180 protein-coding genes, 1 tRNA gene, 3 rRNA genes, 5 pseudogenes and 1 riboswitch (2 of these 190 only partly in view) are annotated in these 230,686 nt (G+C 71.3%); of the genes and pseudogenes, 128 read left to right on the plus strand and 61 right to left on the minus strand.

What is annotated here, in order from left to right; genetic code table 11:
- Both ACICHK_RS28800 and ACICHK_RS28805 read right to left on the minus strand, forming a co-directional pair.
- Positions 1–900, minus strand: the start of a protein-coding gene (locus tag ACICHK_RS28800) for a TIM-barrel domain-containing protein (protein WP_406839130.1). It extends 1,143 nt beyond the left edge of the window; only the first 900 of its 2,043 coding nucleotides appear in the window; it begins with the start codon at positions 898–900; its stop codon lies beyond the left edge, outside the window.
- Positions 901–1,108: 208 nt separating this feature from the next.
- Positions 1,109–2,122, minus strand: a complete 1,014-nt coding sequence (locus ACICHK_RS28805; protein ID WP_151472220.1) for a LacI family DNA-binding transcriptional regulator — start codon at positions 2,120–2,122, stop codon at positions 1,109–1,111.
- A 301-nt stretch (positions 2,123–2,423) separates the two neighbouring features.
- Here ACICHK_RS28805 and ACICHK_RS28810 point away from each other — a divergent pair, with 301 nt between their 5' ends.
- The 7 genes from ACICHK_RS28810 to ACICHK_RS28840 all read left to right on the plus strand — a co-directional run bounded on the left by ACICHK_RS28810 (position 2,424) and on the right by ACICHK_RS28840 (position 12,340).
- Complete coding sequence (locus ACICHK_RS28810) at positions 2,424–4,355, plus strand: acyl-CoA dehydrogenase family protein (RefSeq protein WP_406839131.1); 1,932 nt, start codon at positions 2,424–2,426, stop codon at positions 4,353–4,355.
- Between the two features lie 471 nt (positions 4,356–4,826).
- A complete protein-coding gene (gene dxr, locus ACICHK_RS28815) occupies positions 4,827–6,083 on the plus strand; it encodes a 1-deoxy-D-xylulose-5-phosphate reductoisomerase (RefSeq protein ID WP_406839132.1) in 1,257 nt (418 codons plus the stop codon).
- Entirely contained in the window at positions 6,080–7,384 is a 1,305-nt protein-coding gene (locus ACICHK_RS28820; RefSeq protein ID WP_406839133.1) for a M50 family metallopeptidase, read from the plus strand. Before dxr ends, ACICHK_RS28820 begins: the two co-directional genes overlap by 4 nt.
- 170 nt (positions 7,385–7,554) lie before the next feature.
- A complete protein-coding gene (gene ispG / locus ACICHK_RS28825) occupies positions 7,555–8,712 on the plus strand; it encodes a flavodoxin-dependent (E)-4-hydroxy-3-methylbut-2-enyl-diphosphate synthase (RefSeq protein ID WP_406839134.1) in 1,158 nt (385 codons plus the stop codon).
- Between the two features lie 385 nt (positions 8,713–9,097).
- Positions 9,098–9,946, plus strand: coding sequence for a GNAT family N-acetyltransferase (locus ACICHK_RS28830; protein ID WP_406839135.1), 849 nt, complete (start codon positions 9,098–9,100; stop codon positions 9,944–9,946).
- Positions 9,947–10,007: 61 nt separating this feature from the next.
- On the plus strand, positions 10,008–10,577 hold the full coding sequence (locus ACICHK_RS28835; RefSeq protein WP_406839136.1) for a GNAT family N-acetyltransferase: 570 nt from the start codon (positions 10,008–10,010) through the stop codon (positions 10,575–10,577).
- Between the two features lie 71 nt (positions 10,578–10,648).
- Positions 10,649–12,340, plus strand: a complete 1,692-nt coding sequence (locus tag ACICHK_RS28840) for a proline--tRNA ligase (RefSeq protein WP_406839137.1) — start codon at positions 10,649–10,651, stop codon at positions 12,338–12,340.
- Positions 12,341–12,662: 322 nt separating this feature from the next.
- Here the strand turns inward: ACICHK_RS28840 and ACICHK_RS28845 are convergent, their stop codons facing one another.
- The 3 genes from ACICHK_RS28845 to ACICHK_RS28855 are packed head-to-tail and all read right to left on the minus strand — an operon-like array spanning position 12,663 to position 14,761.
- Positions 12,663–13,613, minus strand: a complete 951-nt coding sequence (locus ACICHK_RS28845) for an aminoglycoside phosphotransferase family protein (protein ID WP_406841342.1) — start codon at positions 13,611–13,613, stop codon at positions 12,663–12,665.
- Between the two features lie 39 nt (positions 13,614–13,652).
- Positions 13,653–14,126 carry a ferritin-like domain-containing protein gene (locus ACICHK_RS28850; RefSeq protein ID WP_406839138.1) on the minus strand — a complete coding sequence of 158 codons (474 nt, stop codon included), beginning with the start codon at positions 14,124–14,126 and terminating at the stop codon, positions 13,653–13,655.
- Positions 14,123–14,761 (minus strand): hypothetical protein, encoded by a 639-nt coding sequence (locus ACICHK_RS28855; protein WP_406839139.1) that lies wholly within the window; start codon positions 14,759–14,761, stop codon positions 14,123–14,125. The genes ACICHK_RS28850 and ACICHK_RS28855 overlap by 4 nt, the downstream gene beginning before the upstream one ends.
- Positions 14,762–15,023: 262 nt before the next feature.
- On the opposite strand from ACICHK_RS28855, the gene rimP reads away from it, so the two are divergent.
- The 9 genes from rimP to ACICHK_RS28900 all read left to right on the plus strand — a co-directional run bounded on the left by rimP (position 15,024) and on the right by ACICHK_RS28900 (position 27,599).
- Complete coding sequence (gene rimP / locus ACICHK_RS28860; RefSeq protein WP_406839140.1) at positions 15,024–15,521, plus strand: ribosome maturation factor RimP; 498 nt, start codon at positions 15,024–15,026, stop codon at positions 15,519–15,521.
- Positions 15,522–15,523: 2 nt separating this feature from the next.
- Positions 15,524–16,522: a transcription termination factor NusA gene (nusA, locus tag ACICHK_RS28865; protein WP_406839141.1), complete on the plus strand. Its 999-nt coding sequence runs from the start codon at positions 15,524–15,526 to the stop codon at positions 16,520–16,522.
- 101 nt (positions 16,523–16,623) lie between these two features.
- Complete coding sequence (locus ACICHK_RS28870) at positions 16,624–16,902, plus strand: YlxR family protein (RefSeq protein WP_406839142.1); 279 nt, start codon at positions 16,624–16,626, stop codon at positions 16,900–16,902.
- A gap of 148 nt (positions 16,903–17,050) precedes the next feature.
- Complete coding sequence (infB, locus tag ACICHK_RS28875) at positions 17,051–20,185, plus strand: translation initiation factor IF-2 (protein ID WP_406839143.1); 3,135 nt, start codon at positions 17,051–17,053, stop codon at positions 20,183–20,185.
- A gap of 280 nt (positions 20,186–20,465) precedes the next feature.
- Entirely contained in the window at positions 20,466–20,759 is a 294-nt protein-coding gene (locus ACICHK_RS28880) for a DUF503 domain-containing protein (protein WP_151474854.1), read from the plus strand.
- 43 nt (positions 20,760–20,802) lie between these two features.
- Entirely contained in the window at positions 20,803–21,252 is a 450-nt protein-coding gene (gene rbfA / locus ACICHK_RS28885) for a 30S ribosome-binding factor RbfA (protein WP_103552218.1), read from the plus strand.
- Positions 21,249–22,154, plus strand: a complete 906-nt coding sequence (truB, locus tag ACICHK_RS28890; RefSeq protein ID WP_406839144.1) for a tRNA pseudouridine(55) synthase TruB — start codon at positions 21,249–21,251, stop codon at positions 22,152–22,154. Before rbfA ends, truB begins: the two co-directional genes overlap by 4 nt.
- A 265-nt stretch (positions 22,155–22,419) precedes the next feature.
- Positions 22,420–26,415: a serine protease gene (locus tag ACICHK_RS28895; RefSeq protein WP_406839145.1), complete on the plus strand. Its 3,996-nt coding sequence runs from the start codon at positions 22,420–22,422 to the stop codon at positions 26,413–26,415.
- Positions 26,416–26,645: 230 nt separating this feature from the next.
- Entirely contained in the window at positions 26,646–27,599 is a 954-nt protein-coding gene (locus ACICHK_RS28900; RefSeq protein ID WP_103552221.1) for a bifunctional riboflavin kinase/FAD synthetase, read from the plus strand.
- 114 nt (positions 27,600–27,713) lie between these two features.
- On the opposite strand, the gene ACICHK_RS28905 is transcribed toward ACICHK_RS28900, so the two are convergent.
- Positions 27,714–31,355, minus strand: coding sequence for an SCO5717 family growth-regulating ATPase (locus ACICHK_RS28905; protein WP_406839146.1), 3,642 nt, complete (start codon positions 31,353–31,355; stop codon positions 27,714–27,716).
- 489 nt (positions 31,356–31,844) lie between these two features.
- Positions 31,845–32,138: a DUF397 domain-containing protein gene (locus ACICHK_RS28910; protein WP_151474856.1), complete on the minus strand. Its 294-nt coding sequence runs from the start codon at positions 32,136–32,138 to the stop codon at positions 31,845–31,847.
- Between the two features lie 265 nt (positions 32,139–32,403).
- Here ACICHK_RS28910 and rpsO point away from each other — a divergent pair, with 265 nt between their 5' ends.
- The 5 genes from rpsO to ACICHK_RS28935 all read left to right on the plus strand — a co-directional run bounded on the left by rpsO (position 32,404) and on the right by ACICHK_RS28935 (position 37,909).
- Positions 32,404–32,691 carry a 30S ribosomal protein S15 gene (gene rpsO / locus ACICHK_RS28915; RefSeq protein WP_103552223.1) on the plus strand — a complete coding sequence of 96 codons (288 nt, stop codon included), beginning with the start codon at positions 32,404–32,406 and terminating at the stop codon, positions 32,689–32,691.
- Between the two features lie 361 nt (positions 32,692–33,052).
- On the plus strand, positions 33,053–35,269 hold the full coding sequence (locus ACICHK_RS28920) for a polyribonucleotide nucleotidyltransferase (RefSeq protein ID WP_103552224.1): 2,217 nt from the start codon (positions 33,053–33,055) through the stop codon (positions 35,267–35,269).
- Entirely contained in the window at positions 35,266–36,645 is a 1,380-nt protein-coding gene (locus ACICHK_RS28925) for a pitrilysin family protein (RefSeq protein ID WP_151474857.1), read from the plus strand. Before ACICHK_RS28920 ends, ACICHK_RS28925 begins: the two co-directional genes overlap by 4 nt.
- Positions 36,646–36,671: 26 nt before the next feature.
- Entirely contained in the window at positions 36,672–37,424 is a 753-nt protein-coding gene (dapB, locus tag ACICHK_RS28930) for a 4-hydroxy-tetrahydrodipicolinate reductase (RefSeq protein WP_406839147.1), read from the plus strand.
- A gap of 32 nt (positions 37,425–37,456) precedes the next feature.
- On the plus strand, positions 37,457–37,909 hold the full coding sequence (locus ACICHK_RS28935) for a hypothetical protein (protein ID WP_151474859.1): 453 nt from the start codon (positions 37,457–37,459) through the stop codon (positions 37,907–37,909).
- Between the two features lie 65 nt (positions 37,910–37,974).
- Here the strand turns inward: ACICHK_RS28935 and ACICHK_RS28940 are convergent, their stop codons facing one another.
- The gene (locus tag ACICHK_RS28940) at positions 37,975–38,532 is read right to left on the minus strand and encodes a hypothetical protein (protein ID WP_406839148.1); all 558 of its coding nucleotides are present in this window, start codon (positions 38,530–38,532) and stop codon (positions 37,975–37,977) included.
- 90 nt (positions 38,533–38,622) lie between these two features.
- Positions 38,623–38,886 carry a hypothetical protein gene (locus ACICHK_RS28945; RefSeq protein WP_406839149.1) on the minus strand — a complete coding sequence of 88 codons (264 nt, stop codon included), beginning with the start codon at positions 38,884–38,886 and terminating at the stop codon, positions 38,623–38,625.
- Positions 38,887–39,154: 268 nt separating this feature from the next.
- On the opposite strand from ACICHK_RS28945, the gene thyX reads away from it, so the two are divergent.
- The 8 genes from thyX to ACICHK_RS28985 all read left to right on the plus strand — a co-directional run bounded on the left by thyX (position 39,155) and on the right by ACICHK_RS28985 (position 49,444).
- A complete protein-coding gene (thyX, locus tag ACICHK_RS28950; protein ID WP_406839150.1) occupies positions 39,155–39,895 on the plus strand; it encodes an FAD-dependent thymidylate synthase in 741 nt (246 codons plus the stop codon).
- 211 nt (positions 39,896–40,106) lie between these two features.
- Complete coding sequence (gene dapA, locus ACICHK_RS28955; RefSeq protein WP_406839151.1) at positions 40,107–41,006, plus strand: 4-hydroxy-tetrahydrodipicolinate synthase; 900 nt, start codon at positions 40,107–40,109, stop codon at positions 41,004–41,006.
- Positions 41,007–41,138: 132 nt separating this feature from the next.
- Positions 41,139–42,824, plus strand: coding sequence for a ribonuclease J (locus ACICHK_RS28960; RefSeq protein WP_103552231.1), 1,686 nt, complete (start codon positions 41,139–41,141; stop codon positions 42,822–42,824).
- 516 nt (positions 42,825–43,340) lie between these two features.
- Positions 43,341–44,866, plus strand: a 16S ribosomal RNA gene (locus tag ACICHK_RS28965).
- A 318-nt stretch (positions 44,867–45,184) separates the two neighbouring features.
- Positions 45,185–48,307 (plus strand): 23S ribosomal RNA (locus ACICHK_RS28970).
- A gap of 89 nt (positions 48,308–48,396) precedes the next feature.
- Positions 48,397–48,513 (plus strand): 5S ribosomal RNA (rrf, locus tag ACICHK_RS28975).
- The 16S, 23S and 5S rRNA genes sit together here, the layout of an rRNA operon.
- A 113-nt stretch (positions 48,514–48,626) precedes the next feature.
- The gene (locus tag ACICHK_RS28980) at positions 48,627–49,289 is read left to right on the plus strand and encodes a DegT/DnrJ/EryC1/StrS family aminotransferase (RefSeq protein WP_406841343.1); all 663 of its coding nucleotides are present in this window, start codon (positions 48,627–48,629) and stop codon (positions 49,287–49,289) included.
- A gap of 82 nt (positions 49,290–49,371) precedes the next feature.
- Positions 49,372–49,444 (plus strand) — tRNA-Thr (locus ACICHK_RS28985).
- A gap of 108 nt (positions 49,445–49,552) precedes the next feature.
- On the opposite strand, the gene ACICHK_RS28990 is transcribed toward ACICHK_RS28985, so the two are convergent.
- Entirely contained in the window at positions 49,553–52,300 is a 2,748-nt protein-coding gene (locus tag ACICHK_RS28990; protein WP_406839152.1) for a SpoIIE family protein phosphatase, read from the minus strand.
- A gap of 462 nt (positions 52,301–52,762) precedes the next feature.
- Between ACICHK_RS28990 and ACICHK_RS28995 the strand changes: the two genes are divergently transcribed.
- The 10 genes from ACICHK_RS28995 (at position 52,763) to ACICHK_RS29040 (ending at position 67,903) form a co-directional block, all read left to right on the plus strand.
- Positions 52,763–58,261, plus strand: a complete 5,499-nt coding sequence (locus tag ACICHK_RS28995) for a HAMP domain-containing protein (protein ID WP_406839153.1) — start codon at positions 52,763–52,765, stop codon at positions 58,259–58,261.
- Between the two features lie 334 nt (positions 58,262–58,595).
- A complete protein-coding gene (locus tag ACICHK_RS29000) occupies positions 58,596–59,279 on the plus strand; it encodes a two-component system response regulator (RefSeq protein ID WP_406839154.1) in 684 nt (227 codons plus the stop codon).
- 170 nt (positions 59,280–59,449) lie between these two features.
- Positions 59,450–62,203 (plus strand): DNA translocase FtsK, encoded by a 2,754-nt coding sequence (locus tag ACICHK_RS29005; RefSeq protein WP_406839155.1) that lies wholly within the window; start codon positions 59,450–59,452, stop codon positions 62,201–62,203.
- Between the two features lie 333 nt (positions 62,204–62,536).
- Positions 62,537–63,394, plus strand: a complete 858-nt coding sequence (locus ACICHK_RS29010; RefSeq protein ID WP_151468803.1) for a RodZ domain-containing protein — start codon at positions 62,537–62,539, stop codon at positions 63,392–63,394.
- 92 nt (positions 63,395–63,486) lie between these two features.
- Positions 63,487–64,962, plus strand: a complete 1,476-nt coding sequence (gene rimO / locus ACICHK_RS29015) for a 30S ribosomal protein S12 methylthiotransferase RimO (RefSeq protein ID WP_406839156.1) — start codon at positions 63,487–63,489, stop codon at positions 64,960–64,962.
- On the plus strand, positions 64,959–65,735 hold the full coding sequence (gene pgsA / locus ACICHK_RS29020; protein ID WP_406839157.1) for a CDP-diacylglycerol--glycerol-3-phosphate 3-phosphatidyltransferase: 777 nt from the start codon (positions 64,959–64,961) through the stop codon (positions 65,733–65,735). Before rimO ends, pgsA begins: the two co-directional genes overlap by 4 nt.
- Positions 65,732–66,277, plus strand: a complete 546-nt coding sequence (locus tag ACICHK_RS29025; protein ID WP_406839158.1) for a CinA family protein — start codon at positions 65,732–65,734, stop codon at positions 66,275–66,277. Before pgsA ends, ACICHK_RS29025 begins: the two co-directional genes overlap by 4 nt.
- 109 nt (positions 66,278–66,386) lie before the next feature.
- Positions 66,387–66,764: a helix-turn-helix domain-containing protein gene (locus tag ACICHK_RS29030; RefSeq protein ID WP_151468799.1), complete on the plus strand. Its 378-nt coding sequence runs from the start codon at positions 66,387–66,389 to the stop codon at positions 66,762–66,764.
- 261 nt (positions 66,765–67,025) lie between these two features.
- Positions 67,026–67,496 carry a Dps family protein gene (locus tag ACICHK_RS29035; protein WP_103554041.1) on the plus strand — a complete coding sequence of 157 codons (471 nt, stop codon included), beginning with the start codon at positions 67,026–67,028 and terminating at the stop codon, positions 67,494–67,496.
- A 101-nt stretch (positions 67,497–67,597) separates the two neighbouring features.
- A complete protein-coding gene (locus tag ACICHK_RS29040) occupies positions 67,598–67,903 on the plus strand; it encodes a hypothetical protein (protein ID WP_406839159.1) in 306 nt (101 codons plus the stop codon).
- Here ACICHK_RS29040 and ACICHK_RS29045 read toward each other — a convergent pair.
- From ACICHK_RS29045 to ACICHK_RS29055, 3 genes are all read right to left on the minus strand, one after another.
- Positions 67,851–68,612, minus strand: coding sequence for an SDR family NAD(P)-dependent oxidoreductase (locus tag ACICHK_RS29045; RefSeq protein WP_406839160.1), 762 nt, complete (start codon positions 68,610–68,612; stop codon positions 67,851–67,853). The two genes, ACICHK_RS29040 and ACICHK_RS29045, sit on opposite strands and share 53 nt — an antisense overlap.
- A gap of 134 nt (positions 68,613–68,746) precedes the next feature.
- Complete coding sequence (locus tag ACICHK_RS29050) at positions 68,747–69,619, minus strand: Fpg/Nei family DNA glycosylase (protein WP_406839161.1); 873 nt, start codon at positions 69,617–69,619, stop codon at positions 68,747–68,749.
- 32 nt (positions 69,620–69,651) lie between these two features.
- Positions 69,652–74,706, minus strand: coding sequence for an ATP-dependent helicase (locus tag ACICHK_RS29055; protein ID WP_406839162.1), 5,055 nt, complete (start codon positions 74,704–74,706; stop codon positions 69,652–69,654).
- Positions 74,707–74,950: 244 nt separating this feature from the next.
- On the opposite strand from ACICHK_RS29055, the gene ACICHK_RS29060 reads away from it, so the two are divergent.
- The 3 genes from ACICHK_RS29060 to ACICHK_RS29070 are packed head-to-tail and all read left to right on the plus strand — an operon-like array spanning position 74,951 to position 76,949.
- A complete protein-coding gene (locus tag ACICHK_RS29060) occupies positions 74,951–75,943 on the plus strand; it encodes an AraC family transcriptional regulator (protein ID WP_406839163.1) in 993 nt (330 codons plus the stop codon).
- On the plus strand, positions 75,844–76,644 hold the full coding sequence (locus ACICHK_RS29065) for an AzlC family ABC transporter permease (protein ID WP_406841344.1): 801 nt from the start codon (positions 75,844–75,846) through the stop codon (positions 76,642–76,644). The genes ACICHK_RS29060 and ACICHK_RS29065 overlap by 100 nt, the downstream gene beginning before the upstream one ends.
- A complete protein-coding gene (locus ACICHK_RS29070) occupies positions 76,641–76,949 on the plus strand; it encodes an AzlD domain-containing protein (RefSeq protein ID WP_151468794.1) in 309 nt (102 codons plus the stop codon). Before ACICHK_RS29065 ends, ACICHK_RS29070 begins: the two co-directional genes overlap by 4 nt.
- Positions 76,950–77,137: 188 nt before the next feature.
- Here the strand turns inward: ACICHK_RS29070 and ACICHK_RS29075 are convergent, their stop codons facing one another.
- Positions 77,138–78,082 carry a hypothetical protein gene (locus tag ACICHK_RS29075; RefSeq protein WP_406839164.1) on the minus strand — a complete coding sequence of 315 codons (945 nt, stop codon included), beginning with the start codon at positions 78,080–78,082 and terminating at the stop codon, positions 77,138–77,140.
- A gap of 80 nt (positions 78,083–78,162) precedes the next feature.
- Between ACICHK_RS29075 and ACICHK_RS29080 the strand changes: the two genes are divergently transcribed.
- Together ACICHK_RS29080 and ACICHK_RS29085 are read left to right on the plus strand one after the other, a co-directional pair.
- A complete protein-coding gene (locus ACICHK_RS29080) occupies positions 78,163–78,357 on the plus strand; it encodes a DUF3046 domain-containing protein (RefSeq protein ID WP_151468792.1) in 195 nt (64 codons plus the stop codon).
- A 94-nt stretch (positions 78,358–78,451) separates the two neighbouring features.
- A complete protein-coding gene (locus tag ACICHK_RS29085) occupies positions 78,452–79,663 on the plus strand; it encodes an AI-2E family transporter (protein ID WP_406839165.1) in 1,212 nt (403 codons plus the stop codon).
- A 27-nt stretch (positions 79,664–79,690) separates the two neighbouring features.
- On the opposite strand, the gene ACICHK_RS29090 is transcribed toward ACICHK_RS29085, so the two are convergent.
- Complete coding sequence (locus ACICHK_RS29090) at positions 79,691–80,470, minus strand: hypothetical protein (RefSeq protein WP_406839166.1); 780 nt, start codon at positions 80,468–80,470, stop codon at positions 79,691–79,693.
- A gap of 358 nt (positions 80,471–80,828) precedes the next feature.
- On the opposite strand from ACICHK_RS29090, the gene recA reads away from it, so the two are divergent.
- A complete protein-coding gene (recA, locus tag ACICHK_RS29095) occupies positions 80,829–81,953 on the plus strand; it encodes a recombinase RecA (RefSeq protein ID WP_103552931.1) in 1,125 nt (374 codons plus the stop codon).
- 3 nt (positions 81,954–81,956) lie between these two features.
- Positions 81,957–82,883 carry a recombination regulator RecX gene (gene recX, locus ACICHK_RS29100; RefSeq protein ID WP_406839167.1) on the plus strand — a complete coding sequence of 309 codons (927 nt, stop codon included), beginning with the start codon at positions 81,957–81,959 and terminating at the stop codon, positions 82,881–82,883.
- Between the two features lie 251 nt (positions 82,884–83,134).
- On the opposite strand, the gene ACICHK_RS29105 is transcribed toward recX, so the two are convergent.
- The 8 genes from ACICHK_RS29105 to ACICHK_RS29140 form a co-directional block, all read right to left on the minus strand.
- Positions 83,135–83,548, minus strand: coding sequence for a rhodanese-like domain-containing protein (locus tag ACICHK_RS29105; RefSeq protein ID WP_151468788.1), 414 nt, complete (start codon positions 83,546–83,548; stop codon positions 83,135–83,137).
- Complete coding sequence (locus ACICHK_RS29110) at positions 83,545–84,084, minus strand: cysteine dioxygenase (protein WP_406841345.1); 540 nt, start codon at positions 84,082–84,084, stop codon at positions 83,545–83,547. Before ACICHK_RS29110 ends, ACICHK_RS29105 begins: the two co-directional genes overlap by 4 nt.
- A gap of 126 nt (positions 84,085–84,210) precedes the next feature.
- Positions 84,211–84,297: a putative leader peptide gene (locus ACICHK_RS29115; protein WP_318722129.1), complete on the minus strand. Its 87-nt coding sequence runs from the start codon at positions 84,295–84,297 to the stop codon at positions 84,211–84,213.
- A 107-nt stretch (positions 84,298–84,404) separates the two neighbouring features.
- Positions 84,405–86,060, minus strand: coding sequence for an FAD-dependent monooxygenase (locus ACICHK_RS29120; protein WP_406839168.1), 1,656 nt, complete (start codon positions 86,058–86,060; stop codon positions 84,405–84,407).
- A gap of 185 nt (positions 86,061–86,245) precedes the next feature.
- Positions 86,246–87,151, minus strand: a complete 906-nt coding sequence (locus tag ACICHK_RS29125; protein ID WP_406839169.1) for an amino acid ABC transporter permease — start codon at positions 87,149–87,151, stop codon at positions 86,246–86,248.
- Positions 87,148–87,816, minus strand: a complete 669-nt coding sequence (locus ACICHK_RS29130; RefSeq protein ID WP_406839170.1) for an amino acid ABC transporter permease — start codon at positions 87,814–87,816, stop codon at positions 87,148–87,150. Before ACICHK_RS29130 ends, ACICHK_RS29125 begins: the two co-directional genes overlap by 4 nt.
- 179 nt (positions 87,817–87,995) lie before the next feature.
- Positions 87,996–88,838, minus strand: coding sequence for a glutamate ABC transporter substrate-binding protein (locus tag ACICHK_RS29135; RefSeq protein ID WP_406839171.1), 843 nt, complete (start codon positions 88,836–88,838; stop codon positions 87,996–87,998).
- A 125-nt stretch (positions 88,839–88,963) separates the two neighbouring features.
- Positions 88,964–89,740, minus strand: coding sequence for an amino acid ABC transporter ATP-binding protein (locus tag ACICHK_RS29140; protein ID WP_406839172.1), 777 nt, complete (start codon positions 89,738–89,740; stop codon positions 88,964–88,966).
- Positions 89,741–90,065: 325 nt separating this feature from the next.
- On the opposite strand from ACICHK_RS29140, the gene ACICHK_RS29145 reads away from it, so the two are divergent.
- A complete protein-coding gene (locus ACICHK_RS29145; RefSeq protein WP_151468781.1) occupies positions 90,066–90,752 on the plus strand; it encodes a response regulator transcription factor in 687 nt (228 codons plus the stop codon).
- Positions 90,753–90,761: 9 nt separating this feature from the next.
- On the plus strand, positions 90,762–92,168 hold the full coding sequence (locus tag ACICHK_RS29150; protein ID WP_151468780.1) for a HAMP domain-containing sensor histidine kinase: 1,407 nt from the start codon (positions 90,762–90,764) through the stop codon (positions 92,166–92,168).
- Between the two features lie 36 nt (positions 92,169–92,204).
- Here ACICHK_RS29150 and ACICHK_RS29155 read toward each other — a convergent pair whose 3' ends face one another.
- The gene (locus tag ACICHK_RS29155; protein ID WP_406839173.1) at positions 92,205–93,203 is read right to left on the minus strand and encodes a TAXI family TRAP transporter solute-binding subunit; all 999 of its coding nucleotides are present in this window, start codon (positions 93,201–93,203) and stop codon (positions 92,205–92,207) included.
- A gap of 83 nt (positions 93,204–93,286) precedes the next feature.
- Here ACICHK_RS29155 and ACICHK_RS29160 point away from each other — a divergent pair, with 83 nt between their 5' ends.
- The 4 genes from ACICHK_RS29160 (at position 93,287) to ACICHK_RS29175 (ending at position 97,825) form a co-directional block, all read left to right on the plus strand.
- The gene (locus tag ACICHK_RS29160) at positions 93,287–93,748 is read left to right on the plus strand and encodes a MazG nucleotide pyrophosphohydrolase domain-containing protein (protein ID WP_406839174.1); all 462 of its coding nucleotides are present in this window, start codon (positions 93,287–93,289) and stop codon (positions 93,746–93,748) included.
- Between the two features lie 107 nt (positions 93,749–93,855).
- Positions 93,856–94,734 (plus strand): alpha/beta fold hydrolase, encoded by an 879-nt coding sequence (locus ACICHK_RS29165; protein WP_406839175.1) that lies wholly within the window; start codon positions 93,856–93,858, stop codon positions 94,732–94,734.
- A gap of 157 nt (positions 94,735–94,891) precedes the next feature.
- Positions 94,892–96,418: a tRNA (N6-isopentenyl adenosine(37)-C2)-methylthiotransferase MiaB gene (gene miaB, locus ACICHK_RS29170; RefSeq protein WP_406839176.1), complete on the plus strand. Its 1,527-nt coding sequence runs from the start codon at positions 94,892–94,894 to the stop codon at positions 96,416–96,418.
- Positions 96,419–97,078: 660 nt separating this feature from the next.
- Positions 97,079–97,825, plus strand: a complete 747-nt coding sequence (locus ACICHK_RS29175) for a class III extradiol dioxygenase subunit B-like domain-containing protein (RefSeq protein WP_406839177.1) — start codon at positions 97,079–97,081, stop codon at positions 97,823–97,825.
- A 213-nt stretch (positions 97,826–98,038) separates the two neighbouring features.
- On the opposite strand, the gene ACICHK_RS29180 is transcribed toward ACICHK_RS29175, so the two are convergent.
- Positions 98,039–98,302 carry an antitoxin gene (locus ACICHK_RS29180; RefSeq protein WP_151468775.1) on the minus strand — a complete coding sequence of 88 codons (264 nt, stop codon included), beginning with the start codon at positions 98,300–98,302 and terminating at the stop codon, positions 98,039–98,041.
- A gap of 164 nt (positions 98,303–98,466) precedes the next feature.
- Between ACICHK_RS29180 and miaA the strand changes: the two genes are divergently transcribed.
- The 6 genes from miaA (at position 98,467) to hflX (ending at position 107,020) form a co-directional block, all read left to right on the plus strand.
- Positions 98,467–99,405: a tRNA (adenosine(37)-N6)-dimethylallyltransferase MiaA gene (miaA, locus tag ACICHK_RS29185; RefSeq protein ID WP_406839178.1), complete on the plus strand. Its 939-nt coding sequence runs from the start codon at positions 98,467–98,469 to the stop codon at positions 99,403–99,405.
- Between the two features lie 107 nt (positions 99,406–99,512).
- The gene (locus tag ACICHK_RS29190) at positions 99,513–100,052 is read left to right on the plus strand and encodes a hypothetical protein (RefSeq protein WP_151468830.1); all 540 of its coding nucleotides are present in this window, start codon (positions 99,513–99,515) and stop codon (positions 100,050–100,052) included.
- Between the two features lie 52 nt (positions 100,053–100,104).
- The gene (gene dapF / locus ACICHK_RS29195; protein ID WP_406839179.1) at positions 100,105–100,974 is read left to right on the plus strand and encodes a diaminopimelate epimerase; all 870 of its coding nucleotides are present in this window, start codon (positions 100,105–100,107) and stop codon (positions 100,972–100,974) included.
- Positions 100,975–101,286: 312 nt separating this feature from the next.
- Positions 101,287–103,482 (plus strand): RelA/SpoT family protein, encoded by a 2,196-nt coding sequence (locus tag ACICHK_RS29200; RefSeq protein WP_406839180.1) that lies wholly within the window; start codon positions 101,287–101,289, stop codon positions 103,480–103,482.
- Positions 103,483–103,816: 334 nt separating this feature from the next.
- Positions 103,817–105,313, plus strand: coding sequence for a M1 family metallopeptidase (locus tag ACICHK_RS29205; protein WP_406839181.1), 1,497 nt, complete (start codon positions 103,817–103,819; stop codon positions 105,311–105,313).
- A gap of 210 nt (positions 105,314–105,523) precedes the next feature.
- Complete coding sequence (gene hflX, locus ACICHK_RS29210) at positions 105,524–107,020, plus strand: GTPase HflX (protein WP_406839182.1); 1,497 nt, start codon at positions 105,524–105,526, stop codon at positions 107,018–107,020.
- A gap of 98 nt (positions 107,021–107,118) precedes the next feature.
- Here the strand turns inward: hflX and ACICHK_RS29215 are convergent, their stop codons facing one another.
- Positions 107,119–108,303 carry a trypsin-like serine peptidase gene (locus tag ACICHK_RS29215; RefSeq protein WP_406839183.1) on the minus strand — a complete coding sequence of 395 codons (1,185 nt, stop codon included), beginning with the start codon at positions 108,301–108,303 and terminating at the stop codon, positions 107,119–107,121.
- Positions 108,304–108,424: 121 nt separating this feature from the next.
- Positions 108,425–109,654: a trypsin-like serine peptidase gene (locus ACICHK_RS29220; RefSeq protein WP_406839184.1), complete on the minus strand. Its 1,230-nt coding sequence runs from the start codon at positions 109,652–109,654 to the stop codon at positions 108,425–108,427.
- 336 nt (positions 109,655–109,990) lie between these two features.
- Here ACICHK_RS29220 and ACICHK_RS29225 point away from each other — a divergent pair, with 336 nt between their 5' ends.
- The 4 genes from ACICHK_RS29225 (at position 109,991) to ACICHK_RS29240 (ending at position 116,996) form a co-directional block, all read left to right on the plus strand.
- Complete coding sequence (locus ACICHK_RS29225) at positions 109,991–111,457, plus strand: diaminobutyrate--2-oxoglutarate transaminase family protein (protein WP_406839185.1); 1,467 nt, start codon at positions 109,991–109,993, stop codon at positions 111,455–111,457.
- Between the two features lie 249 nt (positions 111,458–111,706).
- Positions 111,707–113,707 carry an IucA/IucC family protein gene (locus tag ACICHK_RS29230; protein WP_406839186.1) on the plus strand — a complete coding sequence of 667 codons (2,001 nt, stop codon included), beginning with the start codon at positions 111,707–111,709 and terminating at the stop codon, positions 113,705–113,707.
- A 93-nt stretch (positions 113,708–113,800) separates the two neighbouring features.
- The gene (locus ACICHK_RS29235) at positions 113,801–114,640 is read left to right on the plus strand and encodes a GNAT family N-acetyltransferase (protein WP_406839187.1); all 840 of its coding nucleotides are present in this window, start codon (positions 113,801–113,803) and stop codon (positions 114,638–114,640) included.
- Positions 114,641–114,980: 340 nt separating this feature from the next.
- Positions 114,981–116,996, plus strand: a complete 2,016-nt coding sequence (locus ACICHK_RS29240) for an ATP-dependent DNA helicase (RefSeq protein WP_406839188.1) — start codon at positions 114,981–114,983, stop codon at positions 116,994–116,996.
- Between the two features lie 331 nt (positions 116,997–117,327).
- Here the strand turns inward: ACICHK_RS29240 and lexA are convergent, their stop codons facing one another.
- Positions 117,328–118,104, minus strand: coding sequence for a transcriptional repressor LexA (gene lexA / locus ACICHK_RS29245; RefSeq protein WP_103549644.1), 777 nt, complete (start codon positions 118,102–118,104; stop codon positions 117,328–117,330).
- 509 nt (positions 118,105–118,613) lie between these two features.
- On the opposite strand from lexA, the gene nrdR reads away from it, so the two are divergent.
- From nrdR to ACICHK_RS29260, 3 genes are all read left to right on the plus strand, one after another.
- Positions 118,614–119,165: a transcriptional regulator NrdR gene (gene nrdR, locus ACICHK_RS29250; RefSeq protein ID WP_406839189.1), complete on the plus strand. Its 552-nt coding sequence runs from the start codon at positions 118,614–118,616 to the stop codon at positions 119,163–119,165.
- A 162-nt stretch (positions 119,166–119,327) separates the two neighbouring features.
- Positions 119,328–122,225 carry a vitamin B12-dependent ribonucleotide reductase gene (locus ACICHK_RS29255; RefSeq protein ID WP_406839190.1) on the plus strand — a complete coding sequence of 966 codons (2,898 nt, stop codon included), beginning with the start codon at positions 119,328–119,330 and terminating at the stop codon, positions 122,223–122,225.
- 238 nt (positions 122,226–122,463) lie between these two features.
- The gene (locus tag ACICHK_RS29260) at positions 122,464–123,141 is read left to right on the plus strand and encodes a DUF6215 domain-containing protein (RefSeq protein WP_406839191.1); all 678 of its coding nucleotides are present in this window, start codon (positions 122,464–122,466) and stop codon (positions 123,139–123,141) included.
- A gap of 70 nt (positions 123,142–123,211) precedes the next feature.
- Here the strand turns inward: ACICHK_RS29260 and ACICHK_RS29265 are convergent, their stop codons facing one another.
- Positions 123,212–123,745, minus strand: a complete 534-nt coding sequence (locus ACICHK_RS29265) for a TerD family protein (RefSeq protein WP_406839192.1) — start codon at positions 123,743–123,745, stop codon at positions 123,212–123,214.
- Between the two features lie 154 nt (positions 123,746–123,899).
- Between ACICHK_RS29265 and ACICHK_RS29270 the strand changes: the two genes are divergently transcribed.
- The 4 genes from ACICHK_RS29270 (at position 123,900) to ACICHK_RS29285 (ending at position 128,613) form a co-directional block, all read left to right on the plus strand.
- Positions 123,900–124,505 (plus strand): YdbC family protein, encoded by a 606-nt coding sequence (locus ACICHK_RS29270; protein WP_103549639.1) that lies wholly within the window; start codon positions 123,900–123,902, stop codon positions 124,503–124,505.
- A gap of 107 nt (positions 124,506–124,612) precedes the next feature.
- Positions 124,613–125,296 (plus strand): histidine phosphatase family protein, encoded by a 684-nt coding sequence (locus ACICHK_RS29275; RefSeq protein WP_103549638.1) that lies wholly within the window; start codon positions 124,613–124,615, stop codon positions 125,294–125,296.
- Positions 125,286–126,215: an ADP-ribosylglycohydrolase family protein gene (locus ACICHK_RS29280; RefSeq protein ID WP_406839193.1), complete on the plus strand. Its 930-nt coding sequence runs from the start codon at positions 125,286–125,288 to the stop codon at positions 126,213–126,215. Before ACICHK_RS29275 ends, ACICHK_RS29280 begins: the two co-directional genes overlap by 11 nt.
- A 919-nt stretch (positions 126,216–127,134) precedes the next feature.
- Positions 127,135–128,613 (plus strand): DUF4173 domain-containing protein, encoded by a 1,479-nt coding sequence (locus tag ACICHK_RS29285; protein WP_406841346.1) that lies wholly within the window; start codon positions 127,135–127,137, stop codon positions 128,611–128,613.
- Positions 128,614–128,747: 134 nt separating this feature from the next.
- Here the strand turns inward: ACICHK_RS29285 and ACICHK_RS29290 are convergent, their stop codons facing one another.
- Positions 128,748–130,295 carry an MFS transporter gene (locus tag ACICHK_RS29290; protein ID WP_151468757.1) on the minus strand — a complete coding sequence of 516 codons (1,548 nt, stop codon included), beginning with the start codon at positions 130,293–130,295 and terminating at the stop codon, positions 128,748–128,750.
- Between the two features lie 187 nt (positions 130,296–130,482).
- On the opposite strand from ACICHK_RS29290, the gene ACICHK_RS29295 reads away from it, so the two are divergent.
- The 3 genes from ACICHK_RS29295 to ACICHK_RS29305 all read left to right on the plus strand — a co-directional run bounded on the left by ACICHK_RS29295 (position 130,483) and on the right by ACICHK_RS29305 (position 132,650).
- Positions 130,483–131,106: a TetR/AcrR family transcriptional regulator gene (locus ACICHK_RS29295; protein WP_406839194.1), complete on the plus strand. Its 624-nt coding sequence runs from the start codon at positions 130,483–130,485 to the stop codon at positions 131,104–131,106.
- A gap of 147 nt (positions 131,107–131,253) precedes the next feature.
- Entirely contained in the window at positions 131,254–131,955 is a 702-nt protein-coding gene (locus ACICHK_RS29300) for a ribonuclease HII (RefSeq protein WP_406839195.1), read from the plus strand.
- 68 nt (positions 131,956–132,023) lie between these two features.
- Complete coding sequence (locus ACICHK_RS29305; RefSeq protein WP_151468754.1) at positions 132,024–132,650, plus strand: hypothetical protein; 627 nt, start codon at positions 132,024–132,026, stop codon at positions 132,648–132,650.
- Between the two features lie 460 nt (positions 132,651–133,110).
- On the opposite strand, the gene ACICHK_RS29310 is transcribed toward ACICHK_RS29305, so the two are convergent.
- Positions 133,111–133,743 (minus strand): hypothetical protein, encoded by a 633-nt coding sequence (locus ACICHK_RS29310; protein ID WP_151468753.1) that lies wholly within the window; start codon positions 133,741–133,743, stop codon positions 133,111–133,113.
- A 224-nt stretch (positions 133,744–133,967) separates the two neighbouring features.
- Complete coding sequence (locus tag ACICHK_RS29315; protein ID WP_406839196.1) at positions 133,968–136,172, minus strand: RecQ family ATP-dependent DNA helicase; 2,205 nt, start codon at positions 136,170–136,172, stop codon at positions 133,968–133,970.
- Positions 136,173–136,304: 132 nt separating this feature from the next.
- Between ACICHK_RS29315 and ACICHK_RS29320 the strand changes: the two genes are divergently transcribed.
- The 7 genes from ACICHK_RS29320 (at position 136,305) to ACICHK_RS29350 (ending at position 147,297) form a co-directional block, all read left to right on the plus strand.
- Entirely contained in the window at positions 136,305–138,041 is a 1,737-nt protein-coding gene (locus tag ACICHK_RS29320; protein WP_406839197.1) for a DUF4192 family protein, read from the plus strand.
- Between the two features lie 386 nt (positions 138,042–138,427).
- Positions 138,428–140,557: a glycogen debranching N-terminal domain-containing protein gene (locus tag ACICHK_RS29325; protein ID WP_406841347.1), complete on the plus strand. Its 2,130-nt coding sequence runs from the start codon at positions 138,428–138,430 to the stop codon at positions 140,555–140,557.
- Positions 140,558–140,685: 128 nt separating this feature from the next.
- The gene (locus tag ACICHK_RS29330) at positions 140,686–141,444 is read left to right on the plus strand and encodes an NUDIX domain-containing protein (protein ID WP_151468752.1); all 759 of its coding nucleotides are present in this window, start codon (positions 140,686–140,688) and stop codon (positions 141,442–141,444) included.
- Between the two features lie 120 nt (positions 141,445–141,564).
- Positions 141,565–143,337, plus strand: a complete 1,773-nt coding sequence (locus tag ACICHK_RS29335; protein WP_406839198.1) for an ATP-binding cassette domain-containing protein — start codon at positions 141,565–141,567, stop codon at positions 143,335–143,337.
- A 162-nt stretch (positions 143,338–143,499) separates the two neighbouring features.
- The gene (locus tag ACICHK_RS29340; protein ID WP_192582338.1) at positions 143,500–144,387 is read left to right on the plus strand and encodes a FadR/GntR family transcriptional regulator; all 888 of its coding nucleotides are present in this window, start codon (positions 143,500–143,502) and stop codon (positions 144,385–144,387) included.
- 423 nt (positions 144,388–144,810) lie between these two features.
- Positions 144,811–146,346: an RNA polymerase sigma factor gene (locus ACICHK_RS29345; RefSeq protein WP_151468750.1), complete on the plus strand. Its 1,536-nt coding sequence runs from the start codon at positions 144,811–144,813 to the stop codon at positions 146,344–146,346.
- A 132-nt stretch (positions 146,347–146,478) separates the two neighbouring features.
- Positions 146,479–147,297 (plus strand): serine protease, encoded by an 819-nt coding sequence (locus tag ACICHK_RS29350; protein ID WP_406839199.1) that lies wholly within the window; start codon positions 146,479–146,481, stop codon positions 147,295–147,297.
- A 109-nt stretch (positions 147,298–147,406) separates the two neighbouring features.
- On the opposite strand, the gene ACICHK_RS29355 is transcribed toward ACICHK_RS29350, so the two are convergent.
- Positions 147,407–147,637 (minus strand): hypothetical protein, encoded by a 231-nt coding sequence (locus tag ACICHK_RS29355; RefSeq protein ID WP_103549626.1) that lies wholly within the window; start codon positions 147,635–147,637, stop codon positions 147,407–147,409.
- A gap of 441 nt (positions 147,638–148,078) precedes the next feature.
- Here ACICHK_RS29355 and ACICHK_RS29360 point away from each other — a divergent pair, with 441 nt between their 5' ends.
- The 6 genes from ACICHK_RS29360 to ACICHK_RS29385 all read left to right on the plus strand — a co-directional run bounded on the left by ACICHK_RS29360 (position 148,079) and on the right by ACICHK_RS29385 (position 155,289).
- Complete coding sequence (locus ACICHK_RS29360) at positions 148,079–150,202, plus strand: type IIA DNA topoisomerase subunit B (RefSeq protein ID WP_151468748.1); 2,124 nt, start codon at positions 148,079–148,081, stop codon at positions 150,200–150,202.
- Positions 150,203–150,747: 545 nt separating this feature from the next.
- Positions 150,748–151,275 (plus strand): DUF1453 domain-containing protein, encoded by a 528-nt coding sequence (locus ACICHK_RS29365; RefSeq protein WP_406839200.1) that lies wholly within the window; start codon positions 150,748–150,750, stop codon positions 151,273–151,275.
- Positions 151,272–152,423 (plus strand): sensor histidine kinase, encoded by a 1,152-nt coding sequence (locus ACICHK_RS29370; protein WP_406839201.1) that lies wholly within the window; start codon positions 151,272–151,274, stop codon positions 152,421–152,423. The genes ACICHK_RS29365 and ACICHK_RS29370 overlap by 4 nt, the downstream gene beginning before the upstream one ends.
- Positions 152,420–153,106 (plus strand): response regulator, encoded by a 687-nt coding sequence (locus ACICHK_RS29375; RefSeq protein ID WP_406839202.1) that lies wholly within the window; start codon positions 152,420–152,422, stop codon positions 153,104–153,106. The genes ACICHK_RS29370 and ACICHK_RS29375 overlap by 4 nt, the downstream gene beginning before the upstream one ends.
- A 105-nt stretch (positions 153,107–153,211) precedes the next feature.
- Entirely contained in the window at positions 153,212–153,700 is a 489-nt protein-coding gene (locus tag ACICHK_RS29380) for a DUF485 domain-containing protein (protein ID WP_151468744.1), read from the plus strand.
- Entirely contained in the window at positions 153,697–155,289 is a 1,593-nt protein-coding gene (locus tag ACICHK_RS29385) for a cation acetate symporter (protein ID WP_406839203.1), read from the plus strand. The genes ACICHK_RS29380 and ACICHK_RS29385 overlap by 4 nt, the downstream gene beginning before the upstream one ends.
- A gap of 75 nt (positions 155,290–155,364) precedes the next feature.
- Here ACICHK_RS29385 and ACICHK_RS29390 read toward each other — a convergent pair whose 3' ends face one another.
- Positions 155,365–156,057: a response regulator gene (locus tag ACICHK_RS29390; RefSeq protein WP_406839204.1), complete on the minus strand. Its 693-nt coding sequence runs from the start codon at positions 156,055–156,057 to the stop codon at positions 155,365–155,367.
- Between the two features lie 163 nt (positions 156,058–156,220).
- Between ACICHK_RS29390 and ACICHK_RS29395 the strand changes: the two genes are divergently transcribed.
- From ACICHK_RS29395 to ACICHK_RS29405, 3 genes are all read left to right on the plus strand, one after another.
- A complete protein-coding gene (locus tag ACICHK_RS29395; RefSeq protein ID WP_406839205.1) occupies positions 156,221–157,036 on the plus strand; it encodes an ABC transporter ATP-binding protein in 816 nt (271 codons plus the stop codon).
- Positions 157,026–157,889, plus strand: coding sequence for an ABC transporter permease (locus tag ACICHK_RS29400; RefSeq protein ID WP_406839206.1), 864 nt, complete (start codon positions 157,026–157,028; stop codon positions 157,887–157,889). Before ACICHK_RS29395 ends, ACICHK_RS29400 begins: the two co-directional genes overlap by 11 nt.
- Before the next feature lie 119 nt (positions 157,890–158,008).
- Positions 158,009–159,064: an ABC transporter substrate-binding protein gene (locus ACICHK_RS29405; protein ID WP_406839207.1), complete on the plus strand. Its 1,056-nt coding sequence runs from the start codon at positions 158,009–158,011 to the stop codon at positions 159,062–159,064.
- Between the two features lie 105 nt (positions 159,065–159,169).
- Here the strand turns inward: ACICHK_RS29405 and ACICHK_RS29410 are convergent, their stop codons facing one another.
- From ACICHK_RS29410 to ACICHK_RS29425, 4 genes are all read right to left on the minus strand, one after another.
- Positions 159,170–159,853, minus strand: coding sequence for a response regulator (locus tag ACICHK_RS29410; protein ID WP_406839208.1), 684 nt, complete (start codon positions 159,851–159,853; stop codon positions 159,170–159,172).
- Positions 159,853–161,538: an ATP-binding protein gene (locus ACICHK_RS29415; protein WP_406839209.1), complete on the minus strand. Its 1,686-nt coding sequence runs from the start codon at positions 161,536–161,538 to the stop codon at positions 159,853–159,855. The genes ACICHK_RS29410 and ACICHK_RS29415 overlap by 1 nt, the downstream gene beginning before the upstream one ends.
- A gap of 108 nt (positions 161,539–161,646) precedes the next feature.
- The gene (locus ACICHK_RS29420) at positions 161,647–162,591 is read right to left on the minus strand and encodes a sucrase ferredoxin (protein WP_406839210.1); all 945 of its coding nucleotides are present in this window, start codon (positions 162,589–162,591) and stop codon (positions 161,647–161,649) included.
- A gap of 163 nt (positions 162,592–162,754) precedes the next feature.
- A complete protein-coding gene (locus ACICHK_RS29425) occupies positions 162,755–164,014 on the minus strand; it encodes a citrate synthase (protein ID WP_406839211.1) in 1,260 nt (419 codons plus the stop codon).
- Positions 164,015–164,111: 97 nt separating this feature from the next.
- Here ACICHK_RS29425 and ACICHK_RS29430 point away from each other — a divergent pair, with 97 nt between their 5' ends.
- Both ACICHK_RS29430 and ACICHK_RS29435 read left to right on the plus strand, forming a co-directional pair.
- Positions 164,112–165,305, plus strand: coding sequence for a citrate synthase/methylcitrate synthase (locus ACICHK_RS29430; RefSeq protein ID WP_406839212.1), 1,194 nt, complete (start codon positions 164,112–164,114; stop codon positions 165,303–165,305).
- A 135-nt stretch (positions 165,306–165,440) separates the two neighbouring features.
- Positions 165,441–166,544 (plus strand): CobW family GTP-binding protein, encoded by a 1,104-nt coding sequence (locus tag ACICHK_RS29435; RefSeq protein ID WP_406839213.1) that lies wholly within the window; start codon positions 165,441–165,443, stop codon positions 166,542–166,544.
- Between the two features lie 7 nt (positions 166,545–166,551).
- Here ACICHK_RS29435 and ACICHK_RS29440 read toward each other — a convergent pair whose 3' ends face one another.
- Positions 166,552–169,011 carry a DNA topoisomerase (ATP-hydrolyzing) subunit A gene (locus tag ACICHK_RS29440; protein ID WP_406839214.1) on the minus strand — a complete coding sequence of 820 codons (2,460 nt, stop codon included), beginning with the start codon at positions 169,009–169,011 and terminating at the stop codon, positions 166,552–166,554.
- A gap of 388 nt (positions 169,012–169,399) precedes the next feature.
- Here ACICHK_RS29440 and ACICHK_RS29445 point away from each other — a divergent pair, with 388 nt between their 5' ends.
- The 4 genes from ACICHK_RS29445 (at position 169,400) to ACICHK_RS29460 (ending at position 174,187) form a co-directional block, all read left to right on the plus strand.
- Entirely contained in the window at positions 169,400–170,755 is a 1,356-nt protein-coding gene (locus tag ACICHK_RS29445) for a M16 family metallopeptidase (protein ID WP_406839215.1), read from the plus strand.
- The gene (locus ACICHK_RS29450) at positions 170,752–172,140 is read left to right on the plus strand and encodes a M16 family metallopeptidase (protein ID WP_406839216.1); all 1,389 of its coding nucleotides are present in this window, start codon (positions 170,752–170,754) and stop codon (positions 172,138–172,140) included. The genes ACICHK_RS29445 and ACICHK_RS29450 overlap by 4 nt, the downstream gene beginning before the upstream one ends.
- A 215-nt stretch (positions 172,141–172,355) precedes the next feature.
- A riboswitch (cyclic di-AMP (ydaO/yuaA leader) is annotated at positions 172,356–172,515 on the plus strand.
- A gap of 12 nt (positions 172,516–172,527) precedes the next feature.
- Complete coding sequence (locus tag ACICHK_RS29455; RefSeq protein WP_151468730.1) at positions 172,528–173,298, plus strand: M23 family metallopeptidase; 771 nt, start codon at positions 172,528–172,530, stop codon at positions 173,296–173,298.
- Between the two features lie 196 nt (positions 173,299–173,494).
- Complete coding sequence (locus ACICHK_RS29460) at positions 173,495–174,187, plus strand: GntR family transcriptional regulator (RefSeq protein ID WP_406839217.1); 693 nt, start codon at positions 173,495–173,497, stop codon at positions 174,185–174,187.
- 223 nt (positions 174,188–174,410) lie between these two features.
- Here ACICHK_RS29460 and ACICHK_RS29465 read toward each other — a convergent pair whose 3' ends face one another.
- Positions 174,411–174,692: an HPr family phosphocarrier protein gene (locus tag ACICHK_RS29465; protein WP_406839218.1), complete on the minus strand. Its 282-nt coding sequence runs from the start codon at positions 174,690–174,692 to the stop codon at positions 174,411–174,413.
- A gap of 175 nt (positions 174,693–174,867) precedes the next feature.
- Here ACICHK_RS29465 and ACICHK_RS29470 point away from each other — a divergent pair, with 175 nt between their 5' ends.
- The 4 genes from ACICHK_RS29470 (at position 174,868) to ACICHK_RS29485 (ending at position 180,498) form a co-directional block, all read left to right on the plus strand.
- Positions 174,868–177,696: a GNAT family N-acetyltransferase gene (locus ACICHK_RS29470; protein ID WP_406839219.1), complete on the plus strand. Its 2,829-nt coding sequence runs from the start codon at positions 174,868–174,870 to the stop codon at positions 177,694–177,696.
- A gap of 334 nt (positions 177,697–178,030) precedes the next feature.
- Entirely contained in the window at positions 178,031–178,618 is a 588-nt protein-coding gene (locus ACICHK_RS29475) for a DUF5998 family protein (protein ID WP_406839220.1), read from the plus strand.
- A complete protein-coding gene (locus tag ACICHK_RS29480) occupies positions 178,618–179,805 on the plus strand; it encodes an alkaline phosphatase family protein (RefSeq protein ID WP_406839221.1) in 1,188 nt (395 codons plus the stop codon). Before ACICHK_RS29475 ends, ACICHK_RS29480 begins: the two co-directional genes overlap by 1 nt.
- 45 nt (positions 179,806–179,850) lie before the next feature.
- Positions 179,851–180,498 (plus strand): thymidine kinase, encoded by a 648-nt coding sequence (locus ACICHK_RS29485; protein ID WP_406839222.1) that lies wholly within the window; start codon positions 179,851–179,853, stop codon positions 180,496–180,498.
- 121 nt (positions 180,499–180,619) lie between these two features.
- Here ACICHK_RS29485 and ACICHK_RS29490 read toward each other — a convergent pair whose 3' ends face one another.
- Positions 180,620–181,420 carry a VOC family protein gene (locus ACICHK_RS29490; protein WP_406839223.1) on the minus strand — a complete coding sequence of 267 codons (801 nt, stop codon included), beginning with the start codon at positions 181,418–181,420 and terminating at the stop codon, positions 180,620–180,622.
- 322 nt (positions 181,421–181,742) lie between these two features.
- Here ACICHK_RS29490 and ACICHK_RS29495 point away from each other — a divergent pair, with 322 nt between their 5' ends.
- Positions 181,743–182,570, plus strand: a complete 828-nt coding sequence (locus ACICHK_RS29495) for a sulfurtransferase (protein WP_406839224.1) — start codon at positions 181,743–181,745, stop codon at positions 182,568–182,570.
- Positions 182,571–182,651: 81 nt separating this feature from the next.
- Here the strand turns inward: ACICHK_RS29495 and sepH are convergent, their stop codons facing one another.
- Positions 182,652–183,704: a septation protein SepH gene (gene sepH / locus ACICHK_RS29500; protein WP_151468722.1), complete on the minus strand. Its 1,053-nt coding sequence runs from the start codon at positions 183,702–183,704 to the stop codon at positions 182,652–182,654.
- A gap of 471 nt (positions 183,705–184,175) precedes the next feature.
- On the opposite strand from sepH, the gene ACICHK_RS29505 reads away from it, so the two are divergent.
- Entirely contained in the window at positions 184,176–184,982 is an 807-nt protein-coding gene (locus tag ACICHK_RS29505; protein WP_406839225.1) for a hypothetical protein, read from the plus strand.
- On the opposite strand, the gene ACICHK_RS29510 is transcribed toward ACICHK_RS29505, so the two are convergent.
- A complete protein-coding gene (locus tag ACICHK_RS29510; protein WP_406839226.1) occupies positions 184,906–186,225 on the minus strand; it encodes a D-arabinono-1,4-lactone oxidase in 1,320 nt (439 codons plus the stop codon). The two genes, ACICHK_RS29505 and ACICHK_RS29510, sit on opposite strands and share 77 nt — an antisense overlap.
- Entirely contained in the window at positions 186,185–187,423 is a 1,239-nt protein-coding gene (locus ACICHK_RS29515) for an MFS transporter (protein WP_406839227.1), read from the minus strand. Before ACICHK_RS29515 ends, ACICHK_RS29510 begins: the two co-directional genes overlap by 41 nt.
- A 252-nt stretch (positions 187,424–187,675) precedes the next feature.
- On the opposite strand from ACICHK_RS29515, the gene ACICHK_RS29520 reads away from it, so the two are divergent.
- Together ACICHK_RS29520 and ACICHK_RS29525 are read left to right on the plus strand one after the other, a co-directional pair.
- Positions 187,676–188,803, plus strand: coding sequence for a ferrochelatase (locus ACICHK_RS29520; protein WP_406839228.1), 1,128 nt, complete (start codon positions 187,676–187,678; stop codon positions 188,801–188,803).
- An 8-nt stretch (positions 188,804–188,811) separates the two neighbouring features.
- Positions 188,812–189,627: an inositol monophosphatase family protein gene (locus ACICHK_RS29525; RefSeq protein WP_151468717.1), complete on the plus strand. Its 816-nt coding sequence runs from the start codon at positions 188,812–188,814 to the stop codon at positions 189,625–189,627.
- A gap of 134 nt (positions 189,628–189,761) precedes the next feature.
- Here ACICHK_RS29525 and ACICHK_RS29530 read toward each other — a convergent pair whose 3' ends face one another.
- The gene (locus tag ACICHK_RS29530; protein ID WP_167455614.1) at positions 189,762–189,935 is read right to left on the minus strand and encodes a hypothetical protein; all 174 of its coding nucleotides are present in this window, start codon (positions 189,933–189,935) and stop codon (positions 189,762–189,764) included.
- Between the two features lie 415 nt (positions 189,936–190,350).
- On the opposite strand from ACICHK_RS29530, the gene ACICHK_RS29535 reads away from it, so the two are divergent.
- The 4 genes from ACICHK_RS29535 to ACICHK_RS29550 all read left to right on the plus strand — a co-directional run bounded on the left by ACICHK_RS29535 (position 190,351) and on the right by ACICHK_RS29550 (position 193,862).
- A complete protein-coding gene (locus ACICHK_RS29535; protein ID WP_037620045.1) occupies positions 190,351–191,004 on the plus strand; it encodes a response regulator transcription factor in 654 nt (217 codons plus the stop codon).
- Between the two features lie 6 nt (positions 191,005–191,010).
- Positions 191,011–192,243, plus strand: coding sequence for a sensor histidine kinase (locus ACICHK_RS29540; RefSeq protein WP_406839229.1), 1,233 nt, complete (start codon positions 191,011–191,013; stop codon positions 192,241–192,243).
- Between the two features lie 394 nt (positions 192,244–192,637).
- Positions 192,638–192,934 (plus strand): DUF4193 domain-containing protein, encoded by a 297-nt coding sequence (locus ACICHK_RS29545; RefSeq protein ID WP_003997302.1) that lies wholly within the window; start codon positions 192,638–192,640, stop codon positions 192,932–192,934.
- 13 nt (positions 192,935–192,947) lie between these two features.
- A complete protein-coding gene (locus ACICHK_RS29550; RefSeq protein WP_192582335.1) occupies positions 192,948–193,862 on the plus strand; it encodes a hypothetical protein in 915 nt (304 codons plus the stop codon).
- Between the two features lie 122 nt (positions 193,863–193,984).
- On the opposite strand, the gene ACICHK_RS29555 is transcribed toward ACICHK_RS29550, so the two are convergent.
- Positions 193,985–194,464 carry a DUF3093 domain-containing protein gene (locus ACICHK_RS29555; RefSeq protein WP_406839230.1) on the minus strand — a complete coding sequence of 160 codons (480 nt, stop codon included), beginning with the start codon at positions 194,462–194,464 and terminating at the stop codon, positions 193,985–193,987.
- Positions 194,465–194,522: 58 nt separating this feature from the next.
- On the opposite strand from ACICHK_RS29555, the gene ACICHK_RS29560 reads away from it, so the two are divergent.
- From ACICHK_RS29560 to ACICHK_RS29595, 8 genes are all read left to right on the plus strand, one after another.
- Positions 194,523–195,107 carry a PaaI family thioesterase gene (locus ACICHK_RS29560; protein WP_151468713.1) on the plus strand — a complete coding sequence of 195 codons (585 nt, stop codon included), beginning with the start codon at positions 194,523–194,525 and terminating at the stop codon, positions 195,105–195,107.
- Positions 195,108–195,151: 44 nt separating this feature from the next.
- Positions 195,152–195,643, plus strand: coding sequence for a dUTP diphosphatase (gene dut / locus ACICHK_RS29565; protein ID WP_151468823.1), 492 nt, complete (start codon positions 195,152–195,154; stop codon positions 195,641–195,643).
- A 1-nt stretch (position 195,644) separates the two neighbouring features.
- Positions 195,645–196,409, plus strand: coding sequence for a DUF3710 domain-containing protein (locus tag ACICHK_RS29570; protein WP_103549588.1), 765 nt, complete (start codon positions 195,645–195,647; stop codon positions 196,407–196,409).
- 270 nt (positions 196,410–196,679) lie between these two features.
- Positions 196,680–197,900, plus strand: coding sequence for an alginate lyase family protein (locus tag ACICHK_RS29575; RefSeq protein ID WP_406839231.1), 1,221 nt, complete (start codon positions 196,680–196,682; stop codon positions 197,898–197,900).
- A gap of 335 nt (positions 197,901–198,235) precedes the next feature.
- Positions 198,236–200,779 carry an ATP-binding protein gene (locus tag ACICHK_RS29580; protein WP_406839232.1) on the plus strand — a complete coding sequence of 848 codons (2,544 nt, stop codon included), beginning with the start codon at positions 198,236–198,238 and terminating at the stop codon, positions 200,777–200,779.
- Positions 200,776–201,459, plus strand: a complete 684-nt coding sequence (locus ACICHK_RS29585; protein WP_103549585.1) for a response regulator — start codon at positions 200,776–200,778, stop codon at positions 201,457–201,459. Before ACICHK_RS29580 ends, ACICHK_RS29585 begins: the two co-directional genes overlap by 4 nt.
- A gap of 97 nt (positions 201,460–201,556) precedes the next feature.
- Entirely contained in the window at positions 201,557–201,955 is a 399-nt protein-coding gene (locus ACICHK_RS29590; RefSeq protein WP_151468709.1) for an OB-fold nucleic acid binding domain-containing protein, read from the plus strand.
- Between the two features lie 3 nt (positions 201,956–201,958).
- Positions 201,959–202,726, plus strand: a complete 768-nt coding sequence (locus tag ACICHK_RS29595; RefSeq protein ID WP_406839233.1) for a DUF3159 domain-containing protein — start codon at positions 201,959–201,961, stop codon at positions 202,724–202,726.
- A gap of 169 nt (positions 202,727–202,895) precedes the next feature.
- Here the strand turns inward: ACICHK_RS29595 and ACICHK_RS29600 are convergent, their stop codons facing one another.
- Both ACICHK_RS29600 and ACICHK_RS29605 read right to left on the minus strand, forming a co-directional pair.
- Positions 202,896–203,576: a potassium channel family protein gene (locus ACICHK_RS29600; RefSeq protein ID WP_406839234.1), complete on the minus strand. Its 681-nt coding sequence runs from the start codon at positions 203,574–203,576 to the stop codon at positions 202,896–202,898.
- Entirely contained in the window at positions 203,576–204,247 is a 672-nt protein-coding gene (locus ACICHK_RS29605; protein WP_151468707.1) for a TrkA family potassium uptake protein, read from the minus strand. Before ACICHK_RS29605 ends, ACICHK_RS29600 begins: the two co-directional genes overlap by 1 nt.
- A 433-nt stretch (positions 204,248–204,680) precedes the next feature.
- On the opposite strand from ACICHK_RS29605, the gene ACICHK_RS29610 reads away from it, so the two are divergent.
- Positions 204,681–206,729, plus strand: a complete 2,049-nt coding sequence (locus ACICHK_RS29610; protein WP_406839235.1) for an APC family permease — start codon at positions 204,681–204,683, stop codon at positions 206,727–206,729.
- Positions 206,730–206,844: 115 nt separating this feature from the next.
- Complete coding sequence (locus ACICHK_RS29615) at positions 206,845–208,173, plus strand: class I SAM-dependent RNA methyltransferase (protein WP_406839236.1); 1,329 nt, start codon at positions 206,845–206,847, stop codon at positions 208,171–208,173.
- A gap of 23 nt (positions 208,174–208,196) precedes the next feature.
- On the opposite strand, the gene ACICHK_RS29620 is transcribed toward ACICHK_RS29615, so the two are convergent.
- The 5 genes and pseudogenes from ACICHK_RS29620 to ACICHK_RS29640 all read right to left on the minus strand — a co-directional run bounded on the left by ACICHK_RS29620 (position 208,197) and on the right by ACICHK_RS29640 (position 212,048).
- Positions 208,197–209,078: a hypothetical protein gene (locus ACICHK_RS29620; RefSeq protein WP_406839237.1), complete on the minus strand. Its 882-nt coding sequence runs from the start codon at positions 209,076–209,078 to the stop codon at positions 208,197–208,199.
- 118 nt (positions 209,079–209,196) lie between these two features.
- A complete protein-coding gene (locus ACICHK_RS29625; protein WP_406839238.1) occupies positions 209,197–210,012 on the minus strand; it encodes a hypothetical protein in 816 nt (271 codons plus the stop codon).
- A gap of 88 nt (positions 210,013–210,100) precedes the next feature.
- Entirely contained in the window at positions 210,101–210,760 is a 660-nt protein-coding gene (locus tag ACICHK_RS29630; protein WP_406839239.1) for a DUF488 family protein, read from the minus strand.
- Between the two features lie 62 nt (positions 210,761–210,822).
- Entirely contained in the window at positions 210,823–210,984 is a 162-nt protein-coding gene (locus tag ACICHK_RS29635) for a hypothetical protein (RefSeq protein WP_406839240.1), read from the minus strand.
- A 171-nt stretch (positions 210,985–211,155) separates the two neighbouring features.
- A pseudogene (locus tag ACICHK_RS29640) lies at positions 211,156–212,048 on the minus strand (helix-turn-helix transcriptional regulator).
- A 244-nt stretch (positions 212,049–212,292) separates the two neighbouring features.
- Between ACICHK_RS29640 and ACICHK_RS29645 the strand changes: the two are divergent.
- The 6 genes and pseudogenes from ACICHK_RS29645 (at position 212,293) to ACICHK_RS29670 (ending at position 216,278) form a co-directional block, all read left to right on the plus strand.
- On the plus strand, positions 212,293–213,309 hold the full coding sequence (locus ACICHK_RS29645) for a zinc-dependent alcohol dehydrogenase family protein (RefSeq protein WP_406839241.1): 1,017 nt from the start codon (positions 212,293–212,295) through the stop codon (positions 213,307–213,309).
- Between the two features lie 62 nt (positions 213,310–213,371).
- A complete protein-coding gene (locus ACICHK_RS29650; protein ID WP_406839242.1) occupies positions 213,372–214,079 on the plus strand; it encodes an SDR family NAD(P)-dependent oxidoreductase in 708 nt (235 codons plus the stop codon).
- A 79-nt stretch (positions 214,080–214,158) separates the two neighbouring features.
- Positions 214,159–214,644, plus strand: a complete 486-nt coding sequence (locus ACICHK_RS29655; RefSeq protein ID WP_406839243.1) for a cyclophilin-like fold protein — start codon at positions 214,159–214,161, stop codon at positions 214,642–214,644.
- 47 nt (positions 214,645–214,691) lie between these two features.
- Positions 214,692–215,458, plus strand: a pseudogene (locus tag ACICHK_RS29660) (glucose 1-dehydrogenase).
- 65 nt (positions 215,459–215,523) lie between these two features.
- A complete protein-coding gene (locus tag ACICHK_RS29665; RefSeq protein WP_406839244.1) occupies positions 215,524–215,853 on the plus strand; it encodes a carboxymuconolactone decarboxylase family protein in 330 nt (109 codons plus the stop codon).
- Positions 215,854–215,864: 11 nt separating this feature from the next.
- On the plus strand, positions 215,865–216,278 hold the full coding sequence (locus ACICHK_RS29670; protein ID WP_406839245.1) for a cupin domain-containing protein: 414 nt from the start codon (positions 215,865–215,867) through the stop codon (positions 216,276–216,278).
- A gap of 161 nt (positions 216,279–216,439) precedes the next feature.
- Here ACICHK_RS29670 and ACICHK_RS29675 read toward each other — a convergent pair.
- The 4 genes and pseudogenes from ACICHK_RS29675 to ACICHK_RS29690 all read right to left on the minus strand — a co-directional run.
- Positions 216,440–216,550 (minus strand): annotated as a pseudogene (locus tag ACICHK_RS29675) (IMP dehydrogenase); the annotation flags it as partial.
- A pseudogene (locus ACICHK_RS29680) lies at positions 216,525–216,887 on the minus strand (aldo/keto reductase); the annotation flags it as partial. The pseudogenes ACICHK_RS29675 and ACICHK_RS29680, both read right to left, overlap by 26 nt.
- A complete protein-coding gene (locus tag ACICHK_RS29685) occupies positions 216,887–217,945 on the minus strand; it encodes an MFS transporter (protein ID WP_406839246.1) in 1,059 nt (352 codons plus the stop codon). The pseudogene ACICHK_RS29680 and the gene ACICHK_RS29685, both read right to left, overlap by 1 nt.
- Positions 217,946–217,980: 35 nt before the next feature.
- A complete protein-coding gene (locus ACICHK_RS29690; RefSeq protein WP_406839247.1) occupies positions 217,981–218,382 on the minus strand; it encodes an MFS transporter in 402 nt (133 codons plus the stop codon).
- Positions 218,383–218,621: 239 nt separating this feature from the next.
- Between ACICHK_RS29690 and ACICHK_RS29695 the strand changes: the two are divergent.
- A pseudogene (locus tag ACICHK_RS29695) lies at positions 218,622–219,029 on the plus strand (helix-turn-helix domain-containing protein); the annotation flags it as partial.
- Between the two features lie 38 nt (positions 219,030–219,067).
- Here ACICHK_RS29695 and ACICHK_RS29700 read toward each other — a convergent pair.
- From ACICHK_RS29700 to ACICHK_RS29710, 3 genes are all read right to left on the minus strand, one after another.
- A complete protein-coding gene (locus tag ACICHK_RS29700; protein WP_406839248.1) occupies positions 219,068–219,361 on the minus strand; it encodes a DUF1330 domain-containing protein in 294 nt (97 codons plus the stop codon).
- Positions 219,358–220,047 carry a type 1 glutamine amidotransferase domain-containing protein gene (locus tag ACICHK_RS29705; protein ID WP_406839249.1) on the minus strand — a complete coding sequence of 230 codons (690 nt, stop codon included), beginning with the start codon at positions 220,045–220,047 and terminating at the stop codon, positions 219,358–219,360. Before ACICHK_RS29705 ends, ACICHK_RS29700 begins: the two co-directional genes overlap by 4 nt.
- Before the next feature lie 86 nt (positions 220,048–220,133).
- The gene (locus ACICHK_RS29710; RefSeq protein WP_406839250.1) at positions 220,134–220,727 is read right to left on the minus strand and encodes a TetR/AcrR family transcriptional regulator; all 594 of its coding nucleotides are present in this window, start codon (positions 220,725–220,727) and stop codon (positions 220,134–220,136) included.
- A gap of 579 nt (positions 220,728–221,306) precedes the next feature.
- Here ACICHK_RS29710 and ACICHK_RS29715 point away from each other — a divergent pair.
- The 5 genes from ACICHK_RS29715 (at position 221,307) to ACICHK_RS29735 (ending at position 230,666) form a co-directional block, all read left to right on the plus strand.
- Positions 221,307–222,848, plus strand: a complete 1,542-nt coding sequence (locus ACICHK_RS29715; RefSeq protein ID WP_406839251.1) for a TIGR02677 family protein — start codon at positions 221,307–221,309, stop codon at positions 222,846–222,848.
- Positions 222,845–224,059, plus strand: coding sequence for a TIGR02678 family protein (locus tag ACICHK_RS29720; RefSeq protein ID WP_406839252.1), 1,215 nt, complete (start codon positions 222,845–222,847; stop codon positions 224,057–224,059). The genes ACICHK_RS29715 and ACICHK_RS29720 overlap by 4 nt, the downstream gene beginning before the upstream one ends.
- An 8-nt stretch (positions 224,060–224,067) precedes the next feature.
- Entirely contained in the window at positions 224,068–228,312 is a 4,245-nt protein-coding gene (locus tag ACICHK_RS29725) for a TIGR02680 family protein (RefSeq protein WP_406839253.1), read from the plus strand.
- Positions 228,303–229,607 (plus strand): TIGR02679 family protein, encoded by a 1,305-nt coding sequence (locus ACICHK_RS29730; protein ID WP_406839254.1) that lies wholly within the window; start codon positions 228,303–228,305, stop codon positions 229,605–229,607. The genes ACICHK_RS29725 and ACICHK_RS29730 overlap by 10 nt, the downstream gene beginning before the upstream one ends.
- A 387-nt stretch (positions 229,608–229,994) precedes the next feature.
- Positions 229,995–230,666, plus strand: a complete 672-nt coding sequence (locus tag ACICHK_RS29735) for a phosphatase PAP2 family protein (RefSeq protein WP_406841348.1) — start codon at positions 229,995–229,997, stop codon at positions 230,664–230,666.
- Positions 230,667–230,673: 7 nt separating this feature from the next.
- On the opposite strand, the gene ACICHK_RS29740 is transcribed toward ACICHK_RS29735, so the two are convergent.
- Positions 230,674–230,686, minus strand: partial view of a glutamate-1-semialdehyde 2,1-aminomutase gene (locus ACICHK_RS29740; protein WP_406839255.1) — the final stretch only. The gene runs 1,313 nt beyond the window's last position; the window shows 13 of its 1,326 coding nt (coding positions 1,314–1,326); its start codon lies beyond the right edge, outside the window; it ends in the stop codon at positions 230,674–230,676.

Here is a 230,686-nt window from a genome sequence, read left to right on the forward strand (position 1 = left end):
CTCGGCCGGGTCGAACTTCCAGTCGCCGAGGTGGGTCCAGTGGAAGAAGTCGCAGACGATGACCGACAGCGGCAGGCCCCGGCGCCTGTACTCCCTCGCCACCTCCAGGAGTTCCTCCTGGGTGCGGTAGCGCAGCTTGCACTGCCAGAACCCGGCCGCCCACTCGGGCAGCATCGGCGTCCGGCCGGTCGCCGCGCTGTAGCGGCGCTGGGCGTCGGCCGGGGTGCCCGCGGTGATCCAGTAGTCGATCTGGCGGGCCGAGTCGGCGACCCAGCGGGTGCCGTTGCCCGCGAGCTCCACCCGGCCGACGGCCGGGTTGTTCCACAGGAGGGTGTAGCCGCGGCTGGAGGTGAGCACCGGGACGGTGACCTCGGCGTTGCGCTGGACCAGGTCCAGGACCGCGCCCTTCTGGTCGAACAGGCCGTGCTGGTGCTGGCCGAGGCCGTACAGCCGCTCGCCGTCGTACGCGGCGAAGCGCTGCTCCAGCCGGTGGTGGCCGTTGCCGGTGGGGGTGTACAGCCGTGGACCGGGCCACCAGAAGTGGGCGCGCTCCTCGGCGAGGAGTTCGGCGCCGTCCGCGGTGCGGGTGAAGCGGACCAGCCCCTCGGCGCTCATCTCGACGGTCAGCGCCCCCACCGTCAGCCGGCCCTCGCCGTCCCGGAGTTCCAGCGTGCTCGCGGCGGCCTCCGGCTCGTCGAGCAGTGCTCCGGGGAGGCCTTCGAGCAGGGGACCGCCGAGCCGGGCGCGGACCCGGACGGCGTCGGGGCCCCACGGCTCGATCCGGACGGTCTCCGTGCGGCCGCTCCACTCCAGCGCACCGTCCCGCTCACGGAACGTGCCGACGGTCGGGGAGGACTGCGCGAGGCTGACCTGGGACTGGATCTCGGCGGACTGATTCACCTGGAGTGCTCCTGGAGGAGTGCCGACATGGAGGAACGCGGACATGGAGGAACGCAGGCATGGAGGAACGCGGACAGGGCGTGGGCGCTACGGTTCGGGCGGGGCGGCGGCGCGGAGAGCACGTGGGCGGCGGGAGCACCCGGCGGGGGACGCGGGGTCCGTGATGGGGGCGCCGCCGGGCGCGCCCCTGGGGAGAGGGACCGGTGGTTCAGGGCGCGGCCGGCGCCGGCCCCGTGCTCGCCCGCACCGTCAGCTCCGGGGCGATCAGTACGACCTCGTCCTTGCCGCGGCCCTCGAGCTTGGCGATCAGATGCTCGACGGCGTGGCGGCCCATGTCCTGCGCGGGGATGGCGACCGACGTCAGCCGCACCGAGGCCTGGGTGGCGACCTGGTCCGGGCAGATCGCGATCACCGAGACGTCCTCGGGCACGGCACGGCCCTTCTGGCGCAGCAGGGCGAGCAGCGGTTCGACCGCCGACTCGTTCTGCACGACGAAGCCCGTGGTGCCCGGGCGCTCGTCGAGGATGCGGGCGAGGGTGAGGGCCATCGCGTCGTAGCCGCCCTCGCAGGGCCGGTGCAGCACCCGCAGCCCCAGTTCCCGCGAGCGGGAACGGAGTCCGTCGAGCGTCCGCTCGGCGAAGCCGGTGTGCCGCTCGTAGACGGCGGGCGCCTCGCCGATGACAGCGATGTCACGGTGGCCGAGCAGCGCCAGGTGCTCGGCGCACAGCGCGCCCGTCGCCCCGAAGTCGAGGTCGACGCAGGTCAGACCGGTGGTGTCGGCGGGGAGGCCGATGAGCACGGACGGCTGGTCCGTCTCGCGCAGCAACGGCAGTCGCTCGTCGTCGAGTTCGACGTCCATCAGGATCATCGCGTCGGCGAGCCCGCTGCCGGTGACCCGGCGCACCGCGTCGGGCCCCTCCTCGCCGGTGAGCAGCAGGACGTCGTAACCGTGGGCCCGGGCGTTGGTGGCCACCGCGATGGCGATCTCCATCATCACGGGTACGTACATGTCGGTGCGCAGCGGGACCATCAGCGCGATGATGTTGGACCTGCTGCTCGCCAGGGCGCGGGCGCCCGCGTTCGGGTGGTAGCCGAGCTCCTGGATGCTCCGCTCGACCCGCTGCCGGGTGCTCGCGGAGATGGACCGCTTGCCGCTGAGGACGTAGCTCACCGTGCTCGCCGACACTCCGGCGTGCTGGGCGACCTCGGCGAGGGTGACCATCCGGCTCTCCCAGTTTTGTGAAGCGCTTCGACAGTGCGCGCGGTACCGATAGGGGCGAATGAGAGTGGCTCGACACTAGCCCGGTGGAGGAATCGTGTCCATAGCTGTCGAAGCGCTTCGACAGTGAATTCCCGTGGAACGGATCCCGAGTGCGGCGACGGTGACCGGTTCACGGGAGGCCCATTGGGCCGAACGCTGCGACAGGACTGGTGGGGTCAACCGGAATCAGGTAAATACGATCGAGTAGAACCGGTCGGTAACGGACTGTCCCAAGATCCCTATTCGCGGCGAGGTGAGCCTCATGTCCGCAACACCCCACCAGCCCACAGTCACCGAACGTGAGGCCCGACAGGTCGCCGAGGCCGCGCGCGAACAGGGCTGGCAGAAACCCAGCTTCGCCAAGGAACTCTTCCTCGGCCGCTTCCGGCTCGACCTCATCCACCCGCACCCGCTGCCCGCCGCCGAGGACACCCTGCGCGGCGAGGAGTTCCTGGCCAAACTGCGGGACTTCTGCGAGACGAAGATCGACTCCGCCCGGATCGAGCGCGAGGCGCGGATCCCGGACGAGACCATCACCGGGCTCAAGGAGCTCGGCGCCCTCGGCATGAAGATCGACACCAAGTACGGCGGCCTCGGCCTCACCCAGGTGTACTACAACAAGGCCCTCGCCCTGGTCGGCTCGGTGAACCCGGCGCTCGGCGCGCTGCTCTCCGCCCACCAGTCGATCGGCGTGCCGCAGCCGCTGAAGCTCTTCGGCACCCAGGAGCAGCGGGACACCTTCCTGCCGCGCTGCGCCCGCACCGACATCTCCGCCTTCCTGCTCACCGAACCGGACGTCGGCTCCGATCCGGCGCGGCTCGCCACGACCGCCGTCCGGGACGGCGACGACTACGTCCTCGACGGGGTGAAGCTCTGGACGACCAACGGCGTCGTCGCGGACCTCCTCGTCGTCATGGCGCGCGTCCCGAAGTCCGAGGAGGGCAAGGGCGGCATCACGGCCTTCGTGGTGGAGGCCGCCTCGGAGGGCGTCACCGTCGAGAACCGCAACGCGTTCATGGGCCTGCGCGGCCTGGAGAACGGCGTCACCCGCTTCCACCGGGTGCGGGTGCCGGCCGCCAACCGCATCGGACCCGAGGGCGCGGGCCTGAAGATCGCCCTCACCACCCTCAACACCGGCCGCCTCTCGCTGCCCGCCATGTGCGCGGGCGCGGGCAAGTGGTGCCTGAAGATCGCCCGCGAGTGGACGTCGGTGCGTGAGCAGTGGGGCAAGCCGGTCGCCCTCCACGAGGCCGTCGGCTCCAAGATCTCCTTCATCGCCGCCACCACCTTCGCGCTGGAGGCCGTGCTCGACCTGTCCTCGCAGATGGCCGACGAGAACCGCAACGACATCCGCATCGAGGCCGCCCTCGCCAAGCTGTACGGCTCCGAGATGGCCTGTCTGATGGCCGACGAGCTGGTCCAGATCCGCGGCGGCCGCGGCTTCGAGACGGCCGCCTCGCTGGCGGCCCGCGGAGAGCGTGCCGTCCCCGCCGAGCAGGTCCTGCGCGACCTGCGCATCAACCGCATCTTCGAGGGCTCCACCGAGATCATGCACCTGCTGATCGCCCGGGAGGCCGTCGACGCCCACCTCTCGGTGGCCGGTGACCTCATCGACCCCGACAAGTCGCTCTCCGAGAAGGCGAAGGCGGGCGCGAACGCCGGTGTCTTCTACGCCAAGTGGCTGCCGAAACTGGTCGCGGGAGCGGGCCAGCTCCCGCGCTCGTACAACGAGTTCCACCACGACGTGGACCTCTCCACCCATCTGCGCTACGTCGAGCGCAACGCCCGCAAGCTCGCCCGGTCCACCTTCTACGCGATGTCGCGCTGGCAGGGCCGCATGGAGACCAAGCAGGGATTCCTGGGCCGGATCGTCGACATCGGCGCCGAGCTCTTCGCGATGAGCGCGGCCTGTGTGCGGGCCGAACTCCTGCGCACCCAGGGCGACCACGGGCGCGAGGCCTACCAGCTCGCCGACGCCTTCTGCCGCCAGTCCCGCATCCGCGTCGAGGAACTCTTCGGACGCCTGTGGACCAACACCGACGACGTCGACCGCAAGGTCGTCAAGGGCGTCCTGTCCGGCACCTACACCTGGCTGGAGGAAGGCGTCCTCGACCCCTCGGGCGACGGCCCCTGGATCGCCGACGCCACCCCCGGCGCGAGCACCCGGGAGAACGTGCACCGGCCCATCCGCTGACGTCCTCCCCGGTGGCGCGCACCCGCCGCGTCCGCCGCCGCGCCGTCCGCCGACGCCCTGTCCGCGCGCCGGCGGCGGACGCGACGGCGGACGGGGCCTCCGCCACGCGTCCTGGCGGTTCCCCTCCACCGCGCCGGCGCCCGACACGGCCGACGACGCGGTCGAAGACGTGTTCGCCCCCGTGCCGCCGCCGGCCGTTCCCGGCCTCGCCGGCAAACGGCCCGCGCGCCACCGCCCCCGGTCGCCGAAGCCGGTCCCCGGGCGCCGCGGCGAGCGCTGACCTGCGGACCGGCGGGGCGTGAGGTCCCGCCAGGGCCCCGCGGGCGGGCACCGCCCACCGCGGCCCGTACGGACCGCCCGCTCTCCACCGAGGTCCCTCGGCGCGGCCGGGCACCACCGGTCACGGGGGCGGGCGGCGGCAATGAGGGACGCCCTGTCCTTCGGCCCACACGTTGCGGCCACAATGGGGGAATGAGCGACAGTCCAGCCCCCCTCGCTGATCCGCATCTCGTCTTCGACCCCGTGAACGGAGTCCGGGATGTCGTGATCCTCGGATCCACCGGTTCGATCGGCACCCAGGCCATCGACCTCGTGCTGCGCAACCCCGACCGGTTCCGGGTCACCGCGCTGTCCGCCGCCGGCGGCAGGACCGACCTGCTCGCCGAGCAGGCCCACCGGCTGCGGGTACGGACGGTCGCCGTGGCGCGCGAGGACGCCGTCCCCGCGCTCAGGGAGGCGCTCGCGGCCCGCTACGCACCCGGCGAGACCCTTCCCGAGATCCTCGCCGGCCCCGACGCGGCCACCCAGGTCGCCGCGTCGGACTGCCACACCGTCCTCAACGGCATCACCGGTTCCATCGGCCTCGCGCCCACCCTCGCCGCGCTGGAGGCGGGCCGCACCCTCGCGCTCGCCAACAAGGAGTCGCTCATCGTCGGCGGCCCGCTGGTCAAGGCGCTGGCGAAGCCGGGCCAGATCATCCCGGTCGACTCCGAGCACGCGGCCCTCTTCCAGGCACTGGCCTCCGGCACCCGCGCGGACGTGCGCAAGCTCGTCGTGACCGCCTCCGGCGGCCCGTTCCGCGGCCGGACGAAGGCGGAGCTGGCGGACGTGAAGCCGGCCGACGCCCTCGCGCACCCCACCTGGGCCATGGGCCCGGTCATCACCGTCAACTCCGCGACCCTGGTCAACAAGGGACTGGAAGTCATCGAGGCGCACCTCCTCTACGACATTCCCTTCGACCGCATTGAGGTGGTCGTGCACCCGCAGTCGTATGTCCACTCGATGGTGGAATTCACGGACGGCTCGACGATGGCCCAGGCGACGCCCCCCGACATGCGGGGGCCCATCGCCATCGGCATCGGCTGGCCCGAGCGCGTCCCGGACGCGGCGCCCGCCTTCGACTGGACGAAGGCGTCGAGCTGGGAGTTCTTCCCGCTCGACGACGACGCCTTCCCGTCGGTGGGACTCGCCCGGCACGTGGGGCAGCTCGCGGGTACGGCCCCGGCGGTGTTCAATGCCGCCAACGAGGAGTGCGTGGACGCGTTCCTGAACGGCGCGCTGCCGTTCAACGGGATCATGGAGACCGTCACCCGGGTCGTCGAGGAACACGGCACACCGCGTACGGGAACTTCCCTGACCGTCGCGGACGTCCTCGAAGCGGAGACCTGGGCGCGCGCCCGGGCCCGTGAACTGACGGCACAGACGACAATCGCGGAGGCTCGTGCATGACGACCCTGATGATGATCCTCGGCATAGTCGTCTTCGTGCTCGGGCTGCTGATCTCGATCGCGTGGCACGAGCTGGGACATCTGTCGACGGCCAAACTCTTCGGCATCCGGGTGCCGCAGTACATGGTGGGCTTCGGGCCGACCATCTGGTCGCGCAAGAAGGGCGAGACCGAGTACGGCATCAAGGCCGTTCCGCTCGGCGGCTACATCCGCATGATCGGCATGTTCCCGCCCGGCCCGGACGGCCGGATCGAGGCCCGCTCGACGTCCCCGTTCCGGGGCATGATCGAGGACGCCCGCTCCGCCGCCTTCGAGGAACTGAAGCCCGGGGACGAGACCCGCCTCTTCTACACGCGCAAGCCGTGGAAGCGCGTGATCGTGATGTTCGCCGGCCCCTTCATGAACCTGATCCTGGCCGTGGCGATCTTCCTCGGCGTGATGATGACGTTCGGCGTCCAGACCCAGACCACCACGGTCGGCAAGGTCTCCGACTGCGTCATCCAGCAGAGCGAGAACCGCACGAAGTGCGCTGCGGACGACCAGGCGGCGCCCGCCAAGGCCGCCGGACTCCGGGGCGGTGACAAGATCGTCGCGTTCGACGGCAAGGCGGTCGACGACTGGTCGGCCCTCCAGTCCGACATCCGGGCCAACCCCGGCAAGGACGTCACGATCACCGTCGAGCGCGACGGACGGCAGGTCGACCTGAAGGCCCACCTGATCAAGAACCAGGTGAGCAAGACCGACGGCAACGGCGGCTACGTCGAGGGCAAGTACGTGTACGCCGGCTTCCTCGGCTTCACGCCCGCCTCCGGCATCGTCCAGCAGTCCTTCGGCCAGTCCGTCGACCGCATGGGCGACATGATGCAGAACGGCGTCGAGTCCCTGGTGTCGCTGCCCGGCAAGGTCCCCGACCTGTGGAACGCGACCTTCGGCGACGCCCCGCGCAAGGCCGACTCCCCGATGGGCGTGGTCGGCGCGGCCCGCATCGGCGGCGACGTCTTCACCCTGGACATCCCGGCCTCGCAGCAGGTCGCGATGATGCTCCTGCTGGTCGCCGGGTTCAACCTCTCGCTGTTCCTGTTCAACATGCTCCCGCTGCTCCCGCTCGACGGCGGGCACATCGCGGGAGCCCTGTGGGAGTCGCTGCGGCGCCACACGGCGAGGGTGCTCCGGCGCCCCGACCCGGGCCCGTTCGACGTGGCGAAGCTGATGCCGGTGGCCTACGTGGTGGCCGGGATCTTCGTCTGCTTCACGGTCCTCGTCCTGATCGCGGACGTCGTCAATCCCGTGAAAATCTCTTAGTCACACCGCGTTGACGGTGGCCGGGCACCCTGGGTGTCCGGCCATCTTCCGTTCGGCGGGTTTGAACGCCGGGGGCGTGATGTGCCCGGTGGCGCGCCCGTACCATAATCTCGAACCCCGGAGCCCAGGATTTCCGGGACCTTGATCCACAACTTGGGGTTGCACAGCAGATGACTGCGATTTCTCTCGGCATGCCGTCCGTTCCGACCAAGCTGGCCGAGCGCCGCAAGACCCGGCAGATCCAGGTCGGGACCGTGGCCGTGGGCGGAGACGCACCCGTCTCGGTGCAGTCGATGACGACCACGCGCACGTCGGACATCGGCGCCACGCTCCAGCAGATCGCCGAGCTGACCGCGTCGGGCTGTCAGATCGTGCGGGTCGCCTGTCCCACGCAGGACGACGCGGACGCGCTCGCCACGATCGCCAAGAAGTCGCAGATCCCGGTGATCGCGGACATCCATTTCCAGCCGAAGTACGTGTTCGCCGCGATCGAGGCCGGCTGTGCGGCGGTCCGTGTCAACCCCGGCAACATCAAGCAGTTCGACGACCAGGTCAAGGAGATCGCGCGGGCCGCGAAGGACACCGGCACCCCGATCCGCATCGGCGTCAACGCGGGTTCGCTCGACAAGCGGCTGCTGCAGAAGTACGGCAAGGCGACGCCCGAGGCGCTGGTGGAGTCCGCGCTGTGGGAGGCCTCCCTCTTCGAGGAGCACGACTTCCACGACATCAAGATCTCGGTCAAGCACAACGACCCGGTCGTCATGGTCAACGCCTACCGGCAGCTCGCCGCCGCCTGCGACTACCCGCTGCACCTCGGTGTCACCGAGGCCGGACCCGCCTTCCAGGGCACCATCAAGTCGGCCGTGGCCTTCGGTGCCCTGCTCTCCGAGGGCATCGGCGACACCATCCGCGTCTCCCTCTCGGCCCCGCCGGTCGAGGAGGTCAAGGTCGGCCTGCAGATCCTCCAGTCGCTGAACCTCCGCCAGCGCGGCCTGGAGATCGTCTCCTGCCCGTCCTGCGGCCGCGCCCAGGTCGACGTCTACAAGCTGGCCGAGGAGGTCACCGCCGGCCTCACCGGCATGGAGGTCCCGCTCCGCGTCGCCGTCATGGGCTGTGTCGTCAACGGTCCCGGCGAGGCCCGCGAGGCCGACCTCGGCGTCGCCTCCGGCAACGGCAAGGGGCAGATCTTCGTCAAGGGCGAGGTCATCAAGACCGTCCCCGAGTCGAAGATCGTCGAGACCCTCATCGAAGAGGCGATGAAGCTCGCCGAGCAGATGGAGGCCGACGGAATCGCCTCCGGCGAACCGACGATCTCCGTGGCGGGCTGACTCCTCCCCGCAGACACGAGCCCCGGCCCCTGGAACACCCCAGGGGCGCGGGGACCTGCGCGTTCCGGCCGAGGGGAGCGCGCCCCAGGGGCGCGGGGAACCGCGCGCTCAGCCCCCACGCACCCGCACCCGGGCGACGGCCCCCGGGTCCACCCCGGTAGCCGCAGGCGACGAGGCTCCCTTTCGAGTTCCGGCCGGGCGGAGTCACCCAGGGGCGCGGGGAACTGCGCGCTCAGCCCCCGCGCGCCCGCACCCGGGCGACGGACACCGGGCCCCACCCCCGTGGTCCTGCCCCCCCCCGTCCGGCCGGAGGACCCGGCAGCAAGGCACAATCTCGCCGGGTACAGTGCGGAGACAAGCAGATCCCAGGGTGAGGCCCCCGTACGTGTTGACCCAGACCACCACCAGGGTCCTCGAACCGAGTGACCTGGACGCCGCGCTCGCCGTCCTCGGCCGCGAGCCGGTGGCGAACGCCTTCGTCACCTCCCGAGTGCAGGTCGCCGGGCTCGACCCATGGCGGCTCGGCGGCGAGATGTGGGGCTGGTACGAGGACGGCATGCTGCAGTCCCTCTGCTACGCGGGCGCCAACCTCGTCCCGATCTGCGCCACCCCCCGCGCCGTGCGCGGCTTCGCCGACCGGGCCCGCCGGGGCGGCCGCCGCTGCTCCTCGATCGTCGGCCCCGCCGAACCCACCGCCCAACTGTGGCGGCTGCTCGAACCGAGCTGGGGCCCGGCCCGAGAGATCCGCGCCCACCAGCCGCTGATGGTGACCGACCGGCTGCCCGCCGACGTCACCCCGGATCCGTACGTCCGCCGCATCCGCAAGGACGAGATGGAGACGATCATGCCGGCCTGCGTCGCCATGTTCACCGAGGAGGTCGGCGTCTCGCCGCTGGCCGGCGACGGCGGCCTGCTCTACCAGGCCCGGGTCGCCGAACTCGTCGGCTCCGGCCGGTCCTTCGCCCGCCTCGACCGGGACGGCAACGTCGTCTTCAAGGCGGAGATCGGCGCCGCGACCGCCGAGGCCTGCCAGATCCAGGGGGTGTGGGTGGCCCCCGAACACCGGGGCCGGGGACTCGCGGCCCCCGGCATGGCGGCCGTGCTGCGCTACGCCCTCGCCGATGTCGCCCCGGTCGTCAGCCTCTACGTCAACGACTTCAACACGGCGGCGCGGGCGACGTACCGCCGCGTCGGGTTCCAGGAGACCGGCGCGTTCATGAGCGTCCTGTTCTGACGCCCGGTACGGGCCCGCAGGGACCTCACGCGTCCCACGGTCCGCCAGGTAGTCTCCCGGCATGCTGCGCTTTCCCGGTCACGGCCACCGCGACACCGACGACGTGGTCATCGGCCCGCTGGATCTCGCCGCGCGCGTCGACGAGGCGCTCGCCGTGCAGGCGCTCGCCTTCGGGCTGGGCGCCGACGAGATCGCCGTACGGCGCCAGATCGTGCTGCGCCACCTGACCTATCCGGGAGCCCGCGCGCTCGGCGCCACCACCTCCGACGGACGGCTCGTGGGCTTCGTCTACGGCATGCCCAACGACCGCGCGCACTGGTGGTCCACCGTCGTCGAACCGTACCTGCGCGCCCAGGGCAACGACGGCTGGCTCGACGACTCCTTCGTGATCACCGAACTGCACGTCCACCCCCGCTTCCAGAACCGGGGCGTCGGCCGCACCCTGATCACCGCGATCACGGACACGGCGGCCGAACCGCGCTCGATCCTCTCCGCGATCGACATCGACAGCCCGGCCCGCGGCCTGTACCGCTCCCTCGGCTACGAGGACCTCGCGCGGCAGGTCCTGTTCCCCAGCGCCCCCAAGCCGTACGCCGTGATGGGCGCCCCCCTTCCGCTGCGACACCCCTAATGGATTTCCGGGGACGGCCGCTGCCCGGCTAACCTCCAGACATCACCCTTACGCAGCAGGAGTCGAGAATCATGGCCCAGGTCCAGCGCATGTCCCGTTTGATGGTCAAGACATTGCGTGACGACCCGGCGGACGCCGAGACGCTCAACCACAAGCTGCTCGTCCGCGCCGGCTACGTCCGCCGCAACGCCGCGGGCATCTGGACCTGGCTGCCCCTCGGCAAGAAGGTCCTCGACAACATCTCCCGCGTGGTCCGCGAGGAGATGGACGCGATCGGCGCCCAGGAGGTCCTCCTCCCGGCCCTGCTGCCCAAGGAGCCCTACGAGGCCTCGGCCCGCTGGGAGGAGTACGGCGATCTGCTCTTCCGCCTCAAGGACCGCAAGGGCGCGGAGTACCTGCTCGGTCCGACGCACGAGGAGATCTTCACCCTGATCGTGAAGGACCAGGTGGCCTCGTACAAGGACCTGCCGGTCATGCTCTACCAGATCCAGACGAAGTACCGGGACGAGGCCCGTCCGCGCGCCGGTGTGCTGCGCGGCCGCGAGTTCCAGATGAAGGACTCGTACTCCTTCGACATCACGGACGAGGGCCTCGCCGAGTCGTACCGCCTGCACCGCGAGGCCTACCAGAAGATCTTCGCGCGTCTGGGTCTCGACTACCGCATCGTGTCCGCCGTCTCCGGCGCCATGGGCGGTTCGGCCTCCGAGGAGTTCCTCGCGCCCGCCCCCGCCGGTGAGGACACCTTCGTGGACTGCCCCGCCTGCGACTACGCCGCCAACACGGAGGCCGTGACCTTCAAGCTCACGCCCGTCTCCGAGGAGCACGGCGCCGTCGAGGAGCTGGCCACCCCCGACACCCCGACCATCGAGACGCTCGCCGAGCACCTCGGCGTGCCCGCCTCCGCGACCCTGAAGAACCTGCTGGTCAAGGTCGACGGCGAGATCGTGGCCGTGGGCGTTCCCGGCGACCGCGAGGTCGACCTCGGCAAGCTGGGCGAGCACCTCGCCCCCGCCGTCGTCGAGCTCGTCACGGCGGAGGACTTCGAGGGCCGCGAGGACCTCGTACGCGGCTACGTGGGCCCCCAGGGTCTGGAGAAGGTCCGCTACATCGCCGACCCGCGCGTCGCCCCCGGCACGGCCTGGATCACCGGCGCCAACAAGATCGACACGCACGCGAAGAACGTCGTGGCCGGCCGTGACTTCGAGGTCGACGACTACCTCGACGTCGTCGTGGTGGAAGAGGGCGACCCCTGCCCGAAGTGCGGCACCGGCCTCAAGCTGGACCGCGCCATCGAGATCGGTCACATCTTCCAGCTCGGCCGCAAGTACGCCGACACCTTCAACCTCGACGTCCTCGGCCAGCAGGGCAAGCCGGTCCGCGTGACCATGGGCTCGTACGGCATCGGCGTCTCCCGCGCCGTCGCCGCGCTGGCCGAGCAGTCGGCCGACGACCAGGGCCTGTGCTGGCCCAAGGAGATCGCTCCCGCCGACGTGCACGTGGTCGCCGCGGGCAAGGCCCTCCAGACCGAGCTGGCGCTCGACGTGTCCGAGAAGCTCGGTGCCGCGGGCGTCCGCGTCCTGGTCGACGACCGCGCCGGCGTCTCCCCGGGCGTGAAGTTCACGGACGCGGAGCTCATCGGCGTACCGAAGATCCTGGTCGCGGGCCGCCGTTCGGCCGAGGGCGTCCTGGAGCTGAAGGACCGCCGCACCGGCGAGCGCGAGGAACTGACCGTCGAAGAGGCGATCGCCCGCCTGACGGCGTAGCCGACGACCCGAGCGGCGCTCCGCGTCCCCTCTCCGGAGGGGTGCGGGGCGCCGCTCAGCCGTTTCCGGGAGTGCGGGGCCCCCGCGGACGCCTGTGCCACGGTCCTCGCGGGCGTCCGCGACAGGGCTCGGCGTCCTCCGCGCGGTGCGGCTCCGCTGCGGTTGCCCGGCGGCGAGGTGTCACCTGGCCCGTCCGAGGCGCGCGGTGCGACCCCGCCTCGTGCCGCGGGTGTCCCGAAGCGGCGCCGGTCCTGCCGCGGCACGCGCGGAGGGTGGCGGCGCGGTGCCGCGAAGGCGTCACACCTGCGGGCCCGGCCGGTGCTCAGAGCCAGCCGGCGAACTCCAGGAGCAGTTCGGCGTCCTGGAGGCGGCCGACCCGGCCGGCCCGGACACCCGACTCGACGGCGCGGAACAGGGTCCAGCCGCGCAGCCGCGCCTGGTCCACCTCCAGGGACTCGGCGAGCCGCTTGATCCGCCGCCGGGTGATCGACGGTCCCGAAGGCGACGCGATCAGGTCCTCGACCCGGTCGCGGACCAGCCGGGCCAGATCGAAGGCGCACTCGCCGACCACCGGGTCCGGTCCCACGGCCAGCCAGGGCACGCGCTCCCCGGCGAGCACCTTGCTCTGCCGGAACGTGCCGTGCAGCAGCCGCGCCTCGGGAGGCCCCTCCAGCAGTTCCTCGCGCGCCGCGAGGGCCGCCTCGACCAGAGCCCCGACCCCGGCCCCGGCACCGAGGCCGCTCTCGCCCGCCGCCGTCGCCCGCATGGCCTCGGCCTGCCGCCCCGTCCTCTCCGCCACGGTCTCGAAGACCTGGCCGGCGGGCGGTTCGACCCACAGCCGCCGCAGCGTCCCCGCCGCCTCCAGCAGGGCCTTCGCCTCGGGCAGCGACCGCACGGACACGTCCGGGTGCAGCCGTTCGAGGAGCAGGGCACCGTCGTCGCCGGAACCGTCGTCGCCGTCGTCGAGGAGCCGGACCGCGCCGCGGCCGTCCCAGTGGGCGAGCGCGGCCCGCTCGCTCTCCGGACGTGCCCGTTCGGGTGCCAGCTTCAGCACGGCGGGAGTGCCGTCGGCCCGGCGCACCAGGACGACCAGACTGCTGCGTCCGCCCGGTGCCTGCACCCGCTCCACGGTCAGCTCGCGCAACTCGACGGCCCGTCCGGCCAGTTCGGGCAGGTTCTCCAGCCACCCGCCGGTCTCGTCGGCGCCCTCCGGCCCGCTCGGGCGGGTCTCGCCGAGCGCCCGGAGGAGGCGCTGCGGCGGCTCGAAGGCCATGCGCGAGTCCATGCGCGAGGTGTTCCCTTCCAGGTCGCGTTACGTCGGCGAGGGTGCCGTGGGGGACGGGGTGGCCGCCCGCTCGGCGAGCCCAGGGAAGGCTACGCTCTCGCCGCTCCAGCGCACCGCGCGGACCGCGGCCTCGCGCAGCGCCCCGGCCGCCATGCGCCGCCGGTCGCCCGTGGCGGCGCGCACGAGGTCGGAGTACACGTCGGCCACCCGTTCCTCCAACTCGGCCGCGAACCGTATGGCCGCGGCGGTGTCCGTCACCGGGAACGGCAGCATGTACGCGGCCGACGCGGCCCGGGGGGCGTCGCCCATGTCCTTCACCGCTCGCGCCAGCGTGTCCCGCCGGGCCCGGTGGGCGTCGTACGCCGACCGGGCGTCGCCCTGCCGGGCCGCGCCGATCCGGGCTCCCACGACGCCGTAGCCGTAGACGGCCGCGTGCTCGGCGCCCAGCGCGGCCTGCAGGGCCTTGAGCTCGGCTTCCTCGGTCTTGTTCCGCTTGCTCACTTCGCCGCCTTCGTCAGCAGGAACGCGTGGGCCGCTCCGGCCGCCGCCACGGAGGCGAGCAGCCGGGCGAGTTCACCGGGGAGGTCCACCAGGGCCTGTGTCCGTTCGTCCGCGAGCGTCAGTTCGGCGGAGGCGAGGTCGGCGAGCGCGTCCTTGGGCCGGGCCGCCACGCCGGGGGAGGCACCGGCCGAAGCCGAAGCCGAAGCCGAAGCGGATGCCGACTCCGAGGCCGAGGAGGACGGGGACGGGGACAGGGACGCGGACGGAGACCCGGTCGGGGACGCCGACGCCGAGACCGACGGCGACGCGGACCCCGCCGAGGGCGCCGCCGCCCCGGCCCCGCCGCCCCCGAACGCCTTCGCGTGCCGGAGGACCTCCGCCCGCAGCGGGGCGAGCCGCCCGGCCAGCTGCGGATGGGCGGCGATCACCGCGGTGTACCGGTCGGAGAGGGCCATGCTGTCGCGGGCCGCACGCGCGCGGGCCCGGTCCGCCGCCGAGGGGCGGCTGCCGCCCGTCGTATCGCCGGACGGCTCGGCAGCGGAGCAGCCCGCGAGCGCGAAGGCGCCCGCGGCGGCCGCGAACAGGGTCCTTCGGCGCGGACCCGACGGGGTGCGCGACGGCAGGGGGAACGACACGGCAGACGTCCTCGGAGGGCTCGTACGAATGTATGGGCGAACTGCCCGTGATCACGGTACCCGCGCAGGGGCCGATCGCGTCCCAGCGGCTCTCCTCCAACTGTCCCCGGGGCGGTCCGGGGGCGATTCCGGGGGGTCCCGGCGGCACCCGTCCGCGTGGGCACACCCGCACGGTGGACGGCAACACCCTCCGCGACCGGATACCCTTTGAGCTGACACGCGACCAACCCACAACAGCACACGCGGCCGAGGAGTCACCCGGATGAGCACGACCCAGAGCGAGAGGCTTCGAGAACTCCTGGATCCGCTCGTGAGCTCCCAGGGCCTCGATCTGGAAGAGATCGAAGTGGAGACCGTGGGCCGCAAGCGTGTACTGCGCGTCGTCGTCGACTCGGACGAAGGTGCCGACCTGGACGCGATCGCCGATGTGAGCCGCGCGCTCTCGGCGAAGCTCGACGAGAGCGACGTGATGGGTTCGGGTGAGTACACCCTCGAGGTCGGAACCCCCGGTGCCGAGCGCGAGCTCAAGGAGCACCGTCACTACGTACGCGCCACCGACCGCCTGGTGAGGTTCCAGCTGGCGGAGGACGGCGAACTGCTCGCCAGGATCCTGCGGGTCGAGGACGACGGTCTCGATGTCGAGGTGCCGGGCGTGAAGGGGCGCAAGCCCACCGCCCGCCGGCTCGCCTTCGGAGACGTCGTCAAGGCCCGGGTCCAGGTCGAGTTCAACCGCAAGGACAAGAAGGAAGAGGAGGCGTAGCCGTGGACATCGACATGAGTGCCCTGCGGGGTCTGGTGCGGGAGAAGGAGATCTCCTTCGACCTGCTGGTCGAGGCGATCGAGTCGGCCCTCCTCATCGCCTACCACCGCACCGAGGGAAGCCGCCGTCGCGCGCGCGTGAAACTCGACCGGGAGACCGGCCATGTGACCGTGTGGGCGAAGGAGGACCCCGAGGACCTGGAGGAGGGGCAGGAGGCCCGCGAGTTCGACGACACCCCCTCGGGGTTCGGCCGGATCGCCGCCACCACCGCCAAGCAGGTCATCCTGCAGCGCCTGCGGGACGCCGAGGACGACGCGACCCTCGGCGAGTACGCGGGCCGCGAGGGCGACATCGTCACCGGTGTGGTCCAGCAGGGCCGCGACCCGAAGAACGTGCTCGTCGACATCGGCAAGCTGGAGGCCATCCTGCCGGTGCAGGAGCAGGTCCCCGGCGAGACGTACGAGCACGGCCTGCGCCTGCGCTCGTACGTCGTACGGGTGGCCAAGGGCGTCCGCGGTCCGTCCGTGACCCTGTCCCGTACGCACCCCAACCTCGTGAAGAAGCTCTTCGCGCTGGAGGTGCCGGAGATCGCCGACGGCTCCGTCGAGATCGCCGCCATCGCCCGTGAGGCCGGTCACCGCACGAAGATCGCCGTCCGCTCCAACCGCAGCGGCCTGAACGCCAAGGGCGCCTGCATCGGCCCCATGGGCGGCCGGGTGCGCAACGTGATGGCCGAGCTGAACGGCGAGAAGATCGACATCGTCGACTGGTCGGACGACCCGGCCGACATGGTGGCCAACGCGCTCTCCCCGGCCCGTGTCTCCAAGGTGGAGGTCGTCGACCTCGCGGCCCGCTCCGCGCGCGTGACCGTCCCCGACTACCAGCTGTCGCTGGCGATCGGCAAGGAGGGCCAGAACGCCCGCCTCGCCGCCCGCCTCACGGGCTGGCGGATCGACATCCGTCCGGACACCGAGCAGCCCACCGAGCAGCGCGGGGAATAGACCGGGAATAGATCCGGCCCGCGCATCGCTTACATCACGACAACAACCGTTCGATTCATGCCCCAAAGGGGTGAGGTCGGTACGGGGAGGTAGACTTAAGAGTGTCTGGCCGGACGCGAGCCCGCGCATGCCCTGAACGCACCTGTGTGGGGTGCCGGGAGCGAGCGGCCAAGAGAGACTTGCTGCGCATCGTGGCGGTCGAGGACGCGTGCGTCCCCGATCATCGCGGTACGCTGCCTGGTCGGGGTGCGTACGTGCATCCCGTTCCGGCCTGTCTCGATCTGGCGGTCCGCCGCCGGGCGATCCCACGGGCGCTGCGCGCTCCGGGACCGCTCGACACAGCGGCGTTGCGCCTCACCGTCGAGCAGGCGACACCGTAAGGCGAGTCGTACGGGACCCCCGTGCGGCCCTGGTATTCCGCGAGTTGGAAGTAGGTCGAGATTGCGATGAGCACTCGATGAGCACGCGATGAGTACGCCCATGAAGTAGCGACGGTCCGGACGCAGACCCGGACCTAAAAGGAGCGAAGTGGCTAAGGTCCGGGTATACGAACTCGCCAAGGAGTTCGGCGTGGAGAGCAAGGTCGTCATGGCCAAGCTCCAGGAACTCGGTGAATTCGTCCGTTCGGCGTCCTCGACGATCGAGGCGCCCGTCGTACGCAAACTGACAGATGCCCTCCAGCAGGGCAACGGTGGCGGCAAGCCCGCCCCCCGCAAGGCTGCCCCGGCCAAGCCGGGCGCCCCCTCCCCGGCGCAGGCTGCCCGTCCGGCCGCCCCGCGCCCGGCGGCCCCGAAGCCGGCCGTGGCCGAGAGGCCCGCGGGCGGTCCGGTGACCCCGGCGACCCCGGGCCCGCGCCCGACTCCGGGTCCCAAGCCGGCCCCGAGGCCCGCTCCGGCGGCTCCGGCCCCGGCGGCGCCCGAGTTCACCGCGCCCCCGTCGGCGCCGGCCGCGCCGCAGACCCCCTCGGCCCCCGCCGCGGGTCCCCGTCCGGGCGCTCCGCGTCCCGGCGGCCAGGCCCCGCGTCCCGGTGCCCGTCCGGCCGCTCCCGGCCAGGGCGGCCAGGGCCGTGGTGACCGTCCCGAGCGCGGCGACCGTCAGGGCGCCCCGCGTCCGGGCGGCCAGGCCCCGCGTCCGGGTGCCCGTCCGGCCGGTCCCCGTCCGGGCAACAACCCGTTCACCTCCGGCGGCTCCACCGGCATGGCGCGCCCGCAGGCGCCCCGTCCGGGCGGTGCCCGTCCCGGCCCCGGTGGCGGCGCCGGTGCTCCCGGTGGTCCGCGTCCCCAGGGACCGGGCGGCCAGGACCGTGCTCCCCGTCCCCAGGGCGGTCCCGGCGGCGCTCCGCGTCCGCAGGGCGGTCCGGGCGGTCCCCGTCCCACGCCGGGCGGCATGCCCCGTCCGCAGGCCCCGCGTCCCGGCGGCGGCCCCGGCGGCAACCGTCCGAACCCGGGCATGATGCCCCAGCGTCCGGCCGCGGGCAGCCCGCGGCCCGGCGGCGGCCCCGGTGGCCGTGGTCCCGGTGCGGGTGGTCGTCCCGGTGGTCCCGGTGGCGGCGGCGGTCGTCCCGGCTTCGCCGGTCGTCCGGCCGGTCCCGGTGGCGGTGGCGGCGGCTTCGCCGGTCGTCCCGGTGGTCCCGGTGGCGGTGGCGGCGGCTTCGCCGGTCGTCCCGGTGGTCCCGGTGGCGGCGGCGGCCGTCCCGGCTTCGGCGGTCGTCCGGGTGGTCCCGGTGGCCGTGGTGGCACGCAGGGCGCGTTCGGCCGTCCCGGCGGTCCGGCGCGTCGTGGCCGCAAGTCGAAGCGGCAGAGGCGCCAGGAGTACGAGGCCATGCAGGCCCCGTCGGTCGGCGGCGTGATGCTGCCTCGCGGCAACGGACAGTCCGTCCGCCTGTCGCGCGGTGCCTCGCTCACCGACTTCGCGGAGAAGATCAACGCCAACCCGGCGTCGCTCGTCGCCGTGATGATGAACCTCGGCGAGATGGTCACTGCCACGCAGTCCGTCTCCGACGAGACCCTCCAGCTGCTCGCCGGCGAGATGAACTACGTCGTCGAGATCGTCAGCCCGGAGGAGGAGGACCGCGAGCTGCTCGAGTCCTTCGACATCGAGTTCGGCGAGGACGAGGGTGGCGAGGAGTTCCTCGTCGCGCGTCCGCCGGTCGTGACCGTCATGGGTCACGTCGACCACGGTAAGACCCGCCTTCTCGACACCATCCGCAAGACGAACGTCGTCGCGGGCGAGGCCGGTGGCATCACCCAGCACATCGGTGCCTACCAGGTCACGACCTCGGTCAACGACGAAGAGCGCAAGATCACCTTCATCGACACCCCGGGTCACGAGGCGTTCACCGCCATGCGTGCCCGTGGTGCGAAGTCGACCGACATCGCGATCCTCGTGGTGGCGGCCAACGACGGTGTGATGCCCCAGACGATCGAGGCGCTGAACCACGCCAAGGCGGCCGACGTGCCGATCGTGGTCGCGGTCAACAAGATCGACGTCGAGGGTGCCGACCCGACCAAGGTGCGCGGTCAGCTCACCGAGTTCGGTCTGGTGGCCGAGGAGTACGGCGGCGACACGATGTTCGTCGACATCTCCGCCAAGCAGGGTCTGAACATCGACCAGCTGCTCGAGGCCGTGGTCCTGACCGCGGACGCCTCGCTCGACCTGCGGGCCAACCCGGAGCAGGACGCGCAGGGCATCGCGATCGAGTCCCACCTCGACCGCGGCCGCGGTGCCGTCGCGACCGTCCTGGTCCAGCGAGGCACCCTGCGGGTCGGCGACACCATGGTGGTCGGCGACGCGTACGGCCGTGTCCGCGCGATGCTCGACGACAAGGGCGAGAACGTGGAGGAGGCGGGTCCCTCGACCCCGGTCCTCGTCCTCGGTCTCACCAACGTCCCGGGCGCCGGCGACAACTTCCTCGTCGTCGACGAGGACCGCACGGCCCGTCAGATCGCCGAGAAGCGCGCGGCGCGCGAGCGCAACGCCAACTTCGCCCGCCGGGGTGTCCGGTTCTCCCTGGAGAACCTGGACGAGGCCCTCAAGGCCGGTCTGGTGCAGGAACTCAACCTCATCATCAAGGGCGACGCGTCCGGTTCGGTGGAGGCCCTCGAGTCCTCGCTGCTCCAGCTCGACGTCGGCGACGAGGTCGACATCCGCGTCCTGCACCGCGGTGTGGGTGCGGTCACCGAGTCCGACATCAACCTGGCGACCGGCTCCGACGCCATCGTCATCGGCTTCAACGTCCGGGCAGCCGGCCGTGCGCAGCAGATGGCGGAGCGCGAGGGCGTCGACGTCCGGTACTACTCGGTGATCTACCAGGCCATCGAGGAGATCGAGGCGGCCCTCAAGGGCATGCTCAAGCCGGAGTACGAGGAGGTCGAGCTCGGCACGGCGGAGATCCGCGAGGTCTTCAAGTCGTCCAAGCTGGGCAACATCGCCGGTGTCCTGGTCCGCTCGGGCGAGGTCAAGCGCAACACCAAGGCGCGCCTCATCCGCGACGGCAAGGTCATCGCGGAGAACCTCAACATCTCCGGTCTGCGTCGCTTCAAGGACGACGTCACCGAGATCCGCGAAGGCTTCGAGGGCGGTATCAACCTCGGAAACTTCAACGACATCAAGGTCGACGACGTCATCGCGACGTACGAGATGCGCGAGAAGCCGCGCTCGTAAAGCGGTTCCCAGGCTGGCCGGCGGTGAGCAGTCACCGCCGGCCAGCCTGGCTTTTGCGAGACCACGCGATTCCCCGCGTCCCTCCCCGGGGCGCGGGGAATCGCGTGACCGGCCCCGGCAGGCCCCACGGCCGGCCAGGGCGCCGGTCAACCCGCCCGGCGTACGGCCGGGGCCCGGAAACCCCGTCGAGCGGGCCGACGGTTCGTTGTACGGTTCTGATGTCCCTGCCAAGCGCATTGGCAGGCCGTCTACCCCGTACCGGCGGGACATCCGGTTACACATGTATGTGGGGACGCTGTCCTTCGATCTGCTCCTCGGCGACGTTCACTCGCTCAAGGAGAAACGCTCTCTCGTCCGGCCGATCGTCGCCGAACTCCAGCGGAAGTACGCGGTGAGTGCCGCCGAGACGGGCAACCAGGACCTTCACCGCAGGGCCGAGATCGGCCTGGCGGTGGTCTCCGGGGACACCACGCACCTGGCCGAGGTACTGGACCGGTGCGAACGGCTGGTCGCGGCGCGACCGGAGGTGGAACTGCTGTCGGTACGACGCAGACTCCACAGCGACGAAGACTGACGAAGACCGACGCAACACGCAAGGCGAAGAAGGAGACGGACCAGTGGCCGACAACGCGCGGGCGAAGAGGCTGGCGGACCTCATCCGAGAGGTGGTGGCCCAGAAGCTGCAGCGCGGGATCAAGGACCCGCGGCTCGGCACTCACGTCACCATCACGGACACCCGGGTCACCGGGGACCTCCGGGAGGCCACCGTCTTCTACACGGTGTACGGGGACGACGAGACGCGTGCCGAGGCGGCCGCGGGCCTGGAGAGCGCCAAGGGCGTGCTCCGCTCGGCCGTCGGCGCGGCGGCGGGCGTGAAATTCACGCCGACGCTGACGTTCGTCGCGGACGCCCTCCCGGACACCGCGAGGACCATCGAGGACCTGCTCGACAAGGCACGGGCCTCGGACGCGAAGGTGCGCGAGGTATCGGCCGGCGCGGCCTTCGCGGGCGACGCGGACCCGTACAAGAAGCCGGGCGAGGACGACGAGGACGACTCGGCTCGATGACGCAGAAGACCAAAACGCCCGACGGGCTTGTCATCGTCGACAAGCCGTCGGGCTTCACCTCGCACGACGTGGTCGCCAAGATGCGCGGGATCGCCAGGACCCGCCGGGTCGGCCACGCGGGCACCCTCGACCCCATGGCCACGGGCGTCCTCGTCCTCGGGGTCGAGAAGGCCACCAAGCTCCTCGGGCACCTCGCGCTCACCGAGAAGGGGTACCTCGGCACGATCCGGCTCGGCCAGAACACGCTGACCGACGACGCCGAGGGCGAGATCACCTCCTCGGCGGACGCCTCCGGCGTCAAGCGCGACGCGATCGACGCCGGGGTGGCCAAGCTGACCGGCGCCATCATGCAGGTGCCGTCCAAGGTCAGCGCCATCAAGATCGACGGCGTGCGCTCGTACAAGAGGGCGCGCGAGGGCGAGGAGTTCGAGATCCCGGCCCGTCCGGTGACCATCTCCTCGTTCACGGTCTACGACATCCGTGACACGGTCGCCGAGGACGGCACCCCGGTGCTCGACCTGGTCGTCTCCGTCGTCTGCTCGTCCGGGACCTACATCCGGGCGATCGCCCGCGACCTCGGCGCGGACCTGGGCGTCGGCGGCCACCTCACGGCCCTGCGCCGCACCCGCGTCGGCCCGTACAAGCTGGACTCCGCGCGCACCCTCGACCAGCTCCAGGAGGAGCTGACGGTCATGCCGCTCGCGGAGGCGGCCGCGGCCGCGTTCCCGCGCTGGGACGTGGACTCCAAGCGGGCCCGGCTGCTGCTCAACGGCGTCCGGCTCGAGATGCCCGACGAGTACGCGGGCGAGGGCACCGTGGCGGTCTTCGGCCCCGAGGGCCAGTTCCTCGCGCTGGTGGAGGAACAGAAGGGCAAGGCCAAGAGCCTGGCCGTCTTCGCCTGAGCACCGCGCGCCCCCGCCGGGCGCGCGGCCGGGCGGACACCCGCCCGTGGAGCGGCGGTCACGGGGCCTCGTGCCCGCCGCTCAACGGTCCCCCCTCGGTTCCCCCACCCAAGGGTGTATCCATCCGACCTGCCGTATTCACCCCATCGGGCGGGCGCTCGGAGTGAACCAGGGGAGTAGAAGGGGGCGCTTTTCCCTCCCGATCTGTCCCGCTGATCAACTCGCCCCTACCGTCGGATCAGGAGCACGGCGGGGAGGTTCGAGTATGGCGGGGCGAGGCCCGCGGACCGGGAACGAAGAGGCGGCGGACGGCGCCGGACGGACGGGGGACGACGCCCTCGTACGCGTCCGCGATCTGGTGGGCCGCCCGCGCGGCACGGGTTTCGCGGCCGATCACCACGGCACCGTGATCACCGCTCACGAGGCGGTCGACGGCCTGGACCGGTTCGTCCTGCACGCCCCCGGCGACCGCACCTGCGTGCTGGGCGCCGACGCCGTCACACCCCTGCCCGGCCTCGGTCTGGCCCTCGTACGCACCGAAGGCCTCGGCCTCGTCCCGCTCCCCGTCACCGTGCGGGACCGCGTCGCGACCGGCACGTACGTCACGCTCGCCGCGGGCGGCTGGCGCGAGGCACGCGTGCTGGGCTCCTCCGCCGTGACCTATACGGCCGTCGGCCACACCCATCTCCTCTGCGACGCACTGGAGTTGGCGATCGGCACGGCGGGCGCGGACGCGCTCAGGCCCGGCGGTGGAGCGGCCGGGGGACCGGTCCTCGACGCCGGCACCGGCGCCGTGGTGGCCGTCATCGGCACCGCCCTGTCCGCCCCCGCCCCGGACGGCACCGGGCCGGGGGAGGCCCCGGCGGACCGCCGGGTGCCCGGCTTCGCCGTCCCCCTGCGGGGCGTCGCGGGGCCGCTCGCCGAGCTGCTGGCCCGCAACGCGGCCACCGTGCCCGCGTACGGCGCCGATCTGAACCTCGCGGGCGCGCTGGAACTCACCGCGACCTCGGTGGGCTCGGACGGGCCCCGTCCGCCGGTCCCGCCCGCGGCCGCGGGCACGTACCCCGGGATCGTCGAACGGGCCGGTGTGGTCAGGGAGTTCGCGGCCTTCGAGCGCGGCCCGGCCGCCGTCCTCGGACTCGTCGGCCCGCCCGGCAGCGGCCGTACGACGGAACTGGCCGCCCTCGCCGCCCGCCGCCTCTACTGCCCCGAACCGGCTCCCACCCTGTGGCTGCGCGGCGCCGACCTCCGCGCCGACGACACCTCGGTGGCGGACGCGGCGACGCGCGCCCTGGAGCGCGCCGGGCGGATCGTGGCCGCGTCCCGGCGCGGCTCCGGGGAGGCCGGGACGGCGGCCGCGCGGCGGTCCCGGGCCGAGACGAGCGTCCTGCCGCCCGAGGGATACGGCGGCGAACTCGGCGACATCACGCCGGACCGCCTGGCCGGCCCCGCCCGCGCCGCGGGCCGTCCGCTGCTGCTCCTCCTCGACGGCCCCGAGGAGATGCCCCCCGAACTCGCCCACCGCCTCCCGGACTGGACCGGGGCGACGGCCGCCTGGCTGACGGAGACCGGGACCCGGCTCGTGGTCGGCTGCCGGGCGGAATACTGGGAACGGGCCGGGGCGGAATTCCCGGCGCCCCTGCTGCACCGCCCGACGGCCCACCGGGAGGAGTGGTGGACACCGGACGAGGCCGGACAGCTGTCACCGGACGCCTGGCGGCGCCCGACGGAGGACCTCGACGGCCCGATGGAGGACCTCGACGGCCCGGTGGCCGTCCCTCGGATCGTGCGGGTGCCGGCGGAAGCGGGCCGGGAACCGGCGCCGGACGCCGGGGGACGGCCGGTCCCGGCCGCGGACGGGGCCCTGCCCGACTGCCTGGTGCTCGGCGACCTGACCGAGAAGGAGGGGCGGCGGGCCCGGGCCCGGGCCGGGATCCCGGACGGGGCCCTGGTGCCGGCCGACGCCCGCCACCCCCTGGTGCTGTGGCTGCTCTCCGAGGTGAGGGCGGCGCCCGTGGACCTGCCGGCCGAACAGCTCGGCCGCGACGACGTGTTCGCCGCCCACCTCGACCTCATGTGCCTGCGCGTCGCGGTCCGGCTCGCCGCCGCGAACGGACTGGGCGGCACCGCCGTGCGCCGGCTCGCCGCCCGTGTCTCCGGTCAGGTGCACGAAGCGGCCCGGCGCTGTCTGGGCCCCGGACAGGGGCAACTGGACCGGGTCGCCTTCGAGGAGGTCTTCCCCTGGGGCCCCGCCCGGGGACGCCTCGCGGGCATCACCGGCTGGGCGTCCGCCGTCCTCACCGAAGGACTCCTCGTCCCCGCGGGCGACGGCTACCGCTTCGCCCACGAGGAGCTCGCCGACTGGATCCAGGGCGCCCACCTCGACCTGGACCCGGCGCTGGACAGCCTGGTCCACCGCGGGCGCGGCACACCCGGCACCGGCCCCGGACGCGCGGGGAGCACGGACCCCGGCCGTCGGCACGCCGACCGCGGCCGGTCCACCCCGCCCGACGCCGGGACCCACGGCTCCGGAATTCACGACTCCAGAACCCACGATCCCAGGACCCTCGCCTCCGGGGCGGACACCCTCCCCGTCCCCCGGCACAGGATCGGCCCCGTCGTCGAGACCCTGCTCCTGCTGGCCCGCCAACAGGCCACCGCCGAACTGACCTCCCGTCTGGAGGACCTCGTCGAGGCGGCCGACGACCTCCTGCCCGGGGCACCCGACCGGCTCGCCGCCGCCCACGGCACCGGGCCGGCCGCCCCGCCGGGCGACCCCCTCTGGTGGGCCACCCGACTCTGCGCCGGCGTCCTGCTCCGCGTGCCCGACGCGACCCCGTACATCGGCGCGCTGCGGCTGCTCACCGAGCGGATCGTGGAGTGGCGGCAGCAGGGCAGGGCCGTACCGGCGGAGTTCGGTCCGGCCTTCTGGGCGGCGCTGCCCGTCCCGGACACGGAACGCTTCGACCTGCTCAGGCGTCTGGTGGTCGCCGACCCCCGCCGGGCCCCGGCGACCGAGCCCCCGCACCACGGTGAGGCCCCCGCCGTCCCACGCCATCTCGACACCGTCTCCCGCCTCCTCGCCGCCGACCCCATCGCCGTGCACCGCCAGCTCACCCGCTGGTTCGACGACGAACGGCCCCTCGCCGCGACACCGGACGCGACCGTGGCGACGGCCGCGCAGGCACTGCTGTACGCGCACCGGCGGCGCGCCCCGGACGACCTGACCGAGGCGCTGCTGGCCGGAGCACATCACCGGGGCGACGAACTGCTGGCCGTGCTGGCCGAGGAGGAGCCGTCGGCCATGTGCCGGGCGGTCGACCGGTGGGCGCGGGACGAACGGCCGGCACGGCGGGCGGCGGCGGTCGCCCACGGGCTGCGGGCGGCACCGTTCGCGGCCACCCCGGCCGACCGCGAGCTGCTGCGTCACGCCGCCCTCGCCCTGCTCGCCCGCCCCACCGACCAGGCACTGCACGGCGGAGCGCTCGGCATCCTCGTACGGGATCCGCTCACGCGTGCCCGCTGCCTGCCGCGGGCCCTGGAACACTTCGCGGCCGACGACTCCCGGCTGCCCCCGAGCGCGCTGGCCGCCGCGCTCACCACCGACCCGGAGCCCGTGCTGGCCGCCTTCCGCGACCGACTGCGGCGGCTCGGCCCCGACACGGCCGAACTGCTGCGCGCCCTCGCCGACGCCACCACGCCCGCCCTGGCCCGCCACGTCGCCGCGCTGGTGCGGGAGACCGTGGAGCTGTGGCCCGGGGTCGCCGCGTACATGGCCGCGGACGTGGACCGCCGCATCGACCACGGAAAAGCCTCCCGGGGAATGTTGTTCCCCCTGGTCAGCGGTCTGCTGGAGAGCGGTGGTACGCCGGTGCGGACGGCACTCGCCCAGATCCTCGCCACACCGGGGGACAAGGCGTCGGCCCCGCTGCGGCGCGAGCTGCTCGATCTGCTGCTGGCGCACGAGCGGGACCCGGCCGTTCTCGGCACCGTGCTGAGGGCCGCCGCCGACGGCCTCGACCACAGGGGCGAGGCACTCACCCGCGAGCTGGTGCGGCGCGTCGGACTCCTCCTCGCCCGCACACCGGCCGGGGCCCTCGCCTTCGACCGGGGCCTGGCCGACCTGGCCCGGCGCGTTCCGGGCTTCGCCACCCTGGTGGCCCGCTGGGTGACCGGCACCCCCGGGGAGTGGTCCCTCCTGGTCGGCCCCGGCACCCGTCACATGATCGAGGACCTGGCCGGGGCGAGGGCTCCCGTCTGAACCACGCCCGCGCACCGGGCTCCGCACCGCACCGGACCCCCCTCGCGCGCCACGCCGGACTCCCCGTCGGGTCCGGCACCGCGCGCCCCGCCGAACTCGGCACCGCGGTCCACGGTGCTGAGCGATCGGTCACAGCCCGATGCCGATGCAAGCAGGGAGCGCACGGCATGGCACCCTTAGAGCTGCGAATAAGGCAATCACGGACACGGGTTCGACAAGGAGCGGTCACAGTGCAACGCTGGCGTGGCTTGGAGGACATCCCCGAGGACTGGGGGCGCAGCGTCGTCACCATCGGTTCCTACGACGGGGTGCACCGCGGACACCAGCTGATCATCCGGCATGCCGTGGACCGCGCCCGTGAGCTGGGCGTCCCCTCCGTCGTGGTCACCTTCGACCCGCACCCCAGCGAGGTGGTCCGCCCCGGCAGCCACCCCCCGCTGCTCGCCCCGCACCACCGGCGCGCCGAGCTGATGGCGGAACTGGGCGTGGACGCCCTGCTCATCCTGCCGTTCACCACCGAGTTCTCGAAGCTGTCGCCCGCCGACTTCGTGGTGAAGGTGCTGGTCGACAAGCTGCACGCCAAGGCGGTCGTCGAAGGCCCCAACTTCCGCTTCGGCCACAGGGCCGCGGGCAACGTCGACTTCCTGCGCGAACAGGGGGAGACGTACGACTTCGAGGTCGAGGTCGTCGACCTCTTCGTGTCCGGCGAGGCGGGCGGCGGCGAGCCGTTCTCCTCGACCCTCACCCGGCGCCTGGTCGCCGAGGGCGACGTCGAGGGCGCGCGCGAGATCCTCGGACGGCCGCACCGGGTCGAGGGCGTCGTCGTCCGCGGTGCCCAGCGCGGCCGCGAGCTCGGTTTCCCCACGGCGAACGTCGAGACCCTCCCGCACACCGCGATCCCCGCGGACGGCGTCTACGCCGGCTGGCTGCACGCCCAGGGCGAGGCCATGCCCGCCGCGATCTCCGTGGGCACGAACCCGCAGTTCGACGGCACCGAGCGCACGGTGGAGGCGTACGCCATCGACCGTGTCGGCCTCGACCTCTACGGTCTGCACGTCGCCGTCGACTTCCTCGCCTTCGTCCGCGGCCAGGCCAGGTTCGACTCCATCGAGGCCCTGCTGGTGGCGATCGGCGACGACGTGAAGCGCTCACGGGAACTGATCGAGGCGTACGACGGGGAGTAGTCCTTCCCGGCCCTTCTCCGGCCCCGCTCCCCACGTGAAGACCCGCACCGTCCGTGAACGGTGCGGGTCTTCACGGCTTTCCGGCGACCGGCCCCTCGACGGAGCCGGTCGCCGCTACTGCTGCGGGGGCGCCGGAGGCGGCGGGTTCTGCCCCTGGTGCGGCGGGTAGGGCTGACCGGGCTGGAACTGCTGCCCCGGCTGCGGCTGCGGCTGCGGCTGCGGCGGCTGCGGGTATCCCTGCGCCGGCGCCTGTGGATAGGGCTGACCGGGCCCCGGCGGGTAGGGCTGTCCCGGCTGGGCGTACGGCTGTCCGGGCTGCGGCTGCTGCGGAGCCTGACCCGGCGCGGGCGCCGCCGGCACCTGCTGCCCGGGAGCGTGGTGCCCGGGAACCCGCTGTCCCGGAACGTACTGACCCGGGACGTACTGACCCGGCATCGGCGGCGCGGCCACCGGCGGCGGGTTGCCGTCGTTGGTCCACAGTCCGTGCGACCGCTGGTGCCGCGCGAAGTCCTCGGCGACCAGCGCGGACAGGTTGAAGTACGCCTCGCGCACCTTGGGCCGCATCATGTCGAGATCGACCTCGGCACCCGCGGACAGGTGCTCGTCGAACGGCACGGCCACGACACCGCGGCAGCGCGTCTCGAAGTGGCTGACGATGTCGTCCACCTTGATCATCTTGCCGGTCTCGCGGACCCCGGAGATGACGGTGATCGACCGCGCCACGAGGTCCCCGTAGCCGTGCGCGGACAGCCAGTCCAGCGTCGTGCTGGCGCTGCTCGCCCCGTCCACCGACGGCGTCGAGACGATGATGAGCTGGTCGGCGAGGTCGAGCACCCCGCGCATGGCGCTGTACAGCAGACCCGTGCCGGAGTCGGTCAGGATGATCGGGTACTGCTTGCCCAGGACGTCGATCGCGCGCCGGTAGTCCTCGTCGTTGAAGGCCGTGGACACGGCGGGGTCGACGTCGTTGGCGATGATCTCCAGCCCGGAGGGCGCCTGGGAGGTGAACCGCCGGATGTCCATGTACGAGTTGATGTACGGGATCGCCTGGACGAGGTCACGGATGGTGGCGCCGGTCTCGCGGCGCACCCGGCGGCCGAGCGTGCCGGCGTCCGGGTTGGCGTCGATGGCGAGGATCTTGTCCTGGCGCTCGGTGGCGAGCGTGGAGCCGAGCGCGGTGGTCGTGGTCGTCTTGCCCACACCGCCCTTGAGGCTGATGACGGCGATCCGGTAGCAGGAGAGCACCGGGGTCCGGATCAGCTCCAGCTTCCGCTGCCGTTCGGCCTCTTCCTTCTTCCCGCCCAGCTTGAAGCGCGACGACGCGGCGGCCGGGCGACCGCTCTTGGCCTTCTGCCGCTTGTTGTTGAGCAGCCGGTCGGACGACAGCTCCACCGCCGCGGTGTAACCGAGCGGGGCCGCACCGGGATTGGTCGGCTGCCGCTGGTCGTGCCGCACGGGCTGCGGCCAGGCGGTACCGGCCCGCGGGTCGACGGGGGCGGCGGGCTGCTGCTGCGCGGGCGGCGGGCCCGGCTGGTACGGAGGCCCCGGCTGCTCGTTCTCCGACTGCGCCGGCGCCGGGTACGGCGGGGCGGCCTGTGCGGGGGGCTGGGGCTGCGCGAGGTCGTAACCGGGCTGCGGAGCCGCTGACTCGGCCGTCGGCTGCGGGAATCCGTAACCCTGCTGAGGAGTTGGGGCCGGGGCCGGGACGTGCGGCGGCACGGCGTCCGACACGGGCGGGACGGCCGGGGCAGGTCCCGGGAATCCGTAGCCGGGGGCCTGGGGGGCGGCCGGCTGGGGCGTCTGCTGGCCCTGGGGCGCGGGGTTCTGCTGCGGGAAGCCGTAGCCCGGGGCGGGCTGGGCGGGTGCCTGCTGCTGCGGGGCGGCCGGGGCGGGCCCCGGGAATCCGTAGCCGGGGGCCTGCGGGGCGGTCGGCTGCGGAGCCTGCTGGTCCTGGGGCGAGGCGGTGTGGGCCGCCTGCTGGTCCCCGGGTGAGGTGTTCTGCTGCGGGAACCCGTAGCCCGGGGCCGCGGTGGGCGGGGCCGCCGGAGCCGGTGCGCCGGGTCCCGGGAAGCCGTAGCCGCCCTGCGGGGCGGGCGCCGGGTCCGGGGTGCCGGGCCCCGGGAACCCGTAACTCCCCCGCTGCGGCGGGGCGGGTACGGGAGCCGTGGGCGCGGGGGCCGGCGCCACCGGGGGTTGGGTCTGCGGCGGAGCCGGTACGGCGTTCTCGGTCCCGGCCGGCTGCACCGGAGCGGGCTGCGGCGCCGGGGGCTGGAACGGCTGGCCGGGCGCGGGCGCGGGGACCGGCGCGGAGGGATGGAAGGGCCGGCCGGGCGCGGGTGCCTGCGCGGCCGGGGGCTGGAAAGGCGCCCCCGGTGCCGGCGCCACGGGCGGCTGCTGCGGCACCGGCGCCTGGTGCGGCACCCCGCTCTGCGCGGTCGGGGCGGGCTCCGTGGCGGCGGGCCACTGGGGGGCCGACGCGGGGGCCGCGGGCTGGTAGGCGGGCGGCAGCGGCGGCAGCCCACCCCCCGGCAGTGGCGGCGGAGCCCAGGCGGGAGGTGTGTCCTGCACCCCCACGGGCTCCTCCGGCCGGACCACGGGCACCGCGTCCTGCGGTTCGTGATCCTGCGGAGCGCTGTGCTGCGGCTCGCTGTGCCGGGGGGACGCGTCCTGGGGAGCGGCGTCCTGGAGCCGGAAAGCGTCGGCGTCGTGGGCCTCGTCCTCAGGACCGGCCTCGTCGTCAGGACCGGCCTCGGCGTCCGTGGAGCGCGGCTCCATGGGGTCCGCGGCCCGATCCGGGACTTCGCCGTCGATCCCGGCCGCGTCGGTGCTCGGCTCCTCGGCGGACCCGGCGGCCGGGGCGGCCCGGTCCGCCACCGGTACGTCGGCCACGCCCGCGCGCCGGGACTGGGAGGCGGCCTCCAACGACCGGTAGGCGAGCACGGGGTCGATGACGGGCGCGGGCTCGGGCGCGCTCGGGACCTCGGCCCGCTCCTCGCCTCGTACCGCGCCGCTGTCGCTGTCGCCCCGGTCGTCACCTTCGGCGGTGCCGGCCTCGGCCTCCGCCGTGTCCTCGGGCTCCGCCGTGTCCTCGGGCTTCGCCGTGTCCGCTGCCTCCGCGCCCTCGGTCTCCGGAGCCTCGCCCCCGGACCCGGCCGCGGGCGCGTCCCCGGTGTCCTCGGCGGCCGCCCGCTGGGCGATCTCACGCTTCAGCGCGACGGCGGAGAACCGCATGGTCGCGCCGCTCTCGAGGTCCCCGTTCCCGGAATCCGGCGCGTCGGGAGCGGAGGGCGTCCACGCCCCCTGGGGTCCGCCCGCGGGAAGGTCCGGCAGAACGGTCGGGCCGCCGACGACGGGAGCCGGGGCAGCCGCGTGGGTCTGTCCGGCGTGGGGCCGCACGACGGCCACCGGAGCGTCCGCCGGGCCGTCCACGGCCGACGCGCTCTCCGAGCCACCTGCGGACGCCGGATCCTCCGAACCCCGCGCCCCTTCGGGCTCCTTCGAGCGCTCGGACCCCTCGGGGCCCGCGGACCCCTCGGGACCGTCGGCCTCCTCCGAGTCCCCCGAACCGCCCTGTGTCCGCGCGTCGCCCGTGCTCCCCGAACCCCCGGCGCTGTCCGAGGCGTTCTGCGTGTACCAGGCGGGCGGCGCGTAGTCGATGGTGAACTCGCCCGTCGTCTCGGCGGCGGACTCGGCGTCGGACTGGTCATCGCCGGGCGTGGCCCAGCCCCCGCGGATCCCGTCCCGATCGCTGTTCACAATTCCTCCTGGTGTGGTCGAGCACCCTCACGTCGTGCAGGGCCGACCGTCTGCTTGTCGTCCGCTGACGTCCACGGACGACCGAGGCCGCCCGAAGTCCGTACGAGACCGCCCGAATTGACCGGCCCCCCGGATAACGCGAGCCCCCCGTCCACGGGTTCAGGCGTCGCGCCCGGTCCCAGCCTAATCACCATGGCTGTTCGCGGGGCAGGCCTGTCCACCCGACCGCGACCGCCCTTTACGGCACACCCTGCCCAGAAGTGGCCCGCACCCGCTCACCATTGACCTCGAAAGCGGACAAACAACGGTGCAAGGTGTCCACTTGTCGCACGGTCGCCCGCCCGGCGCTGCCGTGCCCTCCTCGTCCGTCCGGTGCCCACGTGCCTCCCACGGGGGAACCGCCGCAGGGCGGACGCGCGAGGCGGACAGACGAAAGGGCCGACACGGAGAGATGTCTCCGCACCGGCCCCGGGTCCCGGGCGGAGCCCGTTACTCCGCCTGACCGCCCGCGGGGGGAGCGGGCTCCAGGTCGAACTCGCCGTCCCGGGCACCCAGCACGAAGGCCCGCCACTCGGCCTCCGTGTACCGCAGGACCGTCCCCGGGTCGAGCGAGGACCGCATGGCCACCGCGCCCCCGGGCAGATGGGCGATCTCGACCCGCTCCTCGTGCTCCTCGGTACCCGGCGCGCTCTGCCATTCGACGCCCGAGATGTCGAGGGCGTAGAGCTCGTCCTTCTCCCGCTCCTTGCGCGCCCTGACGTCGTTCTCCGCTTCCTCGGCCATGTTCCGCCGGCCCCTTCCCCACGTACGAATGACCTCTGCCGTCACCCTAGTGGCCCGGTCCGCGCCGTCCGGGAAGGTTCGGATACCCGGACAGACGTATCCGCCCAGGCTGGTACCCTGTGTAACGGCCGTTTGTGTACGCACCCCCGGAGCACCGCTCTGGAGGCCGCGCCCAGCGGATCCCCGCCTCCCGAGTCACGGAAGCTCCCCTGAGAAGTGGACCAGGGGCACTCGGTGGCAGACATTGAGACTACGAGGAGTACGCGTGTCGCTCGACGCCGCTACGAAGAAGCAGATCATCAGCGAGTTCGGCCAGAAGGAGGGCGACACCGGCTCCCCCGAGGTCCAGGTCGCCATGCTCTCGCGCCGCATCTCGGACCTGACCGAGCACCTCAAGACGCACAAGCACGACCACCACTCCCGCCGTGGTCTTCTGATCCTGGTCGGCCAGCGTCGCCGCCTTCTCCAGTACCTGGCCAAGAAGGACATCCAGCGCTTCCGTACGCTGGTCGAGCGCCTGGGCATCCGCCGCGGTGCGGCCGGCGCCAAGTAAGACGCCGTGAAGGGAGCGGTTCCCACTTCTTGGGGGCCGCTCCTTTTGCTGTATGTGCTGCCGTACGCACTCTCTACGTGCGGAGTGTCACCGACGCTTTGTAGTGTGGTAGCACAACGCAATACGCAGGAAACAGCACGTACGAACACAGCGTGACGACGCCGTACCCGCCGGGTAGGGCATCTCACGACAACGAACGAGGAGAAGCGCGCCTCATCGCCGCCGGTCCTCGGTAGTGGCCCCCGGGCGCGAGAGCCCGGGTGCTTCGATCGAAGACCGGCCCGCACGAGAAGGAGCGCTTCTCCGCCACCGTCCCCCTGCCACACGGGCAGGACGGGACGAAGACGAGGAGAAAACGCTAGTGGAGAACGAGACCCACTACGCCGAGGCCGTTATCGACAACGGTTCCTTCGGCACCCGCACCATCCGCTTCGAGACGGGCCGCCTGGCCAAGCAGGCCGCCGGCTCCGCCGTCGCGTACCTGGACGACGACACCATGGTGCTGTCGGCCACCAGCGCTTCCAAGAAGCCCAAGGACCAGCTCGACTTCTTCCCCCTGACGGTCGACGTCGAGGAGCGGATGTACGCCGCGGGCAAGATCCCCGGCAGCTTCTTCCGCCGTGAGGGCCGCCCCTCCGAGGACGCCGTCCTCACCTGCCGCCTCATCGACCGCCCGCTGCGTCCGTCCTTCAAGAAGGGCCTTCGCAACGAGATCCAGGTCGTCGCCACGATCATGGCGCTCAACCCCGACCACCTGTACGACGTCGTGGCGATCAACGCCGCCTCCGCGTCCACCCAGCTGGCCGGTCTTCCCTTCTCCGGCCCGGTCGGCGGCGTCCGCGTCGCGCTGATCAACGGCCAGTGGGTCGCGTTCCCGACGCACACCGAGCTCGAGGACGCCGTCTTCGACATGGTCGTCGCCGGTCGCGTCCTGGAGGACGGCGACGTCGCGATCATGATGGTCGAGGCCGAGGCCACCGAGAAGACGATCCAGCTGGTCAAGGGTGGCGCCGAGGCGCCGACCGAGGAGGTCGTGGCCGCCGGTCTCGACGCCGCGAAGCCCTTCATCAAGGTCCTGTGCAAGGCGCAGTCGGACCTCGCCGCGAAGGCCGCCAAGCCGACCGCCGAGTTCCCGATCTTCCTCGACTACCAGGACGACGTCCTGGAGGCCCTCACCGCCGCGGTCAAGAGCGAGCTCGCCCAGGCGCTCACCATCGCCGGCAAGCAGGACCGCGAGGCCGAGCTGGACCGCGTCAAGGAGATCGCCGCCGAGAAGCTGCTCCCGCAGTTCGAGGGCCGCGAGAAGGAGATCTCCGCCGCGTACCGCGCGCTGACGAAGAAGCTCGTCCGCGAGCGCGTCATCAAGGACAAGGTCCGCATCGACGGCCGCGGCGTCACGGACATCCGTACGCTGGCCGCCGAGGTCGAGGCCATCCCGCGCGTGCACGGCTCGGCGCTGTTCGAGCGTGGCGAGACCCAGATCCTGGGCGTCACCACCCTCAACATGCTCCGCATGGAGCAGCAGCTGGACACCCTCTCCCCGGTGACCCGCAAGCGCTACATGCACAACTACAACTTCCCGCCGTACTCCGTCGGTGAGACGGGCCGCGTCGGCTCCCCGAAGCGCCGCGAGATCGGCCACGGCGCGCTCGCCGAGCGCGCGATCGTGCCGGTCCTGCCGACCCGCGAGGAGTTCCCCTACGCGATCCGCCAGGTGTCCGAGGCCCTCGGCTCCAACGGCTCGACGTCCATGGGCTCGGTCTGCGCCTCCACGATGTCGCTGCTCAACGCCGGTGTGCCGCTGAAGGCCGCCGTCGCGGGCATCGCCATGGGCCTCATCTCCCAGGAGATCGACGGCCAGACGCACTACGTCGCCCTCACCGACATCCTCGGTGCGGAGGACGCCTTCGGCGACATGGACTTCAAGGTCGCCGGCACCAAGGAGTTCGTGACCGCCCTCCAGCTCGACACCAAGCTGGACGGCATCCCCGCCTCCGTCCTGGCCGCGGCCCTCAAGCAGGCCCGCGACGCCCGCCTCCACATCCTCGACGTGATGATGGAAGCGATCGACACGCCGGACGAGATGTCCCCGAACGCCCCGCGGATCATCACCGTCAAGATCCCCGTGGACAAGATCGGCGAGGTCATCGGCCCCAAGGGCAAGATGATCAACCAGATCCAGGAGGACACCGGCGCCGAGATCACGATCGAGGACGACGGCACCATCTACATCGGTGCCGCCGACGGCCCGGCCGCCGAGGCCGCCCGCGCCACGATCAACGGCATCGCCAACCCGACCATGCCGGAGGTCGGCGAGCGCTACCTGGGCACCGTCGTGAAGACGACGACCTTCGGCGCGTTCGTGTCGCTGCTCCCGGGCAAGGACGGTCTGCTGCACATCTCGCAGATCCGCAAGCTCGCCGGCGGCAAGCGCGTGGAGAACGTCGAGGACGTCCTCGGTGTGGGCCAGAAGGTCCAGGTCGAGATCGCCGAGATCGACTCCCGCGGCAAGCTCTCCCTGATCCCCGTGGTCGAGGGCGAAGGCGACGACGACAAGAAGGACGACACCGACCAGTGACGTCGAGTAGCTCCACGACGACGGCCCGCACCTCTTCGGAGGCGCGGGCCGTCGCCCGTACCCAAACCCTCATCAAGGGCGCGAACGGCATCGGCACGGTCCGCAAGACCACCCTGCCCGGCGGCCTGCGCATCGTCACCGAGACGCTCCCCTCGGTGCGCTCCGCCACGTTCGGCATCTGGGCGCACGTGGGCTCCCGCGACGAGACGCCGTCCCTGAACGGCGCCACGCACTACCTGGAGCACCTGCTCTTCAAGGGCACCTCGCGCCGCAGCGCGCTGGACATCTCCTCGGCGATCGACGCGGTCGGCGGCGAGATGAACGCGTTCACGGCCAAGGAGTACACGTGCTACTACGCGCGCGTGCTCGACACCGACCTGCCGCTGGCCATCGACGTCGTCTGCGACATGCTGACCGGCTCGCTCATCCTCGAGGACGACGTCAACGTCGAACGCGGAGCCATCCTCGAAGAGATCGCGATGACCGAGGACGACCCGGGCGACTGCGTGCACGACCTGTTCGCGCACACGATGCTCGGCGACACCCCCCTCGGCCGCCCGGTCCTCGGCACCGTCAACACGGTCAACGCCCTCACCGCGGACCGCATCCGCCGCTTCTACAAGAAGCACTACGACCCGACGCACCTCGTCGTGGCCTGCGCGGGCAACGTCGACCACAACAAGGTCGTACGCCAGGTGCGCGCCGCCTTCGAGAAGGCCGGCGCCTTCAAGAACGAGACGGCCGCCCCCATCGCCCCGCGCGGCGGCCGGCGCGGCATCCGCACCGCGGGCCGCGTCGAACTCCTCGGCCGCAAGACCGAGCAGGCCCACGTCGTCCTCGGCATGCCGGGCCTGGCCCGTACCGACGACCGCCGCTGGGCCCTCGGCGTGCTGAACACCGCCCTCGGCGGCGGCATGTCCTCGCGCCTGTTCCAGGAGGTCCGGGAGAAGCGCGGCCTGGCCTACAGCGTGTACTCGTACACCTCGGGCTTCGCCGACTGCGGTCTCTTCGGCGTCTACGCGGGCTGCCGCCCGAACCAGGTCCACGACGTCCTCAAGCTCTGCCGCGACGAGCTCGACCAGGTCGCCGAGCACGGTCTCTCGGACGACGAGATCGGCCGCGCCATCGGTCAGCTGCAGGGATCCACGGTCCTCGGCCTGGAGGACACCGGCGCGTTGATGAACCGCATCGGCAAGAGCGAGCTGTGCTGGGGCGAGCAGATGTCGGTCGATGACATGCTCGCCCGGATAGCGTCGGTCACCCCCGACGAGGTCCGCTCCGTCGCCCGGGACGTCCTGGGACAGCGGCCCTCGTTGGCGGTCATCGGCCCGGTCAAGGACAAGCAGGCCTCCCGACTGCACGACGCGGTCGCGTGAATCCCGTCTCGGTAAGGAACGAAGCAATGAGCAAGCTGCGCGTGGCGGTCCTCGGTGCCAAGGGCCGGATCGGGGCCGAGGCGGTACGAGCCGTCGAGGCCGCCGAGGACATGGAGCTGGTGGCCGCGCTGAGCCGCGGCGACAAGCTGGAGACGCTGGTCGAGGCCGACGCCCAGGTCGTGGTCGAGCTGACCACCCCGGCCTCGGTGATGGGCAACCTCGACTTCTGCGTCCGGCACGGCATCCACGCCGTGGTCGGCACCACCGGCTGGACCGAGGAGCGCCTCGCGCAGCTCGGCACCTCGCTCGCCGCGTCCCCGAAGACGGGTGTGCTCATCGCGCCCAACTTCTCCATCGGGGCCGTGCTGACGATGAAGTTCGCCGAGGCCGCCGCGCCGTACTTCGAGTCCGTCGAGGTCGTCGAGCTGCACCACCCGAACAAGGTGGACGCCCCCAGCGGCACCGCCACGCGCACCGCCCAGCTCATCGCCGCGGCCAGGGAGCGCGCGGGCAGCGCCCCGCAGCCCGACGCCACGGTGACCGCCCTGGACGGCGCCCGTGGCGCCGACGTCGACGGCGTCCCGGTGCACGCGGTCCGGCTGCGCGGCCTCCTGGCCCACCAGGAGGTCCTGCTCGGCGGCGAGGGCGAGACCCTGACCATCCGCCACGACTCCCTCCACCACAGCAGCTTCATGCCGGGCATCCTGCTCGGCGCCCGCCGCGTGGTGACCACCCCGGGCCTCACCTTCGGCCTGGAACACTTCCTCGACCTCGGCTGAGCCGGGGAACGTACGACAGTTAGCCGGCAGACATGCGCGCGAAGATCACCTATGCCATCACGGCCGCCGTCCTGGTCGTCTATTTCGTCCTGGTCGGCAGCCGGGGGGTGCTGCTCATCCAGAACGGCACCCTGATCACCGTCACCTTCGGGGTCGCGGTGCTCATCCTGCCGGTCATCGGCATCTGGTTCCTGTGGCAGAACACCCAGTTCGTCCGGAAGGCCAACCGGCTCGCCGCCGTGCTCGACGCCGAGGGCGGGCTGCCCGTGGACGAGCTGCGGCGCACCGAGGGCGGCCGCATCGACCGCGACTCGGCCGACGAGGTCTTCGCCCGCCGCAAGGCCGAGACCGAGGACGCCCCGGACGACTGGCGGAGCTGGTTCCGCCTCGCCGTCGCCTACCACGACGCCCGCGACACCCCGCGCGCCCGCAAGGCCATGCAAAGGGCCATCGCCCTGCACGAGGGCAGGACGCTGGAGGCCTGATCGAGGCCGTACGACGAAGGGGCCGGTCCGCACGCTGTGCGGACCGGCCCCTTCGTCTTGGTGTCTCAGGCCCGGCGGTACTCGTCGGCCCACACCTCGATGACGTCCGCCGCCCGGTCGAAGGCCTCGGCGCGCGCCAGGAAGTCGGCGTTGTGCGTGGTCATCAGCGGCGGCACGTCCCCGGGCGCGCGGTCCGCGCTCACCAGCGTCAGGGCCTGGCCCTGAACCGTGCGCGGCAGCCCCAGCCAGCGCACCGGCTGCTGAACCGTGCGCACCGCCACGACCCGCTCCCACGGAGTCGTCCGCGTGACGAAGAAGCCCACCCGGCGCAGCCCCCGGGCACTGACCCACACCCCCATGCGCAGCAGTCGCAGCGCGCACAGGATGACGACCCCCGCGACGGCCATGCAGGCAGCGGCGCCGGACAGCGTCCCGGCGACGGCGATGATCACGGCCGCGACGAGCACGTACGAGGCGAGCAGCAGGACGAGTGCGGCCGCGCCCACCCGCCAGGGACCGGGCCGGTAGGGGCGCCGCCAGCGGTCGCGGTCGTCGAAGGGCAGCGCGACATCCTCCGCCGCCTCGTCAAAGGCGCGGTCCGCCGTCAGAAAGGGCAGGGGCACGACTGATCCTCACTCGATCCACGCATGGGCAGTGCCCGGTGAGGTTATCGAGCCGGTTGCGGGCTCACCACCCTCGGGGGTCCGGAAGGGTCAGCGGCCGTCCGACGCCACGGAGTGCTGCGTCTGCGCGGGCGGCGCATCCTGTGACAGGGCGGGCATTCCGAGGATCAGGGACCCGGCGAGCCCGGCGATCAGCGTGAGGCCGAAGAGCGCGCGGCCGGCCACCTGCCCGGCGGAGGGCCGCTCGCGGGGCGGGGGAGCGACGTTGCTGCGGAACGGGTCGGCTTCGGCGGTGAAGGCGAACGGGACGGGCGCGCTGGGGGCACCTCCCGGCGGTAGCTGGGGGAGGGACATGGGCGGTGCTTCTCCTCTGGGGACCTGCTGGGCACGACGTCAGGGTGATCCGGACGACCGGGGTGATCCGGTGGCGAGCGACGCGAACCGCTCGAACGCGTCCTTCTCGCTCATACAGACGGCCGAACGTTACAAGAGGTGCCCGGAATCACCGAATTCGCAGAAGTTCGCCGATGAATGTCGCGGCCCGGCACCGAAAGCCCGTTGTCGGTGCCGGGCCGTAGAGTGGTCGCCGCCCGAGACAGTGATGGGAAGGACCCTCCGCACCGTGACCGACACCCCGGCCGACGACCTCAAGCCCCTCTTCCGCAGTGATGTCACCGTCGAGCTGATCAAGCACACGGCCTCCGACGCCGACGTGCTGTTCGCCGCCCGTGTCTCCACCGCGGGCGAGCAGTCGCTGGAGGAACTGCAGAAGGACCCGGAGCGCTCCAAGGGCCTGATCAACTACCTGATGCGGGACCGCCACGGCAGCCCCTTCGAGCACAACTCGATGACCTTCTTCGTCAGCGCCCCGATCTTCGTCTTCCGCGAGTTCATGCGGCACCGCGTGGGGTGGTCCTACAACGAGGAGTCGGGCCGCTACAGGGAGCTGGAGCCCGTCTTCTACGTTCCCGGTGAGGACCGCAAGCTGGTCCAGCAGGGGCGCCCCGGCAAGTACGAGTTCGTCCAGGGCACCCCCGAACAGCACAAGACCGTCACTGCGGCCATGGAGGAGTCCTACCGGCAGTCCTACGCCGCGTACCAGGAGATGCTGGCGGCCGGCGTCGCCCGCGAGGTCGCCCGCGCCACGCTCCCGGTGGGTCTCTTCTCCTCGATGTACGCCACGTGCAACGCCCGTTCCCTGATGCACTTCCTCGGCCTGCGCACCCAGCACGAGCTCGCCAAGGTGCCGTCGTTCCCCCAGCGGGAGATCGAGATGGTCGCCGAGAAGATGGAGGCGGAGTGGGCGAAGCTCATGCCCCTCACGCACGCGGCGTACAACGCCAACGGGCGCGTGGCGCCGTAACACGCCTCTACGCACCGGTCCGGCACAGATGTACGGATCAACCGAGCGAAGTGTCCGTATTGCGGCATTTCGCGAAGTTCATCTAGCCTGATCAAACGGACCCGGCACTGCTTGAACCCCCGAGCAGGCAGTGCCGGGTTCCACCCTTGTCGTGCTTTGTCATGGTCCCCGAGGGCAGACCTCGCGGTGAGCAGCGAGTAGCGTATTACCCATGGCTCCGATCTCCACTCCGCAGACCCCCTTCGGGCGGGTCCTCACCGCCATGGTCACGCCCTTCACGGCGGACGGCGGACTCGACCTCGACGGCGCTCAGCGGCTCGCGACCCACCTGGTGGACGCAGGCAACGACGGCCTGATCATCAACGGCACCACCGGTGAGTCCCCGACCACCAGCGACGCGGAGAAATCGGAACTCGTACGCGCCGTGCTGGAGGCGGTGGGCGACCGCGCCCACATCGTCGCCGGCGTCGGCACGAACGACACCCACCACAGCATCGAGCTGGCCCGCGAGGCCGAGCGGGCCGGCGCGCACGGCCTGCTCACCGTGACGCCGTACTACAACAAGCCCCCGCAGGAGGGCCTGTACCGGCACTTCTCGGCCATCGCCGACGCGACCGAACTGCCGGTCATGCTCTACGACATCCCCGGCCGCAGCGGCGTGCCGATCAACACCGAAACCCTGGTGCGGCTCGCCGAGCACCCGCGTATCGTCGCGAACAAGGACGCCAAGGGAGACCTCGGCCGTGCCAGCTGGGCCATCGCCCGCTCCGGCCTCGCCTGGTACTCCGGGGACGACATGCTGAACCTGCCGCTGCTCTCCGTCGGCGCGGTGGGCTTCGTCTCCGTGGTCGGCCACGTCGTCACCCCGGAGCTGCGCGCGATGCTCGACGCGTACCTCTCGGGGGACGTCCAGAAGGCCACCGAGATCCACCAGAAGCTGCTCCCCGTCTTCACCGGCATGTTCCGCACCCAGGGCGTCATGACGACCAAGGCCGCGCTCGCCCTCCAGGGCCTGCCCGCCGGTCCGCTCCGCGCCCCGATGGTCGAACTGTCGCCCGAGGAGACCACCCAGCTCAAGATCGATCTTGGCGCCGGCGGGGTAGAGCTCTGACCACAGACTTCACAACTGAATACGCCTGACCCGCGGGCCACGGGCCTGCACCCCACACAACAGCTACTGCACGAACGTCACGCGCGCCACGTGCCTTGCCAGGCACGTGGCGCGCGTGGTGAGGAGAGTCTTTTGAGTCATCCGCATCCTGAACTCGGCGCACCGCCGGTCCTCCCGAAGGGCGGCCTGCGGGTCACCCCGCTCGGCGGTCTCGGCGAGATCGGCCGGAACATGACGGTCTTCGAGTACGGAGGCCGCCTGCTGATCGTCGACTGCGGAGTGCTCTTCCCCGAGGAGGAGCAGCCCGGAATCGACCTGATCCTGCCGGACTTCACGTCCATCAGGGACCGCCTCGACGACATCGAGGGCATCGTGCTCACGCACGGCCACGAGGACCACATCGGCGGTGTCCCGTTCCTGCTGCGCGAGAAGCCGGACATCCCGCTGATCGGCTCCAAGCTGACCCTCGCGCTCATCGAGGCGAAGCTCCAGGAGCACCGCATCCGGCCCTACACGCTCGAAGTGGCCGAGGGCCACCGGGAGCGCATCGGCCCCTTCGACTGCGAGTTCGTCGCGGTCAACCACTCCATCCCGGACGCCCTCGCGGTCGCCATCCGCACCCCCGCGGGCATGGCCGTCCACACCGGCGACTTCAAGATGGACCAGCTCCCGCTGGACGGCCGTCTCACGGACCTGCACGCGTTCGCCCGACTGAGCGAGGAAGGCATCGACCTCCTCCTCTCGGACTCCACGAACGCCGAGGTCCCGGGCTTCGTCCCGCCCGAGCGCGACATCCAGAACGTGCTGCGCCAGGTCTTCGCGAACGCCAGCAAGCGGATCATCGTGGCGAGCTTCGCCAGCCACGTGCACCGCATCCAGCAGATCCTCGACACCGCCCACGAGTACGGCCGCAGGGTCGCCTTCGTCGGCCGCTCGATGGTCCGCAACATGGGCATCGCCCGTGACCTCGGTTATTTGAAGGTCCCGCCGGGCCTGGTGGTCGACGTCAAGACGCTCGACGACCTTCCGGACCACGAGGTCGTCCTCGTCTGCACGGGATCCCAGGGCGAGCCGATGGCCGCCCTCTCCCGGATGGCGAACCGCGACCACCAGATCCGGATCGTCCAGGGCGACACGGTGATCCTGGCGTCGTCGCTCATCCCGGGCAACGAGAACGCGGTCTACCGCGTCATCAACGGCCTGACCCGCTGGGGCGCCAACGTCGTCCACAAGGGCAACGCCAAGGTGCACGTCTCCGGCCACGCCTCCGCGGGCGAGCTGCTGTACTTCTACAACATCTGCAAGCCGCGCAACCTGATGCCGGTCCACGGCGAATGGCGCCACCTGCGCGCCAACGCCGAGCTGGGCGCCCTGACCGGTGTCCCGCACGACCGGATCGTGATCGCCGAGGACGGCGTCGTCGTCGACCTGGTCGAGGGCAAGGCGAAGATCTCCGGCAAGGTCCAGGCGGGTTATGTCTACGTCGACGGCCTCTCGGTCGGCGACGTCGGTGAGCCCGCGCTCAAGGACCGCAAGATCCTCGGCGACGAGGGCATCATCTCGGTCTTCGTGGTGATGGACGCCAGCACCGGCAAGCTCACCGGCGGCCCGCACGTCCAGGCGCGCGGCTCCGGCATCGACGACTCGGCCTTCGCCGACGTCATCCCGAAGATCACGGAAGTCCTGGAGCGCTCGGCCCAGGACGGCGTGGTGGAGCCCCATCAGCTGCAGCAACTCATCCGCCGCACGCTGGGCAAGTGGGTGTCCGACACCTACCGCCGGCGCCCGATGATCCTCCCGGTCGTCGTCGAGGTCTGACCCTCGGTCAGCTCTCAACCAGGAGCGGAGCACCTCGATTTGCATCGGGGCGCTCCGCTCCAGTACGTTTACATCTCCGCCTGAACGGGAACCCCAAAGCCTTGCGCTCCGGAGCCGGTCCCCGAACGGGGCGGGAATTCCGACTCAGAAAATCTGATAAAGTCGGAGCCGCCGGAAAGGGAAACGCGAAAGCCGGGACCTGGAAAGCACCGAGGAAATCGGATCCGGAAACGGTCTGATAGAGTCGGAAACGCAAGACCGAAGGGAAGCGCCCGGAGGAAAGCCCGAGAGGGTGAGTACGAAGGAAGCGTCCGTTCCTTGAGAACTCAACAGCGTGCCAAAAATCAACGCCAGATATGTTGATACCCCGTCTCCGGCCGATCGGCCGGGACGAGGTTCCTTTGAAAAAGTCCTGCCCCGTTGGGGCAGGCGCACAGCGAGGACGCTGTGAACGACCGGTCCTATTCCGACCGGTTGTTCCGCTCTCGTGTGTGTCAACCGGATTACCGGTAAACATTCACGGAGAGTTTGATCCTGGCTCAGGACGAACGCTGGCGGCGTGCTTAACACATGCAAGTCGAACGATGAAGCCCCTCGGGGTGGATTAGTGGCGAACGGGTGAGTAACACGTGGGCAATCTGCCCTTCACTCTGGGACAAGCCCTGGAAACGGGGTCTAATACCGGATAACACTCCTCAGGGCATCCTGGGGGGTTGAAAGCTCCGGCGGTGAAGGATGAGCCCGCGGCCTATCAGCTTGTTGGTGAGGTAGTGGCTCACCAAGGCGACGACGGGTAGCCGGCCTGAGAGGGCGACCGGCCACACTGGGACTGAGACACGGCCCAGACTCCTACGGGAGGCAGCAGTGGGGAATATTGCACAATGGGCGCAAGCCTGATGCAGCGACGCCGCGTGAGGGATGACGGCCTTCGGGTTGTAAACCTCTTTCAGCAGGGAAGAAGCGCAAGTGACGGTACCTGCAGAAGAAGCGCCGGCTAACTACGTGCCAGCAGCCGCGGTAATACGTAGGGCGCAAGCGTTGTCCGGAATTATTGGGCGTAAAGAGCTCGTAGGCGGCTTGTCACGTCGGGTGTGAAAGCCCGGGGCTTAACCCCGGGTCTGCATTCGATACGGGCTAGCTAGAGTGTGGTAGGGGAGATCGGAATTCCTGGTGTAGCGGTGAAATGCGCAGATATCAGGAGGAACACCGGTGGCGAAGGCGGATCTCTGGGCCATTACTGACGCTGAGGAGCGAAAGCGTGGGGAGCGAACAGGATTAGATACCCTGGTAGTCCACGCCGTAAACGGTGGGAACTAGGTGTTGGCGACATTCCACGTCGTCGGTGCCGCAGCTAACGCATTAAGTTCCCCGCCTGGGGAGTACGGCCGCAAGGCTAAAACTCAAAGGAATTGACGGGGGCCCGCACAAGCAGCGGAGCATGTGGCTTAATTCGACGCAACGCGAAGAACCTTACCAAGGCTTGACATACACCGGAAAACCCTGGAGACAGGGTCCCCCTTGTGGTCGGTGTACAGGTGGTGCATGGCTGTCGTCAGCTCGTGTCGTGAGATGTTGGGTTAAGTCCCGCAACGAGCGCAACCCTTGTTCTGTGTTGCCAGCATGCCCCTCGGGGTGATGGGGACTCACAGGAGACTGCCGGGGTCAACTCGGAGGAAGGTGGGGACGACGTCAAGTCATCATGCCCCTTATGTCTTGGGCTGCACACGTGCTACAATGGCAGGTACAAAGAGCTGCGATACCGTGAGGTTGAGCGAATCTCAAAAAGCCTGTCTCAGTTCGGATTGGGGTCTGCAACTCGACCCCATGAAGTCGGAGTTGCTAGTAATCGCAGATCAGCATTGCTGCGGTGAATACGTTCCCGGGCCTTGTACACACCGCCCGTCACGTCACGAAAGTCGGTAACACCCGAAGCCGGTGGCCCAACCCCTTGTGGGAGGGAGCTGTCGAAGGTGGGACTGGCGATTGGGACGAAGTCGTAACAAGGTAGCCGTACCGGAAGGTGCGGCTGGATCACCTCCTTTCTAAGGAGCATCTAGGCCGCCAGGTTCTGCCTGGTGGTCCAGGGCCATTACGTCGGCAGACGTCCGACGGTGGTTGCTCATGGGTGGAACGTTGATTATTCGGCCGGATTCTCGGGCCGGAGACTTGCAAGTACTGCTCGCAAGAGCGTGGAAAGCATGATCTCCGGACAGGTTCCGGCCGGGCACGTTGTTGGGTGTCTGAGGGCACGGCCGTAAGGCTTGCTTTCAGTGCCGGCCCCAGTGCACTCGAACCACTGGTTCGGGGTGATGGGTGGTTGGTCGTTGTTTGAGAACTGCACAGTGGACGCGAGCATCTGTGGCCAAGTTTTTAAGGGCGCACGGTGGATGCCTTGGCACCAGGAACCGATGAAGGACGTGGGAGGCCACGATAGTCCCCGGGGAGCCGTCAACCAGGCTTTGATCCGGGGGTTTCCGAATGGGGAAACCCGGCAGTCGTCATGGGCTGTCACCCTTGCCTGAACACATAGGGCAAGTGGAGGGAACGCGGGGAAGTGAAACATCTCAGTACCCGCAGGAAGAGAAAACAACCGTGATTCCGGGAGTAGTGGCGAGCGAAACCGGATGAGGCCAAACCTCAAGCGTGTGAGACCCGGCAGGGGTTGCGCTTGGGGGGTTGTGGGATCTCTCTTCTGTCGTCTGCCGGCGACAGGACGAGTCAGAAACCGTTGACGTAGGCGAAGGACATGCGAAAGGTCCGGCGTAGAGGGTAAGACCCCCGTAGTCGAAACGTCAGCGGCTCGTTGGAGAGACACCCAAGTAGCACGGGGCCCGAGAAATCCCGTGTGAATCTGGCGGGACCACCCGCTAAGCCTAAATATTCCCTGGTGACCGATAGCGGATAGTACCGTGAGGGAATGGTGAAAAGTACCGCGGGAGCGGAGTGAAATAGTACCTGAAACCGTGTGCCTACAAGCCGTGGGAGCGTCGGGCAAGCACTTGTGCTTGCCTCGTGACTGCGTGCCTTTTGAAGAATGAGCCTGCGAGTTTGCGGTGTGTTGCGAGGTTAACCCGTGTGGGGAAGCCGTAGCGAAAGCGAGTCCGAACAGGGCGCCTTTAGTAGCACGCTCAAGACCCGAAGCGGAGTGATCTAGCCATGGGCAGGTTGAAGCGGCTGTAAGAGGTCGTGGAGGACCGAACCCACCAGGGTTGAAAACCTGGGGGATGACCTGTGGTTAGGGGTGAAAGGCCAATCAAACTCCGTGATAGCTGGTTCTCCCCGAAATGCATTTAGGTGCAGCGTCGTGTGTTTCTTGCCGGAGGTAGAGCACTGGATAGGCGATGGGCCCTACCGGGTTACTGACCTTAGCCAAACTCCGAATGCCGGTAAGTGAGAGCGCGGCAGTGAGACTGTGGGGGATAAGCTCCATGGTCGAGAGGGAAACAGCCCAGAGCATCGACTAAGGCCCCTAAGCGTACGCTAAGTGGGAAAGGATGTGGAGTCGCAGAGACAACCAGGAGGTTGGCTTAGAAGCAGCCACCCTTGAAAGAGTGCGTAATAGCTCACTGGTCTAGTGATTCCGCGCCGACAATGTAGCGGGGCTCAAGCGTACCGCCGAAGTCGTGTCATTGCAGCAATAAGCCCCAACGGGTGCTGTGATGGGTAGGGGAGCGTCGTGTGCCGGGTGAAGCCGCGCCGGAAGGCAGTGGTGGACGGTTCACGAGTGAGAATGCAGGCATGAGTAGCGATACACACGTGAGAAACGTGTGCGCCGATTGACTAAGGGTTCCTGGGTCAAGCTGATCTGCCCAGGGTAAGTCGGGACCTAAGGCGAGGCCGACAGGCGTAGTCGATGGATAACCGGTTGATATTCCGGTACCCGCTGTGAAGCGTCAAACATCGAACCAGGCGATGCTAAGTCCGTGAAGCCGCCCCGGAGCCTTCGGGCAAAGGGGAGTGGTGGAGCCGACGGACCAGACCTGCAGTAGGTGAGTGATGGGGTGACGCAGGAAGGTAGTCCAGCCCGGGCGGTGGTTGTCCCGGGGTAAGGGTGTAGGCCGTGTGATAGGCAAATCCGTCACACATCAAGGCTGAGACCCGATGCCGAGCCGATTGTGGTGAAGTGGATGATCCTATGCTGTCGAGAAAAGCCTCTAGCGAGTTTCATGGCGGCCCGTACCCTAAACCGACTCAGGTGGTCAGGTAGAGAATACCGAGGCGTTCGGGTGAACTATGGTTAAGGAACTCGGCAAAATGCCCCCGTAACTTCGGGAGAAGGGGGGCCACGTCCGGTGATGAGTCTTGCACTCTGAGCTGGGGGTGGCCGCAGAGACCAGCGAGAAGCGACTGTTTACTAAAAACACAGGTCCGTGCGAAGCCGTAAGGCGATGTATACGGACTGACGCCTGCCCGGTGCTGGAACGTTAAGGGGACCGGTTAGTCAAGATTCGTCTTGGCGAAGCTGAGAACTTAAGCGCCAGTAAACGGCGGTGGTAACTATAACCATCCTAAGGTAGCGAAATTCCTTGTCGGGTAAGTTCCGACCTGCACGAATGGCGTAACGACTTCTCGACTGTCTCAACCATAGGCCCGGTGAAATTGCACTACGAGTAAAGATGCTCGTTTCGCGCAGCAGGACGGAAAGACCCCGGGACCTTTACTACAGTTTGATATTGGTGTTCGGTTCGGCTTGTGTAGGATAGCTGGGAGACTGTGAAAGCCGCACGCCAGTGTGGTGGGAGTCGTCGTTGAAATACCAGTCTGGTCGTGCTGGATGTCTAACCTGGGTCCGTGATCCGGATCAGGGACAGTGTCTGATGGGTAGTTTAACTGGGGCGGTTGCCTCCTAAAGAGTAACGGAGGCGCCCAAAGGTTCCCTCAGCCTGGTTGGCAATCAGGTGTTGAGTGTAAGTGCACAAGGGAGCTTGACTGTGAGACCGACGGGTCGAGCAGGGACGAAAGTCGGGACTAGTGATCCGGCGGTGGCTTGTGGAAGCGCCGTCGCTCAACGGATAAAAGGTACCCCGGGGATAACAGGCTGATCTTCCCCAAGAGTCCATATCGACGGGATGGTTTGGCACCTCGATGTCGGCTCGTCGCATCCTGGGGCTGGAGTCGGTCCCAAGGGTTGGGCTGTTCGCCCATTAAAGCGGTACGCGAGCTGGGTTTAGAACGTCGTGAGACAGTTCGGTCCCTATCCGCTGTGCGCGTAGGAATATTGAGAAGGGCTGTCCCTAGTACGAGAGGACCGGGACGGACGAACCTCTGGTGTGCCAGTTGTCCTGCCAAGGGCATGGCTGGTTGGCTACGTTCGGGAGGGATAACCGCTGAAAGCATCTAAGCGGGAAGCCTGCTTCAAGATGAGTATTCCCACCCCCTCGAGGGGTTAAGGCTCCCAGTAGACGACTGGGTTGATAGGCCAGATCTGGAAGCCCGGTAACGGGTGGAGGTGACTGGTACTAATAGGCCGAGGGCTTGTCCTCAGTTGCTCGCGTCCACTGTGTTGGTTCTGAAACCACGAACAACCGTCGTAGCCGTATGGCCTCGGCTCCGGTTGACAGTTTCATAGAGTTTCGGTGGTCATAGCGTGAGGGAAACGCCCGGTTACATTCCGAACCCGGAAGCTAAGCCTCACAGCGCCGATGGTACTGCAGGGGGGACCCTGTGGGAGAGTAGGACGCCGCCGAACAAAATTTAGAGAGCTGGTCCCCGAACTTCGGTTCGGGGACCAGCTCTTTTTTGTTTTGCTTTACTTGTCGTTCACGTTGCGCGACCAGTATCCGCGCCATGGGTACTGCTGCAATGCTCAGGGCCGCGGGCGTCGGAGCCGGTGACGAGGTCGTCGTTCCGGCCTTCGGGAACGTGGAGGTCGCCGATGCCGTGACCCAGGCCGGCGCCACGGTCGTCTTCGCCGACATAGACCCGGTGACGTACTGCCTGGACCCGCAGGCGGTGGAGGCGGTCATAACTCCCCAGACGGCGGCGCTCGTTGTCGTGCACCGCTTCGGGCGGACGGCCGACATGGTGCGGCTGCGCGGTCTGGGACAGCGGCACGAGCTGCTGGTGCTGGAGCAGGGCGAGTCCGAGGCGCCGTACGACGAGATCGCGCAGCGCAGGGAGCGGGCCGCCTATCTGGATGGCCGCCTCAGCGGTGTGCGCACACCGGCCGGCGGCGACGGCCACACCTATCAGCAGTACGTCGTCCGGGTGCCCGGCAACGGACGTCCGGACCGGGACGCCTTCGCACGGGCCGTACGGGCCAGGGGAGTCGAGTGCAGGGTGCCCGTGAAGACACCGGTGCACCGCCTGCCCGGGTTCCGTCGCGACGTACAGCTTCCCGAGACCGAGCGGGCCGCCGACGAGACCCTCTCGCTGCCCGTGGACGGGACGTTGACCAAACGCGAGATGCAGCGGATCGTCTCCGTCTGCAACGCGCTCGGCGGACTGCTGCAACCGGCCTTCTGATCAGGACCGGACTGGTTGGGAGTACGGTCCGGTTCAGGGTATGATCTCTCTTGTCGCCGCGAGGGAAACCTCAAAATGACAGGCCCCCCTAGCTCAGTCGGCAGAGCGTCTCCATGGTAAGGAGAAGGTCAACGGTTCGATTCCGTTGGGGGGCTCAGGAAGAAAAGGCCTCCGCCCTTGTGGGCGGGGGCCTTTCGCATGTTCCGGACCGGCGGAACCCGGCTCCGGGGACCGAGGTCCCGGGAGCGTCGGTCCGTCGGGTCTCAGTCCGTGGGGAGGCCGGGAACGCGCATCGCCAGGATCGCCATGTCGTCCGACGGGGCGTCGGAGGCGAAGCGTTCGACCGCGCGCATGATGCGCGCGGCGACGGCGCCGGCCGTCAGTCCCGTGCACGTGGTGAGGACGTCCGCGAGGCCGTCGTCACCGAGCATGCGGGTGCCCTCGCGGCGCTCCGTGACACCGTCCGTGACGCACAGCAGGACATCGCCCGGATCGAGCGTGACTCTCTGCTCGTACAGCTCCAGGTCCTCCATGACACCGAGGAGCGGCTGCGGTTCGGCGGCCGGCTCGACCGTGCCGTCCTGGCGCAGGCGCAACGGGAGCGGGTGGCCGGCACAGACGACCTTCAGGACGGCGCTGCCGTCCTCCTGGGGCCACAACTCGCCGTAGAGGAGGGTCAGGAAGCGGCTGCGGGCGCCCTCGTCGAGGATCGCGGAGTTCAGCCGCTCCAGAACCGCGGGGCCGCCGTAGCCCTCCCGGGCCAGCAGGCGCAGCGCGTGCCGGGCCAGACCCGTGACCGCCGCCGCCTCCGGGCCCGTACCGCAGACGTCGCCGATGGCGAAGCCGTACGCGCCGTCACGGATGGGGAAGAGGTCGTAGAAGTCGCCGCCGACCTCGTTGCCCTCGCCGGCCGCGCGGTAGATGACCTCGACCTCGACGCCCTCGATCTGGGGGAGTTCCGGGGGCAGGAGGCTGCGCTGGAGGGACTGGCTGATGGCCGTGCGCTCCGAGTAGAGGCGGGCGTTGTCCAGTGCGAGGGCCGCTCGCCGGGAGAGGTCCTCGGCCAACTCCAGGATCTCCTGGCGGAAATGCTCGTCCGACGGCTTGCCGAGGGTCAGCATGCCGATGACACGGTTGCGGGCGACCAGGGGCAGGACGACGGTCTCGCCGCCGACCGCCGCGGCCGTCGCCAGCGTCGGGCCGATGCCGGACCCCGTCGACGTGTGCTCGCCGAGGCCCAGACTGCGCATCGAGGTCCGCAGGGCGGCGTCGTGGGCGGCCGCGGCCGGTGCCGACCAGACCCGGGCGCCCGGGGTGGGCACCGGGTCGGGCGGGGCGATCTTCGAGAGCAACGCCTTGAGGCCGTCGATGAGTTCCTCGTCCTCGTGCAGGACGTACGAGAGGTAGGGCTCGGAGGCCTGGTCGGCGATCGTGTACACGGCGCACCAGGTGGCCAGGGTCGGGACCGTCATCTGCGCCATGAGCGCGAGCGTCTGGTCGCGGTCCAGGGTGCCGGCGAGCAGGTCGGAGGCCTCGACGAGGAAGGACAGCGAGCCGCGGCGCAGACGTTCCAGCTCGCCGAGGCGGGCCGATTCCACCGCCAGGGCGATGCGGTCGGCGGCGAACTGGAGGCGCAGGGCCTCTTCGTTGGAGTAGCGTCCCGGCGATTCGGCCGCGACGCCGAGGGAGCCGGTGAGGCGGCCCTCGACCTTCAGCGGGACGGTGACGACCGAGCGCATGCCGGTGCCGCCGAGGAGCGGTACGGCGCCGGGGACGAGGGTGAGGTCCTCGTGGACGGCGGGCATCCGGGCCGAGCCGTAGCGGCCGGGTCCCGCCTCGACGGGGACGCGGGCGAAGCGCTGGCGCGCGGACGGCAGGCCCGTGGAGGCGCGTACCTCCAACTCCGTCTCGTCGTCGGTGGCGAGGAGCAGGAAGGCCGAGTCGCCGTCGAGCATGTCGCGGGCGCGTTCCACCGTGCGCTGGAGGAGGCCGTCGAGGTCGTCCGGGGCGGGCGATCCGATGAAGACCTCGAACGGATCGGTGGCCTGTCCCTCCGCGTGGGCGCCCGGGTCGGAGGAGGGTCCGCGCAACGGGGTCTGCAGGACGGCGCGTTCGTGGTCGCGCACGAGGAGGCAGACGGTGGAGGGCTCGCCGCTCGTGTCGCGGACCCGCAGGTGCGAGGCGTACACCGGGGTGACGCGGCCGTCGGCGCAGCGGACGCCGTAACTGCCCTCCCAGCGGGAGAGTTGGAGGGCTTCGACGATGCCGGTGCCGGTGCCGGGGGTGTGCGGCCAGGCCGCGAGGTCGGTGAGCGGTTTGCCGGTGACCTGCTCGGCCGCGTACCCGAAGAGTTCCTCGGCGTCCTCGTTCCAGGCGTTGATGGAACCGGCGCGGTCGATCTGGACGACCGCGACGCGGACGCGGCCGTCGGCCAGGGGGAGGAGGTCGGCGGGGAGGGAGGGGCCGGCGGCGCGGGTGCCGACCGCGCGCTCGGGGAGGTCGAGCCGGAACCAGACCCGCTTGTGGGTGGGCGTGTAGTCGACGCCCCAGCGGCGGGCCAGGGCCGCGCAGAGCTGGAGGCCGCGGCCGCCCTCGCGGTCGGGGCTGCCCATGTTGACGGCCGTGGCCTGGAGCGGGATCTCGCGTTCCGGGTAGCGGTCCGCCACCTCGATGCGCACGCCGTCGTCACTGCGCAGGCACAGGACGTCGGCGGAGGTGCCCGCGTGCACGACGGCGTTGGTGACCAGTTCGCTCGTCAGGACGACGGCGTCGTCGACGATGTCGGCGAAGCCCCAGCCCTGGAGCGTGTCCCGGACGAACGAGCGGGCGGTCGCGACGGACCGGCCCACGGGTTCGAAACTGGCGGCCGCGCGCGCGGTGATCACAGAATTCCTCGTCCGGTCGTCGGCATGCGGGGGTCCGTGGCCGACCCGCTCCTGCGTGGGCAGAGCGTGGTGTCCTGTCGGCCGGGGATCCTGGGGTGTCTCCCCGGGATGCAGTCCGGTGGTCATGGTGCGGTGCCCCTCCGATGCCTGCCCGCTCGTGCTCGTGCCACCGCCCAGGCCGGACGGGACCGGCACGGCTGGACAGCCGCTTGCAAGGTTACTTACCTTCGCGGCCCCCGCGGATGCCGGTCACGGGTGTTTCCGTCCTGAGGGGTTCGGTGTTTCCGTTCGGACAGGTGCGTGTGGTCGCCTCCGGCCAGGACCGGAGTTCTGTCCCGAGGGTGTGCGGACGATGTGCGAAGCTGCCGAACTGTTATGGCCTGGTTCGGCCGGGGTGAAACACTGGGCAGGTTCCAGGAGAAGGTCCGGGCAGGTCGCATGCCTCCCGCGCACCACGAACAGAAGTACCCCGGCACGAGCAGAAGTACCGAGCAGAAGCAGCAGAAGTACCGAACAGAAGCAGAAGTACCGAGTAGAAGTACCCGAGTACGCCGAGCAGTATCGGTCGACCCTTGCGGGAGGGACACAGTGGAGTCTGGCGCAGCGACGCGGGGCGGTAGGACGCGCGCGAAAGGCGGACAGTCCCTGAAGGGCGGGCGCGCACCGGGCGCCGGCACCACCACCGAGGTGGACACGGCGGCGCTGAACCGGTTGCTGGCGGCCCTGGTGTCGATGCGGGACGGCAACTTCCGCAAGCGGCTCACTGTTTCCGGTGACGGCGTGATGTCCGAGATCTCGGCCGTCTTCAACGAGGTCGCCGACCGCAATCTGCATCTGACGGGTGAGCTGTCGCGGGTACGGCGTGTGGTGGGCCGTGAGGGCAAGCTCACGGAGCGGTTGGAGGCGGGCTCCGGCGAGGGTGCCTGGGCGGCCGCGATCGACGCGTCGAACGCCCTGGTGGACGATCTCGTACGGCCCGTCTCCGAGGTCGGCCGGGTCCTGTCCGCGGTCGCGGAGGGCGATCTGTCGGCGCGCATGGACCTGCGGGCGCAGGCGGCGGACGGGAACGGGCATCCGCTGCGCGGTGAGTTCCTGAAGGTCGGCCGGACCGTCAACAACCTGGTCGACCAGTTGTCGACGTTCACCGACGAGGTCACGCGGGTGGCCAGCGAGGTGGGCACCGAGGGCAAGCTGGGCGGGCAGGCCCGGGTGCGGGGCATGTCCGGTTCGTGGAAGGACCTCACGGACTCGGTCAACACGATGGCGTACCGGCTCACAGCTCAGGTGCGTGACATCGCTCTCGTGACCACGGCGGTCGCCAAGGGTGACCTGTCGCGCAAGGTCACCGTCCATGTGGCCGGCGAGATGCTGGAGCTGAAGAACACCGTCAACACGATGGTGGACCAGCTGTCCTCCTTCTCCTCCGAGGTGACGCGCGTCGCCCGCGAGGTGGGTACGGAGGGTGAGCTGGGCGGTCAGGCGCAGGTGCCCGGTGTGGCCGGTGTGTGGAAGGACCTCACCGATTCGGTGAACCTGATGGCCGGCAACCTGACGGCCCAGGTGCGCGGCATCGCGCAAGTGACCACGGCGGTCGCGAGCGGTGACCTGTCGCAGAAGGTGACCGTCTCGGCACGTGGTGAGGTCGCCCAGCTCGCCGAGACGATCAACCAGATGACCGAGACGCTGCGGACGTTCGCCGACGAGGTCACCCGTGTCGCCAACGAGGTCGGTGGCGAGGGCCGGCTCGGCGGTCAGGCGAACGTGCCGGGGGCGGCGGGGACGTGGAAGGACCTCACGGACTCGGTCAACACGGTCTTCCGGAACCTCACGACCCAGGTGCGGGACATCGCCGCGGTGACGACCGCGGTGGCCAACGGCGATCTGTCGCAGAAGGTCAGTGTCCAGGTCGCCGGCGAGATGCTGGAGCTGAAGAACACCGTCAACACGATGGTCGACCAGCTGTCGTCGTTCGGTGTCGAGGTCACGCGCGTGGCGCGCGAGGTCGGCGTCGAGGGTGAGCTGGGCGGCCAGGCCCAGGTTCCGGGGGTGGCCGGCACCTGGAAGGACCTCACGGACTCCGTCAACACGGCGTTCCAGAACCTGACCGGCCAGGTGCGCAACATCGCCCAGGTGACCACGGCGGTCGCCAACGGAGATCTGTCGCAGAAGGTCACCGTCGAGGTCGCCGGCGAGATGCTGGAGCTGAAGGTCACCGTGAACACCATGGTGGACCAGCTGTCGAGCTTCGCCGACCAGGTGACGCGGATGGCCCGTGACGTGGGTACGGAGGGCCGGCTGGGCGGCCAGGCCCGGGTGGACGGCGTGTCCGGCACCTGGAAGGAACTCACGGACTCCGTCAACTTCATGGCGGGGAACCTGACGTCGCAGGTGCGTCAGATCGCCCAGGTGACCACGGCGGTGGCCCGGGGCGACCTGTCGCAGAAGATCGACGTGGACGCGCGCGGCGAGATCCTGGAGCTGAAGAACACCATCAACACGATGGTCGACCAGCTCTCCGCGTTCGCCGACCAGGTGACGCGGGTGGCCCGTGACGTGGGTACGGAGGGGCGGCTGGGCGGTCAGGCGCAGGTGCCCGGCGTGGCCGGTGTGTGGCGCGACCTGACCGACTCGGTGAACGGCATGGCCGGCAACCTCACCGCTCAGGTGCGCAACATCGCGCAGGTCGCGACGGCGGTGGCCCGCGGTGACCTGTCGCAGAAGATCGACGTGGACGCGCGCGGCGAGATCCTGGAGCTGAAGAACACCCTCAACACGATGGTGGACCAGCTCTCGAACTTCGCCGAGCAGGTGACGCGGGTGGCCCGTGAGGTGGGCACGGAGGGCATCCTCGGCGGTCAGGCCGAGGTGCAGGGTGTCTCGGGCACTTGGAAGGACCTCACCCAGTCCGTGAACTTCATGGCCAACAACCTGACCAGTCAGGTGCGCAACATCGCCGAGGTCACGACCGCGGTCGCCATGGGAGACCTGTCCAAGAAGATCACCGTCGACGCGCGCGGCGAGATCCTCGAACTGGTCACCACCGTCAACACGATGGTGGACCAGCTGTCGTCGTTCGCCGAGCAGGTGACCCGGGTGGCCCGCGAGGTGGGCACCGAGGGCCAGTTGGGCGGTCAGGCGCGGGTGCCCGGGGTCACGGGCATCTGGAAGGACCTGAGCGACAACGTCAACCTGATGGCCTACAACCTGACGATGCAGGTGCGGAACATCTCGCAGGTGGCGGCGGCCGTCGCCAACGGGGACCTGACCCGGACGGTGACGATCAAGGCGAGCGGTGAGGTCGCGCAGCTCGCCGACACCTTCAACACGATGGTGAAGACGCTGAGTTCGTTCGCCGAGCAGGTCACCAAGGTGGCCCGCGAGGTGGGCACGGACGGCATCCTCGGCGGTCAGGCGCACGTCCCGGGAGTCGCGGGGACGTGGAAGGACCTCACCGAGTCGGTGAACGGGATGGCGTCCAACCTGACCGGCCAGGTGCGCAACATCGCGATGGTCACCACGGCCATCGCCAAGGGCGATCTGACCAAGAAGATCGACATCGACGCGCGCGGCGAGATCCTGGAGCTCAAGACCACCATCAACACGATGGTCGACCAGCTGTCGTCCTTCGCGGAGGAGGTCACCCGGGTGGCCCGGGAGGTGGGCACGGAGGGGCAGTTGGGCGGTCAGGCGCGCGTCCGTGACGTCGACGGGACCTGGCGCGACCTCACCGAGTCGGTGAACGAGATGGCCGGGAACCTGACCCGGCAGGTGCGCGCCATCGCGCGCGTGGCGACCGCGGTGACCCGCGGCGACCTGAACCTGAAGATCGACGTGGACGCCTCCGGCGAGATCCAGGAACTCCAGGACTACATCAACAAGATGATCGCCAACCTGCGCGACACGACCATCGCCAACAAGGAGCAGGACTGGCTGAAGGGCAACCTCGCCCGGATCTCCGCCCTGATGCAGGGCCGCCGCGATCTCGACGACGTGGCCTCGCTGATCATGAGCGAGCTGACGCCGGTGGTCTCGGCCCAGCACGGCGCGTTCTTCCTCTCGATGCCGCTGGTCGACGGGAAGGACGCGGGGGCGGAGGACGAGGAGGCGTACGAGCTGCGGATGCTCGGGTCGTACGGCTACTCCATGGGCTCCATGCCCACCTCGTTCCGGCCCGGCGAGGCGCTGATCGGGACGGCCGCGCAGGAGAAGCGCACGATCCTCGTGGAGAACGCGCCGAGCGGCTACCTGAAGATCTCCTCCGGACTCGGTGAGGCGCCGCCGGCCCAGGTCATCGTGCTTCCGGTGCTCTTCGAGGGGACCGTGCTCGGGGTCATCGAGCTGGCGTCGTTCACGCCCTTCACACAGATCCAGAAGGACTTCCTGAACCAGATCGCGGAGATGATCGCGACGAGCGTCAACACCATCTCGGTCAACACCAAGACGGAGGTGCTGCTGCGGCAGTCGCAGGAGCTCACCGAGCAGCTGCGGGAGCGCTCGGCGGAGTTGGAGAACCGGCAGAAGGCGCTCCAGGACTCGAACGCGGAACTGGAGGACAAGGCCGAGCTGCTGGCCCAGCAGAACCGCGACATCGAGGTCAAGAACACCGAGATCGAGGAGGCCCGGCAGGTCCTGGAGGAGCGCGCCGAGCAGCTCGCGGTCTCCATGCGCTACAAGAGCGAGTTCCTGGCGAACATGTCGCACGAGCTGCGGACGCCGCTCAACTCGCTGCTGATCCTGGCCAAGCTGCTCGCCGACAACGCGGACACGAACCTCACGCCGAAGCAGGTCGAGTTCGCCGAGACGATCCACGGCGCGGGTTCCGACCTGCTCCAGCTGATCAACGACATCCTCGACCTGTCGAAGGTCGAGGCGGGCAAGATGGACGTGTCGCCGACCCGGATCGCGCTCGTCCAGCTCGTCGACTACGTGGAGGCGACGTTCCGTCCGCTGACCGCGGAGAAGGGGCTCGACTTCTCCGTACGGGTCTCCCCGGAGCTGCCCGCCACGCTGCACACCGACGAGCAGCGCCTCCTCCAGGTGCTGCGCAACCTGCTCTCCAACGCGGTGAAGTTCACCGATTCCGGAGCGGTCGAGCTGGTGATCCGGCCCGCCGGGGCGGACGTGCCGGTGGCCATCAGGGAACAGCTGCTGGAGTCGGGGTCGCTGCGGGACGCGGACGCCGATCTGATCGCGTTCTCCGTGACCGACACCGGTATCGGGATCGCGGCGAGCAAGATGCGGGTGATCTTCGAGGCCTTCAAGCAGGCGGACGGTACGACGAGCCGCAAGTACGGCGGTACGGGGCTCGGGCTCTCCATCTCGCGGGAGATCGCGCGGCTGCTCGGCGGCGAGATCTACGCCCAGAGCGAGCCGGGGCGCGGCTCCACCTTCACCCTGTACCTGCCGCTGCACCCGAGCGAACTGCCGCCGCAGGGCTACGGGCAGCTCGCGCCGGCGCTGGAGGCGGGGGAGCTGCTGGCTTCCGAGGCCGAGCTGCACGCCATCGGGATGCCGGCCGAGGTGAAGTCGTACCAGGACGCCCAGAACGGGCCCGCGGCGCTGTTCAGGAGGCGCCGCAGGACGCTGCCGACGGCCGAACGGCGCCCGGACGCCTCCGGGCAGCAGGACGCCGGCGCGGGTGCCGCTCAGGAGTCGTGGGCGGCGGCGGGGCAGCAGGACGCGGGACCGCAGCAGGGTCGGGGGATCCGCTTCGAGGGCGAGAAGGTGCTGATCGTCGACGACGACATCCGCAACGTGTTCGCGCTGACCAGCGTCCTGGAGCAGCACGGACTGTCGGTGCTGTACGCGGAGAACGGCCGCGAGGGCATCGAGGTCCTGGAGCAGCACGACGATGTGACGGTCGTTCTGATGGACATCATGATGCCCGAGATGGACGGTTACGCCACGACCACGGCGATCCGGCGGATGCCGCAGTTCGCGGGGCTGCCGATCATCGCGCTGACGGCGAAGGCCATGAAGGGCGACCGGGAGAAGGCGATCGAGTCGGGTGCCTCCGACTACGTGACCAAGCCGGTCGACCCCGACCACCTGCTGTCCGTGATGGCGCAGTGGATGCGCGAGGGGTGACACACTTCCAGGGAGTGACGTGGGCCGTCACGGTGTGCCGTGCACCGGTGCACCGTGCGGCACGGCCGTCTCCGGCGGCCCGGCGCCGGATGACCGTCTGTGCCCGAAGCCGTGTAGAAGCGCGGGATACGGGGAACCTTCTGGTCCCCTGCCGCGTTTCTGCTACGTGCACAGTGACATCACGGTGACAGGGTGTGGCGACAGGCGGGGTGCGGCTAGCATGACCGGCACAAGGACGGACGGCGCAAGGGAGTCGTCCCCTGGGGCGGCGCCCGGCGCTTCCCCAAGTCCTGCGGACAGGGGAGGCCCCATGCCGGGGCGAGGAGGGCGGGCCATGGTGCAGAAGGCCAAGATCCTCCTGGTCGATGACCGGCCGGAGAATCTGTTGGCGCTGGAGGCGATCCTCTCCGCGCTCGATCAGACACTGGTACGGGCATCGTCCGGGGAGGAAGCGCTCAAAGCGCTGCTCACGGACGACTTCGCGGTCATTCTGCTGGATGTCCAGATGCCGGGCATGGACGGATTCGAGACCGCCGCGCACATCAAGCGGCGTGAGCGGACCCGGGACATCCCGATCATCTTCCTGACCGCCATCAACCACGGTCCGCACCACACCTTCCGGGGGTACGCGGCCGGCGCGGTGGACTACATCTCCAAGCCCTTCGACCCGTGGGTGCTGCGCGCGAAGGTCTCGGTGTTCGTCGAGCTCTACATGAAGAACTGCCAACTCCGTGAGCAGGCCGCTCTGTTGCGGCTCCAGCTGGAGGGCGGGGGCAAGGCGGCGCTCGGCGAGGTCAAGGAGCCCGCGGGACTCCTCGCCGAACTCTCGGCGCGGCTCGCGGCCGTCGAGGAGCAGGCCGAGGCGCTGTCCAAGCAGCTCGACGACGACTCCGCCGACGCGGCGGCCGTGGCGACGGCGGCCCACCTCGAACGCAAACTCACCGGACTGCGCAGGGCGCTGGACGCGCTGGAGCCGGGTACGGGCAGTGGGGCTCCCTCGGTGCCGTCGCAGGGCTGAAAGCCCGTGGGGGCACCTCCGGGAGGCCGTGCGAGGCCTTGAGGAGGTGTCAATTCCGCTCCCGGCAACGGTGACACGACCGGGTGAAGCAGGCCCCCCTGTTCGAGCGAAGTCGAGAACTTGGGGGAGGCACACGTGTCGCTGTCGTCTCCACCGGTAACCTCACACACATGGCCCCACGTCAGTCCGCAGCCAAGAAGCCGCCCGCGAAGAAGGCGTCCGCTCCGACGAAGGCTCCGGCGAAGAAGGCCCCCGCGAAAAAGCCCCCCGTGAAGAAGGCGGCCGCCGGCAAGGCGCCCGCCAAGAGGGCTCCGGCGAAGAAGCCCGCACCCGCGCCGGCGCCCAGCCCCACCGCGGGTGTGTACAGGCTCGTACGCGCTCTGTGGCTGGGCGTCGCCCATGCCGTCGGAGCGGCCTTCCGCGGGATAGGACGTGGCGCGAAGGGGCTCGACCCGGCGCACCGCAAGGACGGACTCGCTCTCCTGCTGATCGCCCTCGCGCTGATCGTCGCGGCGGGTACCTGGTCCAATCTGCGCGGTCCCGTCGGTGACCTCGTGGAGATGCTGGTCACCGGCACCTTCGGCCGTCTCGACCTCCTCGTCCCGATACTTCTCGCCGTCATCGCGGCGCGGCTCATCCGGCACCCCGAGCAGCCCGAGGCGAACGGCCGGATCGTGATCGGTCTGTCGGCGCTCGTGATCGGTGTGCTCGGACAGGTACACATCGCGTGCGGGGCGCCCGCGCGCAGCGACGGGATGCAGGCGATAAGGGACGCCGGCGGCCTCATCGGCTGGGGGGCCTCCACCCCGCTGACGTACACGATGGGTGACGTCCTCGCCGTACCGCTCCTCGTGCTGCTCACGGTCTTCGGGCTGCTGGTCGTCACGGCGACCCCGGTCAACGCGATCCCGCAGCGGCTGCGGCTGCTCGGCCAGAAGCTCGGCATCGTCCAGGCCGACCTCGACGAGGACCTGCTCGGCGAGGACGACGAGCGCTACGACGAGCAGTGGCGCGACGGACTTCAGCCGAGCCCCCGCAGACGCCCGCGCGCTCCCGAGGCGTACGACCCGGACAGCGCCGAGCAGGAGGCGCTCTCCGGGCGCAGGGGCCGCCCCCGGCGGCCCGGCGCGCAGCAGCCCGACATCAACCGGCCCATGGACGCCGTGGACGTCGCCGCGGCCGCCGCCGCGGCGCTGGACGGCGCCGTGCTGCACGGGATGCCGCCCTCGCCCCTGGTCGCCGATCTGACGCAGGGCGTCAGCGTCGAGCGCGACGGCTACGAGGAGACGACGCCGGTACCGGCCGCCCGCGCCAAGGCCGTCCCGGGCGCCAAGCGGTCCAAGCAGGAGAGCCTGCCGGCCGAGCCGGTCGTGCCCGACCTCACCAAGGCCGCGCCCGACGCGCCGCGCGAGCTGCCCCCGCGCGCGGAGCAGCTCCAGCTCTCCGGGGACATCACCTACTCGCTGCCCTCCCTCGACCTCCTGGAGCGCGGCGGCCCCGGCAAGACCCGCAGCGCCGCCAACGACAAGGTCGTCGACTCCCTGCGCCAGGTCTTCGCCGAGTTCAAGGTTGACGCCGATGTCACGGGCTTCACCCGCGGGCCGACGGTCACGCGGTACGAGGTCACCCTCGGTCCCGCCGTGAAGGTCGAGCGGATCACCGCGCTCACCAAGAACATCGCGTACGCGGTCGCCAGCCCCGACGTGCGGATCATCAGCCCGATCCCCGGCAAGTCCGCGGTCGGCATCGAGATCCCCAACACCGACCGCGAGATGGTCAACCTCGGTGACGTGCTGCGCCTCGCGGACGCGGCGGAGGACGACCATCCGATGCTGGTCGCGCTCGGCAAGGACGTCGAGGGCGGCTACGTGATGGCCAACCTGGCGAAGATGCCGCACGTCCTCGTCGCCGGAGCCACCGGTTCCGGCAAGTCGTCCTGCATCAACTGCCTGATCACCTCGATCATGGTCCGCGCGACCCCCGAGGACGTGCGGATGGTCCTCGTGGACCCCAAACGCGTCGAGCTGACCGCCTACGAGGGCATCCCGCACCTGATCACACCGATCATCACCAACCCGAAGCGGGCCGCCGAGGCGCTGCAGTGGGTCGTGCGGGAGATGGACCTGCGCTACGACGACCTCGCGGCGTTCGGGTTCCGGCACATCGACGACTTCAACGAGGCCATCAGGAACGGCAAGGTCAAGCTGCCCGAGGGCAGCGAGCGCGAGCTGACCCCGTACCCGTACCTCCTGGTGATCGTCGACGAGCTCGCCGACCTGATGATGGTCGCGCCGCGCGACGTCGAGGACTCGATCGTGCGCATCACCCAGCTCGCGCGCGCGGCCGGCATCCATCTGGTGCTCGCCACGCAGCGGCCGTCCGTGGACGTCGTCACCGGTCTGATCAAGGCGAACGTGCCCTCCCGGCTCGCCTTCGCCACCTCCTCCCTCGCGGACTCGCGGGTCATCCTCGACCAGCCCGGTGCCGAGAAGCTCATCGGCAAGGGCGACGGGCTCTTCCTGCCGATGGGGGCCAACAAGCCCACGCGTATGCAGGGTGCCTTCGTGACCGAGGACGAGGTCGCGGCGATCGTGCGGCACTGCAAGGACCAGATGGCGCCCGTCTTCCGGGACGACGTCACCGTGGAGACCAAGCAGAAGAAGGAGATCGACGAGGACATCGGCGACGACCTCGACCTGCTGTGCGCCGCGGCCGAACTGGTCGTCTCCACGCAGTTCGGGTCCACCTCGATGCTCCAGCGCAAGCTGCGCGTCGGCTTCGCCAAGGCCGGCCGGCTCATGGACCTCATGGAGTCGCGCGGGATCGTCGGGCCCAGTGAGGGTTCCAAGGCGCGTGACGTCCTGGTGAAGGCCGACGAGCTGGACGGGGTGTTGGCCGTGATGCGCGGGGAAGCAGAGGCGTAGAACCCCGGCGAGGGGGAACAGGACGACCGGTGACGGCGTGGTGAGCGCACGGCGGTCGCTCGAGGAGCGGCCGGACTGTCGGACGAATGGCGGAACGTCAGGTTACGCACTCGGCTGATATGTGAATGTGACTCACCCGTAAGGAGTCGGTGAGCAACCGTTTCGCCTTGTCGCACGTCAAGTTGAGCGAAGGGGCGTCACCATGTCCCTATATCAGGATGACCGGCCATTCTGATGGCGTACAAAGTCCCACCGCCCGGTTGCCCCACCCTTTCGTACCCCCCCTAGACTGAACTTCCAGCACAGGTGGCTACACGCTCGAAAGGCGCCCCCGTGTCCATCGTCAACTCACCTGACGGCAACTCCCCCGAAGACGAGCGTCCGTTCGAAGACGACCCTACGGCTGAGCGGCCCTCGATCGGCCGTGCCCTCCAGAAGGCACGCATCGAGGCCCATCTGACCGTCGACGACGTCAGCAACGCCACCCGCGTCCGCATCACGATCATCCACGCCATCGAACAGAACGACTTCGCCCCCTGTGGGGGTGACGTCTACGCGCGCGGGCACATCCGGACCCTGGCCCGCGCCGTCCGGCTCGATCCGGCTCCGCTGCTCGCGCAGTACGACGCCGAACACGGCGGACGTCCCGCGCCGACGCCCGCCGCCCCGCTCTTCGAGGCGGAACGCATCCGCCCCGAGCGCCGCGGACCGAACTGGACGGCTGCCATGGTCGCCGCGATCGTCGCGGTGATCGGCTTCGTCGGGTTCACCATGGTCAAGGGCGGTGGCAACGGCGACGACTCGAAGACCCAGGTCGCCGAGGGGTCCACGCCGACCACCAAGAAGTCCGCCGCTCCGTCGGCGACCGCCACCAAGCCCGTCGAACCGAAGTCCGAGCCCTCCGACAGCGCCATCGCGGCCGCTCCGCAGGACAAGGTGACCGTCCAGGTCAGCGCCGCGGACGGACGCAGCTGGATCTCCGCCAAGGACCACAACGGGCGGATGCTCTTCGACGGGCTGCTCAAGCAGGGCGAGTCGAAGACCTTCCAGGACAGCTCCAAGATCAACCTCATCCTCGGCGACGCCGGAGCCATCCAGCTGTTCGTCAACGGCAAGAAGATCGAGGACCAGTTCCGGCCGGGCGCGGTGGAGCGTCTGACGTACACCAAGGGCGACCCCCAGGTCGGATAGGGGTCCCTGGCAGCACACCGTCGACGGGGGCGGCCAAGATCGGCCAACCCCGTCGACATGGGCTCTCGGTGAGACAAAGTAGTCTTGAGTCCATGCCTGAACGCCGTACCGTCGCACTCGTCACCCTTGGCTGCGCCCGTAACGAGGTGGACTCGGAGGAGCTCGCAGGCCGCTTGGAGGCGGACGGCTGGCAACTCGTGGAGGACGCCGAACAAGCGGACGTCGCCGTCGTCAACACCTGCGGATTCGTCGAAGCCGCCAAGAAGGACTCCGTCGACGCCCTCCTCGAGGCCAATGACCTCAAGGGGCACGGCAGAACCCAGGCCGTGGTCGCGGTGGGCTGCATGGCCGAGCGGTACGGCAAGGAACTCGCCGAAGCGCTCCCCGAGGCCGACGGAGTACTCGGCTTCGACGACTACGCCGACATCTCCGACCGCCTCCAGACCATCCTGAACGGCGGCATCCACGCCTCCCACACCCCGCGCGACCGGCGCAAGCTGCTGCCGATCAGCCCCGCCGAGCGGCAGAGCGCCGGCGAGGAAGTGGCCCTTCCCGGCCACGGCGCGCCCACCGACCTCCCCGAGGGCGTCGCCCCGGTCTCCGGCCCCCGTGCGCCCCTGCGCCGCCGTCTGGACGGGTCCCCGGTCGCCTCGGTGAAGCTGGCCTCCGGCTGCGACCGCCGCTGCACGTTCTGCGCCATCCCCTCCTTCCGCGGTTCGTTCATCTCGCGCCGGCCCAGCGACGTCCTGAACGAGGCCCGCTGGCTCGCCGAGCAGGGGGTCAAGGAGGTGATGCTCGTCTCCGAGAACAACACCTCGTACGGCAAGGACCTGGGGGACATTCGCCTCCTGGAGACGATGCTCCCCGAGCTGGCCGAGATCGACGGCATCGAGCGCGTGCGGGTCAGCTACCTCCAGCCCGCCGAGATGCGCCCCGGGCTCATCGACGTCCTGACCTCGACCCCGAACGTCGCGCCGTACTTCGACCTGTCCTTCCAGCACTCCGCGCCCGACGTGCTGCGCTCGATGCGCCGCTTCGGCGACACCGACCGGTTCCTGGAGCTGCTCGACACCATCCGCGCCAAGGCCCCGGGGGCCGGTGTGCGCTCCAACTTCATCGTGGGCTTCCCCGGTGAGAGCGAGGCCGACCTCGCCGAGCTGGAGCGCTTCCTCACCGGAGCCCGCCTCGACGCGATCGGCGTCTTCGGGTACTCCGACGAGGAGGGCACCGAAGCGGCGACGTACGAGAACAAGCTGGACGAGGACGTCGTCGCCGAGCGCCTCGCGCGCGTGTCCCGCCTCGCCGAGGAACTGGTCGCCCAGCGCGCCGAGGAGCGCGTGGGCGAGACCGTGCACGTGCTGGTCGAGGGCATCGACGACGAGGACGGCGCGTACGGCCGCGCTGCGCACCAGGCGCCGGAGACGGACGGCCAGGTGCTGTTCACGAACGGCGAGGGTCTGACGGTCGGCCGTATCGTCGAGGCCAAGGTGGTCGGTACGGAAGGTGTCGACCTGGTGGCCGAGCTGCTTCCGGGCTCGCTCGAGTGTGCTGAGGAGGCGGCCAGATGACCGGAGCCCCGGCATCCGCGGCAGGCGGCCCCCCGGGCGCCAGAGGTGCGACGGGGGCTCCCGGCGCATCCGGTGCTCCGGGAGCATCTGGTGGTCCGGGAGCATCCGGTGGTCCGGGCGCGGCGGGCGCTCCGGACGGCCCGAAGACGCCTCGTGGCGGGAAACTGGGCGCCGCGGCCGTCAACCAGGCCAGCCTCTGGAACATCGCCAACATCTTGACCATGATCCGGCTCGTCCTCGTGCCGGGCTTCGTGGTGCTGATGCTGGCCGACGGGGGATACGACCCCGCCATGCGGGCCTGGGCCTGGGCGGCCTTCGCCGTCGCCATGATCACCGACATCTTCGACGGTCATCTGGCGCGCACGTACAACCTCGTCACCGACTTCGGGAAGATCGCCGACCCCATCGCCGACAAGGCGATCATGGGAGCGGCGCTCATCTGCCTATCCGGCCTCGGGGACCTGCCCTGGTGGGTCACCATCGTGATCCTCGGGCGTGAACTCGGCGTCACCCTGCTGCGCTTCGTCGTGATCCGCTACGGGGTCATCCCGGCGAGCCGCGGCGGCAAGCTGAAGACGCTGGCCCAGGGCACGGCGGTCGGCATGTACATCCTGCCGCTGACCGGGCTGCTGGCCTCCCTGCGGTTCTGGGTGATGGGCGTCGCGATCGTCCTGACCGTGGTCACCGGGCTCGACTACGTGAGGCAGGCCGTCGTGCTGCGCCGCCGCGGGATCGCCGAGCGGCGGGCGGCCGCCGCGGAGGCCGAGCGGTGAGTTCCACGGCCGCCGAAGTGGTGCGACTACTCACGGTGAGGGGCGAGACGCTCGCCGTCGCCGAGTCGCTCACCGGTGGTCTGGTGGCGGCCGAGATCACCGCGGTGCCGGGTGCCTCGAAGGCGTTCCGGGGCTCCGTGACCGCGTACGCCACCGAACTGAAGCACGGACTGCTCGGTGTCGACCTCACTCTTCTGGCCGAACGTGGAGCGGTGGACCCGCAGGTCGCGGCGGAGATGGCGGCCGGGGTGCGCGAGGCGCTCGGTGCGGACTGGGGGATCGCGACCACCGGCGTCGCCGGTCCCGAACCCCAGGACGGGCAGCCGGTCGGTACGGTCTACGTGGCCGTCGACGGCCCCTCCGAGGCGCTGCCCGGCACCCCCCGCGACGGGAAAGTGGTGCCGTTGCGGTTGAACGGCGACCGGGCGGAAATCCGTATGGAGAGTGTACGCAGCGTACTCGCGCTGCTTCTCCGGGAGCTCGCGGGCGAACAGACCGGGAATGAGCGGGCACAGGATACGGAACAGAACGGGGGGTTTTGATGTTTGCAGCCCTGAGTGAACACGACATCGCTCCCCGCACGGCCGCGGCGCAAGGCGGTACGGTGGGGCGTGAAGGATGCGGCTACGCGGTCCGAGGAGGGAGCCACCGATGATTCTGCTCCGTCGCCTGCTGGGTGACGTGCTGCGTCGGCAGCGCCAGCGCCAGGGCCGTACTCTGCGCGAAGTCTCCTCGTCCGCCCGAGTTTCACTCGGCTATCTCTCCGAGGTGGAGCGGGGGCAGAAGGAGGCGTCCTCCGAACTGCTCTCCGCGATCTGCGACGCGCTGGACGTACGGATGTCCGAGCTCATGCGGGAAGTGAGCGACGAGCTCGCCCTCGCCGAGCTGGCACAGTCGGCTGCGGCCGCCGAACCGGTGTCCGCGCCGGTGCGTCGCCCGATGCTCAATTCCGTATCGGTGACCGGAGTGCCACCGGAACGGGTCACGATCAAGGCGCCTGCGGAAGCGGTCGACGTCGTCGCCGCCTGACGCTCACCAGTTCGCGTTTTCCGAGCTGAGAGACGTACGAGCGAAGCCCCGGCCGGGGCTTCCCCGGGGAGACCCGGAGGGCCCGGCCGGGGCTTTCGCGTTCCGTGAGGTCCCTCGTGGGCCCGTTTGCCGGTATCCCGCACGGCCTCCATGGTGGAGGGACCCGGCGGAGCCGATGTCGCGCCCGCCGGCCGGTGCCGCCGTCGGGGCCGGGGGACCACGAGGCGGGTCGCCGGGACCGTCGTGAATCGGAGGATGCGGATGTACGTCGTGAAGAGCTCCCTGTCCGACGCGGACCTGAAGACCGTCGCCGAGGCGCTCCAGGGCGCCCTGGTCGATCTGGTGGACCTCTCCCTCGTGGCGAAGCAGGTCCACTGGAACGTGGTGGGGCCCCGCTTCCGTTCCGTCCACCTCCAGCTCGACGAGGTCGTGGACGTCGCGCGGCTGCACTCCGACACCGTGGCGGAGCGCGCCTCGACCCTGGGCGTCCCGCCGGACGGGCGGGCCGCGACGGTGGCGTCGAGCAGCGGCGTCGGGCACGCGCCCGAGGGCTGGATCAAGGACGCCGACGCCGTGCGCACGCTCGTCGAGGCGCTCGGCGCGGTGATCGCGCGGATGCGGGAGCGGGTGGCCGCCACCGCGGACCCGGATCCGGTGAGCCAGGACATCCTCATCGGGATCACGGCGGACCTGGAGAAACACCACTGGATGTTCCAGGCGGAGAACGGATGAGCGTCCGGGAGCCGTTCCGCCCCGGCCGGTGCCGTGTGCCGCCGGTGTGCCCTGCTCGCGCGTGAGATCGGTGGCCCGGTGCCGTGCCGGAGGAGGGTGCCATGACAGGGCGAACAGCGCGCAGGGGGGCTTGCGTGCTGCTCGGCGCGCTGTGGTGGTTCAGCGTGCTCCGGCTCGTTCTGGTGCCCGGTGCCGGGATCCTCGAAGGAGCGGTCGCCGCGGGCGGGTGGGGGCTCAGCCTGCTGCCGGTGCACTGCGTGCCGAAGTCCCGGGCGGCCGGCGCCGTGGGGCCGGACCGGTGGCGGGACCACTGGCGGGGGGTCCGGCGTCGGCGTGGGAGCGGTGGCGGGCGGACTACCAGGGCATGGCGACGCCGCCGTTGGGGCGGAGGATCTGGCCCGTGGTGAACGCCGAGGCGTCCGAGGCCAGGTACAGCACGGCGTGGGCGATGTCCTCGGGTTCCCCGACCCGGCCCAGGGGTGACAGGCGCGCCATGAACGCCTCGGTGCGGTCCTGCCGCTCGCCGTGGCGGTCGGTCATGGGGGTGCGGATCCAGCCGGGCGCCACGGCGTTGACGCGGATGCCGTGCGGGCCGGCCTCGGTCGCCAGGGTCTTCGTCAGCTGGACGACGGCCGCCTTGGCCGCGCTGTAGCAGAGCAGGCCCGGACCGCCGGAGTCGATGGCGCCCGACGCCATGGTGACGACGCTGCCGCGGACGCCGTTGGCGATCATGGATCGTGCGGCCTCCTGGCAGGCGTACAGGACCCCCTTGAAGTTGACGTCCATCACCCGGTCCAGATCCTCGTCCAGGGTCTCCAGGACCGGGCTGCTGTGCATGATCCCGGCGACCGCCGCCATGACGTCGAGCCGGCCGCACGACGCGACGGCCTGCTGGAGCCGGGCCCGGTCGGTGACGTCGAGCGGGTGACCGAGAGCGGTACCGCCCTGGTCCTTGATCAGCGTCGCCGTCTCGTGCAGGCCCTGCTCGTCGACGTCCGCGCAGTGCACGGTGGCGCCCGCCTCCGCGAGCAGGACCGCCGTCGCGCGGCCGATGCCGCTGCCCGCGCCGGTGACGAAGGCGGTGCGTCCGGTGAGGTCGTACGCGGGGAGGCCCATGGAGGGACGGTACGAAGGGATCTGACGGGTCGTCAATTGTTTGCGCGCGACTTGGTGCACGGGCGGACCGGCGGTCCGGGGTCCGGCACGGTGCCTGGATCGGGGCGCGGTGCGGGGAGCCGCACGGTCAGGGCTCAGTGGTGCCGTCGGCCGGGGGCGGGGGGTCCGTACCCGGTGGGGTGGTGCGCCGTGGCGGAGTGCCGGCCGGCCGTCGGCGGGGTGGGGCCCGTCTGGCAGTGGGGGCACCAGTACGTGGGGCGTGCCCGGGATCCGTCGCCCTGGTTCCCCGAGCGGACCTGCGTCGCGCAGCGCAGACACGGGCGAAGGGCGCGCCCGTACACGAACAGGTCCTGTTCGCGGCGCCCGGTGGTGACACGGACCGGACGCTCGCGGTTGAACTCCAGCAGCTTCTTGGCGAGGACCGGCAGCCGGGCGGCACGGTCGGCGGGCAGCGTACCGACGGGGAGCCAGGGGGTGACACCGAGCAGGAAGCACAGCTCGCTCTTGTACACGTTGCCGATGCCCGCGAGATTGCGCTGGTCCAGGAGGGCCTCGCCCAGGGCGCGGCCGGGGTCGCGGAGGAGGTTCTCCAGGGCTCTGTCCGGGTCCCAGTCCGGCCCCAGGAGGTCCGGGCCGAGGTGGCCGACCGCACGGGCCTCGTCGGTGGTGCGGAGCAGTTCCAGCACGGGCAGGCGGTAGCCGACCGCCGTGCGGTCCGCCGTACCGAGGACGGCCCGGATCTGGTGCGCGGGACCTCCGCTCCAGCGCCGGCCGGTCTCGTACACCTTCCAGGAGCCGTCCATCCGCAGATGCGAGTGCAGGGTCAGACCGCCCTCGATCCGGGTGAGGAGGTGCTTGCCGCGCGGGGTGACGTCCAGGACGGCACGACCGGTGAGGTCGGCCGTGGCGTACCGGGGCACCCGCAGGTCGGAGCGGAGCAGGACCTTGCCCGCGAGGGCGACGTGCAGGCGCCTCGCGGTCTGCCAGACGGTGTCTCCTTCGGGCATGGCTCCAGGGTGGCACGGGCGGGGGCGGCCGGTCAGGCGCGAAGGCGGAGTCCGCGCGGGGTGGCGATGAAGCCCGCTCCTTCCAGGAGGGTGCCCAGCGGCGAGGTGAGGGCCGAAACACCGTTGACGCGCTCGACGGTGACCGTGCCGAGCGAGCCCGCGCGGGCGGCTGCGGCGAGGGCCTCCGCCGCGGGAGCCAGACGGGCGTCCTGCGCGAGGGGACCGTCCGGGTCGGCGGGCCAGGCCAGCAGCGTCTTGCCGCCGCGCTCCATGTAGAGGGCCAGATCACCGTCGACCAGGACGACCAGGGAACCCGCTTTGCGGCCCGGCTTGTGGCCCGCCTCCGTCGGTGACTCGGGCCACGGGAGGGCCGCGCCGTAGGCGTTGGCGGGGTCGGCGGCGGCCAGCACGACCGCCGGGGAGGCGGTACGGGGACGGGGGCGGGTGCCCGGGAAGCCCGCACCGCCGGGGTAGCCGGAACCGTAGGCCGGGTACGGCGGGCCGCCGCGGCCGGACGGGGTGTTCCGGCGGTGGGGCGCGCCCGAGTGGGGCGCGTCGGGGTGGGGGGAGCCTGCCGGGAAGGCGGAGTCGGCGGAGAAGGTGTGGTCGTCGCCGAGATCGAGGCCGAAGGCGGAGCCGGGCCCGTCCAGAGGGGCATCGGGGCCGGGTGCGAGGTCGTTCCAGGAATCCGGACCGCCGGGGAGACCGCCCCCGTCCACGAAGGAGTCGCGGCCGTGGCCCGTGCCGTCGAAGCCGGAGCCGGAACGCGGGAGAGCCGCGCTGTCCGGGAAGCCGTGGGCAGCGGGAGAGTCGTCCGGGACGGCCGGTTCGAGCAGGGCGGCACCCCGGTCGCGCGCGTTCGCCGCCGCCCGGAGCCGGTCCACCGCGCCGTCCATGGCGAACTGGGCCGCGCCGAGCCCCTCGACCACATAGCCCCGCCGGGCCTGGCCGCTGTCCTCGAAGGCCGACAGGACGCGGTACACCGCCGAGAAGCCTCCCTCGACGCCCTCCGCCGCGACGGCTCCACGGGTCACCACCCCGTGCCGGTCGAGCAGCGTCCGGGCCAGGGCGTGGGCGCGGACGGTGGTGTCGGGTTCCCGCTCGGGCAGCAGTGACCAGCGGCCCGCCACCGTGGGGGGACCGGTGCGCGACTGGGGGCGCGCCCCTCCGGTCAGGGAGCCGTAACGTCCGCGGGGGACCGAGCGCTTGGCGCGGTGGGCCGTGGAGCCCGCGGTGCGGCCCGAACCCAGGAGGGAGCGCATCGGCGCGAGCGTGTCGTTCGTCAGACGCCCGGACCAGGCCAGCTCCCAGATCGCGTCGGCGAGCTGGGGGTCGGTCGCGTCGGGGTGCGTGGTGGCGCGGACCTGGTCGGCGATCTGGCGGAAGAACAGGCCGTAGCCCCCCGAGAGGGTGTCGAGGACCGACTGGTGCAGGGCCGTCGGCTCCAGGGGGTGCGCGGCGGGAAGGAGCAGGGGCGCGGCGTCCGCCAGGTACAGCGACACCCAGCCGTCCTTGCCCGGCAGGGAACCCGCTCCGGCCCAGAGCACCTCACCGGCGGCCGTGAGCTCGTCGAGCAGCGCGGGTGTGTAACCGGCGACCCGGGACGGCAGCACGAGCTTCTCCAGCGCGGACGCAGGCACGGACGCGCCCTGCAACTGCTCGACGGCGCGGACCAGTCCGTCGACGCCGCGCAGCCCGTGGCCGCTGCCCACGTGCTGCCACTGCGGCAGGAACTGGGCGAGCGCGGCGGGCGGCACCGGTTCGAGTTCATGGCGCAGCGCCGCGAGCGAACGGCGGCGCAGTCTGCGCAGCACCGTCGCGTCGCACCACTCCTGGCCGATGCCCGCCGGATGGAACTCTCCCTGGACCACCCGGCCGTTCGCGGCGAGGCGGTGCAGCGCGCCGTCGGTGACGGCCGTACCGAGACCGAAGCGGGCGGCGGCCGTGGCGGAGGTGAACGGCCCGTGGGTGCGCGCGTACCGGGCGAGGAGGTCGCCGAGCGGGTCCTTGACCGGCTCGGTGAAGGCTTCCGGGACCCCGACGGGCAACGCCGTGCCGAGCGCGTCGCGCAGCCGGCCCGCGTCCTCGACGGCCGCCCAGTGGTCGGCTCCCGCGATCCGGACCCGGATGGCGCGGCGGGCGGCGGCCAGCTCGCCCGCCCACCGCGGCTGCGCGCCCCGCTCGGCCAGCTCGGCCTCCGTGAGCGGCCCGAGCAGCCGCAGCAGGTCGGCGACCCCCTCCACGTCCTTGACGCGGCGGTCCTCGGTGAGCCACTGGAGCTCGCGCTCCAGCTCGGTCAGGACGTCGGCGTCCAGCAGCTCGCGCAGTTCGGCCTGGCCCAGCAGCTCGGCCAGCAGCCGCGAGTCCAGCGACAGCGCGGCGGCCCGCCGCTCGGCGAGCGGCGAGTCGCCCTCGTACAGGAACTGGGCGACGTACCCGAAGAGCAGGGAGCGGGCGAAGGGGGAGGGTTCGGTGGTGGTCACCTCGACGAGCCGCACCTTGCGGGACTCGATGTCGCCCATCAGCTCCACGAGGCCGGGGACGTCGAAGACGTCCTGGAGGCATTCGCGCACCGCCTCCAGGACGATCGGGAACGAACCGAACTCGCTCGCCACCTGGAGCAGCTGGGCGGCGCGCTGCCGCTGCTGCCACAGAGGGGTACGCCTGCCGGGGTTGCGGCGCGGCAGGAGCAGGGCGCGGGCGGCGCATTCGCGGAAGCGGGCGGCGAAGAGGGCCGAACCGCCGACCTGGTCCGTGACGATCCGGTCGACCTCGCCCTTGTCGAAGGCGACGTCCGCCGCGCCGACCGGCGCCTGCTCCGCGTCCCACTCCGCGCCCGCCTTCGAAGGCTCCTGGTCGAGCAGGTCCAGGCCCATCAGATCGGCGTCGGGCAGCCGCAGCACGATGCCGTCGTCCGCGTGCATGACCTGGGCGTCCATGCCGTACCGCTCGGAGAGCTTGGCGCCCAGGGCGAGGGCCCAGGGGGCGTGGACCTGGGCGCCGAAGGGGGAGTGCACGACCACGCGCCAGTCGCCCAGTTCGTCGCGGAAGCGCTCGACGACGATCGTCCGGTCGTCCGGGACGTGCCCGCACGCCTCGCGCTGTTCGGTGAGGTACGCGATGACGTTGTCGGCGGCCCAGGCGTCCAGGCCCGCGGCGAGCAGGCGCGGGCGGGCGTCGCCCTCGGGGAGCGAGCCGACCTCCCGGAGGAACGCGCCCACCGCGCGGCCCAGTTCGAGCGGACGCCCGAGCTGGTCGCCCTTCCAGAAGGGCAGCCGGCCGGGGACGCCGGGGGCGGGGGAGACCAGGACCCGGTCCCTGGTGATGTCCTCGATGCGCCAGGAGCTGGTGCCGAGGGTGAAGACGTCGCCCACCCGGGACTCGTAGACCATCTCCTCGTCGAGCTCGCCGACCCGGCCGCCGCCCTTCTTGGGGTCGGTCCCCGCGAGGAACACCCCGAAGAGTCCGCGGTCGGGGATGGTGCCCCCGGAGGTGACGGCGAGACGCTGGGCGCCGGGGCGGCCGGTCACCGTGCCCGCGACGCGGTCCCACACCACACGGGGCCTCAGCTCGGCGAAGGCGTCCGACGGATAGCGGCCCGCGAGCATGTCGAGCACGGCGGTGAACGCCGACTCCGGGAGCGAGGCGAAGGGGGCCGCCCGGCGGACCGTGGCGAGCAGGTCGTCGACCTGCCAGGTGTCGAGCGCCGTCATGGCCACGAGCTGCTGGGCCAGCACGTCCAGTGGATTGGAGGGGACCCGCAGGGACTCGATGGAGCCGGTGCGCATCCGCTCGGTGACCACGGCCGCCTGCACCAGGTCGCCCCGGTACTTGGGGAAGACGACACCGGTGGAGACCGCGCCGACCTGGTGACCCGCGCGGCCCACGCGCTGGAGCCCCGAGGCCACGGACGGCGGCGACTCGACCTGGACGACGAGGTCGACCGCGCCCATGTCGATGCCCAGTTCGAGGCTGGAGGTGGCGACCACGGCGGGGAGACGGCCGGCCTTCAGGTCCTCCTCGACCTGTGCCCGCTGCTCCTTGGAGACCGAACCGTGGTGGGCGCGGGCGATGACGGGCGGCGCCCCCTGCGCCGCGCCCGAGCCGCCCATCAGCTCGGCCGGCGCGTGGGCCTCCTCCAGGGGCTCGCCGGTCGCCCTCTCGTACGCGATCTCGTTGAGCCGGTTGCACAGGCGCTCGGCCAGCCGGCGCGAGTTGGCGAACACGATCGTCGAGCGGTGGGACTGGACGAGGTCGGCGATCCGCTCCTCGACGTGCGGCCAGATGGAGGGCTTCTCCGCGCCCTCCTTGCCGTCGGCGGCGGGGGACCCGCCCAGCTCGCCCAGGTCCTCCACCGGGACGACCACGGAGAGGTCGAACTCCTTGCCGGACGGCGGCTGGACGATCTCCACCTTGCGGCGGGGCGAGAGGTAGCGTGCCACCTCGTCCACGGGACGGACCGTCGCGGAGAGGCCGATGCGCCGGGCGGGCTTCGGCAGCAGCTCGTCGAGACGCTCCAGGGTGAGCGCGAGATGGGCGCCGCGCTTGGTGCCCGCGACCGCGTGCACCTCGTCCAGGATCACCGTCTCGATGCCGGTCAGCGCGTCGCGCGTGGCCGAGGTCAGCATCAGGAACAGCGACTCGGGGGTCGTGATCAGGATGTCCGGCGGGCGGGTGGCCAGCGCCCGGCGCTCGGCGGGCGGGGTGTCGCCGGAGCGGATGCCCACCTTCACCTCCGGCTCCGGCAGCCCGAGCCGCACGGACTCCTGCCGGATGCCGGTCAGCGGACTGCGCAGATTGCGCTCCACGTCGACCGCGAGCGCCTTGAGCGGCGACACGTACAGCACCCGGCAGCGCTTGCGCGGGTCCGCGGGCGGTGGCGTCGAGGCCAGTTGGTCCAGCGCGGCGAGGAACGCGGCCAGCGTCTTGCCGGAACCGGTGGGGGCGACGACCAGCACGTCCGAGCCCGCGCCGATGGCCGCCCACGCCCCGGCCTGGGCCGCGGTGGGCGCGGAGAAGGCCCCCGTGAACCAGCCGCGGGTCGCGGGGGAGAAGCCGTCGAGCGCTCGGTGTGCGGAGCTGACCATGCGTCCATCCTGCACCCGCCCACTGACAACCGCGCCGACCTGCGAGAACGTCAGGACCGAGCGGGTCGGCGGAGAACCGTGCCGTACAGGACCGTGCCGCACAGGACCGTGCTGTACAGGTCCGGGCGGACGGGGCGAAGCGTGACGGGCAGACGGGGGCAGGCGTGACGGGCAGGCGGGGCAGGCAGAGCAGGCGGGACGGGCGTCGGCGGCCGGTCCCGGCACGGTGGCGGACAATGAGGACGTGGCAGGTTCGGGGCAGGAGCGGGCACGGCACTGGCAGTATCCGGAGCTGCCCGGTGTCGATCTGCTGCGGGCCCGCTACGTCGAGAAGATCTTCGTGCGGCACACCCACGAGAACTTCGTCATCGCCGCCGTCGCCGAGGGCGTCGAGGTCTTCCACCACGGCGGCGCCGACCAGTACGTGGGCCCGGGTTCGCTGGCCCTGGTCAACCCCGACACCCCGCACACCGGGCGCGCGGGCGTTCCCGAGGGCTGGAGGTACGGCGCGGTGTACCCCTCGCCGGACATGGTGGCCGGGATCGCCGCCGAGACCACCACCCTTCGCGGCACCCCCGGATTCAGCCGCCCGGTGCTCGACGACCCCTACGCGGCGAGCCTGGTCCACCAAGTGCTCAGGGCCGCCGAGGAGGGCAACGCCCTGGCCGCCGACACCCTGCTGAGGGTCGCCGTGACCCGGCTGCTGCGCCTGAACGGAGGGCCGCTGCCGCAGCGGGCCGTGCGCACCGCCGGCGGCCGGCTCGCGGCACGCGCGCGTGGCGTGCTGGACGAGCGGATGGCCGAGCCGCCGACCCTGGAGCGGCTCGCGGCCGACCTCGGCACCAGCCCGTTCGCGCTGCTGCGCGCCTTCCGGGACACCTACGGCATGCCGCCCCACACCTGGCTGACCGACGCCCGGGTGCGCCGGGCGCGCCGGCTCCTGGACGCCGGGTCCACCCCCGCCGAGGCGGCCGTCGCCGTCGGCTTCACCGACCAGCCGCACCTCAACCGTCACTTCAGCCGGATCGTGGGCGTACCTCCGGGCGCCTACCAGCGGGAGCGCAAGAACGTACAAGACGCGGGCGGACGTCTCCTCGTACCGTCCGACGCGTGGCACAACAGACAGCTCCCCCAGACATACGCGGCGCACAAGACGGAAAACCCGACGCGGCCGTCGTCCGCGACGCCCTCGGAGTCGGGGTCGCCGTCGGACTGTCCGGTTTCGCCTTCGGGGTGACCTCGGCCGGCAGCGGCCTCAGCCTGCTCCAGACCTGCGCCCTCAGCCTCCTGGTGTTCACCGGGGCCTCGCAGTTCGCGCTCGTGGGCGCGCTCGCGGCCGGGGGCAACCCGCTCACCGCGGCCGCCGGAGCGTTCTTCCTCGGGGTCCGGAACGCCTTCTACGGACTGCGTCTGTCCCAGCTCTTGGCCCTCCCGCGCGCGGTGCGCCCGTTCGCCGCGCAGTGGGTGATCGACGAGACCACGGCCGTGGCGCTCGCCCAGCCCACCCGTCGCAGCGTCCGGATCGGCTTCACCGTCACCGGGCTGTCCCTCTATCTGCTGTGGAACCTCACCACGCTGCTCGGCGCGGCCGGGGCCGAGGCCATCGGCGACACCGACGCGTGGGGCCTGGACGCGGCCGGGCCCGCGGTGTTCCTGGCCCTGCTCGCGCCGATGCTGAGGACCACCACGGAACGCGCCGTCGCGGGGATCGCCGTCCTTCTGGGGCTCGGTCTGCTGCCCGTGCTGCCCGCCGGGGTCCCGGTGCTGGTGGCCGCCCTGGCCGCCCCCGCCGTGCTCTACGTGACGGGGCGCCGCCGCGCGGACACCGTCCGCCACGCCTCCGCCGGCGTGCCGGACGGGGCTCCGGCCGGTGCCGTGGACGAGCCACCGGCCGCCGAGCGGAACGGCGGACCGGACGTGTCGGGAGAAGAACGTTGAACATCTGGATCGCCATCGGCGTCACCGCCGTGGGCTGCTACGCCGTCAAACTCATCGGTCTGCTGATCCCCGCGGGCGTGCTGGAGCGGCCGCTCGTGCAACGCCTCGCCGCCCTGCTGCCCGTCGCGCTCCTGGCCGCCCTCACGGCCCAGCAGACCTTCGCCGACGGACGGGTGCTCGTTGTCGACGCGAAGGCCGCCGGGCTCGCCGCGGCGGCCGTCGCGCTGATCCTGCGTGCCCCGTTCCTGGTGGTGGTCGCCGCGGCGGTGGTGGTGACGGCCGGGGTCCGCGCGCTGACGGGCTGACCCCCGGACACGCGGCGCCACCCTCAGGCACGCGGCGCCGTCCCCGGACACGCGACGCCGCCCCTCCCCGGACACCTCGGGCTTCCGGACGCCTCGGAACCCCTGGACGTCCCGGAGTCCCCGGACATCCCGTACGCCCTGGATCCCCCGGGCGCACCGGAGCACCCGGGGCCGGGCCGCCGGTGGTCTCAGCCGACGGCCCGGCCGTACGCCCGGAGCGTGCGCAGCGCCTCGACGGTCACGATGGGACGGCTCTCCAGCGCGGTGCCCGGTGCCCACTGGCGCCAGTGGACCGGCCACCCGCCGTCCTCCTGCTGCTCGTCCGCGAGGTGGTCCAGCGAGCGGGCCATCTCCTCGTCGGTGAACCACGCGCGCGCGAGCGAGTCCGGCGTCCGCGCGTAGTCGTGCGGGAAGTGGTGCTCCCCCGGCGCGTAGCCGGGCGAAACGGGGTAGGCCTCCAGGCGCCCGGGGTCCAGCGCGGCGAGCCGCTGCTCCCGGACGAGCCGTCCCAGCCGGTCGGCGCACGCCTCCGCGCGCGGGCGGTCGGCCGCGGAGTCCAGGAAGACGACGGCCGCCTCGACCTCGTAGGGATGGGACTTCTCCAGGGACTCCACCGCCTGCCAGCAGAAGTCGGTGGCCCGGAACAGCCAGGCGTTCCACACCTCGTTGCGGTGCAGCAGGCCCACGACCGGGCCGGTGGCGAGGAGTTCGCTCGGCGGATCGTCGACGACCGGCACGAAGGGGGCCGCCGGATAGCCGCGCTGGCTCGGATGGACGGCCGGCAGCGCGCCGTCCCCGGTCGACACGGAGGTCAGATAGCGGCACACCCGTTCCACGCGCTGCCCGCCGCAGCGCCCGATCGAGTCGAGCACGCGCAGGGCGTGCCCGGTGTGCAGCGGCTGGCTGACCGGACCGCGCAGATCGGGTTCGAGCGCGTGCCCGTACCCCTCGTCGTCGTTGCGGTAGGCGGCCAGCGCCGTCTCCACCGCGTCGGCGCCGCCACCGAGGAAGTGGTAGGCGAAGCGGCGCTGTTCCAGCACGCGCGCGGTGAGCCAGACGAAGTGCTCGGCACGTGCGAGAGGGGAGTGCGCGGGGGACGTCTGGGGGAGTGGAGATGCTCCGGTTTCGGCCATGCGTCAGACCGTAGGGCGGAAAGCGGTCTCGGAAAGCGGTCCCGGCTCGGGCCCACTCTCAGGGGCGGGATACTGGAGTCATGCGGTTGACGGTCTTCTGGCAGCGAATGGCTGATCACTTCGGCGCGGGGTACGCCGAGACGTTCGCGCGCGATCATGTGATGACGGAACTCGGCGGGCACACCGTCCACGAGGCGCTGGACGCGGGCTGGGAGGCCAAGGACGTGTGGCGCGTGGTGTGCGCGACCATGAACGTTCCGTACGAAAAGCACTGAAGGGGACCGAGGGCGGGCACCGAAGGGGACCGAGGACCGGGAAAGACCGGGGGGACCCGGCTCCGGCGCCGGTGGCGTGGGCCAGACTTGGCGGGTGGCCCCGACAGACGAGAACACGCAGGTCGATCAGCAGTCATCACCGTTCGGCACGACGCCGCCCGGTCCACCCGGCACCGGCACCGCCGGGCCGGGTGCGCGCATGCCGCGCTGGCTGCCGCGCGCCATGGTGCTCGCCCTCGCGCTCGTCGCCGTGTTCCAGCTGGGCAGCTGGGCCTTCCACCAGCTCACCGGCCTGCTGATCAACATCCTGATCTCGTTCTTCCTCGCGCTCGCGATAGAGCCCGCGGTCAGCTGGATGGCCTCGCGGGGCATGCGCAGGGGGCTGGCCACCTTCCTCGTCTTCCTGGGCTCGTTGATCATGATCGCCGGGTTCTTCACCCTGCTCGGCTCGATGCTCGCGGGCCAGATCATCAAGATGATCGAGGGCTTCCCCGACTACCTCGACTCGGTCATCAACTGGATCAACACGCACTTCCACACCGACCTCAGGCGGGTCGACATCCAGGAGGGCCTGCTCCACTCCGACTGGCTGCGGAAGTACGTGCAGAACAGCGCCACCGGCGTCCTGGACGTGTCCGGGCAGGTGCTCGGCGGCCTCTTCCAGCTGCTGACGGTCGCGCTGTTCTCGTTCTACTTCGCCGCCGACGGGCCCCGGCTGCGGCGCGCGCTGTGCTCGGTGCTGCCGCCAGCCCGCCAGGCCGAGGTGCTGCGCGCCTGGGAGATCGCCGTCGACAAGACCGGCGGCTACCTGTACTCGCGCGGCCTGATGGCACTCATCTCGGGCGTGGCCCACTACATCCTGCTGGAGGCGCTGGGCGTGCCCTACGCTCCCGTGCTCGGTGTGTGGGTCGGTCTGGTCTCGCAGTTCATCCCGACCATCGGCACCTATCTCGCGGGCGCCCTGCCGATGCTGATCGCGTTCACGATCGACCCCTGGTACGCGCTGTGGGTCCTGGTCTTCGTCGTGGTCTACCAGCAGTTCGAGAACTACGTCCTCCAGCCCAAGCTGACCTCCAGGACGGTGGACATCCACCCCGCGGTCGCCTTCGGATCCGTGATCGCGGGCACCGCGCTCCTCGGGGCCGTCGGCGCGCTGATCGCCATTCCCGCCGTCGCCACCCTGCAGGCGTTCCTCGGGGCGTACGTGAAGCGCTACGACGTCACGGACGACCCGCGGGTGCACGGGCACCGCACGCGCGGTTCGACGGGCCTCCTCGCACGCGTGCGGCGGCAGCTCGGCCGGTGACGTGACCGGGTGCCGGAGCGGTGGCGTTCACCAGGTGAGGGCGGCCTGGACACCGGTCACGACGACGGCCGTCGCGTAACAGCCGACCGCCCACAGCACGATCCGCTCCCTGACCGGCTCGCTCCGGTCGGTGCGCGACAGCAGCCAGGCCAGCGCGGGCAGCACCAGCACGGCGTGCAGGCTCACGCCGTGCAGCGGCTTGAGCGGAGCCGTCGAGTGGTACGCGGCCTCCTGGTGGCCGGTCCTGGTGAGGATCACCCCGCGCGCGATCATCACGGCGCCCGACGCCAGCGCGACGAGCAGGATCGCGAACCCCGAGCGCACGGCGAGCGGCATGCCGGCGGGCCCCGAGGGCCGGCTCCGGAAGGAGGCGACCGCGAACGCGGTCAGCACCACGACCAGAACCCCGCCGCCCACCGCGAGCGTCATGGACACCGCCGTGTCGAAGCCGGTTTCCATGTCGAGGTGGGAGGGGACCCGGCGCCACGCCTGAAGGGTGATCCCGCCGACCTCCACCACGCAGTCGGCGGCGAACACGAGGAGCAGCGCGGCACGCGGCCCCGCCGCCATCCGTACGTACGAGGTGACCCAGGTGACCGCGATCAGGGTCAGCCCGAAGGAGAGCCCGAACGTGACGGGCTTGCGCCAGGAGACGGGACCGTCCCACGGGCCGCCGTCGACGACGAGGACCAGCAGGTGCAGGAGGCCCGAGAGGACGAGCAGGGCACCCGTCGCGCAGCAGAGCCGCTCGGCCGGCCGGAGCGGGGGCTTCGGCGGTGCCGGGGGACGGGTCTTCGTCGTTCGCATGGCCGACAGCCTGCCGGGCGGGCCCGGTCCCGTCGTCGTACGGCCGAAGACACCGGCCGTACGACGTGGAGAGTAGACCGGCCCGGGGTGGGAACCGGGGTCGGTATCACTGGATCTTCGGGCGTCGCCGGAGCGCGAACGAGGTCTCGGAGGGGCCGTGTGGCGCGCTTGACACTAAAATCGAACATCCATTCTCATGGAGGTTCCGGCGAGGCTTTCGACGGGCGATTCGGCATGGTTTCGACAGGAATGTGCCCGAGTTGTCCACAGGCCGGACGGCCGTCGGGGCGCATTGTCAGTGGCAGGCGTTAGCGTCTTTGACGTGAAGCGATCGACTCAAGCAAACCGGGTGGAACCCATGGCAGGAACCGACCGCGAGAAGGCGCTCGACGCCGCGCTCGCGCAGATTGAACGACAGTTCGGCAAGGGTGCCGTGATGCGCCTGGGCGAGCGGCCGAACGAGCCCGTCGAGGTCATCCCCACCGGGTCGACCGCGCTCGACGTCGCCCTCGGTGTCGGCGGCCTGCCGCGCGGCCGAGTGGTGGAGGTGTACGGCCCGGAGTCCTCCGGCAAGACGACCCTCACCCTGCACGCGGTGGCGAACGCGCAGAAGGCCGGCGGCCAGGTGGCGTTCATCGACGCCGAGCACGCCCTCGACCCCGAGTACGCGAAGAAGCTCGGCGTCGACATCGACAACCTGATCCTGTCGCAGCCGGACAACGGCGAGCAGGCGCTGGAGATCGTGGACATGCTGGTCCGCTCCGGCGCGCTCGACCTCATCGTCATCGACTCCGTCGCCGCGCTGGTGCCGCGGGCGGAGATCGAGGGCGAGATGGGCGACTCGCACGTGGGTCTGCAGGCCCGTCTGATGAGCCAGGCCCTGCGGAAGATCACCAGCGCGCTCAACCAGTCGAAGACCACGGCGATCTTCATCAACCAGCTCCGCGAGAAGATCGGCGTGATGTTCGGCTCCCCGGAGACCACGACCGGTGGCCGGGCGCTGAAGTTCTACGCCTCGGTGCGACTCGACATCCGCCGCATCGAGACGCTGAAGGACGGCACGGAGGCGGTCGGCAACCGCACGCGCGTCAAGGTCGTCAAGAACAAGGTCTCGCCGCCCTTCAAGCAGGCCGAGTTCGACATCCTCTACGGGCAGGGCATCAGCCGTGAGGGCGGCCTGATCGACATGGGCGTGGAGCACGGCTTCGTGCGCAAGGCCGGCGCCTGGTACACGTACGAGGGCGACCAGCTCGGCCAGGGCAAGGAGAACGCCCGCAACTTCCTGAAGGACAACCCCGACCTCGCCAACGAGATCGAGAAGAAGATCAAGGAGAAGCTGGGCGTCGGTGTGAGGCCCGAGCAGCCCGCCGGCGAGCCGGGCGCGGACGCCGCGGTCTCGGCCACCCCGGACGACGCCGCGAAGACGGTGCCCGCTCCGGCCGCCAAGACCACCAAGTCCAAGGCCGCCGCGGCCAAGAGCTAGTCCATGACACGACGAACCGACTGGGCCGAGTACACCTATCCCCTTCCCGAGGGGCCGGGGCAGGGGTACGGCGGGGGCGACGGCGGCCCGGCCGGAGACGGCGACCGGTCCTACGACGGTGCCGGGGGGTACGGCGGACGGCCGTACGGCACCGACGGCGGGCCCTATGGAACCGGTGGTTTCCACGGCGTCGGTCCGGACGAGGGTGACCCGGACGGCGGAGGTCCGACGGGCGGTGACGCACGGCACGGTGACGGCCTGCCGCGCGGGCACGGTGCGCCGGACACGGCCTCCCGGCGCGGTGGCCGCGCCGAGGGCGGACCGCGCGGTGGACGGGGTCGAAGGCGCGGCGGTTTCGGCGAGCCGTCCGGCGACCCGCGAGACGGAGGCACCCCCTCCTCGTCGAGGGCCGAGAAGGGGGAGTCCCCGGCGGACCCGGCTGAGCGGGCGCGGGCGATCTGCCTGCGCCTGCTCACCGGGACCCCGCGCACGCGCAAGCAACTGGCGGACGCGTTGCGCAAGCGCGAGATCCCGGACGAGGTGGCGGACGAAGTGCTGTCACGGTTCGAGGAGGTCGGGCTGATCAACGACGGCGCCTTCGCGGACGCCTGGGTCGAGTCCCGGCACCATGGCCGGGGGCTGGCCCGGCGGGCGCTCGTCCAGGAACTGCGGACCAAGGGCGTGGAATCGACGCTGATCGACGAGGCCGTCGGACAGCTCGACTCCGAGCGGGAGGAGGCGACCGCGCGTGAGCTGGTCGAGCGCAAGCTGCGCTCCACCCGCGGGCTCGACCGCGACAAGCGGCTGAGACGCCTCGCCGGCATGCTCGCCCGCAAGGGCTACTCCCAGGGCATGGCCCTGCGCGTGGTCCGCCAGGCGCTGGAGGAAGAGGGCGAGGACACGGAAGGGCTCGAGGACGAGGGGTTCTGATCCCGCGGGCGCCCGTACGCGTACCCTCGCGGACTTCCATACGAGGTCGGCCGTACGAGGCCGGTTCGTCCGGGCCGCGGTCGAGGCGTCTCGACCGGTCCGTCCCGTGTACCGGCTGGACCGGACACTTCTGTGCGTGCCCCTCGGTCGGCTGCTCGTGCGGGCGCGGACCCGACCAGGCCGTGCGCACGCCGGCCCGACCGGTCTGCCATGGGCGTGCCGGTGACCGCCCTTCGGGAGTGCGAGCGGGGTCAGCCCTCCGTGCCGGTGGCCGTCACGGGAAGACCGGCGCTCTTCCACGCCTGGAAGCCGCCGACGAGATCGGTGGCCCTGTGCAGTCCCAGCCGTTGCAGGGACTCGGCGGCGAGGCTGGAGGCGTAGCCCTCGTCGCAGAACAGCACGATCCGCAGGTCGTGACTCGTGGCCTCCGGGACGCGGTGGCTGCCCGTGGGGTCGAGCCGCCACTCCAGTTCGTTGCGCTCGATGACGAGGGCGCCGGGGACCAGACCGTCCCGTTCGCGCAGGGCGGCGTACCGGGTGTCGACCAGAAGCGCTTCGCCGCGTCGTACGGCTTCGAAGGCCTCCGCGGCCTCCACGCGGTCCAGGCCCGCGCGGACCCGCTCCAGCAACGCGTCGATGCCCACGGGCTGTCGGGGGTCGCTCACTGCCAGTCCTCCGGACGCTCGACGTGCTCCAGGCGCAGGATCTGGCCCGTGCGGCTGTAACGGCGGATCTGCGGGAGCGGCGGGTAGTAGGCGTGGACCGAGACCGCGTGCTCCTCGGCGGACTCGTTGAGCACCTCGTGCACGTGATGGCGGCCGAAGGCGCGACCGGTGCCCGCGGGCAGCTTCCGCTGCCGGTCGATCTCCTCGGCGAGTTCCAGGGTCTTCCAGCCGTCGGCGGGCAGCCGGGCGGCGAGCGAGTTCTCCTTGAGCTCGCCCGACGCGGTGAGGAAGGCGCCCACCGATTCGGCGTGGTCGTGCCAGCCGGTTCCGGTGCCGGGCGGCCAGCCGATGAGCCAGGCCTCGCTGCCGCCGGGGCCTTCGAGCCGTACCCAGGTACGGCCCTCGGGGTCGAGGGGGAGCGAGGCGATCAGCTCGGCGTCGGCCGCCGTGCGGCGTACGAAGGCCAGCAGGTCGGCCTGGGTCGGCGGGCGTGCGCCGCCGGACACGGCGGACGGCAAGGAGTCGGCGGAGGGCACGGAGGAGGCGGCGACGGGGGCAGACGTGGAGACAGGAGGTGACACAGACACGGGGGACCGTCCTGAGAGTTCGCGGAGGGAGCGCGCGGCGACAGAGGGCGGCGCGCGGAGGAAGAGGATGCGAAGTCAGAAGGACGGACGACACACGCAGCCCGCATAGCGGACGAGGTCCATATGGACCCTCCGCCACAGGCGCACACAGGTGTCGGTCACGATCCGGAGTAGACCATGGAGCCGGAGGCCGGTCAACTCACTGTCACCATGTGGACCGTGACGGCCCGAGGACCAGGGAATTCTCGGGCCGGACGGTCACCGGGCGTTCAACTGCGGACCGCGGTGGTGGCCTCCGTGGCGCTCTCCGCGTCCGCGTTCGCCGGTCCGCCGAGGGCGGCCTCGGCCGCCTCGTACAGATCGGCCGGCCGGACCCCGCCGAACGCGGCGACCAGATGCCCGTCGGGGCGGACCAGCAGCACGGTGTGCGCCGCCGCGCCCGAATAGCTCTCCGCGACGAGCAGTTCGGCGGGGTGCGGCAGGGCGGTCACGGCGGCGGCGAGCCGCGGCATGATCCCGGCCGTCACCCAGTGCTTGCGCGCCCACACCCCCGTACCCGGAGCGATCAGCACGACGAGCAGGACCCCGCGCCCGAGCCGCTCCCGCAGCGGTACGAACGAACCGTCCTCCGCGGTCACCCGTACGTCGGCGACCGGTGCGCCGGGCTCGGTGTCGACGAGGGCGCGCGACTCTGCGGGCGGCGGCATGAGCGGGGAGCCGGTGTACGCCCCGGGTGCGCCCAGCGGGCCGCGCCCGAGGTGGCCGTCCGTGAGCAGCGCGTCGTGGCCGCGGGCGGACCCGGGCACGTAGGAACGCAGACCGCCGCCGCTCCGCAGCAGGGGCAGCGCCTGGTCGGCGGCGCGCAGCCGGGCGGCGACCACCGCGCGCCGTTCCTCCTGGTAGCTGTCGAGGAGCGCGGGGTGCGGGCCGTGGTGCCAGCCGAGGGCCAGCTTCCAGGCGAGGTTGTCGGCGTCCCGCAGCCCCTCGTCCAGGCCCTGGGTGCCGAGGGCGCCCAGCAGATGGGCCGCGTCCCCGGCGAGGAAGACCCGGCCCGCGCGCCAGCGGCGGGCCAGCCGGTGGTGGACGGTGTGGACCCCGGTGTCGAGCAGTTCGTACGCGGGTGTGGCGCCGCCGCTCCAGCCCCCGAGGGTCTCCCGGATGCGCGCCACCAGCAGATCGGGCGTGACGAGGTCCTTGCCCGGGGGCAGCAGCCAGTCCAGCCGCCAGACGTCCTCGGCGAGCGGACGGGCGCTCACCTCACCGGTGGAGGGGGCGGAGGTGCGCCAGGGCGTCATCCGGTGCAGCAACGCTTCTCCGGGCCAGGGGAGTTCCGTGCGCAGGGCCGCCACGGCGTGCCGTTCGACGGCGGTGCGCCCGGGGAAGCGGATGTCCTGGAGCTTGCGCACCGTCGAGCGCGGACCGTCGCAGCCGACCAGGTAACTGCCGCGCCACCAGGTGCCGTCGGGGCCCCGGGTGTGCGCGGTGACGCCGGAGGCGTCCTGTTCGACGGAGTCGAGGCGGTTGTGCACGGCGACCTTGACGAGCCGCTCGTGGATGATGGCCTCGCGCAGGGCGCCGGTCAGCGCGTGCTGGGCGATGTGCAGCGGAGCGCTGAACTCCTCCCCGTCACCGGGGCCTTCCGCGCTCCGGGACGCCTCCCCGCCGAACGTGATCTCGCGCATCACCTGTCTGCGCCGTATCGACCGCCATCCGGCCCAACGGAAGCCGGCGTCGTCCAGGGGCAGACCCGTCAGCCGCTCGACGAGCGCGACCGTGTCCTCGCGCAGCACCACGGTCCGCGCGAGCCGCAGTTCGTCCTTGCCCGGTCCCTCGTCGAGGACCACGGAGGGGACCTCCTGGCGAGCCAGCGCAAGGGCCAGAGCGAGTCCCACGGGCCCCGCTCCGACAATGATCACCGGGTCCACGGCGCGGTGCCCCCTGCACGGAGCTGTGTCCTGAGGGACGTACGGGAACAGGCAGGTGGAGCAGGGTGCACGATCACAGAACGTATGCAACCCATTGCCGCTGCTTGCGTCAAGTGACGGGGTCAGTGGCGATCATGTCACTGACCCCTTCGGTCACACCGATCGACCGATGTTCGGACGATTCGTCAGAAGAGGCCCCCGCCCCCGCCTTCGCCCGCGCCCGTCGCGGCCGTACCGGCGATGGTCGCGTCGTTCGGCGAGAGCACCGCGCCGGTCGTCTTCTTGCCCCGGCGCAGCCGCCCCTCCAGCCAGGAGGCGAAGCTGGTGATCGTGAAGTTCACGACGATGAAGATGACGGCGACGACGATGAAGCTCGGGATGACGTTGGCGTAGTTGGCCGCGAGAGTGCTGCGCGCGGTCAGGAGCTCCTGGTAGCCGATCATCACACCGCCCAGTGCGGTGTCCTTCACGATGACGACGAGCTGGCTGACGATCGCCGGGAGCATCACGGTGACCGACTGCGGCAGCAGGATGCTGGTCATCGTCTGGCCCTTGCGCAGGCCGATCGCGTACGCGGCCTCCGTCTGTCCCTTGGGGAGGGCGAGGATGCCCGCCCGGACGACCTCGGCGAGAACCGAGGCGTTGTAGAGCACGAGGCCGGTGACGACCGCGTAGAACGGACGGTCCTCGCTCGCGACGTTCGCGGACTGGGCGTAGAGCTCGTTCGCGAACAGCATCAGCAGCAGGACCGGGATGGACCGGAAGAACTCGACCACGGCGCCCACCGGGACGCTCACCCAGCGGTGGTCGGAAAGACGCGCGATGCCGAGGACGGCACCCAGTGGGAGGGCGATCACCATGCTGAGCGCGGCGGCCTTCAGCGTGCCCCACAGGCCCGGCAGCAGATATGTGTTCCAGGCGTCGCCGGTGGTGAAGGGCTCCCACAGGGCCCACTTCAGCTGGCCCTTGTCGTCCATGGCCAGCCACACCCACCACAGCAGCAGCGCGAGCAGCACGACGAAGAGGACCGAGAGGACCACATTGCGGCGCTTGGCCCGGGGACCGGGCGCGTCGTAGAGGACGGAGGTCATCGCTTCACCGCCAGTCGCTTGCCCAGCCAGCCGAGGAAGAGGCCGGTGGGGAGGGTCAGGACCACGAACCCGAAGGCGAAGACCGCGGCGATGAGGACCGTCTGGGCCTCGTTCTCGATCATCGTCTTCATCAGGGTGGCGGCCTCGGCCACGCCGATGGCGGCGGCCACGGTCGTGTTCTTGGTCAGCGCGATCAGCACGTTCGCCAGCGGGACGATGACGGCGCGGAACGCCTGCGGCAGCACGATCAGCCGCAGGGTCTGCCCGAAGCCGAGCCCGATGGCGCGCGCCGCCTCGGCCTGACCGACCGGTACGGTGTTGATGCCGGAGCGCAGCGCCTCGCAGACGAAGGCCGCGTGGTAGCCGACGAGACTGAGCACCGCGAGCCGGAAACCCTGGACGTCGAAGTTGTCGGGCGCGCCCATCGTCACACCGAAGATGTCCGCGAGGCCGAGCGAGCTGAACACGATGATGACCGTCAGCGGGATGTTCCGGACGACGTTCACGTAGACGGTGCCGAATCCGCGCATGAGCGGGACCGGGCTGACCCGCATCGCGGCCAGCAGTGTGCCCAGGACCAGGGAGCCGAGGGCGGAGAAGACGGTGAGTTTCACCGTCATCCAGAACGCCCCCAGGACGTCATAACCTTGAAGAAAGTCGAACACGATCTCCCGCGCTTCCGGGTGGTGGCGTACGTGGCGGACGGGTTGGGCGCGGCATGCCGCCGCCGTGATCGCGGCGGGCGGCGGCACACCTGTGGGGCCCGTGTGCACTGCGGTCTCCCGCGGTGCCCGAGGGCCCCCGAGTCACCCGGTGATCCCCGTGTTGCTGGACGGTGCTCGCGTTACTTGACGATCACGCCGATCTTCGGGGCCTGCTCGTACTTGTAGTTCGCGGGGCCGAAGTTCTTCTTGACCGCCGCGTCCCAGGAGCCGTCGCTGACCATCTTCTCCAGCGCGGTGTTGATCTTCTTCTCCAGCTCGGCGTCGCCCTTCTTGATGCCGACGCCGTAGTTCTCGTTGCTCAGCTTGAGGCCGGCGAGCTTGAACTGGCCCTTGTACTTGTCCTGCGCGGCGAAGCCCGCGAGGATCGAGTCGTCGGTGGTCACCGCGTCGACGGCGCCGCTCTGCAGGGCGGCGATGCACTCCGAGTAGCCGCCGTACTGCTTGAGCTGGGCCTTCGGGGCGATGGTGTCATGGACGTTCTGCGCCGAGGTCGAACCGGTCACGGAGCACAGCTTCTTGCCGTTGAGGTCCGTGCCCTTGGCGATGTTCGCGTCCTTCTTGACCAGCAGGTCCTGGTGGGCCAGGAGGTACGGGCCCGCGAAGTCGACCTTCTGCTTGCGCTCGTCGGTGATCGAGTAGGTGGCCGCGATGAACTTCACGTCACCGCGGGAGAGCGCGTTCTCGCGGTCGGCGCTCTTGGTCTCGACGAAGGTGATCTGGCTGGGCTTGTAGCCGAGTTCCTTGGCCACGTAGGTCGCGACGTCCACGTCGAAACCGGCGAAGGAGCCGTCGGGCTGCTTCAGGCCGAGACCGGGCTGGTCGTACTTGATGCCGACCTTGATCTGGCCGCCGCCCGAGGACGAGGACCCGCTGTCGTCCTTGTCGCTCGAACCGCATGCGGTGGCGGTCACGGCGAGTGCGAGTACGGCGGCCGAGGCGGCGGCTGCCTTGCGGAGCTTCATGATGAACATCCTTTGAGTGAGAGCGGAGTACGGCCGTCGACGGTCGGGTGGAACGAGTGGTCCCCGGACGGGGCTCGTGGTCTCCGTCCCTCTGGACGGGTCCCCCGGCTTCCTGGACGGGAACGTCAGTGGTGCAGGATCTTCGAGAGGAAGTCCTTGGCGCGGTCGCTGCGCGGGTTGCTGAAGAACTGGTCCGGCGCGGCCTCTTCGACGATGCGGCCGTCGGCCATGAAGACGACCCGGTTGGCGGCCGAACGGGCGAAGCCCATCTCGTGGGTGACGACGATCATGGTCATGCCGTCCCGGGCGAGCTGCTGCATGACCTCGAGGACCTCGTTGATCATCTCGGGGTCCAGCGCCGAGGTCGGCTCGTCGAAGAGCATGACCTTGGGGTCCATCGCCAACGCCCGCGCGATGGCGACGCGTTGCTGCTGGCCGCCCGACAGTTGTGCCGGGTACTTGTCGGCCTGCGTGCCCACGCCGACACGGTCGAGCAGGGCGCGGGCCTTGTCCTCCGCCGCCTGCTTGCCGGTCTTGCGGACCTTGATCTGCCCCAGCATCACGTTCTCGAGCACGGTCTTGTGCGCGAAGAGGTTGAAGGACTGGAAGACCATGCCCACATCGGCCCGGAGCCGGGCGAGCGCCTTGCCCTCCTGGGGCAGCGGCCTGCCGTCGATCGAGATGTCACCCGAATCGATCGTCTCCAGACGGTTGATGGTGCGGCACAGGGTTGACTTCCCGGACCCGGAGGGCCCGATGACCACGACGACCTCGCCACGGGTGATCGTCAGGTCGATGTCCTGGAGCACGTGCAAAGCGCCGAAGTGCTTGTTGACGTTCTTCAGGACGACCAGTTCGTCGGTCCCGGCCATGTCGTCCTTGGCCACCGATGCTTCGGTCATCGCTTTGGGGCTCCGTCCTCCTCGGTTTCGGAGGACAGTAGTAACCCCTCGCGACCAGCGTCATTACATCTGAGGGGAATCTGAGCATCACGATCCGATAGCAATCGGACACGCGTCGTAACGGTCGTACGCGCGCGCGTACCGGCTGGATAACGGAAGCACCGGGCAACCCGAAGTCCCTTGACGCCGTCCTTGTCCATCGGCGTGACTTCCTTGGTGCACGCGCGCGTGCACCCTGTTCTCGAAACGGGGACCGTTCGACCGATGAGACCCGAGACCGTACGACCGATGAGACGGTACGACCGATGAGCCGGAGGGGGCCGGAATGAGACTGCTCCTCGTCGAGGACGACAACCATGTCGCCGCCGCCCTGTCCGCGGTGCTGGCGCGGCACGGCTTCGAGGTCACGCACGCCCGCAGCGGCGAGGAGGCCCTGCGTGCCCTCGTCCCCGAGAGCGACGGCTTCGGCGTCGTCCTGCTCGATCTGGGACTGCCCGACCAGGACGGGTACGAGGTCTGCGGCAAGATCCGCAAGCGGACCGCCACACCGGTGATCATGGTCACCGCGCGCGCGGACGTCCGCTCCCGCATCCACGGGCTCAATCTCGGCGCCGACGACTACGTGGTGAAGCCGTACGACACCGGGGAACTGCTCGCCCGGATCCACGCCGTCAGCAGGCGCAGCGCCCACGACGACGCCTCGGCGCCCGGCGAGGACATGGTGCTCCTGGGATCCGTGCGCATCGAACTCCCCAACCGCCAGGTCACCGTGGACGGCTCGGTGGTCCAGCTGACCCGCAAGGAGTTCGACCTGCTCGCGCTGCTGGCCCAGCGTCCCGGAGTGGTGTTCCGCCGGGAGCAGATCATCAGCGAGGTGTGGCGCACCAGCTGGGAAGGGACCGGCCGCACGCTGGAGGTGCACGTGGCGTCGCTGCGCTCCAAGCTGCGCATGCCGGCGCTGATCGAGACCGTACGCGGCGTCGGGTACCGGCTCGTCGCCCCGGCTTCGTAGCGGGCACGGGTGCGCACCCGCCTCCTGCCGCTGCTCATCGTCCTGATGGCGGCCGTGCTGCTCGCGCTCGGCGTACCGCTCGCGGTGAGCGTCGCGGCGGCGCAGCAGCAGCGCGTGGTCGTCGACCGCATCGACGACACCGCGCGCTTCGCGGCCCTCGCCCAGTACGTCACCGACTCCCCGAGCCGCTCCCTGGCCGGCTTCCCGGACGAGCGCGGCGAGACCCTGCGCACCGAACTCGCCCGCTACTACGAGGTGTACGGCATCCGGGCCGGCGTCTTCTACCGCGACGACGCGCCGATGGCGAACGCGCCGGAGAGCTGGCTCCTGCCCAAGTCCGGCGCGGCCCGCAACGCCTTCAGAGAGGCGCTCGTCAGCCGCCGCAGCCACGACCCCGAACAGGTCTGGCCCTGGCAGCGCCACCGGCTCGTCGTCGCCTCCCCGGTCATCAGGGACGGCGACGTCATCGGTGTCGTCGTCACCGACTCGCCCACCGGGCAGATGCGCTCCAAGACCCTGCACGGCTGGCTGGTCATCGGCGCGGGCGAGATCGCCGCGATGCTCCTCGCGCTCGGCGCCGCGCTGCGCCTCACCGGCTGGGTGCTCAGGCCCGTGCGCGTTCTCGACGCCACCACCCACGACATCGCGACCGGCCGGCTGAAGTCCCGGGTCGCGCCCTCCGGCGGACCGCCCGAACTCCAGCGTCTGGCGAGGTCGTTCAACGAGATGGCGGACAACGTCGAGAGCGTGCTGGAACAGCAGCGGGCCTTCGTCGCCGACGCCTCGCACCAACTGCGCAATCCGCTCTCGGCGCTGCTGCTGCGGATCGAGCTGCTCGCCCTCGAGCTCCCGGAGGGCAACGAGGAGATCGCGTCCGTCCGCACCGAGGGCAAGCGTCTCACCCAGGTGCTCGACGACCTGCTCGACCTGGCGCTCGCCGAGCACGCCGAGGCCGATGTGCGCCTGACCGACATCGGCGCGCTGACCGCCGAGCGCGTGGCGTCCTGGCAGCCGGTCGCCGACAGCAAGGGCGTACGGCTGACGGGGAACTGCCCGCCCACGACCGCCTGGGCCGACCCCATCACCCTGTCCAGCGCCCTGGACGCGGTGATCGACAACGCGGTCAAGTTCACGCCCGAGGGGGAGTGCGTCGAGGTGACGGTCGCCTCGAACGGCGAGTCCTCGACCGTCGTGGTCACCGACGGCGGCCCCGGTCTCGGCGACGAGGACCTGGCCCGCATCGGCGACCGCTTCTGGCGCAGCACCGCCCACCAGAACGTCAAGGGCTCGGGCCTCGGCCTCTCCATCTCCCGGGCCCTGCTCGCCGCGGGCGGCGGCTCCATCGCGTACGGCCACCACGAACCGCACGGCCTGCGGGTGACGGTGACGGTGCCCAGGTCGGAGCCGGTGACCTGAGGGATCCGGCGGGCCGGCCCCACCGCACGGGGACCGCTACGGCTTGATCGACCGGTAGTAGCGGCGCGCGCCCTCGTGCAGCGGCAGCGGGTCGGTGTAGATCGCCGTGCGCAGGTCCACCAGCTGGGCCGCGTGCACCACCGAGCCGATGCGGTCGCGGCTCGCGATCACCGTACGGGTGAGCTCCTCGGTGAGGTCCGCGTCCGCGTCCTCCCGGGTGACCAGGAAGTTGGCCACGGCCAGCGTCTGCACGGCGGAGCCGCGCTGCGCCTCGGGGTAGGCGTCGGCGGGCATCACGGCCGACCGGTAGTACCGGGAGGCGCCGCCCTGCTGGTGCAGGTTCTCGACGAGGTCGCTGCCGATCGGCACCAGCCGGATGGCGTCGTTCCTGGAGAGATCCTGGACGGCCTTCGTCGGCAGGCCGCCGGACCAGAAGAACGCGTCGATCTTGTGGTGTTCGAGCAGCTCGGGCATGTCCGCGATGCCGACGGCGAGCGGCTCGATGTCCTTGCCGGGGTCGAGACCCGCCGCCTCGAGCACATGGTTCGCGATCAGCCGCACCCCGGATCCGCCCGGTCCCACGGCGACCCTCATGCCCTTCAGGTTCTTCACGGACTGCACGGGCGAGGAGCGCAGGACCACCAGGTGCACGTAGTCGTCGTAGAGCCGCGAGCAGCCGCGCAGCCGCTTCGCTCCCGGCTTGTCCTGGAGGACGTACGTCTCCACGGCGTCGGCCGCCGCGATGGTGAAGTCCGCCTCGCCCGTGGCCACCCGGCTGATGTTCTGCTGCGATCCGTCGCTGTCCTGCAGTTCCACGTTCAGGTCGGGCATGTCCTTGGCGATGGCGCCCTGCAGGAGCTTGCCGTACATCTGGTAGACCCCGGTCGGGGTGCCCGTGCTGAAGGTGATCGTCCCGCTCGGGGATTCCCCGCCCAGCGGCAGCAGCCACCACAGCAGCAGCCCGACGACCGCGAGGACGGCCGCCGAGCCGGACAGCGCGAGTCGCCGGCCGATGCGGGGGAGTGCCTGGAACATGCGCGCGATCCTGCCAGTCCGGGGCCGGTTCTGACCAGGGCCGGGCCCGGGAGCGGGTTCCGGCGGATGGGTAGGCTCGCCGGATGCAGCCGTCCTCGCCGTCACAGGTCCCGCCGTCCGACTCCCCGGTGTCCCCCGTGTCCTCCGGTTCCCCGGTCTCCCTGGTCCGCGAGTTCCACCTCGCCTTCGGCCTTGACGTCCGCGGCACCCCCACCGAGGTCTCCCCGCAGCTCGCCGCGCACCGCGGTGAACTGCTGGCGGAGGAGGCCACGGAGGTCGCCGAGGTCTCGGTCGGCGGTCCGCTCGACCGGCTGGCGCACGAGCTCGCCGACGTCGTGTACGTGGCGTACGGCACGGCCCTCGTCCACGGGATCGACCTCGACGCGGTGATCGCCGAGATCCACCGGGCCAACATGACGAAGATCGGCCCCGACGGGCACGTCGCCCGCAGGGCCGACGGCAAGGTACTCAAGGGCGAGCACTACCGGGCACCGGACGTGTCGGAGGTGCTGCGGCGGCAGGGGTGGAGCGCGCCGGAGGCGTAGGACCCGGGGAGTCGCCGAGGGTGTAGGAACCGGGGAGTCCCCGAGGGGCGGAGGGGGCCGTACGGCCCACACCACCGCGGGAGAACCAGCGACGACGAGGAGAGCGCATGGACGAGCCGACCGTACTCGATCTGCCCGTCGAGGGCGGAACCCTGCGTGTCCTGCGGTTCGGCAGGGGGCCGCGGACCGCTCTCGCGGCGCACGGCATCACCGGGTCCGGGATGTCCTTCCGCGCCCTGGCCCGCCGGCTCCCCGGCGAATGGAGCCTGTTCGCGCCCGATCTGCGGGGGCGCGGCGGAAGCGCGGACACCCCCGGCCCGTACGGCCTCGGCCGGCACGCCGCGGACCTGTGCCGTCTGGCCCAGGACCTGGGCGGGGGCCGGCCGGTCGCCCTGACCGGGCACTCCATGGGCGCGTACGTCGCGCTGATCGCCGCCGCGCGCCGGCCCGCGCTGTTCGACCGGCTGCTGCTCGTCGACGGCGGCCTGCCGCTGCCCGTCCCGCCCGGCGCGGACCTCGACGCCGTCCTGGACACCACGCTCGGACCGGCGCTGGCCCGCCTCGGCCGGACGTACGAGACCGACGCGGCCTACGTCGACTTCTTCCGCGAGCATCCGGCGCTCGGACCGCACTGGAACGCGGACATCGAGGCGTACGTGCGCTACGACATCGCGGGGCCCCGGGGTGCCCGGCGTTCGAAGGTGCGCGAGGAGGCCGTGCGCCACGACGGGCGGGACCTGCTGACGTCCGCCGACCGGTTCGCCGCCGGCCTCACCGGGCTCGGTGTCCCGGCCCTGCTGCTGCACGCGCCGCTCGGGCTGCTCGGCCAGGAACCGCCGATGCTGCCGGCGCCCGTCGTGGAACGCTGGACCGGCGGGCCGGGGAGCCTTCCCGCCGAGCTGATCGAGGGCTGCAACCACTACACGATCCTGCTCGGAACGGCCGCGAGGACCGTCGCCGAGCGGTTCGTCGCACTGGGCGGTTGACCGGCCGCGGACCGGACGCCGGGTGCCGGGGAGCGTGCCGGGGCGCCGGAGGCCGCGGGCCGGACGCCGGGTGCCGGAGGCCGTACGTCGCGTGGCGGGCGCCGGGGCGGGGGCTCCGGCGTCCGGACGCACTCCCGGCACCGCCTACCCTTGTCACATGAGCAGCGGCGACCGGAGTCAGGCAGTGGACGTTCAGGAATCCAAGACGTACGAGGTACGCACCTACGGGTGTCAGATGAACGTCCATGACTCCGAACGGCTCTCCGGGCTCCTGGAGGACGCCGGTTACGTGCGGGCGCCCGAGGGCGCGGACGGGGACGCGGACGTCGTCGTCTTCAACACCTGCGCCGTGCGCGAGAACGCCGACAACAAGCTCTACGGCAACCTCGGCCGCCTCGCCCCGATGAAGACGAAGCGCCCCGGCATGCAGATCGCCGTCGGCGGCTGCCTCGCCCAGAAGGACCGCGACACCATCGTGAAGCGGGCGCCCTGGGTGGACGTCGTCTTCGGCACGCACAACATCGGCAAGCTGCCGGTCCTCCTGGAGCGCGCCCGCGTCCAGGAGGAGGCGCAGATCGAGATCGCCGAGTCCCTGGAGGCCTTCCCCTCCACGCTGCCGACCCGCCGCGAGAGCGCGTACGCGGCCTGGGTGTCGATCTCCGTCGGCTGCAACAACACCTGCACCTTCTGCATCGTCCCGGCGCTGCGCGGCAAGGAGAAGGACCGCAGGACCGGCGACATCCTGGCCGAGATCGAGGCACTCGTCGGCGAGGGCGTCTCCGAGATCACCCTCCTCGGCCAGAACGTCAACGCGTACGGCAGCGACATCGGCGACCGTGAGGCCTTCAGCAAGCTGCTGCGCGCCTGCGGGAAGATCGAGGGCCTGGAGCGCGTGCGCTTCACCTCGCCGCACCCGCGCGACTTCACCGACGACGTGATCGCCGCCATGGCGGAGACGCCGAACGTGATGCCGCAGCTGCACATGCCGATGCAGTCCGGCTCGGACACCGTTCTGAAGGCCATGCGCCGCTCGTACCGCCAGGAGCGCTTCCTCGGGATCATCGAGAAGGTCCGGGCCGCCATCCCGCACGCGGCGATCACCACCGACATCATCGTGGGCTTCCCCGGCGAGACGGAGGAGGACTTCGAGCAGACCCTCCACGCCGTCCGCGAGGCCCGCTTCTCCGCGGCCTTCACCTTCCAGTACTCCAAGCGCCCCGGCACCCCGGCGGCCACCATGGAGGGGCAGATCCCCAAGGAGGTCGTCCAGGCGCGCTACGAGCGTCTCGTCGCCCTCCAGGAGGAGATCTCCTGGGACGAGAACAAGAAGCAGGTCGGCCGGGTCCTGGAGCTGATGGTCGCCGAGGGCGAGGGCCGCAAGGACGGCGCCACCCACCGTCTGTCGGGCCGCGCCCCCGACAACCGGCTGGTCCATTTCACCAAGCCCGACGAAGAGGTCCGCCCCGGTGACGTGGTCACCGTCGAGATCACGTACGCCGCCCCGCACCACCTGCTCGCCGAGGGCGCCGTCCTGGAGGTGCGCCGCACGCGCGCGGGGGACGCCTGGGAGAAGCGCAACGCCGCCGAGGCCGCCAAGCCGGCCGGCGTCATGCTGGGCCTGCCGAAGATCGGCGCCCCGGCGCCGCTCCCGGTCGCCACGGGCAGCGGCTGCGGCTGCGACTGACCCGGCGGACCGGGACCGACGCGGAGACCGGCGTGCCCACCCGGGCACGCCGACCGGCCCACGCCGACGCGACGGCCGGGCGGCCGCACACGCGGGCTCCGACCGGACCGGAACGGCCGCACACACAGGCCCCCAGCCGGACCGGTCCGGATGTCCGGACACCTGACTGACCGTCCGGACGCCCGGGCGCTGGGCTGACCGGCACGGGCGGGCGGGCCGCCGACGGACGCACCGCACCGCAGTGGACCGGGGCGGTCGCCCACGCAGGCTCCGGCGGGGTCGGTCCGGATGTCCGGGCACCTGACTGACCGTCCGGACGCCCGGGCACCTGACTGACCGGCACGGGCGGACGGGTCGCCGACGGACGCACCGCACTGTGGTGGACCGGGGCGGTCGCCCACGCAGGCTCCGGCGGGGTCGGTCCGGATGTCCGGGCACCTGACTGGCCGGCACGGGCGGACGGGTCGCCGACGGACGCACCGCACCGAACCACACCGCACCGCGGTGGACCTGGCGGACGCATGGAGCGGTTCCGGCGTGGGCATGGCGCCGGGGCGTCCCGGAGACCCCCGGAGGTGACGGCACCAGGGCGTGCCGGAGGCTGGCGCGGGGAACCGGGGGCGGGGCGGCCCGGCCGGGTACGGCGTTACGCTGCGGCTCATGCTTGTAGCCGCCGCAGTCTGCCCCTGCCCTCCGCTGTTCGTTCCCGAGGTCGCCGCCGGAGCCGCCCCCGAGCTGGACGCCGCGCGCGCCGCGTGCACGGACGCGCTCGGCGTGCTCGCCGCCTCCCGTCCCGACCTGCTGGTGGTCGTCGGTCCGGCCGAGAAGAGCGGCCGCGGTCCCCATCCGGAGGGCGCCCGGGGCTCCTTCGGCGGTTTCGGGGTCGACCTCGACGTGCGCCTCGGCCGCCCCGACACGCAGGGAACGGCCCCCGGGACGGGTGCCGGTCCCGCGTCCCCGGAACGTGAGCTGCCGTCCTCCCTCGCCGTCGCCGCCTGGCTGTTGGAGCGCACCGGCTGGTCCGACGCCCCGGTGGAGGGGCTCGGGGTCGGGGAACCCCTGGAGGCCGAGCGCTGCGTCCAGACCGGCCGGCAGATCGGCGGGCGCGCCGGGCGGGTGGCCCTGCTGGTGATGGGTGACGCCAGCGCGTGCAGGACCCTCAAGGCACCGGGCTATCTCGACGAGCGCGCGCAGGATTTCGACGCGGAGGTCGCGCGGGCGCTCGCGGCGGCCGACGTCGAGGCCCTCAAGACGCTGGACACCTCTCTGGCGTACGAGCTGAAGGCCGCGGGGCGCGCCCCCTGGCAGGTCCTCGCGGGCGCGGCGGAGGGCGCGGGTCTCGGCGGCGCCCTGCTCTACGACGACGCTCCCTACGGGGTGGGATACCTGGTGGCGGCCTGGTCGTAGGAGCCGCGTCCGGAAAGGGGCGGGGCCCCGGTCCGTACGGGTGTGCCGCGCGGCCGGGGCGCACCGGAGGCCTCCCGCGTACGTACGCGCCCGTGCGCGCACGGGCCGACGCACCGTCAGTCCCGCCGACCCCGTCCGCCGCACCCGCCCGACGCGGCGGACGGCCGGAAGAGCCCCGGGCCCTTCGCGGCCGTCCGCCGACGCGCGGGCCGTTCAGGACGCCGGAGGCGGGGCCGCGGTGTCCGGCGGGCTCGTGTCCTTGCCGCCGTCCTTGTGCGCGAGGCGGTCCATGGCGTGCTTGGCCTTGCCCGTGCCCGTGTGGATCTTGTCGCTGTACTTGTGCTTGGTCTTGTCGTCGACCACCTTCGCGGCCTTGTCGAGGCCGTGGGTGACCTTGTGCCCGTGTTGCTGCGCGAGCCCGGAGACCTTGTCCTTGGCGGGCCCCAGTTTGGCTTTCAGCTCGTCCATCAGACCCATGGTTCGCCTTCCCTCGCGGGGCGGTTGCGTACGGGAGACCTTTCCGGGCGAAACGCCCGTATCCGATCCTTACGTTACTCGTGGGGACGGAGTTCCGCGTCGCCCGGCGCCGCCCCGCGTCGGCTCGTTGCGGGGGAGGCTCCGGGGTTTGCGAGACTGGGACCGTGAGCAGCGCACCTCCCGCACCCCGGGTCATCGCAGTCGTCGGACCGACCGCGGCAGGAAAGTCCGATCTGGGCGTTTTCCTCGCCGGACGCCTCGGCGGCGAGGTCATCAACGCCGACTCGATGCAGCTGTACCGCGGGATGGACATCGGCACCGCCAAGCTGACGCCCGCCGAGCGCGGCGGCGTCCCGCACCACCTCCTGGACATCTGGGACGTGACGGTCACCGCCAGCGTCGCCGAGTACCAGCGGCTCGCCCGCGCCCGGATCGACGCGCTGCTCGCCGAGGGGCGCTGGCCGATCCTGGTGGGCGGCTCCGGACTGTACGTCCGCGGGGCCGTCGACAAGATGGAGTTCCCCGGCACCGACCCCGCCGTGCGCGCCCGTCTGGAGGAGGAGCTCACCCTGCGCGGATCCGGAGCCCTGCACGCCCGGCTGGCCATGGCCGACCCCGGGGCCGCCCGGGCGATCCTGCCCAGCAACGGCCGCCGCATCGTCCGCGCCCTCGAGGTCATCGAGATCACCGGCAAACCCTTCACCGCCAATCTGCCCGGCCACGACTCCGTCTACGACACCCTCCAGATCGGTGTCGACGTGGCGCGCCCCGAGCTCGACGAGCGCATCGCGCGCCGGGTGGACCGGATGTGGGAGGCCGGGCTCGTGGACGAAGTGCGGGCGCTGGAGGCGCGAGGCCTGCGCGCCGGGCGCACCGCCTCCCGCGCGCTCGGATACCAGCAGGTCCTCGCGGCGCTCGCCGGGGAGTGCACCGAGGACGAGGCCCGCGCCGAGACCGTTCGCGCCACCAAGCGCTTCGCGCGCCGCCAGGATTCATGGTTCCGACGCGACCCCAGGGTGCATTGGCTCAGTGGGGCCGCGGCGGATCTCGGGGAACTCACGGGACTCGCACTGGCGTTGGTCGAACGACCGGTCACAGCCTGATCACGTCATGGCATCGGGACGCTCCGGCTGTCATCCGGGCCTCCGGCGCCGTGCCATCATCAAGCTTCGATCGACCAGTGAAGTCCGAGTTGGGAGGGCGCGTGGCGATGGAGGCCGGCCCTCGCGACACTGCACGAGGCACTGAGTACGGTGCTGATCGGGACGGAGTTCGTCTGAGCATCGATCCGGACGCCGATCCCGGCGTCGAGCCGGAGCTGGGCGGAGAGCGACTGAGCTCCGACGGCCCCGAGGACACCCCCGGCGGGGTGATCGCCGACGGCCCCGGCCCCGGCGAGATGTCCCCGGAGCCGGAGGTCGAGGTCGAGCTGCGCCCGCAGCGGCTGCTGCGCATCTGGCAGCTCGCGCCCATCGTGGCGCTGGCCGCGACGGGCTCCCTGATGTTCGCCTTCCCGCTCGCCTTCGAGTTCGGGGACGGCGGTGCCGTGGTCGCCATGCTCGGGCTGCTGATCTGCCTGTGCGCTGCGGGCTGGGGCATGATGGCCGCCCGCCGGGTCGGCTACACCCTGCCCGGCTTCCCGCCGCGCGGCTCCGGCCGCCGCCCCGACTGGCGGGTGGTCCTCGCGTACGTCGTGATCGTCGCCGCGGTGGCCGTGCTCGCCGTCGGACGCGTGGCCCGGCTGCGCTGACCCCGCGACCCGCGTCGGCCGGACGGCCGCGGGGACCCCGTACGATCGAGGAATGAGCACGCGGATCGCCTTCCTCAAGGGTCACGGGACCGAGAACGACTTCGTGATCGTCCCGGACCCGGAGAACGTCATCGACCTTCCTCCCGCCGCCGTCGCCGCCCTGTGCGACCGCCGCGCGGGCATCGGCGGCGACGGCCTGCTGCACGTCGTGCGGTCCGCCGCGCACCCCGAGGCCGGGGAGATGGCGGCCGAGGCGGAGTGGTTCATGGACTACCGCAACGCCGACGGTTCGGTCGCCGAGATGTGCGGCAACGGAGTGCGCGTGTTCGCCCACTACCTCCACCGCGCCGGACACGTGGCCGAGGGCGACATCACGGTCGCCACGCGCGGCGGGGTGAAGCCCGTGCACATCGCCAAGGACGGGGACGTCACCGTCGGCATGGGCAAGGCCCGCCTGCCCGAAGGAGAGGTCACGGTGAGCGTCGGCGATCGCAGCTGGCCCGCGCGCAACGTGAACATGGGCAACCCGCACGCCGTCGCCTTCGTGGACGACCTCGCGCACGCCGGCGATCTGTTCACGCCGCCGCCGTTCGCTCCGGCGTCGGCTTACCCGGACGGGGTCAACGTCGAGTTCGTGGTCGACCGGGGGCCGCGTCACGTCGCCCTGCGGGTCCACGAGCGCGGCTCCGGCGAGACCCGTTCCTGCGGTACGGGCGCGTGCGCCGTGGCCGTCGCCGCGGCCCGCCGCGACGGCGCCGACCCCACGGTGACCGGCACCCCGGTGACGTACACCGTCGACGTGCCCGGCGGACGCCTGGTCATCACCGAACGCGCGGACGGCGAGATCGAGATGACGGGTCCCGCCGTGATCGTCGCCGAGGGCGAGATCGACGCGGAGTGGCTGGACGGCGCGCTGGGCTGAGCCACGCGGCCGCGCGGCGGCACCGGCGGGCCCGGCCCGTCGCGGTGCCGCGCGGCACGCCGGTCCGACGCCGTCGCGCCGCGGAGGAAGGACGTCGTACGTCCTTGTCGCCCTTCCAGAAAATCGAAACCGTAAACCCCGAAACCGTCGCTCGAATGGGTGATCCGTTTCACGCTCGGCGAGAGGCGGTCGGCCGGGCGTGATGGGCTCGGTAGCATCAAGCACCGGCCCGGACGGGGGACCGACACCATCCCCTGAGCCGAGTACGCCATGGGGCACCCGTCCGCCGGTCTTACGCAGCCGGAGGTGCCCATGAGTGCGGAGGCGACGAATCCCGCGACGCCAGGCCCCGCGACGCCCGCCACCCAGCGCTCGGCGTCGCTGGAGCCGGAGGCTGCCCCGGCGTACCGCAGGAAGGCGCGGCCCCGGATCGACCTGCGCCGGCTGGGGCGGGCCGCGCTGCTCGGGCCCGCGACCCGCGACCGGCTGCCGGACGCGATCGGGCACGTGGCCGAGGCCCACCGCGCCCACCATCCCGACGCCAAACTGGAACCCCTGCGCCGGGCGTACGTGCTCGCGGAGTCCTCGCACCGCGGACAGATGCGCAAGAGCGGGGAGCCGTACATCACCCACCCGCTCGCCGTGACCCTGATCCTCGCCGAACTCGGCGCCGAAACCACGACGTTGACCGCCTCCCTGCTCCACGACACCGTCGAGGACACGGAGGTGACGCTCGATCAGGTGCGCGAGGAGTTCGGCGACGAGGTCTGCTACCTGGTCGACGGCGTCACCAAGCTGGAGAAGGTCGACTACGGCGCCGCCGCCGAACCGGAGACCTTCCGCAAGATGCTGGTCGCGACGGGCAACGACGTCCGGGTCATGTCGATCAAACTCGCGGACCGGCTGCACAACATGCGGACCCTCGGTGTCATGCGCCCCGAGAAACAGGCGCGCATCGCCAAAGTGACCAGGGACGTGCTGATCCCGCTCGCCGAACGTCTGGGTGTGCAGGCGCTCAAGACCGAGCTGGAAGACCTCGTCTTCGCGATCCTGCACCCCGAGGAATACGTGCGCACCCGGGAGCTCATCGCCGAGAACGCGGGCCGCGACGACGACCCCCTCGCGGAGATCGCCGAGGAGGTGCGCGCGGTCCTGCGCGACGCCGGGATCCAGGCCGAAGTCCTCATAAGGCCGAGGCACTTCGTCTCCGTGCACCGGGTGTCGCGCAAGCGCGGCCCCCTGCGCGGCGCCGACTTCGGACGTCTCCTGGTGCTCGTCAACGAGGACGCCGACTGCTACGGGGTCCTCGGCGAACTGCACACCTGTCTCACCCCGGTGGTCTCGGAGTTCAAGGACTTCATCGCCGTCCCCAAGTTCAACCTGTACCAGTCGCTGCACACGGCCGTCACCCGTGGCGACGGCCAGGTCGCCGAAGTCCTCATCCGCACCCACCAGATGCACAAGGTCGCCGAGGCCGGGGTCATCGCGCTCGGCAATCCCTACGCACCGCCGGCAGAGGAACAGCCGGACGGCGGAGGCGACCGTCCCTTCGACGGCGAGCGTGCCGACCCCACCCGCCCCGGCTGGCTCTCCCGGCTGCTGGACTGGCAGCAGGGCGCCCCGGACCCGGACACGTTCTGGTCGACGCTGCGCGAGGACCTCGCCCAGGACCGCGAGATCACCGTCTTCCGCGCCGACGGGGGCTCGCTCGGCCTTCCGGAGGGCGCCAGTTGCGTCGACGCGGCGTACGCGCAGTACGGTGAGGACGCGCACGCCTGCATCGGCGCCCGCGTCAACGGCCGCCTGGCGACGCTGAGCACGGTCCTGAAGGACGGTGACACCGTCCAGCTGCTCATGGGCCAGGACCCCGCCTCCGAGCCGTCCAGACAGTGGCTGGAGCACGCGCACACGCCCGCCGCGCGGATCGCCATCCAGCGCTGGATGGCGACGCATCCCGCACCCGGCGACGAGGAGGCGTCCAAGGCCTCCGCCGCCGGCCCCCGGCCGCCCGTCGCGACCCCGGCCCGCCCCGCCGAGACGCAGGCCGCCCGCCCCGCGAGCGCCGTCGCCGACCCGCCCGGCGCTTCCGTACGCATGGCCGGCTGCTGTACGCCCGTACCGCCCGACGAGGTGACCGGCTTCGCCGTCCGCGGGGGAGTGGTCACCGTGCACCGTGTCGAGTGCGCGGGCGCGGCGCGCATGAAGAGCGCGGGGCGCCCGGAGGTGGAAGTGCGCTGGGGGGACACCGCCGAGTGCCGTGTCACCCTGGTCGCCGAGTCGTTCGGACGCCCGCATCTGCTCGCCGACCTCACCGAAGCCATCGCGGCGGAGGGGGTCGCCATCGTCTCCGCGACGGTCGAACCCCCGAGCCAGCAGCGCGTGCGCCACACCTACACGCTCCAACTCCCGGACGCGGCCCACCTCCCCGGCCTGATGCGCGCGATGCGCAACGTGCCCGGCGTGTACGACGTGAGCCGCCCCCAGCATCCGGCGCCCGCGGACCGTTAGAACGGGAGACGGCACCGGTCAGTGGTTCGTGTGACGGGAGCTCAGGGGCCTGGCCGGTCGGCAGTTCGTGTGACGGAGGCTCAGGATCCCGTGACCGTACGGCGGATCGCGTGAGGGGACACCGGCCGGTCGATGACGGGCCGCGGACCATGGGGCGGAGGCCCGAGGACCGGCGGTCGGCCGGTGTGCCGGGTGAGGGTGACCCGTCGGACCGGGCACGCGCCCGGATCAGGCAGCCGTGCGCTGCCCCCAACGAGTTCCGGTATCTACTCGTTCGGGTGGGCCGGGTGCGAGTCGGCGGCGCGTGACCGGTGCGCGCTGGTAGCCGTGGTCCATGCTGCTCAACGTCATCCCCACGCCCGCACGCCCGAGGAGCCGCCGCGTCACGGCGGCCCTGCTCGCCTCGGCCGTATCCGTCTGCCTGATCGCCGCGAGCGCCCCGGACCCGGCCGTGCCCCTGGGAGTCGGCGACCGCCTCTTCCCCACCCTCGGCAACCCCGGGTACGACGTCGAGTCGTACGACCTCCGCTTCACCTACCCCGGCAGCAACGACAAGCCGCTCACGGCCGTCACCACGATCGACGCCGTGACCACCGAGACGCTCGACCGCGTCAACCTCGACTTCGCGCACGGCAGCGTCCGGTCGGTCGAGGTCGACGGAGCCCCCGCCCGCTTCACCCGGGCCGGCGAGGACCTGGTGGTGACGCCGGACGAACCGCTGCCCGCCGGGAGCCCGCTGCGCATCACCGTGCGTCACACCAGCGACCCGGTGAGCGCCAAGGGCCAGGACGGCGGCTGGGTGCGGACGAAGGACGGGCTCGCGATGGCCGCCCAGGCCGACGCCGCGCACCTGGTCTACCCGTGCAACGACCACCCCTCCGACAAGGCCCTGTTCACCATCCACGTGACGGCCCCCGACGCGTACACGGTCGTCGCCAACGGTCTGCCCGAGGGCACCCGCCGGGCCCGCGGGACCACGACCTGGACGTACCGGACCGGGCACCCCATGGCCACCGAGCTCACCCAGGTGTCCATCGGCCGCTCCGCCGTGCTGCACCGGCGGGGGCCGCACGGACTGCCCGTGCGGGACGTGGTCCCCCGTGCCGACCGCGCGGCGCTCGAACCGTGGCTGCGCAAGACCCCCGGCCAGATCGCCTGGATGGAGAGCAAGGTCGGGCGGTACCCCTTCGAGACCTACGGGCTGCTGATGGCCCAGGCGCAGACCGGCTTCGAGCTGGAGACGCAGACGCTCTCGCTCTTCGAGAAGGAGCTCTTCACCCAGTCCGTCTACCCGAAGTGGTACGTCGACTCGATCATGGTGCACGAGCTGTCGCACCAGTGGTTCGGCAACAGCGTCGCCCCCCGCACCTGGTCCGACGTGTGGCTCAACGAAGGGCACGCCACCTGGTACGAAGCCCTGTACGCCGAGGAGAAGGCGCACCAGCCCATGGAGAAGCGGATGAAGGCCGCCTACCGGCTGTCCGACTCCTGGCGCGCCGCCGGCGGGCCGCCCGCCAGGCCCAAGGGGCCGAAGCCGGGCCAGAAGATCAGCATCTTCCGGCCGAACGTCTACGACGGCGCGGCCCTGGTCCTGTACGCGCTGCGCCAGGAGATCGGACGCCCGGCGTTCGAGCGGCTGGAGCGGACGTGGGTGAGCGTCAACCGTGACGGCGCGGCCTCGACGGCCGACTTCACGGACCTCGCCTCCGCCGTCGCCGCACGCGATCTGAGCGGTTTCTTCGAGGCGTGGCTGTACGGGGAGAAGACACCGCCGATGCCGGGGCACCCGGACTGGAGGAGCGACGCCCCGAAGGCGGGCAGGAAGACGTGAGGACGCGGCACCCGCGGGTGCCCGCCGGGTCACGATAAGTCGCGTGACGAGCCGGGCCGTGCCGTGCGACCATCTTCGAGCCGGCGGCGCGGCCCCCTTCGGAGGACCGGCCCGGCCGGGACCGGGAATCTCCCGGCGGCCCCGGACGTTGTTCCCTGTGGCGGGCGGTATCCGTCGGCCCGCGGCTTTCGTCATCTACGTAAGGATCCAATGACCTCCTCTTCTTCCCCTTCCCAGGACGCGCAGACTTCCGCGCAGAACTACCCCGAAGGTCTTCGGGCCGATGCCCTGATGGAAGAGGACGTCGCCTGGAGCCACGAGATCGACGGAGACCGGGACGGCGAGCAGTTCGAACGCTCCGAGCGCGCGGCCCTGCGCCGTGTGGCGGGCCTCTCCACCGAGCTCGAGGACGTCACCGAGGTCGAGTACCGACAGCTCCGTCTGGAGCGCGTCGTCCTCGTCGGTGTCTGGACCTCGGGGACCATCCAGGACGCGGACAACTCGCTGGCCGAGCTGGCCGCGCTCGCGGAGACCGCGGGAGCGCTCGTGCTCGACGGCGTCGTCCAGCGCCGTGACAAGCCCGACGCGGCCACGTACATCGGTTCCGGCAAGGCCAACGAACTCCGGGACATCGTGATCGAGACCGGCGCCGACACCGTGATCTGTGACGGTGAGCTGAGCCCCGGCCAGCTGATCCACCTCGAGGACGTCGTCAAGGTCAAGGTCATCGACCGTACGGCCCTGATCCTCGACATCTTCGCCCAGCACGCCAAGTCCCGGGAGGGCAAGGCACAGGTCGCGCTCGCGCAGATGCAGTACATGCTGCCGAGGCTCCGCGGCTGGGGTCAGTCGCTGTCCCGCCAGATGGGCGGCGGCAAGGGCGGCGGCCTCGCCACCCGTGGTCCCGGTGAGACCAAGATCGAGACGGACCGGCGCCGTATCCGCGAGAAGATGGCGAAGATGCGCCGGGAGATCGCGGAGATGAAGACCGGCCGCGAGATCAAGCGCCAGGAGCGCCGCCGCAACAAGGTGCCCTCGGTCGCCATCGCCGGGTACACCAACGCCGGCAAGTCCTCCCTGCTCAACCGTCTCACGGGCGCGGGCGTCCTCGTCGAGAACGCGCTGTTCGCGACCCTCGACCCGACCGTGCGCCGGGCCGAGACCCCGAGCGGACGGCTGTACACCCTGGCCGACACGGTCGGATTCGTCCGCCACCTGCCGCACCACCTGGTCGAGGCGTTCCGCTCCACCATGGAGGAGGTCGGCGACTCCGACCTGATCCTGCACGTCGTGGACGGTTCGCACCCGGCGCCGGAGGAGCAGCTGGCCGCGGTGCGCGAGGTCATCACCGACGTCGGCGCGACCAAGGTGCCCGAGATCGTGGTCATCAACAAGGCGGACGCGGCCGACCCGCTGGTGCTCCAGCGTCTGCTGCGCATCGAGAAGCGCTCCATCGCGGTCTCGGCGCGCACGGGCCAGGGCATCGACGAACTGCTCGCGCTGATCGACAACGAGCTACCCCGCCCCTCGGTCGAGGTCGAGGCGCTCGTTCCGTACACGCACGGCAAGCTGGTCGCCCGCGCCCACACCGAGGGCGAGGTGATCTCCGAGGAGCACACCGAGGAGGGCACCCTGCTCAAGGTGCGGGTACACGAGGAGCTGGCGGCGGACCTCGCTCCGTACGTCGCGGCACCGGCGCTGCGGTAGCGCGACCGGACCGGCACCCGGCGAGCGATCGCTCCGGACACGGGTAAGGCCCGCCCCCTCGAAAGGGGGCGGGCCTTACCCGTGCGCGTGGGGTTCGCCTACCGGCCGCCGTACTCCCGGCTCATCCGCTCGTAGAGCGCCCGGGCCCCCTCGCCCAGCTGCGGTCCCGCCAGCCAGGTGTGGGCGGCCGGGCCGATCGAGGTGTTCGAGACGAGCTCGGTCCTGCCGCCGACGACCCGGAACCAGCCGCCGCCGGAGGAACCGCCGGTCATGGTGCAGCCGATGCGGTACATCGTGGGCATGGCCGGGCTCAGCGAGAGGCGCCCCGGCCTGTCGACGCACTTGAACATGCTCAGCCCGTCGTACGGCGGCGCGGCCGGGTAGCCCCAGGCGCCCATCGGCCCGGCGTCCTGGGCGGACGGAGCGGAGAAGTCCACGTCCAGCGCGTCGCCGACGGTCTCCTCCAGCGACTTCGTGCCCTGCTCCGGCTTCACGTGCAGCACGGCGTAGTCGTACGGGGCACCCGCACCGCCCGTCTCGTCGCCGCCGGAGATCCACTCGTCGGAGGTCGAGGCCCAGTCCGCCCACCACTGGCCGTACGGCGCGACCTCCGGGGCGGTGGCACCGGCGAGCTGCGCCTCCGACCTGCCCCGGTCGTTGTAGGAGGGCACGAAGGCGATGTTGCGGTACCAGCCGCCCTTCTTCCCGGCGTGCACGCAGTGGCCCGCGGTCCACACCAGGTTGGACCTGCCGGGGTGGTTCACGTCCTTGACGACCGTGCCCGAGCAGACCATCGATCCCTCGGGGGAGTCGAAGAAGACCTTCCCGACCGGCGCGGCGTGGTCGTGGTACGGGGTCCGCTCGGCCTGCGCCGTCACCGGGGCCGGCTCCGGGTCGCTGACGCCCTGGTCCGCCGCCGCGTCCTGCGCGGAGATCGTCTTGGCCGGGTCCTGGGCGGACCTCATCCGCTCGGGCTTCCACAGCCCGGCGATCACCGGGTTGACGAAGTCCTCGGCCTCACCGAGCCACTGGTCCTTGTCCCAGTTCTTCCAGGCGCCGTCCTTCCACTTGTCGACGTCGATGCCGTGCTCTTTGAGCCTGTCCTTGATGCCGTCCGGAATCTCGATCTTGTCGTCGCCGCTCACGGACCCCCGCGACGCGGAGGCGGTGGGCCCGCCGTCCGCCCGGTCGTCACCGGAGTCGCAGGCGGTCGCGGTGAGTGCCAGGGCGGCCATGAGGCCGGTGGCGGCGAGGACCGTACGACGCGGTCCTGGGAATCGCATGGGTTCGTACCCCCCGGTCGTTCTCTGCTGCCGTGCCGACCGGGCGCGGGCCGCTCCCTGGGAATCCCACCGGACCGGCACCCCCCGCGCCCGTCCGTCCTACTTTGTCACGTCGTGGGTGTCACTGTCCGGCGAACTTCTTGCTCACCGAGTCGTACACGCCCTTGGCCACGTCGCCCAGCCGCGGACCCGCCAGCCAGCCGAACTTGACCGGGCCGATCGAGGTGTTGGACACCAGGGCCGGCTTGCCGTCCGAGCCCGCGGCCACCCAGCCGCCGCCCGAGGAACCGCCGGTCATCGTGCAGCCGATGCGGTACATGGTCGGGTCGGCCTGCGCGACCGAGAGCCGTCCCGGCCTGTCCGTGCACTGGTACAGCTTCTGGCCGTCGAACGGCGCCGCGGCCGGGTACCCGGTGGCCGTGATGCTCGACACCTTCGGCACGGCCGGGGCGTTGAAGTCCACCGGCAGCGCCGAACCCACCGTCTCCTCCAGGGACTTGCCGCCGCTGCCCTTCTCCGGCGTCACGTGCAGCACCGCGTAGTCGTACGAGGCCCCCTGGCCGCCCGTGGAACCGCCCTGCTCGATCCACTGGTCCGAGGTCTGCGCCCAGTCGCTCCACCAGATTCCGTACGGGGCGACCTCCTCGCGCGGGGCGTTCTGCAGCTGCGCCTCGGTCCTGCCCTGGTCGTTGTAGGAGGGCACGAAGGCGATGTTGCGGTACCAGCCGCCCTTCTTGCCGGCGTGCACGCAGTGGCCCGCGGTCCACACCAGGTTGGACTTGCCCGGGTGCGCCGGGTCCTCGACCACCGTCGCCGAGCAGACCATCGTGCCCTCGGGGGCGTCGAAGAACACCTTGCCCGCCACGGGCACGCTGGCGTGGTACGACGTCTTCACGGCCTGCGCCGTCACCGGGGCCGGTTCCGGGTCGGTGACGCCCTGGTCACCGGTGAGGTCGTTGTCGTCGACGCCCTTGTTCTTGTCCGGGTCCTCGGCATCGCGCATGCGGTCCGGGTTCCAGAGGCCCTTGATGATCGGGTTGATGAAGTCGTCGGCCTGGCGCAGCCACTCGTCCTTGTCCCAGTTCTTCCAGGCGCCGTCCTTCCACTTGTCGACGTCGATGCCGTGCTCTTTGAGCTTGTTCTTGATGTCGTCCGGGATCTGGATCTTCCCGTCACCGGCCTGGGACGCGGAGGCCGTCGGCTCACCGCTCGCCGTGTCGCTCCCCGAACCGCAGGCGGTGGCCGTCAGCGCCAGGGTCGCGGCGAGACCGACGGCGGCCAGGACGGGGGACGTTCTGCGGCGCGCGCTCCCGCCTCGGCGAGCGGCGAAGGGCGGGCGTATGGATCGCATGGTGTAACTCCCCCTGAGGGTGTGGGAACTGTGCGGCTGCGGGCACCTGAGCGGTTCGTCCGGCACGGCCGAACGGCATCACAGACTAGGCGTTCGCTGTGCGGGACATCCGACGGTACGGCAACGGTTCAGCTACGGGGCCGCGCCCCCTGACGCGCTGTTCTCCGACGGCCGGCCACCGGGGGCCGCCGGCCCTCCCGGCAAAGAACCGGTAAGGAACCCCGGATTCACCCGCTTCCCAACGCCGGTGACGTCGTTGGTACGTACGGGGGGCCTGCCGCCTGCGTCCGGACCCTCCTGCCAACTCGCCTCTGGACAGCGGGAGGACCTGAAGTCGTGGCCGTGACCGAGTCAGCGGTGGTGCCGGTGGGGACACCAGGGGAATCCGAGGGGGTACGGGACACCGGCTCCGGAGCGGCCGAGCGGGCGCGTGCGGCGCACGAGGGCATCCTGCGGCGCCAGTCGGCGCGCGAATCCGCGGCACGCACCTACGCGCGCGCCCTTCCGATCGTTCCCGTGCGGGCCCGCGGGCTGACGATCGAGGGGGCCGACGGGCGCCGCTACCTCGACTGCCTCTCCGGAGCCGGGACCCTGGCCCTCGGGCACAACCACCCCGTCGTCCTGGAGGCGGTCAGGAAGGTCCTCGACTCCGGGGCGCCCCTGCACGTCCTGGACCTCGCGACACCGGTCAAGGACGCCTTCACCACCGAGCTGTTCCGCACGCTCCCCCCGCGGTTCGCCGAGCGCGCGCGGGTCCAGTTCTGCGGACCGGCCGGGACGGACGCCGTGGAGGCCGCGTTCAAACTGGTGCGCGCGGCCACCGGCCGCAGCGGCATGCTCGCGTTCACCGGCGCCTACCACGGGATGACCGCGGGGGCGCTCGAAGCGTCCGGCGGCGCGACCGACGTACGCGTCGCGCGCCTGCCCTATCCGCAGGACTACCGCTGCCCGTTCGGCATCGGCGGCGACCGCGGCGCCGAACTCGCCGCGCGCTGGACGGAGTCCCTCCTCGACGACACCAAGTCGGGCGTGCCGCTCCCCGCCGGGATGATCCTCGAACCCGTCCAGGGCGAGGGCGGGGTCATTCCCGCGCCGGACACGTGGACACGGCGGATGCGCGAGATCACGCGCGCCCGGTCCATCCCGCTGATCGTGGACGAGGTCCAGACGGGTGTGGGCCGGACCGGCGCCTTCTGGGCGGTGGAACACAGCGGGATCACCCCGGACGTGATGGTGCTGTCCAAGGCCATCGGCGGCAGTCTGCCGCTGGCCGTCGTCGTCTACCGCGACGACCTCGACGTCTGGCAGCCCGGCGCCCACGCGGGCACGTTCCGCGGCAACCAACTGGCCATGGCCGCCGGCACGGCCACCTTGGCGTACGTCCGCGAGCACGGCCTCGCCGAACGCGCGGCGGCCCTCGGGGCCCGCATGCTGGACCGACTGCGCCCGCTCGCCACGGAGTTCGACTGCGTCGGTGACGTACGCGGCCGCGGCCTGATGATCGGCCTCGAACTCGTCGACCCCGAGGGGCCGCCGCACCCCGACCCGGACGGCCCCCGCCCCGCCGCCCCCGAACTCGCCGCCGCCGTCCAGCGGGAGTGCCTGCGCCGGGGCCTGATCGTGGAACTCGGGGGCCGCCGGTCGAGCGTCGTACGGCTCCTTCCCCCGCTGACGATCAGCGACGAACAGACGTCCGCCGTGCTCGACCGGCTCGCGGACGCGGTGAGCGCGGTGAGTGCGACGGCACGGGGGGACCGGCGACCCGGGAGGGACGGGGAACAGGGTGCCGACGGTCCCCGGTGACGGTCCGGCCGCTTCGGCACGGGGCGTACGCACGCGGACGGGACGCGCCGGAACCCCCGCCCGCGAAGGCCGTGGACCCGGCGGGCACCGGTCGGCGGCCGGCCCGTCCCGGACCGCCCCCGTCGCCCCCGCGGTCCCCTTCGGCCTCCCCTCCGCAGCAACCGGCCGGGAACGCCGAGAGCCCGACACACCCCGGTCCCGCCCCGGCCCCTCCCCGCACGAGCCCGAACGACCCGCAAGGAACTCCTCGTGAACGCCACCCCCGCACCCGACAGCCCTCCCTCCCCGTACGAGCGGGCGGTCCCCGGCACACCGGCCCCGCACCCGCCCGGACCGGAGTCCGTTCCCCGGCAGAAGGAGGCGGCCCGGGCGCCCGGACGGCCGGGCGGGACCACCGTCGACCTGCTCGATCTGCTGGATCACCCCGACACCCGGACGGCGGCGCAGGCGGCGGCGGTCGAGAACCTGCTGCGCTGCTGGGTGCGGGAGAACGACCTGGCCGCCCCCCACGACGGCACCCTTCGCATCGAGCTGCCGGCCAGCGGCACGGCCCTGCTCGTCCCCGTCCACCACTGGTCCCCCTCCGGCTGGCACCGCTTCGGGCTCCCCCTTCTCGCCGGCGCTCCCGAACAGGCACCGCCCGCCGACGCGGTGACGGTGGCGGCCCTGCTCGCGCGGCAGACGACCCCCGCCGCGGACACGAGTCACCCGGCGCCCCCCGACGAGCCGACCGGCGCGCCGGTCGGACCCGGACCCCGGTGCCCGGACAGCCCGGCCGGTGAAGGCGCCGACCTCGTCGGCCGCGTCGCCGACTCGGTCCGGCGCACCGCCGTGTTCATCAGGGACCGCAGGGAGCACCCCGCCGACCCGGCCGACCACTTCCTCGCCGCCGAACAGGCACTCCTCCTCGGCCACCCCCTGCATCCGACACCGAAGGGGCGCGAGGGCCTCTCCGACGCGGAAGGCAGGCTCTACTCACCCGAGTTGCGCGGCTCCTTCCCCCTGCACTGGATGGCGGTCGCCCCCTCGGTACTGGCATCCGACTCGGCGTGGACGGAACGCGGCCGCCCCGTGCCGGCGGAGCAGCTGACCATGCGGCTGGCCGGACCCGGCCTGTCCCTCCCCGACGGCTGCGCCGCCGTACTGCCCCTGCACCCCTGGCAGATGCGCGAGGTCCGGCACCGCCCCGAAACCGCGACCCTGCTGGACGCCGGACTGCTCCAGGACCTCGGCCCGCAGGGCACCCCATGGCACCCCACCTCCTCCGTCCGCACCGTCTACCGCTCCGACGCCCCCGCGATGCTGAAACTGTCGCTGGGACTGCGCATCACCAACTCCCGCCGGGAGAACCTGCGCAAGGAACTCCACCGCGGCGCGGAGGTCCACCGCCTGCTGCGCGGAGGCCTGTTCGAACAGTGGCAGTCCGTCCACCCCGGCTTCGACATCGTCCGCGACCCGTCCTGGCTCGCCGTCGACGGCCCGGACGGCGACCCGGTTCCCGGCCTCGACGTGGTGATCCGCCACAACCCGTTCGGACCGACGGACGACGTCGGCTGTGTCGCGGGACTGGTCTCGCCCAGGCCGTACGCCCGCCTGGGCACGCACAACCCGGCCGAGCGCGGCCCCTTCATGAGCTCCCGGCTCACCGAGATCGTCACCGGGCTCGCGAGCCGGACCGGCCGCCCGCGCGGCGCCGTCGCCGCCGAGTGGTTCCTGCGCTACCTCGAACAGGTCGTACGCCCCGTGCTCTGGCTGGATGGCGAGGCGGGCATCGCCCTGGAGGCGCACCAGCAGAACACCCTGCTCCTGCTGGACGCCGAAGGCTGGCCCGCGGGCGGCCGCTACCGGGACAACCAGGGCTACTACTTCCGCGAGTCCCGGCGCGCGGAACTCGACGGCCGGCTGCCCGGCATCGGGACGCACAGCGACACCTTCGTCCCCGACGAGGTCACCGACGAACGCTTCGCCTACTACCTCGGCATCAACAACGTGTTCGGCCTCATCGGGGCGTTCGGTTCCCAGCGGCTCGCCGACGAAGGCCTGCTGCTCGCCGCGTTCCGGCGCTTCCTCAGCGGCGTCGCCACCGGCCCGGACCGGCTGCGGACGCCGCTGCCCGCCCTGCTGCTCGACTCACCCGTCCTGCGCTGCAAGGCCAACCTGCTCACCCGGCTGCAGGGCCTCGACGAACTCGTCGGTCCCGTCGACACCCAGTCCGTCTACGCCACCATCTCCAACCCCCTCCACTCCTGAGGGTTCCTTCATTCCTGAGGGCCCCTTCATTCCTGAGGGCCCCTTCATTCCTGAGAAGCCTGCCCCGTCCCGTCTCCCGAGAGGAGCGTCGTCGTGCCTCCCACCGATGAGAGCACCGACGCCGGCACCGCCCGCGCCACCCGAACCGACCGGGGGGCCGGGCCCGGACCCCGCGCTGTCACCGGCCTCGACCCGAGCGCCGGAACGGACGGCGAGGACACGCTCGACCTGCGCCTCTCCGACGAGTTGATCGCGCTGTTCACAGGGGACACCGAGGCTCGGCACCGGACCGGGGAGGGACCGGGGAACGGGACCGCGGAACGGACTTCGGACAGGTCTTTCGGCGGAACCCGGGCCGGGGACGATCTGCTCGACCGCGTCGGCGACTGGGGGCCGGTCAAGACACCCGCGGGCGTTCTCCTCCTCGCTCCCGTGCACCCCGGCCACGACCTCCCCCTCGTCCACCGCTGGATGAACGACCCCGCCGTCGCGGAGTTCTGGGAGCTGGCGGGACCCGCGTCCGTGGTCGAGGAACACCTGCTCCGGCAGCTTGACGGCGACGGACGCAGCGTTCCGTGCGTCGGGGTGCTGGACGGCACCCCGATGAGCTACTGGGAGATCTACCGGGCGGATCTCGACCCCCTGGCGCGCCATTACCCCGCCCGGCCCCACGACACCGGGGTCCACCTCCTCATCGGAGGTGTCGCCGACCGCGGGCGAGGCCTCGGCTCGACCCTGCTCAGAGCCGTCGCCGACCAGGTGCTGGACGAGCGTCCTTCGTGCGCCCGTGTCGTCGCGGAACCCGATCTGCGCAACACCCCCTCCGTGTCCGCCTTCCTGAGCGCCGGTTTCCGGTTCGCCGCCGAGGTCGACCTGCCCGGCAAACGGGCGGCCCTCATGATCCGGGACCGGGCCCTGCGCGAGCTGTTGTAGGGCCGTCACCCGTGATCCACCGGTCGATCGCCCCCGATCAGGTCCCCCGCCGAGGAGTCTTGGTGCCCCACCCGTCCGACAGCCCGGACACCCGGGAGACACCGGTCCCGCACGTCCCGCACGTCCCGTACGAGGACCGCGCGACCGGGACCGGACCGCGGCCCGCCGTGCCCGGACGGCCGCCGCGACCGTCCGGCCCGCCCGCGTGCCGTCGCCCGCGGCACCGCTCCGGTCCTCCTCCACCAGCCGGGACGTTCCGGCCCGCGCCGGGCTCGGTCACACCGTCGGTTCCGGACTTGATCGCTCGGTTGTCAGTGGCGCCCCGTAGGCTGGCAGCGCTATGACGAAGCCCTCACTCCGCGAACTCCTCCACGCCGCCGTCACCGCTGTCGGCGGTACGGAGCGCCCCGGCCAGGTGACGATGGCCGAAGCCGTCGCCGGTGCCATCGACGACAACTCCCACCTGCTGGTCCAGGCGGGCACCGGTACCGGAAAGTCGCTCGGTTACCTGGTGCCCTCGCTCGCGCACGGCGAGCGGGTGGTCGTGGCGACCGCCACCCTGGCGCTCCAGCGCCAGCTCGTGGAGCGGGACCTGCCGCGCACCGTCGACGCGCTGCATCCGCTGCTGCGCCGCCGCCCCGAGTTCGCGATGCTGAAGGGCCGGTCGAACTACCTGTGCCTGCACCGCCTGCACGAGGGCGTGCCGCAGGACGAGGAGGAGGGCCTCTTCGACCCGTTCGAGGCGGCCGCGCCCAGCAGCAAGCTGGGGCAGGACCTGCTGCGGCTGCGCGACTGGTCGGACGAGACCGAGACCGGTGACCGCGACGACCTCACCCCCGGTGTCTCCGACCGGGCCTGGGGCCAGGTGTCGGTGTCCTCCCGGGAGTGCCTCGGCGCCACCAAATGCGCCTACGGAGCGGAGTGCTTCGCCGAGATGGCCCGTGAGCGGGCCAAGCTCGCCGAGGTCGTCGTCACCAATCACGCCCTGCTCGCGATCGACGCCATCGAGGGTGCGCCGGTCCTGCCGCAGCACGAGGTGCTGATCGTCGACGAGGCCCACGAGCTGGTCTCCAGGGTCACCGGCGTCGCCACCGGCGAGCTCACACCGGGGCAGGTCAACCGCGCCGTGCGCCGCGCCGCGAAGCTCGTCAACGAAAAGGCCGCCGACCAGCTCCAGACCGCCGCCGAAGGCTTCGAGCGCCTGATGGAGCTGGCCCTGCCGGGCCGCCTGGAGGAGATCCCCGAGGACCTCGGGTACGCGCTGATGGCGCTGCGCGACGCCGCCCGGACGGTGATCACCGCCCTCGGCTCCACCCGGGACAAGTCCGTCCAGGACGAGGACGCCGTGCGCAAGCAGGCACTGGCGTCCGTCGAGTCCGTGCACGCCGTGGCGGAGCGCATCGCCAACGGCTCCGAGTACGACGTCGTCTGGTACGAGCGCCACGACCGCTTCGGAGCCTCGCTCCGGGTCGCCCCGATGAACGTGTCCGGGCTCCTCAGGGAGAAGCTCTTCGCCGACCGCTCGGTCGTCCTGACGTCCGCGACCCTCAAGCTCGGCGGTGACTTCAACGGCGTGGGGGCGTCGGTGGGCCTCGCCCCGGAAGGCACGGAGGGCGAGGACCTCCCCCAGTGGAAGGGCGTCGACGTCGGCTCGCCCTTCGACTATCCCCGGCAGGGCATCCTCTACGTCGCCAGGCATCTGTCGCGCCCCGCCCGGGACGCCGACAGGGGTGACATGCTCGACGAGCTCACCGAGCTGATCCAGGCCGCGGGCGGTCGTACGCTCGGTCTGTTCTCCTCGATGCGCGCCGCCCAGCTCGCGGCGGAGGAGCTGCGGACCCGCATCCCCGAGTACCCGATCCTGCTCCAGGGCGAGGAGACGCTCGGCGAGCTGATCAAGAACTTCGCGGCGGACCCGAAGACCTGTCTGTTCGGCACGCTCTCGCTCTGGCAGGGCGTGGACGTGCCGGGCCCCAGCTGCCAGCTGGTCGTCATGGACAAGATCCCCTTCCCCCGGCCCGACGACCCGCTGATGAGCGCGCGCCAGAAGGCGGTCGAGGAGAACGGGGGGAACGGCTTCATGGCCGTCGCCGCCACCCACGCGGCCCTTCTCATGGCGCAGGGCGCCGGCCGTCTCGTCCGGGCGTCGGGTGACAAGGGTGTGGTCGCCGTGCTGGACCAGCGTCTGGCCACGGCCCGTTACGGCAGCTATCTGAAGGCCTCGCTCCCCGACTTCTGGTACACCACGGACCCGAACCAGGTCCGCAGGTCCCTGGCGGCGATCGACGAGAAGGCCCGAATGGCCGAGGAGTCGACGGCGAAGGCGGACGCCGAAGGGGAGACGGAGGAGGCGTAGCGCCGCCCCGGACGGCAACACCGTCCCGGAGAGCCCCGCCCCCGGCACTCCGGAACCACCACCGTCCCTCTGACACTCCACCCCCGGCACCTCGTGGCACCCCGATCCCCCTGGACCCTGCCCGACGGCCCGGGCCCCGGCACCTGCTGGGGTCCGCCTGGTCCCCGGTACTGCTGGGCGGTCTGGGCCTCTGGTACCTGCTGGGTCGCTTGGGTCCTGGTGCTGCTCGGTGACCTGGGCTCCGGTCAGAAAACACGCAGGACCCCGGAACCGGCGCAGTTGGTTCCGGGGCCCGGTCAGGGGCGGGGGCGGTGGAACGCCCGTCGCGGTGTCACACCCGGCGCAGTACGGCGACGACCTTTCCGAGGATGGTCGCCTCGTCACCGGGGATCGGCTGGTACGCCGAGTTGTGCGGCAGCAGCCACACGTGCCCGTCCTCGCGCTTGAAGCGCTTCACCGTGGCTTCGCCGTCCAGCATCGCGGCGACGATGTCGCCGTTCTCGGCGACCGGCTGGCGGCGGACCGTCACCCAGTCCCCGTCGCAGATGGCGGCCTCGATCATCGAGTCGCCGACGACCTTCAGGACGAACAGCTCTCCGTCGCCGACCAGCTGGCGGGGGAGGGGGAAGACGTCCTCCACCGACTCCTCGGCGAGGATCGGGCCACCGGCGGCGATACGGCCGACGAGCGGTACGTAGGACGCGGCCGGCTTGCCCGCCGTGTCCGTCGGCTGCACCGACGACTGGTCGGAGCCCCGCACCTCGTACGCGCGCGGTCGGTGCGGGTCCCGCCGCAGGAAGCCCTTGCGCTCCAGCGCCATCAGCTGGTGCGCGACGGAGGAGGTGCTGGAAAGGCCGACGGCCTGCCCGATCTCCCGCATCGACGGCGGGTAGCCGCGCCGCTGCACGGAGTCCCGGATCACCTCGATCACCCGGCGCTGCCGGTCCGTGAGTCCCGAGCTGTCGGCCCGGATGCCTGGAGGTCGGCCAGGCAGGGAGCGCTTTGGCCCCTCATGATTCGCGGCTTCGTTCATCACATGCACCGGCTCGAGTCGGCCCTGGGAGCGGTCCTGGGCGGTGATGGTGGCGCTGTCTGCGGTGGTGGTCACGTCGGCCCCTCTCGATGGTCTCCCTGCTGAACAACGGTAGTTGCTTTCGAAAGGTTGCGCCAAACACACGTTCGAGTGAAAAAACGCGAATTGCCTGACGTGAGCATGTGTCTGGGTGTATGGCTGGTGGCGGGCGGAAGGGCCCACTGCTGTACCCTTCACCGCCGGAGGCGGCAGCCGTGCCGACCGACCTGGGCCGCCGCCCAGTCTGCCATCCGACGGCCGACCGGCCGGGAACCGGCCTCCTTCCGTGCGTCGACCACGCTATCCCCGTGTGTCCGGGATGGGTATGCCTGTGCGGCACGTGCCCTTACGTGTACGACACGCGCGCGGTGGGCGAATTCGCGAACCGATCCCCACATCTAGTGGTTGGATTGCGCGGACATCCCAGAAGTTGTGGTCCCCCGGGTCTCCCGGCCCCCTGGCATCGCCTATGCTTGAGGCTGCTTCGAGGGGCCCGTGAGGCCCGGCGAGGTCCCTGAGTCGTGCTGTGAAGGAGGGTTGGAGCCATGCACTGCCCCTTCTGCAGGCACCCGGACAGCCGCGTCGTCGACAGCCGTACGACCGACGACGGCACGTCGATCCGCAGGCGCCGCCAGTGTCCCGACTGCTCCCGTCGTTTCACGACCGTGGAGACGTGCTCGCTGATGGTGGTGAAGCGGTCCGGTGTGACCGAGCCCTTCAGCCGCATCAAGGTCATCAACGGTGTGCGCAAGGCCTGCCAGGGACGGCCCGTCACCGAGGACGCGCTCGCCCAGCTCGGGCAGCGGGTCGAGGAGGCCGTGCGAGCCACCGGAAGCGCCGAGCTGACCACCCACGACGTGGGGCTGGCCATACTCGGACCCTTGCAGGAACTCGACCTCGTGGCCTACATGAGGTTCGCGTCCGTGTACCGGGCCTTCGACTCGCTCGACGACTTCGAAGCCGCCATCGCGGAACTCAGGCAGGTGAATCAGCGCCCCTCCGCGGACGACGACGTCCCGGACGCGGTGCGCCAGGAGACCGAGGACGGGACCGGCGGAACCGCGGAGGTCCCCGTGCCCGCCACCGCCGCCGACTGACCGCGGACCGGACCCCTCGGGGCGTCCGGACCCGCCCGCGGGCGGCGATCACAGACTTGCAGCGCACGGCCGTACCAGCGGCGCGCGCGGCATCAGACACAGACCGTGCCACGGGAAGTTCGCGGCACTTGAGCGCGTTTTAGCCTGTTACAGGGAGGCGGCATGACAGAGACGGCGAGCGGTCCGGCACGAGGTTCCCGCGCGAAGGGCGGAGCCAAGGGCAGCAAGGGACTGCGCATCGAGCGCATCCACACCACCCCCGGCGTGCACCCGTACGACGAGGTGGAGTGGGAGCGCCGTGACGTCGTCATGACCAACTGGCGCGACGGCTCGGTCAACTTCGAGCAGCGTGGCGTCGAGTTCCCCGGCTTCTGGTCGGTGAACGCGGTCAACATCGTCACCAGCAAGTACTTCCGCGGTGCCGTCGGCACCCCGCAGCGCGAGGTGAGCCTCAAGCAGCTCATCGACCGCATCGTGAAGACGTACCGGAAGGCCGGCGAGGACTTCAAGTACTTCTCCTCGCCCGCCGACGCCGAGATCTTCGAGCACGAGCTGGCGTACGCCCTCCTGCACCAGATCTTCAGCTTCAACAGCCCCGTCTGGTTCAACGTCGGGACCCCTCAGCCCCAGCAGGTCTCCGCCTGCTTCATCCTGTCCGTCGACGACTCCATGGAGTCGATCCTCGACTGGTACAAGGAAGAGGGCATGATCTTCAAGGGCGGCTCCGGTGCCGGCCTGAACCTCTCCCGCATCCGCTCCTCCAAGGAGCTCCTCTCCTCCGGCGGCAACGCCTCGGGTCCCGTCTCCTTCATGCGCGGCGCCGACGCCTCCGCAGGAACGATCAAGTCGGGCGGCGCCACCCGCCGTGCGGCCAAGATGGTCATCCTCGACGTCGACCACCCCGACATCGAGGACTTCATCGAGACCAAGGTCAAGGAGGAGGAGAAGATCCGCGCCCTGCGTGACGCGGGCTTCGACATGGACCTGGGTGGCGACGACATCACGTCCGTCCAGTACCAGAACGCCAACAACTCGGTCCGCGTGAACGACACGTTCATGAAGGCGGTCGAGCAGGGCGGCACGTTCGGCCTCACCTCGCGCATGACCGGAGAGGTCATCGAGGAGGTCGACGCCAAGTCCCTCTTCCGCAAGATGGCCGAGGCCGCCTGGGCCTGCGCCGACCCGGGCATCCAGTACGACGACACGATCAACCACTGGCACACGTGCCCGGAGTCCGGCCGTATCAACGGCTCGAACCCGTGCAGCGAGTACATGCACCTGGACAACACGTCCTGCAACCTCGCCTCGCTGAACCTGATGAAGTTCCTGAAGGACGACGGCAAGGGCCACCAGTCCTTCGACGTCGAGCGCTTCGCCCAGGTCGTCGAGCTGGTCATCACCGCGATGGACATCTCCATCTGCTTCGCCGACTTCCCGACCGAGAAGATCGGCGAGAACACCCGCGCCTTCCGCCAGCTCGGCATCGGCTACGCCAACCTCGGCGCCCTCCTCATGGCGACCGGCCACGCGTACGACTCCGACGGCGGCCGCGCGCTCGCCGGCGCCATCACCTCCCTGATGACCGGCACGTCCTACAAGCGGTCCGCCGAACTCGCCGCGGTCGTCGGCCCGTACGACGGCTACGCCCGCAACGCGCAGCCCCACCAGCGCGTCATGAAGCAGCACGCCGACGCCAACACCGCGGCCGTCCGCATGGACGACCTGGACACCCCGATCTGGGCCGCCGCCACGGAGGCCTGGCAGGACGTGATCCGCCTCGGCGAGAAGAACGGCTTCCGCAACGCGCAGGCCTCCGTCATCGCCCCGACCGGCACCATCGGTCTCGCGATGTCCTGCGACACCACCGGTCTCGAACCCGACCTCGCGCTGGTCAAGTTCAAGAAGCTGGTCGGCGGCGGTTCGATGCAGATCGTCAACGGCACCGTCCCGCAGGCCCTGCGCCGCCTGGGCTACCAGGAGGAGCAGATCGAGGCGATCGTCGCCCACATCGCCGAGCACGGCAATGTCGTCGACGCCCCGGGCCTCAAGCACGAGCACTACGAGGTCTTCGACTGCGCCATGGGCGAGCGCTCCATCTCCGCGATGGGCCACGTCCGCATGATGGCCGCGATCCAGCCCTGGATCTCCGGCGCGCTCTCCAAGACGGTCAACCTGCCGGAGACGGCGACCGTCGAGGACGTCGAGGAGGTCTACTTCGAGGCGTGGAAGATGGGCGTCAAGGCGCTCGCGATCTACCGCGACAACTGCAAGGTCGGCCAGCCCCTCTCCGCCAAGACCAAGGAGAAGGAGAAGGCCGAGGTCACGGCCAAGGCCGAGGAAACGATCCGCACCGCGGTCGAGAAGGTCGTCGAGTACCGCCCGGTCCGCAAGCGTCTGCCCAAGGGCCGTCCCGGCATCACCACGTCCTTCACGGTCGGCGGCGCCGAGGGTTACATGACCGCCAACTCCTACCCCGACGACGGTCTCGGCGAGGTCTTCCTGAAGATGTCGAAGCAGGGCTCCACCCTCGCGGGCATGATGGACGCCTTCTCGATCGCCGTCTCGGTCGGTCTGCAGTACGGCGTGCCGCTGGAGACCTACGTCTCGAAGTTCACCAACATGCGCTTCGAGCCGGCCGGCATGACCGACGACCCGGACGTGCGGATGGCGCAGTCGATCGTCGACTACATCTTCCGCCGCCTGGCGCTGGACTTCCTGCCCTTCGAGACGCGCTCCGCGCTCGGCATCCACTCCGCCGAGGAGCGCCAGCGTCACCTGGAGACGGGCTCCTACGAGCCCGCCGAGGACGAGGTCGACGTCGAGGGTCTGGCCCAGTCCGCGCCCCGCGCGCAGGAGCTGAAGGCCGTCGCCGCCCCCAAGGCCGAGGCCGTCGCGGTCGAGCCCGCCCCGAGGCAGGTCCACACCAGCGCCGAGCTGGTGGAGATGCAGCTGGGCATCCAGGCCGACGCCCCGCTCTGCTTCTCCTGCGGCACGAAGATGCAGCGGGCCGGTTCCTGCTACATCTGCGAGGGCTGCGGTTCGACGAGCGGTTGCAGCTGACGCCGGGCGCCCCTCGGGCGTGAACAGCTGATCAGGGCGGTGGAGCGGGCAGTCGGCTCCACCGCCCTCGGCGTTGCCGGGCGGGAGGCGGCCGCGTCCGTCGCGCGGACCGGCTCCCGGCGTCCCGCGTGCCGGTGCCCGAAGGCCGCGGACCGTGGCGGAATCCGCTTTTCCAGCGAAACGATCAACGGTTAGTCTCCCTCCGCGCGCACGGAGCGCGACGGGGAGGGCGGGGGACATGGCCGACAAGGTGGCCGGATCGAAGAGAGGCCTGAACGCGGGGGTCCAGGTCTTCGCGGCGGTGGTACTGGTCGCGGGCGTCACGGGGGGCGGATGGGGGCTGTCGCGGGTCCTTCCGAAGAGCGGCACCGATGAACCGGCCACCTGTGCCGACGGGCACGGCACCGCGTCGGCGAAGCGTGTCTCCGGCGCGCAGCTGTGCCGGGCGCTGAACCGCTCGGACCTGCCGGTCCTCCTCGGGACGCCCGACGAGCACGCGCGGACGGCCGACGGCGACGACGGCTGGATCACCCTCGACGGCGGCGCCAGGATGGCCAGCCCCGAGGCGAACGTCACGCTGAAGACCTACTGCGTGAAGCTGTCGGCCTCCGAGGACCGGTTCTCCGTCTCCCAGGGCCTCGATCTGCTGCCGAAGGCCGAGCCGAGGCAGATCCTCGGACACCCGGCGGTCCTCTACTCGGACCGGACGACCACCCTCACCCTCGATTCCGGCAAGGACGAGAACGGCCCGGGCGGTGTCGCCCGCAGCCTGCTGGTCGCCAAGGACGTGAAGGACGGGGGCGGTTCGTTCGAGATCTCCGTCTGGCGCCAGGACGACGTGGCGCCCGACGACGCGGCGCTGTTCCGCGTCGCCGAGCTGGTGCTGCCGACGGTCCCGGGCTGGAAGAGCGGCTGAGGACCCGCCGCGGGGCGGGCCGGGGACCGGGGGCCGGCACGGCGCGGGTACGGGGGCGCCGTGCCGTGCCTCAGGCCTCCTGCGGGCTGCCCATGACCCGGGCGAAGGTCGCCGGGTCGGTGTCGTAGCCGTGGAGGCCCGCGTGGAACGTCCACTCCCCGGAGTGGTCGCGCACGAACTCCCCGATGGTCGCGGCCGTCGAGCTCAGGACGTCGCCGAAGTCGCCCTCGGTCAGCACGGTGTAGCCCTCGCGCAGGCGGAAGCCGGGATGGAGGACACCGGCGAAGGTCCGGGCCTCGGTGCGCTGCTGGATGAGGACGCCGACGACCACGCGCGCGTAACGGCCGTCCAGGCGGTCGAGCTCCAGGGTCATGACCTCGTCCCAGCCGAAGCCCTTGCCGTCCTTGCTGTCACGGTTCAGATAGATGGTGCCGTCCGGCGAGCGGCTGCCGAAGTGCACCACGTAGTCGGGGTTCCCGTGCGGCGCGGACGCCAGATACGTCGCCGCGACGATGTCGAGATCGGTCGCGGGCTCACCCGCGGGACTGGGATCCCACTTGATCGCCAACTCGGCCTTGCGTATCCCCTTGTTGAGACCGTTCACCGGATGTCCCCTCCCCGTTCCTCGCCACTTGCCGAGCCAACTCCCCTGATAGCAGGGCAGGTTGTCCATCGTGCCACGCGGGCCGGGACACGCGCCCGGATCCACTCCGCCGGAGCGTGACCGACGCCACGTTCCGGGGCCTTACGATGGCGCGGTGCTGGTCAAGTGGATTCGCTGCACCGTGGTCGACCGCCGCGGTTTCGAACGGGGGCAGCGAAAGTGGGCGGGGCTTCTGGGGGAGCCGGGATTCCGGGGACAGGGGGGAGGGTGGAGTGTGGGACGGACCGGCGTCGCGCACATCTTCTCCTTCTGGGAGAGCCGTGCCTTCTACGACTCCTTCATGGCCCGGTCCCATGACCGGCTCGCCGCCTCGCAGTCGGGCACCTTCAAGGACTCCCAGGTCAAACTGTTCGACTACCGCTTCGACGTGAAGACCGGCTTCGAGCCGCGCTTCACGGACTCCGACGTGGTCCGGGTCGCGCACTGCCGTGTCCGCGAGGAGCGCGCGGAGCACTTCGCGCTCATGCAGGAGAAGGTCTGGAACCCCGCGATGGCCGGTTCGCCCGGCATGGTGAGGGGCATGTTCGGCGAGGCGCCCGGCAGCGAGTTCCTGGTCCTGTCCATGTGGCAGTCGGCCGCGGAGCACGGAAAGTACCGTGCCGAGCGGGTGGAGAGGCTCGCGCTGCGCGCCCAGATCGAGGCCGACATAGCCGCTCTCGCGGGCGACATCGTGCAGCTGGAACCCGGCTGGATCGTCTGACGGGACCCTCCCGTCGGGCGAACTGATGTACGAGACGGTGTGTGACCTGCGCCGTATGCGGCCCGTACGACTCCTCGAACGGGGTCGGCACGATCTAGGGTCTTGGCATGGCACGACCACGGCGCATCGTCCTTGTCCGGCACGGCGAGTCGGTGGGCAATGCCGATGACACCGTGTACGAACGCGAGCCCGACCACGCACTGGCGCTCACGGAGACGGGGTGGCAGCAGGCGGAGGACACCGGCAAGCGGCTTCGCGAGCTCTTCGGCAGGGAGCGAGTGAGCGTTTACGTCTCCCCCTACCGCCGCACCCACGAGACCTTCCGGGCCTTCCACCTCGACCCCGGGCTCGTCCGGGTGCGCGAGGAGCCCCGGCTGCGGGAGCAGGACTGGGGCAACTGGCAGGACCGTGACGACGTACGCCTCCAGAAGGCCTATCGCGACGCGTACGGGCACTTCTTCTACCGGTTCGCGCAAGGAGAGTCCGGCGCCGACGTGTACGACCGGGTCGGCGGCTTCCTGGAGAGTCTGTACCGCAGCTTCGAGGCCCCCGACCACCCGCCGAACGTGCTCCTGGTGACCCACGGCCTGGCCATGCGGCTGTTCTGCATGCGCTGGTTCCACTGGACGGTCGCCGAGTTCGAATCGCTCTCCAACCCGGGGAACGCGGAGGTGAGGATGCTCGTTCTGGGGGAGGACGGCCGGTACACCCTCGACCGTCCCTTCGAGCAGTGGCGCGATCCGGAAGTCGTTCGGAGCCACCGGATAGAGTGGCAGGGCGATGATCGCTGACACCTCTCCCGACGGGCGCTTCCAGCGCGCCCTCGCCAGCCTGCGCGGACTCGCGGTGGGAGACGCGCTGGGCTCGCAGTTCTTCGTGCCCGCGAACTACCCGCTGCTCAAGCGCCGGGAACTGCCACCCCGTCCCTGGCAGTGGACCGACGACACCGAGATGGCCTGTTCCGTGGTCGCCGTCCTGGCCACGCACCACCGCGTCGACCAGGACGCACTGGCCCACTCCTTCGCCGACCACCACGACTTCGACCGGGGCTACGGCCCCGCGGTCAACCGGCTGCTGCGGCTGGTCCGGGAGGGCGGCGACTGGCGTGAGCTCGCGTCGGCCCTCTTCAAGGGGCAGGGCTCCTGGGGCAACGGCGCCGCGATGCGGATCGCCCCCCTGGGCGCCTGGTACGCCGACGACCCGGAGCAGGCGACCCACCAGGCGGAGATCTCCGCCTATCCGACCCACCAGCACCGTGAGGCCGTGGTCGGCGCCATGGCCGTCGCCGCGGCCGCAGCGCTGGCCGCCGACCCGGCGGGCCCCCCGAGCGCCGAGGCCCTGCTCGACGGCGTCATCGCGCTCGTACCGCGCAGCGCCGTGGGGGCCGGGCTGCGACGCGCCCGGGACATGCTCGACTACGGGGACGCCGCGACCGTGGCCGCCGTGCTGGGCTGCGGACGGCGTACGTCGGCCCACGACACCGTTCCCTTCGCCCTCTGGTCGGCCGCCCGCGCCCTGGGGAACTACGAGGAGGGCTTCTGGGCCACCGCCCAGGTCGGCGGCGACGTGGACACGACCTGCTCCATCGTCGGCGGTGTGATCGCCTCCGGGGAGGCGGGAGCGCCTCCTGGGGCATGGCTGGAGGCCACGGAAGCGCTGCCGGGATGGCTGCCGGGGCTCGTGTCCGGGCGTACGTCCGGCGGCGCGTAAGGGCGTGGGAGCGGGGCGAGGGGTCCCCGGACGTCGCCGAGCCGTGGAGGCGGCTTCCGGGCGGTGAGTGGTGGAGGCGGTCTCCGGGCGGTGAGTGGTGGTCGGGCCCTCGTACGGGCTCGTGGCCGTCCCGGGCGGGCTGCGACGGGTTTGCCGGCCTTTGCCCCGGGCGGGCCGACAGAGGCCTCAGGAAGCCGTCACGGCGGTCTCCGCGAGGGTGGCGCAGCCGGTCCGCCGGGGGTTGTGTCACAGGCTCGCTACAGCCCCGCGGCCCCCTCGTGAGCCGCTTTGCCCGTGGATAACCTGTGCGCCACGCCGTCCGTTGATCATGGCGGGCGTGTGCCGACGAGACACCGGACGACAGCCCTCCGCCGCCGTGGCGTGTTCCGGGCTGCCCGGTGACCGGCTGGGAGGGGATCCCTTGTCCGACATACCGTCCGCGCCCGAGCCCGGAGACGAGGCGACGGAGCAGCGGAAGAGTCCCGAAGCGAGCGGAGCGGTGCCGGGATCCGGATCCCGGCCCCCGGAACCACCGGGCCCGGGGGACTCCACGGATCCGGCCGTACGGGGATCCGCGGGGCGGCGGCCGGACACCACCGTTTCCGGCGCCGGGGCCGCGGACGCCCCTGGGGCCGGGGGAGAGCCCGGGGACGAGGAAGAGCCCGGAGACGCGGAAGAGCCCGGGGGCGGGGCAGGGTCCAGGAGCAGGAGCGAGCCGGGGGGCGACGAGAGGGCCGAGGGCGCGGACGAGTCCGGTGGTGACGAGCCCAGTGGCGACGAGGACACCGGTGACGCGCGCGGGCTCCGCTCGCAGCCCCGGGCCGAGGGGGTGACCAGGACCGGCGGCGCGGTGCGGCCCCGGGCCGCCCGGCCACCGCACGCGGGTACAGGCAAGGCGTCCCCGCCGTCCGCCTCCGGCCTGTGGTCACCGGAGCTGTGGGCCGTGAGGGCCGCCCCGGTGGGTACGCCCACGCTGTGGGCCGTGCTCGCGACCGGAGTGCTGAGCATGCTGCTCCTCGACGGCGGTCTGGCCGTCAACCTCCTGCTGGTCGCGGTCCCCGCGTCGCTCGCCGCGTACTTCGCGGGCCGGGACGCGGGACGCCGCACGCGCGTGTGGAGCCTGGTCTGGGGCGTCGGCGGCATCGGCCTGCTGGCCGTGCCCGCTCTGCGCGACGCGGACTGGCCCTCGTTCCTGGCCGTCGTGACGGCGATCGGGCTCGGCTCGCTCGCGCTGAACGGCGGACGCACCTGGCCCGCGGTCCTGCTCGGCCCCATCGGCGTGGTCAACTCCGTGATCACCGGCGTCTCCTGGGGCTGGCGCGGGCTGCGGGAACGATTCGGCGGTGCCCGTCGCGGCGTGGGTGTCGGGCTGCGCGCGTTCGTCGTGAGCGTGCTCCTGCTGCTGGTCTTCGGGGCGCTGTTCGCCGGAGCCGACGCGGCCTTCGCCGATCTGCTCAGTGACCTGGTACCGGACACCTCGGTCGCTGGTGGACCCTGGCGCGTGGTGCTTCTGGCGGCGGGCCTGGTCGTGGCACTGGCCGTGGCCCACACGGCGGCCGCGCCCGTCCGGCTGGACCGGGTCGTGGTGCGCCCCGGACGCGCGCGGGGTCGTGTCGAGTGGGCCCTCCCGCTGATCGTGCTGATCGTGCTCTTCGCGGCCTTCAACGTGGTCCAGCTCGTCGTCCTCTTCGGCGGCTACGACGCCGTGCTGGAGAAGACCGACCTGTCGTACTCCGAGTACGCGCGCCAGGGCTTCTGGCAGCTGCTGTTCGTCACGCTGCTGACCCTGCTCGTCGTGGGGTTCGCGCTGCGCTGGGCACCGCGGGACGGGGCGGGCGACCGGAAGCTGGTGCGGAGCGTGCTGGGAACCCTGTGCGCGCTGACGCTCGTCGTCGTGGCATCCGCCGTGCGGCGCATGGACATGTACGTGGAGGCCTATGGACTGACGCGGCTGAGGATCTCGGTGCTGGCCGGGGAGCTGTGGCTGGGCCTGGTCATCGTGCTCATCATGGCGGCCGGTGTGTGGGGAGCCCGCTGGCTGCCCCGCGCCGTCGCGGCCAGTGCGGCGGCCGGTGTCCTCGCGTTCGGACTGATGTCGCCCGACGGCCTGATCGCCGAGCGGAACGTCCAGCGGTACGAGGACACGCACAAGTTCGACATCCTGTACGCCCGCGATCTGTCGGCCGACGCCGTACCCGCTCTCGACCGGCTCAAGGAGCCGGCGCGTTCCTGCGTGCTGAGATCGATCGCCGATGAACTGGGCGAGGACGACGCACCCTGGTACGCGACCAGTTGGGGTGAGGCCCGGGCCCGGGACATCCTCCGCGACCACCCGCCCGCCGTGTCCGTCGACGAGGAGGTGTGCAACTCGCTGACGGAAATTCCCGAGTACCGCTGAACGCCTGCTTCCGACGCTTCGGTGGGGCCGGTCACCCCCGTCTCCGACTCCGTGCCGCGGAGGGCCGGACCGTGGTCGCCCCGGGTTCTTTCGACCCGGGCCGGACCGCGACCCGGCCCTCCGCGGCCCTGCCCTCAGCCCGCGGCCGGTCCCGCCGTGCCCGCGAGAGCGTCCAGGTCGCTCTTGCGGACCCTGATCACCAGCGCCGCGGTGACCAGGGCGAGCAGGGCCATCCCCGCCGCCGGTACGAAGGCGGTCGAGATGCCGTGGGCGAGCACGTCATGGCCCCATGGTGCGGGCAGTTGGTGGGTCCTGGCGAACGCCGCCTTCTGCTCGGCCGAGCCGTCCGCCAGGAACTTCGGCACCTGCTTCCGCGCCTCGTCGCGGCTGGCCGAGCCGAAGACCGTGGTGAGGATGGAGAGGCCGAGCGAACCGCCCACCTGCTGGGTGACATTGAGCAGACCGGAGGCCGCGCCCGCCTCGTGCTGGGCGACACCGGAGACCGCGGTCACCGTCAGCGTCACGAAGTTCAGGCCCATGCCGAAGCCGAACAGCAGCATCGGGCCGAGGACTCCGCCCGCGTACGAGTCGTCGGGGCTGATGAAGGTCAGCCAGCCGAGCCCGAGGGCCACGAGCGACGAGCCGGTGACCATGAACGGCTTGGGGCCGAGCACCGGCAGGAAGCGCTGCGACAGACCCGCGCCGACCGCGATCGCGACCGTCACCGGAAGGAAGGCCACACCGGCCGAGATCGGGGTGTACCCCAGCACGTTCTGCACGAAGAGCACGATGTAGAAGAACATGCCGAACATCGCGGCCGCGAGACTCAGCATGATCAGGTACGTGCCCGAACGGTTGCGGTCGGCGAACATCCGCAGCGGGGTGATGGGTTCCCGGGCCCGCGTCTCGATGATCCCGAAGGCCAGCAGCAGGGCCGCCGCCGCGCCGAACGACCCGATCGTGAGGCCGTCCCGCCAGCCGTTCTCCGCGGCGCGGATGAAGCCGTAGACCAGGGACGCCATACCGGCCGTCGAGGTGAGCGCGCCCGCGATGTCGAAGCGTCCCGGATGGCGCCGGGACTCGTTGATGTACATCGGGGCCAGAACGGCGATCAGGATGCCGATGGGCACGTTGACGAAGAGGACCCACCGCCAGTCGAGCCACTCGGTGAGCATGCCTCCGGCGAGCAGGCCGATGGCTCCGCCGCCGGCCGAGACCGTCGCGAAGACGGCGAAGGCCCGGTTCCGCTCCGGCCCCTCGGGGAAGGTCGTCGTGATCAGGGCCAGCGAGGTCGGCGAGGCGATCGCGCCGCCCACGCCCTGGAGGGCCCGCGCCGCCAGCAACTGCCAGGGCTCCTGGGCGAGTCCGCCGAGCAGCGAGGCGAAGGTGAACAGCAGGATGCCGGTCATGAAGACCCGCCGCCGGCCGAGGATGTCACCGGCCCGTGCGCCGAGAAGCAGCAGGCCGCCGAAGGTGAGGGTGTACGAGCTGACCACCCATGTCAGGTCGGTCGTACTGAAGTCGAGAGCGTCTTGAATGTGCGGGAGTGCGATGTTCACAATCGTCGCGTCGAGTACCACCATGAGTTGGCAGGCCGCGATGACGGTGAGCGCGATGCCGGGATGTCCCTCCCGGCGGGCCGCACCTGGCTTGCTGTCCTGAATCAACTGAGAGGTTGTCACTATGCTTCCCCCACAAGTGTGTTAGTGAACGCTCGCGTTCACTTCCGCGTCAACGGTAGTGACTCCCCGTCAGTGAACGCAAGCGTTCACTGAAGTCGCTGTCCGGCGGCGCCGGCCCGATCGCCGGTTCGGCACGAAAGTCCGGATCCCCCCGAATTCCGCTCCCCTGCACGACGGAGACACTCTGATGGTTACTTCGCGTTGGACGGCCGCCCCCGCTCAGGCGCCCTCCTCGCGCCGGCGCGGTGCCGTGCTCGAGCGCGCGATCCTGGAAGCCGCGCTGGAACAGCTCGGCGCGGTCGGCTGGAACGGCCTCACCATGGAGGGGGTGGCCGCGAGCGCCCGGACCGGCAAGGCGGCGGTCTACCGCCGCTGGTCCTCGAAGGCGGACCTGGTCGCGGACGCGCTCCAGGCCGGACTGCCGGACCTGACCCGGGCTCCCGACCTCGGCGGTGTCCGGAAGGACCTGCTGGACGTGTGCCGGCGTGTTCGCGCGGCGATGTTCTCGCCGTCGGGGATCGCGCTCCGCTCGGTGCTTCACGAATGCGACGCGAGGCAAGCCGAACGCTTCAACCGGGTCATCGTCGGCGGGGTCGTCGAGCCCACGCTGCATCTGCTCCGTGAGGTCGTCCATCGTGGTATCGAGCGGGGTGAGGTGCGTCCCGACGCCGCGAACTCGTACGTCTTCGACGCGATCCCGGCGATGATGATGTACCGCTCCAAGGTGTGCGCGAGCGAATGGAGTGATCTTGATCTCCAGGAGATGATCGACCAGATGATGGTTCCGCTCCTGGGTGTGCGCGTCGGCTGACCGGGCCGCCCGGGCCGGTCGACAGGCTTGCGGGGATCGGTTCAGCCCGCGTGCGCGAGCCGGCCGCCGACCCGTGATGAGGGCTTTCCGGCGGCTCGGGGACCTGGGTGTCGCGAGAGGCTCCGGGCGGCGTAGTCTGAGGGCGCCATGCCGTACGAACCCCCCACCCACACCGTCGAGCGCTCCCTCCGCGCCACGACCGGAGCGAAGGTCATTGCCGGTGTCGACGAGGTGGGGCGCGGTGCCTGGGCCGGCCCCGTCACCGTCTGTGCCGCCGTCACCGGTCTGCGCCGCCCGCCCGAAGGGCTCACCGATTCCAAGCTCCTGACCGTCAGGCGCCGGACCGCGCTCGCCGTGGAGTTGGAGGAATGGGTGACGGCGTACGCCCTCGGGCACGCCTCCCCGGAGGAGATCGACCGACTGGGAATGACGGCCGCGCTGCGCCTCGCGGCCGTGCGAGCCCTGGAAGCCTTGCCGGTCCGTCCCGACGCGGTCATTCTCGACGGGAAGCACGACTATCTCGGCGACCCCTGGCAGGTCCGCACGGTGATCAAGGGCGACCGGTCCTGCATCGCCGTCGCGGCGGCCTCGGTGATCGCCAAGGTGCGGCGCGACAAAATGATGGCCGAACTGGGTGTCGGCCATGCAGACTTCGGCTTTGCGGCCAACGCCGGGTATCCGTCACCGGTTCACAAAGCCGCGCTGGAGGAGCGGGGACCCACCCCGTACCACCGGTTGTCGTGGGCGTATCTTGATGCGCTGCCCCAGTGGCGGCACCTCAAGAAGGCCCGCAGCTGGGCGGACGGAAACGTTCCGGAGATCGAAGGCCAGCTCGGCTTCGATTTCTGACGATCCCGTTCGCACTCATGTGCCACCCGCCGGAGCAAGCCGCACCGGCGTTTGATAGATATCAGCTCATGCCTCTCATTCCCGAGGAGCCTCAGATTCACGAGAGTGCCCAGGGTCCCCGCGTCACTCCGGCCAGTGGCCGCACCGCGCCGACCCCCCGCCCCGTACCCGGTCCCCGTCCCGCGGCTCCGCCGCGTCCCGGCCGCCCGGGTCCTGTCCGGCCGATGCCGGCCCAACGCACCCCGCGCGAGCCGGTCGTGGCCACGCCGGGGCCGTCCGCCAAGCCGGCCGCACCCGCGGCCGTCACCCCGCAGATCCAGCTCGTCCCGGCCTCGGCCGACGGCGCGCTGGACGCCGCGGAAGAAGCCGTCGACCTGCTGCTGGAGTCGGGCCGCGCTCCCGGTGAGGTGCTGGTGGTCACCACCGGCGATCCGCACCCGTGGGCCGCGCACGAACTCTCCTTCGGCGAGGCCGCCTACTGGGCGCAGCACGACGCCGGTGACGACGTCTTCTACGCCGACGCCGCTGCCGTGCGCCGGGCCGCCTCCCGTCCCGTGGTCGTGGTCGCGGTCAACGGTGGTTCCGGCGAGGTCGCCGCGGCCGCCCTGCCCCTGGCCCTCGGCCGGGCCGGTGCCCTGCTGATCGTCTGCGGCGACCCGCAGCAGATCAACTCGGTCCTGGCCGCAGGCGTCTGAGCGCGTTCCGGACCCGGTCCGGAACGCGCCCGGCGGGACGCGAGGGTGCCGCCACGGCGGCACCTGTACGGCGGTCGCTTCCGCGTACCCGCACGCGCTCACGCCCGTGCGGCGATCGGTCCGTCGCTCGTTCGTACGCCGCGAGGCGCCCTGCCGCGCGCCCGCTTCCGCCTGCGGACCTTCCGGCCCCTGGTGGGTGGGTGCCACGGGGCGGGGACCAGCCGTCCCCCGTACCCGCCCCACCTGTCCGCCGCCCGTGTCGGCATGACTTTTCGCCCGGCACGCGCGGAGGCGTCCGGTGTGTGGTCCGTTGCCCGGTGTGCGTCCTCTTCGTCGCGCAGTGCGGGCGCGCCCCGGACCCGAGCCGCGCGTTCACTGCGCACCCGCGCCCGAACCGTACGGTCCCGACGCGTGCGGCCCGCCTTCCCCCGGGCAGGCCGCCGCCGTGACGTGCCGGCCCCTAGCGGGCGGCCGCCCGGCGCATCACCTCGGACGCGACGCCTCCGGTGCGGGGCAGGGGCGGCAGCACCTCGCCCACGTAGAACTCCGGCGCCGATTCGGAGTTGGGGCGGCGTCCGCCGCGGCCCTCGCCGAGAACCTGCCAGCCGTCACGTGTCAGCGTGATGTACGCGCCGCACCGCAGTCCGTGGAGCGTGCAGGCGTCCCGCAGCCCCCACATCCAGGCCCCGTCCTCCTCCGTCCAGCGCGCGTCGCCGTCCCGGCAGTACAGCAGTACGGCCGTGCGCGCGGGAGTGCGGCGCCGCAGGTCGTGCGGGATGACCCGGCGCAGCTGCGCGAGCAGCGCGTTGCGGAACATCCAGCCGTCGGCCGGTGCCGAACGCCGGGTGAAGGAGGCGCTCGCCATCAGCCGCTCGTCCTGGTCGAGCACCGCGACGACCGCCGTCGACGGTCTGGGCCGGTGCCGGGCGTGAAGGCCGCTCACGACCTCACGAGGATCGCGCAGAAGCGGAATTCCGGCCGAGGCCCATTCGGCGGGTTCCAGCATGCGGGTCAGTGGGTTGGTGGAAGCGGCGGACAGGTCGGGAGACGTCGACAGGGTTGCCGCCGAGGACGGAGCGAATCCGAAGGTCACGGTCCTCCCTTCGGCTACGTGCCCATACGGTGGGCGGGGTCGGACTTGGGGGAATGGCACGCCGCAGCAGAGCCCTACCGGACCACGGGCAAACCGTGCGGGGAGCGGACCTCAATTCTTCCTGTCGAACTGTGTTGCGGCAACGAGCAATCGGAGCCGCAGACCTTTTTCAGGCGATTAGAGTCCTATATACCTGCCCGGTGTTTCGAATCGCGACACACGAGTCACGCTTGTACGGCGAGGACCAGCGGCAACACGGCCTGAGCGCCCGCTCTGCGGAGCATCCGCGACGCCACCGCCAGCGTCCAGCCGGTCTCCGTGGCGTCGTCCACCAGCAGTACCGGACCCCCCGCGTCCTTCAGGGCGTCGGCCAGCCGTGACGGCACGGTCAAGGCTCCGTCCAGTGCCTTCAGCCGCTGCGCGCTGTTGCTCCGGGAGACCGGGGCCGCCTCGCCGGCGTACTCCACGGATCCCAGCAGCGGCAGCCGGCCGATCTCCGCGATCCGGGTGCCGAGCGAGTGGATCAGCTGCGGCCGCGAGCGCGAGGCGATGGTCACCACGCCGACGGGACGCGGCTGCGCGTCGGCCTGCCCCGAGGCCCAGCCGCCGGGGCCCTTCGCCCAGTCGGCCAGGACACCGACCACGGCCTTGGCGACATCGTCCGGAACAGGCCCGTCCGGAGCCTGCGGGGCGAGCATCGGCCGCAGCCGGTTGCCCCAGCCGATGTCCGAGAGCCGTCCCAGGGCGCGCCCCGGAGCCGCCTGTTCACCGGCCGGGATGCGGCCCTTCAGTTCGACGCCGATCGCGGCCAGCCCGGTCGGCCACATCTTCCGGGGTTCGACCTCGACGCCCGCGCGGTCCAGCTCGCCGTTGGCCGCGTCCAGCGCGGCGGCGGACACGGACGCCTGGAATCGCCCGCCGACGCAGTTGTCGCAGCGCCCGCACGGCGCCGCGCCCTCGTCGTCCAGCTGCCGTCGCAGGAACTCCATGCGGCAGCCGGTCGTCGACACGTAGTCCCGCATCGCCTGCTGCTCCGCCGCCCGCTGCTTGGCGACCCAGGCGTAGCGCTCGGTGTCGTACGTCCAGGGCATTCCCGTGGAGATCCAGCCGCCCTTGACCCGGTGCACGGCCCCGTCCACGTCGAGCACCTTGAGCATGGTCTCCAGGCGGGACCTGCGCAGTTCCACCAGCGGTTCCAGCGCGGGCAGGGAGAGGGGGCGCTCGGCCCGGGCCAGCACGTCCAGCGTGCGCCGCACCTGCTCCTCCGGTGGGAAGGCGATCGAGGCGAAGTACTCCCAGATCGCCTGGTCCTCCTTGCCCGGCAGGAGCAGGACCTCCGCGTGCTCCACACCGCGGCCCGCGCGTCCCACCTGCTGGTAATAGGCGATCGGGGAGGAAGGGGAGCCCAGGTGCACCACGAAACCCAGATCGGGCTTGTCGAAGCCCATGCCCAGCGCCGACGTGGCGACCAGGGCTTTGACGCGATTGGCGAGCAGGTCCTCCTCGGCCTGCTGGCGGTCGGCGTTCTCGGTCTTCCCCGTGTACGACGCCACGGTGTACCCGCTCTGGCGCAGGAACGCGGTGACCTCCTCGGCCGCGGCCACGGTGAGCGTGTAGATGATTCCCGAGCCCGGCAGGTCGTTCAGGTGCTCGGCGAGCCAGGCCATGCGGTGCGCGGCGTCCGGCAGCCGCAGCACGCCGAGGCTCAGGCTCTCCCGGTCCAGGGGACCGCGCAGGACCAGGGCGTCGGTGCTCACGCCGGTGCCGAGCTGCTCGGCCACGTCCGCCGTCACGCGCGCGTTGGCCGTCGCGGTGGTGGCCAGCACCGGGGTGTCCGGCGGGAGGTCAGCGAGCATGGTGCGCAGCCGGCGGTAGTCCGGCCGGAAATCGTGGCCCCAGTCGGAGATGCAGTGCGCCTCGTCGACCACCAGCAGGCCGGTGGCCGCGGCCAGCTTGGGCAGCACCTGGTCACGGAAGTCGGGGTTGTTCAGTCTTTCCGGACTCACCAGGAGGACGTCGACCTCGCCCGCCGCCACCTCGGCCTGGACGGTCTCCCATTCCTCCGTGTTGGAGGAGTTGATCGTCCGGGCGCGGATTCCGGCGCGGGCCGCCGCTTCCACCTGGTTGCGCATCAGAGCCAGGAGCGGTGAGACGATCACCGTGGGCCCGGCGCCCGCCTCGCGCAGCAGCGCGGTCGCGACGAAGTACACCGCGGACTTGCCCCAGCCGGTGCGCTGCACGACCAGCGCTCTGCGCTTGTCGGCCACCAGCGCCTCGATGGCGCGCCACTGGTCCTCGCGCAGCCGTGCCTCGCCCGCCCGCGCGCCGACCAGGCGGGCCAGGACGGCGTCGGCCGTGGCCCGGAGGCCTTCGCGGGCGTCGTCGTAGGTGTTGTGGGGGACTGCGGGTCGCGGGTCTTCGTTGGTCATGGCTCCATGCAACCGGATGGGTCCGACACAACGCGAACGAGCCGTCGAGCTGTGGACAACTTCTGTCGTGATCATGGGGACTGTTATCCACAGGCTCAACCGGAATTTCGTGATCCGCGAGATGGTCACCGCATGACGAATCACGACGAAGCGACCGACACGTCCGGCGACGAGAACACCGGCCCGGTCGGTGGACGCGGCTGGGACCAGGGGAGCGACCGATCCGGTGGCGAAGGCGATCACGGCGGCCGGAGCGGTCCGGGCGGCCGGGCCGGCGACGGGTGGGTTCCGGACGGCGGGCCCGGACACGAGAACCAGGACGGCCGGGACCGGCCGGTCCGGCAGGCCGGCCCGGAGGTTCCCGACGGCACGGCCGTCCTCGGCGGGCTGCGCCACGGGGACGGCGTGCGCCGCGGCCACGACGACCACCATGCGGGCGTCGTCGGCCTTCCGGGCGGAGAACACCAGGTGACCCTCCGCACCCCGGCAGAGCTGGCCGACGCGCTGCCCTATCTCCTCGGGTACCGCCCCGACGACAGCATCGTGCTGGTGGCCCTGCACGACCGGGAGCGGCGGGGCCGGTTCGGCGGCCGGGCCCGCCTCGGGATCCCGGCCCACGCGGAGGACTGGCCGTCCGCCTCCGACCAGCTCGCACAGGGGCTGGTGAAAGGGAGTGAGCGCCGAGGCGCCCGCCCCGAGAGCATGGTGGCTTACCTGTGCCAGGAACCCGGGAGCGGCGAATCGGGGAGGGAGGTGATGGAACGCCTGCGCCCGCTCGCGCAGCTGCTGCGGACGGCCTGCGGACGTCTCGACGTTCCGGTGGTCGAGGCTCTCTGCATCTCCGACGGCCGTTTCTGGTCGTACACCTGCCCGGGCCAGGGGTGCTGCCCGGTGGAAGGCACGTCGATGGGGCTGCCGGGTACGTCCGTCCTCGCCGCCGCCGCGACGTACGCCGGCCTTCAGGTGCGCGGATCCCTGAAGGACCTGACAGCAAGGCTCCTGTCCCGGGAGTCCGCCGCCGTTCCGGGCCAGGAGGCGGCGCTCGACACGGCCAGCATGGCCCTCGTGCCGAGGATTCTGGAGGAGGGCAGCCGGGCCGAGGTGGCCGAGGAGTCCCTCACGCTGGCCCGGCGGCTCAGGGACCGGTTCGCGGCGGCCTTTCCCGTGTCGGGCACACGTCCGTCGGACCTGCGCGACGACGGACTCCTGGAGAACGACGAGGCCGCCACACTGATCCTCGGCCTGCAGGACCGTACGACCCGTGACCGTGCCGCGCAGTGGATGGAGGGCGACGAGGCCGCCCCGGCGCTGCGCCTGTGGCGAGCACTCGCCCGTCGCTGTGTCGGCCCCTACCGCGAACACGCGGCGGCACCCCTCACCCTCGCGGGGTGGGTCGCCTGGTCCATGGGCGACGAGCTGGAGGCACGGGAAGCGCTCGCCATGGCGCTCGGCGCCGATCCCGACTATCTGTTCGCGCGTCTTCTCCACCAGGCGTGCAACGAGGGCCTGGATCCGGAGTCCGTCCGGCGCTGCCTGCGCGCGGAGCGTACGGGCGGCGGGCCGGCCGGCACGGACCAGCCGGCCGGTTCCGCCGCGAGGCCCGCGACGGCCGGCCCGGCGTCCGGTTCCCGTGCGCCGGACACCCCGCCCCCGGTGTCTGCCGCTCGCCGCCGCAGGCCCCGTTCGACCGCGAACGGCGGTGGCCGGCCGGGGCGACGCGGCCCCGGAACCGCGGACGTCCATGGGCGCCGACCGGCGGGCGATGCCTCGGCGGCCAAGGTCCGGCCGCGGCGGGCGGAGGACAGGGCGGGCGGCCGGTCACGTGGGCGGGGTGACGGTGAGCGGCACGGCGCCGGGGAGGACGGGTGAGCGGGCGGGGTGCGGTACAGCGGGACGAATCCGAGACGAAGGCCGGTCGGACCGCTCGGCCGGAGCCTGGCGGGATCCCCGGCGCTCCGCGGGCGGGCCGCGCCCCGGTCCTTCCGTTGTCGGACAGTGCGTTTCCCGGCCACGTCGCCTTCCACGCCGTCGGCCGCCGTTCGGCCGGTGCCCGTGGAGCCGACGGGCCGCCCCACCGCCATTCGGTCGGCATCCGGTGGCGACCGCGTGACCCCGGGCGGGGCTGTCCCGTTCACCTGAGTGGCGGAATCCGTGGCCGGATTGCGCCGCCGCACAGCCCGCGACCTCGCGGAGCCCCCATCAGGAGCCGAGCGCGCTCCAGGCGCGCCGAGCGCGGAGGAAGCCACCCCATGCCCATGCCCCATCTGTCCTCGGCGCCCGACGGCGGTCGTCCGCCCGGGCACGAGCCCGCTCGGTCCGCCGGACGCGGGGGCGCTCCGGCGGACCCACGAGCGGGCCGTGACGCCGGTGCGCCCTTCCTCCCGGCGGGGCGCGGCCCCGGCGTTCCCCGGGTGCCCTTTCCCGTGCCTGGCCGACCGGCGGACCTGCCGCCCGCACACACCACCTTGATCTGCGCCGCTCTCCCCGGCCTGGTGATCTCGACGGAGGAAGGACAGCTGACCGGCCACGGGCTGGAGGGTTTCTACACGGCGGGCCGACGGATCCTGTCCCGCTGCCGGGTCCGGGTCGCGGGCCGGGAACCGCTCGCGGTGCAGGCCCGGATGCTCGCGGCCGACCGGGCCCGCTTCGTGGGTACGCTGCGCGCTTCCCCCGACGCCGGCCCGGACCCGGACGTGGTCGTCGAAAGAACCCGTCACGCGGACGGCGTCGAACGGATCACCCTGCACAGCTCGGCCCTTCGGGCTCTGCGCCTGCCCGTCGAGGTCGCCCTCGGGACGGATCTCGCGGAACTGGGCGACGTCGCCTCGGGCCGGGCCGGGCCCGAGCTGCCCGCCAGCGTCCACGCGGCCGGTCTGCGCTGGTCCTGCCCGACGGGCCACGTGACCGTCACCGCCGACCCGCCGCCCACCGATGCCCTTGCCTCGGCCGGCCTGCTGCGCTGGGAACTCGAACTGCCGCCGGGCGGCACCCTCACCGTGGAACTGCGCGTCAGACCGGACGGCCAGGGGCCGGTCAGAGCGGTGGGCCGTGGTGCGGGGGACCCGTTCGCCCGGGCCAGGGCGGTGAGCGACGAGCCCGGTGCCGAAGCGCTCCTGCGTGTCTGTGTCGATGACCTTCGGGCCCTGCTGCTGCGCGATCCCCGGCATCCGGCCGACACGCACCTCGCGGCGGGAGCCCCCTGGCGCTGCGGGCTGGCGCCGGCCGAGGCACTGACCGCGGCCCGGATGACCCTGCCGCTCGGCACGCGTCTCGCGGCGGGCACGCTGCGCACCCTCGCCCGTGCACAGCTCGCCGGTCCGGGACCGCGTTCCGGACTGATTCCGGGGCCGCTGCGGGACAGCGGGCCACACCTGCCGCCGGGCTGCACGGCGACCGAGGCGACACTGCTCTTCCCCGTGCTTCTCGCCGAGGCCCGGCGCTGGGGGCTGGCCGAGCGGGAGGTGGAGGAGTTGCTGCCCGCGGCCGAGCGGTGCCTGGAATGGCTGCGGACCACGGCCGGTGACAGCACGTATCTGCCCGACCCGCAGCCGGGCGGACCGCTCCGCTGCGAGACGCAGGCGCACGCGCATCGCGCGGCGCTGCTCGGCGCCGATCTGCTCGACGCCTACGGTCGGGCCGGTGGCGCGGAGTTGCGGCAGTGGGCGCAGGCGTTGCGGACGGCGTTCTGCGACGACTTCTGGATCGAGGACCGGGCCGGTGGCCGACCGGCCGCCGCCCGCACCCGGGACGGGCGCCCCGTGCCCCAGCTCGGTTCGGGCGCCGCCCATCTCCTCGACACCGGCCTGGCGGATTCCGGCGAGACGGCCCCTGGTCTGCTCGACAAGGCTCGGACCGAACAGCTCGCGCGGCTGCTCGGCGGCCCGGCCATGGACTCGGGCTGGGGACTGCGCAGCCTCGGGGCGAAGGACGTGGCGTACAACCCGTTCGGGCATCGCAGCGGGGCCGTGCGCGTCCACGAGACGGTCGTCGCCGTCACGGGGCTCGCCGCCGCGGGCCATGAGGAGGAGGCCGGCTCACTGCTGCGGGGCGTACTGGCGGCCGCCGAGTCCTTCGGCGGCAGACTGCCCGAGATGTACGCGGGGGAGCGGCGTACGCGGGGAAGCGCCCCGCTTCCCCATCCGGCCGCCTCCCGCCCCGCGGCCACCTCCGCCGCGGCCGGGGTGCTGCTGCTCTGCTCCCTGGCCGGGATCCGCCCCGACGTACCCGCGGGGACCGTGACCCTGCGCCCGTTCCGGTCCGCGCCCCTGGGAGAGATCGCGCTGACGGGCCTGCGGATCTCGGGTGCCCCGTTCTCCGTGCGCGTCAGCAGACTCGGGACGGCCACGGTCGAGGAGGCGGGAGACGGACTGCGGTTGGGGGTGTGACGTCGAGGGGCACGCCACCGGCCGGTGGCCCTCGGCGGCGCGGTGCCGTACGGGACGGAAGTCGGTCGACCACGGACCGGGCTCCTGAAGGAGGTGTTTATCGTCAGGCAGACGACTATGATCGCGGCATGCCCTACGACCCGTCAGCCTTTCCGCCCTTCGCCGTGACCGTGGACCTGGTCGTGCTGACCGTGCGCCGCCATGCCCTGTGTGCGTTGGCGGTACGGCGGGGCGAGCAGCCGTTCCAGGGGCGGTGGGCACTGCCCGGCGGCTTCGTACGGCCCGACGAGGATCTGGCCCAGGCCGCGGCGCGCGAACTGGTCGAGGAGACGGGCCTGTGCGCCCACGACCCCTCCGTGCCCGCGCAGGACAACGGCGCCCACCTCGAGCAGCTCGCGACCTACGGCGACCCCAAGCGCGATCCCCGGATGCGCGTGGTGAGCGTCGCGCATCTCGCCCTCGCCCCCGACCTGCCCGCTCCCCGGGCGGGCGGCGACGCGAACAGCGCACGCTGGGCGCCGGTCGAGGAACTGCTGCAGCAGGGCGGGTACGGGCGTGACGGGGAGAAGGCGGCACCCCTCGCCTTCGACCACGCGCAGATCCTCTCGGACGGTGTGGAGCGTGCCCGGTCCAAGATCGAGTACTCGTCGCTGGCGACCGCTTTCTGCCCGACCGAGTTCACCGTCGGTGAGCTGCGCCGTGTCTACGAGGCGGTGTGGGGCGTGGCGCTCGACCCGCGCAACTTCCACCGCAAGGTGACCGGTACGCCGGGCTTCCTCGTGCCCACCGGGGGCACGACCACGCGCCAGGGCGGCCGGCCCGCCCAGTTGTTCCGCGCGGGCGGTGCCACGCTGCTCAACCCGCCGATGCTGCGCCCCGAGGTCTGAGCAGGGCGGCGAAAGCGGTCCGGGACCCCACGCCGGGCGCGCTCGCCGGACCGCGAGGCTCGGCGGGGACGATTCGCATGGTGCCCGGAAAATCCGAAATGTCGCGCTATCTTGCTTTGAGTGATCCAGGCCATCGGACTGACCAGCAACACCCGCAAGGCGCGTCCCCCCGCCGTCGACGACGTGTCCTTCGAGGCGCGCGCGGGCCACGTCACGGCGCTCGTCGGAGCCCCGGGCGCGGGCAAGACGACGGCGCTGAGGCTCATGCTCGAACTCCAACAGGGCCGCGGGATCACCTACTTCCGAGGCAGGCCGCTGCATCGGATCGCTCACCCCTCGCGCGAGGTCGGCGTGCTCATGGGCGAGGTGCCGGGTCATCCGGCACGCACGGTCCGAGGCCAGCTCCGCATGCTGTGTGCCGCGGCCGGTGTACCCGTGCGCCGCGCGGACGAAGTCCTCGAAGCGGTCGGACTCGTCAGCCTCCGGAACGAGAACCTGGGCACGCTGTCCCGCGGCATGGACCGCCGGCTCGGACTGGCCTGCGCGCTCCTGTCCGCCCCCCACGCCCTCGTGCTCGACGGCCCCACGGACGGACTGGCCGTCAGGGAAGGGCGGTGGCTGCACGGGATCCTGCGCGCCCACGCGACACAGGGCGGCGCGGTGCTGTTCACCACGGACGACCCCAAGGAGGCCGCTCGAACCGCGGACCGGGTCGTCACGCTGGACCAGGGCCGCCTGGTCGCCGATCAGGAGGCCGCGGAGTTCGCCCGTACCCGGCTCCGCCCGCGGGTCGCCGTCCGCAGTCCGCACGCCGTCCGGCTCGGCTCGCTCCTGACCAAGGAGGCCCGCTCGGCGCAGCGCTCCGTCGAAGTCGTCCATGAAGAGGGCAACCGGCTCTCGGTGTACGGCAGTACCTGCGCCGACATCGGCGAGACGGCCTTCCGGCACGGCATCCTCGTACACCAACTCGCCGACGAGACGGGAGACATGGGACCCGCTCCGATCGTGCCGCCGGAGGAGGGCGAGCACCCCGCCGCCGAGCAGCGCCCCGCCGGGGCGCCGACCGAGGCACCGGCCGCGGACGTCCTTTCCGCCCTCCCGCCCCCCATCGCCGTACGCCAGGTCCGGAGCCCGCTGCGCCCCCTGCGCTACGAACTGCGCAGGGCCGCCGGTGTCGGTACCGGCTACTTCACCGCGGCCGCCGTTCTCGTCACCTCGGTCCTCCTGTCCGTCCTCCTGGCCAGGATCGGTCATACGCCCCAGCCGCGTCTGCTGGCCGCGTGGCCCCGGGAACTCCCGCTGCCGCCCGCCGCGCTCGGAGCCGGGCTGCTGGGCGCCGTCGCCTTCGGCGAGGAGTTCCGCCATCCCGCCCTGGCCGCGGACCGCGGCACCGTCCCGCGCCGGCTGGGACTGCTGGCCGCGAAACTCCTCGTCGCCTCGGTCACCGCGCTGCTGCTGGCGTTCGTCACGGTGGGGTGCGACCTCGAGGCGCTCTACCTCGTCTACGGACGGGAGCTCGCCGGAGTTCCGTCGGACTGGCTCTCGTTGAGCGCGAGTTGGTTCGGCCTCGTGGTGGGCTGCGCGTGGGCGGGTGTGCTGGCGGCCGGCATCTTCCGCTCCACCGCCGCCGGGCTCGCGGCGGTGCTCGCCGTGCCGGTCGCCGTCGTACCGCTCGTACAAAAAGCCTTTCAGGGGCCGTCCGTGCGGTCGGCCGCCGGATTCCCGGAGCGGCTCCGGGAACTGGTTCTCGTGCAGTGGCCGTTCGGCGGGGAGCGATACCTGGCCGCCGGTGTGCGGGTGCTCGCCCAACCCGTGGGCGGAGCACTGTTGTTGTCGCTGGCCGCTCTGCTCTGTGCGTATCTGCTCACGACCCTGCGGAGCCGGGTCCGATGACGACCGTCCGCACCCTTCCGTTCCCCCTGTGCGCACAACTCCCCGAAGAACGCCCATTTCTTTCCGATAAGGCGTCAATTGCGACGGTGTGAGCGATCACCCTTTCGTGTGCTTTTCACCAAAGACCTCAAGGCAGTTGGAGTCGGCGCCGACAAAAGACCCGTGAGTACCCTTGCGCAGACCATGATGACCGCCGCCCGTTCCGCCGATTCCGGCCTGGCCGGACCGGGCGAACTCGACCGTTACCCCTATAGCGACGCTTCCGGTGCGGACCGTGTGGGTCCCCCCGTCTGGGAGAGCGCCGAGCCGGAACTCGGCCGCGTCGGCCGCCGCGCCGCGGGCAGCCGCGGACGCGGGCTGCACGGCCAGCTCGTCCAGCAGCTCGGCCAGATGATCGTCTCCGGAGACCTCGGCGCGGACCGTCCGCTCGTGCCCGAGGAGATCGGTCAGCGGTTCGAGGTCTCCCGGACCGTCGTCCGTGAGTCGCTCCGCGTCCTGGAGGCGAAGGGGCTGGTCAGCGCCCGCCCGAACGTCGGCACGCGGGTGCGTCCCGTCAGTGACTGGAACCTCCTCGACCCGGACATCATCGAATGGCGGGCCTTCGGGCCGCAGCGGGACGACCAGCGGCGCGAGCTGAGCGAGCTCCGCTGGACCATCGAGCCGCTCGCCGCGCGCCTCGCGGCCGGACACGAGCGCGAGGAGATCAAGCAGAGGCTCGGTGACATGGTCGAGATCATGGGCCACGCCATGTCGCAGGGTGACGCCCTCACCTTCTCCCGGGCCGACGCCGAGTTCCACGCGCTGCTCATCCAGCTCGCGGGCAACAGGATGCTGGAGCACCTCTCCGGGATCGTGTCGGCGGCGCTCCAGGTCTCCGGCGGCCCGGTCACCGGCTGCGACCGGCCGAACGAGGCCTCGCTGGGACACCACGCCCGCATCGTGGACGCCCTCGCGGCGGGCGACGGCGCGGCGGCCGAGACGGCCATGCGGCAGCTCCTCACCGTCCACCCCGAGGTGGAGCGTGTCGTGCCCGCGCCGCGCGAGCACTGATCGCGCGGCGCGGGTGACGCGGCCCGGAGCGGGTACACGTCCGTGGCGGCGTCGGACCCGTGAGCCCTCACCCGTCGGGATCTCACCTGTCGGGGCCTCACCGAATCCTTCGCGGATTCGGTGAGGCCCCGACGGTACGACCGGGCGGCGGATCATGAACTAACCTAGTTTGACGGGATCTGTCATCTTTTGAGTGCTTACGGGGTGTGACTCGGGCCACGCAGATTGGGCGTAACGCTCTTCGGGGCAGCGCGATGACCTAAGAGGTGACAGCCGAGGAAGGAATACAGACGCCGTGTGTGGCGCTGTGAATCTTCCCGGCCCCCGCCCGCGCCGTCGGCCCATCCCCAGTCGGCGGTCGTCGGTTCCTGTCCGCAGTGGACGGGGCCGGAAGCCGTTTTCCAACGTTCCGAGAGGTTGTTCGTGTCGGCCAGCACATCCCGTACGCTCCCGCCGGAGATCGCCGAGTCCGTCTCTGTCATGGCGCTCATCGAGCGGGGAAAGGCTGAGGGGCAGATCGCCGGCGATGACGTGCGTCGGGCCTTCGAAGCTGACCAGATTCCGGCCACTCAGTGGAAGAACGTACTGCGCAGCCTCAACCAGATCCTCGAGGAAGAGGGTGTGACGCTGATGGTCAGTGCCGCGGAGCCCAAGCGCACCCGAAAGAGCGTCGCAGCGAAGAGTCCGGCCAAGCGCACCGCCACCAAGACCGTGGCGGCCAAGACGGTGACCACCAAGAAGGCCACCGCCACCGCGGCTCCGGCTGCCCTCGCCGACGATTCGGCCGAGGACGCCTCCGCAGGCAAGCCCGCCGCAGTCAAGAAGGCGACGGCCAAGAAGACCGTCGCCAAGAAGACGGTCGCCAAGAAGACGGCGGCCAAGAAGACGAGCGCCAAGAAGGACGACGCCGAGCTCGTCGACGACGAGACGGTCGAGGAGACCCCGGGCAAGCCCGGCGCGGACGAGCCCACCGAGGACGGCGCCCAGGGCTTCGTCCTGTCCGACGAGGACGAGGACGACGCGCCCGCGCAGCAGGTCGCCGCCGCCGGTGCCACCGCCGACCCCGTCAAGGACTACCTCAAGCAGATCGGCAAGGTCCCGCTGCTCAACGCCGAGCAGGAGGTCGAGCTCGCCAAGCGCATCGAGGCCGGTCTGTTCGCCGAGGACAAGCTGGCCAACGCCGACAAGCTCGCTCCCAAGCTCAAGCGTGAGCTCGAGATCATCGCCGAGGACGGCCGCCGCGCCAAGAATCACCTCCTGGAGGCCAACCTCCGCCTGGTGGTCTCCCTGGCCAAGCGCTACACCGGTCGCGGCATGCTCTTCCTGGACCTCATCCAGGAGGGCAACCTCGGTCTGATCCGCGCGGTCGAGAAGTTCGACTACACCAAGGGCTACAAGTTCTCGACGTACGCCACCTGGTGGATCCGTCAGGCGATCACCCGTGCCATGGCCGACCAGGCCCGCACCATCCGTATCCCGGTGCACATGGTCGAGGTCATCAACAAGCTCGCGCGCGTGCAGCGCCAGATGCTCCAGGACCTGGGTCGTGAACCCACCCCGGAGGAGCTGGCCAAGGAGCTCGACATGACCCCCGAGAAGGTCATCGAGGTCCAGAAGTACGGTCGTGAGCCCATCTCGCTGCACACCCCCCTGGGTGAGGACGGCGACAGCGAGTTCGGTGACCTCATCGAGGACTCCGAGGCCGTGGTCCCCGCCGACGCGGTCAGCTTCACGCTCCTCCAGGAGCAGCTGCACTCCGTTCTCGACACCCTGTCCGAGCGTGAGGCGGGTGTCGTGTCGATGCGCTTCGGCCTCACAGACGGCCAGCCGAAGACCCTCGACGAGATCGGCAAGGTGTACGGCGTGACCCGTGAGCGGATCCGCCAGATCGAGTCCAAGACCATGTCGAAGCTGCGTCACCCGTCGCGTTCCCAGGTGCTGCGCGACTACCTCGACTAGGCCTCGGCCGCATGTCGGAGAGGGCCCGACCCCCTTTTGGGGGCCGGGCCCTCTCCGTGTGCGCGGAGTGCGTGCCCGCGCCCGCTGGATCACTCTGGGTGTTCCACGACCCTCCCAGTGTGAGGAGCGCGCATGCGCCGTCCCTACGCCCCGACGCTGGCCCTCGCGGCCGCCACAGCGGTGATATCCCTGACGACCCCTGCCCTGGCATCTCCTGACAGCGTTGTCATCGGAAGCCGTCCGGTCCAGATCTCCGAGAGCCCGTGGACGGTCGCGCTGTCCAGCCGTGACCGGTTCGGGGGTACGCGCGCCGGCCAGTTCTGCGGAGGGGTGGTCATCGGTCCGACCACGGTCCTCACCGCGGCCCACTGCCTCGGCGACGACGTGCTGGGGGCGCCGTCGCGCCGGACGGACGATCTGAAGGTCATAGCGGGGCGGGGAAACCTCACGTCGGACGACGGCAAGGAGATCCCCGTACGCGACATCTGGGTCAACCCGCGCTACGACAGCGATACGAGCGCCGGGGACTTCGGCGTGCTGACGCTCGCCGAGCCGCTGCCGGCCGCCTCCGTGATCCGCATGGCGCCCTCGGGGGACCCGGCCTACGAGCCGGGGACCGCCGCCGTGGTCTACGGCTGGGGCGACCTGACAGGCGGTGGCGACTATGCGACCAGCCTGCGGGCCGCGGACGTGCACGTGCTGTCCGACGCCTCCTGTGAGCGGGCCTATCCCGGCGATGAGACCGGGACCTACGACGCGGCGTCCATGGTCTGCGCCGGAGAGCCGGGGGGCGGTCATGACGCCTGCCAGGGGGACAGCGGCGGGCCGCTGGTCGCCCAGGGGCGCCTGATAGGTCTGGTGTCATGGGGGAGCGGCTGCGGGCGCGCGGGGAGCCCGGGTGTCTACACGCGGGTCTCGGAGGTGGTCCGGGCGCTGGACGCGGGACGCTGAGAGCCCTTGGCGACGCGATACGAGTGTGGGCGGTCACACCCTGTGTCCAGGGGGTGACCGCCCACTCACCGGCCTGTCGCCGGCACCCGCTCGTCGTTGATGCGAAGGGTCAGCGATCTTCGTCGTTGACGCTCTCGGGAACGGACGTGAGCCGCTCCGTCTCGTCCTGTATCTCAGCGGCGATCTTCTTGAGTTCCGGCTCGAACTTGCGACCGTGGTGGGCGCAGAAGAGCAGTTCTCCGCCGCTCAGGAGGACGACGCGCAGATATGCCTGGGCGCCGCAACGGTCGCAGCGGTCAGCGGCCGTCAGCGGGCTCGCGGGGGTCAGAACAGTAGTCACGTCGCCTCTTCTCTAGCTCGACGAGCTGTCGTACCAGGGTCAACATCCAACCAGGCCGAAAACGTTCCCGCTCGCGGCTTTTCCTCGAAATTTTCTTTCGGGGCGGTTGTCTGCTGCCGGGTGGCGGCGAATGAGCCGTATTGCGTGTCTTTGTGTCTGTACGGGTTCGCGCTGTCTGTCAGGTGTCGGTCCTCCCGGCTGGATTGCCGGTTGTTCATGAGGACGTGCCCGGAGCCTAAATGGTTCATGCCTCGAAGGGAACGTGATATGTACTTCACTCCATCGAGGGATCGAACACTCATGCGATCCTGGACTAGGGTGAGTTCAAGCGAGGGTGGTGCTACAACGGCTCTACCAGGCCTCGGTACCCTCTGAGCGGCGACCGAAGCCGGGCCCTTACCCAAAAGGGCCTCCCATGAAATTCAGCGAGGAGCGAACCGCGTGACCGCCGAGACGTCCGTGCCGTCCACAGCGCTGCTGACCGGAGCAGACCGTGACGGTTCCAACTACACCGCGCGGCACCTGCTCGTCCTTGAGGGGCTCGAGGCAGTGCGGAAGCGCCCGGGCATGTACATCGGGTCGACCGACAGTCGTGGCCTGATGCACTGTCTGTGGGAGATCATCGACAACTCCGTGGACGAGGCCCTCGGGGGCTACTGCGACCACATCGAGGTCATCCTGCACGACGACGCCTCCGTCGAGGTGCGGGACAACGGCCGTGGCATCCCCGTCGACGTGGAGCCCAAGACCGGTCTCTCCGGCGTCGAGGTCGTCATGACCAAGCTGCACGCCGGCGGCAAGTTCGGCGGCGGCTCGTACGCGGCCTCCGGCGGTCTGCACGGCGTGGGCGCCTCCGTGGTGAACGCGCTCTCTGCCCGCCTGGACGTCGAGGTGGACCGCAACGGCCAGACCCACGCCGTGAGCTTCCGGCGCGGCACCCCGGGTGCCTTCAAGGCCGACGGGCCCGACGCCGCCTTCGACGCGACGGGCGGGCTGCGCAAGCTCAAGCGGATCCCGAAGACCCGCACCGGCACGCGCGTGCGCTACTGGGCCGACCGCCAGATCTTCCTCAAGGACGCCAGGCTCTCCCTGGAGCACCTCCACCAGCGCGCCCGCCAGACCGCCTTCCTGGTGCCGGGCCTGACCATCGTCGTCCGTGACGAGTTCGGGCTCGGTGAAGGCGGCAGCAAGGGCGAGGAGTCGTTCCGCTTCGACGGCGGAATCAGCGAGTTCTGCGAGTTCCTGGCAACCGACAAGCCGGTCTGCGACGTCCTCCGCTTCACCGGGCAGGGGACCTTCAAGGAGACCGTCCCGGTCCTCGACGAGCACGGCCAGATGACTCCGACCGAGGTCACCCGTGAGCTGGGCGTCGATGTCGCCCTGCGCTGGGGCACCGGATACGACACGACCCTGAAGTCGTTCGTGAACATCATCGCCACCCCCAAGGGCGGCACCCACGTCGCGGGCTTCGAGCAGGCCGTCGCCAAGACGATGAACGAGGTCCTGCGGACCAAGAAGCTGCTGCGGGTCGCCGAGGACGACATCGTCAAGGACGACGCGCTGGAGGGTCTCACGGCCGTCGTCACCGTGCGCCTCGCCGAGCCGCAGTTCGAGGGGCAGACGAAGGAGGTCCTCGGCACCTCGGCCGCCCGCCGCATCGTGACGAACGTGGTGACCAAGGAGCTCAAGGCGTTCCTGACCTCCACGAAGCGGGACGAGGCCGCGCAGGCGCGGGTCGTCATGGAGAAGGCCGTCGCCGCCGCGCGCACGAGGATCGCCGCCCGTCAGCACAAGGACGCACAGCGCCGCAAGACGGCCCTGGAGTCCTCCTCGCTGCCCGCCAAGCTCGCCGACTGCCGCAGTGACGACGTCGAGCGCAGCGAGCTGTTCATCGTCGAGGGCGACTCCGCGCTGGGTACGGCGAAGCTGGCCCGGAACTCCGAGTTCCAGGCGCTGCTGCCGATCCGGGGCAAGATCCTCAACGTTCAGAAGGCGTCCGTGACGGACATGCTGAAGAACGCCGAGTGCGGTGCGATCATCCAGGTCATAGGTGCCGGTTCCGGGCGGACCTTCGACATCGACGCGGCGCGCTACGGGAAGATCATTCTCCTTGTCGACGCCGATGTCGACGGCGCGCACATCCGGATTCTGCTGCTGACGCTGTTCCAGCGTTACATGCGGCCCATGGTCGAGGCGGGACGGGTGTTCGCGGCGGTTCCGCCGCTGCACCGGATCGAACTCAGCCAGCCCAAGAGGGGGCAGGACAAGTACGTCTACACGTACTCGGACCGTGAGCTGCGGGAGACGGTGCTGGAGCTGCAGCGCAAGGGTGTGCGCTACAAGGACTCGATCCAGCGGTACAAGGGTCTCGGAGAGATGGACGCCGATCAGCTGGCCGAGACGACGATGGATCCGCGGTTCCGGACGCTGCGCCGGATCAACATCTCCGACCTGGAGGCCTCCGAGCAGGTGTTCGACCTGCTGATGGGGAACGACGTGGCTCCGCGCAAGGAGTTCATCTCCAGCTCGGCCGCGACGCTGGACCGGTCGCGGATCGACGCGTAGCCCTGCCGGGTGGTTCGCGGCCTGGGCCCGGTGGGTGGGGCGGGGCCGTGCCGGTACATCCGCCCGCATCCGGACGGATCCCAGCGGGGTTTCGAGGTGCGGGTGGGTTCTGATCCGTCCGGCCTGCGGGCATTCGATGTACCGGCACGGCCCCGACGGCGCGCTGCCGACCGCGGGTGCGAGATCCAGCCGGTCACAGCCCCGGCCGGGGGAAGTTTCAGCCCCTCCGGCGTTTGAGGAGCGGGGGTCCGGGGGCAGCGCCCCCGGGTTCGATGGGGGTCCCCCCTGGTCGAGCGAAGCCGAGACCTTGGGGGAGGGTAGGGGCGGAGGGGGCGAACAAAGTCTGTGGTCGGCTCGGCGGGGCTGAGGCCGCGTGATCAGGGCTCGGCGTGAAGCGGTCCACCCGTGGGTGGAGAGACGGGGGTGCCGGGGATCCACCCAAGGTCCACCCCGGCTCCGATCTGCGGAGACCGCGATGTCCGTAGCGTCGATGGGGTCGGCAGCGCTCGCTGCGGACACCCGCTTCTCGCTCACGGAGGCCGTGCATGTCCGGGCTCATGAATGCCGTGGTGATCTTCGCTGTCGCCGTCGTGGTGATCGTGCGCCAGTTCAGCGCGCGCCGGATCGGTTCGGACCGGCGCTGGTGGGCCGTGCCCGTCGTTCTCGCCGTCGTGGCCCTGCGCGAGCCCGGCGTGATCGACCCGCATCACCAGGTCGAGGCGTCCCTCCTGCTGGGCGCGGAACTGGTGACGGCGCTGGCCCTCGGAGCCGGGTGGGCGTGGACGACGCGGATATGGACCGAGTCGGACGGCTCGGTGTGGAGCAGGAGCACCAAGGCCAGCGGGATCGTCTGGATCGTGGGCGTCTGCTTGCGGCTGGGTCTGTTCGGCATCGGTTCCCTGCTCGGTGTGCACCAGGACTCCTCCGCCCTGATGCTCGGCCTGGCGGCCACCCTGCTGGTCCGTTCCGGGCTGCTGATCCGGCGGGCGCAGTCCCTGCGGCCGACGGTGACCGGGCAGGTCCCGACGTACGGTGACGGTGTGCGCCGGGTCCTGCGGAAGGAGCGCCTGTGACGGACGACGTCTGGACGCGCTGGCCCTCTCGTGAGGCACTCTCCCGCGTAGGGGTGCACCAGGCCCGCCGAGTGCTCGCCTGGGTCACACGCGCCATCGTCCTCGCCATGCTGGTCGCCACGACACTCACGAACTCCGAGCTCGGCGGCTGGGCGGTTGCCGGAGGCATCGCGGGAGTCGCGGTGTCCGGGCTCCTCGCCTGGGGGTTCTGGCGGACCACGCTGGAGCATCGCCTGCCGGTGTCCCTGGCGCTGCTCGCCCTGCTGCTGGCGGTCGCGGTCGCGGGATACGGCGCGGGCTTCCGGGTTCCCTCACTCGTCCTGCTGTGCGGCTGTGCCGTCGCCGCCATCGAACGGCTGCCCCTCGCGGCGGCCCTGCCGGCCACGGCGGTGGCGCTCGGCGCGTACGCGGCGTTCGACAACGACGTCTGGCTGACCACCGCGGCCACCGCCGCGGGACTGGCGCTCGCGGGATACGTGCTGCGCCTCGACGCGGAGGCGCGGGCGAGCGCGCAGCGGCTGCTGGTGCAGGAACGCGCGGCCCACGCGGCCGAGGCGGAGTCGGCGGCCCTCGCGGAGCGGGCGCGGATAGCCAGGGAGATCCACGACGTCCTGGCGCACAGCCTCTCGGCGCAGCTCGTGCACCTGGAGGCGGCCCGGCTGCTCATCGAGAGAGGCGCGGACCGGGAGACCATCCTCGAACGGGTCGTGGCGGCACGGGGAATGGCCCGTGACGGGCTCGCGGAGACCCGGCAGGCGCTCTCCGCGCTCCGGGGCGAGATGTCTCCGCTGGAGGACTTCCTCGGCGAACTCGTCGCCACCGCCGACCGTGCCGGTGTCACGGTGACCGGCGAACGTCAGCCGCTGCCGGCGGAGGCCTCCCAAGCGGTGCGCAGAGTCGCGCAGGAGGCGCTGACGAACGTGCGCAAACACGCTCCGGGAGCCGAGATCCACATCCGTCTGGACTACGGCGAGCACGAAGTGACGCTGGATGTACGGGATTCGGGTGGAAAACCGGGCGAGCTCAGCGGTTCGGGAGCCGGGTACGGTCTGCTGGGCATGCGGGAGCGCGCCGAGCTGCTGGGCGGCTCGCTGGATGCCGGACCGGGCGAGGAGGGGTTCGTGGTGACGTTGAGGGTGCCGGTATGACCGAGCGGGCGGAGGGCAGGCAGCCGGCGCGGGTCGTGGTCGCGGACGATCAGACGGTCGTGCGCGAAGGCATCGTGATGCTGCTGGGGCTGTTGCCCGGGATCGAGGTCGTCGGAGCGGCCGGCGACGGGGCCGAGGCGGTGGAGCTGGTGGCCGAACTCGCCCCCGACGTCGTGCTGATGGATCTGCGCATGCCCCGCTGCGACGGGGTCGAGGCGACCCGGCGCATCCGTGCAGAGCATCCCGGGACCCAGGTCGTCGTGCTCACGACGTTCGCGGACGACGAGTCGTTGTTCCCCGCGCTCCGTGCCGGGGCCCGCGGCTATCTGACCAAGGACGCGGGAGGAGACGAGATCGTGCGGGCCGTGGAAAGCGTGCTCTCCGGGGACGCGGGGCTCTCGCCGAGCGTCCAGCGACGGCTGCTGGAGCGGCTGTCGGACCCGGAACCGGCGCCCGGCCCGCCTCCGGAGGCTCCGGACGGGCTCACCTCGCGCGAGACGGAGGTTCTCCTGCTGATCGCCGAGGGCCTCAGCAACCATGAGATCGCCCGCAAGCTGCATGTGTCCACGGCCACGGTGAAGACCCACATCAACAATCTCTTCGCCAAGGCTGGCCTCAAGGACCGTGCCCAAGCGGTCCGTTACGCCTATGGGAAAGGTCTCGTACGGCCGCCCGCGGGATGAGGTCACCTGATGGGGTGAAGAGCGCTGAGAGAGCGGTCGGGAGGCCCTCCGATCTGCACATCCTTGGGTACGCGGCAGAAACAGGTCGCGGACAAGGAGAGTTCGGTGGACAAGCACGACGGCGGCGACACGGGGGACGTCCGGTTCGACGACCCCTGGTACGACGCGCTCGCTTCCGGCTGGGGCGAGTTGGACGGCACGGGCGCGCTCGCTCCCGCCGTGCCGGCCGCCCGCTCGGAACACGAAGGGCGATCGGGCGGGGCCGCCCACGTCTATCTGGAGGTGCAGCGCAGTGCCGCCTTCCAGGAAGTGCGCGGCCGATACCGAAGGTTCGTGATTCCGGCCGTCGCCGTCTTCTTCCCCTGGTACGTGGGATACGTGGTGACCGCGACCGCCGCACCGGGGTTCATGGCGCGGCCCGTCGCAGGGATGGTGAACGTGGCACTGCTCGCGGGACTCGGGCAGTTCCTCACGACGTTCCTGCTCGCGTGGGCGTACGCGCGGCACGCGCGGCTGCGCCGGGACCGCGCGGCCCTGGAACTGCGCTGGGACACCCAGGAGATGACGCGGAACGCGAGGGGTGGCGAGCGGTGAACGGACATCACCAGACCCTGGCGCTCCTGCTGTTCAGCGCGTTCGTCGCGGTGACGCTGGCGATCACGACATGGGTGAGCCGCAACCGCCACGGCTCGGCGGAGGAGTTCTACGCGGGCGGGCGCTTGTTCTCGCCGATGGAGAACGGCTTCGCGCTCTCCGGGGACTACATGTCGGCCGCGTCCTTCCTCGGCATCACGGGACTCATCTCCCTGTACGGCTACGACGGTCTGCTGTACGCCGTGGGATTCCTGGTGGCCTGGCTGGTCGTTCTCTTCCTCGTCGCCGAACTCGTGCGCAACTGCGGGCGGTTCACGCTGGCCGACGTCGTTGCGGCCCGGATGGACGAGCGGCCGGTGCGGATCGCGGCGGGATCGTCATCGGTGGTGGTGTCCGTCATGTACCTGGTGGCGCAGATGGTGGGCGCGGGCAGCCTGGTCTCGCTGCTGCTGGGAGGCACGAGCGACGCGGCACGCAACTGGACGGTCATCGGTGTCGGCGCGCTCATGGTGATCTACGTGTCGATGGGAGGTATGCGGGCGACCACCTGGATCCAGATCGTCAAGGCGGTTCTGCTGATCGGCGGGGCCATCGTGCTCACCGTGCTGGTCCTGCTGCGGTTCCACGGGGACGTCAACGAACTGCTGCGTGCGGCCGCGGGGCGCAGCGGGCACGGCAAGGCCTTCCTCGCGCCCGGGCTGAAATACGGCGGCGACTGGACGGCGCGCTTCGACTTCATGAGCCTCGGGCTCGCGCTGGTGCTCGGCACCGCCGGCCTGCCGCACATCCTGTCGCGCTTCTACACCGTGCCGACCGCGCGGGCCGCCCGGCGCTCGGTGGTGTGGTCGATCGGGCTCATCGGCGGCTTCTACCTGATGACGATCGTGCTCGGCTTCGGCGCGGCCGCCGTCGTCGGTCCCGAGGCGGTGCGGGGAGCGAACGCCGCGGGGAACACCGCCGTTCCGCTGCTGGCCCTGGACTTGGGCGGCGGCGCCGACTCGACGGGGGGAACGATCCTGTTCGCGGTTGTCGCCGCGATCGCCTTCGCCACCATTCTCGCGGTCGTCGCCGGAGTCACCCTCGCGTCCTCGGCGGCCGTGGCCCACGACCTGTACGCCTCGTTGCGCAACCGCCGTGTGAAGCCGCACGGCGAGGTCGTGGTGGCGCGTGTCGCGTCGGTCGGCATCGGTGTGGTCGCCATCGCCCTGAGCCTCCTCGCCCGTGATCTCAACGTCGCCTTCCTGGTCGGTCTCGCCTTCGCCGTCGCGGCGTCCGCGAATCTGCCGGTGCTGCTGTACTCCTTGTTCTGGCGGTCCTTCACCACGCGCGGTGCCGTGTGGGCCGTGTACGGCGGTCTGGTGCCCGCGGTGGTGCTCGTGCTGCTCTCGCCGGTGGTGTCGGGCAGCCCCGAATCGCTGTTCCCGGATGTGGACTTCCAGTACTTCCCGCTTCAGAACCCGGGCCTCGTCTCGATTCCCCTGGGTTTCGTCGCCGGCTGGCTCGGCACCGTCACCTCGGCGGAGCCGCCGGACGAGGCCAAGCACGCCGAGATCGAGGTCCGCGCGCTCACGGGTGCCGGAGCCGTCTGAGCGGCCGCGCGTCCCTCGTGACGCTCTGAGGCGGCATGCGGTCCACACGACAATCCCTGGCCGGGGAGTGCCGTATCAGGGCGTCACCCACGCGTAGCGGTGTTCCGGGCGCCCCGTGTCGCCGTACTTGAGGGAGAGGCGCAGCCGCCCGGCCTGCTCCAGGTGCCGCAGATAGCGCTGGGCGGTGGATCGGCTGAGGCCGGTCTCGGACGCCACCTCGTGGGCCGACAGCGGTTGGCCCGCCTGGTGCAGCACGTCGCAGATCAGGTCCGTGGTCGGCTCCGAATGACCGCTGGGCAGCCCGGGGGAGGACGGCGCGGGTGCGGTGCGCAGGGCCCCGAAGATCCGGTCGACCTGTTCCTGGCCCGTCACACCGTGGCCGCCCACCCGGTCGACGGTGCGGCGCAGGGCGGCGTAGGAGTCGAGGCGGGTGCGCAGGGCGGTGAAGGTGAACGGTTTGATCAGGTAGTGCAGGGCGCCCAGGCGCATCGCCGCCCGTACCGTGGCCACATCGCCGGCCGCGGTGATCATGATGACATCGGTGCCGTGACCGTTCTCCCGCATCTGGTGGACGAGTTCGAGACCCGTCCGGTCCGGCAGATAGTGGTCGAGCAGCACCAGGTCGACGGGAGCGCGCTCGATCGCGGCCAGGGCCTGGGCGGCACTGTGCGCGCGGGCGGTCACCCGGAATCCGGGAACCTTGCTCACGTACTTCGCGTTGATCTCGGCGACGCGGAAGTCGTCGTCCACGACCAGGACGTCAATCATCGGGCCTCTTTCTCTCAAGGCCTGGGCGAGTGTTGCGCCCGTGTTTCGGCTCCGCATGTTGTAGCGCGAGCAAAATGAGCACAACAGACCCTTGCGAGCAGAAGAACGCCTTGCGCCCAGAAGACTGATGCTGTGGCCCGCACCACATCTACGGTCCCGGGCCATGAGCACAGACACCGGCCCCGCCATCGAGCTGCGGGGCGCGAGCAAGATCTTCAAGACCCCGTCAGGGGGTTTGCACACGGCCGTCAGGGAGCTCGACCTGACCGTCGGCCGGGGCGAGTTCGTGGCCGTCGTCGGACCGACCGGCTGCGGCAAGTCCACCACGCTGACCCTGGTCAGTGGTCTTGAGGAACCCACCGAGGGCGAGGTACTGGTCGCCGGAGAGCCGGTCGCCGGCGTCGGGGACAAGGTCGGATTCGTCTTCCAGCAGGACGCCACTTTCCCCTGGCGCACGGTTCTGTCCAACGTGATGGCCGGGCCCCGGTTCCGTGGCGTGCCCAAGGCGGAGGCGAAGGAACGAGCCCGGGAATGGCTCGCCCGGGTCGGGCTCGCGGCTTTCGAGGACCGCTACCCCCACCAGCTCTCCGGCGGTCAGCGCAAGCGCGTCGCCCTCGCCGCGACCTTCGTCAACGACCCCGAGATCCTGCTGATGGACGAGCCCTTCTCGGCGCTCGACGTGCAGACCAGGGCGCTGATGTCCGACGAACTGCTCGAACTGTGGGAAGGGACGGGCGCCTCCGTCGTCTTCGTCACCCACGACCTGGAGGAGTCCATCGCGCTCGCCGACAAGGTCGTCGTGATGACCGCGGGCCCCGCCACCGTGAAGCAGGTCTTCGACATCGATCTGCCGCGGCCGCGCAAGGTCGAATCGGTGCGTCTGGAGCCTCGGTTCATCGAGATCTACCGCGAGATCTGGGAGTCCCTCGGGGAAGAGGTCCGCATCACCCGCGAAAGGGGTGCCGCACATGTCGCCTGAGGTTCTCGGCGCCCCGGCCGTCGACACGGCCAAGGTCTCGGGCCGCGCGCACTCCCGTGCCCGTGCCGCCCGCAGACGCAAGCTCGTGGTGGGCGCCGCCCGGGTGCTGCTCCTGGTAGCCGTGCTCGGCCTGTGGGAGGCCCTCTCGCGGGCCGAGGTCATCGACCCGTTCAACTTCTCGATGCCCTCGAAGATCTGGGAACAGATCCAGACCTGGGTGATGCACGGGACGGCGCTCGGCCCTCTCGGCGAGCAGATCTGGTACACGCTTCACGAGGCACTGCTCGGCTGGGTCATCGGTGTGGTCGCCGGTGTGGTCTTCGGTATCGCCCTGGGGCGGATCACCCTGCTCGCAGACGTCCTCGGTCCGTACATCAAGGTGCTCAACTCCATACCCAGGATCGTCCTCGCGCCCATCTTCGTGATCTGGTTCGGGCTCGGACCGGCCTCCAAGGTCGCCTCGGCCGTGGTGCTCGTCTTCTTCCCGGTGTTCTTCAACGCCTTCCAGGGAGCCCGGGAGGTCGACCGGAACCTGGTGGCCAACGCCCGGATCCTCGGCGCGAGCGATCGCCGGGTGACCCTGCAGGTCGTCATACCGTCCGCCACCTCGTGGATCTTCACCAGCCTCCACGTCAGTTTCGGTTTCGCGCTCATCGGCGCGATCGTCGGCGAGTACATCGGTGCCACCAAGGGTGTCGGCCTGCTCGTCGCGCAGTCGCAGGGCACCTTCAACGCGGCCGGGGTGTACGCGGCGATGGTCATCCTCGCCGTCGTCGCCCTGCTCGCCGAAGGACTGCTGACGTTCGGCGAACGCCGCATCTTCCGCTGGAAGCCGTCGGAGTCCGACCGCTGACTCCGCTCCCGCCCCAGCGAGCACACCCGATCCCACCCTCACGCACGTACGAGCCCGCCCGTACGCACGATCCCGCCGTACGCACGGCCTCCCCTCCACTCACAAGGACGTGAACCACCATGCGCAAGACCGCCAGATACTCCGCGCTGGCAGCCGCCGGTCTGCTCGCTCTCACCTCGCTCACCGCCTGCGCCAATGACGCGGCGGGTACGGCGGCCGACTCCGGCAACGGTGGCGGCAAGGGGGAGCACGTCAAGATCATGGTCGGTGGACTGGACAAGGTCATCTACCTGCCGGCGATGCTCACCCAGCGGCTCGGCTACTTCGCGGACGCGGGTCTGGACGTCGAGCTCCTCAGTGAGCCGGCCGGTGTCCAGGCCGAGACCGCCCTCGTCTCGGGACAGGTGCAGGGCGCGGTCGGCTTCTACGACCACACGCTCGACCTGCAGACCAAGGGCAAGGCCGTCGAGTCGGTCGTGCAGTTCTCGCACGCGCCGGGTGAGGTCGAGATCGTCTCCGACAAGCGCGCGGGCGACATCACTTCGCCCAGGGACTTCAAGGGCAAAAAGCTCGGCGTCACCGGACTCGGCTCCTCGACCGACTTCCTCACCAAATACCTGGCGGTCAAGAACGGGGTGCAGGTCAGCGAGTTCACGCCGGTCGCCGTCGGTGCCGGACCGACGTTCGTCTCTGCCCTCGAGAAGGGCGCGATCGACAGCGGCATGACGACGGACCCCACCGTCGCCACGGTCATGGAGAAGAAGCTCGGCAAGGTGCTCGTCGACATGCGCACGCCCGAGGGGTCGCAGAAGGCGCTCGGCGGACCCTATCCCTCGTCAAGCCTGTACATGCAGACGGACTGGGTCAACGGTCACAAGGAGACGGTCCAGAAGCTGGCCGACGCCTTCGTGAAGACCCTGCGGTGGATGTCCGGGCACAGTGCCTCCGAGATCGCCGCCAAGATGCCCGCCGACTACTCCCAGGGCGACAAGACGCTGTACGCCGGGGCCATCAAGAGCACGCTGCCGATGTTCACCGACGACGGGGTGATGCCCGAGAACGGTCCCGAGACCGTCGAGAAGGTCCTCAAGGCGTTCAACCCGAACATCAAGAACGCCGACATCGATCTGAGCAAGACGTACACCACGGAGTTCGTGAAGAAGGCGGCCGGCTGACCGCCCGCGGCCGAGACCGCGCCGAGCCGCCCCGCCCCGCGTACGACCGGTCTTTCCCGCCGGCCGTACGTGCGGCGGGGCGGCCTCCGTGTGCCGCCGGCCGCGTCATCCGCCGCGGGGCGCCCAGACGTAGCGGTGCTCCGGGCGGCCCGCGTCGCCGTACCTGAGGCTCAGACCCGCCTTCCCCGTGCGCTCCAGGAGCTTCAGATAACGCTGTGCGGTCTGCCGGCTCAGCCCGATCTCCTCCGCGACCTCCTGGGCCGACAGCGAGCCCTCCGCGTTCACCAGCGCGCGCCGTACGAGCTCGGCGGTCGGAGGGGAGTGCCCCTTGGGCAGGCCGGGCACGGTGCCCGCCGAGAGGGTCCCGAAGATCTGGTCCACTTCGGACTGCTCGGCCGTGCCGTCGCGGTCGAGGGTGCGTCGCAGATCCGCGTACGTCTCCAGTACGGCGCGCAGCCCGGCGAACGAGAACGGCTTGACCAGGTAGTGGAGTACGCCCTGCCGCAGAGCCGCCCGCACGGTCGCGAGGTCACGTGCCGCGGTCACCATGATCACATCGGTCTGAAGGCCCCGTCGGCGCATCTCCTGGACGACCGCGAGACCTGTCTCGTCCGGCAGGTGGTGGTCCAGGAGGACCAGGTCCGGGCGCGGTGACGCCTCCATCGCGCGCAGCGCCTCGGCGGCGCTGTGCGCCGTACCGGCGACACGGAAGCCGGGCACCCTTTCCACCTGGGCGGCGTTGACGCGGGCGACCCGGGGGTCGTCGTCCACGACCAGAACCTCGATCATCACGTCTCTCCGCGGTTGTTCCCGGCGTTCCAGGTGCTCCTGGCGCCCCCGGTGGCGTCCTTCGGAGCGAGCGACGGGTCCGTCAGCGCCTCCGGCAGGACGACGGTGAACTGCGCGCCGCCGCCGTCCGCGTCGGTCACCTCCGCGCTGCCGCCCTGCCGCTCGGCGAGGCGCCGCACCAGGGAGAGGCCGATTCCGCGCTTGCCGTGCGCCGGTGGCCGCTTCGTGCTCCAGCCGTCAGTGAAGACCAACTCCCGTCGCTCCTCCGGGATGCCGGGGCCGGTGTCCCGTACCCGCAGTACGGCGGCCCGCCCCTCGACGCGCAGTTCGACCTCCACGCGTGCGTGCGGCGTGCCCGCGACGGCGTCGAGCGCGTTGTCGACGAGGTTGCCCACGACCGTGACGAGCCCCCGAGGGTCGACCAGCCGGTCCGGCAGCACCGTCCGGTCCGATATCCACAGCGCCACGCCACGCTCGGCCGCCACGGTCGCCTTGCCGACCAGAAGCGCGGCGAGCAGCGGATCGTGGATCTTCTCGGTGATCTGTTCCGCGGTGACCCTGTGTTCCCCGACCACCTCTCCGATGAACTCCACGGCGTCGTCGTACATCTCCAGTTCGAGCAGCCCCAGAAGTGTGTGCATCCGGTTGGCGTGCTCATGGTCCTGTGCGCGCAGGGCGTCGATCAGGCCGTGCGTGGAGTCGAGCTCGCGGCCGAGCTGCTCCAGTTCGGTCCGGTCGCGCAGGGTTGCCACGGCGCCGCCGTCCTCGGTGGGCATCCGGTTGGCCACCAGGACGCGCTGGCCGCGGACGGTCAGCAGGTCCTTCCCGGTGACGCGTCCGGCCAGCACGTCCGTCGTACGCCCCGGGCCCAGCGCGTCGTCGAGCGGCTGTCCGACGGCCTCGGCGCCTACTCCGAGCAGCCGCTGCGCCTCGTCGTTCAGAAGACGTACGCGACCGCCGCGGTCGAGGGCGACCACGCCCTCCCGGATGCCGTGCAGCATCGCCTCACGTTCCGCGAGCAGCGCCGAGATGTCGGAGAAGGCCAGGTCATGGGTCTGGCGCTGGACCCTTCGGGAGATCAGATACGCGGCCAGCGCGCCCACGGCCATGGCCCCGCCCGCGTACGCGAACAACCCCGGGATCGCGTCGATCAGCCGGGCCCGCACACTGTCGTACTTGATCCCCACCGACACCGCGCCGATGATCCGGTCGTCGGCGTCACGCAGTGGCACCTTGCCCCGTGCGGAGCGCCCCAGGGTTCCGGTGTCGATCTCCATGACGTCCCTGCCGGCCAGGGCCCGCTTCGGGTCCGTCGAGACCGGTCTGCCGATCTCGGTGAGGGCCGGGTGCGACCAGCGGATGCCCCGCATGTCCATCACGACGACGTACTCGGCGCCACTCGCCTTCCGTATCCGCTCGGCCTCGGCCTGTACGGGGCCGGTCCTCGAAGGAGCCGTCCGCCGGAGGTCCACGGCGATCTGCGGCTGGGCGGCCGTGGTCTGCGCGATCGCCAGGGCGCGCCGCATGGCCTGGTCGTCCAGCTGCGCGCTGAGCGGCGCCAGGAACAGCCCGGTGGCGAGTACGGCGACTCCCGCGGCGATCGCGATCTGCATCAGCAGTACCTGGGCGAACACCCGCCGCGGCAGACCGAGGCGCAGTCGTCGTACGGGGGGAGTGGGGCTCATGCCCATGACGGTACGGGGGCGTGTGCGCCCCTCCGAAGAGGGTGTGGCGTGTATCTCTTGATCAACGGTTGAGGCCGTCGGGTCCCGACCGGGCTCGGGGCCGCGTCCTCAGCAGGCCACGGCGACGACCGTCTGTTCCAGCTGCCGCACGGCCACCACATCCATCCGCGCGGGTGAACCGAGAGCCGAACCGCAGCTTTCCGGGCGGGGCGGCAGCGAGGCGCCCCGCGCGACGACGACCCGCCACAGGCGGCCGTCGGAGTGGGCGACGGTCACCTCCCAGCGTGGCGCGGTGCCGTCCGTGCGGATCACCGTCAGGACATCGGCGGCCTGCTCGCCCGACGACGCGCGCACTGCCAGCTCGGCCGCCTGGCCGGGGCGTTCCCAGGCGGAGTTTCCACGACACCCCTCGGTGACGATCCGGCCGTCCCGGACGCCCTGGAGGACCTCCTCGACGGCGTGGGCGTCGGTGCGCCCGTACGCGTAGCCGTACGGCAGGACCAGCACGGTGGGCGAGAAGCGATGACCGCCCAGATGGGTGACCTCCCAGATGCCGCCGACGCCGGAAGCGGCCAGTTCCGCCGCCAGTGGGCGGCCGAGCAGGGCGCAGCAACGGTCGCGTTTGCCGTTGGTGCAGACGAGGGCCAGCGGGTCGCCGGTGTGGGGTCGTCCTTGGAGGACGTCGTCGAAGGAGCGCGGATCTCCCGCGCCGAGCGCGGTGAAGTCGAGGTCGAGCAGCCGCCCGGGATCACGCGTCATGGCGCTGTGCAGCCACACGCCTCCCGGGGTGGTGTGGGCCGCGTACACATGCCGTTCGGAGAGCGAACCGCAGTCGGCGTGGCGACCGGGGCGCCGGATGAGCGCGATCCGCACCCCTGTGTCCTGCGCGGCCGCTTCGAGGGCGCGGCCGAGCGCGGGGTCCAGGTGGCTCGAGGTGAGCGCCTTGACACCCCAGGGTCCGGGCTGCTCGATGAGCAGCCATGTCCTCGCAGTGGCCGCGGTCCCGGAAAGGGGCTCGTCGAGCTGCCGTGACGCGGTCGTGCACGTACTCACAGAGGTGAGCCTAACCTGACTTCGTCCGGGGTGGCTTCCCGCCGTCCCGTGGGGGCGCGTCAGGGGCGATTCCGGAGCGCGGCCGGGTGCGCGGAGGCGCGGCTGGGGAGACGGCGCTCGTAAGGGGCGCGCAGATTTCTTCTTCGCGCCCGGCGTGCGCCGTCTAGCGTGGGAGCGGCCGGGGTGGTCGCTCGCCCACGTAGTGTCCGCTCGGCCGCATTCGCAAGGGGCGTTCCGCGTACTCCTCCAGGGCGTGGGCGATCCAGCCCGCCGTCCGGGCGACAGCGAAGATCGTCTCTCCCGCCGAGGCCGGCATGCCGGAGGAGGCGGTGAAGACGGCCAGGGCGAGATCGACATTGGCGTGCAGAGGCGTGTGCCGGGCCGTGGTGGTCACCACGTCGTGGGCCGCCGCCAGCGCGGGCGCCGCGCCGGGCACCTCCTCCAGGAGGGCGAACAGGGCACGTGCGCGTGGATCCTCACCGGGGTAGAGCCGGTGGCCGAGTCCGGGGACACGGCGCCCGGCACGCAGTTCGTCGGCGACCACGGGAGCGGCGGTCCCCCGGTCCAGGACGTCCAGCAGCAGTCGGTGCGCGAGCCCGCTGGCCGCCCCGTGGAGGGGGCCTTCGAGGACGCCGAGGCCCGCCGACACGGCCGCGTACGCGTGGGCGCGGGCCGATGCCGCGACCCGGACCGCCAGCGTCGAGGCGGCCAGATCGTGGTCGACGAGCAGCCCGAGTGCCGTGTCCAGAACGCGCAGTGACGCCTCGTCGGGTGTGCGTCCGCTGAGCCGTGCCCACAGTCGATGAGCCAGTGGGCCTTCGTCGCGCCGGTCGTGTCGCACGGTCGGGAGCGCGGCGACGAGGGTGGGGATGAGGGTGCGTCCGGCTCCGAGGACGGCGCTCTCGGAGAGGTCGAAGCGCAGCGGGTCGGCGGCGGCCGCGGCGATCGCCGCGACGCGCAGCCGGTCGGTCGGGCCGCTGTGCTCGGGCAGCGCGTCGACGCTGCGCCGGGCGGCGGCCACGGATGCCTCCGGGGCCGTGAACGTGGTGCCGGGACGCAGTTCGCCGGTCCACAGCCACTCGGCGATCTCCTCGTAGGAGTACCGCGCGGCCAGTTCCGTCGCGTCGACGCCCCGGAAGTAGTACCGGTCCTTGTCGATCAAGGTGATGCGGGTGCGGACGGAGAGTTCGCCGCCGCCGCTCGAACCGCCGCCGCTCTCCCGCCTGTTGCGCCGCGCGAGCGCCTCGACCTCCTTGGCGTCGAACGTGCTCCCGCGCCCTCCCGGCTCCCGTCTGCTGCTGAGCTGGCCGCGGCTCACGTACGCGTACACGGTCTCCGGCTTCACGCCGAGCAGTTCGGCGGTCTCCTTGGTGCTGAGCCGTCGGCCTTCGTGTGCCGACGTCGCCGCTTCTCGATCCCTCATGAGCGCCACCGTACCTGTGGATTCGTATATTGATTCAATCAATATTGACAGTTATAGAGTCAAGCATGGACAGTCGAATCAAGTCCAGGGAGGAAACATGCCGATCAATCGAGCCGCGTCCATCTCCGTCGACCGTCCTGTCGACGTGCTCGCCGACGTGCCGCGGGGACTCGCGGGCGTCGTCGTCACCGACACCGAACTGGGTGACGTCAGGGGGCGGGAGGGCTTCTACCACTACCGCCAGTACTCGGCCGTCGACCTCGCGCAGGCCTGTGGCTTCGAGGAGGTCTGGCACCTGCTGGCCCACGGCGAGCTGCCCGACGAGGCTCGCCGTGCCGCCTTCGCCGCGCGGACCGCGCGGCTGCGCCGGCTGCCGGACGACGTGCGCGCCGCGCTGCCCGCGATCGCGGCGGCGACCGGGCCGTCGGGGCCCCTCGCCGGGCTGCGCACCGCCTTGTCGCTGCTCGGGGCCTCGCTGGGGTTCCGTCCGGTGTACGACATCGACGCGGGGCGCCGCCGTGAGGACGGCCTCGCGGCGACGGCGGCCGTGCCGACACTGCTCACCGCGCTGTACCGGATCGGGCAGGGCCTGGACCCGGTGGAGCCGCGCGACGACCTGGGGTACGCCGCCAACTACCTGTACATGCTGACGGGTTCGGAGCCGGACGCCGCCCGTGCCCGCGCGGTCGAGCGGTACCTCATCTCAACCATTGACCATGGATTCAATGCATCAACGTTCACGGCACGGGTGATCGCCTCCACCGGAGCGGATGTGGCGGCCTGTCTCGTGGGCGCGGTCGGGGCTCTCTCCGGCCCTCTTCACGGCGGTGCCCCCAGTCGCGCCCTGGACACCCTCGACGCGATCGGGACCCCCGACCGCATCGACCCCTGGATCCGTGAACGTGTCCTCGCCGGCGATCGCATCATGGGCTTCGGGCACCCCGTCTACCGGACGGAGGACCCGCGCTCGAGGATGCTCCGCGGGATGGCCCAGGAATTCGGCGGCCCGCTCGTGGAGTTCGCGGTCGAAGTCGAACGACGGGTGGAGGCGATCCTGGCCGAGCTCAAGCCGGGCCGCGAACTGCACACCAACGTGGAGTTCTACGCCGGTGTGGTCATGGAGCTCTGCGGGCTGCCCCGGGAGATGTTCACCCCCACCTTCGCCGCCGCCCGCGTGGTCGGCTGGAGCGCGAACATCATGGAACAGGCGGAGGACTCGAAGATCATCCGCCCTGCGGCCCGCTACGTGGGACCGGTGCCGCCTGTGGCGGTGCCGAGGGCGTCTTCATAGCGACGGGGCGGCCGCCGTCCGCGGGCGATCGTCCGCTTCGGGGCGTTTCCCCCACTCGTATGCTGGGTCGGCATTCGTTTCCCGCGTGAGCGCCGGCCCCATGAGCCGGTGAGCGCACAGGTTCAGAGAGGGCTCATGGTGAGTTTGTCGAGTTCCCGGCAGATCCCGGTCGTCGTTCTCGCCGGCTTCCTGGGTTCCGGCAAGACCACACTGCTCAACCACCTCCTGCACCGCAGCGGTGGCAGCCGTATCGGAGCAGTGGTCAACGACTTCGGCGCGATCGAGATCGACGCGATGGCGGTGGCCGGAGCGCTCGGCGACTCCACCGTCTCCCTCGGCAACGGGTGTCTGTGCTGTGCGGTCGACGTCAGTGAACTCGATCAATATCTGGATCGGCTCGCTCAACCCTCCGCGGGGATCGACGTCATCGTCATCGAGGCGAGCGGCCTCGCCGAGCCGCAGGAACTCGTGCGCATGGTGCTCGCCAGCGAGCACCCGGGGATCGTGTACGGAGGGCTCGTCGAGGTCGTCGACGCCGCCGAGTTCGCCGGCACGCGCGAGAAGCACCCCGAGATCGACCGGCACCTCGCCCTCGCCGATCTCGTCGTCGTCAACAAGACCGACCGGGCCGACGACGCCCGGCACGTGCTGGCCGCCGTGCGGGAGCTCGCCGACCGCGCCGCGGTCGTCCCCGCCACCTACGGCCGGATCGATCCCGAATTCCTCTTCGACTGCAGGCCCAGCGAGGAGCGCATCGGGCAACTGTCCTTCGACGATCTCCACCGGCACGACGAGGGCGACGGCCGGGAGGACGAGCCGGGGGAGCACGGCGACAAGGACCGCGGACACGAAGAGCGCGGTCACCTCGGCCATCTGCACTCCTCCTACGACTCCCTCTCCTTCCGCTCCGAAGTGCCGCTCGGACCACGGCGGTTGATGGCCTTCCTCGACACGCGGCCCGAAGGGCTCTACCGGATCAAGGGGTACGTCGACTTCGGCGTCCAGGACACCCGCAACCGGTACGCCGTGCACGCCGTCGGGCGGTTCCTGCGCTTCTACCCGGAGCCCTGGAGCGGCGAGGACGAGCGGTGCACCCAGCTCGTCCTCATCGGCTCCGGGATCGACACGGCGGCACTGGCGAAGGAACTGGAGGCATGCGAAGAGGACGCCCCGCACGCCGACGAACACAGCATGTGGGGCGTCCTCCGCTACGTGCAGGAGCCCAGCCCGGAGGGCTGACCGCGGACTACACCGGGCCGGCCACCACCGACACGGGCTTGCCCAGCGACACGCCCGAACCGTCACGGCGCGGGTCGATCACCGGCAGGTCGACGGGCATACCGGTCTTCTGCGCCGCACGCCCCGGCGCCGCACCGGCCCAGGCCAGCGACAGACAGTCCTCGCCCTTCAGGAACCGCTGGCAGCGCACACCACCCGTGGCGCGGCCCTTGCGCGGGTACTGGTCGAAGGGAGTCAGCTTGGCCGTGGTCTGGACGGAGTCGTCCAGCGTCCCGCGCGAACCCGCCACCGTGAACACCACCGCGTCGACCGCCGGGTCGACCGCGGTGAACGAGATCACCTTCGCGCCGTCCGTCAGCTTGATGCCCGCCATGCCGCCCGCGGCACGGCCCTGCGGACGTACCTGCGAGGCCTGGTAGCGCAGCAGCTGGGCGTCGTCCGTGATGAAGACCAGGTCCTCCTCGCCGGTGCGCAGCTCGACGGCGCCGACGATCCGGTCGCCCTCCTTGAGGGTGATGACCTCCAACTCCTCCTTGTTCGAGGGGTAGTCGGGCACCACACGCTTGACGACACCCTGCTCCGTGCCGATCGCGAGGCCCGGCGACGCCTCGTCGAGCGTCGTCAGACAGACCACCGTCTCGTCCGGCTCGAGGGAGGACAGGAACTCCGCGACCGGAGCGCCCCCGGAGAGATTGGGCGCCGACGCCGTCTCGGGCAGCTGCGGGAGGTCGATCACGTTCAGGCGCAGGAGACGGCCCAGGGACGTGACGGCACCGATCTCGCCGCGTGCCGTCGCGGACACCGCGGAGACGATCACGTCGTGCTTGGTGCGCTTGCCGTCAGGGTCCTGCCCGAAGGGGGCGGCGGTCATCGTACGCGCCAGCAGTCCCGTGGAGGACAGCAGGACGCGGCACGGGTCGTCGGCGACCTGGAGCGGGACGGTCGCGGCCGGCGCGCCCGCGGACTCCAGGAGCACCGTGCGCCGGTCGGTGCCGAACTTCTTGGCCACCGCGGCCAGTTCGCCGGAGACGAGCTTGCGCAGCTCCGTGTCCGACTCCAGGATGCCGGTCAGCTCGTCGATCTCGCCGTTGAGGCGGTCGCGCTCCGACTCCAGCTCGATGCGGTCGAACCGGGTGAGCCGGCGCAGCGGCGTGTCCAGGATGTACTGCGTCTGGATCTCGGAGAGGGAGAAGCGCTCGACCAGCCGTTCCTTGGCCTGCGCCGAGTTGTCGCTGGAGCGGATGAGGCGGATGACCTCGTCGATGTCCAGGAGGGCGACGAGCAGACCCTCGACCAGGTGCAGCCGGTCGCGCTTCTTGCCGCGGCGGAACTCGCTGCGGCGGCGCACGACGTCGAAGCGGTGGTCGAGGTAGACCTCCAGCAGCTCCTTGAGGCCCAGGGTGAGCGGCTGGCCGTCCACCAGCGCCACGTTGTTGATGCCGAAGGACTCCTCCATCGGCGTCAGCTTGTAGAGCTGTTCGAGGACCGCCTCCGGCACGAAGCCGTTCTTGATCTCGATGACCAGGCGCAGGCCGTGCGCACGGTCGGTGAGGTCCTTGACGTCGGCGATGCCCTGGAGCTTCTTCGAGCCGACCAGGTCCTTGATCTTGGAGATCACCTTCTCCGGACCCACGGTGAAGGGCAGCTCGGTGACGATGAGGCCCTTGCGGCGCGCCGTGACGTCCTCCACCGACACCGTGGCGCGGATCTTGAAGGTGCCGCGGCCCGACTCGTACGCGTCCCTGATCCCGGAGAGGCCGACGATCCGGCCGCCGGTGGGCAGGTCGGGTCCCGGGATGTGCTTCATCAGCGTCTCGAGGTCGGCCCCCGGGTAGCGGATGAGGTGCCGGGCGGCGGCGATGACCTCGCCCAGGTTGTGCGGCGGCATGTTGGTGGCCATGCCGACGGCGATGCCCGACGAGCCGTTGACCAGCAGGTTCGGGAAAGCGGCCGGGAGGGCCACCGGCTCCTGCTCCTGGCCGTCGTAATTGGGCGTGAAGTCGACGGTGTCCTCGTCGATCGACTCGGTCATCAGCGACGTCGCGTCGGCCATCCGGGACTCGGTGTAACGCATCGCGGCCGGCGGGTCGTCGTTGCCGAGCGAACCGAAGTTGCCGTGGCCGTCGACCAGGGGCAGACGCATGGAGAAGGGCTGCGCCAGGCGCACCAGGGCGTCGTAGATCGACGCGTCGCCGTGCGGGTGCAGCTTACCCATGACCTCGCCGACGACACGGGCACACTTCACGTAGCCGCGGTCGGGGCGCAGGCCCATCTCGTTCATCTGGTACACGATGCGGCGGTGGACCGGCTTGAGGCCGTCGCGGGCGTCCGGCAGGGCTCGCGAGTAGATGACCGAGTACGCGTATTCGAGGAAGGAGCCCTGCATCTCGTCCACGACGTCGATGTCGAGGATCTTCTCCTCGTACGAGTCGTCGGGCGGCGGGGTCTTCGTGCTGCGGCGGGCCATCGCTGCTGCGGCTCCTTCACAGTCTCTGCCGGGGCATGAACGGGTGCTGACGCGCACCATTGTGGACCGCCCCACTGACAACGCCGACCGCGACCCGTCCGTAGCGCCTCCCCGGCGCGCTCCGCGGGCGGCTTCGGGACCGGTGCCGGGCGGCCGCCGAGCCCGGGGCCGGACAGCCCCCGGAGGCGTTCGTGGCCCGGTGCCGGACGGTCCCCGGACGCGTTCGCGGTGGTTCCCGGAAGGGTTTCCCGGGTGCGCGGGGGACACGCGCAAGTCTCGCTCTCGGCGTACGCGGTGCGGGAACTTCGCCAGGCGTCCGCGCGCTTGCATACAGTGGCAGGACCGACAGGAATGACGCAGTTCCGCGATCGAAGGGACGTACATGCCCATGGGTCACACGGCCACAGCTGAGGCAGGCTCCGGCGGTCTGACAGCGACCGAGCACCGCCTGGCCAACGGCCTGCGCGTGGTGCTCTCCGAGGACCATCTGACCCCGGTCGCCGCGGTCTGCCTCTGGTACGACGTCGGCTCGCGCCACGAGGTCAAGGGCCGGACCGGACTCGCCCACCTTTTCGAGCACCTGATGTTCCAGGGTTCCAAGCAGGTCCACGGCAACGGCCACTTCGAACTCGTCCAGGGCGCCGGCGGCTCGCTCAACGGCACGACGAGCTTCGAGCGCACCAACTACTTCGAGACCATGCCCGCCCACCAGCTGGAGCTCGCCCTCTGGCTGGAGGCCGACCGCATGGGATCGCTGCTCGAGGCGCTGGACGACGAGTCCATGGAGAACCAGCGCGACGTGGTGAAGAACGAGCGCCGGCAGCGCTACGACAACGTTCCGTACGGAACCGCGTTCGAGAAGCTCACCGCGCTCGCGTACCCCGAGGGCCACCCGTACCACCACACCCCGATCGGGTCGATGGCGGATCTGGACGCGGCCACCCTGGAGGACGCCCGCGCGTTCTTCCGCACCAACTACGCGCCCAACAACGCGGTCCTGTCGGTCGTCGGCGACATCGACCCGGAGCAGACGCTCGCCTGGGTCGAGAAGTACTTCGGTTCCATCCCCGGGCACGACGGCAAGCCCGCCCCGCGGGACGGCTCGCTGCCCGACATCATCGGTGAGCAGGTGCGCGAGGTCGTCGAGGAGGACGTCCCGGCGCGTGCCCTGATGGCCGCCTACCGGCTCCCGGAGGACGGCACGCGCGCGTGTGACGCGGCCGACCTGGCGCTGACCGTCCTCGGCGGCGGCGAGTCCTCCCGGCTCTACAACCGGCTCGTGCGCCGTGACCGTACCGCCGTCGCGGCCGGATTCGGTCTGCTGCGGCTCGCGGGGGCGCCCTCCCTGGGGTGGCTGGACGTGAAGACGTCCGGCGACGTAGAGGTCCCGGTCATCGAGGCCGCCGTCGACGAGGAGCTCGCCCGGTTCGCCGAGGAGGGCCCCACGGCCGAGGAGATGGAGCGCGCCCAGGCCCAGTTGGAGCGCGAATGGCTGGACCGGCTCGGCACGGTCGCGGGCCGTGCCGACGAACTGTGCCGCTACGCCGTCCTGTTCGGTGACCCGCAGCTCGCCCTGACCGCCGTGCAGCGCGTCCTCGACGTCACCGCGGAGGAGGTCCGGGAGGCCGCCCGGGCCCGCCTGCGTCCCGACAACCGGGCGGTGCTCGTCTACGAGCCGACCGCCGCCGAAGCCGCCGACGCGGCTGACTCCGCCGACGAGACCGACGAGGAGGCGGCGAAGTGACCGAGCTCGCCACCATGGACTTCCACCCGCAGCCCCAGGCCGGACAGCCCAAGCCGTGGGCGTTCCCCGCCCCCGAGCGCGGCACCCTGGACAACGGCCTGACCGTGCTGCGCTGCCACCGCCCCGGCCAGCAGGTCGTCGCCGTCGAGGTGATCCTCGCCGCGCCGCTGGACGCCGAGCCCGCGGGCCTGGACGGCATCGCCACGATCATGGCGCGCGCCTTCTCCGAGGGCACCGACAAGCACTCCGCCGAGGACTTCGCCGCCGAGCTGGAGCGCTGCGGCGCCACGCTCGACGCGCACGCCGACCACCCCGGCGTACGCCTGTCCCTCGAAGTGCCCGTCTCGCGCCTGGCCAAGGCACTCGGCCTGCTCGCCGACGCCCTGCGGGCCCCCGCGTTCGCGGACAGCGAGGTCGAGCGGCTGGTGACCAACCGGCTGGACGAGATCCCGCACGAGACGGCCAACCCGGCCCGCCGTGCCGCCAAGGAACTCTCCAAGGAACTGTTCCCGGCCAGCGCGCGCATGGCGCGCCCGCGCCAGGGCACGGAGGAGACCGTCCGGAACATCGACGCGGCGGGCGTCCGTGCCTTCTACGAGAAGCACGTGCGTCCCGCCACGGCCACCGCCGTCGTCGTCGGCGACCTGACCGGTGTCGATCTCGACGAGCTGCTCGCCGACACGCTCGGATCCTGGACCGGCTCGTCCGCCGAGCCCCTTCCCGTGCCGCCGGTGAGCGCCGACGACACCGGCCGCGTGATCATCGTCGACCGTCCCGGCGCCGTCCAGACGCAGCTGCTCATCGGCCGTGTCGGCGCCGACCGGCACGACCGCGTGTGGCCCGCCCAGGTCCTCGGCACGTACTGCCTGGGCGGCACCCTCACCTCGCGCCTCGACCGCGTCCTGCGCGAGGAGAAGGGCTACACCTACGGCGTACGGGCCTTCGGCCAGGTCCTGCGCTCCGCGCCGGACGGCACGGGAGCCGCGATGCTCGCCATCAGCGGCTCGGTCGACACCCCCAACACCGGTCCGGCGCTCGACGACCTGTGGAAGGTGCTGCGCACCCTCGCGGCCGAGGGACTGACCGACGCGGAGCGCGACGTCGCCGTGCAGAACCTGGTGGGTGTCGCGCCCCTCAAGTTCGAGACGGCGGCGGCCGTCGCGAGCACCCTCGCGGACCAGGTCGAGCAGCACCTGCCGGACGACTACCAGGCGACGCTCTACCGGCAACTGGCCGCCACCGGCACCGTGGAGGCGACCGCGGCGGCCGTGAGCGCCTTCCCGACGGACCGTCTGGTGACCGTCCTGGTGGGTGACGCGGCGCAGATCGCGGAGCCGGTCAGGGCCCTCGGAATCGGTGAAGTCACCGTGGTGGCGGCCGAGTAGAACCCGTGCGACCCAGGAGGGCCCTGACGGCTGAAGAGCCGTCAGGGCCCTCCTTTTCCCGTACGCCCCTCGCGAGATGTCCACATTCGTACGGCGGTTGCCCTTCTGCCCTGTGGGATGCGTTACAAAAATCGTGATCCGTTTGTTGTTCGAACGACGCCCCGCATAGCGTCGTTCCGGCTGTTCGTCAGGCAGTGCGCCGCGCCCGCGGCACCGGACAGTCATCGCCGAGTCCCCATGGCGCGAGCCAGGGGAGCCGGGGACCCACACGCAGTCCCTGGGGTGAATCGGACGCCCTCTCCCCGAGGGGGTCCGTAGGAGACCTTCCTGCTCCGAACCCGTCAGCTAACCCGGTAGGCGAGAGGGAAGGAAAGGACCAGCCTCTACATGGCGTTCTCCTGTGGCACCGGCAAGCACCGTCGTCCGAGCCGCGTGCACAGCACGACCACGACCGCCGTCGGGGTCGCGGCGCTCACCACCACCGGTGTGGTCGGAACCCTGGCCGCCCCCGCGCTCGCCGCCGAGGCTTCCGTCGAGCAGACGCAGACGGGGCTGACCCAGGCCGTCACCGTCGGCGACACGGTCGCCGACCAGATCGACGCCCAGGCCTTCGCGCAGCAGCTCGCCGCCGACGAGGCCGCCGCCCGCAAGCAGGCCGAGCAGACCGCGCGCAAGCAGGCGGCGGAGCAGGCCGTGAAGCTCCGTGAGGCCAAGGAGCGCGCCGCCCGCGAGGCCGAGCGCAAGCGCCTGAACACCTTCGTCATGCCGATCACCGGTTCGTACGTCTCCACCGGCTACCAGGCCAGCAGCGCCCTCTGGTCGTCCGGCAGCCACACCGGCGTCGACTTCCACGCCGCGACCGGAACCCCGGTCCACGCCGTCGGCGCGGGCACGATCGTCACGGCCGGAGACGGCGGCGCCTACGGCAATCAAGTGGTGATCAAGATGCACGACGGCACGTACACCATGTACGGCCACCTGTCGTCCATCGGTGTGTCCGTGGGCCAGACGGTCACTCCGGGACAGCAGATCGGCCTCTCCGGTGACACCGGCAACACCACGGGACCGCACCTCCACTTCGAGGCCCGTACGACCGCGGAGTACGGCTCGGACATCAACCCGGTCGCGTACCTGCGCTCGCACGGCGTCAACGTCTGACGACCGCTTCGCGGCTTCTCCGCCGCTTTCGATGCCCCGGCTCACCGAGCCGGGGCATCGTCGTTTCCGGAGGTCGTCTGTCCAAAAAATATCCATGGATTCGGGCCCGCCATCGGAAATTCCGGCTTCCTGCAATAGAGTCACTGAACAAGCGTCAATCGATGACGTTTCGCGGGGATTAAAGCGGAGGTCGGTCATGCGTATTCCGGCGCACTCGGTGTGCACGGCGATCCGTGACGACATCGTCGCGGGTGTCTACGGACGCGGCGGCCGACTCACCGAGGAACTGCTCGCGCGGCGCTACGGCGTCTCCCGCGTCCCCGTCCGCGAGGCCCTGCGCACCCTGGAGGCCGAAGGCTTCGTGGTCACCCGACGGCACGCGGGCGCGTGCGTCGCGGAGCCCACCGAACAGGAGGCCGCGGACCTCCTGGAGATGCGCATGCTGCTGGAACCGCTGGGTGCCGCGAGGGCCGCGCAGCGGCGTACGGAGGCCCACCTCAAGGTGCTGCGAGGCCTGGTCAGGCTCGGGCAGGAGCGTTCCAGGAAAGGGAACAGCGAGGATCTGCGCTCGCTGGGCGGCTGGTTCCACGAGACGCTGGCGCAGGCGTCGGGAAGTCCCGCGCTGACCTCCACGCTCGCCCAGCTGCGCCGCAAGATCGCCTGGATGTACTCGGTGGAGGCGCCGGCCGACCCCGCGGAGTCCTGGGCGGAGCACGGGGGCATCGTGGACGCGGTCGCCCGCGGCGACAGCGAGCGGGCCCGCGCGATCACGGCCCTGCACACCGAGCGCGCGACGGCCGCGCACCGGCTCCGATTTCCCGGCGGCGACCGGCCGGACGGTGTGAGAAGTTCGCAACATCCCGTAAACATGACGGGCCCGTGTCATTAACACGGGCGCCGTATACAAAGAGGGATATTCGGAAGAGGCTCATTTCTGATGCCCTTTTATTGGTGTGTCCGTAATTTCGGAGCACGCCATTCACGTGCCCACGGCGCGGGGGTCGTGCGGGGTGCGTGGGCAATTCCTGGACGGGACGCGGAAAACGGCCGAGCCGCGCCGCCCGGTGAGGGAGGCGCGGCTCGGCCGCGTGTTTCCTGGGTGCCTCGCGGGCTCAGACGGTCTCGGGGAGCTCGTCAAGGCCCTCGGCGACCAGCTTCGCCAGACGGTCGAGAGCGGCGTCCGCGCCCTCGGCGTCCGACGCGAGGACGATCTCCTCGCCGCCCTCGGCGCCCAGGCCGAGGACCGCGAGCATGGAGGCCGCGTTGACGGGGGAGCCGTCGGCCTTGGCGATCGTCACGGGGACACCCGAGGCCGTGGCGGCCCGGACGAAGATGGAGGCGGGGCGGGCGTGGAGGCCCTCGGTCCAGCCGACGTTGACGCGGCGCTCAGCCATGTGATGCTGCCCTTCAGGTGCTCAAGGTTGTCTAGACCAGTGTTCCATATCGCGAGGTGTGCCCGGACGGTCCCGGACCTCACCCGCCGCGGTGTCGGCCGGAGGCCGGCCCCGACGTCCGTCACCATCAGACTGCCTCGCGCCGTTGCCGTGCGCGAGCCGTAGTCTGGGGCCCATGCAGACCTCGGCGGACCGGCACGAGTACCCAGCCCACTGGGAGGCCGACGTGGTGCTGCGCGACGGCGGCACCGCACGCATCAGGCCCATCACCGTCGATGACGCCGAGCGCCTGGTCAGCTTCTACGAGCAGGTGTCGGACGAGTCGAAGTACTACCGCTTCTTCGCGCCGTATCCGCGGCTCTCGGCGAAGGATGTCCACCGGTTCACCCACCACGACTTTGTGGACAGGGTGGGTCTCGCGGCCACGGTGGGCGGCGAGTTCATCGCAACAGTACGCTACGACCGGATCGACGCGGACGGGATGCCCGCCTCCGTGCCCGCCGACGAGGCCGAGGTCGCCTTCCTCGTGCAGGACGCCCACCAGGGCCGGGGTGTCGCCTCCGCGCTGCTCGAACACATCGCCGCGGTGGCCCGCGAGCGCGCCATCCGCCGCTTCGCCGCCGAGGTGCTGCCCGCCAACAACAAGATGATCAAGGTGTTCACGGACGCCGGGTACACCCAGAAGCGCAGTTTCGAGGACGGCGTCGTACGCCTGGAGTTCGACCTCGAACCCACCGACCGGTCCCTCGCCGTGCAGCGCGCGCGGGAGCAGCGGGCCGAGGCCCGCTCCGTGCAGCGGCTGCTCGCCCCCGGCTCGGTCGCCGTCATCGGGGCCGGGCGCACACCCGGCGGGGTCGGCCGCAGCGTCCTCGACAACCTCCGTCAGGCCGGCTTCACCGGACGCCTGCACGCCGTGAACGCGGCACTCCAGGAGAAGGAGCTCGACGGAGTCCCCGCCCACCGCTCCGTCAGGGACATCACCGAACCCGTCGACCTCGCCGTCGTCGCCGTGCCCGCCGAGCAGGTCCCCGGGGTCGTGACGGAATGCGGAGAGCACGGTGTGCAGGGGCTCGTGGTGGTCTCCGCCGGGTACGCGGAGAGCGGCCCCGAGGGACGCGAGCGCCAGCGCGAACTCGTGCGGCACGCGCGCACGTACGGGATGCGCATCATCGGGCCGAACGCCTTCGGCGTCATCAACACGTCGCCCGACGTGCGCCTGAACGCCTCCCTCGCCCCGCAGATGCCCCGCCCCGGACGCATCGGCCTGTTCGCGCAGTCCGGCGCCATCGGCATCGCCCTGCTGTCCCGGCTGCACCGGCGCGGCGGCGGCGTCACGGGCGTGACCGGCGTGTCGACCTTCGTCTCCTCCGGGAACCGGGCGGACGTCTCCGGCAACGACGTACTGCAGTACTGGTACGACGACCCGGACACCGACGTCGCCCTGATGTACCTGGAGTCCATCGGCAACCCGCGCAAGTTCACCCGCCTCGCGCGGCGGACGGCGGCGGTGAAGCCGCTGGTCGTGGTCCAGGGGGCACGGCACGGCGGGACCGCTCCCCAGGGACACGCCGTACGGGCCACCCGGCTGCCGCACGCCACCGTGTCCGCGCTGCTGCGCCAGGCTGGAGTGATCCGGGTGGACACGATCACCGAACTCGTCGACGCGGGCCTGCTGCTGGCCCGCCAGCCGCTCCCCCGGGGACCCCGCGTGGCGATCCTCGGGAACTCCGAGTCCCTGGGCCTGCTGACGTACGACGCCTGCCTCGCCGAAGGGCTCAGGCCGCTGCCGCCCCGGGACCTCACCACGGCGGCCTCGGCGGAGGACTTCCACAAGGCCCTGTCGCAGGCGCTCGCCGACGACGGCTGTGACGCCGTCGTCGTGACGGCCATACCGGCGGTGGGGGAGACCCAGGCGGCCGACGCGGCTCTCGCCGAGGCGCTCCGCTCCTCCGCCCTGGAGGCCCCGGCGAAGCCGGTGCTCGTGGTGCACGTCGAACTGGGCGGACTCGCCGAAGCGCTGTCCGCCGCCGCGAGCACCGCCCCGCAGGCCTCCGGGACGGCGACCGGCGCGACGCCCGGCGCCCGCTTCCACCCCTCGGACGCCTCGCCCGCCGCGGAGCGCGCCGACCCCGCGCCGGACTCCCGGCTCATCCCCGCCTACCCCGCGGCCGAACGTGCCGTCCGCGCCCTCGCCGAGGCCGTCAAGTACGCCCAGTGGCGTCTGGAAGCCGGCGAGCCCGGCAGGGTGCCCGAGTACGAGGACATCGACGAGAAGGGCGCGGCCCGGCTGATCGACGACCTCCTCGCGCGCGGGGAGGGCCTGACCCTGGGGGGCGAGCAGACGGGGGCGCTGCTCGGGCGGTACGGCATCGACGTGCACCGCGCCCTGCCCGCCCCCACCCCGGACGAGGCCGTGGCGGCCGCGCGGACCATCGGATACCCCGTGGCCCTCAAGACCACCGCCCCGCATCTGCGGCACCGCGCCGACCTCGGCGGCGTACGCCTGGACGTGGCGGACGAGGAACAGCTGCGCCGGGCGTACGCGGAGCTGACCGAGCTGTTCGGGCCGCCGACGGTGCTGCGCCCGGTCGTGCAGGGCATGGCGCCGCGCGGTGTCGACACGGTCGTCCGCGCGGTGATCGACCCGGCCGCCGGGGCGGTGCTCTCCTTCGGGCTCTCCGGGGCCGCCTCCGAACTGCTCGGGGACACCGCGCACCGGCTGGTCCCGGTCACCGACCGGGACGCGGCCTCCCTGGTCCGGTCGATCAGGACGGCACCACTCCTGTTCGGCTGGCGGGGCTCCGCGCCCGTCGACACGGCGGCCCTCGAAGAGCTCATGCTGCGGGTCTCCCGGCTGGTCGACGACCATCCGGAGGTCGTCGCGGTCTCGCTGGAGCCGGTGGTGGTCGCCCCGACCGGCCTGAGCGTCCTGGGCGCCACGGTACGGCTGGCCCGCGCTCCGCTCCGGGACGACCTCGGTCCCCGGACCCTGCCCGTGGTCTGAGCCGTCGGAGCCGTTCCCTCCGTCCGGGGCGCCCGAAGAGGACGTCCCCGTGACGTCGGGCACCCCGGCCCGGACGCTCGCCGTCACCCGAGCGGCGCCGTCTGCGGCCTCACGGCCCGGACGCCCGGCGCGGTCCCGGGACCGCCCCGAGCGCCCCGGCCCGTCCGCGTGCCGCTTCGCCCGTGTCCCGCCCGTCCCGTCCGTCGCGCCCGCGCGGCGGCCCTCGGCGCGCCCGTGTCCCGCCGGTCGCCCCGCACGGTTCGATCTGATCCGTCCACGACAGACCCGTGCGAGCGGTGCCTCGCAGTCAGCGGGCCCCCGTAGGATGGACGACATGGCCAAGACCAGTACGACGACCCAGGGGCTGCGAGCGGCGATCGAGCGCAGCGGCTACTACCCGGCCCTCGTGGCCGAGGCGGTGGAGGCCGCGATCGGCGGCGAGACCATCCGGTCGTACCTGGTCCACCAGGAGACGACGTTCGACGCGAACGAGGTGCGGCGGCACGTCACCGTGCTGGTCCTCACCGGCAACCGTTTCATCGTGAGCCACACCGACGAGCAGAACGCGGACACCACGTCCCCGACGCCGTACGCCACGACCTCGACGGAGTCGGTCAAGCTCGGCCGGATCTCCTCCGTCGTCGTGAGCCGTGTCGTCGCGAACCCCGAGTCGTACACGCCCGGCACGCTGCCCCGGGAAGTGGTCCTGACCATCGGCTGGGGCGCGGTCTCCCGCATCGACCTGGAGCCGGCCGCCTGCGGCGACCCCAACTGCGAGGCGGACCACGGCTACACCGGCAACTCGACGGCGGACGACCTGAGCCTGCGGGTGAGCGAGGCGGGGGACGGCCCGGAGACCGTCCGCCAGGCCCTCGCCTTCGCGCAGTCCCTCTCCGAGGCGACCGCGGACGTCACCCGCTGATGGCCCTGCCCGCCTGGGACCACCCGGAACCGCTCGCCGTCGACTCCGCCCCCGTCCCCGAGTACGGCGCCGGTTCGCTGGCCGATCTGCTGCCCACGCTCGCCGCCGGCATGTCCGTGCCCGGTGCGACCGCCGCCATAACCGAACTGACCGCTACCGACCGGAACTGCGTGTTCCTGATCGACGGTCTCGGCTGGGAGCAGCTCAAGGCCCACCCGGACGAGGCGCCCTTCATGACGTCGCTCCTCGCCTCCTCGCGCGGCGGCACGGGACGTCCGATCACCGCCGGCTACCCGGCCACCACCGCGACCTCGCTCGCCTCCGTGGGCACCGGCCTGCCCCCGGGGGCCCACGGCCTGCCCGGCTACACCGCGCGCAACCCCGCCACCGGCGAGCTGATGAACCAGCTCCGCTGGAACCCGTGGACCGAGCCGCGCGCCTGGCAGCCCTATCCCACGATCTTCCAGCTGGCCGACGCGGCCGGCGTGCACACCGCCCAGGTCTCCTCGCCGACCTTCCAGAACACACCGCTGACGAAGATCGCGCTGAGCGGCGGGACGTTCCACGGCCGGCTGTCCGGCGAGGAACGCGTGGACCTCGCCGCCGAGCAACTGGCCGCCGGTGACCGCTCCCTGGTCTACACGTACTACGCGGAGGTGGACGGCAAGGGCCACCGCTTCGGCGTCGACTCCGATCCCTGGCGCGGTCAGCTCATGTACGTCGACCGGCTGGTCCAGCGTCTCGCGGAGCAGTTGCCGCCGCGCTCGGCGCTGTACGTCACCGCCGACCACGGCATGATCGACATCCCGTTCGACGAGCAGCACCGCATCGACTTCGACGAGGACTGGGAGCTGCGCGCCGGGGTCGCCCTGCTGGGCGGCGAGGGCCGCGCCCGTCACGTGTACGCGGTCCCGGGCGCCGAGGCGGACGTGCTGACCTGCTGGCGCGAGGTCCTGGGCGAGCAGTTCTGGGTCGCCTCCCGTGACGAGGCGATCGAGGCGGGCTGGTTCGGTCCGCGGGTCGACGAGCGGGTGTACGCCCGGCTGGGTGACGTCATCGCCGCCGCCCGGGACGACGTCCTGATCACCGCGTCCGAGCGGGAGCCGAAGGAGTCGCTGATGGTCGGCAACCACGGCTCGATGACCCCGGCCGAGCAACTGGTGCCCCTCCTCCAAGTACGCTCCTGAAGCCCTCCCCTTCCTTCCCCGTTGCCGAAAGGTGCTCAACTCCCCATGCCCGAGCTGGTGTTCTTCTCCGGAACGATGGACTGCGGGAAGTCCACGCTGGCTCTCCAGATCGAGCACAACCGCTCGGCGCGGGGCCTGCAGGGCATGATCTTCACGCGTGACGACCGCGCCGGCGAGGGCAAGCTCTCCTCGCGCCTCGGCCTGGTCACCGACGCGGTCGAGGTGGCGGACGACCAGGACCTGTACGCGTATCTGGTGGACCACCTCTCGCAGGGCGGCCGGGCGGACTACGTGATCGCGGACGAGGCGCAGTTCCTGGCCCCCGCGCAGATCGACCAACTGGCCCGTGTGGTGGACGACCTGGACGTCGACGTCTTCGCCTTCGGGATCACCACCGACTTCCGCTCCAAGCTCTTCCCGGGCTCCCAGCGCCTGGTCGAACTGGCGGACCGGGTCGAGGTCCTCCAGGTCGAGGCCCTGTGCTGGTGCGGCGCCCGCGCCACGCACAACGCCCGTACCGTGAGCGGCGAGATGGTCGTCGAGGGTGCCCAGGTCGTCGTCGGCGACGTCAACCAGCCCGAGAACATCGGCTACGAGGTCCTGTGCCGTCGGCACCACCGACGCCGCATGACGGCCGCCACGGCCCGCGCGAGCGCCCTGTCCCCCGACGTCCTGCCGATCGCCTCGGCCTGAGGCCCGTTCCCGGGAACGGTTCCCGGAGATCCGGCACCCGGGCCCGGTGCTCGCCCGCCGTCCGGCCCGCTGTCCGCCGTGCGGCCCGGTGTCGGACCGCGGGACCGGACGGCTCGCGGAATCAGACGACGGTACGGATCAGCGAGAAGACCGCGCCCTCCGGGTCCGCGACCGTCGCCACACGGCCGTACGGGGAGTCGTGCGCCGCCCGCAGGAGGCGCCCGCCCAGTTCCGTGACGCGGCGGACGGCGTCGTCCACTTCGGCGGCCTCGAAGTACGTCAGCCAGTGCGGACCCCGGTCGCGCGGCAGGGCGTTCCCGACGCCGTGGACACCTGCCACCGGCCGGCCGTCGACGCGCAGGACCACGCGGCCGGGATCGGCCGGGACGGTCGGCTCCGGTTCGTGGCCGAAGACCCCCTTGTAGAACTTGACGACGCTCTCGGTGTCACGCGTCACGAGCTCGATCCACGTCGGAGTGCCCGGCACGCCGGTGATCCCCGCGCCCGGCCGGGCCACCCCCCGCCAGATGCCGAAGACGGCGCCCGACGGGTCGGAGGCGATCGCCAGACGGCCGGCCTCCGTGTCCAGCGGGCCCACTCCCACGGTTCCGCCGCTGTGCCGTACCGTCTCGGCGGTCCGGTCCACGTCGGCCGAGGCGAAGTAGGGCGTCCACGCGACCGGCAGGTGCCGGTCGGGCGGCAACTGGCCGATCCCGGCCACCTCGTGGCCGTCGAGAAGCGCCCACGCGTAGGATCCGGTCCGCGGGGGGCCGGGCCGGAACTCCCAGCCGAACAGTGTTCCGTAGAAGTCCTGGCTCGCGGCCGTCTCACGCGCCATCAGGTTCACCCGGCAGAGTGACCCGGGCGTGTGCCGGGCGTGCGTGGTGCCGTTCGGGCCGGCCGATTCCCGTGCCTCGGTCATCGTCACTCTCTTCTCGGCCCCTCGCGGTGGCCGGTCACCTTCCGCCTGCGAACACGCGTACCCGGTCGCGTCCGTGCACGCCCCGTGCCGATGCCCGCGCCACCGGTCGTGCCGCGCGTCCCTTCCGTGCCGCCGCCGAGCGGCGCGGGAGCTGAGGACGTCCGGTCCGCCGTTTCCCGTCCGTCGCGGAGCGATCGCCGTGTGGTGGCCATCGGTTGTACAGCATGTGCCCGATCCCCTACGTGTGGTGATCGGTCCTGTACGGCGGAGCAGAGTAGCCCGACACGGTCGACGCGGCCACCCCGTGCGCGAGGATGGGGGCATGAACGCCATCATCACGGCACCCGAACTCGCGAGCGACCTGGCCGGGCCGAACCCGCCGGTGCTCCTCGACGTCCGCTGGCGGTTGGGCGGTCCCAACCTGCGCTCCGAGTACGAGGACGCGCACATCCCCGGTGCCGTCTTCGTCGACCTGGATTCCGAACTCGCTGGTCCGGCCGGTGCGGCGGGCCGGCATCCGCTCCCCGACCCCGAGCTCTTCGGCGCGGCGATGCGAGCCGCGGGAGTGTCCGAGAACCGTGACGTCGTCGTGTACGACGGGGGGCAGGGCTGGGCCGCCGCACGCGCCTGGTGGCTGCTGGGCTATTCGGGTCACCCCTCGGTACGCGTGCTTGACGGCGGGTTCGCCGCCTGGAGCGGACCGGTGTCCTCGGAGGTCCCCTCACCCGCGCCCGGAACGTTCGTGCCGACGGCCGGCGCCCGGCCGTCGCTCGACGCGGACGGCGCGGCCGCGCTCGCCCGCACCGGGCTGCTGCTGGACGCCCGCGCGGGGGAGCGGTACCGGGGCGAGGTCGAGCCGATCGATCCGGTCGGCGGTCACATCCCGGGTGCCGTCTCCGCACCCACCTCCGAGAACGTCGCGGAGGACGGACGGTTCCTGCCGGTGGCCGAACTCGCCGACCGCTTCAAGTCCTTCGGAGTGACACCGGCGACCGAGGTCGGCGTCTACTGCGGCTCCGGGGTCTCGGGCGCCCATGAGGTGCTGGCCCTCGCCGTGGCCGGGGTCCCCGCGGCGCTGTACGTGGGTTCGTGGTCGGAGTGGTCCCGGGACGGAGACCGCCCCGTCGCGGTGGGCCCCGACCCGCAGTGACGCCCGCGGCGCCGCCCGCGCGGTGCGCACGGCGACGGGTCCCACACCGATCCGGTGCGGGACCCGTCGCCGTGAACCCGGCTAGTCCTGCTTCTTGCGCCGTGTGCCGAAGACGATCTCGTCCCAGCTCGGGACCGCCGCCCTGCGGCCCGGACGGACGCCGTCCGCCTCGGCCTGGCGGTCGGTCGCGCCGACGAGCCGGTCGCGGTGGCTGCCCACCGAGCGGGGCATGAGCACGTCCGCGTACGCGGAACCGGCACCCGCCGAGGCCGCGGGAGCCGGGGGCTCCTCCTCCTCGGGCTCCTGGGCGGGCTCCTCGGCGTCGGTCCGCTCGACGGGAGCGGGCCGTTCGGGCACCACCATGTCGCCCCGGAAGCTGGGCACCGCCTCCAGGAGGCTGGTCAGCGAGTCCCGGTCCTCGGCCTCGTCGCCCGGTTCCGGAGAGGCCGGAGGCAGGCTCGGACGCTCCGCCTGCCGGTCCAGCGCGCGATCCAGCGGACGGTCGCGGGGCAGCCGGGCGATCCGTGGCACGAACGGGAAGCTCGGCTCGGGCGCCGCGAGGTCGTCGGACTCGCCGATCAGCGAGCGCGCCTCGTCGTCGACGGCCTGGACGAGCCGCCGGGGCGGGTCGTAGGTCCAGCTCGCGGCGTGGGGTTCGCCCGCGACGCGGTAGACCAGCATGACTTCCCAGGTGCCGTCGTCACGGCGCCAGGAGTCCCACTGGACGGTGTCCTTCTCGGCACCCCGGATCAGCAGCCGTTCCTGGACGGCCTCGCCGAGCTGGGGACCGGCGTTCTCCCCGGGGCGGCGGACGGGAGTCTTCCGGGCGCGCTCGGCCATGAAGGCGCGCTCGGCCAGCACGGGGCCCTCGAAACGGCGTACGCGGTCGACGGGGATGCCGGCGAGCTGGGCGACTTCCTCCGCGGAGGCACCGGCGCGTATACGCGCCTGGATGTCACGGGGGCGGAGATGGCTCTCCACCTCGATCTCGATCTGGCCGAGGCGGGGACGGTCGCCGCGTACGGCGGCGCGCAGCCGCTCGTCAATCGGAAGCGTGTATTCCGTACTGTCCGCAGCCTTCAGCACCAGCCGTGTGCCGTCGTTAGAGACGGCCACGACACGCAGTTCGGGCATGGGGACCTCCCGGGTGGTGCCTGCCGACGTCACGTGCGTCGCTGCTTCCGCTAGTCGAGTGTGGCCTGCCCGGGTGCAGCCTGCCACAACCTTGCCGAGTTGCCCGGCGTGTCGGGCGCGGGCCCGGGGTCGCCGTTATGGCACGGTTACCTATTCGCAACGCTAAGTGACGAACTCCATCACCCTGTGCAACGAGCCCCCTCCCGGTGGTCCTGCAGGCCCCGGACACCCTGGCGGGAGTCCGGACCCAGGGCTCGCAACAGTACTCCATTCGGGCCACATGCGTGGATCGGCACGCCGCCCAACTTCTGGTGAGGAGTGCCAGTTGGCCGATCCGGACGCCTTTTCGGTGGGTGCCGGACGTGGTGCACTTCACGTAATCGGCAGAAACGGAACTAATCGTTTCGCCTGTACGTCCCTTTCTCGTACGGTCGGTCGATCAAGTGCGGGAAAGGCAGGCAAGGTCCGGGAATGCGTGAGAAGCCGGATGTCGGCGGCGAGCAGCCGGGTGCCGACGTGGAACCGAGCAAGAGGCGACTGGACCTGAGCGTCCCTCAGGTGGCGGGGAGCGCGGTCGCCGCGGTGGTCGCGGCGAAACTCGCGTCCTACTTCGGCGTCTACGGGACGATCCTGGGCGCCGGGCTGGTCAGCGTGGTCGCCACCTGCGGGGGAACGCTCTTCCAGCACTTCTTCAGGCGCACCGGCGAGCAGATCCGTGACGTGACGGTGCCGGCGAGACCGAAGCCCCGGCCGCTGACCGGTCCTCCCGGTGAGTTCACCGAAGGGACCGTCTACCGCGCGCGGGTCAAGAGCTGGAAGAGGCCGCTGGTCGCGACCGCCCTCGTCTTCGGTGTCACGATGGCCGGAATCACCACGTACGAGACGGTCTCCGGGCGGAGCTTCAGCGGCGACGGCGCGAGCACGACGGTCGGCGACGCCTTCAAGGGGCACGGCACGGGCTCGGGGAGCTCCGAGCCCGGTACGACAACACCGTCGACCGGGTCCTCGCCGTCCTCGCCGTCCGCCTCCCGGGAGGCGCCGGCGCCGTCCGCCGACAGCGCCGGCTCGGGCGACGCCGACGGTGCCGGCTCGGCCGGCACGGGCGACGGCGGCGCGAGTGCCGTGCCGACCCCGGAGGGCGGCGCGTCCTCGACGCCGGAGGCCGGGGACGGTACCCCGGCTCCCGCGCCCAGCGCGACCGTCACGACCCCAGAATCCTCCGCAGGTAGTCATTCGCGAAGCGCCGGTCCGGATCGAGCCGATCCCGCAGCGCGGTGAACTCGCCGAAGCGCGGATAGACCCGGGAGAAGTACTCCGCGTCGCGGGTGTGGACCTTGCCCCAGTGCGGCCGGCCCTCGTGCGCGGTGAAGATCCGCTCGGCCGCGGTGAAGTACGCCTGATAGGGGGTGCCCCTGAACATGTGGACGGCGATGTACGCGCTCTCCCGCCCGGACGCCGTCGAGAGGGTGATGTCGTCGGCGGGAGCCGTCCGCACCTCCACGGGGAAACTGACCCGCAGGGTCGAACGGTCGACCATCGACTTCAGTTCGCGCAGCGTCTCGACGAGGGCCTCGCGCGGAACCGCGTACTCCATCTCCACGAACCGCACGCGGCGGGGAGAGGTGAAGACCTTGTACGGGATGTCGGTGTAGGTCCGCGCGGACAGCGCGCGGCTGGAGATCCCGGCGATCGAGGGGATGGCCGCGGGGACCGCCCGGCCGAGCAGATTGGCCACCTGGAAGGCGCCGTTGGAGAGGAACTCGTCCTCGATCCAGCCGCGGACGGGGCCCACCGGGTTCTCGGGGCCCGCGCTGCGGTTGTTGCGCTTGGTGTTGCAGTTCCCGGTGTGGGGGAACCAGTAGAACTCGAAGTGCTCGTTCTCGGTGAAGAGTTCCTCGAAGTCGGTCATGACCTTGTCGAAGCTCATCGGCTCCTCGCGGGCCGTGAGCAGGAAGAGGGGCTCCACGGAGAAGGTGATCGCGGTCACGATCCCCAGGGCGCCGATGCCTATGCGGGCCGACGCGAAGATCTCCGGGTTCTCGTTCGCGGAGCAGGTCAGCACGGAGCCGTCCGCCGTCACCAGTTCGAGGCCCGTGATCTGGGCGGCGATCGAGGCGGAGTCGCGCCCGGTGCCGTGCGTCCCGGTGCTGGTCGCCCCCGACACCGTCTGCTCCATGATGTCGCCCATGTTCGTGAGCGACAGACCCTCGCGGGCGAGGGCCATGTTGAGTCTCTTGAGCGGGGTGCCGGCCTCGACCGTGACCGTCATGGCCGTACGGTCGATCTTGCGGATCCCGGTCAGCAGTTGAGGCCGGATCAATACACCGTCGGTCGCGGCGGCGGCCGTGAAGGAGTGCCCGGTGCCGACGGCCTTCACCGTCAGGCCGTCCTCGGCCGCCTTGCGCACGGCGGCGGAGAGTTCGTCCACCGAGGCGGGGGTGACCTCCCGTACGGGAAGGGCGGTGATGTTCCCCGCCCAGTTACGCCACGTGCCGCTCTTCTCGCTCACTGCGGTGCTCATGGGACCCTCCCCGCTGCAGAACCGGCCTGCTGAGCCGGCGGTACCCGAGGAAACCGACCGCGACCGCGACGGCCCCGGACACGGCCGGAACCCCGTACCCGGCTTTCGCGCCGGCGGAGTCGATCACCCAGCCGGCCACGGAGGAGCCGAGCGCGACCCCGACCGCGAGTCCTGTGCTCACCCAGGTCATGCCTTCGGTCAGTTTCGCGCGAGGTACGTGCTGTTCGATGAGGGACATCGTCGTGATCATCGTGGGAGCGATGGACAGGCCCGCAACGAACAGCGCCACGGCCAGGAACGGCAAGTTTCCGACCAGTAGGAGGGGGATCATACTCACGGCCATCGCGCATATGCCCAGCAGCCACCTTCCTTCCGCCGCCCCCTTGAAGTGCAGCAGCCCGAAGACCGCCCCCGCGAGGCAGGAGCCCGCCGCGTAGAGGGCCAGGACGACGCTCGCGGCGCCCTTGTGGCCCTGCTCCTCGGCGAAGGCGACGGTGACCACGTCGACGGCCCCGAAGATCGTCCCGGTCGCCACGAACGTGGCCACGAGGACCTGGAGTCCGGCCGAGCGGAGCGCCGAGCCGCCGCTGTGCTGTTCGCGCGGATGCGGCCGGGGTTCGGTGGCGCGCTGGGAGGTCAGCCAGAAGACCCCGGCCGTCAGGAAGCAGGCGGCGAGCAGCGGTCCGGCCTCCGGGAACCACACCGTGGACAGGCCGATGGAGATGATCGGCCCGAAGATGAAGCAGATCTCGTCCACCACGGACTCCAGGGAGTACGCGGTGTGCAGTTGCGGGGTGCCTCCGTAGAGCGCCGCCCAGCGGGCCCGGATCATCGCGCCGATGCTCGGTACGGAGCCGATGCCGGCCGCGCACGCGAACAGGACCCAGTCCGGCCAGCCGAAGTGCGCGGCGACCAGCAGTCCCCCGGCGGCCGTGAGCGCGAAGAGGGTCACCGGGCGCAGGACCCGCCGCTGACCGTGCAGGTCCACCAGTCGCGAGACCTGCGGGCCCATCGCCGCGGCCGCCAGCGCGATGGTCGCCGACAGGGCGCCCGCGAGGCCGTAGCGCCCGGTCAGCTGGGAGATCATCGTGACGACGCCGATGCCCATCATGGACAGCGGCATCCGGCCGAGCAGGCCCGCGGCGGAGAAGCTCTTGGAGCCGGGGGCGGCGAACAGGGCGCGGTAGGGGCTGGGCACGCGGGTCTCCGTCGGCTCGGCTCGGCCGGGCCCCTCCCCGGCACGGCGGGCGGCCCGAACGTCGGTAAGGCGTGTAGCTGGCCTATACAGCTTACTGGTTAGGTAACCCTAATACAGCCCCCGCGTCCGTTCCGCCGCCGGGTGCGGGCCGTGGCCGTCCGGGCCGGGCGACAGCCGTCCGCCGCGCCGTCGTCGCCCGCTCGCCGCACCGCCGGTTCTCGCCCGTCGGTGACGGGTGGCAGGATCGGACCCATGCCAGAAGCGCTCGATGCCACCCCCTACGACGCCCTGCTCCTGCTCTCCTTCGGCGGTCCGGAGGGCCCGGACGAAGTGGTCCCGTTCCTGGAGAACGTGACGCGGGGCAGGGGCATCCCCAAGGAACGGCTCAAGGAGGTCGGGCAGCACTACTTCCTGTTCGACGGGATCAGCCCCATCAACGACCAGAACCGCACCCTGCTCGACGCGCTGCGCAAGGACTTCGCCGAGCACGGCCTGGACCTGCCGGTCTACTGGGGCAACCGCAACTGGGCGCCGTACCTGACCGACACCCTGCGCGAGATGGCCGCGGACGGGCGGCGCAGGATCCTGGTGCTGGCCACCAGCGCGTACGCCTCGTACTCGGGCTGCCGGCAGTACCGGGAGGACCTGGCGGGGGCCCTGGCCGTCCTGGAGGGCGAGGGGCTGGAGCCGCCGAAGGTCGACAAGCTGCGGCACTACTTCAACCATCCCGGGTTCGTGGAGCCGATGACCGAGGGCGTCCTGAGGTCGCTCGCCGAGCTGCCCGAGGAGGTCCGGACGGGCGCGCACCTGGTGTTCACCACGCATTCGATCCCGGTCGCCGCGGCGGACACCTCGGGTCCGGCCGAGGGGCACGGGGACGGCGGCGCGTACGTCCGGCAGCATCTGGACGTGGCCCGGCTGATCGCGGAAGCGGTGCGCGAGGAGACCGGGACCGATCACCCGTGGAAGCTCGTGTACCAGTCGCGCTCCGGGGCCCCGCACATCCCGTGGCTGGAGCCGGACATCTGCGACCACCTGGAGGAGCTGCACGGGGCGGGGGTCCCGGCGGCGGTGATGGTGCCGATCGGGTTCGTCTCGGACCACATGGAGGTCCTGTACGACCTGGACACCGAGGCGCGGGCCAAGGCGGGGGAGCTGGGGCTGCCGGTGCGCCGTTCGGCCACGGTGGGATCCGATCCCCGGTTCGCCGCGGCGGTCCGTGACCTGGTGCTGGAGCGCGCCGCGGCCGAGAGCGGCCGCCGGGTGGCACGGTGTGCCCTGGGCGCGCTGGGCGCGAGTCACGACCTGTGCCCCGTGGGCTGCTGCCCGGCCCGCACGCCCAAGCCCGCCGCCGCGGGCGCCGACAGCCCCTACGCATGAGGAGCCACGTGACCGACCCCCTGCACACCGAACTCCTCCAGCTCGCGCACGAGGCCGCCCGCCGCGCCGGCGAGCTGCTGCGCGACGGCCGCCCGGCGGACCTCGCGGTCGCCGCCACCAAGTCCAGCCCGATCGACGTCGTCACCGAGATGGACATCGCCGCCGAGAAGCTGATCACCGCGCTGATCGCCGAGCACCGCCCCCACGACGGCCTCCTCGGCGAGGAGGGCGCCGCCACCGAGGGCACCAGCGGGGTGCGCTGGATCGTCGACCCGCTCGACGGCACGGTCAACTACCTGTACGGACTGCCGACCTGGGCGGTGTCCATCGCGGCCCAGCAGGACGGCGAGACCGTCGTCGGCGTGGTGGCCGCTCCCATGCGCGGCGAGACGTACCACGCGGTCCGCGGCCGGGGCGCCCGGGCCTCCGGGGCATGGGTCGGCGAGCGCCGGCTGGCCTGCCGTCCGTCCCCGCCGCTCGACCAGGCACTCGTCTCGACCGGCTTCAACTACGTCACCGCGGTCAAGACCCATCAGGCCGACGTGGCCCAGCGGCTGATCCCGCTGGTGCGTGACATCCGGCGCTCCGGTTCGGCGGCGGTCGACCTGTGCGACGTCGCGGCCGGCCGTCTCGACGGCTACTACGAGCGCGGTCTGCACCCCTGGGACCTCGCGGCGGGGGACCTGATCGCCCGGGAAGCGGGTGCGGTGACCGGCGGACGCCCCGGAGAGCGCCCCACGGGCGAGCTCGCGGTGGCGGCCTCCCCGGGCGTCTTCGAGCCCCTCCAGCGGCTCCTGGAGGACTTCGGGGCCTGGCACGACTGACGGCCCGCCCGGAGGGACGGCCGACGACGGACGGCCGGCGGTCGCCGGCCGGGACGTGCGACGGCGGAACGCGGCAACGGAACGGGGCCCCGGTACTGGATCGACACCGGGGCCCCGCTCTCGTCACGTGCTGATCAGACGCGTGTGGCGCCGACCTCCACACCGTGCTCCGCGGCAAGGCGGTGCAGGTCGTCCAGCTCGGCCTGCTCGACCTCCGCGAGGAAGTCGTCGCCTGTCTCGCGAGCCCGCGTCAAGTCGGACTCGGTCGTCCTTATGCGCTGCAGAAGTCCTGTGGTGAATGCGTCCATGCTGCGCCCCCTCGTCCTGGGTCGTGGGTCGGGTGGCACGGGGGTGTGCCGATGGAAAGGGGCGATCACGTCTCCGAATGGGGTGCCCAGCGCCACCCGGGCTGGGCGGCGACGGTGCCGGACACCCCCGCCCGCTCTGCGGAAGCGTTGGGCGTACCACAATGTGGCTTGCCACATGCAGAGCGTGATCGCGGGGTGTAAAGCCGTCCTCCCCCCGCGCTCTCGCGCGGAAACCTCAACCCGGCGAGAAAATCCCGCGGCCCCGGTCCTCCGGACGCGCCTCCTCGGAGCCTCCCCCGTCTTACAGCCGGTTTATGGCCGAAACGGGCAGGATGGAGCTCTCATCCGTGACGGACCTGCCTGCGTGGTGCGCCCGAACGCGCCCCCGCCGGCGGACAGAGGAAGGACAAGCGACGTGCGTGTACTCGTCGTCGAGGACGAGCAGCTGCTCGCCGATGCGGTGGCCACCGGACTGCGCCGGGAGGCCATGGCCGTCGACGTCGTGTACGACGGCGCGGCCGCGCTCGAGCGCATCGGGGTCAACGACTACGACGTGGTCGTCCTCGACCGCGACCTCCCGCTCGTGCACGGCGACGACGTCTGCCGGAAGATCGTCGAGCTCGGCATGCCCACGCGCGTGCTGATGCTGACCGCGTCCGGCGACGTCAGCGACCGCGTCGAGGGTCTGGAGATCGGCGCCGACGACTACCTCCCCAAGCCGTTCGCGTTCAGCGAGCTGACCGCGCGCGTGCGCGCCCTCGGGCGCCGTACGAGCGTGCCGCTGCCGCCGGTCCTGGAGCGTGCCGGGATCAAGCTCGACCCCAACCGCCGTGAGGTCTTCCGCGAGGGCAAGGAGGTCCAGCTCGCCCCCAAGGAGTTCGCCGTCCTGGAGGTGCTGCTGCGCAGCGAGGGCGCCGTGGTCTCCGCGGAGCAGCTCCTGGAGAAGGCCTGGGACGAGAACACGGACCCGTTCACGAACGTCGTGCGCGTGACCGTCATGACGCTGCGCCGCAAGCTCGGCGAGCCCGCCGTGATCGTCACCGTGCCCGGCTCCGGGTACAGGATCTGATCGACCGTGACCACCACCCCCGCGCCGCCCGCGGCGCCCCCGAAACCCACCTGGGACCCGAGAAGGGCGGAGCCGCCCTTCCCCTGGCTGCGCCCCACCATCCGCATACGGCTCACGCTGCTGTACGGCGGCATGTTCCTGATCGCCGGCATCATGCTGCTGTCGATCATCTACCTGCTCGCGGCGCAGGCGCTGAACGTCGGCAGCGAGCTCCCCTTCAAGATCATTTCTGGCCAGGTCGGCAGCAGCACCTGCAACCTGCCTTCGGCCCCCACCGCGGACCAGCTCAACCGCGCGATGGCCGACTGCGTGAACCAGCAGCGCCAGCACGCCCTCGACGATCTGCTGAGCCGCTCGCTGCTGGCCCTGCTCGGCCTCGCGGTCATCGCCTTCGCCTTCGGCTACGCGATGGCGGGCCGCGTCCTGTCGCCGCTCGGCCACATCACCCGCACCGCGCGCGCGGTGGCCGGCTCCGACCTGTCCCGGCGGATCGAGCTGGACGGTCCGGACGACGAGCTGAAGGAGCTCGCGGACACCTTCGACGACATGCTGGAGCGGCTGCAGCGGGCCTTCACCGCCCAGCAGCGGTTCGTCGGGAACGCCTCGCACGAACTGCGCACGCCCCTCGCGATCAACCGCACGCTCCTGGAGGTGCACCTCTCGGGGCCCGGGGTGCCGTCGGAGATGCAGCAGCTCGGCAAGACGCTGCTCGCCACGAACGAGCGCAGCGAGCAGCTCGTCGAGGGCCTGCTGCTGCTCGCCCGCAGCGACAACCAGATCGTCGAGCGCAAGCCGGTGGACCTCGCCGAGGTCGCCTCCCAGGCCGTCGACCAGGTGCACGCCGAGGCGGAGGCCAAGGGCGTGGAGATCCGCGGGCGGCGCGCCCCGGTGGTCGTCCAGGGCAACGGCGTCCTCCTGGAGCGGATCGCCCTGAACCTCGTCCAGAACGCCGTCCGGTACAACGTGCCGCAGGACGGCTGGGTCGAGGTCACGACCGACACGGAGCACGGCCGGGCGGTCCTGGAGGTGTCGAACACGGGGCCGGTCGTTCCCGCGTACGAGATCGACAATCTTTTCGAGCCCTTCCGGCGGTTGCGCACGGAGCGCACGGGCAGCGACAAGGGCGTGGGCCTCGGCCTGTCGATCGTCCGGTCGGTGGCCCGCGCGCACGGGGGGCACATCGTCGCCCGGCCCCGAGAAGGAGGTGGGCTCGTGATGCGCGTCACCCTCCCTGTCTGAGAACATGTCGCGGACACACGGCGGTGTTCGCTCTGCGCGGAATTTTCGGATCACCCGCCCGAGTGACCCATGTGTGATCGATCACAAGAGCGATTTTTGGTCCACCCACTCTCCGTGATCATGTGAGCTGCGGAAAGGCCGGGAAAATCCGGGTTTTCGGGGGTCCCGATCACGGGAAGTACACGGTGAGGCGCCTTTGAAGTGCGGCCTCGGGACCGTGTACGGTCCGCATCGCCATCCAAGCCGATCACTCTCGATGAGTCCGGTTGGGTGTCGATTGAGTAACAGACCTTGATGTGAGGCAAAATCTCCGCCTCAGGTCGGGCACAAGTCCGGCCTCTCACGCGTTACGTGCGCTGGAGACACCGCAGACACCCAGAGGGGGAGAGCGACAATGGCAACGGATTACGACACCCCGCGCAAGACCGACGACGACGTCGACTCGGACAGCCTTGAAGAACTGAAGGCTCGCCGCAACGACAAGTCGACCTCGTCCGTCGACGTAGATGAGTTCGAGGCCGCGGAAGGCCTGGAGCTGCCCGGTGCGGACCTCTCGAACGAGGAGCTGGCCGTCCGGGTGCTGCCCAAGCAGCAGGACGAGTTCACCTGCATGAGCTGCTTCCTGGTGCACCACCGCAGCCAGCTGGCCCGCGAGAAGAACGGTCAGCCGATCTGCCGCGACTGCGACTGAGGCAGGGTCGGCCGTGACCGGCTCGACCCCACCTTGGAAGCGCCGTCTCCCCTTCCGGGCGGCGGACGAAGGGCTCCCCGAGGGCTCTGAAGGCGTGCGTGACGACGAGCGGGGCTCTTCCGGACAGGGATCAGCCTCGCTCGACCGGGCGGGCGCCACGGACGGCCTGACGGCCCCCACGGACACTTCCTCGACCGCAGCGAGGCGTCGTCGCGTGGAGGCTGTCCGGGACGGGGTCAGGAGAGGCGTCACGAGGAGTGGCGTCCGGGCCAGGGCGGGCCTGGCGTATGTCACCGACCGCATCATCGACATCGCCCCGCGGGTTCCCGTACGGGACCTGGCCGCCCTCCGCAGACAGTTCCCGGGCCTGGGGCCCGAGGAGATCGCGGACAAGCTCGTCGCGGGTGCCGCCGCCGCGACGTCCACCGTCGGCGCCGGGATCGGCGCCGCCGCGATGCTGCCGGTGCCGCCCGCCATCCCCACGGAGCTGGCCGCGGAGATCACCGCCGTCGCCGCGATCGAGCTGAAGCTGATCGCCGAACTCCACGAGGTCTACGGCCTGCGTCCGCAGGGCAACCTCAGACAGCGCAGCACGGCCTATCTGCACTCCTGGTCGAGCGAGCGCGGTATCGACGTGGCCAGGCCCCTGACGATCAATGCCGCGCTGGGCGGCCAGATGAAGCGCGAGCTGCGCCAGCAGATCATGAAACGAACGGTCCGGGACCTGCCCAATCTGATGCCGTTCATGGTCGGAGCGGCGGTGGGGGCGGTGATGAACCGCCGCGACACCAGGCGCGTGGCGGGTCACATCCGCAAGGACCTGCGCAAGATGCAGGTGCCGTGGGACGCGCTCCCGGAACTGCCACCGCTGGAGAAGCCGACGGATCCGGTGCGGATCGGAGAGATTCCCACGGACCTGGAGCACTGAGGGGGGGCCTGGAGCACCGAGGCGGACCTGGGACACCGAGGCCGTCCGCGCTGCCGGCCCGGCGGGCGGGGCCCGCGCCGTGCCCCGCGCCCGTGGTGCGTCCGGGTCCGGGAGCGGCTGTCTCAGCCGCTCTCCGCGGACCGGGCCGACTCCCGCGCCGTCGCCAGGGCGGCTGCCAGGCGTTCCGGCTCCCGCGTCGACAGGTACAGATAGGGCGTCGGGTCCGCGGGGTCCGTGACCTGGACGCGCAGCGCCGTGGGGATGTACGAGCGCAGGAGCATGAAGGCGCGGGTGTCGGCCTTGTAGGTGCGCCAGGCGCGCGCCTCCTCCGGGTCCATGACCTCCGTGTCGCCGAGGGCCGAGACCGGGATCCTGGCGTCCCCGGCGACCAGGGAGTCGCCGACCACGCGGATGCGGATCGAGCCGTACGCACTGGCCGCGACCGCCGTGACCGCGGTGCCGCCGACGAGCGCCCCGAGCATCGGCAGCGTGCCGAAGGGGAGGAAGACCAGGGCCAGCGCGAGCCCGGCCAGGAAGCTGATCACCCACCACGACCGCGGCGCGGTGAGGCGTTCTTCGTACGGGGAGGCGGAGAGCTGCATGACGCCAAGCTTGGCACGGTGCGAAGACTTGGTGGACGCGCGGGTAAGGTCTGCGGCTGTGAGTGGTACTTCCGCAGCTCTGACGCCTCCCGCCGACGCCGTCGCGCCGGTGCGGCACCCCGACGCGCCCGCCCCCGGAGAGCTCCTCGGAGCACACTACGAACACTGTTTCGGGTGTGGTGGAGCGCAGCCCCACGGGCTTCATCTGGAGGCCCGCGCGGGCGAGGGCGTCAAGGTCACGGCGGAGTTCACCGTGCGTCCCGTCCACCAGGGCGCCCCGGGACTCGCGCACGGCGGCGTCCTCGCCACCGCGCTCGACGAGACGCTCGGCTCCCTGAACTGGCTGCTGCGGACGATCGCCGTGACGGGACGCCTGGAGACCGACTTCCGGCGCCCCGTGCCCGTGGGCACCGTGCTGCATCTGGAGGCCGAGGTCACCGCGGTGGCCGGCCGGAAGATCTACTGCACCGCCACCGGGCGGCTCGGCGGCCCCGACGGGCTCGTCGCCGTCCGCGCGGACGCCCTCTTCGTCGAGGTGAAGGTCGACCACTTCATCGACAACGGCCGCCCGGAGGAGATCCGCGCGGCGATGAGCGACCCGGACCAGATCCGGCGAGCCCGTGCCTTCGAGGTGAACCCGTGACCCATGGCCCCGGGGCCCGTGAGCCCCGTCCGGAAGTCGCCGTGATGATCAGGCGCGTCGATCCGGAGGTACCGCTTCCCGAGTACGCGCACCCCGGTGACGCGGGAGCCGATCTGCGCACCACCGAGAGCCGCGAGCTGAAGCCCGGCGAACGGGCCGTACTGCCGACGGGAGTGTCCATCGCGCTGCCCGAGGGGTACGCGGCCTTCGTGCACCCGCGGTCGGGCCTCGCCGCCCGCTGCGGCGTCGCCCTCGTGAATGCCCCAGGGACGGTTGATGCCGGGTACCGTGGGGAGATCAAGGTGATCGTGGTGAATCTCGATCCGCGCGAGTCGGTGCGGTTCGAGCGCTTCGACCGGATTGCTCAACTGGTCGTCCAGCAGGTCGAGAAGGTTCGCTTCCAGGAGGTCGCGGAACTTCCCGACTCGGCGCGGGCCGCAGGGGGCTTCGGGTCCACAGGCGGTCATGCCGCCGTGGACAGCACAACGGGTGGGAATCGATACGCTTCGGTCGTATCCGACCGGGAAGGACAGTGACGTGTTCGGACGTCGCAAGAAGGGCAGTGCCGCCGAGGACGCGGCGGGCGAGGCCGAGCAGGTCGTCGACGGCGTCGACACTGAGGCGGACGAGGACGCGGAGCGCGAGCGCGTGAGGCTCGAACCCGAGCCGCGCCCCGACGGGCCCTGGGACAGTTCTGAGGTTCGTGACCCGGCCGAGGGCCGGGTGGACCTCGGTGGTCTGTTCGTGCCCGGGGTCGACGGCATGGAGCTGCGGGTCGAGGTCGCGGGTGACGCGATCGTCGCGGCGACCGTCGTCGTCAACGACAGCGCCGTGCAGCTCCAGGCCTTCGCCGCTCCCAAGCGCGAGGGCATCTGGGGCGAGGTGCGCGAGGAGATCGCCACCGGGATCACCCAGCAGGGCGGTGTCATCGACGAGGTCGAGGGTCCGCTGGGCTGGGAGCTGCGGGCACAGGTACCGGTCCAGCTGCCGGACGGCACGGGCGGTTTCCAGGTCGTGCGGTTCGTCGGTGTGGACGGTCCGCGCTGGTTCCTGCGCGGAGTGATCTCCGGGCAGGGCGCGGTGCAGCCGGGGGCCGCGGGCCTGCTGGAGCAGATCTTCCGGGACACGGTCGTCGTCCGCGGCGAGGGCCCGATGGCTCCGCGCGACCCGATCGTCCTGAAGCTGCCGAACGACGCGCAGATGGTCCCCGAGGGCGTTCAGCAGGAGGACCAGAGCGGCTCCCGCTTCTCCGGCGGCATGGGACAGCTGCAGCGCGGACCGGAGATCACCGAAGTCCGCTAGACGGACGAGGGACAGCCGAAGAGACGGACCACGGGAAAGGGCCGCATCCTCAGGGATGCGGCCCTTTCCCGTGCGCGGGGTCCGCCCGGGCTCCCGTGTCCGGTTATCCGGGGGAGTACATCCCACCGAGTTCTTGTATGTGAACGACGGTTGAGTGACAGATCTTTCTTCAGGTCTTGACGGAAGTTTGGTCCGTACCTATGGTCACCGGCCAGCGCATCGTGTTCATCCCCACGTGTGCAGTTCACATACAAGAATGGATGGCTCTGCATGTCCGACACCCCCACTCGGCATGGCCGCAGACGGCGCCCGGCCTTCCTCGTCACCGTCGCCGCCGCGGCCACGGTCCTCGTCGGCACCCTCCTGTCCGGGCCCGGCGTGCACCGGGCCGCCGCGGCGCCAGCCGCCTTCGTCCACCCCGGAGTCACCGTCTCCAGAGGACAGCTGGACTTCGCACGCACCGAGGTCCTGGCCGGCGCCCAGCCCTGGAAGGGCGCCTACGACCAGATGATGGCGAGCAAGTACGCCTCGCTCACGCGCACCCCCACGCCCCGTGCGACCGTCGAGTGCGGCTCGTACTCCAACCCCAACCACGGCTGCACGGACGAGCGCGAGGACGCGATCGCCGCGTACACCGACGCCCTCGCCTGGTACGTCACGCGCGACGACCGGTACGCCAGGAAGGCCATCGAGCTGATGGACGCCTGGTCCGCGGTGATCAAGGACCACACCAACAGCAACGCGCCCCTGCAGACCGGCTGGGCGGGCTCCTCCTGGCCCAAGGCCGCCGAGATCATCAAGTACACGTACACCGGCTCCTGGGCCAACTCCGGCCGCTTCGCGACCATGCTGCGCGACGTCTACCTGCCCGAGATCATCAACGGCTCCAATTCCAACGGGAACTGGGAGCTGTCGATGATGGAGGCCGCGGTCGGCATCTCCGTCTTCCTGGAGGACAGGACCTCCTACGACAAGGCCATGGCGAAGTTCCGGACGCGCACCGCGGCGTACGTCTACCTCTCCACCGACGGCGCCGTGCCGAAGACCGTGCCGAGCCAGAACCTCGACACCACCGCGAAGATCGTCGGCTACTGGCAGGGGCAGTCCACCTTCGTCACCGGGCTCACCCAGGAGACCTGCCGCGACCTCACCCACACCGGGTACGGCATATCGGCCATCTCGCACATCGCCGAGACCAGCCGCGTCCAGAGACAGGACCTGTACGGCACCGACGTCGGCGAACGGCTGCGCCAGGCGCTCGGCTTCCAGTCGAAGTACCAGCTGGGTACGGCGGTGCCGAGCTGGCTGTGCGGCGGCTCGCTGAACCTCGGGCTCGGCCCGGTCACCGAGGTCGGCTACAACGCCCTGCACAACCGCCTGGGCATCGCGATGACCAACACCCAGGAACTCACCCGGCAGAACCGGCCGGCCGGCAGCAACAACCTCTTCGTCGCGTGGGAGACGCTGACGCACGGCGACAATCCCGCGTGAACCGAAGCCGGGGTCCCGTCCGATGAAGGGATGAGGGACCGGGCGACCGGCCGGGAGGCCGGCGCCCGGTCCACGGGGATCACCGGGAGGGAACATGAGCCAGACCGTCACCAGCACCAGCACCGTCGCTGCCACCGGCGTCAGCGCCGACACCGGCAGCGGCGCCTTCGTCGGCACGGGACCCCGTGGGGCCGCGGGGAACCGTGCGAGGTCGCGTGGGGCATCAGGGTTGCGTCAAGGACGTCCCCCGGCAGGGCGTTCGTCCCCTTCGCCGGGAATCCCGGCCGTAAGGTCGACGCTGCGTACGCAGTGGTGACGGGAAGACAATAGGGCTCATGGGACGCGGCAAGCTTCGGATCTACCTCGGCGCGGCACCGGGCGTGGGCAAGACCTACGCGATGCTCTCCGAGGCGCATCGACGCGTCGAACGCGGGACGGACTGCGTGGTGGCGTTCGTCGAGCACCACGACCGGCCCCGCACCGAGGTGATGCTGCACGGCCTGGAGCAGGTGCCGCGCATGGAGTTGGAGTACCGGGGCGGCGTCTTCACCGAGATGGACGTCGAGGCCGTGCTCCGGCGCGCCCCGGCCGTCGCCCTGGTGGACGAACTGGCCCACACCAATGTGCCCGGCTCCCGCAACGACAAGCGCTGGCAGGACGTGGAGGAACTGCTCGCCGCCGGCGTCGACGTCGTCTCCACGGTCAACATCCAGCACCTGGAGTCACTGGGTGACGTCGTCGAGTCGATAACGGGCGTACGGCAGCGCGAGACCGTGCCGGACGAGGTGGTGCGGCGGGCGGACCAGATCGAGCTGGTCGACATGTCGCCGCCCGCGCTGCGCCGCCGGATGGCGCACGGCAACATCTACAAGCCCGACAAGGTCGACGCGGCCCTGTCCAACTACTTCCGTCCGGGCAATCTCACGGCCCTCCGCGAACTCGCGCTGCTGTGGGTCGCCGACCGGGCCGACGAGTACCTGACCGAGTACCGCAGCGAGCACCGGGTCTCCAGGATCTGGGGATCCCGGGAGCGGATCGTCGTCGGACTGACCGGCGGTCCGGAGGGGCGGACGCTCATCCGGCGCGCCGCGCGGCTGGCCGAGAAGGGCGCGGGCGGCGAGGTCATGGCGGTCTACATCGCCCGCAGCGACGGCCTCACCTCCGCCTCGCCGAAGGAGCTGGCCGTCCAGCGCACGCTGGCCGAGGACCTCGGCGGCACCTTCCACCACGTGGTCGGCGACGACATCCCCGCCTCCCTGCTGGACTTCGCGCGCGGTGTCAACGCCACCCAGATCGTGCTCGGCTCCTCCCGCCGCAAGACCTGGCAGTACGTCTTCGGACCGGGCGTCGGAGCCACGGTCGCCCGGGAGTCCGGCCCCGACCTGGACGTCCACATCGTCACCCACGAGGAGGTCGCCAAGGGGCGCGGTCTGCCGGTGGCGCGCGGAGCACGGCTCGGACGCTCCCGGATCATCTGGGGCTGGGCGGTCGGCATCGGCGGCCCCGTGGTCATGGCCCTGCTGCTGAACGCCGTCGACCTCGGCCTCGCCAACGACATGCTCCTGTTCCTGGCGGTGACGGTCGCGGCCGCACTGCTCGGCGGTCTCCTCCCGGCCCTCGCCTCGGCGGCCTTCGGCTCGCTGCTGCTGAACTACTTCTACACACCGCCCCTGCACCGCCTGACCGTCGCCGATCCGGAGAACATCGTCGCCATCGTGGTCTTCGTGGGCGTCGCCGTCTCGGTGGCGTCGGTGGTGGACCTGGCGGCCCGCCGCACCCACCAGGCGGCGAGGCTGAGAGCCGAGTCGGAGATCCTCTCCTTCCTCGCGGGCAGCGTGCTGCGCGGGGAGACCAGCCTGGAGGCCCTGCTGGAGCGCGTCCGGGAGACCTTCGGGATGGAATCGGTCGCGCTGCTGGAGCGAGCGGGCGACGTCGACCCGTGGACGTGCGCGGGCAGCGCCGGACCGGCGCCCGCGACCCGCCCCGAGGACGCCGACGTCGACATGCCCGTCGGCGACCACATGGCGCTCGCTCTGTCCGGACGGGTGCTGCCCGCCTCCGACCGCCGGGTGCTGGCCGCCTTCGCCGCGCAGGCCGTGGTGGTCCTGGACCGCCAGCGCCTCCAGCACGAGGCGGACCAGGCCAAGGAACTGGCCGAGGGCAACCGCATCCGCACCGCCCTGCTGGCCGCCGTGAGCCACGACCTGCGCACCCCGCTCGCCGGGATCAAGGCGGCGGTCTCGTCCCTGCGCTCCGACGACGTGGCCTGGTCGGAGGAGGACAGCGCCGAGCTCCTCGAAGGCATCGAGGACGGCGCCGACCGCCTCGACCACCTGGTGGGCAACCTGCTGGACATGTCCCGGCTCCAGACCGGCACGGTCGCCCCGCTGTTCCGCGAGATCGACCTCGACGAGGTCGTCCCGATGGCCCTCCTCGGCGTCCCCGAGGGCAGCGTGGACCTGGACATCCCGGAGAGCCTGCCGATGGTCGCCGTCGACGCCGGACTCCTGGAGCGCGCCGTCGCCAACCTCGTCGAGAACGCGGTCAAGTACAGCCCCTTCGGCGAACGGGTCCTGGTCGCCGCGAGCGCCATCGCCGACCGCGTGGAGGTACGCGTGGTGGACCGGGGCCCCGGCGTCCCGGACGACGCCAAGGACCGCATATTCGCGCCCTTCCAGCGCTACGGGGACGCCCCGCGCGGCACCGGAGTGGGCCTCGGCCTCGCGGTCGCCCGCGGCTTCGCCGAGGCGATGGGCGGCACCCTCAACGCCGAGGACACCCCCGGCGGCGGACTCACCATGGTGCTCACGGTGCGGGCGGCGGGCCGCCGGCCCGCCCCGGCCGCCCGATCAGCAGCCGCAGAAAGGCAGGCTTCATGACCCGGGTCCTCGTGGTCGACGACGAACCGCAGATCACCCGAGCCCTCGTGATCAACCTGAAGGCACGCAAGTACGACGTCGACGCGGCCTCCGACGGAGCCACCGCGCTCCAGCTCGCCGCCGCCCGCCACCCCGACGTCGTCGTGCTCGACCTCGGCCTGCCCGACATGGACGGCGTCGAGGTGATCAAGGGGCTGCGCGGCTGGACCCGGGTGCCGATCCTGGTGCTGTCCGCCCGGCACTCCTCCGACGAGAAGGTCGAGGCCCTCGACGCGGGCGCCGACGACTACGTCACCAAGCCCTTCGGCATGGACGAACTGCTCGCCCGGCTGCGCGCCGCCGTCCGCCGCGCGGAGCCCACCGGGGGCGGTGAGGACGACGTGATCGTGGAGACCGCGGGGTTCACCGTCGACCTGGCGGCGAAGAAGGTGCACCGCGACGGGCGGGACGTCCGGCTCACCCCCACGGAGTGGCACCTGCTGGACGTGCTGGTGCGCAACACGGGCCGGCTCGTCGGCCAGAAACAGCTGCTCCAGGAGGTCTGGGGCCCGTCCTACGGGACGGAGACGAACTATCTGCGGGTCTACATGGCCCAGCTGCGCCGCAAGCTGGAGGTGGACCCCTCGCACCCGAAGCACTTCATCACCGAGCCGGGAATGGGGTACAGGTTCGAACGCTGAGGTTGACGCGGTCGTCCGATCGGGCGGAGTCCACGGCCGGTTCGGGCGGCGGTGCCGCGGGTACGAAGCTGTCGGCACCCCCCGGTACGCTTTCGGTATGAGTGCTGTTCCTCGTTCCGAAAAGCCGGCGGGCCGCTTCCGGCGCATGATGGACCGGCTCTCCTCGTCCCAGCAGGACCTGGAGTCCGAGGAGCTGCGGGAGGACACGGCGACCGCGGGCTGTACCCGTATCGGTGACTGCCACGACCGGCAGATAGTCACGGTTACTGGTACCTTGCGCACGGTCACTCTGCGGCCGAGGGCCGGTGTCCCGGCCCTGGAGGCCGAGCTGTTCGACGGCTCGGCCGCCCTGGACGTGGTCTGGCTCGGCCGCCGTTCCATCGTCGGCATCGAGCCCGGACGCAAGCTGATCGCCTCGGGCCGTATTTCGATGAGCCGGGGCCGTAGGGTGTTGTTCAATCCGAAGTACGAACTCAGACCCCTCGGACGGGAGTAGCCGGTGACGTCGCTCGACAAGCCGACCGAAGACGCCCAGGACGCCCCGGAGGATGTACGGGCGGTGACCGAGGCCGCACTCTTCGAGGCGTTCGGCGGCGTGCGGGGCATGGTCGAAACCGTGGTGCCGGGCCTGCTCTTCGTCACCATCTTCACGATCAACAAGGACCTGCACTGGTCGGCGATCGCCGCCCTCGCCATGTCCCTGCTGCTGGTCGCGGTCCGCCTGGTGCGGCGCGACACCGTGAAGCACGCCTTCAGCGGTGTCTTCGGCGTCGCCTTCGGCGTGGTCTTCGCGATGATGACGGGCAACGCGAAGGACTTCTACCTTCCGGGCATGCTGTACACGCTCGGGCTCGCCGTCGCCTACATCGTGACCACCCTGGCGGGCGTCCCCCTGATCGGCCTGATGCTCGGTCCGGTCTTCAAGGAGAACCTCTCCTGGCGCACCCGCAACCCCGGCCGCAAGAAGGCGTACGCGAAGGCCAGTTGGGCCTGGGGCCTGATCCTGCTCGCCAAGTGCGCGGTGCTCTTCCCGCTCTACTGGTGGGGTGACACCACCCAGTTCGGCTGGGTCCTGATCGCCCTGAAGATCCCGCCCTTCCTGCTCGCCGTCTGGCTCACCTGGGTCTTCCTCGCCAAGGCGCCGCCGCCCATCGACGTGTTCGCGGAGATGGAGGCCGAGGAGCAGGCGGAGAAGGAGCGCAAGGCCGCCCTCGCGAAGGAGCGCGGCGACGCCCCGGCCCCGGCCCGGCACCGCCGCGAGGCGTGAGCCCGGCCACGGCCGGGGGCGACTGAGCGGGAAACGTCCCGCGCCTGCCGCGCACCTGTCGTACGACGAAGGGGGCGCCCGGAGAATCTCCGGGCGCCCCCTTCGTCGTACGACAGGTGCGCGGCCCTCCTCGTCGGCGGCACGGCCGCCGACGAGGAGGAGGGGACGGCTAGGCCGTCGTGTCCGTGTCGCGGCGCACCGACAGCAGGTCCTCGAGCTGTTCCTCACGGGCCTGGGCGGCCACGAAGAGGAGTTCGTCGCCCGCCTCCAGGGAGTCCTCCCGGGAGGGGGTCAGGACGCGGGTGCCGCGGATGATGGTCACCAGCGAGGTGTCCTCCGGCCACGCGACGTCGCCGACGGTCGTGCCGGCCAGGGCGGACTCCGGCGGCAGGGTCAGCTCGACGAGGTTGGCGTCGCCGTGGCTGAAGCGCAGCAGCCGGACCAGGTCGCCGACGCTCACCGCCTCCTCCACGAGCGCCGACATCAGGCGCGGGGTGGAGACGGCGACGTCCACGCCCCAGGACTCGTTGAACAGCCACTCGTTCTTGGGGTTGTTCACGCGGGCGACGACGCGCGGGACCCCGTACTCGGTCTTCGCGAGCAGCGAGACCACGAGGTTGACCTTGTCGTCCCCGGTGGCCGCGATGACCACGTTGCAGCGCTGCAGCGCGGCCTCGTCCAGGGAGGTGATCTCGCAGGCGTCGGCGAGCAGCCACTCCGCCTGCGGGACGCGCTCGACCGAGATGGCGGTCGGCGCCTTGTCGATCAGCAGGATCTCGTGGCCGTTCTCCAGCAGTTCGCCCGCGATCGAGCGGCCCACGGCACCGGCACCGGCAATGGCGACTCTCATCAGTGCCCCGCCTCCTCTTCAGGACCCTTGGCGAACGCCGCCTCGACCTTGTCCACCTCGTCGGTGCGCATCATCACGTGCACCAGATCGCCCTCCTGCAGAACCGTCTGCGAGCTGGGCAGGATCGCCTCGCCCAGCCGGGTGAGGAAGGCGACGCGCACGCCCGTCTCGTCCTGGAGGCGGCTGATCTTGTGGCCCACCCACGCGACGGAGGTGTGCACCTCGGCGAGCTGCACACCGCCCGTGGGGTCGCGCCACAGCGGCTCGGCGCCCGAGGGCAGCAGCCGGCGGAGCATCTGGTCGGCCGTCCAGCGGACGGTGGCGACGGTCGGGATGCCGAGGCGCTGGTAGACCTCGGCGCGGCGCGGGTCGTAGATGCGGGCGGCGACGTTCTCGACGCCGAACATCTCGCGGGCCACGCGGGCGGCGATGATGTTCGAGTTGTCACCGCTGGAGACCGCCGCGAACGCACCGGCCTCCTCGATGCCCGCCTCGCGCAGGGTGTCCTGGTCGAAGCCGACTCCGGTGACACGACGGCCGCCGAACCCGGAGCCCAGCCGCCTAAAGGCGGTGGGGTCCTGGTCGATCACGGCGACCGTGTGCCCCTGCTGCTCCAGGTTCTGGGCAAGAGCGGAACCTACTCTTCCGCAGCCCATGATGACGATGTGCACGACCGTCCTTCCGCATGAATGGTTACGGCTCAGGCTAAACAGGGTCTCAGACCGCCGCCCAAGCTACACACGCACGGTCGGCCGGGGGCATCGTTGCCCAGGTTCGCCTGTGCCTTTTTCGCGGAACGTCCGTGGACCGGCGGTGAAAGGCCGCAGGTGCCGGGATTCAGCGCCGTGTGATGCTGCGAACACTCGCGAGGGTGAGGATTCCGAGGCCGGCCAGCGCGACGGCGGCGCCGATGAGCTCAGCGGTCAGGTGCACGGGTCCTCCGGGACGGTCGGGAGCGGGGTTTTGTCATATAGGCACGTGGATCTCCGGGGCCGCGGAATCCGCAGCCGGAGCCCGCCCCGTTTTCACCCGGAGAGCAGACGACGGGCCGAAGGGGGACGGCGGGTGGGCGATTGCCAGTTCGAACCCTTACGATTCCCTGTTGTGTCCAAACTGACCGACGTGCCCAAGCGGATCCTCATCGGGCGCGCACTGCGCAGCGACCGGCTGGGGGAAACGCTTCTGCCGAAGCGCATCGCCCTCCCCGTCTTCGCATCCGACCCGCTCTCCTCCGTGGCGTACGCGCCCGGGGAAGTGCTCCTGGTCCTCTCCATCGCGGGTGTGTCGGCCTACCACTTCAGCCCCTGGATCGCGGTCGCGGTCGTCGTGCTGATGTTCACGGTGGTCGCGTCCTACCGCCAGAACGTGCACGCCTACCCGAGCGGCGGCGGCGACTACGAGGTCGCCACCACCAACCTCGGTCCGCGGGCCGGCCTCACCGTCGCCAGCGCGCTGCTCGTCGACTACGTCCTCACCGTCGCCGTCTCCATCGCCTCCGGCATCGAGAACCTCGGCTCGGCGGTGCCGTTCGTGGTGGAGCACAAGGTGTTCTGCGCGGTTGCCGTCATCGTGCTGCTCACGCTGATGAACCTGCGCGGGGTCAAGGAGTCCGGAAAGCTCTTCGCGATCCCGACGTACGTCTTCGTCGCCGGCGTCTTCATCATGATCGCCTGGGGTGCCTTCCGCGGGCTCGTGCTCGGCGACACCATGCACGCGCCGACCGCCGAGTACCACATCAAGGCCGAGCACCAGGGGCTCGCGGGCTTCGCCCTCGTCTTCCTGCTGCTGCGCGCCTTCTCCTCCGGCTGTGCGGCGCTCACCGGCGTCGAGGCCATCTCCAACGGTGTGCCGGCCTTCCGCAAGCCCAAGTCGAAGAACGCCGCGACCACGCTCGCCGCGATGGGCCTGCTCGCCGTCACCATGTTCTGCGGCATCATCGCCCTCGCCATGGCAACCAACGTGCGCATGGCCGAGAACCCCGCCACGGACCTGATCCACAACGGCGTGCCGGTCGGCGCCGACTACGTCCAGAACCCGGTGATCTCGCAGGTCGCCGAGGCCGTGTTCGGCAAGGGCAGCTTCCTGTTCATCCTGCTCGCCGCCGCCACCGCCCTCGTCCTGTTCCTGGCCGCGAACACCGCGTACAACGGCTTCCCGCTGCTCGGTTCGATCCTCGCCCAGGACCGCTACCTGCCGCGCCAGCTCCACACCCGCGGTGACCGCCTGGCCTTCTCGAACGGCATCGTCCTCCTGGCCGGCGCCGCGAGCATGCTCGTGATCATCTACGGGGCCGACTCGACCCGGCTGATCCAGCTCTACATCGTCGGCGTGTTCGTCTCCTTCACCCTCAGCCAGACCGGCATGGTCCGCCACTGGAACCGCCACCTGGCCAGCGAGACCGACCAGGCCAAGCGCACCCACATGGTCCGCTCCCGCGCGATCAACGCCTTCGGCGCCTTCTTCACCGGGCTGGTCCTGGTCGTCGTCCTCGTCACCAAGTTCACGCACGGCGCCTGGGTCGCCCTGCTCGGCATGGTGATCTTCTACGCGACGATGACCGCGATCCGTAAGCACTACGACCGCGTCGCGGAGGAGCTGGCCGCCCCCGAGGGACCGACCGACGACAGCGTCCGCCCCTCCCGCGTCCACTCCGTAGTCCTGGTCTCCAAGATCCACCGGCCGGCCCTGCGCGCCCTCGCCTACGCCAAGCTGCTGCGCTCCGACACCCTCGAGGCGCTCAGCGTCAACGTGGACCCGGCCGAGACGAAGACCCTGCGCGACGAGTGGGAGCGGCGCGGCATCGACGTACCGCTGAAGGTCCTCGACTCGCCCTACCGCGAGATCACCCGCCCGGTGATCGAGTACGTGAAGGGCCTGCGCAAGGAGTCGCCGCGCGACGCGGTCTCCGTGATCATCCCCGAGTACGTCGTCGGCCACTGGTACGAGCACCTGCTGCACAACCAGAGCGCCCTGCGCCTCAAGGGCCGCCTGCTGTTCACCCCGGGCGTCATGGTGACCTCCGTGCCCTACCAGCTGGAGTCGTCCGAGGCCGCGAAGCTGCGTGCCCGCAAGCGCCAGGACTGGAACGCTCCGGGCGCGGTGCGCCGCGGACCGGCCCAGGTGCGGCCCAAGGAGCCCACCCAGAAGAGCTGACGGGGGCGGGAGCCCACCCGGAAGGGCTGAGGGGGCGGGAAGCGGTGCCGTGAGCACGTAGACTGGACGGCTGTTGTCCGGCTGTTTCCCCCCTCTCATCTGGAGTCACCCCACCATGCAGGCAGAACCGAAGAAGTCGCTGGTGGGGGACGAGTACGAGGTCGAGATCGGCCCCGTGGCGCACGGCGGGCACTGCATCGCCCGGACGGAGGAGGGCCAGGTCCTCTTCGTCCGGCACGCGCTGCCCGGCGAGCGCGTCGTCGCCCGGGTGACCGAGGGCGAGGAGGGTGCGCGGTTCCTGCGCGCCGACGCCGTGCGGATCATCGACGCCTCCAAGGACCGCGTCGAGGCGCCCTGCCCGTACGCGGGCCCCGGCCGCTGCGGCGGCTGCGACTGGCAGCACGCCAAGCCCGGTGCTCAGCGCCGCCTCAAGGGCGAGGTCATCGCCGAGCAGCTGCAGCGCCTCGCGGGCCTCACGCCCGAGGAGGCCGGCTGGGACGGCACGGTGATGCCCGCCGAGGGCGACAAGCTGCCCGCCGGTGAGGTCCCGCAGTGGCGCACGCGCGTCCAGTACGCCATCGACCCGGACGGCAACGCCGGACTGCGCCGCCACCGCTCGCACGAGGTCGAGCCCATCGAGCGCTGCATGATCGCCGCCCCGGGCGTCACCGAACTCGGCATCGAGGAGCGCGACTGGTCCGGCATGGAGGCCGTCGAGGCGATCGCCGCGACCGGCTCCCAGGACCGCATGGTGATCCTGGAGCCCCGGCCCGGCGCCCGCCTGCCCCTCGTCGAGCTCGACAAGCCGGTCTCCGTGATGCGCGTCGAGGAGAAGGACGGCGGCATCCACCGCGTCCACGGCCGCGCGTTCGTGCGCGAGCGCGCCGACGGCCGTACCCACCGGGTCGGCAGCGGCGGCTTCTGGCAGGTCCACCCGATGGCCGCCGACACCCTCGTCAAGGCGGTCATGCAGGGCCTGCTGCCGCGCAAGGGCGAGATGGCGCTCGACCTGTACTGCGGTGTCGGCCTCTTCGCCGGCGCCCTCGCCGACCGCCTCGGCGACCAGGGCGCCGTCCTCGGCATCGAGTCGGGCAAGCGCGCGGTGGAGGACGCCCGGCACAACCTCGCCGGCTTCGACCGCGTCCGCATCGAACAGGGCAAGGTCGAGTCGGTCCTCCCGCGCACCGGCATCACCGAGGTCGACATCATCGTCCTCGACCCGCCCCGGGCGGGCGCCGGCAAGAAGACGGTCGAACACCTGTCGTCCCTGGGCGCGCGCCGCATCGCGTACGTGGCCTGCGACCCGGCGGCCCTCGCCCGCGACCTGGCGTACTTCCGCGACGGCGGCTACAAGGTGCGGACGCTGCGGGCGTTCGACCTGTTCCCGATGACGCATCACGTGGAGTGCGTCGCGATCCTTGAGCCTGCCGAGAAGGGCCGCTGACCTGCTGTTTCGTCGAGTGTGCATTATGTGCGCCGTGGGCGTCTGCGAAGGTGAGCCACGCCTCGATCTCGGTCTTCTCCTGCCCTGGTGGCAGTGATGTGGTGTGGTCGCGTACTGCTGTGACGTATTCGGTCAGGCGCGTGGCTTGGTGCCAGCGGCTGGTCGGGGAGGTCGGTCCATTCGCTGGCGCGGTGCGGGTTGCCGCCTCGGAGGATGAGACGCAGGCGGTTGGAGGGTGTGCAGTCGAAGCGGGCGATGCGCATCCATGAGTACTTCTTGGCCTCGGCGAGTTCCTTGTCGGTGGGGACGTGTTCGCTGCGGTCCTGTTCTTGCAGGACGAGGAACCCGACGCTTTCGCCTTGGGCGGTGATGGTGAAGTGCGGTGGTGCCTTGCGGCGCCGATGGGGTGGGGGAGCGCCTTGTGTGGTTCCGAGCGCTGCCTTATGGCCTTGTTTTTCGGTTGCGGTGATGAGGGACTGGATGATGCGCAGGGCTCGGCCTTGGACGGGTCTGGTCAGACCCATGGGCTGCGGCTGCTTTTGGAGGGCGGTGACAACGGCGTGGGGTTTGGCGAGTCTGGCCGGAACGGGGAGCGGGGTGAGTTCGGCGAGGCGCCAGGCGGGGATGTCGACGAGTTTGATTTCGTAGCCGCGGTGCGTGCGGTATCCGTAGAGCTCCTGTGTGCGGGGGATCTTGCCGGACTTGCGGGCGGCGCTGACTCGTGACGCCCAATTCACCGCGTGCGGGCCGGGTTCGAGGAGCTTGATGAGACAGCCATCGTTCGCGGCCAGTTCTTCGAGGAGCTGGTCCGCGTAGTACGTGCTGTCCGGCCAGACTCCGTCGGGAGACCCCTGGCCCACCCGGTCGAGCACGGCCTGCTGCCGCTCATTGGGGCCCCTGTGCATGCGGTCCTCCCGTGGTTCCCCGGGCGTGCTACCCCGGAGACAATGCCCGTCGCTTCCGCGGGAATTCCGGGTGTCATGAGAGGACCTTCGTTCGGATGAGACATGCCGCGCGGCCCGTTTACAGCGAGAACAGCTCTTCCTGGTAGTTCTCGACGATGTCCCGGCGCGGATAGAACAGGCCGAGCAGCATGAACGTCCTGGGTCGCTTGGCGAGGTTCCCGACGAAGCAGTGGACAGCGCGGTCCGGGGTGAACATCCGGGTGAGCCACCGCTCCCGCAGCTTCTCCTCCACGCCCTGTTGCCCGTACTGACGCCGGTACTTGCGGTATGACTCGCCGGCCTCCCAGTCCCTGAGCGCCATGTCATGACCGGTGCAGTCGGAGTCGTCGCAGTGGAAGCGGTAGCGGAACTCCAGTGGCACCCACTCCAGTTGGCGCAGGTCCTGGTCGAGGAGGTCCATCTGATCCGCCAGGGCGGCCTTGGAGGCGGGCCAGGGTTCGGCCGGTTCGAAGCGGAGATCGACGGTGTCCGCGGGGCGGAAGAGGCCGAGGGACGTGCCGTGCTCCTCCTGGTCCCGCTTGATGGCGCACAGCGACGGGGCGATCAGCGGGCGGAGGATCGAGTAGCGCCCGCGCCAACCGTCGCTCGTGCCGATCCTGTCGATGACCTTGAGGGTGTCCAGGTTCGGGCGCAGGCTCTCGGGCCGGTGGTCCTGAGGGTGGCGGCGTACGTCGACCTCGACGATCGCGTACTTCGCGAACTGGCTGCCCTCTTCCAGGAGCCGGAAGGGGACCGGGAAGAGGCGGATGTGCTCGGGGGCGCCGCGGTCGAGGCGTATGCCGGCGACGCAGCTGGTCTCGCGGTACTTTGTAGACAGTTCCGGATACGTCTTGACCGTGATCAGTATGCGCGCGCGCTCCCACGCTCCTGCCATACCCCACCCCCGGTCGGCTGTGTCTGGACCAGATTGGAAGTGAGGTAGTTGACGCGCGCAAGAGTGCTGCCGCGTAGGGGCGTTGAAGTCAGGCCAAGGAACTGACGGGTAGTGACGTGCGCTTGCTCAGGCTCTCCAGGACGACGTGGCGGTGACAGCGCTGCTCGTCCTTCTCGAAGCACAGCACGGCGACTCGAGCCTGAGCTGCGTGTCCGGCCAGTTCGGCCAGGTCGGCCTGGGCTGCATCGGAGCGCAGCAGGCTGCGGAAGCGCGCTCGGCCCTCGCTGATCCGCCCTTCCCGGAATGGGGCCCGGTTGTCCTTCGGGTTCCCCAGGGCGCGCAGGTGGGTGTAGCTGATGCCGGCCTCGTCGAGGGCGTGTCCGAGGCGAGTCTTGCTGAAGCCCGGCTTGCGGCTGATGGGGGTCAGGCGAACGTCCGCGACCATGCTGATCTGGGCAGAGAGCAGGGCGGCGACGAACGAGTCGATGTCCCGCCCCTCATATCCGGCGGACCACAGTCCAGGGTCTGCTGCCTGTGCCTGGCGGTACAGGTCGTCGAGCGAGATGTCGAGTGCGTTGGCCAGCGCGCCGATGGTGAAGAAACCTGGCTGAATCGGCCCCCCGCCCTCCAGCCGCTTCAGAGTGGCGAGTTGGATTCCTGCCTCCTTCGCCAGGCGTTCAGGAGTCCATGCGCGTTCCTCACGCAGTGCCCGGACGCGAGCGGCCAGCGTCCGCATCGGAGTGCGCATCGGAGGAGTCAAGGGGCGTTCGGCCATGGTCCGGGATCCTAACTTCCGCCGGAATCACACAGCTAGTTGTCCGCTCGTCGTCGCGTATGCCGTCCGCGCGAGCGGATGTCGTCCTCCGCCAGTTGCTGGGCGTGATCGACGTGGGCCTTGAGGGTGGTCAGCTCCGTGCGGTTGGCCGTTGCAGGCAGGTCGGCGGACGCCTCGGCGGCGTGCCTCAGACTCACCCACGTAACAACCACAGGTATCCGACCGGCAGGTCTTGTGGATTCCTCGAGGGTGACCGGGCGCGCTCGAGTGTGTTGAACGGGAGCAGGACGGCGAACGCCCCAACCGGCCGTTCAGCTCGCAGGTCACACCGCCTTCCGCCGGAACGAGCGCCGAGCGCGGTGGTGAGGTCACGTCTCCTGCGCGTGTCGGGCGGGCGTGAGGGCGCCCTGCGTCGCGGCCCAGGAGGCGAGCAGGCGCAGTCCTTCTTCGGAGGGTGAGCCGGGTTCGGCGGTGTAGATGGTGAGGGTGAGGCCGGGTTCGGCGGCCATCTCCAGGCCCTCGAAGGCGAGGGTCAGGTCGCCGACCGCCTGGTGGTGGAAGTTCTTGGTGCCGGTGCCGTGGTGGCGGACGTTGTGGGAGCCCCAGCGGGTGCGGAACTCGTCGCTGCGGGTGGACAGTTCACCGACGAGGTCGTGCAGGTCCTTGTCGTGGGGGTTCCGGCCCGCCTCGGTGCGCAGGATCGCGACGGTGACGTCGGCGGCGAGGCCCCAGTCGGGGTAGAAGCGACGCGAGACGGGGTCGAGGAAGGTGAAGCGCGCGAGATCGCCTGGTTGTGGGCGGTCGCGTAGATGTCGCTGTAGAAGGCCCGGGCGAGCGCGTTGGTGGCGAGGACGTCCATGCGGCCGTTGCGGACGAAGGCGGGTCCTGCGGTGATCGCGTCGAGCGTCCACTGCAGGCTGCGGTGCGGGCTCCACTGCTTGGCGGGGCGCCGGCGCCGGGGGCGGGTGAGGGCGTCGGAGCCGTCGGCGGCCTGGGCCAGGTGGAGGAGGTGGGCGCGTTCGGCGTCGTCGAGGTGCAGCGCGCGGGCGACGGCTTCGAGGACGGCGGGGGAGACGCCGGCGAGGTTGCCGCGCTCCAGCTTGGCGTAGTACTCCACGCTGACGTCGGCGAGGGCCGCGACCTCGCTGCGGCGCAGGCCGGGGACGCGGCGCCGGGGCCCGGAGGGCAGTCCGGCCTGCTCGGGGGTGATCTTGGCTCGCCGCGAGGTGAGGAACTCGCGGACCTCGTGCTGGTTGTCCACCCTTCGACCGTACGGGCAAGAGGCTGCGGGAGGGATGTACTGCCGGTACACCCATCGACGGTGACTGGCTGCCCCCGGTGATCAGGGGTTTCCTGGAAGACGTGGTGCTGTTCCCGGCCGTACGGCGGCGGGGACGGGCCGCCCGACCCCCGTGCACGGACGCTCCGCGCCCCGGGGCCGGTCGCACGCGGACCGCCTTCGCAGCACCGAATCGGTCCGACCTCACGCACGTAAGGAACCCCTCATGCGCGGCGCAGTGATCCACGCCCCTGGCGACGTCCGCTTCGAGACGCTGGACGACCCCAAGATCCTCCACCCCACCGACGCGATCATCCGGACGGCCGTCACCTGCGTGTGCGGCTCCGACCTGTGGCCTTGGCGCGGTCTGGAGCCGATCGGTGACCCGCATCCGATGGGGCACGAGTACGTCGGTTTCGTGGAGGAGGTCGGTTCCGAGGTCACGGCCGTGAAGTCGGGGCAGTTCGTCGTCGGCTCGTTCGCGACCTCGGACGACACCTGTGCGAACTGCAGGAACGGTTTCCAGTCGAACTGTCTGCACCGTGAGTTCATGTCCACCTGTCAGGCCGACTACGTCCGTATCCCCAACGCTCAGGGCACCTTGGTCGCCACCGACGAGGTGCCGGGCGAGGACCTGTGGCCCGGCCTGCTGGCCGTCTCCGACGTCATGGGCACCGGCTGGTGGGCCGCCGACGCCGCCGAGGTGAAGCCCGGCTCGACCGCCGTGGTCGTCGGCGACGGTGCGGTCGGTCTGTCCGCCGTGATCGCGGCGAAGGAGATGGGTGCGGAGCGGATCATCGCGATGAGCCGCCACGAGTCCCGGCAGCAGCTGGCCCGTGAGTTCGGCGCCACCGACATCGTCACAGAGCGTGGCGAGGAGGGCGTCGCCCGGATCAAGGACATGACCGACGGTATCGGCGCCGACTCGGTGCTGGAGTGCGTGGGCACCGCCCAGGCCATGCGGCAGGCCCTGCACTCCGCACGGCCCGGCGGCAACGTCGGCTTCGTCGGAGTCCCCCACGAGGTCGCGATCGACGGGCAGGAGCTGTTCTTCTCCCACGTCGGCCTGCGCGGCGGCCCCGCCCCCGTGCGCCGCTACCTGCCCGACCTCATCGACCGCGTCCTGACCGGCCGGATCGACCCGGGCAAGGTCTTCGACCTCACCCTTCCTCTGGACCAGGTCGCCGAGGGCTACAAGGCAATGGACGAACGCCGCGCCATCAAGGCACTCCTCAAGCCCTGACCCCCTACGTTCCCGTTCCGCCGGGGCCGGACGCCCGGCCCTGGTGAGGAGGACTCTCCAGCGTGACCACGTTCGCTCTCGTCGGTGTCGGTGTCGGTGTCGGTGTCGGTGTCGGTGCCGGTGCCGGTGCCGGTCCCGGCCTGGGCCTGGCCGGCGCGCGCCGCTTCGGCGCCGCCGGCCACGGCGTCGCCCTGATCGCCCGCAGCACCGAACATCTCGCGCACCTGACGGACGAGCTGCGGCGCGACGGCATCGAGGCCCGCGGATTCCCCGCGGACGTCCTCGACCCGGCCACGCTCACCGCCGCCCTCCACGACGCGGCCGAGACGCTCGGACCGGTCGAGATCCTGCAGTACAGCCCGGTGCCGCGAGCCGACTTCATGAAGCCGGTCCTCGACACCACCGCCGACGATCTGTCGGACCCGCTCGCCTTCTCCGTCAAGGGCCCGGTGACCTGTGTGAACACGGTCCTGCCCGGCATGCGCGCCCTGGGGCGCGGCACCCTGCTGTTCGTCAACGGCGGAAGCGCGGTACGGCCGCACCCCGAACGGGCCGGCACCTCGATCGCCTTCGCGGCCGAGAGCGCCTACGCCCGCATGCTCCACGACGCGCTCGCCGCGGAGAACATCCACGCCGCGCAGCTGATCGTTTCTGGTGCGATCCGGCCGGACGCCGAGCACAGCAGCCCCCAGGTGCTGGCCGAGCGCCTGTACGCCCTGCACACCGAGCGCGGCGGTTTCCGTCACTTCGCCGAGCCGATGCCCGCGTGACGGCGAGGTGAGGGGCATGTTGCCAACTTCCATATCAGGCAAGCGACTTCGGCCTGTCCTGCCGGCGATCCCGGTTGCTGTGGGACTACTGGCCCTGATCGGCTGCTCCGGCAGCGCACAGACCACCGACCCCTCCGGGGCCGCTCCCTCCGGACGGCCCCGTGCGACCAGCACCCAGCCGGCCACACCGGCCGAGAGGAGCAGCGACGTGCGCATCCAGCTCACCCTCGACGGACATCCGGTCCGAGCCACCCTGAACGACAGCCCCGCCGCCCGTGACTTCGCCGCGCTGCTCCCGCTCTCCCTCGACCTGGAGGACTTCCACCGGACCGAGCGGGTCGCCGACCTCCCGCGGGAACTGGACACCTCCGGCGCCCCGGCCGCACCCACCCCGCGGGCGGGGGACCTTGCCCACTACGCGCCCTGGCGCAACCTGGCCCTCTTCCACCGCGACGGCGAACCGTCCCCGGGCCTGGTCATCCTCGGGCACCTCGACGACAGCAAGGACATCGGCCGGCTGGCCAACGCCGGCCGAGTCACCGTCGTATCTGTCGACTCGGCGTAGCGCCCCGCTTCTTCACACCGCACGGAAAGAGAAAGAGAAGTGCCCCGTTGAACCCCACATACGACTTCACCGGCCAGGTCGCCTTCGTCACCGGAGCCTCCTCCGGCATGGGTCTGGCCACCGCCCGCGCCTTCGCCGAAGCCGACGCCGCCGTCGGCCTCGCCGACATCGACGAAGCCGCTCTCGACGCGGCGGTGCGGCAGCTCACCGAAGCAGGCCACCGGGCACTCGCCCTCACCTGCGACGTGACCGACGAGTCCCAGGTCTCAGCCGCCGTCGACCGCACCGTGGAGACCTTCGGGCGCCTCGACATGGCCTACAACAACGCCGGCGTCCAGATCCCGCCCGCCGACGCCGCCGAGGAAGCGGCCGAGGTCTTCGACCGCGTCCACGCCGTCAACCTGCGCGGCATCTGGGCGAGCATGAAGCACGAGCTGCGTCATATGCGCGCCCAGGGCAGCGGCGCAATCGTCAACTGCTCCTCACTCGGCGGGCTCGTCGGCATCCCCGCCGCGCCTCGTACCACGCCTCCAAGCACGGCGTGATCGGCCTGACCGGCAGCGCCGCCCTCGAATACGCCCCGCGTGGCATCCGTATCAACGCGATCTGCCCCGGCACCATCGACACCCCCATGGTCAGCGACATGATCGCCAAGGGGGAGCTGGACCGCGCCGAGGCCGAAGCGAACCAGCCCATCCACCGTCTCGGCACCGCCGACGAGATCGCGCAGGCCGTCCTGTGGCTGTGCAGCCCTGGAGCGAGCTTCGTGGTCGGCGTCGCACTGCCCGTCGACGGCGGATACGTCGCCCAGTGACCTGGCAGCCGGCGCTCGGCCGCTTCCCCGACGCCGCCCCGATACCCAACAAGGAGTAGCAGAACATGCCCAAGCAATCCGCCCCCAAGGAGCTGGAGGCGATCGCGCCCAAGCTGGTGGAGATCACCGATGAGGTGCTCTTCGGCGACGTCTGGGAGCGTCCAGGACTCTCCCCACGCGACCGCAGCCTGGTGACCGTCAGCGTCCTGGCCGCCCTCTACCGCAGCGAGCAACTGCCGTACCACCTGGGCGTTGCGCTGGAGAACGGCCTGAGCGTCGAAGAACTGTCCGAGGCCATCACGCACTTGGCCTTCTATGCCGGCTGGCCCAACGCCATGACCGCGATCAACCAGCTCAAGAAGCTCGCCGACGAGCGCACCCGCACGGAACGGTAAGGAAGTTCTCCATGGAACACATCACCCAGACCCCGACCGTCAAGGCACCGGCCGGGCGCTTCACCGGCGACGTCTACCTCAACATGATCGAGGCCCCCGTCGCACCGGCCCGACTGGCATCCGCCCTGGTCCGCTTCACTCCTGGGGCCCGCACCAACTGGCACTCCCACGCCAACGGCCAGACGCTCTACGTCACCGACGGTGTCGGTCTCGTCGGCACGCGTGACGGTGACGCCGTCCGCGTCAGCGCGGGCCAGATCGTCAAGTGCCCGCCCGGGGAGGCGCATTGGCACGGCGGCACCGACACGACCCTCATGGCCCACATCGCCATGGTCGTCGGTGACGCCGACGGGGACGGCACCACCTGGCTGGAGCCGGTGACCGACGAGCAGTACGCCGCGGCGCTCGCCACCGTCAACCGTTGAGACGGGGTCCCGTCGGGTCACTCCACGGCGGGGAAGTCCGTTGAGGCGAGTCGTCGAAGTACGTGATCAGTTCCGGGTCGGTGACGGCGAGGGTGGAGACGTGGCCGGGAACAGGCGCTCGTGCGCTGCCGCGGCGGCGGGGTTCGGCTTGCGAGCGGTGCTCATGGGCGGACCAGCACCTTCAGGGCCTCGCGGTCGTTCATCGCCCGGTAGCCGTCGGCGATGTCCTCCAGGGCGACCGTACGGTCGAAGACCGGCAAGGGTCTTGTCGAAGTCCGACGGCAGGGCCTGGTGGAGGATGAGCAGGTCGATCTGCTCGACGCCGAGCTTGGCGGCGCTCTTGTCGAAGCCGTGCAGCGTCTCGTCGTAGCCGTAGTCGCTGATCCAGATCTTCGTCTCGACGAAGATCTGGTCGCGGGGTACGGCGGAGGCGTTGATGGCCTGGCCGACCTCGCGTTCGTTGCCGTACGCGGCGGCGGTGTCGATGTGCTGGTAGCCGAGTTCGAGGGCGGCCGTGACGGCGGCGCGGGTCTCGTCCGGCGGGGTCTGGAAGACGCCGAGTCCGAGGGCGGGCATCTCGACGCCGTTGTTGAGGGTGAGCGTCTGCATCACAGGGACCTTTCGGTACGGGTGGCCCGTGCGGGCACGAGGAGGGTGAGGACGGCCACGACCGCCAGCGCGAGCAGGACGGCGGAGCCGGTCAGGGCGGCACCTGAACGGGCCGCGATGTCGGTGGCCCCGTGGCCGGTGGAGACGGTGGCGGCCACGGCGGTCAGGATGCTGAGGCTCAGCGCGCTGCCGATCTGGTGCACGGTGTTGATCAGGCCCGAGGCGGCGCCCGCGTCCACGGGGGCGACGCCGTCGACGCCGCTGGAGGTCAGCGGGGCCAGGGCCATACCCTGCCCGGCGCCGATGAGCAGCATGGGCAACGCCACTCCCGTCAGGTAGGGCGTGTGCAGGTCGAGGCGGCTGAGCCACACCATGCCGGCCGTGGTCAGGACAACCCCGATCAGCAACACTCTCGGCCTGCTCACCCGCCCCAGCAACCGCGGCACCTGGATGGCGAGGACGAAGTTGACCAGCGTCATCGGCAGGAAGGCGAGGCCGGCCTGCAGCGGTGTCCAGTGGTAGACGCTCTGCACGAACTGGGCGGTGAAAAAGAAGAAGCCGATCATCGCGCCCATGTAGAGCATCCGGGTGATACGGGCGCCGGTGCGCTCCCGGCTCGCGAACAGCTGCAGCGGCACGATCGGCTGCGCGGCCCGCCACTCCACTCCTACGAACAGCGTCAGCATCGCCACACCCGCCACCAGCGGAATCAGCGTGGCCGGGGCGGTCCAGCCGAGGTCGGCCGCATCGACGATGCCCAGGACCAGAGCGGTCGAGCCCAGCATCGCCAGCAGCGCGCCGACCACGTCGAAGCGGACCCGCTGCCGGGTGGTCTCGGGCAGGAACCGCGCCGCAAGGACCATCATCGCGATGCCGATCGGGACGTTCAGGAAGAACCCGGCCCGCCACGAGATCAGGTCCGCGACGAGCCCTCCGACGACCAGGCTGAACACGGCGCCGAGCCCGGCGACGGCACTGTAGGCGGCCATCGCCCGGTTCCGGGCCGGGCCCTCGGGGAAGCTGCGCGTGAGCAGGGACAGCGCGGAGGGCGCAAGCACTGCGGCTCCGACGCCCTGGAGGGCTCAGGCGCCGATCAGCCACCACTGACTCTGCGCGGCCGCGACCAGGAGCGAGGCGGCGAGAACACGACCAGGGAGAAGAGGAACACCCTGCGGTGACCGAACAGGTCACCGGCCCGGGCGCCCAGGAGCAGCAGCCCGCCGAAGACCAGGACGTAGGCGTTCGTGATCCATGACAGGCCCGTCTGGGAGAAGCCCATGTCGGACCGGATCTGCGGCAGGCCCGTGAACACGATCGAGTTGTCCAGGATGACCATGAAGTAGCTGACGCAGATGATCGCGAGGATCAGCGTCGGCCGGGCCGGGGCCGCAGGCGCACGTACCGCCGTGAGCGTCGCGGATTCCTTGCGGCCCGGTCTGGCCGCGTGCCCGATACGGACGTCGCCCGTCCCGTCGTACTTGAGCGCTGTGCGCACGGTGGTGCCCTTCTCTGCGCTTGAGGGGGAGGGACCGGCGTTCGACCGCCGGTCCTCGCGTCCTCGGCTCTCTCCAAGAGAACCCCGCACGGGCACACGGGTGGGAGTCACTGATCTTCCAGGTACTGCCAGTACCTCGCAGGTCCTCGCGGGCCGACCTACGGTGAAGTGCGGGGCAGAAAGGACCTTAGGGCCGAGACGTGATCACCGGCGGCGGAGCGAATTCAGGGATCTGGACGATGACAGACCGAGACAAGAAGAGCGTGGCCGCCGAGGTCCGCGAGTTCCTGAGCACCCGGCGTGCCCGGATCACCCCCGAGCAGGCCGGACTGCCGGTCCACGGCGGCAACCGCCGCGTCGCGGGCCTGCGCCGCGAGGAGGTCGCGCTGCTCGCGGGCCTGAGCGTCGACTACTGCGTACGCCTCGAGCGCGGACACCTCTCCGGCGCCTCGGACCCGGTCCTGGAATCCCTCGCGCACGCCCTGCAGCTCGACGAGGCCGAACGCACCCGCCTCTACGACCTGGCCCGCGCCGCGACACCGTCGGGTCGGCGCCCCGCGGTGACCGCGTCCTGGGTGCGGCCCACGACCCTGCGCCTGCTCGACTCGATGACCGACGTACCGGCGTACGTGCGCAACGCGCGCTTCCTACGCCGGACTGCGGTGCAGACGGACACCTTGTCGTCTCAACGGACAGGGATGTCGTCGACTCCTTCGACGATGAACACGCGATAGTCCGCACCGGCCCGGTGGGGTGGTGCTTCCTGGCAGGCCGGACTCTCGTACCGGGCCCGCGCGTCCGCAACGCTTTCGAAGCGATGGATCGGCCCACCGTCGAACGGCGCACCCTCCAGTGTTTCGATCGCCCCGTATCCGACGAGGGGTGTCACGTCGTGGCCTGCCCGGGCCGAGCCGGTGTAGAGGGCCGGCTCGGCCCGGGCGGTCACGCGCTCGCGGAACATGGCCACGTAGGCGCTCACACGCCGCCCTTGTCGACCAGCTCGATCAGGGCGTCGGCCGCAGGGGCCGAGGACGCCGGGTTCTGCCCGGTGATCAGCAGACCGTCCTGCAGGACATAGGGCTGCCAGTCGCCGGTCTTGGAATAGACGCCTCCGAGCTTGGTGAGTTCGTCCTCGACCAGGAAGGGGACGACGTCGGTGAGCTGGACGGCCTCCTCCTCGGAGTTGGCGAACCCGGTGACGTTCTTGCCCGAGACCAGCGGGGTGCCGTCCTCGTTGACGGCGTGCCGCAGGACGCCGGGGGCGTGGCACACCAGCGCCACCGGCTTGCCGGAGCGGAGGGTGGTTTCGATCAGCCGCGCGGAGACGGCGTCCTCGGCCAGGTCCCACAGCGGCCCGTGCCCTCCGGGGTAGAAGACCGCGTCGAAGCCGCCGGTCGGGACCGCGTCGAGGCGCACGGTGTCGGCCAGTGCCCTGGTCGCCTCCGGGTCGGCCTCGAAGCGCCGGGTGTCGTCGGTCTGGAAGCCGGGTTCGTTGCTCTTGGGGTCCAGCGGCGGCTGCCCGCCCTTCGGCGAGGCGAGGGTGATCTCCCAACCGGCCTCCTTGAAGCGGTAGTACGGCGCCGCCAGCTCTTCCAGCCAGAACCCGGTCTTGACGCCGGTGTCCCCCAGCTCGTCGTGCGAGGTGAGAACGATCAGAACCTTCATGACGCGCTCCTTGTGTGAGTAGACCAGTCTACTAGTAATGGTGGAATGGGGCCCCATGGCCGGATCGGGCATGGGGTGCGGGTCTTCTAGAGGTGCAGAAGCTTGCGGGTCGCCGCTGTGGCGGTGTCGAGTGGGGCCGGGCTGCGGTGGATCTTGGCCATGATGCTGGCGCCGAGCCACATGTTGTACAGGGCCTGTGCGACCTCGCGGGCTTCACCGTCGACCGAGAGGGAGCCGTCCTCCAGGCCGCTGGTGATCGTCTGCTCGATGCGGTCGACGACGGCGCCCGTGCCTTCCTTCAGGGCCAGGCGCATCGACTCGGACAGGTCCGCGACCTCGGCGCCGAGTTTCACCGCCAGGCACTTGCCCTGGCAGTCCTCGATGCTCTGCGTCTGCCGCCACTGCTGCCAGTAGGCCATCAGTTGCTCGGCCGACGACTGGCCGGAGCGGGCGAGAACGCGGTCCATGTCCGTGAGGTAGTCCGTGAAGTAGCTCTTCAGGATCGCTTCACCGAAGGCGTCCTTCGAGGCGAAGTAGTGATAGAAGGACCCTTTCGGTACGCCGGCCTCCGCGAGCACCTCGTTGATGCCGACGGCCGAGTAACCCTTGCGGGTCATGATCCGCTGGGCGGTGTCGAGGATGATCCGACGGGTGTCCGTGGTGCGCGTGGCGACTGGCATGCGAGAACCGTAGCATCCGAGTAGACCAGTCGTCTAGAAGTCCGGGGTGGCCGGTTGCCCCGCTGCATTGACGTCCTTGGACGCCGGAATGCCACGCGTTCCCCATGCCGCCCCTTCGCCGGTGCGGGTAGTCGTGAAGACCGAAGCGTGCATGCCAGCGGATGCCGGGGCGCCTCCGTCGTGCCGTGACCGTCTGCCATGCTGCGCGGACGATCGTGTACGGGGGCGCCGATGACCGGCTTCCTCCAGCGGGACCGTGACTTCGAGAGGAAGTTCCACACCATCGGACAGTGCCGGCTGGCGCATCGCGGCAACGACTGGGTTCCCGTTCCGCCTCCCGGAACCGGCACGCCCGCTCGGAGCCGGCACGGAGGGTCCATGCCCGTCTGATGTCCGACGGGCGGGAGCGGGTCCCATGACCTGGGTTCACATTGCCCGGAGGCGGGGCGGGCGTGAGTTCGACGGCGCTGTCGGTCATCCGTACGGCGTGGGCGGAGTGCGCGGCAACACCCCTGGCGTGAGGCGAAATCCGGACATCGTGCACCGGCGAGGGCGGCGGTCGGGGACAATGGACCCACGATGACCTCGCAGGACTACAGCCCGTTCGCGCACCTCACCGCTCCCAACTCCGCCCTCTACCGCCAGGTGATGCGGGCGTTCCTCGTCGCCAAGGAGCGGTTCGCGGTCCATCTGCGGCCGGAGGACGTGCACGCCGTACTGGACGCGGGGAGCCGGCCGGTCGACCTCGACGCGGTGACGCAGGCGCTGGACAAGCTGGTGGGGTGGGGGAACCTGCGGGCCGATCCGGACCACGCCCGGGTGACGGCGGTCGAGGACTTCTACCGCAGGCGGTTCATCTACCAGCTCACGCGGGCCGGTGAGGCGGCCGAGGCGGCGCTGGGCACGTACGACGAGGCGCTGGGGCGGCGCGGGGAGCTCCAGGCGGTCGCGCTGCACGACATCGTCACGCAGGTGCGGGCGCTGCTGGTGATCGCCCAGGAGGACGAACCGGATCCGGCCAAGGCGCACATCGCGCTGTCCGTCCTCACGGCCCGCTTCACCGACCTCGCGGACAACGCGCGCGCCTTCATGGGCTCGTTGCAGCGCACCATCGACCTGCACGACATCGAGGTCGAGGCGTTCCTCGCGTACAAGGACCGGCTGATCCAGTACCTGGAGCGGTTCATCCAGGACCTGATCACGCTCGGCGGGCGGATCGCCCTGCTCATCGGCGAGCTGGAGGAACAGGGAAGGGTGGGGCCGCTGCTGGCCCTCGCCGCCGGGCGGGAGGCCGCCGACGCCGCTCCCGAGGAGGCCGGGCGGGCCGAGGCGGTGGCGTACGAGCGGTGGGCCGCGCGCTGGTCCGGGCTCGCCCAGTGGTTCGTGTCGGAGGAGGGCCGGGAGTCGCAGGCCCGGCTGCTGCGGGGACGGGCCCTCGGGGCGATTCCGCAGCTGCTGTCCGTCGTGAGGCAGTTGAACGAGCGGCGGGCCGGGCGTTCCGACCGCTCGGCCGACTTCCGGACGCTCGCGCGCTGGTTCGCCCAGGCGCCGGACGACGAGACGCGGCACCGGCTGTGGCGGGTGGCGTTCGGACTGCACTCGTCCCGGCACCTCACCGTCGACGCCGACACCCTCGCCGAACGCGCCGCCGCCCCGGAGCCCGCCTCGACGCCCTGGGCCAAGGCGCGCCCCCTGCGGATCAGCCCTCAGTTGCGCCGTACCGGAAGCTACGAACGCCGGGGCAGACCGCGCCGGGTGGCCGATCGGAGCGAGGCGAAGCGACGTCTCGCCGAACTCGCGGCCCGGCAGACGGCGGAGACCGGGCGGGCCCGCGACCGGCTCGCGACGGGCGGGCCGGTCCGGCTGTCCCGGATCGGTGAACTCGATCCCCTCGCCTTCCAGTTGTTCCTTCGCCTGCTCGGCGACGCCCTGGCCACCTGGCGGCCCGGCATGACGACCACCACGGCGACCAGCGGAGACGGTTCGATGGAGATACGGCTGACCGCGCTCGACGACGGTACGACGGCCGAAGTGCGCACCTCGGACGGCGTGTTCAGCGGCCCCGACCACCTGATCGACATCGTCGACCTCACCACGCCCTGGGCCGGGGAGGGCCGGTGACCGGCCCCTCCGGACCTCTGGCGGAGGTCCTCGAAGGCCAGCGCGAGGCCGAACTCCAGCGCGCGGCACGCACGTTGCTGAAGGAGCCGCTGCTGACCGCCGACGGGCCGTACGCCGACGAGTTCCGGCTGGTGCGCCGGCACGCCACCGCGCTGCGCGACTGGTTCGAACGCAACGTCGGCTGGACGCTGCGCGCCGACGCCGACGCCGCACGGCTGCGCAAGACACCCGGCACCCTCGCCGACGCCACCCACCCCGCCCGCGAGGCGGCCCGCACCGCCCTCCCCTTCACCCGCCGTCGCTACGTCCTGCTCTGCCTGACCCTCGCCGCCCTGGAGCGCGGTGAGGCCCAGGTCGCCCTCGGCCGTCTCGCCGAACAGGTCGTCCTGGCCGCCGCCGACCCGGAACTCCTCGCCGCCGGGATCGAGTTCACCCTGGAGCGGCGCGACGAACGCCTCGACCTCGCCGCCGTCGTACGCCTGCTGCTCCGGCTCGGGGTGCTGCGGCGGGTCGCCGGTGACGAGGAGGCGTACGTCAGCGGCTCCGGGGACGTGCTGTACGACGTACGCCGACGCGTCCTCGCCGGGATGCCCGCCTCCCTGCGCGGCCCCTCGCTGGTCGAGGCCGAGGACTTCGGCGAACGCCTGGCGGAGATGACGGTACGGACCGCCCTCGACAGCGACGAACTGCGCTTCCGCACCATCCGCTGGAAACTGACCCGTCTTCTCCTCGACGACCCCGTGCTCTACTACGACGACCTCACCGACGACGAACTCGTCTACCTCACCCGGCAACGCGGCTTCATCACCACCCGGATCACCGAACTGACCGGACTGGTCGCCGAGGTGCGCGCCGAGGGCATCGCCATGGTCGACCCCTTGGACGACCTGACCGACGTACGCATGCCGGAACAGGGCACCCACGGCCACGTCACCCTGTTGCTCGCCCAGCACCTGGCGCGGGCCGACGGGCCCGTCACGGTCGCCGAGCTGGCCGCGCACGTACGCGAACTCGCCGTGGAACACGGCGGCTTCTGGTCGAAGACGGCCCGCGAGCCGGGAGCCGAACCCGCGCTCGTTGCACAGGCCCTGACCAAGCTCCAGGCCCTCGGGCTCGCCGAGCACACCCCGCGAGGCGTCGTGCCCCGCCCCGCCCTCGCGCGGTACGCGGTCGGCGACGCCGTCATCAGAACGACCGGCGACGAAAGGTGACCCGCGCAGTGACCGCGCCGACCGTACGGACCACGTCCTGGGACCTCTTCCTGCCCGCCGCCGCGCCCGGCCGGTGGCGGCCCCTGCGGATCGGGCTCGTCGACCTGTTCCACTACGACGTCGAGGAGTTCTGGTTCCGCGACGGCCGGCTGCTGCTGCGCGGCAACAACGGCACCGGCAAGTCGAAGGTGCTCGCCCTCACCCTGCCGTTCCTGCTCGACGGCGACCTCTCCGCGCGCCGCGTCGAGCCCGACGGCGACCCCGGCAAACGCATGGAGTGGAACCTGCTCCTGGGCGGCGAACACCCCCACCCGGAACGGCTCGGCTACACCTGGATCGAGTTCGGACGGCTCGACGAGACCACCGGCGAGGCCCACTTCCGCACCCTGCTGTGCGGCCTGAAGGCCGTCGCAGGGCGCGGCATCGCCCGCCACTGGTTCGCCGTCACCACCCAGCGGATCGCCGCCGGACTCGATCTGCTCGACGCCACCGGCACCGCCCTGTCCCGGGACCGGCTCGCCGAGGCCATCGGCGGCCACGGCATGGTGTACGACACCGCCAAGGCGTACCGCCGCGCGGTCGACGAGGCCCTGTTCGGGCTGGGGGAGCGGCGCTACGGCGCGCTCGTCGACCTCCTCGTCCAGCTGCGCCAGCCCCAGCTGTCCAAGCGGCCCAACGAGGCCGCCCTGTCGCGGGCGCTGACGGAGGCGCTGCCGCCGATGGACCAGGCGGTCATCGCCGACGCGGCGGAGGCGTTCCGGTCGCTGGACGAGGAGAAGGAGGAACTGCGGGCGGCCCGCGAGGCCGAGCAGGCGTCATCGGCGTTCCTCGACCACTACCGGCGCTACGCCCGCATCGCCGCCCGCCGCCGGGCCCGCCTGCCCCGCGCCGAACACGCCCGCTACGAACACCTCCAGCGGGAACTCGCAAGGGCGCAGGCCGATCATGACCAGGCCGTGACCGACCGGGCGGAGGCGCAGGACCGCTCGGCGGCGCTCGCCGAGCGGGCGGCGCGGCTCGGCGCCCAGGACGCGGCCCTGCGGTCCGGGCCCGAGATGCGTGACGCCCGCGCCCTCGACCGGGCGGCGGCCGACGCCTCCCGCACGGCCGGGGACGCCGTCCGCTCCGAGGCGGACCGGCAGAAGGCCGCCGAAGCGCACACCCGGGCCCTCGGCCGGCTCGCCACCGCCACGAACAGGCTGACCGCCGCCGGGGAAGTCCTGGACGACATCGCGGGCCGGCTCGCCGACAGCGCGGCGGCGGCGCGCATCGACGTACCCCGGACCTCCGGAGCCCCCGTTCCTGCCCTGCGCCGCGCGGCCGAGGAGGACGCGGCGAGCAGGCGGCGGGCCGTGGACCACGTGGAGACCCTCGTGACGGCGGCCGGACGCGCGGAGGAGGACCGCAAGGCCGCCCGGCTGCGCGCCGACGAGGCCGACGAGGAGGCCGGGCACGGCGCGGCGCTGCTGGCCGGGGCCGAGGAGGCGGTCACGGAGGCGGGGCACGCCCTGGTCGCGGCCGTACGGGAGAAGCTGTCGGGGTTCGTGGAACTGCGCGTCGACGGGCTGCCGGGGGTGCTCGACGCCGTGCAGGGCTGGACGGGCGGCCTGGACGGGCCCCACCCGGCCCGACTCGCCGCCACCGCGGCCCATCGCGTACTCGGCGCCGGACTGGCCGACCGGGCCGCCGCGTTGGCCCAGTCGGAGACGGCGACGGCCGAGCGTCTGCGACGCGGGGCCGAGGAACTGGCCGCCCTCGAAACCGGCGGGCAGCTCGGCCCCACCGCCCCCCACACCCGCACCCCAGGCATCCGCACCCGCGTCCTCGGCGCCCCGCTGTGGCGTCTCGTCGACTTCCACCCCTACGTGACGGAGGCGGAACAGGCGGGCCTGGAAGCCGCGTTGGAGGCCTCGGGGCTCCTCGACGCCTGGGTGCTGCCGGACGGCTCGGCAGTGCGGGCGGACAGCCACGACATCCTCCTCCACCCGCTGGACCTGCCCACCGGAAGCGGACTCGACCGCGCCCTGTGCCCGGCCGTCGACCAGGCCGACGCGGGGGCCGCGGCCGTCGGCGAACACACCGTCCAGCGCCTGCTGGCCGCCATCGCACTGGTGGACGCGGACAAGGACGGTGACAGCCGCACCTGGGTCTCCACCGACGGCCGCTTCCGGGTCGGCGCGCTCACCGGCGGCTGGGCCAAGGACAGAGCCCAGTACGTGGGGGAGAGTGCCAGGGAGCGGGACCGGCGCAACCGGATCGCCGAACTGCGCCTCGAACGGACGGCCCTGGAGGCCGAACGAGAGCGTCTCGCCGAAGAGCGCGGGGCGGTGTCCGAGCGGCGCGACGTACTCGACGCCGAACTCGCCGCCGTACCCGGCGAGGACGGTCTGCGCAGCGCCCACGCCCGGCTCGGAGCGGTGGCCGAAGCCGTTCACCGGGCCCGTACCCGGCAGCAGGAGCGGGCCGCCGAGCTGGTCCGCGCGACGGCCGAGGCCGACCGTACGGCGAACGAACTCGGCGAAACGGCAGCCGACCTGAACCTCCCCGTCGGCCGGGACGGTTTGGCCGCCGTACGGCAGGCGCTCGCCGACCACGCCGTCCACCTCGCCGCGCTCTGGCCCGCGTCGCGTGAGCGCGCGGACGCCGAGCAGGCGGTCGGCGCGGAACGGGCCGAGACCGGCCGTGCAGAGCGGCTCGCAGCCGAACTCGCCGGACGCGCCACGGAGGCGGCCCGCCTCGCCGCCGCCGCAGACGAGCACTTGCACACCCTCCGCTCCACCGTCGGAGCGGCCGTCGCCGAACTCCAGCGGAGGCTGGAGGAGACCGGAGAAGCCGCACGTGCCTGCGAGCGCGAACAGCGGCGCGCCCAGGAGGACGTCCAGGCAGCGGACCGGCGGGCCGGTCACGCCGAGGGGCGCATCGAGCGGCTCACCGAGGACGTCACAGACGCCACCGCCGCACGCGAACGGGCCGTCGCCGCGCTCCAGCGGTTCACGGCGACCGGACTGCTCGCCGTGGCCCTCCCCGGCCTGCCCGTGCCGGACGAGGACGGCGGACCGTGGGCGGCCACCCCCGCCGTGACCCTCGCCCGTGCCGTCGAGTCCCGCCTCGCCACGACCGACGACTCCGACGCGGCCTGGGAACGCATCCAGAAACATCTCAGCGAGGAACTCGGTCGGCTCCAGGACGCGTTGTCCCGACACGGCCACACAGCCACGGCCCGCCCGGGCGAGGACGGCATGCGCGTGGACATCGTCTACCAGGGCCGCGAACGCGCCGTACCCGAACTCGCCGAGGCCCTCGCCACCGAGGTCGCCGAACTGACCCGCATCCTGTCCGCGCACGAACGCGAGATCCTCCAGACCCACCTGATCACCGAGGTCGCCGGCACCCTCCAGGAACTGATCGGCGCGGCCGAACGACAGGTGCGAGCCATGAACAAGGAGCTGGAGGAACGCCCGACCTCCACGGGCATGAAGCTGCGCCTGGTCTGGCGTGCCTCCCGCCGGGCCCCGCAGGGGCTGGCACAGGCCCGGGACCGGCTGCGCCAGTCCGCCGACGCCTGGTCACCCGAGGACCGGGCCGCCGTCGGCGCCTTCCTCCAGGAGCAGATCGCCCGCCGACAGGCCGACGACCGTACCGGCAGCTGGCAGGAGGATCTCACCGCGGCCCTCGACTACCGCGCCTGGCACGAGTTCGGCGTCGAACGCCACCAGCACGGCAAGTGGGTACCGGCCACCGGGCCCGCCTCCGGCGGCGAACGCGTCCTCGCCGCGTCCGTCCCCCTGTTCGCCGCCGCCTCCTCCCACTACGCCAGTGCGGGCGGCGCCCACGCCCCGCGCCTCGTCACCCTCGACGAGGCGTTCGCCGGCGTCGACGACGACTCCCGCGCCAAGTGCCTGGGCCTGCTGCACGCCTTCGACCTCGACGTCGTCATGACCAGCGAGCGCGAGTGGGCCTGCTACCCGCAGGTGCCCGGCATCGCCATCGCCCAGCTGTCCCGGGTCGACGACATCGACGCCGTCCTGGTGACCCGGTGGGAGTGGGACGGCGGCGAACGGCGACGCGGTCCCGAACCCGGAACCGCTGTGGATCCGGCATCGGTTCCTGCCCAGGCCCAGGCTTCCGGCCGGAATTCCGCCGGTGCGGCTGCGTCCGCGTCCGCCGCTGTCCCCGCACCGGGTCCCGCCCGGGAAGCCGGCGCACTCGACGCCCCCGGCGTCACGGCGGCACCGGGGGCCCCGTGGACGTGAACCTCCCGCCGGCCGGGGCGAAGGTCGACGGTGAGCGGCTCGGACGGCTGCTCGGGGACCCGGGACTGACCTGGTTCCTGGAACGCGTCCGGCAGCGGATGGCGGCCGGGCGGCCGCTCACCGGGACGGTCACCCTGGCGCGCCCCGACGACCTCCAGCGCCGGGCCGCCGAGCGGCTGCTGGGACGTCCTCCGAGCGCCGGCCGGTCCCTGACCGTACGCCTCGACACGGTGGACGAGGTCCTGCGCCGCTCCGGCGTCAGCCCCGAGGGCCTGGAGACCGCCGTGGTCGCCCTCACCGGGCCCGTCGCACTGCGCGCGGAGACGCGGGACAGACTCGCCGAGGCGTGGGAGGAGGCACTGGCCCCGCTCGACACGGTGAACGCCGAACTGGCCGACTGGTCCAGGCGGATCCGCGAGGACGGTCTCGTACGGCGGCTCGCCCGCACCCCCGACACCGCCGGCCCCCTCGTCTCCGCCGCCGCACGGGCGCTGCGGGCACTGCCGGCCGATCCCCCGGTGTCGCGGGCGGCGTTCGCGGCACTGCGTCTGAGCGGCGCCCACGCCCTGGACGAGGGGACCCCGCTCGCCACGCTCGTACTGTCGGGGATCCGCGCGCTCACCGGCTTCCCCGACGGTGCCGGGGCCGGGTGGCGACGCGGGGCCTGGGCTTCGGCCGGACTGCTCATGGACGACGTGTCGTCCACCGTCCTCACCCTCAACCTGCGCGGCACACCGGCCCTCGACTGGACGGCCGACGAGGGCGAGCCCGCGGTCCTGACACTGCGTTCCCTCACCCGCCGGACCGCGAACGGGATCACGACGGCGACGGGAGACGTCCACGTGTGCGAGAACCCGGCCGTCCTGTCCGCCGCGGCGGACGACCTCGGTCCGGCGTGCCCGCCCATGGTGTGCCTCCAGGGTCAGCCTTCGGCGGCCGCGCTCACCCTGCTGCGCGGCCTGTCCGCGCGCGGAGCGGTACTTCACCACCACGCGGACTTCGACTGGGGCGGGGTGCGCATCGCCACCGCGCTCGGACGGGTGGCCCCGTGGCGCCCCTGGCGGTACGGGGCCACCGACTACCGGGCGGCCGTGACCGGGGTGAGCGAGCCGCAGCATCTGACGGGTACGGCCGCCGCGACACCGTGGGATTCGCGCCTGGCCACCGCGATGACCGAGCACGGCGTGCGTGTCGAGGAGGAGTCGGTCCTCGACGCCCTGCTCTCGGATCTGCGGACCGCGGCTCACAAGGCCGCTCGGGGCGGCGCCGAGGGCTTCTCGGCCGGCGGTCGGTGAGGAGGGACGGGCCGTCGGCCGTGACGCTCGTCCGACGCTCCGCGCGTCCGCGCCCTGCCCCTCCGTCACGGAAAAGGGGTTCGCGGACTTCCCGGCGGCGGCCTGTCGTGACCGCGTTGTTGGTTAGGGTGGCGGGCGGAGACTGATTCCGGTGCCCTTGACCAGGGCGACGAACGGGCCGGCGAGTTCGGGGACCGCAGGGGCTGACGGCTCCCCGTACGAGCCGGGTCGGAAACGACGGGGGGCTCTTCGGTGGGGAGTTGGCAAGCGCAGAAGTCGAGGACCACGCCGGCCGGCGTCGTGGGACACGATCCGCCGGTCACGGCGGAGAACCGCGGGCCGACCGGGCGCGGTGGGCGTCCGACGGGCCGGCCGGCGCCCACCGCGCTGCCCCCGGCGCTGCGCGGAGGGCTCGGGACGATCGCGGTCCTCGCCGCGCTGGTGGTCGTCGCGCTCGGGGTCCTGTACGCCGGTGACAGCGAGCCCGGCGGGGCGGACGCGCGGATCGTGACGGCGGTGTACGGCGTGGGACCGTCGTGGCGGCACGTCGCTCTGGCCCTGGACTTCCTGGGGGAGCCCGTGGGATCGGCGGCGCTGGTCACGGCCGTCGTGACGGGCTGCCTGCTGCTCCGGCGTCCCCGTACGGCCGTGCTCGTCGTCGCCGGCGCCGGCCTGGCCGTGGGGACGGCGACGCTGCTCAAGTCCCTGGTGGGACGCACCATCCACGGCGACAACCTGTCCTATCCGAGCGGGCACACCGCCTTCGCCACCACGCTCGCCCTCGCGGTGGCGCTGGCCGCGGCGGGCCGGCCCGGCCTCGGCGGGCCGGCCGGCACCTCGCTCGTGCTCGTCGCGGCGCTGGCCGCCGGTGCCGCCATGGGCTGGGCCGAGGTCGCCCTGGGCGCGCACTACCCGACCGACGTCCTCGGCGGCTGGTGCACCGCGCTGGCGGTGGTCCCGGCGACCGCGTGGCTGGTCGACCGGGCGGCGGACCGCGTGGCCGACCGGCGTCGGCCACGCGGTCGCGCGGCCGACGCCGGTCGGCGGGAGCGTCGCTGACGTCCCGTCACACCAGGCGG

It is taken from the genome of Streptomyces sp. AHU1 (assembly GCF_045343905.1).
GTDB classification, from domain to species: domain Bacteria; phylum Actinomycetota; class Actinomycetes; order Streptomycetales; family Streptomycetaceae; genus Streptomyces; species Streptomyces triticiradicis.

Bases quoted from the DNA above. Each gene is read 5' to 3' on its own strand.
- dapB (WP_406839147.1), top strand. From the start codon at position 36,672: ATGAGCAAGCTGCGCGTGGCGGTCCTCGGTGCCAAGGGCCGGATCGGG.
- ACICHK_RS29475 (WP_406839220.1), top strand. From the start codon at position 178,031: ATGGCCAAGACCAGTACGACGACCCAGGGGCTGCGAGCGGCGATCGAG.
- ACICHK_RS29260 (WP_406839191.1), top strand. From the start codon at position 122,464: ATGGCCGACAAGGTGGCCGGATCGAAGAGAGGCCTGAACGCGGGGGTC.
- ACICHK_RS29630 (WP_406839239.1), bottom strand. From the start codon at position 210,760: ATGCGCACTCCGATGCGGACGCTGGCCGCTCGCGTCCGGGCACTGCGT.
- ACICHK_RS29435 (WP_406839213.1), top strand. From the start codon at position 165,441: ATGGTGAGTTTGTCGAGTTCCCGGCAGATCCCGGTCGTCGTTCTCGCC.
- ACICHK_RS29160 (WP_406839174.1), top strand. From the start codon at position 93,287: ATGCAGCCGTCCTCGCCGTCACAGGTCCCGCCGTCCGACTCCCCGGTG.
- ACICHK_RS29575 (WP_406839231.1), top strand. From the start codon at position 196,680: ATGTCCGACACCCCCACTCGGCATGGCCGCAGACGGCGCCCGGCCTTC.
- ACICHK_RS29440 (WP_406839214.1), bottom strand. From the start codon at position 169,011: ATGGCCCGCCGCAGCACGAAGACCCCGCCGCCCGACGACTCGTACGAG.
- ACICHK_RS29030 (WP_151468799.1), top strand. From the start codon at position 66,387: ATGATTCTGCTCCGTCGCCTGCTGGGTGACGTGCTGCGTCGGCAGCGC.
- ACICHK_RS29045 (WP_406839160.1), bottom strand. From the start codon at position 68,612: ATGGGCCTCCCCGCGTACGACCTCACCGGACGCACCGCCTTCGTCACC.
- ACICHK_RS29705 (WP_406839249.1), bottom strand. From the start codon at position 220,047: ATGAAGGTTCTGATCGTTCTCACCTCGCACGACGAGCTGGGGGACACC.
- ACICHK_RS29415 (WP_406839209.1), bottom strand. From the start codon at position 161,538: ATGAGCCCCACTCCCCCCGTACGACGACTGCGCCTCGGTCTGCCGCGG.
- ACICHK_RS29220 (WP_406839184.1), bottom strand. From the start codon at position 109,654: ATGCGATCCATACGCCCGCCCTTCGCCGCTCGCCGAGGCGGGAGCGCG.
- ACICHK_RS29165 (WP_406839175.1), top strand. From the start codon at position 93,856: ATGGACGAGCCGACCGTACTCGATCTGCCCGTCGAGGGCGGAACCCTG.
- ACICHK_RS29035 (WP_103554041.1), top strand. From the start codon at position 67,026: ATGTACGTCGTGAAGAGCTCCCTGTCCGACGCGGACCTGAAGACCGTC.
- ACICHK_RS29480 (WP_406839221.1), top strand. From the start codon at position 178,618: ATGGCCCTGCCCGCCTGGGACCACCCGGAACCGCTCGCCGTCGACTCC.
- ACICHK_RS29155 (WP_406839173.1), bottom strand. From the start codon at position 93,203: ATGTTCCAGGCACTCCCCCGCATCGGCCGGCGACTCGCGCTGTCCGGC.
- ACICHK_RS29665 (WP_406839244.1), top strand. From the start codon at position 215,524: ATGCCCAAGCAATCCGCCCCCAAGGAGCTGGAGGCGATCGCGCCCAAG.
- dapF (WP_406839179.1), top strand. From the start codon at position 100,105: ATGAGCACGCGGATCGCCTTCCTCAAGGGTCACGGGACCGAGAACGAC.
- ACICHK_RS28810 (WP_406839131.1), top strand. From the start codon at position 2,424: ATGTCCGCAACACCCCACCAGCCCACAGTCACCGAACGTGAGGCCCGA.
- ACICHK_RS29465 (WP_406839218.1), bottom strand. From the start codon at position 174,692: ATGGCTGAGCGCCGCGTCAACGTCGGCTGGACCGAGGGCCTCCACGCC.
- ACICHK_RS29600 (WP_406839234.1), bottom strand. From the start codon at position 203,576: ATGAGAGTCGCCATTGCCGGTGCCGGTGCCGTGGGCCGCTCGATCGCG.
- ACICHK_RS29300 (WP_406839195.1), top strand. From the start codon at position 131,254: ATGCCGTACGAACCCCCCACCCACACCGTCGAGCGCTCCCTCCGCGCC.
- ACICHK_RS29495 (WP_406839224.1), top strand. From the start codon at position 181,743: ATGAACGCCATCATCACGGCACCCGAACTCGCGAGCGACCTGGCCGGG.
- ACICHK_RS29200 (WP_406839180.1), top strand. From the start codon at position 101,287: ATGAGTGCGGAGGCGACGAATCCCGCGACGCCAGGCCCCGCGACGCCC.
- ACICHK_RS29320 (WP_406839197.1), top strand. From the start codon at position 136,305: ATGACGAATCACGACGAAGCGACCGACACGTCCGGCGACGAGAACACC.
- nrdR (WP_406839189.1), top strand. From the start codon at position 118,614: ATGCACTGCCCCTTCTGCAGGCACCCGGACAGCCGCGTCGTCGACAGC.
- ACICHK_RS28980 (WP_406841343.1), top strand. From the start codon at position 48,627: ATGCTCAGGGCCGCGGGCGTCGGAGCCGGTGACGAGGTCGTCGTTCCG.
- ACICHK_RS29050 (WP_406839161.1), bottom strand. From the start codon at position 69,619: ATGCCCGAAGGAGACACCGTCTGGCAGACCGCGAGGCGCCTGCACGTC.
- ACICHK_RS29000 (WP_406839154.1), top strand. From the start codon at position 58,596: ATGGTGCAGAAGGCCAAGATCCTCCTGGTCGATGACCGGCCGGAGAAT.
- ACICHK_RS29625 (WP_406839238.1), bottom strand. From the start codon at position 210,012: ATGGCAGGAGCGTGGGAGCGCGCGCGCATACTGATCACGGTCAAGACG.
- ACICHK_RS29315 (WP_406839196.1), bottom strand. From the start codon at position 136,172: ATGACCAACGAAGACCCGCGACCCGCAGTCCCCCACAACACCTACGAC.
- ACICHK_RS28805 (WP_151472220.1), bottom strand. From the start codon at position 2,122: ATGGTCACCCTCGCCGAGGTCGCCCAGCACGCCGGAGTGTCGGCGAGC.
- ACICHK_RS29375 (WP_406839202.1), top strand. From the start codon at position 152,420: ATGACCGAGCGGGCGGAGGGCAGGCAGCCGGCGCGGGTCGTGGTCGCG.
- ACICHK_RS29180 (WP_151468775.1), bottom strand. From the start codon at position 98,302: ATGGGTCTGATGGACGAGCTGAAAGCCAAACTGGGGCCCGCCAAGGAC.
- ACICHK_RS29325 (WP_406841347.1), top strand. From the start codon at position 138,428: ATGCCCCATCTGTCCTCGGCGCCCGACGGCGGTCGTCCGCCCGGGCAC.
- dut (WP_151468823.1), top strand. From the start codon at position 195,152: ATGATCAGGCGCGTCGATCCGGAGGTACCGCTTCCCGAGTACGCGCAC.
- ACICHK_RS29585 (WP_103549585.1), top strand. From the start codon at position 200,776: ATGACCCGGGTCCTCGTGGTCGACGACGAACCGCAGATCACCCGAGCC.
- ACICHK_RS29055 (WP_406839162.1), bottom strand. From the start codon at position 74,706: ATGGTCAGCTCCGCACACCGAGCGCTCGACGGCTTCTCCCCCGCGACC.
- dapA (WP_406839151.1), top strand. From the start codon at position 40,107: ATGGCTCCGATCTCCACTCCGCAGACCCCCTTCGGGCGGGTCCTCACC.
- ACICHK_RS29545 (WP_003997302.1), top strand. From the start codon at position 192,638: ATGGCAACGGATTACGACACCCCGCGCAAGACCGACGACGACGTCGAC.
- truB (WP_406839144.1), top strand. From the start codon at position 21,249: ATGACGCAGAAGACCAAAACGCCCGACGGGCTTGTCATCGTCGACAAG.
- ACICHK_RS29390 (WP_406839204.1), bottom strand. From the start codon at position 156,057: ATGATTGACGTCCTGGTCGTGGACGACGACTTCCGCGTCGCCGAGATC.
- ACICHK_RS29490 (WP_406839223.1), bottom strand. From the start codon at position 181,420: ATGACCGAGGCACGGGAATCGGCCGGCCCGAACGGCACCACGCACGCC.
- ACICHK_RS29430 (WP_406839212.1), top strand. From the start codon at position 164,112: ATGCCGATCAATCGAGCCGCGTCCATCTCCGTCGACCGTCCTGTCGAC.
- ACICHK_RS29520 (WP_406839228.1), top strand. From the start codon at position 187,676: ATGCCAGAAGCGCTCGATGCCACCCCCTACGACGCCCTGCTCCTGCTC.
- sepH (WP_151468722.1), bottom strand. From the start codon at position 183,704: ATGCCCGAACTGCGTGTCGTGGCCGTCTCTAACGACGGCACACGGCTG.
- ACICHK_RS29715 (WP_406839251.1), top strand. From the start codon at position 221,307: ATGACCTCGCAGGACTACAGCCCGTTCGCGCACCTCACCGCTCCCAAC.
- ACICHK_RS29400 (WP_406839206.1), top strand. From the start codon at position 157,026: ATGTCGCCTGAGGTTCTCGGCGCCCCGGCCGTCGACACGGCCAAGGTC.
- ACICHK_RS28935 (WP_151474859.1), top strand. From the start codon at position 37,457: ATGCGCGCGAAGATCACCTATGCCATCACGGCCGCCGTCCTGGTCGTC.
- ACICHK_RS29580 (WP_406839232.1), top strand. From the start codon at position 198,236: ATGGGACGCGGCAAGCTTCGGATCTACCTCGGCGCGGCACCGGGCGTG.
- recA (WP_103552931.1), top strand. From the start codon at position 80,829: ATGGCAGGAACCGACCGCGAGAAGGCGCTCGACGCCGCGCTCGCGCAG.
- ACICHK_RS29205 (WP_406839181.1), top strand. From the start codon at position 103,817: ATGCTGCTCAACGTCATCCCCACGCCCGCACGCCCGAGGAGCCGCCGC.
- ACICHK_RS29505 (WP_406839225.1), top strand. From the start codon at position 184,176: ATGCGTGAGAAGCCGGATGTCGGCGGCGAGCAGCCGGGTGCCGACGTG.
- ACICHK_RS29670 (WP_406839245.1), top strand. From the start codon at position 215,865: ATGGAACACATCACCCAGACCCCGACCGTCAAGGCACCGGCCGGGCGC.
- ACICHK_RS29005 (WP_406839155.1), top strand. From the start codon at position 59,450: ATGGCCCCACGTCAGTCCGCAGCCAAGAAGCCGCCCGCGAAGAAGGCG.
- ACICHK_RS29590 (WP_151468709.1), top strand. From the start codon at position 201,557: ATGAGTGCTGTTCCTCGTTCCGAAAAGCCGGCGGGCCGCTTCCGGCGC.
- ACICHK_RS29555 (WP_406839230.1), bottom strand. From the start codon at position 194,464: ATGCAGCTCTCCGCCTCCCCGTACGAAGAACGCCTCACCGCGCCGCGG.
- ACICHK_RS29645 (WP_406839241.1), top strand. From the start codon at position 212,293: ATGCGCGGCGCAGTGATCCACGCCCCTGGCGACGTCCGCTTCGAGACG.
- ACICHK_RS28910 (WP_151474856.1), bottom strand. From the start codon at position 32,138: ATGGCCGAGGAAGCGGAGAACGACGTCAGGGCGCGCAAGGAGCGGGAG.
- dxr (WP_406839132.1), top strand. From the start codon at position 4,827: ATGAGCGACAGTCCAGCCCCCCTCGCTGATCCGCATCTCGTCTTCGAC.
- ACICHK_RS29330 (WP_151468752.1), top strand. From the start codon at position 140,686: ATGCCCTACGACCCGTCAGCCTTTCCGCCCTTCGCCGTGACCGTGGAC.
- ACICHK_RS29145 (WP_151468781.1), top strand. From the start codon at position 90,066: ATGAGACTGCTCCTCGTCGAGGACGACAACCATGTCGCCGCCGCCCTG.
- ACICHK_RS29485 (WP_406839222.1), top strand. From the start codon at position 179,851: ATGCCCGAGCTGGTGTTCTTCTCCGGAACGATGGACTGCGGGAAGTCC.
- pgsA (WP_406839157.1), top strand. From the start codon at position 64,959: ATGACCGGAGCCCCGGCATCCGCGGCAGGCGGCCCCCCGGGCGCCAGA.
- ACICHK_RS29190 (WP_151468830.1), top strand. From the start codon at position 99,513: ATGGAGGCCGGCCCTCGCGACACTGCACGAGGCACTGAGTACGGTGCT.
- ACICHK_RS29620 (WP_406839237.1), bottom strand. From the start codon at position 209,078: ATGCACAGGGGCCCCAATGAGCGGCAGCAGGCCGTGCTCGACCGGGTG.
- ACICHK_RS29710 (WP_406839250.1), bottom strand. From the start codon at position 220,727: ATGCCAGTCGCCACGCGCACCACGGACACCCGTCGGATCATCCTCGAC.
- miaB (WP_406839176.1), top strand. From the start codon at position 94,892: ATGAGCAGCGGCGACCGGAGTCAGGCAGTGGACGTTCAGGAATCCAAG.
- ACICHK_RS29040 (WP_406839159.1), top strand. From the start codon at position 67,598: ATGACAGGGCGAACAGCGCGCAGGGGGGCTTGCGTGCTGCTCGGCGCG.
- ACICHK_RS29275 (WP_103549638.1), top strand. From the start codon at position 124,613: ATGGCACGACCACGGCGCATCGTCCTTGTCCGGCACGGCGAGTCGGTG.
- ACICHK_RS28820 (WP_406839133.1), top strand. From the start codon at position 6,080: ATGACGACCCTGATGATGATCCTCGGCATAGTCGTCTTCGTGCTCGGG.
- ACICHK_RS29125 (WP_406839169.1), bottom strand. From the start codon at position 87,151: ATGACCTCCGTCCTCTACGACGCGCCCGGTCCCCGGGCCAAGCGCCGC.
- ACICHK_RS29455 (WP_151468730.1), top strand. From the start codon at position 172,528: ATGGCGTTCTCCTGTGGCACCGGCAAGCACCGTCGTCCGAGCCGCGTG.
- ACICHK_RS28835 (WP_406839136.1), top strand. From the start codon at position 10,008: ATGCTGCGCTTTCCCGGTCACGGCCACCGCGACACCGACGACGTGGTC.
- ACICHK_RS29080 (WP_151468792.1), top strand. From the start codon at position 78,163: ATGCGGTTGACGGTCTTCTGGCAGCGAATGGCTGATCACTTCGGCGCG.
- rimO (WP_406839156.1), top strand. From the start codon at position 63,487: ATGCCTGAACGCCGTACCGTCGCACTCGTCACCCTTGGCTGCGCCCGT.
- ACICHK_RS29365 (WP_406839200.1), top strand. From the start codon at position 150,748: ATGTCCGGGCTCATGAATGCCGTGGTGATCTTCGCTGTCGCCGTCGTG.
- ACICHK_RS29305 (WP_151468754.1), top strand. From the start codon at position 132,024: ATGCCTCTCATTCCCGAGGAGCCTCAGATTCACGAGAGTGCCCAGGGT.
- ACICHK_RS29175 (WP_406839177.1), top strand. From the start codon at position 97,079: ATGCTTGTAGCCGCCGCAGTCTGCCCCTGCCCTCCGCTGTTCGTTCCC.
- ACICHK_RS29350 (WP_406839199.1), top strand. From the start codon at position 146,479: ATGCGCCGTCCCTACGCCCCGACGCTGGCCCTCGCGGCCGCCACAGCG.
- ACICHK_RS29615 (WP_406839236.1), top strand. From the start codon at position 206,845: ATGCAGGCAGAACCGAAGAAGTCGCTGGTGGGGGACGAGTACGAGGTC.
- ACICHK_RS28840 (WP_406839137.1), top strand. From the start codon at position 10,649: ATGGCCCAGGTCCAGCGCATGTCCCGTTTGATGGTCAAGACATTGCGT.
- ACICHK_RS28990 (WP_406839152.1), bottom strand. From the start codon at position 52,300: ATGACCACCGGACTGCATCCCGGGGAGACACCCCAGGATCCCCGGCCG.
- ACICHK_RS29460 (WP_406839217.1), top strand. From the start codon at position 173,495: ATGCGTATTCCGGCGCACTCGGTGTGCACGGCGATCCGTGACGACATC.
- ACICHK_RS28880 (WP_151474854.1), top strand. From the start codon at position 20,466: ATGTATGTGGGGACGCTGTCCTTCGATCTGCTCCTCGGCGACGTTCAC.
- ACICHK_RS28895 (WP_406839145.1), top strand. From the start codon at position 22,420: ATGGCGGGGCGAGGCCCGCGGACCGGGAACGAAGAGGCGGCGGACGGC.
- ACICHK_RS29410 (WP_406839208.1), bottom strand. From the start codon at position 159,853: ATGATCGAGGTTCTGGTCGTGGACGACGACCCCCGGGTCGCCCGCGTC.
- ACICHK_RS28945 (WP_406839149.1), bottom strand. From the start codon at position 38,886: ATGTCCCTCCCCCAGCTACCGCCGGGAGGTGCCCCCAGCGCGCCCGTC.
- ACICHK_RS28845 (WP_406841342.1), bottom strand. From the start codon at position 13,613: ATGGCCTTCGAGCCGCCGCAGCGCCTCCTCCGGGCGCTCGGCGAGACC.
- ACICHK_RS29510 (WP_406839226.1), bottom strand. From the start codon at position 186,225: ATGAGCACCGCAGTGAGCGAGAAGAGCGGCACGTGGCGTAACTGGGCG.
- ACICHK_RS29240 (WP_406839188.1), top strand. From the start codon at position 114,981: ATGACGAAGCCCTCACTCCGCGAACTCCTCCACGCCGCCGTCACCGCT.
- ACICHK_RS29135 (WP_406839171.1), bottom strand. From the start codon at position 88,838: ATGAAGCTCCGCAAGGCAGCCGCCGCCTCGGCCGCCGTACTCGCACTC.
- rimP (WP_406839140.1), top strand. From the start codon at position 15,024: ATGAGCACGACCCAGAGCGAGAGGCTTCGAGAACTCCTGGATCCGCTC.
- ACICHK_RS29215 (WP_406839183.1), bottom strand. From the start codon at position 108,303: ATGCGATTCCCAGGACCGCGTCGTACGGTCCTCGCCGCCACCGGCCTC.
- ACICHK_RS29405 (WP_406839207.1), top strand. From the start codon at position 158,009: ATGCGCAAGACCGCCAGATACTCCGCGCTGGCAGCCGCCGGTCTGCTC.
- ACICHK_RS29395 (WP_406839205.1), top strand. From the start codon at position 156,221: ATGAGCACAGACACCGGCCCCGCCATCGAGCTGCGGGGCGCGAGCAAG.
- hflX (WP_406839182.1), top strand. From the start codon at position 105,524: ATGACCTCCTCTTCTTCCCCTTCCCAGGACGCGCAGACTTCCGCGCAG.
- ACICHK_RS29425 (WP_406839211.1), bottom strand. From the start codon at position 164,014: ATGAGGGATCGAGAAGCGGCGACGTCGGCACACGAAGGCCGACGGCTC.
- ACICHK_RS29295 (WP_406839194.1), top strand. From the start codon at position 130,483: ATGGTTACTTCGCGTTGGACGGCCGCCCCCGCTCAGGCGCCCTCCTCG.
- ACICHK_RS29255 (WP_406839190.1), top strand. From the start codon at position 119,328: ATGACAGAGACGGCGAGCGGTCCGGCACGAGGTTCCCGCGCGAAGGGC.
- ispG (WP_406839134.1), top strand. From the start codon at position 7,555: ATGACTGCGATTTCTCTCGGCATGCCGTCCGTTCCGACCAAGCTGGCC.
- ACICHK_RS29280 (WP_406839193.1), top strand. From the start codon at position 125,286: ATGATCGCTGACACCTCTCCCGACGGGCGCTTCCAGCGCGCCCTCGCC.
- ACICHK_RS29090 (WP_406839166.1), bottom strand. From the start codon at position 80,470: ATGCGAACGACGAAGACCCGTCCCCCGGCACCGCCGAAGCCCCCGCTC.
- ACICHK_RS29140 (WP_406839172.1), bottom strand. From the start codon at position 89,740: ATGACCGAAGCATCGGTGGCCAAGGACGACATGGCCGGGACCGACGAA.
- ACICHK_RS29075 (WP_406839164.1), bottom strand. From the start codon at position 78,082: ATGGCCGAAACCGGAGCATCTCCACTCCCCCAGACGTCCCCCGCGCAC.
- recX (WP_406839167.1), top strand. From the start codon at position 81,957: ATGACACGACGAACCGACTGGGCCGAGTACACCTATCCCCTTCCCGAG.
- ACICHK_RS29470 (WP_406839219.1), top strand. From the start codon at position 174,868: ATGCAGACCTCGGCGGACCGGCACGAGTACCCAGCCCACTGGGAGGCC.
- ACICHK_RS29530 (WP_167455614.1), bottom strand. From the start codon at position 189,935: ATGGACGCATTCACCACAGGACTTCTGCAGCGCATAAGGACGACCGAG.
- ACICHK_RS29445 (WP_406839215.1), top strand. From the start codon at position 169,400: ATGGGTCACACGGCCACAGCTGAGGCAGGCTCCGGCGGTCTGACAGCG.